This is a genomic window from Lachnoanaerobaculum sp. Marseille-Q4761, assembly GCF_017565785.1.
GTDB lineage: Bacteria > Bacillota > Clostridia > Lachnospirales > Lachnospiraceae > Lachnoanaerobaculum.
Genome location: NZ_JAGEKB010000001.1, coordinates 1,089,823 through 1,320,508, shown reverse-complemented (window position 1 = coordinate 1,320,508; position 230,686 = coordinate 1,089,823). Strand labels below are relative to the sequence as shown.

General features: G+C 37.2%; 217 protein-coding genes, 1 tRNA gene and 4 pseudogenes (2 of these 222 running past the window's edge). 60 read left to right on the top strand and 162 right to left on the bottom strand.

Translation table 11 applies throughout. The annotated features are described in order from the left end of the window. The 6 genes from cooS to J4O15_RS06075 form a co-directional block, all read right to left on the bottom strand. Positions 1-2,028, bottom strand: the 5' portion of a protein-coding gene (cooS, locus tag J4O15_RS06100; RefSeq protein WP_208100063.1) for an anaerobic carbon-monoxide dehydrogenase catalytic subunit. 135 nt of this gene lie to the left of the window's left edge; the window shows 2,028 of its 2,163 coding nt (coding positions 1-2,028); it begins with the start codon at positions 2,026-2,028; the stop codon falls past the left edge of the window. 214 nt (positions 2,029-2,242) lie between these two features. Next, entirely contained in the window at positions 2,243-3,295 is a 1,053-nt protein-coding gene (locus J4O15_RS06095; protein WP_208100062.1) for an electron transfer flavoprotein subunit alpha/FixB family protein, read from the bottom strand. Positions 3,296-3,308: 13 nt separating this feature from the next. After that, a complete protein-coding gene (locus J4O15_RS06090) occupies positions 3,309-4,091 on the bottom strand; it encodes an electron transfer flavoprotein subunit beta/FixA family protein (protein ID WP_208100061.1) in 783 nt (260 codons plus the stop codon). 26 nt (positions 4,092-4,117) lie between these two features. Further along, positions 4,118-5,272: an acyl-CoA dehydrogenase gene (locus tag J4O15_RS06085; protein ID WP_009220437.1), complete on the bottom strand. Its 1,155-nt coding sequence runs from the start codon at positions 5,270-5,272 to the stop codon at positions 4,118-4,120. A gap of 175 nt (positions 5,273-5,447) precedes the next feature. Then, on the bottom strand, positions 5,448-6,284 hold the full coding sequence (locus J4O15_RS06080; protein WP_009220436.1) for a 3-hydroxyacyl-CoA dehydrogenase family protein: 837 nt from the start codon (positions 6,282-6,284) through the stop codon (positions 5,448-5,450). A 77-nt stretch (positions 6,285-6,361) separates the two neighbouring features. Then, entirely contained in the window at positions 6,362-7,138 is a 777-nt protein-coding gene (locus J4O15_RS06075; RefSeq protein ID WP_208100060.1) for an enoyl-CoA hydratase-related protein, read from the bottom strand. A 475-nt stretch (positions 7,139-7,613) separates the two neighbouring features. On the opposite strand from J4O15_RS06075, the gene J4O15_RS06070 reads away from it, so the two are divergent. From J4O15_RS06070 to J4O15_RS06055, 4 genes are all read left to right on the top strand, one after another. Then, the gene (locus J4O15_RS06070) at positions 7,614-8,801 is read left to right on the top strand and encodes an acetyl-CoA C-acetyltransferase (RefSeq protein ID WP_208100276.1); all 1,188 of its coding nucleotides are present in this window, start codon (positions 7,614-7,616) and stop codon (positions 8,799-8,801) included. After that, positions 8,798-9,448: a CoA transferase subunit A gene (locus tag J4O15_RS06065; RefSeq protein ID WP_208100059.1), complete on the top strand. Its 651-nt coding sequence runs from the start codon at positions 8,798-8,800 to the stop codon at positions 9,446-9,448. Before J4O15_RS06070 ends, J4O15_RS06065 begins: the two co-directional genes overlap by 4 nt. Further along, positions 9,448-10,092, top strand: coding sequence for a 3-oxoacid CoA-transferase subunit B (locus J4O15_RS06060; protein WP_243761966.1), 645 nt, complete (start codon positions 9,448-9,450; stop codon positions 10,090-10,092). Before J4O15_RS06065 ends, J4O15_RS06060 begins: the two co-directional genes overlap by 1 nt. A gap of 237 nt (positions 10,093-10,329) precedes the next feature. Further along, positions 10,330-11,697, top strand: a complete 1,368-nt coding sequence (locus J4O15_RS06055; protein ID WP_009220431.1) for a short-chain fatty acid transporter — start codon at positions 10,330-10,332, stop codon at positions 11,695-11,697. A gap of 127 nt (positions 11,698-11,824) precedes the next feature. Here the strand turns inward: J4O15_RS06055 and J4O15_RS06050 are convergent, their stop codons facing one another. Beyond that, positions 11,825-12,751, bottom strand: a complete 927-nt coding sequence (locus J4O15_RS06050) for a calcium/sodium antiporter (RefSeq protein ID WP_208100058.1) — start codon at positions 12,749-12,751, stop codon at positions 11,825-11,827. A 322-nt stretch (positions 12,752-13,073) separates the two neighbouring features. On the opposite strand from J4O15_RS06050, the gene J4O15_RS06045 reads away from it, so the two are divergent. Then, a complete protein-coding gene (locus J4O15_RS06045) occupies positions 13,074-13,967 on the top strand; it encodes a polysaccharide deacetylase family protein (protein ID WP_208100057.1) in 894 nt (297 codons plus the stop codon). 292 nt (positions 13,968-14,259) lie between these two features. On the opposite strand, the gene J4O15_RS06040 is transcribed toward J4O15_RS06045, so the two are convergent. The 17 genes from J4O15_RS06040 to tig all read right to left on the bottom strand — a co-directional run bounded on the left by J4O15_RS06040 (position 14,260) and on the right by tig (position 32,834). Continuing rightward, positions 14,260-14,853: a 3D domain-containing protein gene (locus J4O15_RS06040; RefSeq protein ID WP_208100056.1), complete on the bottom strand. Its 594-nt coding sequence runs from the start codon at positions 14,851-14,853 to the stop codon at positions 14,260-14,262. A gap of 277 nt (positions 14,854-15,130) precedes the next feature. Beyond that, entirely contained in the window at positions 15,131-15,643 is a 513-nt protein-coding gene (locus tag J4O15_RS06035) for a DsbA family oxidoreductase (RefSeq protein WP_208100055.1), read from the bottom strand. A gap of 159 nt (positions 15,644-15,802) precedes the next feature. Continuing rightward, a complete protein-coding gene (locus J4O15_RS06030; RefSeq protein WP_009220426.1) occupies positions 15,803-16,183 on the bottom strand; it encodes a heavy-metal-associated domain-containing protein in 381 nt (126 codons plus the stop codon). Between the two features lie 183 nt (positions 16,184-16,366). Next, on the bottom strand, positions 16,367-16,567 hold the full coding sequence (locus tag J4O15_RS06025; protein WP_208100054.1) for an AAC(3) family N-acetyltransferase: 201 nt from the start codon (positions 16,565-16,567) through the stop codon (positions 16,367-16,369). Between the two features lie 172 nt (positions 16,568-16,739). Further along, positions 16,740-17,684, bottom strand: a complete 945-nt coding sequence (locus J4O15_RS06020; RefSeq protein WP_208100053.1) for an AEC family transporter — start codon at positions 17,682-17,684, stop codon at positions 16,740-16,742. Positions 17,685-17,699: 15 nt separating this feature from the next. Then, positions 17,700-19,322, bottom strand: a complete 1,623-nt coding sequence (locus J4O15_RS06015; protein ID WP_208100052.1) for a malolactic enzyme — start codon at positions 19,320-19,322, stop codon at positions 17,700-17,702. A 266-nt stretch (positions 19,323-19,588) separates the two neighbouring features. Then, complete coding sequence (locus J4O15_RS06010) at positions 19,589-20,842, bottom strand: AI-2E family transporter (protein WP_208100051.1); 1,254 nt, start codon at positions 20,840-20,842, stop codon at positions 19,589-19,591. 3 nt (positions 20,843-20,845) lie between these two features. Continuing rightward, complete coding sequence (locus J4O15_RS06005) at positions 20,846-22,144, bottom strand: M18 family aminopeptidase (protein ID WP_208100050.1); 1,299 nt, start codon at positions 22,142-22,144, stop codon at positions 20,846-20,848. A 120-nt stretch (positions 22,145-22,264) separates the two neighbouring features. Continuing rightward, a complete protein-coding gene (locus tag J4O15_RS06000; RefSeq protein WP_208100049.1) occupies positions 22,265-24,214 on the bottom strand; it encodes an FtsX-like permease family protein in 1,950 nt (649 codons plus the stop codon). Then, the gene (locus J4O15_RS05995) at positions 24,211-24,969 is read right to left on the bottom strand and encodes an ABC transporter ATP-binding protein (RefSeq protein ID WP_208100048.1); all 759 of its coding nucleotides are present in this window, start codon (positions 24,967-24,969) and stop codon (positions 24,211-24,213) included. The genes J4O15_RS06000 and J4O15_RS05995 overlap by 4 nt, the downstream gene beginning before the upstream one ends. A gap of 104 nt (positions 24,970-25,073) precedes the next feature. Further along, positions 25,074-25,961: a sensor histidine kinase gene (locus J4O15_RS05990; RefSeq protein WP_208100047.1), complete on the bottom strand. Its 888-nt coding sequence runs from the start codon at positions 25,959-25,961 to the stop codon at positions 25,074-25,076. 2 nt (positions 25,962-25,963) lie between these two features. Next, the gene (locus tag J4O15_RS05985; protein WP_208100046.1) at positions 25,964-26,635 is read right to left on the bottom strand and encodes a response regulator transcription factor; all 672 of its coding nucleotides are present in this window, start codon (positions 26,633-26,635) and stop codon (positions 25,964-25,966) included. A 10-nt stretch (positions 26,636-26,645) separates the two neighbouring features. Continuing rightward, positions 26,646-27,239 (bottom strand): ribosome biogenesis GTP-binding protein YihA/YsxC, encoded by a 594-nt coding sequence (gene yihA / locus J4O15_RS05980; protein ID WP_009220416.1) that lies wholly within the window; start codon positions 27,237-27,239, stop codon positions 26,646-26,648. Positions 27,240-27,248: 9 nt separating this feature from the next. Then, complete coding sequence (gene lon, locus J4O15_RS05975) at positions 27,249-29,537, bottom strand: endopeptidase La (RefSeq protein ID WP_208100045.1); 2,289 nt, start codon at positions 29,535-29,537, stop codon at positions 27,249-27,251. A gap of 53 nt (positions 29,538-29,590) precedes the next feature. Further along, complete coding sequence (gene clpX / locus J4O15_RS05970) at positions 29,591-30,874, bottom strand: ATP-dependent Clp protease ATP-binding subunit ClpX (protein ID WP_009220414.1); 1,284 nt, start codon at positions 30,872-30,874, stop codon at positions 29,591-29,593. A gap of 9 nt (positions 30,875-30,883) precedes the next feature. Next, on the bottom strand, positions 30,884-31,465 hold the full coding sequence (clpP, locus tag J4O15_RS05965) for an ATP-dependent Clp endopeptidase proteolytic subunit ClpP (protein WP_208100044.1): 582 nt from the start codon (positions 31,463-31,465) through the stop codon (positions 30,884-30,886). Between the two features lie 82 nt (positions 31,466-31,547). After that, the gene (tig, locus tag J4O15_RS05960) at positions 31,548-32,834 is read right to left on the bottom strand and encodes a trigger factor (protein ID WP_009220412.1); all 1,287 of its coding nucleotides are present in this window, start codon (positions 32,832-32,834) and stop codon (positions 31,548-31,550) included. A 379-nt stretch (positions 32,835-33,213) separates the two neighbouring features. Between tig and J4O15_RS05955 the strand changes: the two genes are divergently transcribed. Further along, on the top strand, positions 33,214-33,672 hold the full coding sequence (locus J4O15_RS05955; protein ID WP_009220411.1) for a CYTH domain-containing protein: 459 nt from the start codon (positions 33,214-33,216) through the stop codon (positions 33,670-33,672). 258 nt (positions 33,673-33,930) lie between these two features. On the opposite strand, the pseudogene J4O15_RS05950 reads toward J4O15_RS05955, so the two are convergent. The 31 genes and pseudogenes from J4O15_RS05950 to J4O15_RS05800 all read right to left on the bottom strand — a co-directional run. After that, a pseudogene (locus tag J4O15_RS05950) lies at positions 33,931-34,152 on the bottom strand (nucleoside deaminase); the annotation flags it as partial. Between the two features lie 14 nt (positions 34,153-34,166). Beyond that, positions 34,167-35,213 carry a BMP family protein gene (locus tag J4O15_RS05945; protein WP_243761965.1) on the bottom strand — a complete coding sequence of 349 codons (1,047 nt, stop codon included), beginning with the start codon at positions 35,211-35,213 and terminating at the stop codon, positions 34,167-34,169. Positions 35,214-35,239: 26 nt separating this feature from the next. Then, positions 35,240-36,169 carry an ABC transporter permease gene (locus J4O15_RS05940; protein WP_008753953.1) on the bottom strand — a complete coding sequence of 310 codons (930 nt, stop codon included), beginning with the start codon at positions 36,167-36,169 and terminating at the stop codon, positions 35,240-35,242. Further along, positions 36,166-37,233, bottom strand: a complete 1,068-nt coding sequence (locus J4O15_RS05935; protein ID WP_208100043.1) for an ABC transporter permease — start codon at positions 37,231-37,233, stop codon at positions 36,166-36,168. The genes J4O15_RS05940 and J4O15_RS05935 overlap by 4 nt, the downstream gene beginning before the upstream one ends. Further along, on the bottom strand, positions 37,226-38,755 hold the full coding sequence (locus tag J4O15_RS05930; protein WP_208100042.1) for an ABC transporter ATP-binding protein: 1,530 nt from the start codon (positions 38,753-38,755) through the stop codon (positions 37,226-37,228). Before J4O15_RS05930 ends, J4O15_RS05935 begins: the two co-directional genes overlap by 8 nt. A 77-nt stretch (positions 38,756-38,832) precedes the next feature. Further along, a complete protein-coding gene (locus J4O15_RS05925) occupies positions 38,833-39,648 on the bottom strand; it encodes a response regulator (RefSeq protein ID WP_008753948.1) in 816 nt (271 codons plus the stop codon). 86 nt (positions 39,649-39,734) lie between these two features. Continuing rightward, complete coding sequence (locus tag J4O15_RS05920; protein ID WP_208100041.1) at positions 39,735-41,276, bottom strand: histidine kinase; 1,542 nt, start codon at positions 41,274-41,276, stop codon at positions 39,735-39,737. Between the two features lie 163 nt (positions 41,277-41,439). Next, positions 41,440-42,447: a hypothetical protein gene (locus J4O15_RS05915; protein WP_009221258.1), complete on the bottom strand. Its 1,008-nt coding sequence runs from the start codon at positions 42,445-42,447 to the stop codon at positions 41,440-41,442. A 276-nt stretch (positions 42,448-42,723) separates the two neighbouring features. Continuing rightward, a complete protein-coding gene (locus tag J4O15_RS05910; RefSeq protein ID WP_208100040.1) occupies positions 42,724-43,926 on the bottom strand; it encodes an iron-containing alcohol dehydrogenase in 1,203 nt (400 codons plus the stop codon). An 8-nt stretch (positions 43,927-43,934) separates the two neighbouring features. Further along, entirely contained in the window at positions 43,935-44,921 is a 987-nt protein-coding gene (locus J4O15_RS05905; RefSeq protein ID WP_208100039.1) for a TRAP transporter substrate-binding protein, read from the bottom strand. After that, positions 44,918-45,385 carry a YcxB family protein gene (locus tag J4O15_RS05900; RefSeq protein WP_208100038.1) on the bottom strand — a complete coding sequence of 156 codons (468 nt, stop codon included), beginning with the start codon at positions 45,383-45,385 and terminating at the stop codon, positions 44,918-44,920. The genes J4O15_RS05905 and J4O15_RS05900 overlap by 4 nt, the downstream gene beginning before the upstream one ends. A 176-nt stretch (positions 45,386-45,561) precedes the next feature. Continuing rightward, positions 45,562-46,845: a hypothetical protein gene (locus J4O15_RS05895; RefSeq protein WP_208100037.1), complete on the bottom strand. Its 1,284-nt coding sequence runs from the start codon at positions 46,843-46,845 to the stop codon at positions 45,562-45,564. A 163-nt stretch (positions 46,846-47,008) separates the two neighbouring features. Continuing rightward, positions 47,009-48,115 (bottom strand): DUF5305 domain-containing protein, encoded by a 1,107-nt coding sequence (locus J4O15_RS05890; protein ID WP_208100036.1) that lies wholly within the window; start codon positions 48,113-48,115, stop codon positions 47,009-47,011. Beyond that, positions 48,115-49,308 (bottom strand): signal peptidase I, encoded by a 1,194-nt coding sequence (locus J4O15_RS05885; protein WP_009219415.1) that lies wholly within the window; start codon positions 49,306-49,308, stop codon positions 48,115-48,117. Before J4O15_RS05885 ends, J4O15_RS05890 begins: the two co-directional genes overlap by 1 nt. Position 49,309: 1 nt before the next feature. Then, positions 49,310-49,603 (bottom strand): hypothetical protein, encoded by a 294-nt coding sequence (locus tag J4O15_RS05880; protein WP_009219414.1) that lies wholly within the window; start codon positions 49,601-49,603, stop codon positions 49,310-49,312. A gap of 10 nt (positions 49,604-49,613) precedes the next feature. Next, the gene (locus J4O15_RS05875; protein WP_009219413.1) at positions 49,614-50,378 is read right to left on the bottom strand and encodes a hypothetical protein; all 765 of its coding nucleotides are present in this window, start codon (positions 50,376-50,378) and stop codon (positions 49,614-49,616) included. Positions 50,379-50,423: 45 nt separating this feature from the next. After that, entirely contained in the window at positions 50,424-51,071 is a 648-nt protein-coding gene (locus J4O15_RS05870) for a response regulator transcription factor (protein WP_009219412.1), read from the bottom strand. Positions 51,072-51,084: 13 nt separating this feature from the next. Continuing rightward, entirely contained in the window at positions 51,085-52,710 is a 1,626-nt protein-coding gene (locus tag J4O15_RS05865) for a sensor histidine kinase (protein ID WP_009219411.1), read from the bottom strand. 509 nt (positions 52,711-53,219) lie between these two features. After that, positions 53,220-53,663: an RpiB/LacA/LacB family sugar-phosphate isomerase gene (locus J4O15_RS05860; RefSeq protein ID WP_009219410.1), complete on the bottom strand. Its 444-nt coding sequence runs from the start codon at positions 53,661-53,663 to the stop codon at positions 53,220-53,222. Between the two features lie 9 nt (positions 53,664-53,672). Further along, the gene (locus J4O15_RS05855; protein WP_009219409.1) at positions 53,673-54,521 is read right to left on the bottom strand and encodes a carbohydrate ABC transporter permease; all 849 of its coding nucleotides are present in this window, start codon (positions 54,519-54,521) and stop codon (positions 53,673-53,675) included. A gap of 9 nt (positions 54,522-54,530) precedes the next feature. Next, a complete protein-coding gene (locus J4O15_RS05850) occupies positions 54,531-55,421 on the bottom strand; it encodes a carbohydrate ABC transporter permease (protein WP_208100035.1) in 891 nt (296 codons plus the stop codon). Between the two features lie 17 nt (positions 55,422-55,438). Then, complete coding sequence (locus tag J4O15_RS05845; RefSeq protein WP_208100034.1) at positions 55,439-56,800, bottom strand: ABC transporter substrate-binding protein; 1,362 nt, start codon at positions 56,798-56,800, stop codon at positions 55,439-55,441. A 12-nt stretch (positions 56,801-56,812) separates the two neighbouring features. Next, a complete protein-coding gene (locus J4O15_RS05840; protein WP_208100033.1) occupies positions 56,813-57,754 on the bottom strand; it encodes a zinc-dependent alcohol dehydrogenase in 942 nt (313 codons plus the stop codon). Between the two features lie 10 nt (positions 57,755-57,764). Further along, positions 57,765-59,108: an aspartate aminotransferase family protein gene (locus J4O15_RS05835; RefSeq protein ID WP_208100032.1), complete on the bottom strand. Its 1,344-nt coding sequence runs from the start codon at positions 59,106-59,108 to the stop codon at positions 57,765-57,767. Between the two features lie 58 nt (positions 59,109-59,166). Continuing rightward, positions 59,167-60,198: an NAD-dependent epimerase/dehydratase family protein gene (locus J4O15_RS05830; protein ID WP_009219405.1), complete on the bottom strand. Its 1,032-nt coding sequence runs from the start codon at positions 60,196-60,198 to the stop codon at positions 59,167-59,169. 12 nt (positions 60,199-60,210) lie between these two features. Continuing rightward, positions 60,211-61,059: a class II fructose-bisphosphate aldolase gene (locus J4O15_RS05825; protein WP_008754020.1), complete on the bottom strand. Its 849-nt coding sequence runs from the start codon at positions 61,057-61,059 to the stop codon at positions 60,211-60,213. Further along, positions 61,056-62,600, bottom strand: a complete 1,545-nt coding sequence (locus J4O15_RS05820; RefSeq protein WP_208100031.1) for an FGGY-family carbohydrate kinase — start codon at positions 62,598-62,600, stop codon at positions 61,056-61,058. The genes J4O15_RS05825 and J4O15_RS05820 overlap by 4 nt, the downstream gene beginning before the upstream one ends. 9 nt (positions 62,601-62,609) lie before the next feature. Further along, positions 62,610-64,172, bottom strand: coding sequence for a DUF5060 domain-containing protein (locus J4O15_RS05815; protein WP_208100030.1), 1,563 nt, complete (start codon positions 64,170-64,172; stop codon positions 62,610-62,612). Then, positions 64,165-65,586: an L-fucose/L-arabinose isomerase family protein gene (locus J4O15_RS05810; RefSeq protein ID WP_208100029.1), complete on the bottom strand. Its 1,422-nt coding sequence runs from the start codon at positions 65,584-65,586 to the stop codon at positions 64,165-64,167. Before J4O15_RS05810 ends, J4O15_RS05815 begins: the two co-directional genes overlap by 8 nt. 287 nt (positions 65,587-65,873) lie before the next feature. Continuing rightward, a complete protein-coding gene (locus tag J4O15_RS05805) occupies positions 65,874-66,668 on the bottom strand; it encodes a response regulator transcription factor (RefSeq protein ID WP_208100028.1) in 795 nt (264 codons plus the stop codon). Continuing rightward, complete coding sequence (locus J4O15_RS05800; protein WP_208100027.1) at positions 66,661-68,487, bottom strand: cache domain-containing sensor histidine kinase; 1,827 nt, start codon at positions 68,485-68,487, stop codon at positions 66,661-66,663. Before J4O15_RS05800 ends, J4O15_RS05805 begins: the two co-directional genes overlap by 8 nt. Positions 68,488-68,978: 491 nt before the next feature. Between J4O15_RS05800 and J4O15_RS05795 the strand changes: the two genes are divergently transcribed. The 4 genes from J4O15_RS05795 (at position 68,979) to J4O15_RS05780 (ending at position 73,478) form a co-directional block, all read left to right on the top strand. Continuing rightward, positions 68,979-70,304, top strand: coding sequence for an IS1380 family transposase (locus J4O15_RS05795; RefSeq protein WP_208099554.1), 1,326 nt, complete (start codon positions 68,979-68,981; stop codon positions 70,302-70,304). A gap of 217 nt (positions 70,305-70,521) precedes the next feature. After that, positions 70,522-71,454 carry a FecCD family ABC transporter permease gene (locus J4O15_RS05790; protein ID WP_442911593.1) on the top strand — a complete coding sequence of 311 codons (933 nt, stop codon included), beginning with the start codon at positions 70,522-70,524 and terminating at the stop codon, positions 71,452-71,454. After that, complete coding sequence (locus J4O15_RS05785; protein ID WP_208100026.1) at positions 71,451-72,239, top strand: ABC transporter ATP-binding protein; 789 nt, start codon at positions 71,451-71,453, stop codon at positions 72,237-72,239. Before J4O15_RS05790 ends, J4O15_RS05785 begins: the two co-directional genes overlap by 4 nt. Positions 72,240-72,299: 60 nt before the next feature. Beyond that, complete coding sequence (locus J4O15_RS05780) at positions 72,300-73,478, top strand: ABC transporter substrate-binding protein (RefSeq protein ID WP_208100025.1); 1,179 nt, start codon at positions 72,300-72,302, stop codon at positions 73,476-73,478. 51 nt (positions 73,479-73,529) lie between these two features. On the opposite strand, the gene J4O15_RS05775 is transcribed toward J4O15_RS05780, so the two are convergent. The 9 genes from J4O15_RS05775 to J4O15_RS05735 form a co-directional block, all read right to left on the bottom strand. Further along, complete coding sequence (locus J4O15_RS05775) at positions 73,530-74,597, bottom strand: GntR family transcriptional regulator (protein ID WP_208100024.1); 1,068 nt, start codon at positions 74,595-74,597, stop codon at positions 73,530-73,532. A gap of 22 nt (positions 74,598-74,619) precedes the next feature. After that, complete coding sequence (locus tag J4O15_RS05770) at positions 74,620-76,215, bottom strand: xylulokinase (protein WP_208100023.1); 1,596 nt, start codon at positions 76,213-76,215, stop codon at positions 74,620-74,622. A 7-nt stretch (positions 76,216-76,222) separates the two neighbouring features. Further along, complete coding sequence (locus tag J4O15_RS05765; protein ID WP_208100022.1) at positions 76,223-76,915, bottom strand: L-ribulose-5-phosphate 4-epimerase; 693 nt, start codon at positions 76,913-76,915, stop codon at positions 76,223-76,225. 11 nt (positions 76,916-76,926) lie between these two features. Continuing rightward, positions 76,927-78,357: an L-arabinose isomerase gene (gene araA, locus J4O15_RS05760; RefSeq protein ID WP_208100021.1), complete on the bottom strand. Its 1,431-nt coding sequence runs from the start codon at positions 78,355-78,357 to the stop codon at positions 76,927-76,929. 78 nt (positions 78,358-78,435) lie between these two features. Continuing rightward, positions 78,436-79,353 (bottom strand): ABC transporter permease, encoded by a 918-nt coding sequence (locus tag J4O15_RS05755; protein ID WP_208100020.1) that lies wholly within the window; start codon positions 79,351-79,353, stop codon positions 78,436-78,438. A gap of 8 nt (positions 79,354-79,361) precedes the next feature. Continuing rightward, the gene (locus J4O15_RS05750) at positions 79,362-80,861 is read right to left on the bottom strand and encodes a sugar ABC transporter ATP-binding protein (RefSeq protein WP_208100019.1); all 1,500 of its coding nucleotides are present in this window, start codon (positions 80,859-80,861) and stop codon (positions 79,362-79,364) included. 35 nt (positions 80,862-80,896) lie between these two features. Further along, positions 80,897-81,865: an ABC transporter permease gene (locus tag J4O15_RS05745; RefSeq protein WP_208100018.1), complete on the bottom strand. Its 969-nt coding sequence runs from the start codon at positions 81,863-81,865 to the stop codon at positions 80,897-80,899. 193 nt (positions 81,866-82,058) lie between these two features. Continuing rightward, complete coding sequence (locus tag J4O15_RS05740; protein WP_208100017.1) at positions 82,059-83,237, bottom strand: sugar ABC transporter substrate-binding protein; 1,179 nt, start codon at positions 83,235-83,237, stop codon at positions 82,059-82,061. 428 nt (positions 83,238-83,665) lie between these two features. Next, complete coding sequence (locus tag J4O15_RS05735; RefSeq protein ID WP_208100016.1) at positions 83,666-83,992, bottom strand: hypothetical protein; 327 nt, start codon at positions 83,990-83,992, stop codon at positions 83,666-83,668. Between the two features lie 502 nt (positions 83,993-84,494). Here J4O15_RS05735 and licT point away from each other — a divergent pair. From licT to nagE, 3 genes are read left to right on the top strand one after another with little or no spacing between them, the layout of a single operon-like run. Continuing rightward, a complete protein-coding gene (gene licT, locus J4O15_RS05730; RefSeq protein ID WP_208100015.1) occupies positions 84,495-85,331 on the top strand; it encodes a BglG family transcription antiterminator LicT in 837 nt (278 codons plus the stop codon). Between the two features lie 3 nt (positions 85,332-85,334). After that, positions 85,335-85,814, top strand: a complete 480-nt coding sequence (locus tag J4O15_RS05725; protein WP_208100014.1) for a PTS sugar transporter subunit IIA — start codon at positions 85,335-85,337, stop codon at positions 85,812-85,814. A gap of 57 nt (positions 85,815-85,871) precedes the next feature. After that, the gene (gene nagE / locus J4O15_RS05720) at positions 85,872-87,317 is read left to right on the top strand and encodes an N-acetylglucosamine-specific PTS transporter subunit IIBC (protein WP_208100013.1); all 1,446 of its coding nucleotides are present in this window, start codon (positions 85,872-85,874) and stop codon (positions 87,315-87,317) included. A gap of 223 nt (positions 87,318-87,540) precedes the next feature. Here the strand turns inward: nagE and J4O15_RS05715 are convergent, their stop codons facing one another. From J4O15_RS05715 to J4O15_RS05700, 4 genes are all read right to left on the bottom strand, one after another. Then, positions 87,541-88,836 (bottom strand): TRAP transporter large permease, encoded by a 1,296-nt coding sequence (locus J4O15_RS05715; protein ID WP_208100012.1) that lies wholly within the window; start codon positions 88,834-88,836, stop codon positions 87,541-87,543. Further along, positions 88,833-89,369, bottom strand: a complete 537-nt coding sequence (locus J4O15_RS05710) for a TRAP transporter small permease (protein WP_009219382.1) — start codon at positions 89,367-89,369, stop codon at positions 88,833-88,835. The genes J4O15_RS05715 and J4O15_RS05710 overlap by 4 nt, the downstream gene beginning before the upstream one ends. Positions 89,370-89,427: 58 nt before the next feature. After that, the gene (locus J4O15_RS05705) at positions 89,428-90,486 is read right to left on the bottom strand and encodes a TRAP transporter substrate-binding protein (RefSeq protein ID WP_208100011.1); all 1,059 of its coding nucleotides are present in this window, start codon (positions 90,484-90,486) and stop codon (positions 89,428-89,430) included. A gap of 132 nt (positions 90,487-90,618) precedes the next feature. After that, a complete protein-coding gene (locus J4O15_RS05700; RefSeq protein WP_208100010.1) occupies positions 90,619-91,335 on the bottom strand; it encodes a response regulator transcription factor in 717 nt (238 codons plus the stop codon). A 160-nt stretch (positions 91,336-91,495) separates the two neighbouring features. Between J4O15_RS05700 and J4O15_RS05695 the strand changes: the two are divergent. Next, positions 91,496-92,864: pseudogene (locus J4O15_RS05695) on the top strand (transposase). Between the two features lie 235 nt (positions 92,865-93,099). Here J4O15_RS05695 and J4O15_RS05690 read toward each other — a convergent pair. From J4O15_RS05690 to J4O15_RS05675, 4 genes are all read right to left on the bottom strand, one after another. Then, complete coding sequence (locus J4O15_RS05690) at positions 93,100-94,569, bottom strand: sensor histidine kinase (protein ID WP_208100008.1); 1,470 nt, start codon at positions 94,567-94,569, stop codon at positions 93,100-93,102. Positions 94,570-94,681: 112 nt separating this feature from the next. Further along, positions 94,682-95,338 carry a hypothetical protein gene (locus tag J4O15_RS05685; RefSeq protein ID WP_208100007.1) on the bottom strand — a complete coding sequence of 219 codons (657 nt, stop codon included), beginning with the start codon at positions 95,336-95,338 and terminating at the stop codon, positions 94,682-94,684. A gap of 4 nt (positions 95,339-95,342) precedes the next feature. Continuing rightward, a complete protein-coding gene (gene nrdG / locus J4O15_RS05680; RefSeq protein WP_208100006.1) occupies positions 95,343-95,891 on the bottom strand; it encodes an anaerobic ribonucleoside-triphosphate reductase activating protein in 549 nt (182 codons plus the stop codon). Beyond that, the gene (locus J4O15_RS05675) at positions 95,891-96,919 is read right to left on the bottom strand and encodes a 3-deoxy-7-phosphoheptulonate synthase (RefSeq protein WP_208100005.1); all 1,029 of its coding nucleotides are present in this window, start codon (positions 96,917-96,919) and stop codon (positions 95,891-95,893) included. The genes nrdG and J4O15_RS05675 overlap by 1 nt, the downstream gene beginning before the upstream one ends. Positions 96,920-97,189: 270 nt before the next feature. On the opposite strand from J4O15_RS05675, the gene tyrS reads away from it, so the two are divergent. After that, positions 97,190-98,416 carry a tyrosine--tRNA ligase gene (gene tyrS, locus J4O15_RS05670; protein ID WP_208100004.1) on the top strand — a complete coding sequence of 409 codons (1,227 nt, stop codon included), beginning with the start codon at positions 97,190-97,192 and terminating at the stop codon, positions 98,414-98,416. A gap of 77 nt (positions 98,417-98,493) precedes the next feature. On the opposite strand, the gene J4O15_RS05665 is transcribed toward tyrS, so the two are convergent. From J4O15_RS05665 to nrdD, 3 genes are all read right to left on the bottom strand, one after another. Next, a complete protein-coding gene (locus J4O15_RS05665) occupies positions 98,494-99,294 on the bottom strand; it encodes a ferredoxin reductase (RefSeq protein WP_208100003.1) in 801 nt (266 codons plus the stop codon). 92 nt (positions 99,295-99,386) lie between these two features. Beyond that, positions 99,387-99,950: a TetR/AcrR family transcriptional regulator gene (locus J4O15_RS05660; protein WP_208100002.1), complete on the bottom strand. Its 564-nt coding sequence runs from the start codon at positions 99,948-99,950 to the stop codon at positions 99,387-99,389. A 249-nt stretch (positions 99,951-100,199) separates the two neighbouring features. Next, on the bottom strand, positions 100,200-102,368 hold the full coding sequence (nrdD, locus tag J4O15_RS05655; protein WP_040457587.1) for an anaerobic ribonucleoside-triphosphate reductase: 2,169 nt from the start codon (positions 102,366-102,368) through the stop codon (positions 100,200-100,202). Positions 102,369-102,886: 518 nt separating this feature from the next. On the opposite strand from nrdD, the gene J4O15_RS05650 reads away from it, so the two are divergent. The 8 genes from J4O15_RS05650 to J4O15_RS05615 all read left to right on the top strand — a co-directional run bounded on the left by J4O15_RS05650 (position 102,887) and on the right by J4O15_RS05615 (position 110,211). Continuing rightward, a complete protein-coding gene (locus J4O15_RS05650; RefSeq protein ID WP_208100001.1) occupies positions 102,887-103,825 on the top strand; it encodes an alpha-hydroxy-acid oxidizing protein in 939 nt (312 codons plus the stop codon). A gap of 197 nt (positions 103,826-104,022) precedes the next feature. Next, positions 104,023-104,973 (top strand): ABC transporter permease, encoded by a 951-nt coding sequence (locus J4O15_RS05645; RefSeq protein WP_208100000.1) that lies wholly within the window; start codon positions 104,023-104,025, stop codon positions 104,971-104,973. Then, complete coding sequence (locus J4O15_RS05640; RefSeq protein WP_208099999.1) at positions 104,963-105,757, top strand: ABC transporter permease; 795 nt, start codon at positions 104,963-104,965, stop codon at positions 105,755-105,757. The genes J4O15_RS05645 and J4O15_RS05640 overlap by 11 nt, the downstream gene beginning before the upstream one ends. Positions 105,758-105,839: 82 nt before the next feature. Then, positions 105,840-107,420, top strand: coding sequence for an ABC transporter substrate-binding protein (locus tag J4O15_RS05635; RefSeq protein WP_208099998.1), 1,581 nt, complete (start codon positions 105,840-105,842; stop codon positions 107,418-107,420). Then, entirely contained in the window at positions 107,420-108,184 is a 765-nt protein-coding gene (locus J4O15_RS05630) for an ABC transporter ATP-binding protein (RefSeq protein ID WP_208099997.1), read from the top strand. The genes J4O15_RS05635 and J4O15_RS05630 overlap by 1 nt, the downstream gene beginning before the upstream one ends. A gap of 57 nt (positions 108,185-108,241) precedes the next feature. After that, a complete protein-coding gene (locus J4O15_RS05625; protein ID WP_208099996.1) occupies positions 108,242-108,994 on the top strand; it encodes an ABC transporter ATP-binding protein in 753 nt (250 codons plus the stop codon). 128 nt (positions 108,995-109,122) lie between these two features. After that, positions 109,123-109,572, top strand: a complete 450-nt coding sequence (locus J4O15_RS05620; RefSeq protein WP_208099995.1) for a DUF3290 domain-containing protein — start codon at positions 109,123-109,125, stop codon at positions 109,570-109,572. Between the two features lie 3 nt (positions 109,573-109,575). Next, positions 109,576-110,211 carry a DUF421 domain-containing protein gene (locus tag J4O15_RS05615; protein WP_208099994.1) on the top strand — a complete coding sequence of 212 codons (636 nt, stop codon included), beginning with the start codon at positions 109,576-109,578 and terminating at the stop codon, positions 110,209-110,211. Positions 110,212-110,294: 83 nt separating this feature from the next. On the opposite strand, the gene J4O15_RS05610 is transcribed toward J4O15_RS05615, so the two are convergent. The 23 genes from J4O15_RS05610 to J4O15_RS05500 form a co-directional block, all read right to left on the bottom strand. Then, on the bottom strand, positions 110,295-111,146 hold the full coding sequence (locus J4O15_RS05610) for a transporter substrate-binding domain-containing protein (RefSeq protein WP_009219363.1): 852 nt from the start codon (positions 111,144-111,146) through the stop codon (positions 110,295-110,297). A gap of 21 nt (positions 111,147-111,167) precedes the next feature. Beyond that, on the bottom strand, positions 111,168-111,941 hold the full coding sequence (locus J4O15_RS05605) for an amino acid ABC transporter ATP-binding protein (RefSeq protein ID WP_208100272.1): 774 nt from the start codon (positions 111,939-111,941) through the stop codon (positions 111,168-111,170). 32 nt (positions 111,942-111,973) lie between these two features. Continuing rightward, complete coding sequence (locus tag J4O15_RS05600) at positions 111,974-112,645, bottom strand: amino acid ABC transporter permease (RefSeq protein ID WP_009219361.1); 672 nt, start codon at positions 112,643-112,645, stop codon at positions 111,974-111,976. Then, entirely contained in the window at positions 112,626-113,285 is a 660-nt protein-coding gene (locus tag J4O15_RS05595; RefSeq protein ID WP_040457594.1) for an amino acid ABC transporter permease, read from the bottom strand. Before J4O15_RS05595 ends, J4O15_RS05600 begins: the two co-directional genes overlap by 20 nt. Before the next feature lie 279 nt (positions 113,286-113,564). Then, positions 113,565-114,374, bottom strand: a complete 810-nt coding sequence (locus J4O15_RS05590) for a CAP domain-containing protein (protein WP_208099993.1) — start codon at positions 114,372-114,374, stop codon at positions 113,565-113,567. A gap of 166 nt (positions 114,375-114,540) precedes the next feature. After that, on the bottom strand, positions 114,541-114,813 hold the full coding sequence (locus tag J4O15_RS05585) for a type II toxin-antitoxin system YafQ family toxin (protein WP_208099992.1): 273 nt from the start codon (positions 114,811-114,813) through the stop codon (positions 114,541-114,543). After that, positions 114,806-115,087: a type II toxin-antitoxin system RelB/DinJ family antitoxin gene (locus J4O15_RS05580; protein WP_208099991.1), complete on the bottom strand. Its 282-nt coding sequence runs from the start codon at positions 115,085-115,087 to the stop codon at positions 114,806-114,808. The genes J4O15_RS05585 and J4O15_RS05580 overlap by 8 nt, the downstream gene beginning before the upstream one ends. 189 nt (positions 115,088-115,276) lie before the next feature. Beyond that, positions 115,277-115,801: an NUDIX hydrolase gene (locus tag J4O15_RS05575; RefSeq protein ID WP_208099990.1), complete on the bottom strand. Its 525-nt coding sequence runs from the start codon at positions 115,799-115,801 to the stop codon at positions 115,277-115,279. Beyond that, positions 115,802-115,942 (bottom strand): hypothetical protein, encoded by a 141-nt coding sequence (locus tag J4O15_RS05570; protein ID WP_208099989.1) that lies wholly within the window; start codon positions 115,940-115,942, stop codon positions 115,802-115,804. Positions 115,943-116,016: 74 nt separating this feature from the next. Next, the gene (locus tag J4O15_RS05565; protein ID WP_208099988.1) at positions 116,017-116,460 is read right to left on the bottom strand and encodes a MarR family winged helix-turn-helix transcriptional regulator; all 444 of its coding nucleotides are present in this window, start codon (positions 116,458-116,460) and stop codon (positions 116,017-116,019) included. A 70-nt stretch (positions 116,461-116,530) separates the two neighbouring features. Next, complete coding sequence (locus J4O15_RS05560; protein ID WP_208099987.1) at positions 116,531-117,076, bottom strand: glutathione peroxidase; 546 nt, start codon at positions 117,074-117,076, stop codon at positions 116,531-116,533. Positions 117,077-117,137: 61 nt separating this feature from the next. Then, on the bottom strand, positions 117,138-118,049 hold the full coding sequence (locus tag J4O15_RS05555) for an NAD(P)/FAD-dependent oxidoreductase (protein WP_208099986.1): 912 nt from the start codon (positions 118,047-118,049) through the stop codon (positions 117,138-117,140). 65 nt (positions 118,050-118,114) lie between these two features. Next, positions 118,115-118,423 (bottom strand): thioredoxin, encoded by a 309-nt coding sequence (gene trxA / locus J4O15_RS05550; RefSeq protein ID WP_208099985.1) that lies wholly within the window; start codon positions 118,421-118,423, stop codon positions 118,115-118,117. A gap of 73 nt (positions 118,424-118,496) precedes the next feature. Continuing rightward, a complete protein-coding gene (locus J4O15_RS05545; RefSeq protein ID WP_208099984.1) occupies positions 118,497-119,894 on the bottom strand; it encodes an alanine/glycine:cation symporter family protein in 1,398 nt (465 codons plus the stop codon). 130 nt (positions 119,895-120,024) lie between these two features. After that, entirely contained in the window at positions 120,025-120,783 is a 759-nt protein-coding gene (locus J4O15_RS05540; protein ID WP_208099983.1) for a tRNA threonylcarbamoyladenosine dehydratase, read from the bottom strand. 181 nt (positions 120,784-120,964) lie between these two features. After that, positions 120,965-122,323, bottom strand: coding sequence for an MATE family efflux transporter (locus J4O15_RS05535; RefSeq protein ID WP_208099982.1), 1,359 nt, complete (start codon positions 122,321-122,323; stop codon positions 120,965-120,967). Positions 122,324-122,347: 24 nt separating this feature from the next. Next, positions 122,348-122,920, bottom strand: a complete 573-nt coding sequence (locus J4O15_RS05530; RefSeq protein ID WP_009219347.1) for a TetR/AcrR family transcriptional regulator — start codon at positions 122,918-122,920, stop codon at positions 122,348-122,350. Positions 122,921-123,047: 127 nt separating this feature from the next. Further along, positions 123,048-123,596, bottom strand: a complete 549-nt coding sequence (locus J4O15_RS05525; protein WP_208099981.1) for a DUF2812 domain-containing protein — start codon at positions 123,594-123,596, stop codon at positions 123,048-123,050. Continuing rightward, entirely contained in the window at positions 123,580-123,918 is a 339-nt protein-coding gene (locus J4O15_RS05520) for a PadR family transcriptional regulator (RefSeq protein WP_208099980.1), read from the bottom strand. The genes J4O15_RS05525 and J4O15_RS05520 overlap by 17 nt, the downstream gene beginning before the upstream one ends. A 211-nt stretch (positions 123,919-124,129) precedes the next feature. After that, complete coding sequence (locus J4O15_RS05515; RefSeq protein ID WP_208099979.1) at positions 124,130-125,623, bottom strand: glycoside hydrolase family 32 protein; 1,494 nt, start codon at positions 125,621-125,623, stop codon at positions 124,130-124,132. 9 nt (positions 125,624-125,632) lie between these two features. Next, entirely contained in the window at positions 125,633-127,309 is a 1,677-nt protein-coding gene (locus J4O15_RS05510) for an extracellular solute-binding protein (protein WP_208099978.1), read from the bottom strand. A 20-nt stretch (positions 127,310-127,329) separates the two neighbouring features. After that, on the bottom strand, positions 127,330-128,229 hold the full coding sequence (locus J4O15_RS05505) for a carbohydrate ABC transporter permease (protein ID WP_008752544.1): 900 nt from the start codon (positions 128,227-128,229) through the stop codon (positions 127,330-127,332). A gap of 2 nt (positions 128,230-128,231) precedes the next feature. Then, positions 128,232-129,179 carry an ABC transporter permease gene (locus J4O15_RS05500; protein WP_208099977.1) on the bottom strand — a complete coding sequence of 316 codons (948 nt, stop codon included), beginning with the start codon at positions 129,177-129,179 and terminating at the stop codon, positions 128,232-128,234. Between the two features lie 263 nt (positions 129,180-129,442). Here J4O15_RS05500 and J4O15_RS05495 point away from each other — a divergent pair, with 263 nt between their 5' ends. From J4O15_RS05495 to J4O15_RS05485, 3 genes are read left to right on the top strand one after another with little or no spacing between them, the layout of a single operon-like run. Continuing rightward, the gene (locus tag J4O15_RS05495) at positions 129,443-130,504 is read left to right on the top strand and encodes a LacI family DNA-binding transcriptional regulator (RefSeq protein WP_208099976.1); all 1,062 of its coding nucleotides are present in this window, start codon (positions 129,443-129,445) and stop codon (positions 130,502-130,504) included. A 4-nt stretch (positions 130,505-130,508) separates the two neighbouring features. Then, positions 130,509-131,144, top strand: coding sequence for a YesL family protein (locus tag J4O15_RS05490; protein ID WP_208099975.1), 636 nt, complete (start codon positions 130,509-130,511; stop codon positions 131,142-131,144). After that, on the top strand, positions 131,141-131,722 hold the full coding sequence (locus tag J4O15_RS05485; RefSeq protein ID WP_208099974.1) for a hypothetical protein: 582 nt from the start codon (positions 131,141-131,143) through the stop codon (positions 131,720-131,722). The genes J4O15_RS05490 and J4O15_RS05485 overlap by 4 nt, the downstream gene beginning before the upstream one ends. A 277-nt stretch (positions 131,723-131,999) precedes the next feature. Here the strand turns inward: J4O15_RS05485 and J4O15_RS05480 are convergent, their stop codons facing one another. The 5 genes from J4O15_RS05480 to trkA form a co-directional block, all read right to left on the bottom strand. Further along, positions 132,000-132,905: a MetQ/NlpA family ABC transporter substrate-binding protein gene (locus J4O15_RS05480; protein ID WP_208099973.1), complete on the bottom strand. Its 906-nt coding sequence runs from the start codon at positions 132,903-132,905 to the stop codon at positions 132,000-132,002. Between the two features lie 71 nt (positions 132,906-132,976). Beyond that, entirely contained in the window at positions 132,977-133,657 is a 681-nt protein-coding gene (locus tag J4O15_RS05475; RefSeq protein ID WP_208099972.1) for a methionine ABC transporter permease, read from the bottom strand. Beyond that, complete coding sequence (locus J4O15_RS05470) at positions 133,650-134,684, bottom strand: methionine ABC transporter ATP-binding protein (RefSeq protein ID WP_009219334.1); 1,035 nt, start codon at positions 134,682-134,684, stop codon at positions 133,650-133,652. The genes J4O15_RS05475 and J4O15_RS05470 overlap by 8 nt, the downstream gene beginning before the upstream one ends. Positions 134,685-134,765: 81 nt before the next feature. After that, positions 134,766-136,214 (bottom strand): TrkH family potassium uptake protein, encoded by a 1,449-nt coding sequence (locus J4O15_RS05465; protein ID WP_208099971.1) that lies wholly within the window; start codon positions 136,212-136,214, stop codon positions 134,766-134,768. Next, a complete protein-coding gene (gene trkA, locus J4O15_RS05460) occupies positions 136,214-137,572 on the bottom strand; it encodes a Trk system potassium transporter TrkA (RefSeq protein ID WP_208099970.1) in 1,359 nt (452 codons plus the stop codon). The genes J4O15_RS05465 and trkA overlap by 1 nt, the downstream gene beginning before the upstream one ends. Before the next feature lie 160 nt (positions 137,573-137,732). On the opposite strand from trkA, the gene J4O15_RS05455 reads away from it, so the two are divergent. Further along, a complete protein-coding gene (locus J4O15_RS05455; RefSeq protein WP_009219331.1) occupies positions 137,733-137,969 on the top strand; it encodes a hypothetical protein in 237 nt (78 codons plus the stop codon). A gap of 46 nt (positions 137,970-138,015) precedes the next feature. Here the strand turns inward: J4O15_RS05455 and J4O15_RS05450 are convergent, their stop codons facing one another. From J4O15_RS05450 to lepB, 20 genes are all read right to left on the bottom strand, one after another. Further along, positions 138,016-139,086: an SH3 domain-containing protein gene (locus J4O15_RS05450; protein WP_208099969.1), complete on the bottom strand. Its 1,071-nt coding sequence runs from the start codon at positions 139,084-139,086 to the stop codon at positions 138,016-138,018. Between the two features lie 49 nt (positions 139,087-139,135). After that, entirely contained in the window at positions 139,136-139,960 is an 825-nt protein-coding gene (locus J4O15_RS05445; protein WP_009219329.1) for a CvfB family protein, read from the bottom strand. 9 nt (positions 139,961-139,969) lie between these two features. Next, positions 139,970-140,680 (bottom strand): acyl-[acyl-carrier-protein] thioesterase, encoded by a 711-nt coding sequence (locus J4O15_RS05440; RefSeq protein ID WP_009219328.1) that lies wholly within the window; start codon positions 140,678-140,680, stop codon positions 139,970-139,972. Between the two features lie 25 nt (positions 140,681-140,705). Beyond that, positions 140,706-141,353: a gamma-glutamyl-gamma-aminobutyrate hydrolase family protein gene (locus tag J4O15_RS05435; RefSeq protein WP_009219327.1), complete on the bottom strand. Its 648-nt coding sequence runs from the start codon at positions 141,351-141,353 to the stop codon at positions 140,706-140,708. Positions 141,354-141,423: 70 nt separating this feature from the next. Continuing rightward, positions 141,424-141,495 (bottom strand) — tRNA-Gln (locus J4O15_RS05430). A gap of 50 nt (positions 141,496-141,545) precedes the next feature. After that, positions 141,546-143,255, bottom strand: a complete 1,710-nt coding sequence (locus J4O15_RS05425; protein WP_208099968.1) for a heparinase II/III domain-containing protein — start codon at positions 143,253-143,255, stop codon at positions 141,546-141,548. A 3-nt stretch (positions 143,256-143,258) separates the two neighbouring features. After that, positions 143,259-144,140, bottom strand: a complete 882-nt coding sequence (locus J4O15_RS05420; RefSeq protein WP_009219325.1) for a carbohydrate ABC transporter permease — start codon at positions 144,138-144,140, stop codon at positions 143,259-143,261. Positions 144,141-144,149: 9 nt separating this feature from the next. Continuing rightward, complete coding sequence (locus tag J4O15_RS05415; protein WP_009219324.1) at positions 144,150-145,067, bottom strand: ABC transporter permease; 918 nt, start codon at positions 145,065-145,067, stop codon at positions 144,150-144,152. Positions 145,068-145,195: 128 nt separating this feature from the next. After that, positions 145,196-146,848: an extracellular solute-binding protein gene (locus J4O15_RS05410; RefSeq protein WP_208099967.1), complete on the bottom strand. Its 1,653-nt coding sequence runs from the start codon at positions 146,846-146,848 to the stop codon at positions 145,196-145,198. 314 nt (positions 146,849-147,162) lie between these two features. Further along, positions 147,163-147,855 (bottom strand): hypothetical protein, encoded by a 693-nt coding sequence (locus J4O15_RS05405; RefSeq protein ID WP_208099966.1) that lies wholly within the window; start codon positions 147,853-147,855, stop codon positions 147,163-147,165. Positions 147,856-147,879: 24 nt separating this feature from the next. Beyond that, positions 147,880-149,670, bottom strand: coding sequence for a glycosidase (locus tag J4O15_RS05400; RefSeq protein WP_208099965.1), 1,791 nt, complete (start codon positions 149,668-149,670; stop codon positions 147,880-147,882). Between the two features lie 25 nt (positions 149,671-149,695). Next, positions 149,696-150,484, bottom strand: coding sequence for an exodeoxyribonuclease III (locus J4O15_RS05395; protein ID WP_208099964.1), 789 nt, complete (start codon positions 150,482-150,484; stop codon positions 149,696-149,698). Then, positions 150,465-152,102 (bottom strand): ABC-F family ATP-binding cassette domain-containing protein, encoded by a 1,638-nt coding sequence (locus tag J4O15_RS05390; protein ID WP_208099963.1) that lies wholly within the window; start codon positions 152,100-152,102, stop codon positions 150,465-150,467. Before J4O15_RS05390 ends, J4O15_RS05395 begins: the two co-directional genes overlap by 20 nt. A 2-nt stretch (positions 152,103-152,104) precedes the next feature. Then, entirely contained in the window at positions 152,105-153,388 is a 1,284-nt protein-coding gene (locus J4O15_RS05385) for a PLP-dependent aminotransferase family protein (RefSeq protein ID WP_208099962.1), read from the bottom strand. A gap of 10 nt (positions 153,389-153,398) precedes the next feature. Beyond that, positions 153,399-153,707, bottom strand: a complete 309-nt coding sequence (locus tag J4O15_RS05380; RefSeq protein ID WP_009219317.1) for a hypothetical protein — start codon at positions 153,705-153,707, stop codon at positions 153,399-153,401. Positions 153,708-153,777: 70 nt separating this feature from the next. After that, positions 153,778-154,635 carry a peptidoglycan editing factor PgeF gene (gene pgeF, locus J4O15_RS05375; RefSeq protein WP_208099961.1) on the bottom strand — a complete coding sequence of 286 codons (858 nt, stop codon included), beginning with the start codon at positions 154,633-154,635 and terminating at the stop codon, positions 153,778-153,780. Next, complete coding sequence (locus tag J4O15_RS05370) at positions 154,632-154,973, bottom strand: YraN family protein (protein WP_009219315.1); 342 nt, start codon at positions 154,971-154,973, stop codon at positions 154,632-154,634. The genes pgeF and J4O15_RS05370 overlap by 4 nt, the downstream gene beginning before the upstream one ends. Beyond that, positions 154,966-155,610, bottom strand: coding sequence for a ribonuclease HII (locus tag J4O15_RS05365; protein WP_208099960.1), 645 nt, complete (start codon positions 155,608-155,610; stop codon positions 154,966-154,968). The genes J4O15_RS05370 and J4O15_RS05365 overlap by 8 nt, the downstream gene beginning before the upstream one ends. A 45-nt stretch (positions 155,611-155,655) precedes the next feature. Next, on the bottom strand, positions 155,656-156,498 hold the full coding sequence (gene ylqF, locus J4O15_RS05360; protein WP_208099959.1) for a ribosome biogenesis GTPase YlqF: 843 nt from the start codon (positions 156,496-156,498) through the stop codon (positions 155,656-155,658). 21 nt (positions 156,499-156,519) lie between these two features. Next, positions 156,520-157,050: a signal peptidase I gene (gene lepB, locus J4O15_RS05355; protein ID WP_009219312.1), complete on the bottom strand. Its 531-nt coding sequence runs from the start codon at positions 157,048-157,050 to the stop codon at positions 156,520-156,522. A 70-nt stretch (positions 157,051-157,120) separates the two neighbouring features. On the opposite strand from lepB, the gene fumC reads away from it, so the two are divergent. After that, positions 157,121-158,485 (top strand): class II fumarate hydratase, encoded by a 1,365-nt coding sequence (fumC, locus tag J4O15_RS05350; protein ID WP_208099958.1) that lies wholly within the window; start codon positions 157,121-157,123, stop codon positions 158,483-158,485. 15 nt (positions 158,486-158,500) lie between these two features. Continuing rightward, positions 158,501-159,868 (top strand): MATE family efflux transporter, encoded by a 1,368-nt coding sequence (locus tag J4O15_RS05345; protein ID WP_208099957.1) that lies wholly within the window; start codon positions 158,501-158,503, stop codon positions 159,866-159,868. Between the two features lie 102 nt (positions 159,869-159,970). Here J4O15_RS05345 and J4O15_RS05340 read toward each other — a convergent pair whose 3' ends face one another. The 3 genes from J4O15_RS05340 to J4O15_RS05330 all read right to left on the bottom strand — a co-directional run bounded on the left by J4O15_RS05340 (position 159,971) and on the right by J4O15_RS05330 (position 165,122). Continuing rightward, a complete protein-coding gene (locus J4O15_RS05340; protein WP_009219309.1) occupies positions 159,971-160,684 on the bottom strand; it encodes a GTP pyrophosphokinase in 714 nt (237 codons plus the stop codon). A 52-nt stretch (positions 160,685-160,736) separates the two neighbouring features. Next, complete coding sequence (locus tag J4O15_RS05335) at positions 160,737-161,507, bottom strand: Mrp/NBP35 family ATP-binding protein (RefSeq protein WP_208099956.1); 771 nt, start codon at positions 161,505-161,507, stop codon at positions 160,737-160,739. Between the two features lie 156 nt (positions 161,508-161,663). Continuing rightward, positions 161,664-165,122, bottom strand: coding sequence for a DNA polymerase III subunit alpha (locus J4O15_RS05330; protein ID WP_208099955.1), 3,459 nt, complete (start codon positions 165,120-165,122; stop codon positions 161,664-161,666). 180 nt (positions 165,123-165,302) lie between these two features. On the opposite strand from J4O15_RS05330, the gene J4O15_RS05325 reads away from it, so the two are divergent. Beyond that, positions 165,303-165,566 (top strand): type II toxin-antitoxin system RelB/DinJ family antitoxin, encoded by a 264-nt coding sequence (locus J4O15_RS05325; protein ID WP_208099954.1) that lies wholly within the window; start codon positions 165,303-165,305, stop codon positions 165,564-165,566. Positions 165,567-165,570: 4 nt separating this feature from the next. After that, entirely contained in the window at positions 165,571-165,834 is a 264-nt protein-coding gene (locus tag J4O15_RS05320) for a Txe/YoeB family addiction module toxin (protein WP_009219305.1), read from the top strand. A gap of 75 nt (positions 165,835-165,909) precedes the next feature. Here J4O15_RS05320 and J4O15_RS05315 read toward each other — a convergent pair whose 3' ends face one another. The 15 genes from J4O15_RS05315 to J4O15_RS05245 all read right to left on the bottom strand — a co-directional run bounded on the left by J4O15_RS05315 (position 165,910) and on the right by J4O15_RS05245 (position 177,277). Further along, complete coding sequence (locus J4O15_RS05315; RefSeq protein ID WP_009219304.1) at positions 165,910-166,449, bottom strand: hypothetical protein; 540 nt, start codon at positions 166,447-166,449, stop codon at positions 165,910-165,912. After that, on the bottom strand, positions 166,427-166,657 hold the full coding sequence (locus tag J4O15_RS05310; protein WP_009219303.1) for a DUF3791 domain-containing protein: 231 nt from the start codon (positions 166,655-166,657) through the stop codon (positions 166,427-166,429). The genes J4O15_RS05315 and J4O15_RS05310 overlap by 23 nt, the downstream gene beginning before the upstream one ends. Continuing rightward, positions 166,654-166,776 (bottom strand): hypothetical protein, encoded by a 123-nt coding sequence (locus J4O15_RS16140; protein WP_279545433.1) that lies wholly within the window; start codon positions 166,774-166,776, stop codon positions 166,654-166,656. Before J4O15_RS16140 ends, J4O15_RS05310 begins: the two co-directional genes overlap by 4 nt. Further along, on the bottom strand, positions 166,773-167,009 hold the full coding sequence (locus J4O15_RS05300) for a DUF3791 domain-containing protein (protein WP_009219302.1): 237 nt from the start codon (positions 167,007-167,009) through the stop codon (positions 166,773-166,775). The genes J4O15_RS16140 and J4O15_RS05300 overlap by 4 nt, the downstream gene beginning before the upstream one ends. Before the next feature lie 7 nt (positions 167,010-167,016). Further along, complete coding sequence (locus tag J4O15_RS05295) at positions 167,017-167,598, bottom strand: rhomboid family intramembrane serine protease (protein WP_009219301.1); 582 nt, start codon at positions 167,596-167,598, stop codon at positions 167,017-167,019. Positions 167,599-167,648: 50 nt separating this feature from the next. Continuing rightward, a complete protein-coding gene (locus J4O15_RS05290; RefSeq protein WP_009219300.1) occupies positions 167,649-168,095 on the bottom strand; it encodes a DUF1934 domain-containing protein in 447 nt (148 codons plus the stop codon). Positions 168,096-168,390: 295 nt separating this feature from the next. Then, positions 168,391-169,194: a glutamate racemase gene (gene murI / locus J4O15_RS05285; protein WP_009219299.1), complete on the bottom strand. Its 804-nt coding sequence runs from the start codon at positions 169,192-169,194 to the stop codon at positions 168,391-168,393. Between the two features lie 7 nt (positions 169,195-169,201). After that, positions 169,202-170,251: a D-alanine--D-alanine ligase family protein gene (locus J4O15_RS05280; protein ID WP_208099953.1), complete on the bottom strand. Its 1,050-nt coding sequence runs from the start codon at positions 170,249-170,251 to the stop codon at positions 169,202-169,204. After that, positions 170,251-170,931 carry a GntR family transcriptional regulator gene (locus tag J4O15_RS05275; RefSeq protein WP_009219297.1) on the bottom strand — a complete coding sequence of 227 codons (681 nt, stop codon included), beginning with the start codon at positions 170,929-170,931 and terminating at the stop codon, positions 170,251-170,253. The genes J4O15_RS05280 and J4O15_RS05275 overlap by 1 nt, the downstream gene beginning before the upstream one ends. 20 nt (positions 170,932-170,951) lie before the next feature. Beyond that, positions 170,952-171,830 (bottom strand): 4-(cytidine 5'-diphospho)-2-C-methyl-D-erythritol kinase, encoded by an 879-nt coding sequence (ispE, locus tag J4O15_RS05270; RefSeq protein ID WP_208099952.1) that lies wholly within the window; start codon positions 171,828-171,830, stop codon positions 170,952-170,954. A gap of 307 nt (positions 171,831-172,137) precedes the next feature. Then, positions 172,138-173,463, bottom strand: a complete 1,326-nt coding sequence (locus J4O15_RS05265) for an IS1380 family transposase (RefSeq protein ID WP_208099554.1) — start codon at positions 173,461-173,463, stop codon at positions 172,138-172,140. Between the two features lie 182 nt (positions 173,464-173,645). Next, the gene (locus J4O15_RS05260; protein ID WP_243761962.1) at positions 173,646-174,293 is read right to left on the bottom strand and encodes a GNAT family N-acetyltransferase; all 648 of its coding nucleotides are present in this window, start codon (positions 174,291-174,293) and stop codon (positions 173,646-173,648) included. Next, positions 174,259-174,777, bottom strand: coding sequence for a peptidylprolyl isomerase (locus tag J4O15_RS05255; protein ID WP_009219294.1), 519 nt, complete (start codon positions 174,775-174,777; stop codon positions 174,259-174,261). Before J4O15_RS05255 ends, J4O15_RS05260 begins: the two co-directional genes overlap by 35 nt. 159 nt (positions 174,778-174,936) lie before the next feature. Beyond that, positions 174,937-176,373, bottom strand: a complete 1,437-nt coding sequence (gene pyk / locus J4O15_RS05250; RefSeq protein ID WP_208099951.1) for a pyruvate kinase — start codon at positions 176,371-176,373, stop codon at positions 174,937-174,939. An 82-nt stretch (positions 176,374-176,455) separates the two neighbouring features. After that, positions 176,456-177,277 carry a membrane protein gene (locus J4O15_RS05245; protein ID WP_009219292.1) on the bottom strand — a complete coding sequence of 274 codons (822 nt, stop codon included), beginning with the start codon at positions 177,275-177,277 and terminating at the stop codon, positions 176,456-176,458. 593 nt (positions 177,278-177,870) lie between these two features. On the opposite strand from J4O15_RS05245, the gene aroF reads away from it, so the two are divergent. The 9 genes from aroF (at position 177,871) to J4O15_RS05200 (ending at position 189,955) form a co-directional block, all read left to right on the top strand. Beyond that, positions 177,871-178,884, top strand: a complete 1,014-nt coding sequence (gene aroF / locus J4O15_RS05240; RefSeq protein WP_208099950.1) for a 3-deoxy-7-phosphoheptulonate synthase — start codon at positions 177,871-177,873, stop codon at positions 178,882-178,884. Between the two features lies 1 nt (position 178,885). Then, a complete protein-coding gene (gene trpE, locus J4O15_RS05235; RefSeq protein ID WP_208099949.1) occupies positions 178,886-180,349 on the top strand; it encodes an anthranilate synthase component I in 1,464 nt (487 codons plus the stop codon). Beyond that, positions 180,346-180,912, top strand: coding sequence for an anthranilate synthase component II (locus J4O15_RS05230; protein WP_009219286.1), 567 nt, complete (start codon positions 180,346-180,348; stop codon positions 180,910-180,912). Before trpE ends, J4O15_RS05230 begins: the two co-directional genes overlap by 4 nt. Before the next feature lie 142 nt (positions 180,913-181,054). Next, positions 181,055-182,071 (top strand): anthranilate phosphoribosyltransferase, encoded by a 1,017-nt coding sequence (trpD, locus tag J4O15_RS05225; protein ID WP_208099948.1) that lies wholly within the window; start codon positions 181,055-181,057, stop codon positions 182,069-182,071. Next, a complete protein-coding gene (trpC, locus tag J4O15_RS05220; protein WP_208099947.1) occupies positions 182,064-182,867 on the top strand; it encodes an indole-3-glycerol phosphate synthase TrpC in 804 nt (267 codons plus the stop codon). Before trpD ends, trpC begins: the two co-directional genes overlap by 8 nt. Continuing rightward, the gene (locus J4O15_RS05215) at positions 182,854-183,465 is read left to right on the top strand and encodes a phosphoribosylanthranilate isomerase (RefSeq protein ID WP_208099946.1); all 612 of its coding nucleotides are present in this window, start codon (positions 182,854-182,856) and stop codon (positions 183,463-183,465) included. The genes trpC and J4O15_RS05215 overlap by 14 nt, the downstream gene beginning before the upstream one ends. Further along, complete coding sequence (trpB, locus tag J4O15_RS05210) at positions 183,452-184,642, top strand: tryptophan synthase subunit beta (protein WP_208099945.1); 1,191 nt, start codon at positions 183,452-183,454, stop codon at positions 184,640-184,642. The genes J4O15_RS05215 and trpB overlap by 14 nt, the downstream gene beginning before the upstream one ends. Then, positions 184,635-185,405, top strand: coding sequence for a tryptophan synthase subunit alpha (gene trpA / locus J4O15_RS05205; protein WP_208099944.1), 771 nt, complete (start codon positions 184,635-184,637; stop codon positions 185,403-185,405). Before trpB ends, trpA begins: the two co-directional genes overlap by 8 nt. Before the next feature lie 287 nt (positions 185,406-185,692). Then, positions 185,693-189,955 carry a 2-hydroxyacyl-CoA dehydratase gene (locus J4O15_RS05200; RefSeq protein WP_208099943.1) on the top strand — a complete coding sequence of 1,421 codons (4,263 nt, stop codon included), beginning with the start codon at positions 185,693-185,695 and terminating at the stop codon, positions 189,953-189,955. Positions 189,956-190,106: 151 nt separating this feature from the next. On the opposite strand, the gene J4O15_RS05195 is transcribed toward J4O15_RS05200, so the two are convergent. Both J4O15_RS05195 and J4O15_RS05190 read right to left on the bottom strand, forming a co-directional pair. Further along, entirely contained in the window at positions 190,107-190,946 is an 840-nt protein-coding gene (locus tag J4O15_RS05195; protein ID WP_009219279.1) for a nucleotidyl transferase AbiEii/AbiGii toxin family protein, read from the bottom strand. After that, positions 190,943-191,536, bottom strand: coding sequence for a type IV toxin-antitoxin system AbiEi family antitoxin domain-containing protein (locus tag J4O15_RS05190; RefSeq protein ID WP_009219278.1), 594 nt, complete (start codon positions 191,534-191,536; stop codon positions 190,943-190,945). The genes J4O15_RS05195 and J4O15_RS05190 overlap by 4 nt, the downstream gene beginning before the upstream one ends. Positions 191,537-191,607: 71 nt before the next feature. On the opposite strand from J4O15_RS05190, the gene J4O15_RS05185 reads away from it, so the two are divergent. Next, entirely contained in the window at positions 191,608-191,868 is a 261-nt protein-coding gene (locus J4O15_RS05185) for a helix-turn-helix domain-containing protein (RefSeq protein WP_009219277.1), read from the top strand. Positions 191,869-191,920: 52 nt separating this feature from the next. Here J4O15_RS05185 and J4O15_RS05180 read toward each other — a convergent pair whose 3' ends face one another. From J4O15_RS05180 to J4O15_RS05160, 6 genes and pseudogenes are all read right to left on the bottom strand, one after another. Continuing rightward, positions 191,921-192,370, bottom strand: coding sequence for a hypothetical protein (locus J4O15_RS05180; RefSeq protein ID WP_009219276.1), 450 nt, complete (start codon positions 192,368-192,370; stop codon positions 191,921-191,923). 61 nt (positions 192,371-192,431) lie between these two features. Continuing rightward, entirely contained in the window at positions 192,432-192,911 is a 480-nt protein-coding gene (locus J4O15_RS05175) for a DUF5071 domain-containing protein (protein ID WP_208099942.1), read from the bottom strand. Further along, a complete protein-coding gene (locus tag J4O15_RS05170; RefSeq protein WP_208099941.1) occupies positions 192,895-193,101 on the bottom strand; it encodes a hypothetical protein in 207 nt (68 codons plus the stop codon). Before J4O15_RS05170 ends, J4O15_RS05175 begins: the two co-directional genes overlap by 17 nt. 19 nt (positions 193,102-193,120) lie before the next feature. Continuing rightward, positions 193,121-193,597 carry a GNAT family N-acetyltransferase gene (locus J4O15_RS05165; protein ID WP_208099940.1) on the bottom strand — a complete coding sequence of 159 codons (477 nt, stop codon included), beginning with the start codon at positions 193,595-193,597 and terminating at the stop codon, positions 193,121-193,123. 30 nt (positions 193,598-193,627) lie between these two features. Then, entirely contained in the window at positions 193,628-193,858 is a 231-nt protein-coding gene (locus J4O15_RS15890; protein WP_243761961.1) for a PDDEXK nuclease domain-containing protein, read from the bottom strand. Beyond that, a pseudogene (locus J4O15_RS05160) lies at positions 193,846-194,517 on the bottom strand (DUF1016 N-terminal domain-containing protein). Before J4O15_RS05160 ends, J4O15_RS15890 begins: the two are co-directional and overlap by 13 nt. Positions 194,518-194,690: 173 nt before the next feature. Between J4O15_RS05160 and J4O15_RS05155 the strand changes: the two are divergent. Together J4O15_RS05155 and J4O15_RS05150 are read left to right on the top strand one after the other, a co-directional pair. Further along, positions 194,691-196,121, top strand: coding sequence for a putative DNA modification/repair radical SAM protein (locus tag J4O15_RS05155; RefSeq protein ID WP_208099939.1), 1,431 nt, complete (start codon positions 194,691-194,693; stop codon positions 196,119-196,121). Further along, on the top strand, positions 196,121-196,885 hold the full coding sequence (locus J4O15_RS05150; RefSeq protein WP_208099938.1) for a TIGR03915 family putative DNA repair protein: 765 nt from the start codon (positions 196,121-196,123) through the stop codon (positions 196,883-196,885). The genes J4O15_RS05155 and J4O15_RS05150 overlap by 1 nt, the downstream gene beginning before the upstream one ends. Before the next feature lie 87 nt (positions 196,886-196,972). On the opposite strand, the gene J4O15_RS05145 is transcribed toward J4O15_RS05150, so the two are convergent. After that, on the bottom strand, positions 196,973-198,682 hold the full coding sequence (locus tag J4O15_RS05145; RefSeq protein ID WP_208099937.1) for a peptide ABC transporter substrate-binding protein: 1,710 nt from the start codon (positions 198,680-198,682) through the stop codon (positions 196,973-196,975). Positions 198,683-199,218: 536 nt separating this feature from the next. Between J4O15_RS05145 and J4O15_RS05140 the strand changes: the two genes are divergently transcribed. Together J4O15_RS05140 and J4O15_RS05135 are read left to right on the top strand one after the other, a co-directional pair. Beyond that, positions 199,219-199,524, top strand: a complete 306-nt coding sequence (locus J4O15_RS05140; RefSeq protein WP_208099936.1) for a type II toxin-antitoxin system RelB/DinJ family antitoxin — start codon at positions 199,219-199,221, stop codon at positions 199,522-199,524. Then, positions 199,521-199,754 carry a type II toxin-antitoxin system RelE/ParE family toxin gene (locus J4O15_RS05135; RefSeq protein WP_208099935.1) on the top strand — a complete coding sequence of 78 codons (234 nt, stop codon included), beginning with the start codon at positions 199,521-199,523 and terminating at the stop codon, positions 199,752-199,754. The genes J4O15_RS05140 and J4O15_RS05135 overlap by 4 nt, the downstream gene beginning before the upstream one ends. A 295-nt stretch (positions 199,755-200,049) precedes the next feature. Here J4O15_RS05135 and J4O15_RS05130 read toward each other — a convergent pair whose 3' ends face one another. From J4O15_RS05130 to J4O15_RS05105, 6 genes are read right to left on the bottom strand one after another with little or no spacing between them, the layout of a single operon-like run. Next, positions 200,050-201,702, bottom strand: a complete 1,653-nt coding sequence (locus J4O15_RS05130) for a peptide ABC transporter substrate-binding protein (RefSeq protein ID WP_208099934.1) — start codon at positions 201,700-201,702, stop codon at positions 200,050-200,052. A gap of 31 nt (positions 201,703-201,733) precedes the next feature. Next, positions 201,734-203,392, bottom strand: coding sequence for a peptide ABC transporter substrate-binding protein (locus J4O15_RS05125; RefSeq protein WP_208099933.1), 1,659 nt, complete (start codon positions 203,390-203,392; stop codon positions 201,734-201,736). A 45-nt stretch (positions 203,393-203,437) separates the two neighbouring features. Then, a complete protein-coding gene (locus J4O15_RS05120) occupies positions 203,438-204,490 on the bottom strand; it encodes an ABC transporter ATP-binding protein (protein ID WP_208099932.1) in 1,053 nt (350 codons plus the stop codon). Beyond that, positions 204,483-205,502 carry an ABC transporter ATP-binding protein gene (locus tag J4O15_RS05115; RefSeq protein ID WP_009219262.1) on the bottom strand — a complete coding sequence of 340 codons (1,020 nt, stop codon included), beginning with the start codon at positions 205,500-205,502 and terminating at the stop codon, positions 204,483-204,485. Before J4O15_RS05115 ends, J4O15_RS05120 begins: the two co-directional genes overlap by 8 nt. Positions 205,503-205,513: 11 nt before the next feature. Next, complete coding sequence (locus J4O15_RS05110; protein WP_040457584.1) at positions 205,514-206,560, bottom strand: ABC transporter permease; 1,047 nt, start codon at positions 206,558-206,560, stop codon at positions 205,514-205,516. 55 nt (positions 206,561-206,615) lie between these two features. Then, on the bottom strand, positions 206,616-207,533 hold the full coding sequence (locus J4O15_RS05105; RefSeq protein ID WP_009219260.1) for an ABC transporter permease: 918 nt from the start codon (positions 207,531-207,533) through the stop codon (positions 206,616-206,618). Between the two features lie 440 nt (positions 207,534-207,973). On the opposite strand from J4O15_RS05105, the gene J4O15_RS05100 reads away from it, so the two are divergent. From J4O15_RS05100 to J4O15_RS05050, 11 genes are all read left to right on the top strand, one after another. Beyond that, entirely contained in the window at positions 207,974-208,285 is a 312-nt protein-coding gene (locus J4O15_RS05100; protein WP_009219259.1) for a hypothetical protein, read from the top strand. Positions 208,286-208,287: 2 nt separating this feature from the next. Continuing rightward, complete coding sequence (locus tag J4O15_RS05095) at positions 208,288-209,355, top strand: V-type ATPase subunit (RefSeq protein WP_208099931.1); 1,068 nt, start codon at positions 208,288-208,290, stop codon at positions 209,353-209,355. Beyond that, a complete protein-coding gene (locus tag J4O15_RS05090; protein ID WP_009219257.1) occupies positions 209,352-211,277 on the top strand; it encodes a V-type ATP synthase subunit I in 1,926 nt (641 codons plus the stop codon). Before J4O15_RS05095 ends, J4O15_RS05090 begins: the two co-directional genes overlap by 4 nt. 64 nt (positions 211,278-211,341) lie before the next feature. Continuing rightward, the gene (locus J4O15_RS05085; protein ID WP_208099930.1) at positions 211,342-211,767 is read left to right on the top strand and encodes an ATP synthase subunit C; all 426 of its coding nucleotides are present in this window, start codon (positions 211,342-211,344) and stop codon (positions 211,765-211,767) included. Positions 211,768-211,777: 10 nt separating this feature from the next. After that, a complete protein-coding gene (locus J4O15_RS05080) occupies positions 211,778-212,086 on the top strand; it encodes a V-type ATP synthase subunit F (protein WP_208099929.1) in 309 nt (102 codons plus the stop codon). Between the two features lie 111 nt (positions 212,087-212,197). Beyond that, entirely contained in the window at positions 212,198-212,779 is a 582-nt protein-coding gene (locus J4O15_RS05075) for a V-type ATP synthase subunit E (RefSeq protein WP_040457583.1), read from the top strand. Continuing rightward, positions 212,779-214,545, top strand: a complete 1,767-nt coding sequence (locus J4O15_RS05070; RefSeq protein WP_009219253.1) for a V-type ATP synthase subunit A — start codon at positions 212,779-212,781, stop codon at positions 214,543-214,545. Before J4O15_RS05075 ends, J4O15_RS05070 begins: the two co-directional genes overlap by 1 nt. 11 nt (positions 214,546-214,556) lie before the next feature. After that, positions 214,557-215,984 (top strand): V-type ATP synthase subunit B, encoded by a 1,428-nt coding sequence (locus J4O15_RS05065; RefSeq protein WP_208099928.1) that lies wholly within the window; start codon positions 214,557-214,559, stop codon positions 215,982-215,984. Between the two features lie 2 nt (positions 215,985-215,986). Further along, positions 215,987-216,604: a V-type ATP synthase subunit D gene (locus tag J4O15_RS05060; protein WP_009219251.1), complete on the top strand. Its 618-nt coding sequence runs from the start codon at positions 215,987-215,989 to the stop codon at positions 216,602-216,604. Beyond that, positions 216,604-217,287 (top strand): TIGR01906 family membrane protein, encoded by a 684-nt coding sequence (locus J4O15_RS05055; RefSeq protein WP_208099927.1) that lies wholly within the window; start codon positions 216,604-216,606, stop codon positions 217,285-217,287. Before J4O15_RS05060 ends, J4O15_RS05055 begins: the two co-directional genes overlap by 1 nt. Before the next feature lie 111 nt (positions 217,288-217,398). Continuing rightward, positions 217,399-219,075: an alpha-glucosidase gene (locus J4O15_RS05050; RefSeq protein WP_208099926.1), complete on the top strand. Its 1,677-nt coding sequence runs from the start codon at positions 217,399-217,401 to the stop codon at positions 219,073-219,075. 73 nt (positions 219,076-219,148) lie between these two features. On the opposite strand, the pseudogene J4O15_RS16430 reads toward J4O15_RS05050, so the two are convergent. Together J4O15_RS16430 and malQ are read right to left on the bottom strand one after the other, a co-directional pair. After that, positions 219,149-219,250: pseudogene (locus J4O15_RS16430) on the bottom strand (type II toxin-antitoxin system Phd/YefM family antitoxin); the annotation flags it as partial. A gap of 78 nt (positions 219,251-219,328) precedes the next feature. Next, positions 219,329-220,822 carry a 4-alpha-glucanotransferase gene (malQ, locus tag J4O15_RS05045; protein WP_208099925.1) on the bottom strand — a complete coding sequence of 498 codons (1,494 nt, stop codon included), beginning with the start codon at positions 220,820-220,822 and terminating at the stop codon, positions 219,329-219,331. Positions 220,823-221,190: 368 nt separating this feature from the next. On the opposite strand from malQ, the gene J4O15_RS05040 reads away from it, so the two are divergent. Next, positions 221,191-222,507: an IS110 family transposase gene (locus J4O15_RS05040; RefSeq protein ID WP_208099440.1), complete on the top strand. Its 1,317-nt coding sequence runs from the start codon at positions 221,191-221,193 to the stop codon at positions 222,505-222,507. Between the two features lie 225 nt (positions 222,508-222,732). On the opposite strand, the gene J4O15_RS05035 is transcribed toward J4O15_RS05040, so the two are convergent. The 4 genes from J4O15_RS05035 to J4O15_RS05020 form a co-directional block, all read right to left on the bottom strand. Next, entirely contained in the window at positions 222,733-223,593 is an 861-nt protein-coding gene (locus J4O15_RS05035) for a carbohydrate ABC transporter permease (RefSeq protein WP_208099924.1), read from the bottom strand. Next, positions 223,593-224,612, bottom strand: coding sequence for a carbohydrate ABC transporter permease (locus J4O15_RS05030; protein ID WP_208100270.1), 1,020 nt, complete (start codon positions 224,610-224,612; stop codon positions 223,593-223,595). The genes J4O15_RS05035 and J4O15_RS05030 overlap by 1 nt, the downstream gene beginning before the upstream one ends. Positions 224,613-224,942: 330 nt before the next feature. Next, complete coding sequence (locus tag J4O15_RS05025; RefSeq protein ID WP_208099923.1) at positions 224,943-226,286, bottom strand: ABC transporter substrate-binding protein; 1,344 nt, start codon at positions 226,284-226,286, stop codon at positions 224,943-224,945. Positions 226,287-226,342: 56 nt separating this feature from the next. Further along, positions 226,343-228,007 (bottom strand): glycoside hydrolase family 13 protein, encoded by a 1,665-nt coding sequence (locus J4O15_RS05020; RefSeq protein WP_208099922.1) that lies wholly within the window; start codon positions 228,005-228,007, stop codon positions 226,343-226,345. Between the two features lie 247 nt (positions 228,008-228,254). Between J4O15_RS05020 and J4O15_RS05015 the strand changes: the two genes are divergently transcribed. The 3 genes from J4O15_RS05015 to J4O15_RS05005 all read left to right on the top strand — a co-directional run. Beyond that, positions 228,255-229,367 (top strand): ABC transporter ATP-binding protein, encoded by a 1,113-nt coding sequence (locus J4O15_RS05015; RefSeq protein WP_009219242.1) that lies wholly within the window; start codon positions 228,255-228,257, stop codon positions 229,365-229,367. A gap of 150 nt (positions 229,368-229,517) precedes the next feature. Continuing rightward, positions 229,518-230,372, top strand: a complete 855-nt coding sequence (locus J4O15_RS05010; protein WP_208099921.1) for a PucR family transcriptional regulator — start codon at positions 229,518-229,520, stop codon at positions 230,370-230,372. Continuing rightward, positions 230,365-230,686, top strand: the 5' portion of a protein-coding gene (locus tag J4O15_RS05005) for a hypothetical protein (protein ID WP_208099920.1). 167 nt of this gene lie beyond the right edge of the window; the window shows 322 of its 489 coding nt (coding positions 1-322); it begins with the start codon at positions 230,365-230,367; the stop codon falls past the right edge of the window. The genes J4O15_RS05010 and J4O15_RS05005 overlap by 8 nt, the downstream gene beginning before the upstream one ends.

Below are 230,686 nucleotides of genomic sequence, written 5' to 3'. Positions count from 1 at the left end.
AGAACCCAGCAATTCTTTGGTTCCCTCTTTTAAGAACTCTATTACATTCTTTGAACCGTGAATTTGAGCCTCCACACAGTGATATGAATTGATTCCCATAAGTCTGAAGCCAAGCGCGGCATCTATTCCCTTTTCATTGCTCCACTCGGGAGAAGTAAATGCAAAAGGCATTTCAAATAAAGCCTTGCCTGCCTCACCCGCTACTCCTGACAATATACCGCTTGATCTTGTATTATCAATACATTCTCCAACATGCCATACCGGCGGAAGATCTCCAAGAAATTCCCTTAATCCCTCACCTGCATAATCCTGACCTGAAATATTGCAATATCCCATCTTCATAAGCGGAAATGATGCACAACCGTTTGTAAGAATCAAAATATTATTTCTTAATAATGCATTGGCTACATCAATAATACATTTTTCATAAACCACCTTCGGATTATTACATCCCACCAGATTTACAATACCCAGTATCTTACCTTCCTTTAGTGCTTCATACAGAGGTCTCATTGAGCCATAGTGCTTATGTACATATTCAGGTGAAAATCCCACCTCAGCATCCACCTCATATGGTGGAATATATACAGGTATACCCTGTCTGTCTTTGAAGCTTTCAATTCCCCTGAGTATTATTTTTTCCGCAAGCTCTCTTGTTTCTCCTATGTTTGAATGATGATGGTCATATTCAAATCTTTCCGCTCCCGGAAGCCTTGCAGACTCACTGGTTGTAATAACTGTGGTTCTAAAGCAATTTGCCACCTCCATTATAGCCGGGAATACATCTTGTACATCCGCAATCCAAAGATCAAGTGCACCTGTTCCAAGCACCAGCTCGGCAGATACCGCATTTGAAAGAGGAATAACTCCGGCATATCGATACATTGCAGAAAGCCCCGAACAGCAGATTCCATAGAATCTTATACCCTTTGCACCTGCTTTTTTAGCCAAATCTATATACTTCTCTTCCTGTCCTACCTTTACTATCTCGCTGACTAAAGTAGGAAGATGTCCATGTACCGCAATATTTACATAGCCCTTTTTCAGTGCCCCTATGTTTACCTTTGAAGTCACCCTGTCACCTACTCCAAAAAGCCCGTCTGTAGCTATGGCTGTGCTTACCACACCTGAATATGTAAATGCAAGACCGCATCGCAGAAACTGCTGCATAACACTCTTCCAATCACCATCTGTACCCACACCTGTTTTATGATAAGCTTCAAAGACCTCATGATAGGCACTTATCGGCAAAATATCCAACTTTTCCCAGGTATTTTTTCTTTCTTCCAAACCCAGTGCCTCAATTATTTTATACTCTCCCGGCACTGTACGGCTCATATCATCTAAAAGTATATCTGCAAGCTCTGAGGCAATCTTTTTAATACTTCTTCTCTCTGTCTTTATTCCAAAAGCCTTTGCAACATCCTTTATCTTTTGCTGTCCTAAAATAGGCAAATCAAGTTTTCCTTCAGCCGCCCATTTTAAAGACAATATAACCTCACGCCCATGCATACCATGCTGTGCAACACCTGCAGCGGCGGAACGAAGTAAATTTCTTGCAACTATCAAGTCAGCATCGGCACCACAAATTCCTTTAGGACTTTTTGAAGTGATCTTACATGGTCCCATATTACAGATTTTACAGCAAATACCCGCCATACCGAAACTACATTGTGGCTGCTGTTTGTCAAATCTGTCAAAGGTGGTATCAAATCCAAGCTGATTCTGTCGTAAAATCATTTCTTTTACAGCCGGATCCGGAGTGTTTTCAAGTACCTCATCCTTTGACGGAAAAGTTTTTCTATATTCTGAAACCGCATTCATGTAATCTCTTATAAATGCCTTATCATCCCCATCCTCTTCATGATCCGATTTTAAAGTAATTGTTGGTATACCATGTTCATCAAAGCCTATTAAATTTCTATGGCTATGGATATGATCTACTCCATGCTCATCATGATGATGTTCATGACTATGTTCATGACTGTGTTTATGGCTATGTTCATGATTATGTTCTTTCTTTCCCATGAGACTTCCTTCCTGCTTTTAAAACAAAACTTGATGACCTATTTACCTATTAGTTTAGTATGTTAAAATGTTTTTTGATTATAAAATAATTTTTGATTTATGTCAAGCAGGAAATATGCACTCTTTTATAAACAAAAAATCGCTGTAAACTCCATTAAGAGTTTATAGCGATTTTTATTTTAAAGATTATCTAATATTTTAATATCTAATGTAATCAGTCTTCCTTGGCAAGCTCAGCCTTTAGCTTCTCTGTAAGTGCAGGAACTATCTTATTCAAATCACCTATAATACCGTAATCCGCAACACTGAAAATAGGTGCATTCTCATCTTTATTTATAGCGATAATGATATCACTTTCTTCCATACCTGCAAGATGCTGTATTGCACCTGAGATACCTATTGCAAAGTATAGATGCGGACGGACTGTTTTACCGGTCTGTCCTACCTGAATATCCTTAGGCATCCAGCCTGCATCCACTACAGCTCTTGAACAGCTTACAGTACCGTGAAGTACATCTGCCAAATCCTTAAGTATCTTGAAGTTCTCGGTTGAACCTACACCTCTACCTCCGGATACCAATATCTTTGCAGCCATGATATCTTCTGTAGTCTTGGCATTCTTTACAATCTCCAAAATCTCCACATATTTATCATTTTCTGTCAGCTTTGCATCAAAGTCTATTATCTGTGCCTTTGCTCCCGCAACTCTCTCCTTCTTTTGCATAACACCCGGACGAACTGTTGCCATCTGCGGTCTGTTCTCAGGACATGCAATAGTTGCAATGGTATTTCCACCAAATGCAGGCCTGGTCATAAGAAGCTGATTATGTTTTTGCTCTCTTCCTGCAATAGCTACCAATGGATAATCTCCTATTTCAAGCTGTGTACAGTCTGCCGTAAGTCCTGTTCCAACTCTTGCTGAAACTCTTGGACCAAGATCTCTTCCTATAGCTGTAGCTCCGATAATAAATATCTCAGGCTTAAACTCATTTATAACTGCTGCAAGCGCCTGTGTATATGGCTCTGTACGATACTCTTTTAATTTGGAATCATCTACTACTATTATTTTGTCCGCACCATGTTCAGCGAGTTCATCAACCAAACCTTTTATATCAGATCCCAAAAGCACTGCTGTTACTTCTGTATTAAGGTCAGCAGCCAAATCCTTACCTTTTCCAATAAGTTCAAGGGAAATACTGCTCAATTTGCCGTCTACCTGTTGGGCAAATGTAAACACTCCCCTGTATTCCTCTGTATTCTGTCTCATAAACGACTCCTTTTTAGATGATATGTGTTTCTTTTAACTTGCCTATGATGTAATCAACAGATTCTGATGCACCAAGGTTTACCTGCTCTCCCGCACCCTTTCTTACCTTATCGGATGCTTTTGCAATCTGTGTCGGTGAACCCTTCAATCCGATATTTGAATCGTCTACATCCACAAGATCGGCTCTTGAAAGTACGCATACTTCCTTCTCATAAGCATCAAAAATACCGCCCGGAGTCATATATCTCGGCTCATTAAGCTCTGAAAGGGCTGTAATAAGTACAGGCATCTTTGCTTTTAAAACATGATATCTATCATCAAACTGGCGCTCCACTATCACACTGTCGCCTTCAATTTCTATCTTTTGTGCATAGCTGATAACAGGTATATCAAGATGTTCTGAAATCTGAGGTCCGACCTGTGCAGTATCACCGTCAATAGCCTGACGACCTGTAATTATAAGATCATATTCCAGTTTTCTTAATGCTCCCGCAATGGTCTGTGATGTAGCCCAGGTATCTGCTCCTCCAAGTACTCTGTCTGTAATAAGTACCGCCTTATCAGCTCCCATTGCCATAGCTTCTCTAAGTACTTCATCAGCCTTTGGAAGTCCCATAGTAACTACTGTAACTTCCGCACCGTATTTATCCTTAATTCTGAGCGCCGCCTCAAGTCCCGCCTTATCATCGGGATTCATAATTGTGAGCATGGCTCCTCTGTTTAATGTGCCGTCAGGGTTAAAAACAACGCCGCCCTTGGTATCCGGCACTTGTTTAATACAAACAACTATCTTCATGACATCCTCCATTCGTAATAGCACTATTATTTAAGCAATGAACCGGCAATTACCATTCTTTGTACTTCACTTGTACCCTCGTACACTTCTGTAATCTTAGCATCACGCATCATTCTCTCAATTTCATACTCTCTTGTATATCCATATCCACCATGAAGCTGAACCGCCTTGGTGGTAACTTCCATAGCTACCTCCGCCGCAAACAACTTTGCCATTGCAGCTTCTTCTGAATATGTCTTCTGTGTAGCTTTAGCCATTGCAGCTCTATATACAAGCATCTGTGCCGCTTTTACTTTGGTTGCCATATTTGCCAACTCAAACTGAGTATTCTGGAAAGCTCCGATTGATCTTCCAAACTGCTTTCTTTCTTTTACATATGCAATAGTTCTCTCAAGTGCACCCTCTGCAATACCGAGTGCCTGTGCGGCAATACCTATACGACCGCCGTCAAGAGTATGCATTGCAATACCGAAACCCTTACCTGCAGGACCTAACATATTTTCCTTCGGTACTCTGCAATCGGTAAAAATAAGTTCGTATGTGGATGAGCCTCTGATACCCATCTTCTTTTCCTTGGTTCCAAAGCCGAATCCCGGTGTATCCTTTTCAACTATAAATGCCGAGAAAATCTTTTTCTGTCTGCCCTTTGCATCCACCTTTATCTCTGTACATGCTATTACAACATATATATCAGCCTCTTTACCGTTTGTAATAAAGATTTTTGAGCCGTTTAACACATAATCATCACCGTCAAGTACCGCCTTTGTAACAGCACCCTGTGCATCAGTACCGGCATTAGGCTCTGTGAGTGCAAAAGCTCCGAGCTTTTCACCCTTTGCCAGGGGAATGAGATACTTTTCCTTTTGAGCCGGTGTACCATACATAGCAATAGGATCGGCACAAAGGGATGTATGAGCTGAGACGATAACGCCTGTTGTAGCACAAACCTTTGATATCTCTTCTACACACATAACATATGCCAACGGATCGGCACCCTGACCTCCAAATTCCTTTGCTACAGGAATACCAAGGAAACCGTATTTTGCCATCTTCCTTACAGTTTCTCTTGGAAATACTTCTGTTTCATCCACCTCTACTGCAAGAGGTTTTACTTCCTTTTCGGCAAACTCCCTAAATAGGGTTCTTGCCATCTCATGTTTCTTGTCTAAAGTAAAATCCATGAATCATACCCTACTTGAATAAATCCAAGTGCAAACATAAATGGTGAAAGTCTTTGTTTGCGTTATCCTTTCTTAGTTTTCTTTCACCTATATAGTAAATACAAACCCGCCTTTTGTATCTATATCGTATTAATCCCCCTTCTTACATCCTGGTGTAAAAAGGGGGATATATATTTTACTTATAAGAGAATATTCCTTCTCCTGTTTTCTTACCAAGCTTACCTGCCGCTACAAGCTCTTTTAACTTCGGAGCAGGTAAATACTTATCATCCCCTGTCTCATTGTGAATAACTTCCATAATAGCCAGACAAATATCAAGACCGATAAGATCCGCCAAGTGAAGTGGTCCCATAGGATGTGCACATCCAAGAATCATCGCTGTATCTACGCCCTCAGCATCTGCTGTTCCTGCAGCCCATACATTGATAGCTTCATTGATCATCGGAACAAGTATACGATTTACTACAAATCCCGGTGCTTCCTTAACCTGTACAGGTGTTTTTCCGATATCTTCAGATATCTTTTTAATCTTCTCAACCAAATCGGCAGGTGTCTTTTCTCCGCCTATTACCTCAACAAGCTTCATTCTGTCAGCAGGATTGAAAAAATGCATTCCTACTACAGGTCTGTCAAGTGCTTCACCGATTCTTGTAATGGAAAGTGATGATGTATTTGAAGCAAAGATACAATCCTTAGGAACAATGTTTTGAAGTTCTTTAAAAATCTGCTGCTTAACTTCCATCTTCTCTAATGCTACTTCAACTATTAAATCACAGTCGCTGCAAATATCGCTAAGGCCTACTTTTATCTTTGAAATAATTGCATCTCCGGCTTCCTTTGTTATCTTCTCTTTTCCTACAAGGAAATTGATATTCTTTTGGATCTTTGCAAAGCCTGCCTGCGCAAACTCTTCCTTAATATCGCAAAGTCTTACTTCATATCCGTCTGTCATTGCAAAAGCCTGAGCAATGCCTGAACCCATTGTACCTGCACCAATAATACCAACTTTCATCTTCTTATCCTTTCTGAAACAAAAATGTTTTGTAAATAATTTTAAAACCGTACTGAAAATTTATATCTGCCAAATTCTTATGAATTGGTAAAATTCTTCTCTTTTCTCTTTTCAAGGAAAGCATTCATTCCCTCTATCTGATCATGTGTCTCAAAGCAGCTTCCAAACAGCTTCTCTTCTATGACAATAGCGTCATCCATCTTGGCATCCAGTCCGTCATTGATAGCCTTTTTACATGCACGAACAGCAATAGGAGCATTCTGTGCTATGGTATTTGCCATCTTCCTTGCTGCAACCATAAGCTCTTCCTGTGTATATACGGCATTTACAAGTCCGATTCTTAACGCCTCATCCGCTTTTATGGTTTTGGCTGTGTAAATAAGTTGCTTTGCCATACCTACACCTACTATTCTCGCCAGTCTTTGTGTTCCGCCAAATCCCGGTGTGATACCAAGCCCAACCTCAGGCTGACCAAACATTGCATTGTCTGAGCATATGCGAATATCACAGCTCATTGCTATCTCACATCCGCCACCAAGTGCAAATCCGTTTACAGCCGCAATTACCGGTATAGGGAAGGTTTCAATCTTACGGAAAACATCATTTCCCTTTTTTCCGAAGGCTTCACCCTCTACAGGACTTAGTTTACTCATCTCACCTATGTCCGCACCTGCCACAAAAGACTTCTCTCCCGAACCTGTCAAAATAACCGCTCTGACAGAATTTACATCAATACCGTCAAAGCAGGCATCCAGTTCAGCCAGCACTTCAGAGTTCAAAGCATTAAGCGCCTTCGGTCTATCAATGGTAATAATACCTACAGCACCTTCTGTATCAAACCTTACAAAACCCATAAAACACCTCCTCGTCAATACTTCATGTCCGTTTTTTGACATGTCAATCCATATGATAAAAATATAACATATATATATCCGACAATCAATCAGTTTTTTTGACTAATCATTATATCTATTTTGCATAAGCATATTCCAATATAAAAAATAGCTGTATGCAAAAAACATGTAATTTTATATATTATATTTAGTAAAATTATTTTCATATATTTTTTAGCAGTCTCAAAAGATTAAACAACTGTTTCCTATAGTATTTTTGACATATACGGACTTCTATCTATTATAACACTTTGTTTAAATAATATATATATAAATATTTATAGTTTTTTTTATAGCAATTTTCAATAGTATAGGGGTGGATAATTGATTTGACTTATGTTATGCTATATATGATACATATATATGACAATACAAGGCGGAAATGTTTACTCTATTGGTATTGTCTAATTTTATAGAAGATATGAGGTATGAGAATATGAAAGAAGTAGTTATCGTTAGTGCTGCAAGAACAGCTATTGGTAGCTTTGGCGGTTCATTGGCAGGTGTGAGTGCAGTAGATCTGGGTGTGACAGCAGCAAAGGGCGCTATCGAGCGTGCAGGTATTGATGCTTCTCTTATTGATGAAGCCATCATCGGAAATGTGCTTAGTGCAGGTCTTGGACAGAATATAGCTCGTCAGGTCATACTTGGTGCAGGTCTTCCAAACACCACCCCTGCATTTTCAATAAATAAAGTTTGCGGTTCAGGTCTAAGAACTATTGAATTGGCAGCTCAAATAATCAAAGCCGGTGATGCTGATATCATCCTGGCAGGCGGTACCGAGAGTATGTCAAATGCTCCATATGTTGTTAAAGGAGCAAGATTCGGCGTAAAGATGGGCAATCAGACCTTTATAGATGAAATGATCACAGACGGTCTTTGGGATGCTTTCAATAACTATCACATGGGCGTAACAGCGGAGAATATAGCGGAGCAAAAGGGTATCAGCAGAGAGGATCAGGATGTATTTTCTGTTGAAAGCCAAAGAAGAGCTCAAGTTGCCATAGAAACCGGCAGACTTAAGGATGAGATAGTTCCTGTACTGATTCCACAAAGAAAGGGTGATCCTAAGGTATTTGATACAGATGAATACCCTAAGTTTAATACTGCAATAGAAAATCTTGCCAAACTTAAACCCGCTTTCAAAAAAGACGGTACAGTAACTGCAGGTAATGCATCAGGTATCAATGACGGCGCCGCTATGTTTATTATCGCATCCAAGGAAAAAGCACTGGAACTAAAACTCCCTATCATGGCTACTATAAAGGGCTATGCTTCAGGCGGTGTGGATCCTAATGTAATGGGACTTGGAGTAATACCTGCATCAAGAAAAGCAATGGAAAAAGCAGGTATTACCGTTGATGATTTGGACCTTGTAGAGGCAAATGAAGCTTTTGCTGCACAGGCTCTTGCAGTATGCAGGGAACTTGGATTTAAGAGCGAAATCACAAATGTAAACGGTGGTGCAATAGCACTTGGACATCCTATCGGAGCATCGGGTGCAAGAATACTTACCACTTTACTCTTTGAGATGGAAAAAAGAAATGTTAAATGCGGTCTTGCTTCACTCTGTATAGGTGGTGGAATGGGTACGGCAATTGTTGTAGAAAGGGAGACAAAATGAAAATAGTTTCAATCAAAGATGCTATTGCAGGTATCAATGATGGCGCTACTATCATGGTAGGTGGATTTTTAGCATGTGGTACACCTGAGCCGATTATTGATGCATTAGTTGAAAAAGGCGTAAAGGATTTAACACTTATTTGTAATGACACCGGTACTCCTACCACAGGTATAGGAAAACTGGTTGTCAACAATCAGGTAAAGAAAGTTATTGCAACACATATCGGTACAAACCCCGTGACCGGACAGAAAATGCAGGATGGCAGTATGGAGGTGGAGCTTGTTCCTCAGGGAACTCTTGCAGAGAGAATCCGTTCAGGAGGTGCAGGACTTGGCGGCGTACTTACACCTACCGGAGTCGGCACTGAGGTTGCCGAGGGTAAGCAGGTACTCAATATAGACGGTAAGGATTATCTTTTGGAGAAACCTTTGAGAGCCGACTTTGCTCTTATAGGAGCTACCATAGCCGATGAAAAAGGAAATCTTTATTTTACAGCTACAACCAAAAACTTTAATACTGTTATGGCTACTGCTGCCGATGTTGTTATTGCCGGTGCGGAGCTTATTGTTCCTGTAGGTGATATTCAGCCTGAGAAAGTCGCAGTACCTGCCATATTTGTAGATTATCTTGTAGGAGGTGAGTCATAATGTCAAAAGAAAAGATTGCTAGACGAGTTGCAAGCGAATTACATGATGGTGATGTAGTAAACTTAGGTATCGGACTTCCTACTATGGTGGCGGATTATGTTCCTGAGGGAATAGAAATTACACTTCAATCAGAGAACGGAATACTCGGTATGGGAGCTTTAGCTTCTCCGGAAACAGCCAATAAGCATCTGATAAATGCAGGAGGTCAGAATGTCACAGTACTTCCCGGTGCCGCATATTTTGACAGTGCTTTCTCATTTGCGATTATCCGCGGCGGACATGTTGATATGACTGTTTTAGGTGCATTGCAGGTGGATGCACATGGAAATCTTGCAAGCCATATAGTTCCCGGAAAGATGGTTCCGGGTATGGGCGGTGCCATGGATCTTGTTACAGGTTCTAAGAAGGTTGTTATCGCTATGACACATACCGCAAAAGACGGTGCTCCAAAGATTTTAAAGGATATCACCCTACCTGCTACAGCAATTCATGCCGTTGATGAGATTGTTACTGAATTGGCTGTAATCAAGGTTACAGATGATGGTCTATTACTTACAGAGGTAGCTGAAGGTGTAAGCGTAGATGATGTTATTGCAAAGACGGAAGCAACTTTAAAGGTTGCAGATGATTTGAAGACATTCTAAATATTTACCGTTTTATATCAAAACAGGGATATTATAAATTTGAAACTTACTTTTTAATTAAGGCAAAAGTAATATAATCATCTGATTTATATTGCTTTTGCCTATTATTTGGTATTTTTGTGTGATATATATAATATATTTGTATGTTTTCATTGTTTTTGCCACTGGAAAGTATAGTCCAATCTTGATATAATGTTAGTGTTAATAATTAAACAATTTGCAAAAGGAGGCAGATAAATGTTTAAAAAATTTACAAACGCATGCGTAAATATAGTTCAAAAATTTTTGCCTGATGCATTTATTTTTTGTATCATACTTACCATATTGGTATTTATAGCAGCAATGCCTGTAAGTAAAATGAACCCGTTTGAAATAGCCAATGCTTGGGGCGAGAGTATGTGGTCATTACTCGGATTCTCAATGCAGATGGCTTTGGTACTTGTTCTCGGTACGGCACTTGCTACCGCACCGCTGGTAAAGAGGGCTATAAATGCGGCTGCAGGAGTTCCTAAATCTCCTACATCGGCAATTATTTTTATTACCGTTGTTTCAATGATTGCCTGCTGGCTTAACTGGGGATTCGGACTTGTAGTCGGTGCCATACTTGCAAAGGAAATCGCAAAAAAAGTAAAAGGCGTTGACTACAGACTTCTTATCGCATCGGCTTATTCAGGTTTCGTAATCTGGCATGCAGGTTTCTCAGGTTCCATACCTCTTCAGCTTGCATCATACAGTGAAGCTATAGGTACACAAACGGCAGGTGCTGTAACAGAATCAATACCTACTTCACAGACAATATTCTCAGCTTGGAATCTTATAATTGTAATAGCTATAATTGTAGTTATAGCATTTGTAAACGCTCAGATGCATCCCGCTCCTGAGGATACCGTTACTGTAGATCCTAAGCTGCTGGCAGAAACCGAAGCTGCCAAGGTTACGGATAAAACAATGACACCTGCTGAATGGCTTGAGAGCTTTCCTCTGCTTTCAATACTAGTTGCAATACTTGCCATAGTTTATTTGATATACACATATATGACCAAGGGAAGTATCACTCTGTCACTTAATATAGTAAATTTGATTTTCCTTACACTTGGAATTATATTCCACGGAACACCTATAGGCTATGTAAACGCTATTACAGATGCCGCTAAAAGTGCAGGCGGTATTATATTGCAGTTCCCATTCTATGCAGGTATTATGGGTATTATGACCGCTACAGGTCCTACAGGACAATCTCTTGCAGGTGCTATAAGTGATTTCTTTGTAAATATCTCAAATCAAACCACTTTCCCATTGTTCACCTTCCTCTCAGCAGGTATTGTAAACTTCTTCGTACCTTCAGGCGGCGGTCAGTGGGCTGTGCAGGCTCCTATAGTAATGCCTGCAGGAAACGCTCTTGGAGTCTCTCCGGCAGTATCCGCCATGGCTATTGCATGGGGTGATGCATGGACAAATATGCTCCAACCTTTCTGGGCTTTACCGGCTCTCGGTATTGCAGGACTTGGTGCCAGAGATATTATGGGATATTGTGCCATAGTACTTATAGTTACAGGAATTATCATAGGATGCGGTTTCCTATTCCTTGTACCTTTCCTGGCATAATACAAGCTTTATTTTAATATAGCTCTTTATAATAATTTAGCAATTTAAAATAAAAATGGATGCAGCCTGTTTTACACAGGAAGGCATCCATTTTTAAATTTATTTTTTATTATACAGCCGACCTATATTACTGTCTTATGATAATATATATAGTATAAATTACATAAATCAACACCATGGCAAAACCTTCTTTTTTAGATATCTCACCATCATTTTTAGCCAGGATATATACCATCAATGTGGCAAATAATAAAAATAATGTATCATATACAGCCACGGCAGCAGCTCCTATAGGATTCAGCACAGAAGAAAATGCCAGTATAAATATTATATTAAAGATATTTGAACCTATAACATTTCCAAGTGCCAGACCGTTTTCTCCCTTGCTTGATGCCACAATACTTGTTACAAGCTCCGGTAGAGAAGTACCTATAGCAACTATGGTCAAGCCTACCAAAGTTTCACTCATTCCGAACATTATAGCTATCTCGGAAGCGGATTCAACCACCTTATCTCCTCCAAATACTACTAAAGCAAGTCCGCCGGCAATATAAACAATGGCTAAAGGCATGGATATTTTCTTTTTATTCTCCTCTTCTTTAACCTTCTCTTTTAATGCTGTTTTTACAGTATATATCATATATATAACGAAAATCAGCAAAAATATCGCTCCTTCTATTCTGCCTATGCCACCTGTAAACAATATAAATCCAAGCATTATTACAGTAATGGCTATATTTACAAGATAATCAAACTTCAAAAGCATTCTGTCTACAGGCATTGCATTTATTATTCCGCAAATACCCACAACTGCCAAAAGGTTGAAAACATTTGAACCTATTACATTATTTAAGGCTATTGCGTTGCTTCCTTTCAGCGCCGCATCAATACTTACCGCAGCCTCCGGTGCACTGGTTCCGAAAGCCACTATTGTAAGCCCTATTACAACTGAAGGCACATTCAACTTTCTTGCCACCCCTGAGGCTCCTTCCACAAAAAAATTCGCTCCTCCGACAAGACATACAAAGCCCAATATAAGCCATATATATACCATATATTTATTCCTTTACAAAATTTATTTTTAAACACAGACATAATATCTGTATATTCAAAAAAAGTCAACAAAAGTATGCCATAATACTAATATTTTTTTATTAGACAAATCCCATAAATCCATATTTTATCATACAGTTACTATTTAAAAAGCTATTTCATATTCCTTTAAAAGTATTTAAGAAAAACATCAACACAAATATCATATTATCTGCTATACTATTTGAATATAGAGAATACTCTGTTTGTCATCTACATTCTATATTTATCTATCGTAGATTCCACACGACTCAGGGCATTCAATTTATCTAAGGAAGGTAGACATGAAAAAGAGAAGTAGAAAAAGACAAAAAAATATTTTTGTCCCCATTGTAGTTTTAATTTTTTGCTGTGTTTTCACAGCAATGGTTGCCTATGGTTGGCAATCTCGTAAAAAAAATGTTAAAGTAGCCAATTCATCAAGTACTGCAAACGAGACGGTAGAATCCGCTCAAGGCGAAACTTCCGGTGAAAGTGAAACACAAGCCGTATCTGAAAGTGAAACAGATACAACTGCTGAAACAACCACTGCGGCGCCTGAAACCACCCCTTCACCTGATGACAAAATCGTTTATCTTACATTTGATGACGGTCCGTGGGTAGGCACTCCAAGGCTCCTTGACATACTGGATCAATACAATATTAAAGCATGCTTTTTCGTTACGGCACAATATATGGAAAATGATGCACTTGTGGATATGTTAAAACAGATTAAGGACAGAGGTCATAATATAGCAGTCCACAGTTTAACCCATGACTATAAGAAGATATACGCTTCTGTAGACGCTTTCCTTGCAGATTATGATGCCATGGATGATATAATACTTAAAGCCACCGGCGAGAGAACAAAGCTTCTTCGTTTCCCCGGCGGAAGTAATACCGGCTATAATAAAGCTATCAGAACCGAGCTTTTACAAGCTGTAAGAGATAGAGGTATTATATATTTTGACTGGAACTCCTTTGACGGTGATGTTGAGGGAAAAAGAGGTCAGGCACTTATTGATCAAACCATACAGCAGGTAAATGCCAACAAGCATTCCACATTGCTGATGCATGATATGCCGTCTACAGCATTTGTACATGATGCATTGCCTACAATCATAGAGCAGTTAAAAGCGGACGGTTACAGATTTGAACTTCTTGGAATGGATACTCCTCCAAAACAGTTTGCAAAATAATTGATATTTATATAAAGGTCTTAATGTTCTGAGAATTAGATTTTCAGGACTTTAAGACCTTTTGATTTATACTAAGTTTTGTCTTTCAATCTATTTACTTATAACATAAAAAGAGAGAAAACCGAATCGATTTTCTCTCCTATCCCTTTTGCAAATGTATTAATTATATTTCCCCTATATAAAAGGGGCGACATTATAAAGATTGTGATTTTATCTTTGTTATCTTTTGTAATCAATCATTTCTGTATACTAATTTATCTGTCGTGTTCTGTTTATTTGATTTGATCTACTATTATTGGTTTTGGCTTGCCTGTCTTTCAGCTCTTCTTGCCAAAATCTCATCAATCTTTTGCTGGGCTTCCTTTGCATCGCCCTCTACGATATAAAGCTCAGGATATCTTATTCCATGTGCTCTTGCCTCGCTGTCATTGTGCATAAAAATATCAATAGTTCTTCCCTTGATATTTCCGCCTGTATCTTCTACAACATAGATAGTGTCGCTGTTTCCAATACGCACTCTTGTACCTCTTGGAAGTACGGACCAGTCAGCTGCTATAGTCTTACCTACTACAGGTCTTGTACCTGCTCTTGTTATATTGGAAGGATCACAATCCAATGAGTAAGCATATGCTTTAAACTTACCTATGGAACGCCCTCTTGCCGACTCTCTAAGAGCAGCAATCTCCGCATCCTCCTTCGCTACAAGTTCAGCCTCCTGCTGTTGTTTATATGAGTCGAGTGTTGTTTCGTACTGATCCGCATTAAGACCAAATGCAGGACCGGTAACATTATCCACCTCAGTCTGTGTGGCAGCATGAGAACTTCCTGCAATCAATGCAGAAAAAACGAATGCAACCAGTGTAATCTTCTTTATCTTGTTTATCATTTTCTTCCTTTCTTGCAAAGAACGAATCCTTTTGTTCGTCGGGATAAATTTATTATATTACATAAATGTTAAATGTCAATAAGAAAATGTTGCAATCTCTTTGCGAACTGCTATTTTCTACTTTTCACCTGCATTTTTTAGTTTGATTTGCATAAAAAAAGACATATTATAATGCTTTTATTATACATTATAATATGTCTTTTACTTTACTCAGTATAAAACTTTGTTAAATATTTTTGATATAATTATTGTTTACATTTATATTAAAAATATCTTATCAAGCCTTTGAAGCTATCTTAAAGAGTTCCACTACCTTTTCTATAGGAACCAACAATCCTCCACCCGATGCGGCTATCTTATCATCATAGGTATATGAAGGCACAGCCTGAATCTCCAGAGTCTGCCAAACCTCCGTATTGGAATCCTCAACTTTCTTTGCATTTCTATTCTCATTCAGCAGTGCAATAATATCTTCTCTCTTTGCACCCGCCTCCTGTCCAAGGTCAGCCAATAAATCTACATCATCTATTCTTTTCTGATTTTCAAAATGAGCCTCAAAAACCAAATTATTGTACTTTTTAATATCAAAGCCGTTCTCTGCTATATAAAAACCCACCTGTGCCGCCAAATCCGAATGTACTCCGGCAGGTTCAGGTCTTGGATGAGCCTCACAGGGAGACCAATCTATCTCTACATTTTTATAATCCGGTAAAATATCTTGAAGTTCTCTCAAACCCTTGTAACAATATGGACAGGTGTAATCATAAAATACTTTAATCTTTTTTGACATAAACATCCTTTCTAATATGCAAAACAAATATCAAAACATATAATAATTTTATACATTGTAACATCCGTTTCATATTATAAAATATATTGTATTATTTATTATAACATATTCATATTATTAACGCTATATTTTACAAATTTTATTTGTTTTAAATAATTTTTAATATCTTGATTTTCTTTTTAAAACACAATATCCGGCATCCGATACCGCCTTTGAAAGTTTTTCAATATCCGGCGGACTCTTAAGTAATACTGTTGCCTGATTATCTTCAAGACTTACACTCGCCCATGTACCCTCAAGTGAATTCAATGCATTCTCCACATTCCTTACGCAATTCCCACAGCTCATGCCGTCAATTGCAAGCTTTGCTTCATATGGATAATGTGACTTATCTCTATCCTTTACTTTTACAGATTTTGTGGCTTCTTCATGTTCAGGACAGCAATCCCCACCCTTCTTTAGCTTTTTGATATAATTTACAAGTCCAAAAATCGCTATTACCGCTATAATCATTGTTATAATTATACTTACTGTATTCATAAACCCTCCAAGTTATCTTCTACTAACTAAGATTATACCACTAATTTGTATAAATTGCACTCTTTATAAAATCAGTATCCAAGACTCTTTACCAAAGCTTTAATGTCTCCAATTCTTTATCCTTTACTATCATTAAATTCTATTTTTTTCAATTCATTTTATTGCAAAATCCACCAATGCTCTCTAGCTCATCAATTTTAATTTGCAATCAACGATCGTAGTTGTTTTAACATCAAACTCTCTTTCAAAATGCTCTCCTATCTTTGTAAAATCTTCACCGTCCACAAAAAGTGTTTCATAGGACTTCCACACTCTCCTGCCATCTTCTGTAATGGCACTATGCTCTTTAATATTATGCTTTCCCGAAGATATTTGAAAGGTCATGATCTTTTATAAGATAATCCGCATTCCTTCCCCATGCGGCAAAAGATGTTTGTGGTTAGGCTTCTTTTTTCTTTTTATAAAAAACTTAGGGAGTGTGTGAATCAAAATGAGTCACACACTCCCTAAGTTTAAGTTATCTATTTACCGATAACCACTAGTTATATTTAAAATACTAACTCAATAAGGCAACAACAATCGGAACGACAATTATAAAGAGTATAGTACTCAATGTCACAACATTTGTAGAAAATTCCACATCTCCATCTCCCTGGTTAGCTAAAATTGGGAGGACGGCTAAGGCCGGAGCTGCCGATTGTACTACAAATGTATTAAATTCTTTTGTCTCCATACCGGAGGCTGCAAATTTTAATATAAGGTACATTGTAGCAGGTGCCAAAATAAAGCGTCCTACCAATGTGACAATGGTATCGGTGTCAAAACGGATAGTCTTCAATCCCGCCTTGGCTAAGACGATTCCAATATATAGCAGAGACAAAGGCGTCACTATATTCCCGATGTAAGTCAAGGTGTTTGTTGCAAAACTTGGTACTGAAATTCGCAAGATTAAGAAGACCAAAGCAACAAGGAAACCAACAAGTGGAGCAGGGAAGAGTTTCTTCCAATTAAATTTAGCTACTTGCTTACTTTTCCCTGACTTACTGTCTGTTGTCATCAGGTAAACACCTAAAGTCCATGTAGAGACCGTATTGGTGATATAGTAGATGAGGAAATAAGGCAGTGCCTCATCACCGAAAAGAGCAATATTTAAAGGTAAACCAATGAAAATGGTATTAGCATTGACAAAGGTATTAATCATCGTACCACGACGCCCGGGGCGAACATTAAATATTTTTACAGCCACAAATGCAAAGACATAGCCAAAAATACAAGCACCAAAGGTATAAATCAGACCGCCGGACAGACTAATCAACTTATCCAAAGTCAGGTATTTCAAAACAGACACAAAGATGGAAACAGGCATTGCGACATTCATAATCAGCTTAGATAAATTACCGCCAAAACTATCATCAAACCATCCTCGTATCTGCAAGAAATAGCCCAGAATTATAAGGACAATAATGGGAATAATACTCTCAATAGACGTTAAAAAAATCATAGTCTATTCCACTTCCTAATACTTTGGATACCACTTAAGTTCACTAACAGCTTTAGTCATATCGGTTTCTTTACTTTGTGCCAATCCCTGCTCTTGAGCTTTTTTAGCAACCGCTTCCGCTACTTTACTTGAAACTTCTGCCACATAAGCAAATGGCGGCAAGACAGGTGCACCCGGTTTACCGGAATCAACTATACCGCTCAATGAATGTGCAGCTGCACCAATCATTTCATCCGTCAAGAGCTTAGCTTCTGAAGCAAGCATTCCAAGTCCCAGACCGGGATAGATAAGAGCATTATTAGCCTGACCAATCTGATAAGATACCCCTTTATAATCCACATTGTCGGAAGGTATTCCTGTCGCTACAAAAGCCTTTCCATCAGACCACTCAATCAAGTCTTTAGCACTTGCTTCTGCCAGCTCAGTTGGATTACTCAGCGGGAAAATAATTGGACGCTCAGTGTTTTGACACATAGCCTCAACAACCTCTTTTGTAAAGGTATTAGGTTGTGTTGATGTTCCTACCAAGATTGTCGGTTTAACCGTCTTTACAACTTCAAGCAAGTCTGTTAACTTATCAGCATTAGCAAAGTCAGAACGCTTCTTTGCAAATGGACGTTGCTCAGGTGTCAAATCATCCATATCATCAAAAAGAAGACCTTGTTTATCTACCATAAAGAAACGTTTGTAAGCCCCTTCTTCTGAGAGTCCTTCTGTGACCATCTCACTGAGAACACGTGATGCAATTCCTGCACCTGCTGTTCCACCGCCAAAGCAAAGATAGATTTGGTCTGTTAATTTTTCACCACTAATATCCAATGATCCGTAAATACCACCCAGTGTGACAATACCTGTTCCTTGGATATCATCATTGAACGTAGGAATTTTATCCTTGTACTTGTTGAGAATATTGGCAGCATTTAGACGACCGAAATCTTCCCAGTGTAAGTAGAGCTTAGGGAAAAGTCGTTCAGCTGTTTGTACAAACTGATCAATAAAATCATAATAACGGTCTCCACGTACACGTTCATGGCGGTTCCCAAGATAGTTAGGATTTTCCAGCAATTCTTTACGGTTAGTTCCGGCATCAATTACCAAAGGTAAAACAGTTGCAGGGTCAATACCGGCCGCTCCTGTGTAAACCATAAGCTTTCCAACTGAAATATCCACACCATTGGTTCCCCAGTCACCAATACCTAAAATTGCTTCTGCATCTGTCACAACAATAAGTCTAATATTACGGTCTCCGGCCGCATTCTTAAGGGTAGCTTCTATATTTTCAGGGTGGTTAATGTCTAAATAGCCTGCATATTGCGTATCAACAAATAAATCGCTGTAATTTTCAATCGTAGTTGCAACCGTTGGATCATAAACAATCGGATTGAACTCAGCAATGTGTTGGCTAAAAAGATAGTAAAACAAGGTGCGATTAGTATTGAATATTTCCATCAAGAACAAACGCTTTTCCAAGTTTGTTGCTTTTTTAGAAAAATGAGCATAAGTTTGCGCCGCTTGCTCTTCCAAAGTTTGCACATAAGGTGGCAAAACTCCCACTAATCCAAGGTCTTTACGCTCTTCAAGTGTAAAGGCAGTTCCCTTATTTAAAAAAGGGTTATTCAAAATATCATGTGCATTCATAATGCAACCTCCTTTAATTTTGTGAATTCATTATAACACAATTATACATTAAATATAAATACCTTGTATCAAATACAATGTTATATATTTTAAATGCTATATTTTAAATGATAACACTCCATTTTATACATCCGGATAAACAATATTATAGAAAAACAAAATATCCCGACAAAGTCATAAGGCTAAAACTCCCTAGATTTGTCAGGATATTTCTATTTTGCTCTGTAGGTATTAAAAGTCCTTGTTTCCCAACAGTCACATATAAATCATTCCATCTTTACATATTTCCTTGTCTCTTCATCTATATAATCAAGATCCATATAGTTCTTACTGTCAGGCTCCAGCCCCTTTTTCCTTAAGAAATGCTCTGCGAGTCTGCCTATAGTTCTGTAAATTATTGCCCAGGTAGGCACTGCTATTATCATTCCTACAATGCCGAAAAGTCCTCCGAATAAAAGTATCGAAAACAGTACCCAAAAGCTTGGAAGTCCTGTAGTCTGACCTAAAATCTTCGGTCCTATAATATTTCCGTCAACCTGCTGCAATACCAAGATCCAGATTGCAAATTGTAATGCCATAATCGGTGAAATAAGAAGCAGTAATACTATACTCGGTACCGCACCTATAAAAGGTCCGAAAAAAGGTATAACATTTGTTACTCCCACCACCACACTTATAAGCAGGGCATAGGGCATATGTATTACAGCCATAAAGATATAGTTTATAAGTCCGATTATTATGGAATCTATTATCTTGCCCACAATAAACTTCTCAAACATATTCTTTATATATCTCGCCTCTGTAACTATTTCATTTCCCACCCTCACTCCTGCAACAGCATAAACTATTTTTTTTGCCTGAGATACCAATGTGGTCTTCATATTCAGCAAATACATCATTACCATCATGCCGATTATAATATTTACTATTACACCCAAAGCATTTAGTACACCGCTTGACAGATTCTTAACATAGGTATTTACATTCGGCAAAACATTGGTAGTTGCAAAATCACTTAATCTCTCACTGATATCCAGATAATTCCCTATTATAAGCCTTTCTAAATCAGGATTTTTATTCAGAATATCCTTTAGCCAATTTTCAAGATTTTCCATGCCTGAAGGTGCATAGCTTATAACATTTGTTATACTGTTTGCAAGTTCAGGTATAATCATCATTATTAATGTGAATACCACCAGTATCAAAATAACAAGGCATGCAAGAGTTGCTATCATTTTGGCATATTTACCGGACTTTTTCCATTTTGGAAATAATGATGAGAGTATCTCACTCACCCATACCGTTATCTTATCATATACGGGTGCCATCAAAAATGCCATTACCACACCGTAAAGCACTGATGAAACAGTAGATATTACAGTTCTGACAGCCATGGCAATATATCCCAATCTGTTAAAAATCAAAGATATAACTAAGGCTATTATAATAACCGAAACCGCTGTCAAACCCCATTTAAAATATATACTGTTTTTATCTTCCTCATTTCTTCTATCTTCCATCTTTTAATCCTCTAAAGATACCCCGTCATCTCTTATGTCAATATTTGTCTCAAAAAATGCCTTTAATGCACAGACTGCAAACTCTACATCCTTTGTACCTGCCGTCTCATATGATGAGTGCATTGCCAACTGCGGCAAACCTATATCCACCGCATTCATACTTACCACAGTATTGGAAAGATTACCGAGAGTGGAACCGCCTGCTATATCGCTTCTGTTTGCAAAGGTCTGATATGGAATATCTCTTTTATCCAAAATGCTTTTCAGTATCGCTCTGCTGAAAGCATCTGTAGTGTATTTTTGATTTGCACTTTCCTTAATCGCTATTCCTTTATTTAAAACCGGTCTGTTCTTTATATCAAAAAGCTCCGGATGATTCGGATGAATGGCATGTGCATTGTCACAGCTTATAAGCATACTCTTTGCAACAGCTCTGTAATAGTCTTCCCTTGATTTTCCAAGTGACAGATTTATTCTGTCCAATGTGCTTGAAAGGAAGGTAGACATTGCTCCCTGCTTTGTCACCGAACCCACCTCTTCGTTATCAAAAACGGCAAATACATTGATATGATTGTTGTTTTTTGCCTCTATAAAACCTATAAGCGAGGTATATACACATTCAAGATCATCCAGTCTTCCGCTTGATATAAACTCATTGTCAAATCCTATAACTGAGGCTTTTTGTCTGTTTACAAGATATAAATCCTTTGCAAGTATTGCATCAGGTGATACCCCCAGTTCCTTTGCCGGTATTTTATTAAAATCATCCTCTTTAAGATTTCCGGCACTGAATATCGGAAGCATATCTATCTGATTGTTAAAAGCAAATCCCTTGTTAATTTCTCTATTAAAATGTATGGGTACATTAGGGATAATAAGAAGGTCCCTGTCTATATGAATAAGCCTTGCTTTAATACCGTTATCGGCACTGACCATCACCCTTCCGGCAATGGTCAAAGGCTTATCAAGCCAAGTGGCATTAATCATACCGCCATAGCCCTCCACATTTAGTTTCAAATAGCCGTTTAATTCTATTACCGGCTTATCCTTTAACTTAAATGTAGGCGAATCCGAATGGGCGGCACTTATTTGAAAATGATAATCTCCATCTGCTATATCAAAAGCAATAAGGCTTGATGAATTTCTCTTTGTATAATACTTTCCTGCCTTAATATTCCACTTTTCATTTTCAGGTAAATATGTAAAACCCGAATTTTGCAAAATCTTTTCACATTCATTTATTGCATGAAACATTGTAACCGATGAATCCAGAAAATCCATCAAACCCTTTAAAATCCCCATACAGCCTCTTTCTATAATATAATCAATATATAATCCCAACAATTATACCATATAAAACCTTTAGTGTATCAGGGAAATTTATTACAGTTCTTATATTTATATATTTAATAGACTTTAACTTTATTCAACTATCTTTGTATATACTCTTGAGGTAAGCCCGAATATAATAAAATATACGGCTGCAAATACAGCTATCACTATAAACAAACAAAGCATATACAATGAAGCATCACCTACACCGAAAAGCCTTAAAAGCCTGAATATAATCTTTGATGCCACAATGCAATGAATTGCCGCTACAATAAGCGGTGCATAAAACATCCAGCCTATTTGAGAAGCAGTGGTTTTCCTTATCAGATTATCCGAAAGCCCAAGTTTTTTCATAATCTGATACTTTTCCCTGTCCTCATATCCTTCACTTATTTGCTTATAATATGTGATGAGTATGGCACCGGTTAAAAAGATTATACCTATCAATACCCCAAGGAATAAAAAGCCGCCGTTAAACCTATAGCTTTCTCTTATCTCCTTTGTTCTGCTTCTTAGATAAAAAAAGTTGAAATTAACATATTGTTTACTTAGGACTTCTATTTCCCTTTCATACTCTTCCTTTAAAACACCTTCCACATCCCAGTCGACAGAGCATGATATTTCAGGTCCGCCCAGTATTTCATTGATATATTTAAGTGTAGCTGCATCCTTAGCCACAATACCATAGGCATCAAGTGCCACATATTCAGGAGAAACAAAATTTTCTATTCTTTTAATCTTAAAAGTTTTATCTCCTATAATAAGATTTTTTATATCCTCTTTGCTTTTCCTGCTCTCACAAAGTAAAAGCTCATTCTCCTCCAATTCTATATTCTGTTTTGTTCTCTCATTATACCCCGCCAAATCCATTCCTATTACAAATTTCGGCTCACTTTTTACTCCTTCTTTGTATGCCATCAACCTATCACCCTCTTTTATTGCAACACTATTTATATTGAAAGCAGTAAGAACATTCTTTATCATATCGGGACTTGAAACGGTTGATTCCACCCTTTTCATTAATATATCCCGCATCTCTTTGATATCTTTTTCAAAATGTGCCACTTCTATATGGTATTCCCTCGGCATAATACTGTTTCCAAGTCTCCATATATTACTGTAGATAGTCACTGTTGTGGCAATACTTAGAATAACTCCGGTACATAAAACAGTTATACTTGCAAGTGAAATCGCATTTCCTCTCATTCTGTACAAAAGCCCGCTTATACTTAAAAACTTCTTTGGCGTATAAAAGCTTTTGCTCTTCTTTTGAAGTTTTAGAACAAATGCTGAAAAGGTCACATATAGTAAATAGGTGGCTCCGATAGTAGCCATAACCGCTATAAAAAAATACATCATAGATGAAAGCAGACCTTCTACAAATAATGCAATCCCATAGCCTATAAATAACAATACAAATCCGGCTATCATTATATAATTTTCCGACTTTTGCTCACACTCTCCTCTATGCCCCTTTTCAAGCAATTCCACCGGTGTGGATACATAGATTCTGAGCCCGGTTTTGATTACAGTAACAATATAAAGTACTGTCACAAGAATAGTGGTATTTAAAAGGGCGTGCATACTGAATGGATAATCCATAAGTCTGCCTGCCACATCCCTCATTAAAAAATTCAAAAAAAGAAAGCTTAATTGTCCGAAAATATATCCGCCTATAATGCTTATTATCCATACTATTCCAAATAATACAAAAAATTCAATGCTTATAATTTTGCCTATATGTTTTTTCTCAAGTCCCAAAACAGCATATAATGCAAACTCCTTATTTCGCCTTTTTAACTGAAAATTTGTAGCATATTGTACAAAAATAAAGCTGAAAACAGCCAATATAAATACTCCTATCAGTATTATATCCGGTAACGAATCATGTCTGTTTAATACGTAGTCATTTTTTAACAGGCTTGTCATTATATTAAAGAGCATCAGCATTATTCCGGATGATAAAACAAATGGTATCTCAAGCAATCTGTTTGCCAACAGATTTTGTTTTACAAATTTTTTTGCCATAGAAAAACTCATAATCTTTTACCTCTACTAAGCATAAACTCCGACTGACTGATTCTTTCCATAAAATCGCCCTGTGCCTCATTCTCTCCTCGGTAAATCTCATGAAATACTATTCCGTCTTTGATAAATAATACTCTCTTTGCATAGGATGCGGCTCTTAGAGAATGAGTTACAAGCAGTACGGTCTGTCCATGTTCATTTATCTGACGAAACAGATTTAAAATCATCTCTGAGGATGTCGAATCCAACGCTCCTGTAGGCTCATCCGCCAACAAAAGTGCCGGCTTTGTAATAACAGCTCTGGCAATAGCAATCCTTTGTTTTTGTCCTCCTGATATTTCATAAGGATATTTGTCTAAAATCTCCTCGATTCCCATTATATCTTTGATTTCAATCAATCTCTCTTCCATCAGTTCCAATTTTTCATCGGAAAGTACCAATGGCAGATAGATATTTTCTTTATTATTAAACTGGTCCAAAAGATTAAAATCCTGAAATACAAAGCCTAATTCTTTTCTCCTAAATGCCGATATCTCACTGTTTTTTAATGTACCCACATCCTTGCCGTTTAGCTTTAATGTACCCGAAGTTGCTCTGTCAAGCGTTGCTATAATGTTTAAAAGAGTGGTCTTACCCGCTCCGGATTCTCCCATTATAGAAATAAACTCTCCCTTTTCTACAGAAAAGTCCACTCCGTTTAATGCCTCTGTTATAATTTTCTTTGTCTTATATACCTTTTTAATATTTTTACATTCTAAGATTGTCATTTCTACCTCCTTTATATACTGTATTCTACATTCTCTTTAAACTTCCTGCATTTATCTAATATGACAATCCCGCCTTTTTCCTTACAGTTTTGTAAGATTAAAAGCTATTTGAATATAAAGTTAAACTCACTTCCTATATTTAATTTGGAATACACCTCTATTTTAATATTTAGAATCTGAGCAATTCTTCCCACCATATAAAGCCCAAGCCCGCTGGACTTTTCATTTACTCTGCCGTTAAAACCCGAATATCCTCTGTCAAATATTTTCTTTATATCCTTTGAGGGAATGCCTATTCCCGTATCCTTAATACTCAGTTTTAAAAGCTCATTATCAAAATTTATACTTATTTTTCCTGATTTTGTGTATTTTAATGCATTTGAAATAATCTGTTCAAGCATTATGGAAAGCCACTTGGCATCACTTATTACCTTTGCATTTGTAGGAGTATAGTCAAGTAATATTTTCTTTTCGATAAATATAAGAGAATATTTTTTTACTATACTGCTGATTATGATATCCAAATCCACCTCATAAATGTCCATATCCGAGGTTCTTTCCAGCAATTTTAAATAATTCATAGCCATATTTGTATATTCCTCTATATAAATCATCTGTTCTCTCAATCTGTGGTCCGCATCAGGCTTGCCCAAAATAAGATTACAAACTGTAATAGGTGTTTTTATCTGATGTATCCAAAGCAGAAAATACTCTTCCAAATCTTTTCTTTCATCTATTATCTTGCTTTGCAATGCTTTATTTTCGATTTCCAGCTCCTCTATTCTTTTTGCCATATCCTCTTTTTTTACATAGGAAAACCATTCCATAACAAGAAAAATAAACAGGGCAAATAATATAATTTCAAGCCCTAAAACAAAATATTCCATATTTAAACCGGCAAACAAAAATACCCCTCCAAATACAGAACATACAAATAGAAGGGTAATAAAAACACGATATTCACTTTTTAAAAAAGACCATAATTTATTCATATCTACCTCTGAAGGTAATATCCCATACCTTTTTTCGTCTGTATAAATTCCTTATATCCTACACCGCTTAATTTTTTTCTAAGTCTGGTAATATTTACTGCCAAAGTATTGTCATCAATAAAATCATCACCTTGCCAGCAATGATTCATAATATCCTCTCTTTTTGCAATCCTACCTCTCATATTAAATAAATACTCCAATATAAGAAGTTCCGTCTTTGTAAGGTCTATACAAAATCCCTCAGCCAAAAGTTTCGCCTTTGATATATCAAGGCTTATACCTTCAAATACAGGCTTATCAACAGGCATGGTATATTCATAAGTTCTTCTTAGTATTGCCTGTATCTTTACTCTTGTAAGATTTATATCAATAGGTTTTGTAATATAATCATCCGCACCGAATTGCATGGCGGATACCATGTCTACCTGATTATTGTGAGAAGAGATGAAAATAATAGGCACATTCGAATTTTGTCTGATTTTCTGTGTCCAGTAAAATCCGTTATAATATGGCAGAGTAATATCCATCAGCACAAGATTCGGATTATACTGAAATATCTCATTTGCAACATCATTAAAATCCCTTACCGATTTTGTTTCATATCCCCACTGCCTAAGTTCATCACTGAGCAGTTCCACTATATTCTCATCATCTTCTACAATAAATATTTTCATAAAAATCCCACTAAGCCTGCTTTAACAAAAGATTTTCTATAAACTCATATACTTCTTCCCTGCCCTGCTTCGTCTCTGAGGAGAAGGGTATAAGCACACCTTCTTTCGGCAAGCCAAGCCCTTCTCTCACAGCCTTTACACATTTGGCTATCTGACTTCTTTTAAGTTTATCAAGCTTTGTTGCTATGATTACCGGACTGTAACCGTTATATACAATCCAGTCATACATCTGCTTATCATTTTTACCCGGTTCATGTCTTATATCAATAAGTAAAAATATGCATTTGATTTGTTTTGAGGTATGCAGATACCTCTCTATCATCTTGCCCCATTTCTCTTTTGTTGCAAGATTGGCATTGGCATATCCGTATCCCGGCAAATCTACAAAATACAAATCATCATTTACCTTATAATAATTTATTGTCTGTGTTTTTCCCGGCTTACCGGATGTTCTTGCCAATGATTTTCTATTCATCAATGCATTTATAAGCGAAGATTTCCCTACATTTGACTTCCCCGCAAATACTATTTCCGGCTCTTTATTATCCGGAAATTTGCTGGTTATACCGCATACAGTTTCAAGCTCAGCTTTTTTTATTATCATAAATACCTCTTATATCAGTGCAGTACTTAGGACTTCCTTTATATCCCTAACATATACTATCTCAAGTCCGCCGGTAATCTCACCGGAAAGCTCCGCAATATCCGCCTCATTTTCCTTAGGTACACATACAGTCTTTACTCCGGCAAGTTTTGCAGCCAAAAGTTTTTCCTTAAGCCCGCCTATAGCTAAAACTTTGCCCCTGAGGGTTATCTCTCCGGTCATTGCCACATCAGCTCTGACCTTCCTTTCGGTAATAGCCGATATAAGGGCTGTGGTCATTGTAACACCTGCACTTGGACCGTCCTTAGGTACTGCACCCTCCGGAATATGCAAATGTATATCATGCTTTTCAAAAAATCCCTCAGCTATAGAATACTCCTCAGCCATACTTCTTACAAGGCTCTTTGCGATTCCGGCACTCTCCTTCATTACATCACCCATATTTCCGGTTAATGTAAGTACACCCTTTCCCGGCATTATATTTACTTCAATGCTTAAAGTATCTCCGCCCACACTGGTCCATGCAAGCCCCGTAACCACTCCTACCTGAGGTTCTTTTTCTATCTCATCAAATCTCACTTTTTCTTTTCCGAGATATTTATAAACACTCTTTTCAGTGATTTTAAATTTCTTTTTTCCCTCAAGAGATTCTCTGGCACATTTTCTGCAAATATCTCCTATTCTTCTTGAAAGATTTCTGACTCCCGCTTCCCTTGTATAATTGTGGATTACCTTTTTTATAGCCTTATCACTAAAGCTTATTTCTATATCCCTAAGTCCGTTTGCCTCCACTTCCTTAGGTATTAAATACTTCTTTGCTATATGATATTTTTCATTTTCGGTATAGGAACTGATTTCTATAATATCCATTCTGTCAAGCAGCGGTCTTGGGATGGTATCAAGAGTATTTGCGGTAGCTATAAACAACACCTTTGACAAATCCAAAGGTATCTCCAGATATCTGTCTCTGAAAGTCTTATTCTGCTCGCCGTCAAGCACCTCCAAAAGCGCCGATGATACATCTCCCTTATAATCTCTTGAGCTCTTATCTATCTCATCCAGCAAAAGAAGAGGATTTGAAACTTTGGCATTCTTTATAGCCTCCACTATTCTTCCCGGCATAGCACCTACATAGGTTCTTCTATGCCCCCTTATCTCCGCTTCATCCCCTACTCCGCCAAGACTTATTCTCACATATTTTCTTCCAAGCGCCTTTGCAACACTCTTGGCAATAGAGGTCTTACCGGTTCCCGGCGGTCCCACCAGACATAATATCGGAGAATTCCCTATAGGATTTAATATCCTAACCGACAGATATTCCAAAATTCTGTCCTTTACCTTTTCCAAGCCATAGTGATCCTCATCCAATACTTTTTTGGCACGGAGTATATCATTAAAGTCCTCACTATATACCTCAAAAGGCATTTCAAAAACAGTGTCAAGATATGTTCTCAGCACATTACCCTCAGCCCCGTTGCTTCCGGCATTATTTAATCTGGAAATATCTTTTTTTAGTTTTTCTTTATATTCATCAGCCAGCTTTAATTTAGCCAGTTTTTCTTCATATTCATCAGATACGGTTTCATAACCGCTGTTTTTTGCCATTTCATTTTGAATTACCTTTAGATGTTCTCTAAGAATATAATCCCTTTGATTTTTTGAAATGTCCTTATCCACTTCTACCTTTATGGTATCGGCTATAAGCTTTCTGTTTACCGCCTCAGCCATAATACTCATAAGAATCTTTGCTTCATCTATAGGGGTATTTGCATCATTGACTGCAATTCTGTTTGTATAATCAAGCGGCAATGCCAGCCTTAATCCGTCCAATAAATCCGGTAAATTGTCCTCTGCAAGAAGATCCTCAAGGAAGTTTTTTCTAAACTTCGTATTCACCTCACCATATTGCCGCATGGCGGTTTGAATACTGTTAAACATTGTATCAAAGCCCTCTTTGGACTTTATATATTCTTCTACATCACCCTCCATATCATATGGACTTTTTGGGTACAATGTTTTCAGTTTTGCTCTTCTTAATGCCTTTGCCATTATTTCGGTAGCACCATTGTCCTTGTTTTTTACAGTTTCTACTTTTATAATGACACCATTTGTCTCTATTTCCGGAAAATCTGTTTCATCTTCATTATCTGATTTATATCTTGTTAAAAACAGTTCTTCATCATTGTCAAAGGCTTCCAGCTGCATCTTGATTTTATCCGATTCAATGGATGAAAATCCGATTACCTCTCCCGGAAAAATTATCTGTCCTCTGACTATTACAACCTTTAATCTATCCATCTTTTTCCTATTTTTTATATTTTTTTACCCCCGGGGAACCGAGGGTAAAATTCTTAAGCACTTTCGCTGTTTTCATTTGTATCTTTTATCTTCTTTTTTCTTACAGATTTATCTCTGTACACAATATCCGGCTCCCCACCGTCTATTGTTTCCTTTGTGATAGTGCAAATTCCGATATTCGGATCCGAAGGTATCTCATACATCATATCTGTCATAACACCCTCAAGTATTGACCTTAAACCTCTTGCACCGATTTTTCTCTCCAATGCCAGATTTGCCACCTCTTCAACAGCCTTTTCATCAAACTCAAGCTTAACATCATCCAGCTCAAACAGCTTTTGATACTGCTTTGTGATAGCATTCTTAGGTTTTGTCATTATCTGTACAAGCGCATCCTTATCAAGCATATCAAGTGATACCGTCACAGGCACACGACCTATAAACTCAGGTATAAGACCGAACTTTGTCAAATCACCCGGAAGTACCATCTTAAATAATTCATCTACAGACTTTGAGTTTTTCTCCACTACATCTGAATTAAATCCTATGCTTCCCTTTGAAAGTCTGTTCTCGACAATCTTCTCAAGTCCGTCAAAAGCACCGCCGCATATAAACAATATATTGGTGGTGTCTATATGGATAAGTTCCTGCTGAGGATGCTTTCTGCCTCCCTGCGGCGGAACCGATGCCATCGAGCCTTCCAGTATCTTTAATAATGCCTGCTGTACACCCTCACCCGATACATCTCTGGTGATTGATACATTCTCGGACTTCTTTGTAATCTTATCTATCTCATCTATATAAATTATACCATACTCGGCTCTGTTTATATCACCGTCGGCAGCCTGAATAAGCTTTAAGAGAATATTTTCAACATCCTCTCCTACATATCCCGCTTCTGTAAGTGTAGTCGCATCCGCAATAGCGAAAGGAACATTCAAAATCTTTGCAAGAGTCTGTGCCAAATATGTTTTTCCCGAACCTGTAGGTCCAAGCATCAAGATATTACTCTTTTGGATCTCAACCTCTGCACTTTTTTTAGACTTGATTCTCTTATAATGATTATATACCGCTACGGATAATACTTTCTTTGCACTATCCTGTCCGATAACATACTCATCCAAAAAGTTTTTTATTTCCTTCGGCTTTAAGAGATTTATATCATTTGAAACATCATAGTGGTCTGAAACCCCTTCAAGCTCCTCCTCAAGTATTTCCGAACATAATTCTATACATTCATCACAAATATACACTCCATTTGGACCTGATAAAAGTCTTCTCACCTGATCAGATGTTTTCCCACAAAATGAACAACATATTTTGTCCTTATTGGCCATAATACCTCCTTAGTGGTGTTCTATAACCTTATCTATGATTCCATAAGAAAGGGCATCCTCCGCAGACATATAATTATCTCTTTCAGTATCTCTTTCTATAACCTCTATTGGCTGATTTGTATTTTCCGCCAGTATTCTATTCAATTTTTGCTTTGTCTTTAAAATCTGTTCCGCAACAATCTTTATATCGCTTGCCTGACCTTGAGCACCGCCTGACGGCTGGTGAATCATTATCTCCGCATTTGGAAGGGCATATCTTTTTCCCTTTGTACCGCCTGCAAGAAGGAAGGCTCCCATGCTTGCCGCCATACCCATGCATATAGTGGATACATCACATTTTACATACTGCATTGTATCATATATAGCCATACCGGCTACAACACTTCCGCCCGGGCTGTTTATATAAAGATTTATATCCTTTGTAGGATCTTCCGACTCAAGGAAAAGAATCTGTGCCACTACAAGACTTGCAGTAACATCATTTACCTCTTCTCCTAAGAATATTATTCTATCCTTTAATAGTCTTGAGTATATATCAAAGGCTCTTTCTCCTCTGCTTGTAGACTCAATGACTGTAGGTACTAAACTCATAATTCTCCTATCTGACTGTCTGATTTATTAAATCCTTTAATGCTCCAATAAGCCAGCCTCCTGGCTGACTTATTTTTATACATTATACTAATTTAGCATTTTCCACTAAAAAGTCAATTGCTTTTTGAACTGCAAGATCCTCAGACATCTGCTTTCTCTCATTTTCTCCAAAGAATCCTTTGATCTTGTCTAATTCCATTTTGTAAGAATCTGCTATCTTCTGTAACTCTTCTTCTATCTCAGCCTCGGTTGCTGTAATGTTTTCAGCCTTAGCCACTTCTTCAAGTACAAGTCTTGTCTTAATCTGCTTTAAAGCCTGAGGCTTAAACTGATTGTTAAGATCCTCTCTTGTCATACCTGTAATCTGAAGATACTGATCAAGTGATATGCCCTGAGACTGCATTCTTCTGCCATAATCAGCTACAAGTCCTTCAACCTGTGCATCAATCATCGGATCGGGAATATCCATTGTAGAAGTCTCAATCAATTTATCTACAATAGCATTCTCATTTTCTGTAGCCGCTCTCTTAGCCTTAGCCTCTGCAAGCTGCTTCTTTAAATCTTCCTTGTACTCAGCCATTGTCTCAAACTCGCTGATCTCACCTGCGAAATCATCATCAAGCTCAGGAAGCTCTTTTTTCCTGATTTCCTTTACTTTACAAGCAAATACGGCTGCCTTACCTGCAAGATCCTTCATCTGATAATTCTCAGGGAATGTTATATTTACATTAAAATCCTCGCCTGCATTATGTCCGATAATCTGATCTTCAAATCCCGGAATAAAGGCACCTGAACCGATAACAAGCGGATAGTCCTCTCCCTTTCCGCCGTTGAAAGGCACTCCGTCAATGCTTCCTTCAAAGTCAAGTGAAATATTGTCACCCTTTTCTACAGGTCTGCCCTCTACAGTAATAAGTCTTGCGTTCTTTTCCTGCTCGCTCTTTAATGCACTTGCTATATCATCATCATTTACAACTTCATCAGCCTTAGCTACCTCAATACCCTTGTACTCTCCAAGAGTAACCTCAGGTCTTACAGCAATCAAAGCCTCGTATACAAAATCTTCACCCTTTTTAGCATTCTTAATATTTATCTGCGGTCTTGAAACTATTTCAAGCCCTGACTCTTTTGCAGCGCCCGGATATGTAGCATCAAGTGAAAAATCTATAGCATCTGGAATCAGGTTGTCCGAACCGTACATCTTCTCAAAAACTTCCTGTGTAACATGTCCCTTTCTAAATCCCGGAACATTGAATCTATTTTTATTTTTCTTAAAGGAATCAGCTATAGCCTTATCAAATTCTTTAGCTTCTACTGTGACTGTAAGCTTTGCCATGTTTTTTTCTAATTTTTGTACTTCTACGCTCATTAAAGTTTCTCCTTGTTTCATAAATGCCCAAAAGAGGCATATCTAATTAACCATTATAGCATAAAGATAAATCTCATACAACAGTGATTAAAAAGTTTAAAATATATTTTAGGATATTTTAGAATTATTTGCATTACGGTTCAGGTATCCCCTTTAGAGTTTTTGTTTTACAATCCTAATCACAACTCTTTCTTAAAACTTTGCAGGATTTTACGCATTCTGCAAAATATCCCATTTACATCCAAATAAAACCTATAAATGCAGCTGGAAAATACAGAGAAATGCCCTTATAATTCAGGTATGTAAAAGCTATATAACTATTCCTCAAAGCTTTTATTATATTTTATTAAAAAAACACCTGTTAATCAAAAGGAGAAGTATGGAAAATATAGAAATAGAGAGAAAGTTTCTTGTAAAAGAGATACCTGATAATTTAAACAACTTTGAAAAGACAGATATGACTCAGGGCTATTTAAACACCGCTCCTGTTGTCAGAATAAGACGGGAAAATGATGATTATGTGCTTACCTATAAGGGAAGCGGTCTGCTCTCACATAGCGAATACAATCTGCCGCTGAATGAAGAGTCATTTAATCATCTTCTTAAAAAATGTGACGGAATAATTATTTCAAAAACCCGCTACAAAATTCCTATAAAAAATGATCTCGTAGCCGAACTTGACATATTTAAAGGTGAGCTTGAAAGCTTAACTTTGGTTGAAGTTGAGTTTAAGTCAATTGATGAAGCAAAGTCATTTATCCCTCCTTCCTGGTTTGGAGAGGATGTAACCTCAGATAAAAGATATCATAATTCTTATATATCAAGGTATGGGATATAAAAATATATAGCTGTCGCCTTAATAAAACCGCCTTATAAAGCGATATTTATAATTAATGCGACAGCCATAAATCTTATCTTGCATTATTATATATATTATACATATCCTGATAATCCAAAGACTTAAAGCATCCTATACTTCTTGATTTATTATATGAACAGTTCAAAGCCAAATCTTCTATACCTTTATCACTTACCTCGCTGCCAAGAAGCTCATGTTAAAATCCGCCCTCCTCAACCGATAAAGTATTTATCTCTATAGAAACTCCTTGCTGTACAAATGTGAGGCTCTTTCAGCCAAAGTAGTTTCAGCATGTCCGGTGCAAATTTTTCCGGTAATTTCTATATTTTCCTGCTCTAAAAGAATCTTGCCATATTCATCCACCAAAATAGCACCAAAAGGCGTATTGCCGTTATTTCTTGCGTTTTGAGAAATTTCAATGCATCTTCGTAAATAATATTCATGCTTTTGATAAGGCATATTTTTCCTTTCAATTATTTCATAAATTCATCATTTGTCATCTGCTTAATATAATCATTATATTTATCCTGCTTATCTGGAGGTACCAATTCACTAAGTTTTCCTATTGATAATACTCCGTTTTGCAAATCACCGTAAAGAACTTCACCACCAAATTTGCCTTGCTCAACAGCCTTAAAACTAAGTTCAATGAGAGAGGAATTATCTGTAATCTGTGAACCTATCACACACTCATTTTGACCGAGTATGTCGGCAGGCTGTCCTATGTCATATACTTCTACCTTGCCTTTTTCTGAATTATGCTTGTCTATAGCCTGTCTTGCTCCTGAATCCACGGCTGAAGCATCTCCAAAGAATACATCCGCATTTTGCTCCATCATTGCATTTGCAAACTCTATTCCCTTGGATGAATCATCAAAGGAATTGGCATAAACAGCATCCAACACATTTATACTCTTCCCTTCTTTATCGGCAACATACTTTGCAGCTTCTGCATAGCCGTCATATTTTGCAACTGTAGTTGTCAGCTCCATACCTCCTATAAAAGCTATAGTTCCGGTATCTGACATAAGTCCTGCCAATGCTCCGGCAATCCAACCTATTTGTTTAGCATTAGGCAAAAGAGAGCTTACATTTTTATTTGTTGCCTTTTCAGGTACATCCGCATCACCGTTTAATATTGCAAATGCAATATCCGGATATTCATTAGCCACCTGTAAAACGGCATCCGTATACTCTCCACCCGGAGCATATATTAAATTAAAGCCTGCATTACAGTATGCCACCATTGCATCATAATATCCGTCCTGAGATAAGTTATCCGTATATTCCATGGACCAATCCGCATTCTTTTCACATGCTGAAACCAGTTCACCATAGCATGCACTTCCCCAACCTCCATCATTGATACTGCAATTTAAAATAAATGCTACCTTGTACTTTCCATTTGCTACAGTTTTACCGTCCTCTTCACTTTTAGCCGGTTTTCCACCTCCACATGCACTTACAGCAAATACCATAACTGCCACCATTAACATTGATATCGCCTTTTTAAACTTCATTATAAAATCCTCCTAAAAATAATTTACTATCTTTGTTCTTTACAATAAGGAAGTCCGTTTGCCTTAGGTCCGGCTTTATTTGAGCCGATTATTGCAAGTACCGCTATTGTAGCTATATATGGAATCATTTGGAAAAACTGATATTGCAATCCTATACTGCTTACTTGCAACCTTATTTGTATTGCATCACATAGTCCGAAGAACAAACATGCATACATAACTCCCATTCCCGTCCATCTTCCGAATATAACGGCTGCCAATGCAATAAAACCTCTGCCTGATACAATTCCCTCTGTATATGTTGTAGAATAACATGTTGTCAAATAGGCTCCTCCAATGCCCGCAAGTGCACCACATATAATGCAAGATATGTATTTAACACCTATAACATTAATTCCAAGAGTTGCAGCAGCTTTAGGATATTCTCCTACCGATTTATAATTAAGCCCTACCTTAGTCTTGTTAAAGAAAACACCTGTAAATGCTACCGTTAAAAATGCCAAATAAACCATAGGCGTCTGTTTAAAAAGCAACTCTCCTATAAAGGGAATATTGCTAAGTACCGGTATTTGTATAGGATTCATAAGTTCCACCTGTGTAAGAGAATTTCCCGCTCCGAACGAAATCCTATATATAAATGAAGCCAGTGCCGGTGCTAAAATATTCATAGCCATTCCATATACAATATGATTTGCACAAAGAGATATTGTGGCAAATGCATAAATTAAATTTATTAATATAGCGGCAATAGCGGCACATATTATTCCAAGCCATGTATTACCTGTATAGTAGCTTATCATAAACCCTATAAGTGCACCTATTGCAGCCAATCCCTCCAAACCGATGTTTACCATCCCTGCCTTTTCTGAGTATAATTCCGCCAATGCAATCAGCAAAAGGGGAACCGCCATCCTGACAGATGCATATACAATACTTAAAATTAATGTTGTATTCATACTTTCCCCTCCACTTTCTTTGTTAAATATTTCAGGCGAAATGTTTCAAACTCCGGAAGTTTTGTTAAAGCCATTCCTGCAACCGAGAAAACTATTACAAGTGCCTGTATGATATCAGATACTGATGTGGGAACACCTGTTGCCACCTGCATTGAGGTTGAACCGACTCTAAGTGCCGCAAAAAAGATTGACACTACAATGGCAGCTATAGGATGCAGCTGTGCAATCAATGCTATAGACACTCCGTCAAATCCGTATCCGCTTCCATATCCGTTAATCAAGCGATACTGTGTTCCAAGCAGGTCTGCCGCTCCACCAAGTCCTGCTACCGCCCCTGACAATATAAAGCTGATAAGTATGTATTTTTTTACTGCAAATCCGTTAAACTTTGCAGCAGTCATATTCAGTCCTACAGCCCTTAATTTAAATCCCTTTGATGTCCAATACAGCCCATAGTACATAAGAAGACCGACTATAATTGCAAATATAAATGACCATGTAAATCTCATATTCGGTATCACCTTTGACAGCATAAGCGAATTGTCAATAGATGGAGTCTGAGGCGTATTTGCATCTCTTATCCAGCTTGTATAAATCACACCCATAAAAAGTGTTGATATATAATTAAGCATTATAGAAATTATCATTTCATTAAGACCTCTTGTTATTTTAAGAATTCCGGGAATCAAACCCCAAACTCCTCCTGCAATCATTCCCACAAGTAATGCCATAATTATTCCCGGTAATCCATGTATATTACTTATATGTAGAGTACAAAAGACCATTGTAGCACCAAATAAAAACTGTCCTTCACCACCTAAGTTATAAACACCACATTTATATGCAAAGCAGGCGCAAAGCGATGTAAAAATCAAAGGCGTAGCTTTATTTAAAGTGGTTCCTATACTTGCACTTGTTCCAAAAGCTCCTTTACACAATGCACTCAATGCCAATACAGGATTTACTCCCAATGCAAGCATAATAATCATACCGACAATAAATGCTATTATGATGGAGACAAAGGGAATGATAAATTTTTCCATGATTTTCATAGTCTTATCCATTATTATTCACCTCATTATTTCCTGTCATTGCCATGCTTATCTTCTCTATGCAGGGGTTGTCTCCTGAAAATTCTCCCATGATCTTCCCCTCAAACATAACTAAAATACGATCCGACATTTTTAAAATCTCATCCAAATCCGCACTGATTAACAGTACCCCCACACCACTGTCTCTGGCAGCTATTATGCGATCATGAACAAACTGTGTCGCTCCTATATCCAATCCCCTTGTCGGATGTACTGCCACCAGCAATTCCGGATCCGACTCCAACTCTCTTGCAAGAATAACCTTTTGCTGATTTCCTCCCGACAAACTTCTCACATCCTGATCTACACAAGTGCAACGAATATCGTACTTACTTGCTGCAATCTCGCCATAATCTAATATCGCTTTTTTCTTTAATAAAAGTCCTCTGCCCTTACTGAATTTGTCAGATTCAATATCTTTTAGTACCAAATTATCCGCAATAGACATATCACCTATAAGCCCTTGTAAATTTCTGTCTTCAGGCACATGTGCAACTCCGTTTAAAATAAAATCATTCGGATCATATTTACTTATTTTCTTACTGTCTGCATAAATCTCTCCTTCCCGGGGTGCTATAACACCTGTTACCATCTGTGCAAGCTGAGTCTGCCCGTTTCCGTCAACTCCTGCTATTCCTACAATCTCTCCATGCTTTATTGCCATACTTATATCATTTAAACCGTTATGTTTCATATCGGGCTGATACTTCACATGGCTTAACCTAAGTACATCATCTCCCTTAGCCTCTTTCTTATCATACCTTGCCTCGTGAAGTTCCTTTCCAATCATTAAATTGGCAAGCATTTGCCCGTCAACAGCGTCTATATCCAGTGTTCCTACCACCTCTCCGAGTCTTAGTATTACAACTCTTGTAGATACTCTTAATACCTCTCTCATCTTATGACTGATAAAAATAACGCTTTTACCCTCACTTATCAAGGTTTCAATTATCTTAAAAAGTCCTTCCGCCTCAATATCTGTAAGTGTTGCCGTAGGTTCATCCAATATCAAAAGCTTCGCTCCATGATACAGTGCCTTTAAGATCTCCACCCTTTGCTGTTCACCCACTGAGATATCTTTGACCAATGCATCCGGTTCTACATTCAACCCATATCTCTCTGAGAGTTCAAGTATTTCCTCTTTTCTTGCAACTCTGTCTATAAAAATACCTTTTGATTTTTTATCTCCAAGAATAATATTTTCAAATACAGTCATTGCCTCCACCAGCATAAAATGCTGATGCACCATACCGATACCGTTTTTAACCGCCTGACTTGGAGAATCTATCTTCACTTCTTTACCGTTTATAAGAATTTTTCCCTCTGTGGGTTGATAAAGCCCTATCAGTATATTCATAAGAGTTGATTTGCCTGCACCGTTTTCCCCAAGCAATGTCAACACCTCGCCATTATTTACAGTAAGAGAAATATCTTTATTGGCATAAAAATCTCCAAATCTTTTACTTACATGCTCCATTTGTAAAAAAACGCTCAATCCTCCACCTCCTTCTTAACTTATTTTTAAAAGAAATTAATCTTTATAAATTTACGTTTTCAGTTTATATCAGACATTTATGTATTCATATTTGCCATTATCATTTTCTTTTTTTCATATAAGTCAAATACAGCCTCTTCAGCCCATGAATACTGTTTCATAAACTCACCCTGAAATGACATACAAATATTTTTATTCCCTAAACGCGCATCATAATAATCGCAATCTACTATGTCACGCTTTATCCTCAGGCTTCCCCTCTCTCTAATCAGGATTTCCTGTGCTCCGTACAATTTTAATGTATCATTTAATTCCTTAATAACCCTTCTATATCCGGTCTTTTCAGGATTATCCGCCTGATCTTCTCCCCACAATTTTTCGATCAGCTCATAAATTGTAACAATTTGTCCCTCTCTGTATACACACAGAGCCAATAATTCCTTTGCTTTTCCCGATCTGAAATACACCGGTTCCCCATGAATCCTCAAATCGAAAAGTCCGAAAGTATGAAAATAATATTTCTTTTTCTGTCTTTGCTTAAGCAGTTTTGCTCTCTCCAGTACATCCTCTATATCATATCTGTCAAATGGCTTAAATATAATATAATCTGCCTTCATTTTCATGGCATCAACTGCATATTGCATATGTGCAGTCGCAAATACAATAATCATATCTCCACGTATTTTTCGCAATTGCTGTGCCAGTTCCATTCCGTTCATGCAAGGCATATCTATATCCAATACTGCAAAATCAACCAAATTAAATCTTGCATATTCTACAGCTTCATTAGGATCTGTAAATTTACCTACTATTTCAAACTCTGACAGATCTGCACATTTTAATTCAAAGAGCTGCAAATCCAAAATCATATCATCCACAAGGATTGTTTTCATTTACCATCTCCATATAATATACAAATCGTCTATTCTTCTGCATTTTTAAAACTATTATACCAATCAGACCGTTCAACTTTCGTATATTACATACTCAATTTTTTAGTTTTTAACCCATCTTTTGAAAAAAACATTTTTACCTTTGTTCCACTTCCTATGGTACTCTCTATATTTATTCCACAACCTTCAAAATGTGACATTCTTTTCTTTACATTTTGAAGACCTATAGAATGTGCTCTATCGACTTTCCCTATATCAAAGCCCACACCATCATCCTCTATATTTACAAACCAAAAATTCTCATCTTCATAAAGACTTACCCTTACACTTCCTCCACTTATCTTCGGTTTAATACCATGCAAAATTGCATTCTCTACAATAGGTTCTATGGTCAGTGCCGGAATCATAAAATTAACATCAGGAATATTAAACTCAACCCTAAGTCTCCCCTCAAGTTGTGCCTCATTTATTTTGGCATAGGCCCTGGTTGCTCTGATTTCATCCTTAAAAAGTACCAGCTCATCAGCATTTACTCCTGTATTTACATTAAACCGAAGATATCTTGCAAAATCTTCCACCATTTTAACTGCCATCTCAGGTTTCATAATAATAAGCCCTTGTAAAGTATTCAGTGTATGATAAAAAAAATGAGATCTGATTTGTGCAAGTAATTGTTTACTCTCTTCCTGTTCAAGTTTTTGCTGTAAATTTAATATTCTCAGCCTTGAAGCTTCATCCTGCATTTCCTTAAGTTTTTTTGTTCTATAAAATTCGTAACCAATAATAATTCCCGTCAAAATACTACCTATCAAATTCAACCAAAAGCTTTTCCTCTTGTATATTGGAACTAAAGGCTCAAGAGTGAACTCCCATTTTGTATTAAAAAAATCCGCACTATATCGTACTGTTTCAGAAGTTTCTTTAATCCCTATATTTGTTTCCAATATTGTCTGATTACTATTATCATCCGGATTAACTCTCCAAATTCTACATGCAAATCCTTCATCATTAATTAAATCAATAGAACTGTTTTTAAAAATTTGCGGATAATTTAATGTCACTGACACAATTCCCCAATACTTTTTCTCACCATAATCATCTGTCAGATGCACCGGCATTCTTCCACATATACCTTCTCCACCCTCTACCAGTTCAAAAGGTCCCGCCAAAATTAATGTATCTTTCGTTACAGCACTTTGCGCCTCCAAATTTCCCGCACCTGAAGTATTCATATCTAAACTATATACAGGCTCATTTCCTTCCATAGGAAAAACCCCTTTTACAACACCTCCGGGTGCAAACAGAAAGCTCCTAACAATACCATCATTTAACATCCTCTCTGCTATAGGTTCAAAATTTTTAAAATCTCCTTCGGTTTCAATCAAATGCCCTTCCATAACCCTCAGTTTCCCCATCTGCACCTGTAATGTTTCATATGTTTCAGACTCCAAGCTATGATATATTCTGTCCATTTTTAATTTGTTTTCCTTTGTTATCTGTCTCTGGAATAAAATTGTTAATATAATTCCTATAAATGCAAATAATATCCCGATAAGTACAGATTTTTTTATAATATTTTTTCTCATCTTATCCTCAACCGATACTAAACTCTCTGAAATTCCATTCATAATTATTTATATCTATTATATTATATTAACTTTATATAGCAATGATTACATATTAACCGACTGACATAAGTGTTCTCATACATATTATCCACACAAAAAGACGGGTTGATTATCAACCCGTCTCATACTTAAAACAAATCAAACTTTTATATATAATTGTTTATTACTTATTCTGCTTCTCTAAGATATTTGTTGTACCTGCATCCTTACCAACATTGAACTGATCCCAAAGAAGATCCATTGAAAGCTGGATTCCCTTACCCTGGCTTAACTTATCATCATTGTCTTTTCTGTCTGCAACTGTACCTGTTGTGAACTTACCTTCTGCATCAGGATCCATAGCTACACCAACGAAGATGTCAAGTCTCTGATCTGAAGCAGGAGCACACTTAATAACATTGTTCTCTAATGCCTTCTTAACATCCTTATCATTTAATGCTGATAATCTTACGAAGTCAACTCCACCAACCTTGAAGAATCTGCTGTCATCTGCACCATCAAGTGAGATTGCCTTAGCAAGCTTAAATGTAGGCTCATTATCTGTTGATGTAGGAACAAACTGCTCTCTGTGGATATAAACAGCAACACCGATCATCTCATCAAGGTTTCCTGAGTCCTTCTTATCAAGAGCACTTGTCTCAAACTTAATGCTGCTTAACTTAGCTGCAATATCACCAACGTTTACTATATCTGAACGGAATACCTGAGCATATCCCGGATACATATTGTCGATTGTAAGTAAAATCTTACCGCTTGCATCTGTAGAAGCCTTCTTATATGCAGTACCGATATCCTTTGTTAATTTCTCCTTGTCTACAAGCTCTGCATTGAAATCAACATTGTTGTGTCCCTTTGCTCTCTCCTTGTAAGCATCAATGCTACCGGGCTTAGCTATAATATTGTAATCACTTGATCCTCTAAGGAAGAACTGATCTCCAACATATCCTGTATCACCGATACCGTCTACTATAGACCATCCGGCACCCTTCATTGTCTCATCACCATACTGTCCATATAATCCTAAGTCAACAAACTTAACTCCAAAATCTCCTGTTGTAGCCTTTGTTGTTACATTTAATGAATCTGTCCAGTAAGCATATCCTGTACCTGCCAATACTAAACCTAATGCTACAATACCACCAACTAATGTGTTTCTTCTTGATCGTCTCATTTTTTCCCTCCTAAGACATTAAAAATAAAATATAAATCATATCTTTATGAAAAACCCAATCTGATTTTTCACCATGAGATTATTATACACCATTTGCCTAAATATAAAAACATACTCAAGTCATATCTTAATATACTACTAAAGTAGTATATCATACTTTAATCTCGAGTATCTAACAACCCTTTATTCTACTAATGCAGCTCTAACCCTCTTAAAAACCGTATGTTGTTCTTATTTTACCAAATCATATTTTATAATTTCAAAACACCCCCCGATTTATCTTGCATTATTATATATATTATACATATCCTGATAATCCAAAGACTTAAAGCATCCTATACTTCTTGATTTATTATATGAACAGTTCAAAGCCAAATCTTCTATATCTTTATCACTTACCTCGCTGCCAAGAAGCTCATGCAGACTTGTAGGCATATCTACGGATTTAAAAAATTCCTCCGTTTTTTTGATACCTGCTGCAGCAGCTTTTTCATCATCAATTTCCGCTATTCCATATACTCTTCTTGCAAACCTTGCAAATCTTGCTATATTCTCATCCTTTACATAATTTGCCCATGAAACCCATAATGCACTGAGAGTCGCACCATGTGTAGAATCAAAAAGTGATGATATAGACATTCCAAGCTGATGGCATGACCAATCTCCATCCCTTGGAGTATCTCCCTTTGCACCAAGTCCTGTAAGTCCTATATGTGACACACTTCCACACCACATTATTTCACTCATCGCTTCATAGTCTGTCGGATTATTAAAACCTACAGGTCCGAATTTAATAATACACCTAAAAAGCCCTTCTGCCATCTCATCAGTCATATGGTTCCCCAAAATGTTTGTAAAATATCTCTCAGAGGTATGCATAAAGATATCCGCCACTCCTGCACCTATCTGATATTTCGGCAAGCTGTATGTAAGCTCAGGATCCATAATAGCAAACTTACATCTGTTATAATCTGTAGTGATACCTTTCTTTATATGGCTTCCTGTTACATCATCCGTAAGTACTGCCGAATCACTGGTCTCAGAACCTGCTGCGGATATGGTCAAAATAGTACCTATAGGCAAGGACTTCTCTACAACTTTTCTTTGAAAGAAAAACTCTTCTATATCAGTATCAGGATTTGCAACACCTATGGCTACAAATTTTGCAGTATCTATAACACTGCCACCGCCTACTGCCAGTATAAACTCAGCTCCAAATACACATGCCTCTCCTGTCATCTCCTTTGCCTTACTGAGCAGCGGATTTGGTACCACACCTCCAAGAAGCAGTACTTCAATACCCTCGTCATTCAGTTTTTCTTTTACCATATCAAGCAGTCCGTTTTTCTTTGCACTCTCACCGCCATATATCACCGCTGCTTTTTTCACTCCGAATTTTTTTACAAGGTTTCCAACTTCAACTTTTCTTCCTCTACCGAAAACAATTTCAGTAGGTGAATAATAATTAAACTTTAGCATATACTACCTCACTTATCATTTATTCTTTCTATTAAATCCATATAGTCCCTACAATACTTTTCATAAAGGGGCTCCAAGATTCGCTTAAAATCTGCTCTCTCATCAACCGATAAAGTATTTATCTCTATTCCCTTGTCAACCAATTCATCCTCATAGAGCTTTTCTTTTTCTTCCCAAATCCTCCTCTCATAAATACTGCTCTCTACGGCAGCCTCCTTTATAAGTTTTTTATCTTCTGCTGAAAGTTTATTCCATGTGACATTTGAGCATATCTGCATCTCCGGAACTCTGGTATGTTCGTCCTTTGTATAATACTTTGCGTATTGGAAATGCATAGCCGAGATATAGGACGGAATATTATTTTCTGCTCCGTCTATTACTCCCCTTTGCAATGAAGCGTACACCTGACTGTACTCCTGTGCTACAGGTTCCGCTCCCAACATCTTTACCATATCTTTCATAAGATCTGATTGCTGTACTCTTATTTTTAAGCCCTCTAAATCTTTTATATTTTCAATAGTTCTTACATTATTATAAAAATTTCTTGCTCCTGCGGTATAAAATGATAATGGTACAATACCTGAACCTTCAAACTCCGCCAATATCTCTTCACCTATTTCACTATATAGCACATTCCACATATGTTCTTCATCTCTGTATAAATAAGGCATCTGCAAAACATTCAGTATTGAAACCTCATTTGAAAGAGGTGAAATTGAGGCTCTTGCAAAATCTATACCGCCAAACTTCAACTGCTTTATAACACTCAGTTCATCTCCAAGTTTTCCGTCATATACAACATCTATCACTATTCTTCCATTGCTCTTTTCCTCTACAAGCTCGGCAAACTCAAATGCTCCAAGTGTGGTAGGGTAATCCTTAGGATGGTTTTCCGCATAGGTGAAAACATACTCCGTGTCCGGCTTTTTTCTTACACATGAAATATTAAAAATCATATAAGTAAAAGCTAAAAGCCATACAAGTTTATTTTTCATTTCTTTATTCTTTCCAAAATATCTTTAAATATCTGTTTATAGTCTTTTCCAACTATTCTCTTTGTAAGAATATATCCATTTGTATTATCGGTAAAAATAATCAGCATCTGCGGAAATCTCTTCCCGGCTTTTATCCTGCTCCATTCCATGAAATCATGCTCACTGCCCACTTCAACACTTATTCCCTTTTCTCCAAGCTCAAGGGTAAGCTCCTTCAAACTTTTTTCGTTCTTTACTGCCTTTTGATACATCATAACCGGCTGAAACAACACGAAAAAAAGCACTGCAAACACCAGTATAACTCTTAAAAAATTATTGACTTCATGCCATCTTACAGATATAAGCGCCAACATAGCAAATGTGAAAATAATATTTACAATTCCCACCAGAGATGAATAAAGAAAAAAGAAAGACAGCCTAAACAATTCAAAAGCCGTATTTTTATATTTGAATTTGTAATTCATAAATCCTCCGCATTCTATGATATATTGTATATATTTTATATCAAAAAGTACAGGTTGGCAAATATGAAGTGATAATAATTTTATACACAAAAAAGGCATGTGAAAAATGAAATACCATTTTTCACACACCCTTTTTATCTTATTTAGAATATTATAACATTTCAGACATTATAATATTATCTACCTCTTCTTCTTGAGCTACCAAAGCTTGAACCGAATGAGCTTCCTGTACTTGAACCTGCTGAGCTTCCTGCACTTGAACCCTTTGAGCTTCCTGCACTTGAACCCTTTGAGCTTCCTGTGCTTGAACCTGCTGAACTACCTGTGCTTGAACCTGTTGAGCTACCTGCGCTTGAACCTGTTGAGCTACCTGCGCTTGAACCTGCTGAGCTTCCTGCACTTGAACCCTTTGAGCTTCCTGCATCCGGCTTTGTTGATGGCTTTGAAGCAGCATCCTTGTTCTGCTTCTCTAAGATGTTTGTTGTACCTGCATCTTTACCAACGTTGAACTGATCCCAAAGAAGATCCATTGAAAGCTGAACACCCTTGCCCTGGCTTAACTTGTCATCATTGTCTTTTCTGTCTGCTGCTGTACCTGTTGTAAACTTACCTTCTGCATCAGGATCCATAGCTACACCAACGAAGATATCAAGTCTTTGATCTGTAGCAGGTGCACACATAATAACATTGTTCTCTAATGCTGCTTTAACATCTGCGTCATTTAAAGCTGATAATCTTACGAAATCAACTCCACCAACTCTGAAGAATCTGCTGTCATCAGCACCGTTATTTGCAATTGCCTTAGCAAGCTTGAATGTAGGCTCATTGTCCTTGAACTGAGGTATAGACTGCTCTCTGTGAAGATAAACAGCAACACCTATCATATCCTCAAGATTTCCTTTTTCCTTGCCATCAAGAGTCTTTGTCTCAAACTTGATATTGCCTAACTTAGCTGCTATATCGCCAACGTTTACGATATCTGAACGGAATACCTGAGCATATCCCGGATACATATTGTCGATTGTAAGTAAAATCTTACCGCTTGCATCTGTAACAGCCTTCTTATAAGCTGTTCCGATATCCTTTGATAATCCCTCTTTGTCTACAAGCTCTGCATTGAAATCAACATTGTTGTGTCCCTTTGCTCTCTCCTTGTAAGCATCAATGCTGCCAGGCTTAGCTATAATATTGTAATCACTTGATCCTCTAAGGAAGAACTGATCTCCAACATATCCTGTCTCACCGATACCGTCTACTATAGACCATCCGGCACCCTTCATTGTCTCATCACCATACTGTCCGTATAATCCTAAATCAACAAACTTAACTCCGAAATCTCCTGTTGTAGCCTTAGTTGTTACATTTAATGAATCTGTCCAGTAAGCATATCCTGTACCTGCTAATACCAAACCTAATGCTACAATACCGCCAACTAATGTATTTCTTCTTGAACGTCTCATTTTTTCCTCCTGAGAATTAAATTAATAAAAATAAATTGTGAGTCATGACACTCAACTTTTGAAAAACTCATTTTTGTTTTCCGTTGTGAAACAAGTATACATCATTCATATAACTATAAAAACACCCTCAAGTCATATTTTAGACTACTACTAAAGTAGTATATTACATCTCATTCTGTATACCGCTATCGTAAATATACACAAAATCTTTTGATAATATATAAGCCTTACCATCCTTAGGCAATTCATTTTCACTCTCTACATAGAATATGGCTTCTCTGATTTCATCTGAAAGTTCCACCATTTCTGCCATACTCTTTATATTTATTACAGGCTTTTCACTAAGATCAGGTATGCCTTTAATACATATCATTCTACTTCCATATTTCCTCATCATCTGTGAAAGCTTCTTTAATGCAAGTTCTTTGCCTTCCATATTCACAGTGAAGAATCTGACAAAAGCTATAAATCCGGTAGAAACCAGTAATAATGCAATAAATACTACATAAGAACCGAATTTCGGCTGCACTTTTATTGTGGTCTGCTCTGTAAAATCCCCACTGTCCACAACTATACTGTCTTTATTGATTTCATAAAACTTGTCCTTGCTGACAGGTATATCTATTTTATATGAAAATTCTTTTTCTTCTCCACCTACATCATATTTACCGCTGAATAATATATAAAAGTCTTTTTCAGTCTCTCCACCAAGTACAGCCTCAATATCCTTTGCATAATCTCTATAAGTCGAACGATCTATGTCCAGACTTTCGGTTATAGTAGCATAATTTATAAAACTATTATCTATTGCACCTTCCTTAATAGGATATGTTTTCTCATATATAACAATTTTTTCATCAGTATTGCTTGATTGATATCCTTGCAATACTGCATCTATAGAATAGTTTCCTGATATATTAAGCGAGCCTGTCAGAGTTAATTCAGACTTAAAGTCAACTCTTATAAAATCTGTAATTGCACTCGAATAAAGTCGTCCTTCCTCTAAAAATTCACCCTCAAATACACTGTTTTCCAATAAATGTACTTTGTACGAAGCATCCGTGGAAATATTATAAGAATTTATAATCTCATCCTTTGTCTCCATATGCGGTCTTGCTTTTATAAATAAAAAAACAGCACTGATAATCAATAATATCGCACCGACAATGTAAAAAAATATTCTTATATTCTTTGTCAGCTTAATATATTCTTTGGCATTTATATCGGAAGCTTGCGTCTCTTTTTCTTTATTCTTTTTTATAAATCTCATTATTTGTCAACAACTCCTTTTGGAATATTGTCTGATCCTTTCAATATTAATATTGGTAAACCTACTTTGGGAATCACTTTTATAACAATACCTCTGACATCATTAGGAACTACCTTTCTTTCATCAACTGCATTATTATTATCTCCCTTGGTTTCAAAGCTTACATTTCCCGCCTCATCTTTAAACACTTCTTTAATTCTATGCGTTATAGTTATATTATCCCGCTTAAAATTTATAATATCCCCCTCTGACAGAGTATATATTTCCTCTTCTTTTACTATTTTTTTTACCAGAACCACATCTCCGGGAATAATTAACGGCTCCATGCTTCCTGTCAGTATTATTGTTGGGTATATAGGAAATACACCTACACAAAACCAAACAAACATTATTGAAGCAAAAAGAGATAATATGTATATTATATCATCTCTTTTACTCATACGGCTCTGATATCCCTGTGCAAAAGCATGTTCCGAAATATACATTGCATAAATAATCGGAAACACAATACCTATTGCACTTTCAAGCAACCATGGTAGTTCGGGCAGTACAGGACATAGTTTTTGGAAAAGCTGTATAATGCACAAATACACTATACCCGGCAAAACTCCTCCATAAAAAACAAATACAGACAAAAGAACATTCTTTGTTATTATAGGTATTACAGTTTGCGCAATATATATAAACAACTCCTTAAGTTCTTTGGTACTTGCAATCTTTCCAAAATTGATTTCTATTAAACACATTATAATAGTTATAATAACTATTGCAGCTTGCTTATATTTAACACCCTTATATGTTGCTGCAAAAGAATACTGTCTTATCATTTCCTTTGCTGTAATCGCTGAAAATATTGTAAAAATATTTAACAATATTCCCATAGGAGATGTATCATAAGGACTTGCCCCCAACTTTTTCAGAAATAATGCAGGAACAAATTCCAAAGCTATAAATATTATTCCTCCGGATACACCATATCCTACAAGATCTCTGCTTGCCGGATTACTTTTAGGTATATATAAAACAGGTAACAGAAAAAATATAATAGCTGTAAGAACACACCAATAAACCGCTGTAATTAGTGGCATGCTAAAAATCTTACCTTTTAAGTATGGTAATGCCGGTAATATAACACCCAATAAAAGAAAAGCCGCATAGATAGTATATTTTTTTTCAGGGCTTATTTTTTTCATATTACTCGTTTTCTGATTCTGTGCCTATGCTCTCTATATTTTCCTCAGATTCTGCTTCTGTCTTTTCTTCCACACTCTCTTTCGGATTTTCCGCATTAACATCTTCTCTCTGAGACTTAATAATTATATCATTTTCCTTACTCTCCGCCTCTTCCTTTATCTCAACTTCAACATTATAAACAACCGGAATTGTACTTTTCACTTTTAGTTCATCTTTCCAATATGCCCATGATGTTATACTGAATAAAAGGACAAAAGCTGTCGCTGCTGTAACGATATAAGTTTTCTTTTTCATATGCAATCTCCTATCTCACACTTTTTTCTACCTTGGAACCGCTTTGAAATACATCAAAAGGTATTTCACAGGAATATGTGACCATAACACCGTCTACCATTGTTCCGATAAGTTCATATTCATTTAAATCAAGATCGGCAATTTCAGAAAGAGCTTCACTCTCTACATTTAACTTTGTAGGTAAATCTCCTACCTCTTTTATACTTTCTCCGGTCATTTTTAAATATATCTGCCCTCTAATATCACTCTTACTTTCTTCATCCAAAGTCTTATAAACTTCAAATTGTAACGGTTGTGTAAATGCTTCCTTGTTTTCATCAAGAGAATAACCGACTCCGTTATAGATCATCATCGCTCTATCAGCCTGTAACTCTATAATATCTCCGGTTTTTGTTAACTCAAGTTCTGTATGATTTAACTTATTAACTGTACTGTCTTCTGAAGTATCTAACGGAAATTCCAATTTTAAAAGCTTACCTTCCAGTAATGAATTTACAGGTAAACCTTCCTTAAATACTACTTCAAGCTCCTTATCTGTAGTGTTAAATTCCGCTTCCAATGGAGTTTCATCATTACCGTTAATATCAGTTATATACGCTGAATATTTTTCACTGACTTTACTGCTGAAAATAACATCCATAACTCCACTTGTAACTTTAGTTTCTGCAAATATGGTTGAATACCAGCTTGAATAAGTTCCTCCCATGGCTGCCATTCCCAAAAACAAAATTAAAAAAACACATGACCTTCTTGAAAACATACTTTTTTTATGCATCATTCTCCTACCTTTACTACAAAATATATTTTATATACATAAATTCTAACATTTTTCATTAGAATCTAATGCCATTTGAAATTTATCTATATTCCTTTCAACAAATACCAAAACTTCTGTTCTGCTATACAATTGCAACTTACCAAATATATTTGATAAATGTTTTTTTACAGTTCCTTCAGATACAAACAATTCCTCAGCTATCTTTGCATTTGAATAGCCTTCCTTTAAAAGCAATACTACTTCCAGCTCTCTTTTTGTTAGGGTTTCTATCTTTTTTTCTTCCTCTGATGTATTGCCCAAATTTTCAAGCAAATCAGCTGAATAGAACTTCCCCCCTCTATCTACCACTTTGATACTGTACATAATATCATCTATAAAAGCATCTTTTAAAACATAGGCATCTATTCCAAGTTTTTTTGCTTTAACAAAATCACTTTCACTCGATGATGATGTAATTACAAATGTCTTTACGGATTTATTCTGTTTTTGTATCCATTCCAGAAAATCAAAGCCGCTTTCATTATGTAGATTTAAATCTACAAACACTGTATCTATCGGTCTGTTCTCTGTTATATCAATTGCCTCTCTTACAGTTCCTGCCTGAAGCGTTTCTTCCTCAGGTTTATGAAGTTTTATAATTGATTCCAATCCCTGTCTAGCAATAGGGTGATCATCCAACACAAGCACCATTTTTGCCCTCCTATTATCTTGGTAAACTAAGCTTAACTCTAACTCCGCTTTTATCACTATGTACTATACTCAAATATCCCTTTAGCAAAACCGCTATGCTCCTCATATTTCTCAAGCCATTTCCCTCTGTGAAATTCTTGTCTTCTTTCGAGAACCCCCCTCCGTCATCTTCTACTTTTAATTCAATTGTGTCCGACTTTAACTTCAACTCAATTTCTATATTTTTTGCTTTTCCATGTTTTATAGCATTATTGGTCGATTCACATACAACCCTGTACAGAGCTATCTTCTGTGCTATCGGTATATAATCGGACTGCTCATCTAAATCTACATCTATCCTTACATCATTTAATCTTTCTATTTCCTCCATATATGCATAAATTGTATGAATAAAAGTGTTTAAATTATCTTTAAACCTTTTACCGTATATACTTTCTCTAAGTTCCGCCATAGTACTTTCGACAGATTTTTTTAACATATGTATAGAATCTATAATTTCATTCTTTTCCATATTTTTCTCCGCCATTTTTACTTTATTTTCCAAAACAGCCAGACTACAGGTAATACCGAAAAGCTTTTGTATTACAGTATCATGGATTTCATTTGCAATACGGTTTTGTTCTTCTACCGCAACAAACCTTTCAACTTGAGAATATGTATCAAGATTATTGAAAACAGACTTTATCAGATATAAATAAAAATCTTTTTCATCTTTAAAAATTTCAGATATTTTTCTGACCAAAACTCCGCTAACATATGTAGCCTCTCCAATAGATATTACTTCATACTTATTTCCTCCGGATTCCATATAAAATATTTCATTATATACCTCTTTAGATATGGTATTAGTATATGTCTCATTCCAAAATTTAATCCTTTTTACTATATCATCAAACCTTTCCCTATCAGTTTGATAACTTTCTATAATCTCCGGAACACCTTCTCTTGCAAATTTTATAAGAATAAACTCTGAATACAACTTATTTTTTCTTAGTAACATTGACAGCTTTTCCATTATCTTTTTAGGATCCGTCATTGCAAAAAGTCCGAAGCTGTCACTAAGCTCCGCCAACATCAAAAAAGCATAATTACTAAGCTCCTTTTCTCTTTCAAGTTCAGCATTTAAACTTTCCAATTCTTCTTTTTGTTTACCGATATATGTTATATAGTAACGAACAATATAAAACTCACACATCAGCATAGCCATTCCAAGTATGATATTTATATCTTGATAAGAAGAATTTTCGATACTTTTACCCGCTACCGCACAGAATAAACACCAGACACATGAAATAAAAGTCACAGATATATTTTTATCTAAAGCCACCATAAGTAAAATACAGTTTACTTCATACCAAAGATATGGGCTGTTAAATCCTCCGCTCAAGAATATAAAAATTCCATAAGAAAAGACTTCCAACACAAACATTATCCTAAAATGTAATCTGTTCTCACAAACTCTCTTATACAGCCAGCAACTTAGACCACAGGATATAAGTATTCCCAAAATTATTATTTTGTTTATATATTCATTATTGTATAGCGATACTAAAATATAAAATACCGTAGATAGTATAAAGGTAACCGCTCGCCACCATACATTTATATTTATATATGTAGAACTTTCCCCATCATTCATTCTTTGCACCCCTATTTTACTTTTCTTAAATTTACAAAAAATCAAATCTACTTAACTCTCTAACTAACTGATACTTTATTATTATCCTATTATATCTCACTATAAGATATATATCTACCAAAACTTTTTTGTATATTGTTTACTCAACAGATAACTTTATTTTACACACAAAACAATTCACAATCATATCTTATTTGTGATACTCACACTTTCCCCTATGTAATATTTACTTCCTATTACATTATCAATTTTGTTAAACACGAGTGTAACTCCCTTGACATATCCTTGTCAAGACAGAATAGTTTAATAATTTATTACTATATCTTTATTCTTTTTGTAATACATAAGTTAGTTTAAAGTAATAAGATTTTTAAATTAAAGCAAAACTTATAGTTTTAGCTAAAAATATACAAATACAATAAAAGGTGGGTTGAAAAATCAACACCACCAAAAATATCTAAAATTCACTTCTTTTAATTTCACTGTCCGTAGTTTCTTAAACCAATTTATTATCTCTTTATATCATATGAGACAAATGCATTTACCTTTGCATTTGATGCACTTTTTTCATCAAATTTATTTGTAAGGAATGCATATATCAACTCTTCTCTAAGCTTTTCTCCGGTAGTAAATGCGCCCATACATGCTATATTGGCATTATTACTTAACACTGCTCTTTTGGCAGAATAAATATCTGAGATCAGTGCAGCATACGCACCTTTCACTTTATTGGCAGCAATAGACATTCCCAAACCGGTACCACATAACAATATCCCCCTGTCAAATTTTTTGTTAGCAACCTGTTCTGCTACCTCTATTGCAACATTTGCGTATATTACATCATCACTTCCAAAATCTACAATTTCACCTAATTCATTTCTTTTTATAAATTCTACCAGTCTATATTTTTCCTCTGCTGCATTCGGATCTGAACCTATAGCTATTCTCATCATTTATACCCCCTAGCTTTTTACCGCCCCTGCTGTGATGCCCTTTACCAACTGTTCCTGAAAGAAAATGTAAATTACAATTACCGGAATCATCATAATCATCAAACCGGCAGTAATAAGTCCATAGTGCTGTACATACAGCCCTCGAAGATTAAAACATGCCAGATTCAAAGTACTTAGCTTAGGACCGGATGTAATCACTAAAGCCAATAAAAGATCATTCCATGAGTTAATGAAGGCAAAAGTTCCAATGGTGGCAAGCCCCGGCTTTGAGATAGGCAATATGATTTGGAAAAAGGTGCGTAGTCTTGAACTCCCATCAATTTGAGCCGCTTCCTCAATTTCCCTCGGTATAGTTTTCATAAAAGCCACCAAAATGAAAATACTGAAAGAAAGCTCTGCCACAGTATAGGCTAGAATAATTCCAAGTCTGGTATTTACCAACCCAAGCCTTCTAAGAATCATCAGCATCGGAATGATCACTGCATGGATAGGAATCATGATGCCCAAAGCAAAAAAATTATATAGTATTTTGCCCGTCCACACCCTGGCAAGAATATAGGAAGCCATAGCAGCCACTAAAATCAAAAGAGCTACAGATGTAAAAGAATAAAAAATACTGTTTAAAAAACTGGTAGCAACCTGTGCACCTTTCCATGCATCTTTGTAATTGCTCCAAACCCATACCTTAGGCAAACCAAAAGAATTGCTATATATTTCCCTATCCGGTTTTACAGAGCTAAGTGCTACCCAGACAAAGGGTAGAATACAGCTAAACCCTGCTAAGGTTAAAGCCAGATATTTTAAAGCTGTAACAGGATGAAGAGAAACTCCTTTTTTATACTGTTCTACTGTTTTCATAGTGTTCTCCTAATATTCAAGACCTTCACTTCTATTGATTTTATTAAAAACAATGGTAAACAAAAGAGAAAATACCAGCATTGTAATAGCGATGGCTGTACCCTCACCCAGCTTATTGTCGGTAAAGGCTCTCTCATACATACGTATGGCAAGATAAGAGGATTTTACCCCGGGACCTCCTCCTGTCATAACATAAGCTTGGTCAAATGCCTTAACGCTTCCTGTAAAGCACAACACCACACACACTCCAATGAGATTTTTCAGCATGGGAATTACAATTTTCAAAAAAATCTGGAAAGAATTGGCTCCATCCATTCTGGCACTTTCCAAAATATCTTCTGGGATGGACTGTACCCCTGCTAAAAAGATAATGATATAGTGGCCAATATACTGCCAAATCATAGGAAACATAACTGCATAAAGCACAGTACCGGAATCCGAGAGCCAGTTTCTTGTGAGACCATGTAGCCCCAGGTTTTTTAACATCAGATTAAAAGGTCCAAAATCCCCATTTAAAAATATCAAAAACATTGTGCCGATGGCAGTAGGTGAAATCACTGCCGGTAGGAAGTAAATAGAGCGAAACAATCTGTAAAACATTTTGGTACGACTTAATAAATAGGCAAAAATCAGTCCTAAAGGCAATTGCAATGCCAAGGAAAACAGAATGCACTGCACAGTATTCCCAAAGCAGATCCAGTAATCTTTATTTTTAAAAATCCTTTGAAAATTTCTCAGTCCGATAAATTCCGGCATTCCTGCCCCTGACCACTTAGTTAGGGAATAGTATATTGACATGGCAATGGGCAAAATCACAAAACCCAAGTATAATACCATTGCAGGGGAAAGAAAGACGGCGGATATCAATGTATTTCTTTTTTTTGTCTGTGTAGCATACATAATCGGCCCATCTCCCCTTACCTGTCTTCTTTTGCCTCATCTAATGCTTTTTGACAGCCTTCACTAAACTCTTCCGGTGACATGGAACCTGCAAACAGCTCATCCAGCTTTTCCATGAAATAGCTAAAAGGCTCTCCATCCGGATATGCCAACCAGTGGCAGGACATTTTCTCCTTTCCCTTAGCGTTTTCAATCACTGAAAATAAAACAGGCATTTGTGCTTTGTTTGGATCAATTGTAATATTCTTGGCATTTAATGTGCCGGTTTCATAAAACATAGTTTCCACCCATTCATTGGAGGTAAACATATCTCCCAGCTCAATGAGAGCTTTTCTCTTTGCAGGATCTGCAAATGATTTAGCATTAAATACCAAACCATAGGTACTGTTGCTGCTGACAAAGCTTGCAGGATCCACTGTACTGCCCGGCATCTTCGGGGCATTGATCTGCACTGTTTTTGCCTCGGTTTCCGGGCTTAAGGCTTTAAGCTGCCAGGTCATAGTGTATACCATAGCGGCCTTTCCCTCATCATACAAAGCAAAGCTTGGTCCCCAGTCCCCATTTGCCACCGTATCTGCCGGAAATACATTGTTCTTTTTCATATCTGAAATCAGTTCTGCCACCTTGCGGAAGTTTTCATTGTCCACTTTCCAGTCATTGGTCAACTCCGAAAATTTTTCTTCTGCCCCGGCATATTGGCAGAACAGTTCGCTGAAGAAAAAATGAGCGGGATTTCCGGCCTTTGAGCCCATAGCCAAAGGTACAATGCCGTTTTCATTAAACACCTTGGAAACTTCCAGCAGTTCCTCATAGGTAGTGGGATACTCCAAATTGTACTTTTCAAATAATTCTTTATTACAGAACCAAAATCCTACGTATGACTCAGTCGGAATCCCGTAAATCTTTCCGTTAAACCTGAATGAATCAAACATTGCGTCAGGATAATCACTTTGGTTTACTTTTTCCGACTCTTTAAAGTACTCTCCCACATCTGCCAAAAGTCCTGATTTGATTAAATTACCGCTGTCTGCCATAGAACCCCAGTACATCCAGGCATCCGGCAGATTATCTCCCGCAATATCCACCTTTATTTTTGTTAGCATCTCATCACCTGCCACAACCTCTTCCACCAGATTTATACTGTCCTTATGAGACTGAGCAAAATCTGTCACAAACTTTGCTCCCACCGCGGTATCCCCGGATGGAGACCAACCATGTGCGAAACGAATAGTTACAGGCTGACTGCTCCCGGCTGCTCCCTCGCCACCGGCTCCTGTTGCAGAACTTCCATTTGTTTTAGCACCACAAGCTGCTCCAAGCATTGCAAAGCATAATGTAAAGGTTAAAAAGATATTTCTTTTTTTTATCTGTAAAGCCATAAATCTCCTCCTTTAGGGAATTAACAAAACACGCAATCCCTCTTGATTTTTTGTAACTTCAAATCCCTTTTCCCACTCCTCTAATGGAAAAGTATGTGAAATAATTTCCTGTACATGCACTTTTTTTCTATCTAAAAGATCAATACACCGCATCCATGTTTCTCTGTCAAAGGCAATGCTTCCGATAATTTTCTGGCTGTGATATACCACCCGCCCCAAATCTATCTGAGGATGCTTTCCAAACACTCCCACTTGTGTGAGCTGTCCCGCAGTCTTTAAAAGTGCCAATCCTGTATCCAGTCCGGCTTGACTGCCTGTACATTCAATCACAGTATCTACCCCACGTCCCTGTGTCAAATTCATAACAAGTTCCTGAAGATTTTCTCTTTTTACATCCAAAGTATAGTCACAGCCCAACTCCTTTGCGAGTTGCATCCTGCCTCCATCCTTTGTAATTCCTGTTAGAACCGTTATAGCTCCGGAAAGCTTTGCTATCTGCATTGCAAACAGACCTATAGCTCCCGGACCTTCGATTAAAACTACATCTCCGGGCAAAATTTTGGATTTGTTTACAATGCTGTTGGCTGCAGAGCATAGTGGCTCCAAAAGAGCCGCCTCCTCAAAGGAAATAGAATCAGGGATGGGAAATATCCAGTCATCAAAAGCTTTTACGCAATATTTTCCGAATCCCCCTTCCATACAGGATGCCACCCTGTCACCCGGCTTAAAGCCCGTCACCTCTGCTCCTACCTCACGGATTATCCCGGAAAATTCATGCCCCAAAACTTTTCCCACATCCCAGGGATAACTTCCCTCCAGAATGTGCAGGTCTGTAGCACAAACAGCACAGGCTTTAACCTCAATTTTAACCTCTTTTTTTCCGCAAACAGGTTCAGGGATTTCCCTAAGTGCCACCTCTCCGGCTGCCTGTCCATATTTTACAATCGCCTTCATACTCCTCCTTTTACTTGCGCAGCACAGCCTCAAATGAAGCCTCAAGCATATCCATGGCAGTATTTGCTTCCTCTAAGGTAATTACAATAGGTGGCTTTAATTTAATTACATTTTCAGCCAACTGATAAAACAGTCCCTGCTTAATGGCTGCCTGAAAAAGTTCTTGCATGGTTTCATTGGAAAGAGGCTCCTTACTCTCAGGGTTCTTTACCATCTCCACACCGATAGCCAGTCCCGGACCGCGAATATCTCCAATTTCCGGGTACCTTTCCTGCATAATTTTCAGTCTGTCTTTAATAGCGGCGCCCACCGTCTCCACATTTTCTAAAAGATGATCACGCTCAATTATCTCAATGGTTTTTAAGGCAGCCGCATAGGCGATGTGGTTGTTTTGGAAAGTCTGCATATCCTCCATAAGGTTTTCAAATCCTCGAAGTCTTTTGTGGATCAAAATACCGGCTGCAGGGATGCCTCCCCCAAGTCCCTTGGCAAAGGTGATAATATCCGGCTCCACATCATAGTACTGAGCCGCAAAGAAACGATTTGTGCGACAATATGTTTGAAATTCATCAAAAATCAGTAATGTTCCCATCTCATCACAGATCTTACGTAGCTTTTGCAGATATAATTTAGAAAATTCAATCTGTCCTCCTGCAGACTGTACCGGCTCCACAATCACTCCTGCGGTTGGTCCCGGCACTCCATTGAGAATAGTGTCTCTTACCATATTTGCATAGTACTCTGCCATTTCTTCTTCGCTACCTGAAAATGGAGAGCGATATGGATAGGGACGAGGCACACGAATGCAATTATTGGAAAGTACCCCTGCAAAATGAAACAATTCCGGATTGGCTTCCCCCCACTCATGCAACCTGCTTGTTAGGAATGTGGCATTGGCTGCACCAAAAGTGGTACCATGATATCCTCCCTGAAGGCTGACAAAATTTCTGGAACCCGGCACATTTTTTAAAGCGATCTTCATAGCAGATTCAATGGCAGGACCTCCTCCTACGGTAAATGACATGCGATCCAGATTCTCAGGAGCAATCTGAGCGATTTTATGACACAGACTGTAACGAAGATCTGTTTGATGTAAAGGAGCTACAATTGTAAGCCCCTTTGCCTGCTCATAAATCACCTCGGCTATTTCCTCATTTCCAAATCCCAAAATACAGGCAAACATTTCCGAGGTAAAATCCATGTACCTCCTGCCGTCCTGATCTTCCAGATAAATCCCCTTAGCTCCCTTTAACGGAAATCCTCCTTGCTTACGGTAAGCCGGCATCAAATACTTAGCATATTCTTCCCTTTGTGCAGGCGTCAAATTCCATGCTCTTTCTAAAGTTTTATCCATACATCCTCCTGTTAATATTAATTTTCTATAAAAACATTACGAACTGCGTCGTATTCTTTTAAAAGTCAATTTCCTGCCTTAAAGCCTCCATGGCCTTTTCCCATTTTTCTAATACCTTATCCTCAAACTGCTCCTCAAGCGGCTTATCAAAGGTACCGATTTTATCCTGATGTTCAATAAAAGCTCTTGCAGCATCCTCCATGGAATACTCCCATACAAAATCCGGAAATTCCTGTTTAAATTTGTCCACGGAAAAGTAAATATTATGGATAGACAAATCCTTTAAAATACTGTCTTCCACCTCTTTTCTCTCCAAACTGTACATAAAATCCGTTGGAATGTGCACGATTTTTACAGGCATTCCCAAAACATTGGCAAAGGCCTTAATATATTCATCTTGGGTATTCAATCTATCATGTCCGCATGTATAATCCTGATCTTTACAATTATCATTTTCTGCAATACGGGCAATCATCAACCCCGTATTATAGGCTGATCCGGTTTGCAAAAGGGCATTTCCGTCTCCCGGAACATACACCGGCTTACCCTCTCGTATTCTTGCCACAATATGTTTACCCCTGTTTCTCTCAAAAGCAGACAGTGCAAAGGTTTTTCCCATTGAATAGGCAGGTCTGGCAATTGTTAATGAGGTGGATGTATCGGCAAATCCCTCCTTAAAAATCTGTTCACATTCTTTTTTGTTCTTTGCATACAGACAGTTCGGTTCTCCCCAAGGATCCGACTCTCGCATTGGAAGACGATTTAGAGGATATCCGTACACATCCACCGTGCTCACAAAGATATATCTGGCACAGCGCATCTGTTTTACCGCCTCCACAGCCACTTTGGCTTGAAATGGCTCAAAGCAACAAAAATCAATGATAACCTCAGGATCAAATTCCCTGTATACCCTCATCAAATCCTCTATATCATTTCGGTCTCCTCTAAAAACGGAAATCTTTCCATCCAATCCTAAAAGGTCGGTGGTAGCATGGGTCAATACACCCACAGGTACTTTTTTTTCTAAAAAATAACGAATGGTAGATTCGGAGATATTCCCCGGTCCCCCTAAAATTAATACATTTTTCATATTCTCCTCTACTTATGCCTTTCCGGCACTTTTACAAATCTCCATAATATTTAGAATCTCTTTTTTAAAATAGGCAATGGTAGCACCACAGATTTCATGATACACCGGCTGACTGTTTCTTTTTTTTGCAAGTTCTTCCAAACTCCTCCACAATCCTAAAGTAATATTTGTATAAAAGTGAATATTACTGATTCCTGCCTCAATACTTTTTTTATACTGTTCTTTTGTAAGACCTGAACCTCCATGCATAGTCAAAGGGACTTCCGTCATCCCCGCTATTTTTTCCACCAATGCATAGTTTAGTTTTGCTTCTCCCCTATACCTTCCATGAACATTACCAAAGGAAATAGCAAGGGAATCCACCTGACTTTGTTGAATAAACTCAAGCACAATGTCAGGATCCGTTTCCCGACTTTCTTCGCTCTCAATATCACAAAGAGCGGAACCTCCCACATAGCCCAGCTCAGCCTCCACATCGCAACCAAAAGCATGAGCCATTTTTACAATTTCCTTTGTTTTTTGTATATTTTCCTCAACAGGTAAATGGGAGCCGTCAAACATCACAGACTGCATTCCGAGAGAAATGGCTCTTGCCAATATTTCATACCCTGTTCCATGCTCCAGTTGAATGGACACTGGCACAGTAGCTCTATCTGCAGCTTCTCGTAACATAGGCACTGCATACTCCAGTGGAATCATGGCAAATACCTCCGGAGCAAATCCCAAAGCCAAGGGTGAGCCACACTCTTTAGCAGCCTCTATGGCAGCCAGTGTCATTTCAAAATTTGCCCCAAGGAAATGTGGCACCGCATATCCCTTTTTCCTAGCCTCCTTTTGCATTACTGCAAGTGGCACTATCATAGTTTTTCTCCTTTCACAATCCTTGCTAAAATAGAAAAATCGTCCTTAACATCACGGTAGAGCTTTTCAAACAACCTGTAGTACTCCATATAAATTTGGTGATTCTTTTCATTCGGTTCAAGGGGATCAATGTAGTTTGCCTTATCTTTAGCAATCTGATAATCTGGAAATACACCTGCTGCCACCCCCGCAAGAATTGCATCACCGTAAGGAGCTCCCACCCGGTTTTCTACCATGGCGGTTGGAACTGCAAACATATCAGTGATTATTTTTCTCCATAGTCTGCTGGATGCTCCTCCCTCATTAAAAACAATGCAATTTCCCATGGTTTTTCCCGATTCCTTCATTAAAAGAAAAGATGAGTACAAAGCATAGGCCACACCCTCCATCATAGCCCTTATCATATGCCCCTTGGTATGGTGAAAAGACATACCGAATACTACCCCTCTGGCCTCACTGTTCCATAATGGGGTTCGTTCTCCCATAAGATATGGAAGTATGAGTAGCCCCTCGCTACCCGGTGAAATTCTTTCTCCTTCCATATCCATCATTGTGTAAGCACTCATTCCTGTGAGTTTTTCCAATGATTTTTCCGCATCCCCGAAGAAATCTCGCAGATAACGAATGGCTCCTCCACCTGTGGTAGTGGTTGGAATGGTAATATAAGTATTATTGGAATTTGCTGTAAAGGCACAGGCCAGCATTGTGTCCAGAAAGTTACTGTCCTTGTGAATAACTCCAAAATTACCGCAAGTTCCCAAATTCATATTTATATCTCCCTCTCTGAAAAGTCCCGCTCCAATACAGCCGGCATTAAAATCGCATTGTCCGGCACTAACCAAAGTTCCCGGTGATAAACCTGTGTCCTTGGCTGCTGTTTTATTCACCTCTCCCACAATATCCTCACAGCCATAGATTTCCGGCATCCAATCCGGATTAATACCCAGATTTAACAGTAGTGTCTTATCAAAACTGTTTTTTCTAATATTGTATCCACCTAAAAATACTCCACAGGAATGATTTGTTGTATGACTTCCACACAACTTATAACGGATATATCCGTCAATAGTATTTACTTTTTTAATTCGGGCGAAATCCTCAGGACGGTTTTTCTTTTCCCACAGAAGGTTTACGATGGAAGGATGATCCTCCAGTCGATTGCCCGAAAGGGCAAATATCTTCTCTTTTCCGGGATTTTCCATCAATTCCTTTGCTTCTCTCCATGCCCTTTTATCCATAAGATTATAAGCTTTTTGAATAGGTGCTCCCTTTTCATCAAGCATCACCAAACAGGGTAGGGCAGAGGAGACAGCAATTGACACAATCTCGTTTGGAACTACTTTTGCCTTTTGAATACATTCTTTTAACAATTCACAAGCTGCTTCCCAATAACCCAAGGGGTCATGCTCCGACCAGCCGGGATGCTCCACTATTATAGGATACTCACGATAGGCGTAGGAGAGAACCCTTGCCTCCTCATCAATGATACAAGCCTTGGCACCTCCGGTGCCATAATCAAGTCCTGCCAGATATTTTGCCATACTTCCTCCTTATATTGCTGTAAGTTTCACCGCCTTCCACCTGGCAGGAACAAACGCTGTTTGTTTATGAATTTCATACTCCTGTATTTTTTTACAATTCCAGACATCAAACACTTCCACACGATAGTTATAAAAGCCGGTTTTGGCATTCCCCGGATAAATTCTTTTACGGGGCATATCTGTACTGAAAAACAAAAGGTACTCCATATCTTCTTTTGAAATCGAAAAGTAATTTATACCGTCGGTGTTTCTCCAATCCGGCTTCATCTCCTGAAAAGAGCATCCCAAAGCAATCTCTTTTAAAAATCGAATTCTCTTTGCACTCTCCCCGGTAATCTCCCCCCCATAGGTCCAGAAAATATCACGATTATTCTTTATTTTAATAGCCTCCCCATGAGTAGCATATCCACCTGCCATAAAGGACAGCCAGTGTGAAAAAACCACTTCTTCCGGGGTACTGTTGCCCCACTCATACTTTACATTCCCCTCATATTGGTATTCATCATTCACCACCGGCTTTTGATAACGCCTTTTCAGATCAATCAAAAGTTGATAGGTATTCGGATGCTGATAAGATACATGTGTCATCCAGCTACGATTGGGATAAATCTCACCCGAAGGATAATTGTGAATTGACCGTGGATGCTGATAAGGATCATTAGCCTTAATGTATTCCCCTATTACATCCCAATTTCTTCGATTTACTCTGGTGCGTACCATACTTCCCCCGTTACTGTCTGCTTCCACAGATACATCATACTCATTTGCCAAGGACCACCACACATTCCTAAAGGCACTAAAGCGACGAATCACATACTGCAAATAGAAAAGAGCCTGTTCTTCGTCCATTCGGTCAATACCAAAATGTCCGAAATCATAAAAATGAAACAAAATCACATCCGCTTCTATTCCACGTTTTTTAAGATCTAAAAGGCAGCGTTCATAGTTTTGAAAATAGGCGGGAATAAAACGCTCAAAATCAAAATTTCCCGGTTTTCCTTCAAAAGGGTAACATTCAGGCTCATAAGAAATGTCCACATCTCCATCCTCTCCCTGATAATATTTCGGAGTTAACAACATTCGGATTTTGTTGAATTTGTACTTCTCAAAAGATTCCAGGGTTTTTGTCCTTATGTCATAAGGTCTGTAGGTCCAACCGTAAGCTGTGGTTCCCAGTACAAAAAATGGTGTACCGTCAGCATATGAAAAATGTAGGATTTCATTCGGATATACCGGCCCATGATTATTTTCACCTGCCGGCAAAGAGATGAAGCTTCCGCCATGTTCATTCATATTCGGATCATTGGAAAAAATATGAAATGCATATTCACCTGTTTCCTGTGGCATAAAGCGAATCTTCCATCTTCCTTCCCCATCATAAAATCCCCACACCTTTTCACATGTTTCCTTACTTTTAAACTCTCCCCAAAGAGATACCTGACGGAAAGGATTTTCGTATTTAATATGAGAATACAATGTGATTTCAAAAATATCCCATTTTTCTACACTTTTCGGATACTGTATAACCTGTGTTTTTTCTGATATTTCTTTCGCTTTCCACATTTTATTCATGGTGATATACCTCCCATCCCATATATTTTTCAAAGGCCTCTTTTAAAATTCCTGATGTGTGGGAGCGATTCATAGCCACATGATGCTCAAATCCATTTTGACAAATATACTTCATAAGCTTTTGCATACCCTTTATTTCCACTACCCCCGGACCTCCCGGAGTGGAAATATCTTCATGTACAAATTCTCCCTCTCCTACATAGGCTTTAATTCTTCCATCAAAATCATCTGTACTGATTTTTGCAAAGGTGAATGCCCCCGGTACAATAACCCCCTTACATGCTCCAAAACAGTTTTCCTCACCCAAAGCCAATGAAAGTATGTCCAAATTACCGATTTCAGGTTTCATACCCAAAAAGCTTTTTGGATAGTTAGCACAGTGAATCATCATGCACCGATCTCTATTGTCTGCAAACCCGTTGTTCCAGTCCAGATATCCTGAAGGCTTTCCTGAAGCCAGATTGAGAGCCGCCATACTAACCGCACCCATAATGTCCATTTCACAGGCACTAGGCATTCCCATCTCTCCCATCATGCTCATGGCAAGACAGGATGCAATTCCATAATTTTTTTCCAAAGAGTCCCAGCACTGAATGGCACTGGACTGACAATCATTCTCTTCCAGCCAATCCTTCACTGCCAAAAAAAAGCCCGCCTGTTTTCGTAACTTTTCCTCACTGACTTCAAAAGCTATATTTCCATAGAGGCGGATACTCTCCATAACATCCCTAACACGGGAATCCTTCATTTTTTCCCCGGCTAAAGCCAAAATAACCGATAAATCTGTGGTTTCCACCGTAATCCCCGCTTCCTGCAAAAGCTTTTCCGAATATCTGACTGTACGAAAGGCTGACGGTCTGGCTCCGATAGCTCCAACTCTCAGATTTTTTAACCCCCGCACTACTTTGCAGATTCCGGCAAAATTCTCCACATCCAGCGTAAATTCCCTACTGTCAATGCTGCAGGTATGGTAAGTTGTATCTGTAAATGGAATTCGGTTCTGGTAAAGATTATTGCATACGGATAATTTGCCACAAAAAGAGTCCCTGCGGTGTGAAAGATCCAACTTATCTTTCTCATCGTCACAGGCTTGTACCAGTACAGGTACCCTAAGCCCTGAGCGAACTATGGCCTCCGTCACCGCCGCCTCATCCCCGAAATTAGGTAAAACAATTATAATACCGTCAATTTCCTCCCGATGTTTTGCAAAAAGTTCTGCACATTTTTTTGCATCTTGGTAGGTTTCAACCACACCCAAGGGAGTTTCTGTCGGAGATAAAATAATGCAGCCAAAACCCATTTCCTTCATTTTTTCCAAAATGGCTTCCCTTCCTTTTTTTGCCAGTTCCATAGGGAAGAAATTCCTACTGCTTACAATAATGCCAAATTGAATCCCTGATCTTTCCTTTTTCATATTTCCTCCTATAAATGAGCACGTCCAAAATGAAAAATGAGGCAAATTTGTCTAAGTACTTATGCCCTATTTCTATATTATTTACTTTAATTTTTTTCTATCTTATTTACAATAGAACATTCTTTAGATTATTTGTACTTTTTTATGCTTTTAAACTCAATTTAATTAAATATCTTTTAGTCAGGTTCTGCTCTGTAGTAGAGATTTGTATTAACATTTGCATAAATTTAAAAATGTCCTCGATATTCATATTTAAAAGAATATCGGGGACATGAACTTAATTTCCCTTATATTTCCTTTTTCTCTCCCTCTTTGTATTCCAGTGGAGATTTTCCAAAATATTTTTTAAATACCCGATTAAAATAGCTTACATCTCGAAAACCCAGCATATGAGAGACTTCAACTGCCCTTAATCCCCCTTCACATAGAAGCCTTCCCGCTTTCTCCATCCTAAGACCATTGGTATATACCACAAAACTTTGCCCCATCTCCTTTTTAAATAATGCTGAAAAATAAGTAGGATGCATAAAAACCACCCCGGCTACCTCCTCCAAAGTGATATCCCTGCAGTAATTCTCTCGGATGTATTCAATTGCTCTTTGAATGGGTTCCTTCTGATTACCCGTATCCCTTGGAGTCTCCAAATAACTTTGAAGCTTTTTTAACTCTGCATTTATTCTCTTTTGATGCAGAAGTTCTTTTTGTTTAGTCTCCAAAATCCTCTGTACCTTTTTAAGAGCCTCCTCCAACAAATCCTCCTCCAAAGGCTTTAATAAATACGCAGCAACTCCTCTGTGCAATGCCTCCTGTGCATAGGAAAAATAGCTATAACCACTGATAATAATAGATTGCATATCCGGCAAACTTTGCTTAATCCTCCCTATCATCTCCAGTCCTTCCATCCCCGGCATACGTATGTCTGCAAAAAGGATCTCCGGCTTTAGTTTTTCACAAAGAGCAATACCGCTCAGGGCATCATTAGCCTCCCCCACAATTTCTACCTTATGCTTACTTTTTTCCACCAAATAGCGAATCAAATAACGTATATCCTCCTCATCATCCACAATAACAGCTTTAAACATCTTCCCTCCTTTCTGCAAATATACTGCCGGTCTTCATTTCCTTCCGTCTGTTTTCTTCACTGTACATTACCGATGGAATATCAAAGGAAACCCTGGTTCCCTGTCCGTATACACTTTCTATATGCAATCCCCTTTCTCTGCCATAGTAAAGCTTCAGCCTTGAATGCACATTTTTCATACCTATGCTCTCTCCCAAATGCTCACCCTGACACTCATGCAACTGTTTTTGTAAACTGCGCAATACCTCCGGCTTCATTCCCATACCATTATCTTCCACAGCAATTTCCACTCCTTTAAGTGATTTGTGACAAACTATGGAAATTTTCCCACCTTCTCTTTTTTGATCAATACCATGATAAATAGCGTTTTCCACCAGAGGTTGTACCAAAATCTTAATGATGCAGTTATCCAACAATTCATCATCCACATAAAAATATACCTGCAATCGGTTTTTATAACGTATTTTTTGAATATTAATATAGCTTTTTACATGTGCCAGCTCCTCTCTTAAGGTTACCACCTCATCTCGGCTGTTGATACAATAGCGGAAAATCAAAGCCATAGACTTGGCTATATCGGCAATACTTTCCACACCGTTTCGAAGAGCCAGACTGCGAATAGTTTCCAGAGTATTATAAAGAAAATGAGGATTAATCTGGGCCTGTAGTTCCCTAAGCCTTGCATTAGCACTTTCATGTTCCTTAATCCTTAAGTCCTCCATTAAGTGCCTGATACGCCGGGACATCTTGTTAAACCCTCCGGATAAAGCCAAAATATCTCTATTCCCCTCCTCTTTTGCCCGAACATGAAAATCACCTCTTGAAAACTCTTCCATATGTGTCAAAAGCCTTTGCATGGGGCGGGTTATTCTTCTGGCCAACAAATAGGAAAGTACAGCTGAAAAAAGCAATGTTAAAAGGGTAATCCCCACAAAGGTTCCTCCTGCTATTAAAAACCGACTCCTGAAATTTTCCTTAGAAACCACAGCCTCAAGCTTCCAATCATAACTTTCCACTCCATATCGGTACAAAGAAAATTCTTTCAAAAATCCGCCTTGCTCTACACCGGTTTCACTATCCAGACATTTTACAACTTTTTTTATATCCTCCTGTGTATAGTTTCCTTCCCCACAGGCACTTTCCAAAAGCTCTCCGTCACTGCTGCGTAAAAGTATCAAATGATCATCATCAAATGTATGACTGCCAAGAGTCTCCTCCAGTAGACGAACATCCAAATCCACCATAATAACACCAATTATAGTTTTGGCGTCATTTGGACTGATAATCTTTTTGACCAAGGAAATCACCTCAGGTCCCTCACCAAAAAACACCTGATAGTCCGCCTTATGTCGCTGTACCGTAACCGTATTTTCCCCCGATAAAAACACCTCCTGATACCATGGCTTTTGTACCAGAATCTCCTTGGAAAAAAAGCTGCCGGATGTATAGGAGCCTCCATCATATACCATGAAAATATTGCTGATGATGGGACTGGTTCTACGTATGTTTCTTAATACATTTTCAATATTCTGTGAATACAGTGCATTTTTTTGCCCTCTGCTTCCTGTACCCTTTTGAAATAATTCCTGTTCTATTACCATGCCTGTAAGAATACGCTGAGCCGTTTGAATATTCTCACCATAGCTGTCCAGGGTTTTTCCTATTTGCTTTAGGTTTTGCTCTTGGTAAAAATCAATTTGCCTACTAATATATTGACCTAAAGTATTAAAGCAATACACCCCCAACACCAGGCTGGAAAAAGTGATAACCAAAAGAAAAGAACATGTAATCTCAAATAATGTAGTTTTATTTTTATGCATTTTTATCTACTACCCCTCCTTATTCAATATTTTATAATTTAAAAATATCATATTTTTTATAAAATTTATACTAAAATTCGAGTTATTCATGGCATAATATTTAAATTAAAATTAATTTAAATATATTTATTGTGTGACCCCTAGCCACTTTCACGACTTTGTCGTAAATAATTCATTTTAAATTATTTTTTCAATGTGTTTACTTATTCCTACTATTTTAGTATAGTTTAATAAGAGGAATTTCAATACGTACAATGTTTTTCTTACTACTAAATTATATGTAGGGAGGTATGTATTTGAAAACTATGGGTGAAAAACTTATATTTATCCTAGATTATTCATGGCAACATCATGAACGTGGCTGAAAGCCATATAATTACTATATTTTAACAAAATATTGCTTTCACCTAGTAAGTGAATAAAAAAAGAGCGTCCATTTGTGGTAAAATTAAGGTGCTAAAACTCAATATAATCACACAAAGGAGCCCTTTATGAGTATTGTAAACACCTTATCACTTGAAAGCAATAGAAAAATTAAAATTAATTTCGATGGAGGAGATTTATCCTCCGATGCAGGCTTACTTCTTATAAAAGAATTCGTAAGTAAACTTGGCATTGACAAACTTTTCTGTAAATCATTTAAGACCAATGATTCTGCATTATTCCGTTATCACACTGATAAAGAAAACCTTCTTCAGATGATATATATGATCATTGCAGGCTATTTTGAAGATGATTCTTCAGATGAACTTACAAATGATCCTGTGTTTAAAGCAGTGCTAAATAAAGACACTTTAGCATCACAACCAACCATTTCAAGATTTCATAATCGAATGGATGAGGATTCGCTGAAACGGTTCCTTTCAATAAATCAAATTCTTCGAAAGAAAGTTTATAGCATTCAGATGCCGGAAGCTATCATTTTGGATTTGGACTCAACACTTCTTAATGCCTATGGCAAACAGGAAGGCAGAGCATTTAACTTCCACTATCAAAATAACGGTTACCATCCACTTGTTTGCTATGATGGAATCACAGGAGATTTGATTAAAATTCAGCTTCGTGACGGGACTCAGTATTCAAGCACAGGAGTTGTGGACTTTCTGCAGCCTATACTTGATGAATATCTTGAAGGTTTTCCGGAAATTAAACTTCTCCTTCGTGGAGATAGTGGCTTTGCAACACCCGGTTTATATAAACAGTGTGAAGAAAACGGTACCGGCTATGTAATTCGTTTGAAAGAAAATGCTATACTTCGTGATAAGGCATCATATCTTGTAGATGAACTTGATGAAATCACAAAAAACAACAAAGTAGATTATGCTGTGGTTTATGGTGACTTCATGTATCAGGCAGGTCCTTGGCCTTATGAAAGACGTGTTGTCTGTAAAGTTGAAAAGCCTGAAAACCAAATGACTTACATGTATACATTCATTGTTACAAACATGGAGTCATCCCCTGAATATCTTATCAAGTTCTATTGCAAAAGAGGCTTGATGGAAAACTTCATAAAGGAAAGTAAAACAGGTTTTGACTTTGCCTCTGTCAGCAGTCATACAAGGATTGTAAATGCCAACAGGCTTCAAATACATGCACTTGCTTATAATATATTTAATTGGTTTAGACGATTGGCATTATCTGCAAATATGCGAAAACAACGCATTGATACTGTCCGTCTAAAACTGCTAAAGATTGCTGCAAAAGTAATTCGTTCAGCAAGATATATGACATTCAAGCTGTGTAGCAGTTGCCCATATAAGGATGAGTTCTATGAGACTATATCCAATATCAGCAAGCTATGTATACAGCTTGAATAACAACTAATAATGAACCTTGAGAGCTTAATAACTACTCAAAAACACTACCTAGGGGAAGTCTGCCCATTTTTAGATGTATTAAGTCAGTTATAGCGTCATTGGTCAAGTTTAAAGATTTATAGCACGGTAATTAACTAAAATATTGTACCGTGAATAATTCAGGTTTATTATAGGTTTAATTACATTTCCTCTTATAGTAGCAGGAATATGCTTAGGAGTGGGAAGATTTTCTCTAAGTCTTTTTGACGGTATCAAAATCCTTTATTCCATTATCACAAACGGAAAGGAATCCGTTGCGGCAAATGAGTACAGTGTACTTATAAATATGCGTCTGCCAAGAATAATCCTTGCCATGATATGTGGTGGAGGTCTTGCAGTTGCGGGGGTCGGCTTACAGGCTGTCTTCTCCAATCCTTTGGTCTCTCCGGATACCTTGGGAGTAGCATCGGGAGCAAGTTTTGGTGCCGCATTGGCATTGCTTTTTAGATCCAATATGATTACAGTACAATTCAGTGCCTTATGTTTCGGTCTTTTAGCATGTTTCCTGACTTATATTCTTGCTGATATAAGAGGTGCAAAGAAAACAATAATGCTCATCTTATCAGGTCTGGTAATAAGCTCACTATTCCAGGCTATGGTTTCATTGGTCAAATATGTGGCGGATACTGAAGAGATTCTTCCCAGTATCACATATTGGCTGATGGGGAGTTTATACACTTCCAATTATAAAAGTATTATACTTGGTACTCCATCTATATTGATTGCGGTATCAATACTTCTTTTAATACGTTGGAAGATGAATGTGCTTAGTCTTACCGAGGATGAGACTAAGTCTTTGGGTATGAATATACGCTATATGCGTATGACCGTTATTATCTGTTCAGCCATGATCACTTCTTCTGTCGTTTCCATGTGTGGGCAGATAGGCTGGGTAGGACTTTTGATTCCACATATATGCAGAATGCTTTTTGGAAGTGATACATCAAAAGTCATACCGGCATCCATATCCATCGGAGCAACCTTCTTGCTTTTGGTCGATACTTTATCCAGAAGTGTGGCGGTAACGGAGATTCCTGTTTCAATACTTACTGCTGTAATAGGTGCGCCTCTATTTTTATCATTACTTAGAAGGGCAGGAAACAGTTTATGATATTTGAAGCAAAAAACGGAAGTTTTGCTTATAAAAAATCCAAAACTATCCTTGAAAATATTAATTTCAGCATTCAAAGTAATGAAGTATTGGCAATCCTTGGCCCTAATGGAGTAGGTAAAACTACTCTTCTTAAATGTATTACAGGACTTCATCCTTGGACAGGAGGTTTTAGCAGCATAGACGGTAGGGATATATCAACCATGAGTCCCAAAGAATTTTTCTCAAAAGCCTCCTATGTGCCTCAGGCCAAGGCTCCTGCCTTTGCATTTAAAGCCAGAGAGCTTGTAATTCTCGGGCGTTCCGTTCATATCGGGAATTTTTCTAAACCCGGCAAAAAGGATTATGAAATGGTGGATAAAGTAATGGATGAACTTTCCATTTCACATCTGAGCGACAAATACTGTCATCAAATAAGCGGCGGTGAATTGCAAATGCTTTTAATTGCAAGAGCCCTCGTTCAGGAACCGTCAATACTTATTTTAGATGAACCTGAAAGTAATCTTGACTTTAGAAATCAGCTTATCATATTAAAAACAATAAGAAAACTTGCTGATAAAGGTCTGATTTGCATCTTTAACACACACTATCCCTCCCACTCATTTTCTATTGCTGATAAATGTATACTGTTAGGAAAGGATAAAACAAGTATATTCGGCAATATTAAAGATGTGCTTAATCAGGAAAATATTGAGAAAACTTTTAAAGTTCATGTGGATATTGTAAATAACACCACCCCCATTGCAGATTACACTACTGTAACCGCATTGGAGCTTTCAGACTGAGTATGTATTTGAAAAATTATTCATTTACATGGTTTACTATTTTAAGAAAGGAAAGATTTTATGAAAAAAAGTCTGCTTTTATTGGCTGTGGGTTTTATGATGTTTGCCACAACCGCATGCCAATCTTCAAGTAATAACACTAATTCAACTCTCACTTCATCAGAAAGCAAAACCGAGACATTAACTACAAGTGAAACCGAAAGAGTTTCAAAAGAGGTAAATGAGGGCACCCGTATAATTAAAGACCAGCTTGGTTTTGAAGTTGAGCTACCTCCGGCAAAAGATATTAAAAGAATTGCTATACACAGGCTTCTTCCTCTGCCATCAGTATATGCGGTTTATAAGGGAGGAAATGTGGACGGACTTATATCCATGCCACCGGACTCATTATATGCTGCACAAAATTCTATTCTGGCAAAATACGCCCCTGATATATTGAATGTTTCCACAGATTATTACAAGGGTGGTGAGCTAAATATGGAAGAGTTGTTAAAACTTAAGCCCGATGTGGTATTTTATGCAGGTGGAGAGGAAGAAAGACAACAGTTTGTAAATGCCGGAATACCTGCTGTAGGATTTTCCACAGTTACCCCTAACGGACCAAACACTATTGAAACACTTAATTCATGGATAACTCTTATGGAGCAGGTATTTGAAGAAGACAGCAAAGTTACCGGCATAACAGAATATGCCAAGGAAGCCCAGGATGAAATCAACAAAAGACTTGCTAATATTCCTGATGACCAAAGAAAAAAAGTATTGATGATAGGTCATTACAGCAGTACCAACTTTACCTTGGGCGGTTTCAGTGACTACTGGACCTCTGTAACAGGAAGCATACATGTAGGTAAGGGAACTCAGGGAAATGTAAATATGGAACAGGTTTACTCTTGGGCACCTGAAATAATATTTATCTCAACTCTCTCAGACTTCTTCCCCGAAGATTTTTATAATAATACTACCGTCGAAGGTGCCGATTGGAGCGGAGTACCCGCTGTTATAAATAAGCAGGTATATAAATTCCCATTAGGTATGCACCGTTGGTGGCCACCTTCAACAGATGCCCCTCTTTCTCTTTGGTGGATTGCAAAGACAACCTATCCCGAAAATTTTGAAGATATAGACATGGAAGAAAAAATTAAAGAATATTATAAAAAATTCTATGGCATGGACCTTACTACAGAAGATGTTAACTCAATCCTTAATCCTGTAAGGGGTGTTGGTAGAACATATTATTAAAATAATGTGGCTGCAGCAAAATTTGCTACAGCCACTATTTTATCTAAGCATTTACTTTTCCACTAATTTTTTCACCGAATTACCCTCACTGATAGCTACCGGAAATCTGTATGAATAATTATTATTTATCCAATCATTATCATTCAGCATTTTTATAATACTTCTTGCAGCAAGTCTTCCCAGTTTCTCCTTTGGATGTATTCCTGAAATTATCTTAAAATCCCTATCCCCTAAAACGGCATCATCAAACGAAACCATCGACAATTCCTTAAAAAACTTTTCAGATCTCGTTTCCAAAAAATCAGCATACTTATAGGCTATTTCATCATTGTAGGCAATCATAGCACTGCAATGTTTCGTTTTTTTATAAAAAGAATTCAAGCTTGACTTTGAAAATTTATAATCAAAATCCTTTGTGGAATACCATCTTATGAAATCATCATTGATAATAATATCATGTTCGGTCATACACTCCATAAAGCCTCTATATCTTTCTATTCCCTGTATATCATCATATTTAAAAATACCGCAGATATTTCTATGCCCGTTATCTATCAGTAATTTTGTAAGTTCATAGCTGCACTTTGCATCACTCATCTCTATACTGTCAAAGTCCATATTTGAATAGTGATTATGAATAAATATAATCGGAATATTTTTCTCAATCAAATTTTCATACAGCTTTACATTCGGGTTTGGAAACGAGCTTTTTGTCCCCTCAACTATTATTCCCGATATATTCATATTCCTGAATTTCTCAAGATAATATGCTTCCTCATTTAAATTGTTTTTGGTAACAGCCAATTCTATTTGTATATTCTCCTCATCCATAATCGACTTTATACCGTCATATAATCTCGGAAAAAAATAGTCTGAAAGATAACTGAGTATCAACCCGACTTTCTTTTTGGAAGTTTCCTCGATTTTAAAAGAAACATAGGTTCCACTCCCTCTAATCCTCTCTATCAAACCCTCTTTTTCCAAGTTTTCCAATGCACCCCTGACAGTTTCTCTGGAAAACCCGAACTTTCTTGTAAGAATATTTTCACTCGGAAATTTGGCGCCATATTTTAAAACACCGCTTATAATAATAGTCTTTCCCCAATTATATATTTTCATATACTTGAGGCCCGCTCTTTTATCACTCAGCAAATTTCTCTACACTTAACCTTTCAATATCCACAGCCTTAAGATATCTCTGTGTAAAAAGTTTAAATCCATCCACGTCCTTTTCTTCTGCCATAATTTCACTTCCGGAATTATTTGAAAAAATTCTTTTTTTCAAGAACTCATCCAATCCTTTGTATTCAGTCGCATGCTTTGTAAATAATGCAAGAAGTGCAATTCCCCATGCACCGCCTTCACCTGCCGTTTCAAGTACTTCCACAGGAGCATTTATGGCGGCTGAAAGGTATCTTTGTCCTACTCCCTTTGTTTTAAAGAAGCCTCCATGCCCCATCATTTTCTTGATCTTTACATTCTCTTTCTCTGTCAGAATATCAAGTCCTACCTTAACGGCGGCAAGTGAGCTGTAAAGATGTGCTCTCATAAAATTCGCAAGATTAAAATCACTCTTCGGGCTCCTTAAAAACAAAGGTCTGCCCTCATTCAACTTTGTAATACCCTCACCGGAAAAATATCCGAAAGCCATCAGATTTCCACAGTCGGCACTGCCTTTTAAAGAATTTGTATAAAGCTTTTCATAAAGCTCACCGTCAGATACATTTATACCAAGAAGCTTTGAGAACTCTCTAAACAGTCCCACCCAGGCATTCAAATCGCCCGTACCGTTATTGGCATGTGACATAGCCACCGGATCTCCACTCGGTGTGGTCACCATATCTATCTCCTCATAATAGTTATTAAGCTTCTTATCAAGTACAAGCATTGCAAACATACTTGTACCCGCCGACATATTTCCGGTGCCTTTTGCAATCGAATTGGTCGCTACCATACCTGTGCCTGCATCACCCTCAGGCGGACAAAGTATACTGCCCTCCATCAAATCACCGTCTTTATCCAAAAGATTTGCACCTGATTTTGTAAGCACACCGGCACATTCTCCTGCTACCATGACTTTTGGCAGTATTTCTCTTATCTTCCAAGGATAATTGCGGTCTTTTATTTTTTCTTCGAATATACTAAGCATCTTTTCATCATAGTTATTATCCACCGAATCTATCGGGAAGATACCTGAAGCATCACCTATACCTATATTCTTTTCTCCCGTCAACATATAGTGAATATATGAAGACAAAGTTGTAACAAAATCAATATTTCTTACATGCTCTTCTTTATCAAGAATCCTCTGATATAAATGTGCTATTGTCCATCTGAGAGGTATATTAAATTTAAAATCTTCACTCAGCTCCCCGGCTGCAATTTCAGTATTTGAGTTTCTCCATGTTTGAAACGGAGATAAAAGATTCATATCCTTATCAAAAGCCATATATCCATGCATCATAGCACTGATGCCCATATACTTTACCTGCTTTATGGTTATATCATATTTCTCCTTTATATCGGCTTTCAAACTTTTATAACAGCTTGAAATACCTGAAAGTATCTCATCTATAGGATATGTCCAAATGCCGTCTATAAAGCTGTTTTCCCAATCATGTATACCTGTGCCTAGCACCAGTCCCGAATCATCTGTTAACACAGCCTTTATCCTTGTGGAACCCAGCTCAATACCTAAAAATATATCTCCGCTCTCTATTATCTGTCTAACTTCCATATTCCCCCTAGTTCCCATAGTAAGCATTCTTACCATGCTTTCTTAAAAAATGTTTATCCTGCAGATACTTCGGCGCCCTCGCGGCATCAGGATTTATGCTCAATGCAAAAAGATTCATCTTTGCCACCTCTTCCATAACCACCGCATTATGTACGGCATTATGTGCATCTTTCCCCCATGCAAAAGGTCCATGACTGTGACATATACATCCGGGTATATATAAAGGATCAATCTTTCTATCCTTAAAGGTTTCCACTATAACTTTTCCGGTATTAAGTTCATAGTCCTCATCAAGTTCTTCCTTTGTAAGATGCCTTACACATGGAATATCACCATAGAAATAATCACATTGTGTGGTTCCCATACATACAATATCTCTACCTGCCTGTGCAAACCCTGTGGCATATGGGGAATGGGTATGTACAATGCCTCCTATATCTTTAAAATTTTGATACAGTACAAGATGCGTCTTTGTATCGGATGAGGGATTATACTTCCCCTCAATCTTTTTACCTTCCAAGTCCATCACCACCATATCATCAGGGGTAAGCCTGTCATATTCTATTCCGCTTGGCTTTATTACAAAGTACTTTCTTTCTTCATCTATGCCCGATACATTTCCCCAGGTAAATGTTACAAGTCCATACTTTGGCAAAAGCATATTTGCCTCATATACTTCTTTTTTTAATTTTTCTAACATAAATCTCCTGTTTATAGGCGTAATAAATCCTCTCTTCTCGTATCATCACCTATTGTAATAAGTTCACTGCCCGTAAGCTTGGCAAACATAGCAATATCATCTCTTGTGAGCGCAGTGGATACAATAGAATGATGTGCTCCACCTGCATAACACCATGCAGCAGTTCCTATCTCAAAATTCGGCTTATGTCTGTACATAATTCTTGCAACAGGCAGCTTCGGCATCTCATGCGGCTGCTTAACAAGTTCAATATCTGCACAAATAATCCTGAACCTGTCACCCATATCCACCATTGTAACCTGTATTCCATCACCTGTCACCCCGTCAAATACCAGTCTGGCAGGATCTTCCTTACCCCCTATTCCAAGAGGCAGCACTTGTATCTCCGGCTTTGTAGCGGCAAATGAAGGCGGAACTTCAAGCATATGACTGGCAAGTTCAATTTCCTCATTTTCAGTTAAATCATATGTATAGTCCTCGATAAAGCCGGTCGCTCCCTCTCTATGCTGTGCCATCTTCATAAGTACAGCAGAAAAAGCACTTGTTTTATAATCTCCCTCCGGGGCAAATCCTATACCCCTTGCCATCAAATTCTGTGCTGAAATACCCGGCAATTGTCTGAGGCCATGCAAATCTTGGAATGTATCTGTAAAAGCTCCTATTTTATTTTTTTCAAGGAATTTATCAAGCCCTACCTCATACTTTGCCTGCTCCCTTACAGCAGCTATATTATCTGTTTTCAAAGTATACTTTTTAAGATACTCATCCATCTTTTTATCTATCTCAGTTTCACTTACAGAATCAATTATATTCACAAGATCCCCAAGTGCATAATAATTGCATTCCCAGCCGTATTTTATTTGGCTTTCAACTCTGTCTCCGTCTGTAACCGCAACCTCACGCATATTGTTACCGAAGCTTGCCACCTTCAAATGCCTTGAAAAATCAATAGCATTTGCCACTTCTATAAATCTTCTTATTTGTGATATAACTCTCTCATGCTTATAGTATCCTGCAACCACCTCATGCACAATGCTCATTCTTGCAAGTATAAAGCCATATTCCCTATCTCCATGAGCAGATTGATTCAAATTCATAAAATCCATATCTATACTCTCATAAGGCAGCTTTTCATTATACTGCGTATGTAAATGTAATAAAGGTTTTCTTAGCAATGACAATCCCTTTATCCACATCTTTGCAGGTGAAAATGTATGCATCCAAGTGATTACACCCACACACTCCTCATCAACCATGACCTTCTTAAAGTTTTCTATACAAATCTCAGATGTTTCCACAATAGGCAACAGTTCAAGTTCTGCTACAGAGCAAAGCTTTTCATTTAAAAATTTTACCATTTCCTCACTGTCTTTTGCAACAGTATCTAAACAATCTCTGCCATATAAATCCTGACTGCCAACTATAAAATATATCTTCTTCATATTGCTCCATTTCTTATAGCCTTTAAAATATGCTATATCCGATCTTTAAACTGTAATCTTTTAACATACCATTAATAATTACTTTATAATCTGTATTGATTTCCTGTCGGCAAATACCGCAACAAATATCAAGAAAACTACGCCCTGTATAAGCTGCATCATTTGTGTAGAAAATCCCATCATTGTCAATCCGCTGTTTAATACAATATATAATAATGAACCTATAATTATATTCTCAAACCTTACCTTTGCACCACCTGATATAGGCATACCTCCAAGTACCAATGCTATTAAAATCTGAGTTTCCAATTGGCTTCCTCCGGAGGAAGTTACCGAGCCTACTTTTACAACATTAATAAAAGCGGCAAATCCGGTCATAGCACCTGCCAATACATATACCAGGAATTTCATATTATCAGTTCTTATTCCCGCAAATATAGCAGCTTTTTCTCCCGCACCTATAGCCTTTAGATATTTACCGAACTTTGTAAATCTGAATATTACAAATGCTGTTAAAACTATAATTACTGTAATCCCAACCTTTAATTCGATTGTATCAAAATTTACCAATGCTGCCGATCCTGCAACAGGTGCATTGGTTGTAAGATATCTTATTACTCCTCTAAGTAAAAACATAGTACATATCGTCACAATAAATGACTGTATTTTTCTGTTCACATAAAAATATCCGTTTATTCCACCAATAATTGCTCCTGTACAAATACCTCCAAGTATTGCCAAAGGTATATTGTATTTTGACAGTATGCATACCGCTATAGAGGAAATCCCCAGAATCGATCCTTGTGAAAAATCAAGACCACCCATTGTCATAATAAAAAATACACCTGTTGCGGAAATCATAACCACATATGCCTGTGACAATACTAATGGTAAATTAGAAACCATTCTCCAGTTTGTAAAAATATTAAAGATTATAAAAATAACAAATAAACCGGCTATAGGTAAAACAGCGCGTAGAATATTATTCTTATTCATATTTCCTCCTAAACCATCATGGAAATAAGAGTATTCTCACCTATCTCCACGCTTCTGTCTATTTCACCTGAAATCTTCCCGTCTTTCATAATGATTATCCTGTCACACATACCTATAAGTTCCATCAGTTCTTCTGAGATCATAATAATGGATTTTCCGTTTTTTATCATATGATTCATAAGATTATAAATATCCTGCTTTACTTTTATATCAATACCTCTTGTCGGAGAATCCAGTACCACAATATCCGAATCCTTTCCTATCCATCTTGCAAGTACCACCTTTTGCTTATTTCCTCCCGAAAGATCTGATACAAACTGTTCTGTATTTACCATCTTTACAGACATCTTTTTTGCATATTCATTTGCAAAATTATTCATCGCTCTGTCTGATAAAAACTTCCACTTTGAGGTAAGCTTATCAAGCGATGGCAGACAAATATTATCTCCAATAGATTGATTCATCACCACAGATTCATTGTCCCTGTCTTTTGATGTATAGGCTATCGAGTTTGCTATTGCTGTAGGTATATCATTAATCTGTGTTCCGTCAGCTAGTACAACACTTCCGCTTCTGTCATAAGATGCACCGAAAACCGCCTTTCCTATCTCATGCATACCGGATTCGGACAGTCCGCCAAACCCCAATATTTCTCCCCTATGGAGTTCAAAACTCACATCATCCAAAATACCCGGGACAGATACTTTTTTCACCGAAAGCACTACTTCATCACGAATTGAATCTCCATAATCTTTTCTATAGTAGTCCCCTTCAAGTTCTCTGCCGACCATCAATTTTCTAAGCCCCTCTTCATCCATATCCTTAGACGAAACCGTATCTATATATACACCGTCTCTTAGTACTGTAATAGTATCGGACTTCTCAAGTATTTCCGGCAAATCATGTGAGATGAATATCACCGTATTCCCTGACTTTTTTATTCTTTCCATATGCTTGTACAGTTCATGTCTTCCCTCATTTGAAAGTGCGGTTGTAGTCTCATCTATTACCACGATTTTAGGATCAAAATATGTTGCCTTTACAATTTCTATAAGCTTTCTGTCCTCAAAGTTATAATGATCTATTATTTCTCCTGCTTTAATTCTCTCAAATCCGTATTTTTTCAAAAGATCGGTCGCCATTTTATTCATCAAATTTGTATTTTTTATTCCAAACTTTGTAAATTTATCTTCATGCCCCAAAAAAATGTTTTCAGCAACGGTAAGTCCCGACAATGTACCAAGTTCCTGTACTATTATTGAAATACCTTCATTATTCGCATCCACCTGATTTTTGGGATTAACTTCCTTACCGTCCAAAATAAACTTACCGCTGTCTATTGTATAAATTCCGGTAAGCATATTTGTAAGCGTAGACTTACCCGAACCGTTTTCACCTATCAATGCATGAACCTCACCTTTATTTATATTAAATGAAACATCTGCGACAGCCTTTGTAATGCCAAAAGATTTACATAGATGTTCAACCTGTAATCTTACTTCACTCATCTTCTCTCCTTTTGGAAATGCCTAAAAGGCATCCGTCACTTAACTATCTCGCCTTTATTTACCTTGGTTGTCAATGTTATAATAATCAATAATGTAATACCTGTAATAACATCCTGAATTGCAGTCGGTGCACCCAATGCAATAAATCCGAAGAATATTATATTTATTACGAACTCACCTATAATAATTGCCTGTAAAGGCATGCCGTATTTTTTAAATGCCAAACCGAAAAAACATCCCATTGTAGGTATAAAGTTTCTGCTCATAGATGCCATTCCGGTCACTGCTACCATTGATGAACCATAGCTTATTGTAAGTATTGACATAATCCCTAAAAAAGCACCTGAAATTATAAATGCAATAACCTTGTATTTTTTTACATTGATACCCATATTCTTTGCTACAAACTCATTGCTTCCTATCGCATATGTATAAGTACCGATTTTAGTATAATTTAATATCAAATATGCTATTATAAATGCTATCAATGCCAATATAATATCTCCCGGCATTCTTCCGAAAATTCTCAGTTCAGATGCCAATGTCTGTTCAACTCCACCGGCAATATAGTTTGCAACAGACTCATATATAAGTGCCAGTCCTGTAGTAACTATCATTGATGGAATTCTTAAATTCACATAGAAAAATCCGTTTAAAAAACCTACTACTGTTCCTGTAAGTACACAGCCTAATATGAGTCCGAAATATCCCATTCCCAATCTACCTGCAAAAACGCTTCCAACTATGGCTGAGAGCATAATATTTGCACCGATAGAAAAATCAAACATGCCCATTACCATTACAAAATAAAATCCTACAGCACCTGTTGTCGCTATAAGACTTGCCTGAAAATAACTTAATAAATTAGTCGGAGAACCAAAGTTTTCAGGTGAAAGTATTTTAAATACCGCCCATGATAATATCACCAAAAACACAAGTATAAGATATCCCGAGCATTTTGCAGATATATTTTTTTTATTTTTTATTGATGTAATAAAATCCATTCTACAATCCTCATTACCTTTTAGAAAGGGGCTGTCACTATTAAGAATATAATACTCAAATTACCACGGTATATAATTTAAAACCATCGGTACCGAGTGTTATTTATCTTTAATGCAACAGCCCATTTCAATCTGCCTATAAACAAAATATATATTTTACTCAAAACATATATTACTTAACCATAATTTTTAACTACTTTGCTCTCTCCATAGCATCCTGTATAGAAAGCTTAGCGGCACTTGCCTTAAGATCATCCAAACTAAGTTCCGACATACTCACAAGTTCCTCTTTTGTATATGGAAGTTTCTCTACAAAATACTTTTCATAATCGACATAATCCTCCGGTGAAGATACATATAAATACGGGAACAATACATCTTCAAACTTACCTTCAATACCTGTATAGTTTCCCTTTATTGCATTGTAAACCATCATAAATGAGAATAAAGGATCACAATAATGTCCTCCTGATTCACCCGCCATTGAGCCGTTTTTAAGCCTCTCACCAAGATCCGGTAAGAAGTCTGTTGAAACTATATCTATATCGGCTGTCTTGCCTGCTCTCTCCACTGCCGCGATAACACCCTGAAGAGGATCGCCACCACCGCCTGCGGGTATAAGTGCATCTAAGTTCGGATCTGCCGCCATAAGAGCTTCTGCCGCCTTAGAACCGCCTTCAGATGACGTTCCGGCATACTGCGGCTCGGAAAGTTTTGCCTGATCATCCGGATGCTCTTTGTTCCACTTTTCAACCCCTGCTTTATATCCTTCCCATCTGCCAAGCCATGTGGCATCACCTTGTTCCCAGCCTATCAGACCTATATTTCTATCTCCTTTATTAAGTAAAATCTCTACCAGCTTCTCACCGTTTTCAGGCTCATTCTCATGTACCGCTCCTATATAATATGGTGAATCCGTTGCCAACTTATAAATATCCGCACTTTTTTCCTTATCTATTATTCTAAAAAACTGTGACAGATATACCTTATTATCATTTGCGGTCTTTATAGCTGAAGTCATCTCGGTATCTGAAGAATTACAAATTATGATACCTTGGCAACCTGCTGCCACCAGCTGTTCTACTGATGAAGTAACTTTCTCTGAAACATGTCCCTGGTCTACATACTGAACTTGAACGCCTAATGCATCTGCAGCCTCATCAAGTATTTTTTTACACTGTGAACCAAGTACATCGGTAGATGACCATATGGATACTCCAATTTTAATATCCTTGTTATCAATCGCCTTTATTTCCTTTGTGTCACCGGCTGCACTACTACCGGTATTATTACCGTTTCCACAAGCCGCCAATGGAAGTGCCATAGCTGCTACCACACTCAAAGCTACCATCCTTTTAAATACCTTTTTCATTTTTCCTCCTTAAAATACACGAAAACTTATATGATGTTTTTATATTAAAACAACTCATTTCCCAAAACAATATAATACATCTTTTTATCTATTATAAGTTGTATTAAAATAGAGGTATATAAATATAGTATTTATTCAATAATTATTTTATTCACAATTTAATATAGTTAAATATTAGTTTTAGGCGGATTTTTTCTTGTTTTATTGTTGCTTTTATTGTAAAAATATCTTTTGCAGATGGTTTTAGCAGTTTTATATAATACAACTTTAAATCTTTACTAAAATGTATTACTTTAAATTTTGTAGAACAATAACAGTATGCTTTGCACTAAACTTTCATATAGATTATAGTATCAAAAAAATCGCCCGAAAAATATACGAACGATTTTTACTGAATATATTTTATACCCTTCTCCAAATATAAGTTTTCACTCTATCTTCTTTATTTTTATTGTTTTATTGATTTGGCACGGATGGGATTCCGCAATACCTCCGGTATAATATACTCTTATTTTATCTCCCGCCATAATCTCTGAAACATCAAATTTATCAGGATATGATACTTCAACCGGTCCCGGTTCATTCTCATCAAGTGAATCCATTAAAATGCAACTATCCTGTATTTTTATAACCACACCATCCAATGTATCAGCTTTGATTCTGCTCATATTTATCAAGGTAAACAGACAAATAAGAGATAACAAAATTGCGGCTATTGACATTTTTCTACCACCGTTTTTCGAAAATATTATCATAAAAGTTTCTCCCTTCTACAAAAGTCAATAAGCATTTTACTCATTATCAAATGCTTATGTAAATGCATTATGGCACTCCGGGAGTTGCACTCCAAATATATCCTCAGTTGCGCTGTTTTAATAATTATCCAAATCTCTTTTATCTATAACTATATTATACTGTATTCGATACTATAAAGACAGTTAAATTTCCTCCGAAACTCCATTCCTCTCTTTCTTTTATATCTGTTTCCTCTGCTTTTATATATATTCTCCAATTTTCCAAAATTTATTCCTACATTTTGCCGATTGATTTATCTTAAGAATTCTGTCATAATACTTACATAAATTCTAATATTTTAGGATTGTTACTGGTAACAGGCAAGACCAAATACACCATAGTGATATGGTTTATTTGGTCTTTTTGTTATCACATGGGTTATGGAAATTTAGCTTTGCAGCGGTTAAACTCCCTTTAGATAAGCGGGGATATACCCTGTTTGATTTGCTTTACGGTGGTGATATGATCATTGAAAAAATTATCAATAATAATATAGTCTTAACGCATGACTATAAAAACAGAGAAATTATTGCCATGGGTAAGGGCATCGGGTTTGGCAGAAAAAAAGGAGATGCAATATCCGAGTCTGAAATAGAGAAGGTATTTAAAATCAATGAAAATGAGATGCTTCTTAAGTTTCAGGATATGATTGCCGACATACCCATAGAAAGAATAAGACTTACAGATGATGTTATTTCCTATGCCGTCAATGTAGAAAAGCTTAAACTGAGTCAAAACATATATATCACTTTGGTGGACCATATAAATTTTGCTATTGAAAGATTCAAGGAAGGTATGACTCCCGAAAATGCACTTATGTGGGAAATTAAGAGATTTTATCCTCAGGAATATGCTCTTGGGCTCTATACACTCAGGCTTATACATGATAGAATGGGACTTTCGCTTCCTGATTCCGAGGCGGGTTTTATTGCACTTCACTTTGTAAATGCACAGTATAGCACTCATATGAAGGAAACCTTGAGTCTTCCACATCTTATGAGAGATATAATGGACATTGTAAAGAGTGAGTTAAATGTTGAGTTAAATGAAAATTCCATTCATTATGAAAGATTTGTAACTCATGTGAAGTTTCTTATTCAAAGGCTTTATAGAAATGAAATGCTCCATGATGAGGATATGATTTTTGAGGATGTGATGAGAGATAAATATCCCAAGGAATTTGACTGCGGAAAAAAGATTGCAAAGTATATAGAAGTCGAGACCAACTCTAAAATAACAAGGATGGAAATGACTTACTTGGCAATTCATATAAAAAGAGTAACTATGGCGGAGGAGTAAAATATGTTTGGTTTATTTAAGAAAAAGAAAAACAGCTTTCTCAGCCCTATGAATGGTAAGGCTGTATCTATAAAAGAGGTACCTGATGAGACATTTTCATCCGAGATGCTTGGAAAGGGTGTTGCCGTTATTCCAAGTGACGGTCTTGTCACATCTCCTGCAAACGGTAAGGTTACAATGGTTTTTGAGACCTTGCATGCTTTAAGTATTTTAGCCGATACCGGTGAAGAGATACTTATTCATATCGGGCTTGATACCGTAAAGATGAACGGTGAGGGCTTTTCTTCCTTTGTAAAGGCGGGAGATATTGTCAGGGCAAAGGATCCGCTTATACTGGCGGATTTGGAAAAAATAAAGGCGGCAGGATTTAATCCTGTTACAATAATGCTTGTTTGCAACAGTGCGGATTTTAAATCTGTTGAAAGTATCACAGATATATCTGTGACAAATGATAATGAAATATTGGTAGTAATACCAAATTAATAAATTTTCTCTTTGACCGGCCGGCAAAGGGATTACAACTATAACAAGGAGAATTTTATGAAGTATTTACAACGACTTGGGAAGTCTTTAATGCTTCCTGTAGCCTGCCTTCCTGTGGCAGCGATTTTAATGGGTATCGGTTATTGGATTGATCCGACCGGTTGGGGCGGTAATAATATTGTGGCAGCTTTCCTTTTAAAGGCGGGTGGTGCCATAATCGATAATATGGCTATTTTATTTGCCATAGGTGTTGCTGTCGGTATGAGTGATGACGGTGACGGTGCTGCAGCACTTGCAGGACTTGTTTCATGGCTTGTTGTCACAACTCTTTTATCCAAGGGTTCGGTTGCTATGTTTATGGGTGTTGAAGCTGATGCGGTTCCTGCTGCATTCGGTAAAACACAGACTCAGTTTATAGGAATTATCTGCGGTCTTATTGGTGCTGTTTGCTACAATAAATTTAAAACTACAAAGCTTCCGGATGCACTTTCATTCTTTAGCGGTAAGAGAAGTGTAGCTATTGTTACAGCAGGTTTTTCACTTATTGCAGCTATTATATTATTCTTTATCTGGCCTGTTGTTTACGGTGTATTGGTAAGCTTCGGTGAGGCAATTCTAAGCACAGGTGCGATAGGTGCAGGTATTTACGGTTTCTTTAACAGACTTTTAATTCCGTTCGGACTCCACCATGCACTCAACTCGGTATTCTGGTTTGATGTGGCAGGTATCAATGATATCGGTAAGTTCTGGGGAAGCGCCGAGGGTGGTATACTCGGACAAACAGGTATGTATATGTCAGGCTTCTTCCCTGTAATGATGTTCGGTCTTCCGGGTGCGGCTCTTGCAATGTATCACACAGCTAAGGATGCCGGAAAAAAGGCTGCTTACGGTCTTTTACTTGCTGCCGCCCTATCTTCATTCTTTACAGGTGTTACAGAGCCGCTTGAGTTTTCATTTATGTTCCTTGCACCATTACTTTATGTTATCCATGCTCTTTTAACAGGTATATCACTTGCTGTTGTATCACTTCTTCCTGTTAGAGCAGGCTTTAACTTCAGCGCAGGTCTTGTAGACTGGGTACTCAGCTTTAAGGCGCCATTTGCACAAAATCCATTACTTTTAATTCCAATCGGTGTTGTTTACGGTGCCCTCTATTATGCAATCTTCCGCTTTGTTATAACAAAGTTTGACCTTAAGACCCCGGGTAGAGAGGATGATGTGGAAGAAGAGAAGAAAGCTGTTTTATCCAATGATGATTTTACCACTGTTGCAGCTATTATCCTTGAGGGTGTAGGCGGTCCTGAAAACCTTACATCTATTGACAACTGTATTACAAGACTTCGTCTTGAAATCAAGGATTACACAAAGGTTGATGAAAAGAAAATCAAATCAGCAGGTGTAGCAGGTGTTATCAGACCTTCAAAGACTGCCGTACAGGTTATTATCGGTACAAAGGTTCAGTTTGTAGCGGATGAGTTTAAAAAGCTTGCTAAGAATAAATAAGGAAATATTTAATATATAATACAATAAACCGTGTATCAAAAAATCCTCCAATTTTTGATACACGGTTTTTATATTTAAAACTTAGCTATGTGAAAAACTCAATTAAAAACATATCTATTAAAACTTTTCGTATTCTAAATTTTACCTTATATAAAAGGAGCCGCCATTTAAGGATATAATCCGAGAATATTTCATCCATAAAATAACAGCTCCCTATTATCTTTTATAAACTGCCCAAAAGCATTGGCAGTCCAAGGCTTATCACAGGTATAAATGTTATAAGTAAAAGTGTAATTATCATGCAAAGATAGAAAGGCAATGTCGCCTTTACCACCTTTTCCATAGGCAGTTTTGCTACTGCTGAACCGATAAAGAGTACTCCTCCAACCGGTGGTGTAAGAAGCCCTATACCGCAGTTTAGAATCACCATTACACCAAACTGTATAGGTCCGATTCCTATGGAATTTGCTATCGGAAGAAGTATAGGTGTGGCAATAAGTATAATAGGTGCCATATCCATAATACATCCGAGTATCAGCAAAATAAGATTAAGGAGTAATGCAAGTATTATAGGATTATTTGTAAATCCTGTAATTGCACTTGCCGCCATATCAGGCACATGAAGTGTTGTAAGGCAATATCCGAAAATACTTGATGTTGAAATAAGTATAAGTACTATGGATAAAGTATTTACACATTCCTCAAGAGTTTTCCATACACCCTTCCAGTCAAGACCTTTGTATATAAATACACTGACAATAAGGCTGTAGATAACTGCAATCGCAGCTGATTCCGTAGCGGTAAAAATTCCTCCGACCACTCCGAACACAACTATAAGCACTGCCGCCAGTGCCCAGAATGACACACTGATTTGCTTTATAAGAACCTTTAATGAGAACTTATCACCCTTTGGATACTTTTTTCTAACTGAAATAATATATGAACCGATCATAAGTGATACCGCAAGTAATGCGCCCGGAATATATCCTGCAAGGAATAAACTTCCTACAGATATACCACCTGCTGTTGTCGCATATATTACCATATTATGTGACGGAGGTACTAAAAGTCCCTCACATGATGATGTAATTGTTACAGCTGTGGAAAAATCCGCATCATAACCCTGATCCACCATCATAGGAATAAGTATTGAACCGAGTGAAGCCGTATCAGCCGCTGCTGAACCCGAAATGCCTCCAAAAAAGTAAGATGCCACGATATTTACCATTGCCATTCCGCCACGCATCCATCCTACGCAGGCATTTGCAAGTGCTATCAACTTCTCGGATATACCGCCGCTTCCCATCAAACAGCCCATTGTTATAAAGAAAGGTACTGCCATAAGTGAGAATGAAGATATACCCTTTACCATCTGCTGACAGATAGTTGAAAGCGGTTGCCCTTGCGCCAAAAGGCAGAGCAGAGATGAAAGTGCTACCGCATATGCAATAGGAAAGCGTAAAAATATCATTACAAAAAAACTGATAAGCAATACCGCTATTGCCATTTCTGTACTCATGCCTTTACCTCCTGTGAATCTTCTTTTAAGCAAATAGCCTTTATATGATTATAAAGTGCTTCAAGTTCAAATATCAGCATTGCCGCACCTGCAAGCGGAATCGGGAAATACTGCCAAAACTTTGACAGCTTCGGCATACTTACATAAGTTCCCTTTGCACCTATCTTCATAGCGTAATTCCAACCTACCACTATCATTACAACCGCAAGTATCAAAACGGCAATATCCGATAATATATCCAAAAATCTTACAACCCCCTTAGGCAGATAGGTGTCAAAGGCGGTCATTCTGATATGTGCCCCTCTTCTGATAGCCAGTGCCGCCGACAGCACCGCCATATATGCCATACAGGTAAGAACAATTTCTTCACTCCATGCCGGATCCGGTATAAATGAAATATATCTTCCGGCTACCGCCATAGTTGTGATTGCTATATCCACAATCAATAATAGTTTACATAGTAACAGAACAAACTTATATGTTGCATCATATGCCGGTTTTATCCTGTCCACAGCTTTAAAAAATCCTGACATAAATACCTCTTTTATTTATTAATAAACCTCTTGAAGAAATCTCCAAGAGGTAAATACATTATTTGTCTAAATCAAGTAACTGCTGATATAGCTCTTTTTGATCTGCTGTATTTTTTTCAATAACATTCTTTGTTGCTTCCTTCCAAGGTGTTTTATCACTTACCTCTACAACATTTACATTTGCAGCCTTAAGTTCTTCCAATACCTTGTCCTCAGCCTTTTGTGCAATATCTCTGTTTACCTGACCTACATACTCTCCTGCCTTTACAAGAATATCCTGCTGCTCAGGTGTTAACTTATTCCATGCATCATCTGTAATAACTACCTGGAATGCTCCAAGTGTATGACCGTCAAGTATAATATTAGGTGCTACCTCAGGAAATGCATTTGACTGATAGTTTGTTATAGGCTGCTCCGCACCGTCTACAACTCCTGTCTGAAGTGCCGAATAAAGCTCATTAAATGCAACTACTGTAGGTGATGCACCAAGTCCCTCTACCATACCGTTCATGATAGGATCATTTGACACTCTCATCTTCATTCCCTTTAAATCTTCTACCGAATTTACAGGATTCTTTGTAAAGAAATGTCTGAATCCCTCCTCACCATAGTAAAGACTCTTAATACCGAGATTCAAATCTGATGTTTCATTTAAAAAATCTTTTGAAAGATCACTGTCAATAAACTTCCAGAAATGCTCTCTTGAATTAAATGTATATGGCATAGCAAGAAGTGAAGCCTTCTTTGCACCATAGCTTGTAAGAGCGAAAGCTGAAATTCTTGACATATCTACAGTACCTGTACCGCCAAGCATTCCGTCAAGTACATCATTCTCCGAACCGAGCACTCCGCTTGCCTGAACATCAATATGGATTTTTCCTCCTGAAAGCTCTTCCACCTTCTCCTTAAATGCGGTTCCGGTCTGTCCTACAATTGTATCAAGCGGATTTACCTCTGCATAAACCAAAGTTACCTCTGCACTTCCTGCGTCCGCCTTTGCGGCTGTTGTCTCCGCGTTATCAGCCTTTGCGGCTGTTGTTGTAGTCTCCGGACTCTTAAGTCCGCATGCAGATAATGCCAATGTGGCAATTGCCAATGCAAAAAATCTCTTTTTCATTTTTTCCTCCAAAAAATAAATACTAAAGACTATCTAAATATTCTTACATCTTCTGTATTACATTGTATATTTAGGAAAAAATTATGTGAATGGTAATATTTTAATATAATAAGTAAATTTTTAATATAACTGTTATAAATTACCCCTGTACTCGGAAGGGCTCATACCCACCGCCCTTTTAAACACCTTGGTAAAATAATTGGAATCCGTATATCCTACACTTGCACCCACTTCTTTTATATTAAAACTCACATCTTTTAACAATACCTTTGCCTTTTCAATCCTTACATTTGTAAGATAATTTATAAATGTATCATCAAAAAGCTGCTTAAATATTTTAGAAAAATAAACATCGGAATATCCCAGTATTCCTGCCACATCTCCCACACTTATATCCCTTTTGTAATTCTCTTTTATATATTTTTTAATTACCGCTTTTTGGGAATCCTGTAAATTCTCATTCGAACTCTCCTCCACATTTTTGATACTTGCTATGGCTTCACTTATAAGTGAGCAAAGCTTTTCCTCATTCCATGGTTTTAAAAGATAATCAAATGCCTTTATATGCATTGCCTCTATTGCATAATCAAATCTGTCATAGGCACTTACAAAAATAATAATACATTCCGGATTCTTTTCTCTGAGCAGTTTAGCCAAGGCTATACCGTTCATTCCCGGCATCTCAATATCCAAAAGAGCTATATTTATAACACTTTCTTCACTGATTTTTGATGCCGTTTTCCCATTGCTTGCCATAAAAATATTCAGTTCATTTATAAAGTACTTCTTGATAGTTTTTTCTAAGACCTTTAATTCCAGATTCTCATCATCTGCTATCAGTAAATTCACATCTTCTCCTTTACTACTATAAATAATAGGCGTTTGCGAAACGCCAAAAGCCATATAAATACGACACTTTTTTGTTACTAAATATAAAAATCTCCTCTAGGTCTGTGATATAATGGAGTTGCACAAAACCATAAACCACATCCCGAAAGGAGACATTACTATGATATCACAAAAACAACTCTCTTTGGCAGATATTTTTGAAGATTGTAAAGATATTTTTGAATCTGACAAACCTCAGTTTCTTACTCTGCTGGAAAATCATATTGACCTTGATGAAATTATTCCGTTTTCTTTTTACAATCATTACTATGCAGCCACAGGCAGAAATCGCAAATATCCTTTGACTGCTATGCTTTGGGCTTTGATTATTCAACGTCTGTTTTCTATTCCGACAGATTCTCTTTTGCTTGTCTTTCTTCATTATTCCAGACATCTGAGAGAATTCTGTGGCTTCACCAAAGTTCCTGATGCTTCTAAAATCACTCGTTTTAAACAGGATTTTTTATCGGACTTACAAGCTGTTTTTGATAAGCTTGTTGATTTAACTGAACCGATATGTAGGGATATTGATAACAACCTTGCTTCTATGCTCTTGTTTGACACTTCAGGTATTGAAGCTTATGTAACCGAAAATAATCCTAAATACGCCAACCGCATTATCAGGCAGCTCAAATCCTATGCAAAATCTATGAATTTTGATAGTTCTTATGACCCTTATAAGGTAGCATATGCTTCTATGCCAACATCAGCTTCATCAAACCATGAGGTTAAACAGCAGTACATTAACGGGCATTTCTGCTACGCTTACAAGTTCGGTATTATTACCAATGGGCTTGGAATTGTTCGTTCCATTGATTTCTACAATAAGGATTATCTTGCTTCCCATCCTGACATTGTAGTTGAAAAGAAAGCAAAGTCACCGGATGAAGACAAATCGCTTGCTGATTCCAAAGCTTTACTTCCTACCTTAAAGGACTTTAAAACAAGGCATCCGGGTATTAAACCATCTATATTCCTTGGTGATGCAGCCTTTGATACCATTGAGATTTACAAATCACTTTTTGAAGATTTCAATTTCCAAAAAGCATTTATTCCTTTAAAAGTTAATCTCTCAATGGATAATATTAAATATACCTTCAATGAAAATGGTATTCCTTGTTGCCCTCATGATTCTTCACTTCCGATGAAACGTGAAGGAAGTAAATCCCATTTAAGGAGCAAGCTGTCTACAATAAAGTTCGTTTGTCCAAAAATGAAATGGGAATACAACCGACAAGACAAGTCCAAAAGACGTGTCTGTCACTGTGACAATCCCTGTACAACTTCTTCCTGCGGTAGAATGATTTATGTTTATCCTGAAAAGAATCTCAGAGCTTATCCCGGAGTAGAACGAGGTTCTAAAGAGTGGGATGAAACATATAAGATCAGGGTAAATGTTGAAAAATCAATCAATCACTTTAAGGATAGTTTCTGCATTGCTAAACGGAAAACAACAAATGAAAAAACACTGCATTCCGATTTACTGCTAGCCGGTATATCACAGTTATTAACTGTAGTTGTTGCCGATAAAATCAACCAACGACAACATATCAGAAGTTTAAAATCTTTAATTGCTTAGGACTTATCAACTTTATATAAGCACTATGCTTATTAAAGTGCGCCTAAATCTTGTAGTTATCAACTTTTTAGCTTAAAATTTGTGCTTTGCACAAATTTATCCTTGTATGCAATAAGGATTGCGAACGAGCTCAGCGAGTTTCGCAATTACCTATATAAATAATCCGACTGTGGTATCAAAAAATATACTACAGTCATTTTACCCTCTTTTGAATATATTCTCAAATCACCGTTTTTATACATATTTTTTATGCGCTTATAAATATTTCCAAAACCTATTCCAATCTTTGATGTAGACCTTTTTTGCATAAAATCCCTCAGCTCTTCCAGTCTTTCCTCGCTCATTCCCACACCGGTATCAGCCACTATAATATGCAGCACATTCTCCCTTTCCCATACTCTTATTACCACCTTTCCTCCCTCTTCTTTTTTTGAGATTCCATGTACTATGGCATTTTCCACTATGGGCTGCAGTGAGAATGAAGGTATAAATGCTCTGTCATTTTCCACCTTTGAATCAATATCATAAAAAACACGTTCTCCGAAACGCATTTTTTGAATATACATATAGTCCTTTACTATGCTTAATTCTCTTTCAAGACTTACCTGCTTTTCATCCGTCTTTAGGCTGTAACGAAATATATTTCCAAGTGCTCTTATCATATCCTCTGTATCTTTTGCATCCTCCAGATTGGCTGATGCCGCTATAATATTCAAGGTATTAAATAAAAAATGTGGATTTATCTGGTTTTTTAAAAGATCAAATCTTGCCTCATTTAATCTTTTTTCCATATTCATCTTTTCCATAGCTTCCTTATGTAAAAGTTCGGAAAGTTCATATCTTTCTTCAAGACTTGAGATATATCCCGAGGTAACATGCTTCATCTTATTAAAAGCATTTGTCAAATCCCCCATCTCATCATTGTTTTTAATTACTATATCATCATCGGAAAAGTCATTTTTTGCAATATTTTTTGAAACCTCCACCATCTTATTTATAGGTGAGATAATCAATGTCTGCAGTCTCAGTGCCATATAAACTACCAGCACTATAATCGGTATCAGTATTATACCGATTAAAAGCGGCATTTTCTTAAAAAACTCTGACCTTTTTTGATATATCGCATTATTCTCACTGAGAGTTACATCCATCAGCCTTTCTCCATAGCCTATAAGATAGTCCTGCATTTCATATATATCATATACTTTTTCTATAAAATCCTTTACATCATACTTGGATTCTATAATCTCCTGTCTGCTTTTTGCATATATAGGATAACTGTTTTTTATGCTCCAAATCTTTGCATATCTTTCCCTGCGCTCAATATCAAGCTCAAGCTTATCCACAATCTCATCAGTCCTTTTGCAACTCTCTATAAGTGTTTCTATATTGTCCCTGTTTCTTATAAATATTGCAAAATCCGACTTCTCCTTTGCCAGTGCATCCGAAAGCTCATAACAAAGTGATATTTCATTTATTATTTCTCCAAAGCCTGAAGATGTATATTCTACTATAAAAAAATCAAAGCATAGATTTATTGTAAATGCCAGTACCACGGCAATAATAAAAATACCGATTTTTTCCTTTATAGATCTTTTTGAAACTTTTTTTCTCATAAATACCTTCCTGAAATTTACAGATATTTAGGCTAAAATCCTTTGACGGCAAATACTTCCGTATAATAAAAGGATACTACAGAAAAGTGTTTTCTTCCATAGTATCCTTTAGCTATACTTTTTGTATTTCCAGTATATTTGACAATATAAAACCGAACAAAGTCTTTTTTTGATAATTATTAAAATCATTATAGGAAAGCTTATATCTTCTACCCCATGATGATATATAAAAAAATATTTCCTTATTTTCTTCTTTACAGTCATATATAAGTACATAATGTGCATATATATCGGCAATACTGCAATTGTCTATATCTAATGCCTGTATTCCCCTTTTCTTTTTTAAGAAAGCAAAAGCATCCGGTCCAACCCCAAGAATCACGGGCAAACCGTCTTTTAAACTTTTTTGCACCTTTGAGAGTATATTGTATCTTTTTCCCCACAAAGCTTTCATGGAAATATTATTATCTCTAAAATATTTATTGATTCCCTTTGAAAGTTTAAAACCGGTCAAGCCCTTTATAAACGGATTGTTTAAAATATATAAATACTTCTTATATATGTACATAACAAAGGCGGTAAAAGTTTCCTTACTTATTATATTTTTACTTTTATACTCCGCCCTCCAAAAGCATAATAAAAAATTGCATATTGCAATTATTCCACATCCATACTCTGCAATATCCTTATAGCCAAGGCAAAAAAACCATGACTGATTTCCACCGGTATAATATTCACTTCCATTTTTTATCAGTAAATCATTTTCCAAAGATTTACATACTATGGGTGGCAAATACACTGTCTCCTTCCCAAAGCACAACTTTATTTTCTTTAATGCTTTGTTTTACATCTATAATCCTTTGATTTGAACTGCCTCTGAATCTTAATGTAATATCATAAAGATCCTGCACAAACTTTCCGTCAACAATAACATCACAGAGTTTTAAAATCTTTGGTGTGGCATCACAATACGCTCTACCGCCCGGTATAAGGTCCACATCAAATGTATATCCCGAATATATCCAAAGGCTTTTTTCCGGATATCTTTTCTTAAACTCCTCTATAAGCGGTAAAATACCTTTCTGGTTCGCTCTCTCCATCGGTTCTCCGCCCAGTATAGTTATTCCTGTTATATAATACGGTTTTACCGACTCCAATATATCTTCAACGGTCTCTTGTGTGAATTCTTTTCCATATTTAAAGTCCCATGCCACCTCATTAAAGCATCCCTTACATGCATGTGTGCAGCCTGATACAAATAATGATGTTCTCACTCCCGGACCATTTGCTATATCATCATATTTTATATTTGCATAATTCATTATAACATCTCTGCCATTTCTAAAAGAAGCTTCTTTGAATCTTCAAAGCCTAAACATGGATCTGTAATAGACTTTCCGTATATATGTTCTTCTATTTTCTGGTTTCCTTCCTCTATATAACTCTCAATCATTACACCCTTTACAAAATTTCCTATCTCATCGGAATATTTCATAGAATGTAATACCTCTTTTACTATACGCATCTGCTCTTTATATTTTTTATTTGAATTTGAATGATTTGCATCCACAATCACAGCAGGATTGGCAATATCTCTTTCCATATATAAGTCAAGCAATAATCTCAAATCCTCATAATGATAATTCGGCAAACACTGTCCATGCTTGTTCACAGCTCCACGAAGTATTGCATGTGAGAGTGGATTCCCGTCGGTCTTTATCTCAAAATTTCTGTAGATAAATTCATGTGACTGCTGTGCCGCATATATGGCATTTAACATAACAGACATATCACCGCTTGTAGGATTTTTCATACCTACAGGCACATCCACACCTGAGGATGTAAGTCTGTGCTGCTGATTCTCAACAGATCTTGCACCTACCGCAATATAGCTCATAAGATCATCCAGATATCCCAGATTATCAGGATAGAGCATTTCATCTGCCGTAAAAAGTCCTGTTTCTTCTATCACTCTCAAATGCATTTTTCTGATAGCGATAATGCCCTCATGCACATTAGGCTTCTTCTCGGGATTTGGCTGGTGCAAAAGCCCCTTATATCCGTCACCGTTGGTTCTTGGCTTATTGGTATATACTCTTGGAATAACTATTATCTTATCCTTTACTTTTTCGGCAACCTTTACAAGTCTGCTTGCATAATCCAATACGGAGTCTTCATTATCCGCCGAGCACGGTCCTATTACCGCAAGGAATTTCTTGTTTTTTCCTGTAAAAACATCTGCTATTTCCCTGTCAAACTCCTTCTTTTTTTCCTTCAGCTTTTTGCTTAAAGGATACTTATCTATGATTTCTTCCGGAGTGGGAAGATTACTGATATATTTTATTCCCATTATTTCCTCTTTCCTCTTTCATCTTGTAATATTAAAAATTTAATCAAAATTTTATTATCATAATTTATGCTCTTACATAGACAAAGCCCATAACAACATAAATATTTTAACAGTATAAATTAATACGAAAAAATTATCAAGTCTTTAGCAATTTAAAGTTCTAAACTTTAAATTTTCAAAGTATAAACTTGATTCTTTTTCATTACTTTGTTATACTTCTCCTTATGAAAATTACCAATTTAATATACAATAAATCAAGGATGGATATGTATGAATTGTTATGATGAATTAAAGGCAAGAGGACTTATTGCCCAGGTTACAAATGAAGAAGAAATAAGCAAAATGATAAATAACGGTAAGGCTACATTTTATATAGGATTTGATCCCACTGCCGACAGCCTGCATGTAGGTCATTTTATGGCTCTTTGCCTTATGAAAAGACTCCAGATGGCAGGAAACAAGCCTATTGCTTTAGTAGGCGGCGGTACAGGTATGATAGGTGATCCTTCCGGCAGAAGTGATCTTAGAAAGGTCCTTACAATAGAAGATATTGATCATAACTGTGAATGTTTTAAAAAGCAGATGAGCCGATTTATCGAGTTTGGAGAGGACAAGGCAAGAATGGTAAACAATGCCGACTGGCTCAGAGATCTCAATTATATGGATTTTATCCGTGATATAGGTCCGCATTTTTCCGTCAATAATATGCTTAGAGCAAAATGCTATGAAAATCGTATGGCAAACGGCCTTTCATTCCTTGAGTTTAACTATATGATACTTCAAAGTTATGATTTCTATAAGCTTTTCCTTGACTATGGCTGCAATATGCAGTTTGGCGGTGACGATCAGTGGTCAAATATGCTTGGAGGTACAGAGCTTATCAGAAGGAAGCTTGGTAAGGATGCACATGCCATGACAATCACTCTTTTACTTAACTCAGAGGGTAAGAAAATGGGTAAGACTGTGGGCGGTGCTGTTTGGCTTGATCCTAATAAGACCACTCCTTTTGAGTTCTACCAGTATTGGAGAAATCTTCCGGATGCGGATGTTCTCACCTGCCTTAGAATGCTTACATTCCTGCCGCTTGAGCAGATAGAGGAAATGTCTGCCTGGGAGGGAGCTAAGCTAAATGAAGCCAAAGAAATCCTGGCAATGCATCTTACAGAGCTTGTACATGGCAAGGAAGAAGCCGATAAGGCTAATGCTGCCAGCAAATCACTCTTTGTAGGCGGCGGCGATATGAGCAATGTTCCTACATATATTTTGCAGCCTGAGGATTACAGAGACGGCACTATCGACCTTTCAGGTGTACTTGTAGTCAGCGGACTTTCAAATACCAGATCCGAGGCAAGAAGAAATATTGAACAGGGTGGAGTTTCTATAGAAGGTGAAGTTATAAAGGATGTAAAGAAAACTTTCACAAAAGAAGACTTTGCAGATGAAGGACTTCTCATTAAGAGAGGTAAAAAGAATTTCTGTAAGGTAAAGTCGGAATAATTCATTTAAAACAATTATAGAATTAAGAAACACATTTAATCACTGATAGTGACATGTATTTCTTAATTCTATTTTATTTACTGTTGCAGTCCTCTAAAGCTGTCCGTTTTTATATTCTTGCTGTCAATCCCGTTTTCTGCGAGGAATTTCTTTATATCACCGACATCATCAGGTTGTCCTGATAAAAGATATATGGCTGCATTCCCATATTTATTTATTGCATTCTTTAATTGTTCTTTACTTTTAGAAATGCTGTCTGAAGTTTCATAGGTCAAACTTGTCGCTGACTTTGTAAGTTCTGATATTTCCCCATTAAAAGCTTTCACCCCCTTATCTAAGTGAGTGAAGTAAATCTCTCGTGTATATGCCCATTCTTTGATAATAGGTCTTATTGCTGCAATACCCACATCAGATGCAAAGCAAACCATCACTTTTTTATCATCTGAAGGTGATAGCCCGGCTCCAAGCCAACTCATTTTAACCTTACTGCCTGCCGGTAATCCGATCAAGGTTTCCTTATATATACTGCCGCTATTATGTGTCAAAATAAGTATCTCATTCTCTTCAGGATTTGAAGCAATTGTCAACCAACGGCTTTTTTCTTTTTTATCTCCATCAACGTCTGTAGCCCCTGATACCGCATCCGCAGTCATTTTTCCGCTCTCAGCTATACTGATATTGGCATAAGATCCTGCTTTCCATGTAATAGACTCAGGTTTTGTCAGGCGAATAAAGTATAAATCTCCATTTATTCTTTCAACAGCTTTGATTTCTAAAGTCCGGCTACCCCCAAGGTATGCAATAATCCCCCAGCTGATGAGACCTATAACTCCAAGAACAGATATAATAATTACTAACATTTTTTTACCTCTTTTCATTTTTACTCCTTGTTTATTGATTACAAAATTTTATGAATGAATAAATATTATATTCATTCATAAATATTCAAAAAAATAAAGAATTAAATTCTTTATTTTAAAAATCCTTTGATAAAATTTGTGGCAAGTATTTCAAGAGTTCTGCCAATATTCGGAAATTCATTTTCTGCAATATTCATATCCATATAATAAAACAAATTATAGACCTGCAAAATATCTTGGATTTTCTCTTGCGAATACCCTTCTTCTACCATACGATTGGTAAATGTCTTAAGCAAAAACTGATAAAAGGGGTTTGCTGCCTTTCCTTCCTCTGAAGAATAATAACTGTGCAATTCTTTGGAAATAACAGGATTATACCATTCCACAAGAATTTTATTTGATGAAACATAATTTCTTGACTGTTTAAAAATCTTACCGACAAGTTCAACCATATCAAGTTTTAAGTCCATTTCATTTATCATTGCCTGTCTCACACGATTATTTTCATCTATATAAATATCTAAAAAAATAGCTTCTTTACTTTCATAATAATTATAAAAAGAACCGACTGCCACACCCGCCTGTTTAGCAATCTCTGAAATACCCGTAGCCTTATAGCCCTTTTTAGAGAATATCTCATAGGCGGCTGTCTTTAACGCCTCTTTTTTGTCCAATGCTGTAAACCTCCTCTTTTTTATACTATGAATGAATAATTACTTATATTCATTCATAGTATAATGCTTTATATTTATTTTGTCAATATTTTTGCAGATTTACGCAGTATCCATTTTACTCTGTGTGCAAAAAGAATACTTGCCGAAATGTCTAATCTTCTTTATTTAAGGATAAATGATTTTTATATAAAAAAGCTGTCGCTTCACGATTTATCAATCGTTAAAGCAACAGCTTTTTTTAGTTTTATATTATAGATGCAATACTCTATCCGCAATTTCCTGAGTTCTACCCTGATTCCAGAACTGTGTTCCTATATAACCGCAGGTTCTTCTTGCTACATTGAGCTTACTCTGGTCTGTATTACCGCATTTTGGGCATTTCCATACAAGCTTACCCTCATCCTCAACTATCTTGATTTCGCCGTCAAAGCCGCAATCCTGACAGTAATCTGATTTTGTATTAAGCTCTGCATACATAACATTGTCATAGATAAATCCGAGAAGGCTCATTACCGCCTCAAGATTATCCTGCATATTAGGTACTTCTACATAGCTTATCGCACCACCCGGTGAAAGCTTTTGGAACTCACTCTCAAACTTAAGCTTTGTAAATGCATCTATATCCTCAGATACATGTACATGGTAGCTGTTTGTGATATAGTTCTTATCTGTAATACCCTCTATTATACCGAATCTCTTCTGTAAAGCCTTTGCAAACTTATATGTTGTAGACTCAAGCGGTGTGCCGTATGGAGAATAGTCGATACTCTCCGCATTCTTCCACTCATTACACTTATCATTCATCTTCTGCATAACACTGAGCGCAAAAGGTTTTGCCACATCATCTGTATGGCTCTTTCCTGTCATATACTTTACACATTCATAAAGTCCGGCATATCCAAGGCTTATTGTGGAATATCCGCCATATAAAAGCTTGTCAATAGGCTCACCCTTCTTTAATCTGGAAAGAGCTCCATGCTGCCAGAGTATAGGTGCTACATCCGAAGGTGTTCCCTTTAATCTTTCATGTCTTGCTCTGAGGGCACGATGGCAGAGCTCAAGTCTTTCATCAAATATCTCCCAGAACTTAGTGGTATCTCCACCTGATGAAAGTGCAACATCTACAAGGTTGATTGTAACAACACCCTGGTTAAATCTTCCATAGTATTTTGCCTTACCGTTCTCATCCACATATGGTGTAAGGAAGCTTCTACATCCCATAGGTACATAGCAATTGCCGTTACCGTTTTTATCAACCTTGTACTCAAACATCTTCTTTTCTGAAACATAGTCAGGTACAAGTCTCTTTGCTGTACATTTTGCAGCAAGCTTTGTAAGATGATAATATCTGCTTCCCGGACGAACATTGTCCTCCTCAAGCACATAGATAAGCTTAGGGAATGCAGGTGTTACCCAAACACCGTTCTCATTCTTTACACCCTGATATCTCTGTCTTATCATCTCTTCAATGATAAGTGCAAGATCTTCTTTTTCACGCTCATTCTTTGCCTCATTCAAATACATAAATACTGTAATGAAAGGAGCCTGACCGTTTGTGGTCATCAATGTAACTACCTGATACTGTATAGTCTGTACACCCTTTGTGATTTCTCTGCGAAGTCTGTTCTCTATAATCTCTTCTTTTCTGTCCTTTGATACATTAAGACCATACATCTCAGCTTCCACTTCATCACGGATTTTTTGTCTGCTGATATCCACAAAAGGAGCAAGATGAGTAAGAGATATACTCTGTCCGCCGTACTGGCTGGATGCCACCTGTGCAATAATCTGTGTAGCTATATTACAAGCTGTTGAGAAGCTATGCGGCTTCTCTATAAAAGTACCTGATATTACAGTACCGTTTTGAAGCATATCCTCAAGGTTTACAAGGTCACAGTTATGCATATGCTGTGCAAAGTAATCTGCATCATGGAAGTGAAGTATTCCGGCTTTGTGAGCTTCCACTACCTCACTGTCAAGAAGTATTCTTTCTGTAAGATCCTTTGAAACTTCTCCCGCCATATAATCTCTTTGTACTGAAGCTACTGTAGGATTTTTATTTGAATTCTCCTGCTTTACTTCCTCATTATCACATTCGATAAGTGATAAAATCTTATCGTCAGTTGTATTATTTTTTCTCTTAATACTTTGAACATATCTATATGTAATATATTTTCTGGCAACCTCATAAGCATTCTCTCTCATGATGCCATCCTCAACCATATCCTGTATCTCTTCCACACTCATAGCACGGTTCATGCTCATGCACTGATTTTCTACAGTATTGGCAATACGGTCTACCTGAGATTTCTTTAATTTATCATCTTCGCCTACTACAGCATTTGCCTTATATATGGCAGCTATAATCTTTGAAATATCAAAATCTACTTCTGCACCGCTTCTTTTTATGATTCTCATATCTGAATCCTTCCTCAAACCTTCCTCAAAAATTATTACTATATATTATCTACGAATTCTCGCAGTTATTTTTTTGCCAAGCTTTTATGTATGCTAAGGTATTGCCTAAATCCGTCTGATATTTTCTTGTGAACACATACCTAAATCAAGCTTTAGCGCTTATGTTTTCATAGTATACACAATATGTAGTGTTTGGTCAATGCGTATTTTACCACATAATGTATTAAAACTTTATGTATGAAATACACCAAAAACACATCTAAAATTTTCAAAATACAAAATAAATACAATTTTATTAGAATTTTTGACCATAAAAAACTTAACAATCTACAGTTCACTATTCTTTTTTATCTGTTTTGAAACCTTTATATCTTGTGCCTAAAATTTTTATTTCATACAAAATATAGTTTCCCTCTGACTAAATTTAGATTTGAAAATAATGTTTTAACTATGCTATTATTAGCTTAAAACTACTATAAAATATCACATGGTGATAATGTATTTTAGAAAGGATCAGTATGTCGGAAAATATTAAATGGCCGGGACCTGCCGGTCTTATCCCAGTAACAAGCGGAAAACCCGAGGATGCAAATATTCATAACAGAAATTATCTGGACAATATTTTAGTTGAAATGAGAGCAATAGATTCTATACTGCCCGATAAGCATAAAAAAATATTCGGGATAGAATTTGACTCTCCTATAATGATGCCTGCATTTTCACATTTGAATAAGGTCGGTAAGGACGGAAAAAAGCCTATGCTTGAGTATGCCAAGGCTGCAAAGGCTTTAAATATTTTAAACTGGGTAGGTATGGAGCCTGATGATGAGTTTAAAGAAATAGTGGATATCGGTGCAAAGACCGTACGAATCATAAAGCCCTTTGCAGACCATGATATTATCTTTGAGCAAATAGAATTTGCAAAAAAATGCGGTGCGATTGCAGTAGGTATAGATATAGATCATGTTCCCGGAACTGATGGCAAATACGATATAGTTGACGGAATACCTATGGGACCTGTTACACAATCCGACCTCACGGAATATGTGAAATTTGCAAAAATACCTTTTGTGGCAAAGGGTGTTTTATCTGTACAGGATGCCATAAAAGTAAAGAAGGTCGGCTGCAGCGCAATAGTTGTATCACATCATCATGGCAGAATTCCTTTCGGTATCCCACCGCTTATGATACTTCCAAGAATAAGGGAAGTTCTAAAAGAAATGGAAATATTTGTAGACTGTTCAATGGATACAGGCTATGATGCTTACAAGGCTCTGGCACTTGGTGCTGATGCCGTATCTGTAGGAAGGGGCATACTTCCACAGCTTTTAAAGTATGGTGAGAGCGGTGTAATCGAAAAAATAAATAAAATGAATGAAGAGCTTTCAGAGCTTATGATGTATACAGGTATAAAGGATACCGACTCCTTTGACTCTTCCGTGTTATATATAAAATAATATCAAAAACTTACTTTGCAAACCTAAAGGCGACTTTAAGATTGTAGAGTAAGTTTTTTATCTGTTCTAATTATATCTTTTCTAATATGAAACTCGTTTTCATTTTCTCTTGACATATTCTCTCCACTTTTATATTCTATTATCATGTTTACAGCCAAGGCTTAAACAAATAAATTTTACCTTTTTAGGTGGCAAAATTGTGTAAATATATTTTTAAAAGATTGTTATCATTGATACCTATACTTATAGGCATCAGCTTTATATCCTTTGCTCTCATCTATTTTACCGGAGGTGATGCTGTGGCTGTAAGATATGAAGCTATAGGAGGAATGCTTTCCCCTGAACTTATAAATCAAAAAAGAGAGGAACTGGGCTTAAACCGCCCCTTTATAATTCAATACCTAAGCTGGCTGTCCGGCATAATAAAGGGTGATATGGGTGTAAGCTATGTATCCGGCAAACCGGTTTTTGGCTATATTATAGGTAAACTGCCGAATACACTGCTTTTAAGTATCAGCTCTCTAATCACAACCATACTTATTTCTTTGCCTCTTGGAATACTTTCAGCAATAAAAAGAAATAGTATATTTGATAATATTATCAAGGCAATGTCCTTTATAGGCAATTCACTCCCTAATTTTTTTGTAGCACTTGTGCTTTCCTATGTTTTTGCATTGCAGATGAAGCTTCTACCTGTGATTTCACAGGGCACAAGCTTTAAAAGCCTTATACTGCCTACGCTTACACTCTCACTTGCAATGAGTGCAAAGTATATCAGGCAGATTCGTGCTCTTATTATATCCGAGCTGTCAAAACCCTATGTAAGCGGTGCAAGAGCCAGAGGAATAAAGGAAAATACTATTATATTTTTTAATGTACTACGACTTACATCGCTTACTCTTATTACACTTATGGCATTAAGCTTTGGCAGTCTGCTGGGCGGCAGTGCTATAGTTGAGAGTATTTTTATGTGGGACGGCATCGGTAAACTGGCTATAGAATCTATCAAGCTTAGAGATTATCCCGTGATTTTAGCCTATGTGCTTTGGATGGCATTTATATATGTCTTTATAAATCTGTTGGCTGATATTTCCTATTACTTTTTAGATCCGAGACTTAGAATTGAAGGAGGCAAATATGCGAACTGAAAAAATCATTATTCCTTCAATACTTGTTATATCACTGCTTTTGTTTGCCTTTTTATCACCGAAGCTTACACCCTTTGATATATCCGAGCAAAACCTTATGATTGCAAAAAATGCTCCTTCTCTATCCCATATAATGGGAACGGATATCTATGGAAGAGATATGTTTTCCAGAGTAATTGCCGCAAGCAGAATAAGTGTATTTTCTGCATTGGCTGTGGTACTTTTAATGTCAATTACAGGTGTTATAGTCGGTCTTTTTTGCGGATATCTTGGCGGCATAGCCGATACCGTACTTATGAGAGTTTCAGATATATTCCTGGCATTCCCGGGGCTTGTGCTTGCAATTGCAGCTGCGGGACTTTTCCAAAACGGAATGTTCGGTGCGATAATCGCATTGGCATCGGTGGGCTGGCCAAGATATGCAAGACTTGCAAGAGGGCTGGTACTTTCTACCAAAACATCCACATATATAAATGCCGCCAGACTCAGCGGCAGCAATACCGTTCAGATAGTGTTTACCGAAATACTGCCCAATATAATAGGACAGATTGCGGTAACGGCAAGCCTTGATATAGGTACAAGCCTGATGGAACTGTCCGCACTTTCTTTTCTTGGGCTTGGTGCTACACCTCCCACGCCTGAATGGGGAAGCATGATAAATGAAGGCAGAAGTCTGCTTCAAATCGCACCCTGGATTACTCTTTCTCCCGGTGTTGCCATATTTATTACAGTATCTATATTTAATATATTTGGAGAAGCTCTAAGAGATTATTACAATATATAGATTTTGTAAAAGTTCTTTATAATATACACATAATAATTTTAGCCATCATATATCCAATAATATATAAAGGAGTATCAATAAAATGAAAAAACAAATGAAATTAATTTCTGCTGCAATTAGTACAGCCTTACTGCTTGGTGCATGTGCCGCTCCCAATAAGCAGGCAAATGAAAATACTACAAATGCCGAAACTACGGCAGCAAATTCAGACAGTACCTCAGATGTAAAAACAATGGTCTATGGTACCACAAGCTATGGTGTGGGAATGTCTGATGCAGGACTTAATCCCCATGCCGACTATTCCGGATGGAGCTGTGTACGATATGGTGTAGGTGAAACATTATTTAAACTGAATGAAAATATAGAGCTTGTTCCATGGCTTGCCGAGTCCTATAAATTTTTAGATGACAATACTTTGGAAGTTATAATAAAGGATGGCATAAATTTCTCATCAGGAAGAAAACTTGATGCCGCTGCCGCAAAGGAATGTTTTGAAGATTTGATAGCCGTACATGACAGAGCACCCGCTGATATGAAAATCAAGGAGATAAAGGCTGACGGCCGGACTCTTACATTTATTAGCACAGAGCCAAACCCTGCTCTTATAAACTTCCTTGCAGAGCCTTATTCCGCAATTATAGATATGCAGGTAGGTGTGGATGAAACAAAGAATGTATCAGGTACAGGTCCATATAAGGCAATAAGTGTATCAGATACCGAGATAAAACTTGAATCAAGGGATGATTACTGGGCAGGTCCGGTTGCAAAAAAAAATATCACAGTAAAATCCATCACTGACGGAGATACTCTTACTATGGGGCTACAGTCAGGAGAACTTGACGCTACTTATGGACTTCCATACGCAAGCTATCAGCTTTTTGAAAATGATAACTATACTATAAACTCATCCGCTACCAGCAGAGCATTCTTTATGCAGCTGAATTTTGAAAATGAACTGCTCAAGGATAAAAATATAAGATCGGCTATTGCTATGGCAGTAGATAAGGAAGGATTTGTAAATGTACTTCTGGGTGGACATGGCAAGGTGGCAAACGGACCTTTTCCTATGAAGGACGGTGAAACTCCAAACTACAGCTTCTCTCCCGAGAAATCCAAGGAACTTTTAAATGCTGCAGGCTGGTCTGATAGTGACGGTGACGGATATGTGGATAAGGACGGTAAAAATTTTGAATTAAACTTCCTTACCTATCCCGGAAGAAGCGAGCTTCCTGTACTGGCACAGAGTGTGCAGTCAAATCTTAAAGATATCGGTATAAAGCTGAATATAAACAGTACCGAAAACTATCTTGAAGTAGTAAAAGACAGCAGCGCCTGGGATATACTTGCAAGTGCTATGGTTACAAATCCTACAGGAAATAAAGCTTATTTCTTTGAAACAACATCTCTTACAGAATCATCAAAGAACAGAGGGCATTATTCAAACAGCGAACTGGATGAGCTTGCAAAAACTCTTTCCACCACCTTTGACAGTGAAAAGCGTGATGAAACAGCTCAGAAAATGAGCGATATTTTAGTGGATGATTACGGATTTATATTCGTTTCTCATTTGCAGATGAGCCTTGTAAGCAAGAATAATATAAAAGGACTTGTTCCGATGCCAAGCGATTACTATGAATTCAGCAAAGATCTGGTAATAGAATAATGAAAGAACTTTTGAAATTTGAAGATATAAATATTTCATATGATAAAAAACAGGTTTTATATGATTTATCATTTTCAATGTGCGAGGGGGAGATTCTTGGCATAGTAGGAAACAGCGGCTGTGGCAAATCCACATTATTAAAAAGTATCTTGGGGCTTTCAGGTCCCAAGGTGCTTAGCGGGAAGATTTTTTTTGAAAATAAAGACCTGCTTTCACTAAGTACCCATGAAATGAGAAGTATAAGAGGTTGTCGCATCAGCATGGTCTTTCAGGAATCCGGAATTCATACCAATCCTTTAAAGACCATCGGTGATACCGTTTTTGAAAGTATGAAAGCACATAAACAGATTTCAAAAGATGGTGCATTAAATACAGCTTTAAATATTTTTGAAAGCCTTTCATTGCCGGATCCTAAAAGAATTTTAAATGCCTATCCATTTGAACTTTCAGGAGGTATGAACCAAAGGGTGGGTATTGCACTGGCAATGTTAAATAATCCCTCACTTATACTGGCTGATGAACCTACCAGTGCACTTGATCCAATAGTTGCCGTACAGATTGTAAATGAGCTTAAATCTCTGCGTGAAAAATACAATACCGCTATTATTCTGGTAACACATAATATAAAAATAGCAAAAAGTATCACCGACAATATTTTAGTATTAAATAATGGTAAGACACTTGATTATGGAAATACGAAAGAAGTTCTCTCCTCTCCTAAAAGTGATTTTACAAAGGAGTTGATACTTTCCACTTTAGGGTAGACTTTTGTCTTCCCTTTTGTTTTAACAAAACCCTTTCCGATATATTTAGGAGCATATATGAATGATATTTTAATTATAAAAAATCTCACAAAACAGTTTAAAGGTGAAAAAAAGCCCAGTATAGAAAATATAAATCTTAATTTAAAATCAGGCAGATGCCTTGGTGTAGTAGGGGAAAGCGGTTCCGGAAAAAGCACACTTGCAAGAGCGGTTACAGGGCTTATTCCCATAACTTCCGGAGAGATAATATTTGATAATAATTGTATCAGCCGCTTTTCACCTGCACGGTACAAAAAAATCTATAGGGATTTGCAGATGATTTTTCAGCTTCCGAGGGAGAGTTTTAATCCGGTCAGAAGTCTTGGAGAGAGTATAGTTTTAAATTTAAAAAATTTCGGATTTAACGGCGATTTAAAAAATCAGGCAGTTTCACTGCTAAAGCGCTGCGGTCTTGACTCTACCTTTTATAATAAATATCCCGGTGAGGTAAGTGGAGGCGAATGTCAAAGGGCAGCTATTGCAAGAGCCATAGCAAGTTCTCCAAAGCTTCTTATCTGTGATGAAGCCACCTCTGCGCTTGATATGATAGTACAAAGAAAAATTATATCACTGTTAAATGAATTAAAGGAGGAACTTGGCATGGCAATACTCTTTATATGTCATGATATATCCCTTGTTCATCATATGTGTGATGATGTGGCTGTTATGAAGGATGGGCATATTGTGGAAAAAGATGTTACCTCAAGAATCATTCATCATCCTGATAATGAATATACAAAAGCACTTATAGAAGCTTCAAATATGTATTAATACAGCCGGACAAAGTAACTTTTTTGCTTTAAAAATAACTTTTTTATAAAATATAAATAAGCTATTGAATCCCTATTCTATTTATGCTATAAAATACGAAGTTTTACAGAAGGGAGTATTATTGCCATATGAATTTTTATACTTTAGAATATATCACCAAAAATCAGTCAACAGCTTTGATACTGCGTTCAGCTGTTATAATTGTACTTTTAGCCGTCTTTATACTGACAGCACTCAAATTTACGAAAAACAGGATGAAAACCAGATTGAGAGATATTGCAATAGGCATTGTAGTCCTGACATTTATACTTTTAGGTATTCAGATCGAAAGCTATAAGCAAAATCACAGAGATTTTTCACAGTCTCATGTACTTTTAAAATTTATTGAAAGTGTTGCTATTGATAATCATATTTCACCCGATGAAGTAATGGTAAATTCCACCACTTTAAAGGACGGCATTATTGTCAGATATAATGAAGAGGACTACAGAGTTCATCTTAATTCCGACAATAACTCCTATACTTTGGAGCGCACACATGTAATCGATCACAATGTATATATAAATGGGGAGAGATAATTTATGAATATATATTTACTCGTAGGAATCAAATTTATACTTGGTATTATGGTGATGATTTTACAAATACATATACTGGGCAAATATGAGTTCTCAATAAACACTCCGCTAAACCAGATTCAAAACTATGTACTCGGAGGTATTATAGGTGGAGTTATTTATAATACATCTATTTCTATTTTAACCTTCCTCATATTTATACTTATCTGGTCCTTGGTGGTTATTATTGTAAAGCTGCTGGTTAATATCAAATTTATTAAATCATTGGTAGTCGGCAATCCTGTTATTCTGATAAAAAACGGCAAGGTCAATGTGGCAAATTGTGCAAAGGTCGGTATATCTGCCGAGCAGCTTATGCTTCATATCAGAATGGAAGGGCTGGTCTCTACAAAGGAGGTTAAATCGGCTATTATGGAGACTAACGGCAAGCTGACCATTATAGATATGCAATCCGCTACACCGAAGTTCCCCATTATCTCAAACGGGAAAATAAATCAGGATATACTTGAACTTATCGGACATGATGAAAAATGGCTGCTCTCATCTGTAAAAGAACAGGGCATCGAACATATACAGCAAATATTTCTTGGCGAATATGTAAATGGTGAATTAAACCTGACCACCTATCCGAAAATATAATATTTATATAGACTTTATATGTATTAAAAAAGAACCCCTTTTTTGAGGTTCTTTTTTATATATTTAAATAAGGATTTCCGATTTTACTTTGTTTTTCCGCCTTCGATTACAAGAGTATCCGCATAAGCACTTCCATATGTATCGGTAAGTGTTTCTTCATAATCCTTGTGGAAGAAATTCTCCTTGCCGAGATTTTCAATCTCCGTATTTATCCACTCAAGCAGACTGCTGTTTCCCTTTGTAACAGCCGGTGCAATAGTGTCGTTTACACCAAGACTGTCAATACCCACCACATAGCCCGGGTTGCTGTTTGCAAATGCGATAACCTCTGTATTGTCATTTACCCATGCCTTGCCTGTTCCGTTTAATAATGCATTCTTGGCATTTGCATAGGTATCATACTTTTGAAGTTTGATATTTGGGTAGTTTTTAGTCATATACGGTTCTGCTGTTGTTCCTGAAATTACAATCATTTCATCATCTGCATTCCAGTTATCAAGACTTGCTACGGCATCCTTTTCAGATGAAATCACTCCAAGTCCTACATTCATATATGGCAGTGCAAAATCTACAGCCTCCGCTCTTTCAGGTGTAACCGTAAAGTTTGCAAGTATAATATCCACCTTTCCGGTCTCAAGATATTCCACTCTGTTTGCCGCCTCTGTACTGACATAATTTATTTTAACTCCTAAATCCTCTGCAAGTCTGTTTCCAAAATAAATATCATATCCCTGATATTCACCGTTTTCATCCACATATCCGAACGGGTGCTTATCTGAGAACACTCCGATATTTATAGTTCCTGATTTTTTTATCTCATCCAAAGTTCTGAAATTGTTTTTACCTGCCTGCTTTGAAGATGAACCACATGCACTAAGTGCCAAAACACCTGCTGTTAAAATACCTAATAATCCTATTAATTTACCTTTTTTCATTCTAAATTCCTCCAATAAAATCTATATATTATATTCTTCATTTTCATCTTTAATAGATTCAAACTCAAAAATATTCAAAAATTGTCTTGCTCTTTCAGTCTTTGGTGATGTGAAAAAGCTCTTCGGTCTGCCCGTTTCCACTATATTTCCCTTATCAAGGAAATATACTCTGTCCGCAACCGCCTCTGCAAATTGCATCTCATGAGTAACAATCATCATAGTTGAACCCTGCTTTGCAAGTTCAAGCATTACATCAAGCACTTCTCTGACCATTTCAGGATCAAGTGCCGCAGTAACCTCATCAAATAATAAAATCTCCGGATGCATTGCAAGTGCTCTAACTATTGCTACCCTTTGTTTTTGACCTCCTGAGAGTTCCCTCGGGTAGGCATTTGCTTTATGTGCAAGCCCAACCTTTTCAAGAAGCTTTAATGCTTCCTTTTTTGCACTCTCTCTGTCGACTCCTCCCACCTTTGTAGGTGCAAGTATAATATTTTCAATTATGGTCATATGAGGAAAAAGCTCATAACTTTGGAATACCATGCCTATTTTTTGCCTAAGCTTTGTCAAATCCTTTTTCTTATAATCAATCACCTCTCCGTCAAGGCTGATGCTTCCTCCCTGTATTTCTTCCAATCCGTTGATACATCGAAGAAGTGTTGACTTTCCGCAACCGCTTGGTCCTATAAGTACTATTACCTCTCCCTTATTAAGTTCCAGGCTGACTCCCTCAAGAACAGGCGTTTTCCCGTCATAATTTTTTATAACATTTTTTATTTCCAATAATGGGGGCATATTCTCTCCTTCCATCATTCCAATCTTCATTATTAATTTCTCTTTTCCAAATATCTTGCAAACATACTGATAGGTGTACATGCAATAAAATACATTATAAATACCGCCAAATATACTCCAAAAGCTGCATTGGGACTGGATGTCCTGTTTGCCTCTATTATCTGCTGTGCAACCTTTATCACCTCGACCACCCCGATCATAAGTACAAGTGATGTGGTCTTTATCATTCTTGTAATCAGGTTTATTGAAAGCGGTATAAGCCTCTTTACAGTTTGCGGAATGATAATATATATAAATGTCTGCCTTTTATCAAGTCCCAGTGCTTCACTGCTCTCATACTGGTGCTTCGGTATACTTATAATCGCACCTCTTACCAAATCTCCCATCTCTGCAATACCCCAAAGGCTGAATACTATAACAGCTGCCAAATCTCCTGAAATATCAGCTCCAAGTACTCTCGTACTTCCAAAAAATACTATAAATAAAAGTACAAGCTGCGGCATTATCCTTATAAATTCCAGATATATTCTAAATACCGCTTTTATTATAGGATTCTTAAAAGTCATCAGTATTCCTACCAAAATACCAAGAGGTATACTGATAAGCACCGCTATCAAGCTTATTCTAAGAGCTATGCCAAGTCCGCCAAGAAGCCTTATGGCATTCCTGCCTTTAAATATCACATCAAGCCCCAAATCCGGCATAGCGCACCCTCCTCTCTATATAGGAACCTAGCATGGACACCGGTAATAATATAATAAGATAAAAAAATACCAACAGTGCCAGACTTTCAACTGTTTTATAGTACAGTCCTATCAGATCCTTTGCCGTAAACATCAGATCCATAAGGCTTATAGCCGAGAATACCGAGGTTTCCTTTAAAAGAAAAATTATATTTGCTACAAATGCCGGTGTACTTATTGAAACCGCCTGCGGCAAAAGTATATAGAAAAGAGCCTGATTATGGCTAAGCCCAAGGCTTAATGCACTCTCCTCCTGTATCTTATCTATAGTCTCTATCCCGCTTCTAAAAGCCTCACACATATAGCTGCCGCCAAGGAATGCCAATCCGAATACCCCACATATATCGGCATCCACCTTTATTCCAAGTTTCGGCAAGCCGTAGTATATAAAAAACAGCTGTATAAGAAGCGGTGTATTTCTGCTGAATTCAATGTATATACTTACGAGTTGCTTAAGTATCGGTATTTTCTTATGCAAAATCAATGTGCATAAAAGACCTATCGCTATGGCGGATATTATTCCAAGTATACCGATTTTTAGCGTCAAAAGCGCCGCATGTATATATAAAGGAATTACCTGCCTTATAAATTCAAAATCCATAATATTACTTTCTCCAAGATACATACCGTATCCCTTGATTTATTTTCTGGAGTAGATAATATCACTATAAACCCTTTTTGTCTATAGGTTTATAGTGTTTATATTTATATTTATATATTCGTGGGAAATTTTAAAAAGGTTTCTAAGATATTTATCAAAAAAACCTATACCTTAAAGCAAACTACGCTTAAAATATAGGTTATTTTTAAATTATGTAAGTAAGAATTGTTTTTCTCTTATTTAATTTTATTATATGGACTTACACCCTTTAAAAGTTTGTTATCTTCTTCCGAAGTTTTGTACCCAATAATACTCTCCGCCACTTTCATAGAATCCCACGCCTATCAGAGTAAAATCACTACTAAGTATATTTGCTCTATGTCCTGATGAGTTCATCCATGATTCCATAACCTTTTCAGGGCTTGTCTGTCCCATAGCAACATTTTCTCCCCATGCATTAAGCCCTGATGGAAGAACTGTAGTATAATCAGAGCCGTCAGGTCTTGAATGTGAAAACAGACTTACAAGCTCCTTTGCTCTTATATCCGCACTGCCCATAAGTGCATTATCCGCACTTAAAGGTGCAACTCCATGTTTTGCTCTCTCTGCATTTACAAGTTCGATAACTTTATTCTCAAATGCACTTGCACTTGTGCTTCCTGAATTATTTGAATTTCCCGAGTTATTTGTCTTTGCGGCACCTGCCTGATATACTCCGTTTGCATCCACATAATAACCACCCGGTGTATATGTATTTACAGCCATGCGTCCGCCCTCTGAAGGATTCAAATAATACCATGCATTATTTACATTCACCCAGCCTACCTTCATATCTCCATTGGTCGCATCCAGATAGTACCATGAGCCTCCGTCATTTAACCAGCCTGTCTGCATATAGCCTGAGCCGTTCATATAATACCATGCATTATTTACTTTTACCCATGATGATCTTTTATAAGAACCGTCAGAAAACTGATACCACCAGCCGCTATTATCTCTTTTCCAGCCTTCTGCCGATGCAAATGCCGGTATTGACAGAAATAATGTACCTGCCGTCAATGCAAGCACCGGTAAAATTTTCTTCTTCATAAATTACTCCTTTCAACACAATGTTTCGACAATGCCCTTTATTGTCCTGTTAAACTTGTTATGATTTATATAAAACTAAACCATCCTCTATAGTTTACCTTAAATATCCATAAAATGAAATAGATTCAAATAACCGTAAAGATGCTGTAAAAATTGAATGTTGGGTTCAAAATAAATCCGAATGTGTTCCGGTCCTAAAAAGAAACAGCTCCAAAGCCTCATTTTCTATACGATATATCAATAACCAATCCGGCTCAATATGACATTCTCGAAACCCTTGATATTCTCCTCTCAAAGCATGGTCACGATATTTATTATCTAATTTCTCTTCTTTAGCTAAGGTATTAACAACTTTTGTTAAATTATCAATTTTAAATCCACGCTTACTTGCAAGCTTCAAATCCTTTTTAAACTGATTTGATGGAATGATATCAAGCATCCTCTAACACCTCTTTAACAATTTCATCAAATGAATTATATCTTTTATAGTTTTCAGGATTCTTTTTCATTTCCTCATATTCGCTAAGAGCAATTTGAGTTTTTGTATTTGGAGTATTTCTTTTTAGCTCAAATGGTATTCCGTCATAACTGACAGCACTTTTTAAAAACATCGTAATAGCTGATGACATATTTAATCCTAAATCATTAAACAACTCTTCAGCTGATTGCTTCAATTCTGAATCCACTCTTATATTAATATTTGTTGTAGCCATATTCATCACCTCTTTCTATATAGTATAGTATTGTAAATCTTTATATATGTCAATACATTGTAAAGCATATATACTTTAATGTAATACATTATGTTGGTAATATAGAAAATCCGTTTTAAAATAAAATATTTTTATGGTCTTAAAGATCTTCCAAATAAAAAAACCACGAGTTCTCTCATGGCTTTTTTGCTATCCTACACATCTGTACAGAAAGTTCTTTACATTATCAAAATGCAGAAACTCTCCTCTTTTTGCTATATCTTCTAATTCTGAAATGCTTACTATTTTGGATTCCAGTATTTCTTCTTCCTGAACCTTTACTCCAAGGATGTCTTTTTTAGAAATTTTAAAGCAATACATATCTACAAAATAGCTGTTGGATTCTTTGCTCTCTCTTTTATGAGTATAAAAATCTTCATATTTTCTGTCACCCAGATCTATATTGGTTTCTTCTAAAATCTCTCTGTATATGGCAGCTTCTGAATTTTCTCCCGCCTTTACTCCGCCGCCCGGTATCTCCCAAAGACCTGCCGCCCATCTCTTATTCATTGAGCGTCTGGTTATCAATATCTTCTTATCTTCTGTAATCAATACGGCAATTGCCGCCAGGTGGAATTGTCCGGGTTTTAATGAAAAATTATATCTGTCTATTGTTTCTCCGGTCGGCTTTTTATCAGCATCATATATATCCCAAAGTTCTTTTTCTTCACTCATTTAATTATCTTTTCCTAATCTTTCCAATGCTTTATCTATAATCTTTTCTTTGCGTTCCTTTATAATGGTTTTTAGGAATGCTTTACAAATTTCTTTTATATATGGAGTATCATCAATTTCAAAGTCCCCACATACTTCCATAGCAGCTCCCTGTTATATCAACCGATTTTATGATAAATAATACTTTAAGTTTTGGCTTTTGTATCAGGAGATATCTATGTCTCTTCTCCGATTTCACTTAAGATTTTATTTAGCATATTTCTAAGCTGCGTCATCTCCTCATCATTTATATTAAGACAGCCTCTCATACCTAACGGTATTTCAAGTGCCATTTCTTTGAGTTCTTCACCGCTCTTTGTCAATGTAACTATCAGAGTTCTCTCATCTATTTTTGAACGCTCTCTTGTGACATAGCCCTTGGATTCAAGTTTTTTAAGTACAGGTGTAAGTGTACCGGAGTCAAGGAACAGCTTATCTCCAAGCTCCTTTACATTCAATTCTCTCTCTTCCCACATCACCATCATTACAATGTACTGTGTGTATGTAAGATCCAATTTGTCCAAATGCGCCTTATATCTTCTTACTATTTCCTTTGAGCAGGCATATAGTGGAAAACAAAGTTGATTTTCAAGTTTTAGTGAGTCATACTTATCCGCCATTTTAATATTCCCTCTTTCCTTTTAAAAGACTTTAAGGAGCCTTTATTTTCATAAACGCTCCTTATTTCTTTTAAATTAATTCTTTTACAGCCTCTTCAACTACCTGTACGCCTTCTGTAGGCTCAAATCTTCTTACTACATTTCCACTCTTATCTATAAGGAATTTTGTAAAGTTCCATTTGATATCAGGCTTGCTTGCATAGTCAGGATCAGCCTCACCGAGCATCTTTGTAAGAAGCTTTGACATATCATTGTCGGCGCCCCAGCCTGCAAAGCCTTTTTCGCTCTTAAGGTATTTAAATACCTCACTTGCATTCTCACCGTTTACATCTATCTTTGAGAACAATGGGAAAGTTACACCGAATCTTGAGCTGCAAAACTTTGCAATCTCTTCATCACTTCCCGGTGCCTGATGTCCGAACTGGTTACATGGGAAATCAAGTACTACAAAGTCCTTATCCTTATAATCCGCATAGAGTTTTTGTAACTGCTCATACTGTGGTGTAAATCCGCACTCTGTTGCAGAGTTGATTATAAGTACCACTTTATTCTTATAATCACTAAGACTTACTTCCTCGCCCTTATTATTCTTTACTTTAAAATCATATATATTCATATTTTCTCCTAACTCTATCTTTATAAATTTATATAAACAGCGCTAAACCTTAATCTCGGCTTTAAACTGTCTCGCAATATTTTGCCGCGGCAATACCCGATACCGCTCCGTCACCTGCCGCCGTTACAAGCTGGCGTACTTCCTTTGTTCTGCCGTCACCTGCCGCAAATATTCCCTCGGTCTTTGTCTTGCAATCTTCTCCCGATATGATATAACCCGCCTTATCAAGTTCTACCACATCCGCAAAAGCCGCATTATCAGGTACCTGACCTATTGCTACAAATAAACCGTCCACAGTTATCTCTCTTTTTTCATTTGTATTCTTATCTTCTACAACCAACGCCGAAACAGCAAAGGATTCTTCCTTTATCTCTACAATATTTGAATTTAAAACAAACTCAACATTATCCTTTTTCTTTAAAGCCGCAACCACAGCCTCCTCAGCTCTGAATTCATCTCTACGATGTATTACATATACCTTGTTTGCTACATTTGCAAGGAATGTTGCATCTTCTATTGCTGTGTTTCCACCGCCGTTTACCGCAACCACCTTGCCTCTGTAAAACATTCCGTCGCAGGTTGCACAGTATGAAATACCTGAGCCTACAAGTTTTTTCTCATTTGGAAGTCCCAGCGATCTGTTCTTTGCTCCTGTTGCAAGTATTACCGACTTGGCTTCATAAACTTCCTTTTCGGTAGCTACCTTTTTAATATTTCCTTCAAGGCTTATTCCAACTACCTTTTCATACTTTACCTCTGCACCAAGCTCTTTTGCCTGATTAAAAAGCTCTGTAGCAAACTCAAATCCTGAAGTCTTTTTTATAGCAGGATAATTTTCTATCTCAGGTGTATTTATTATTTGACCTCCGTAGGATGCACCTTCCAATACAAGTACGGATTTGCCTGCCCTCACCCCATATATGGCAGCAGACAGTCCGGCTGTTCCGGCACCTACTACTACTATATCATACATATAATCACTTCTTTCTATAAATATCAGGTATTATCATACAATAATACCTGATGACATCAATTCTATTATCCCAGTAAAGCCTTTACTTCATCCTTAGATATAAGACCTACCGATTTATTTACAACCTCACCGTTTTTAAATACCAAGAGTGTAGGTATTGACATAACATGGAATTTATTTACAAGCTCGGGATTCTCATCCGCATTAATCTTTGCCACAGAAAATCCTACAGCTTCCTCAGCCACCTCATCAACTATAGGTGAGAGCATCTTACATGGACCGCACCATGGTGCCCAGATATCTACCAATACAGGCTCCTTTGCGTTTAAAACCTCTGATTCAAAATTCTCACTTGTAATTATTTTTACTGCCATAACTTTTTCTCCTCCAATTCCTTAAATGGTTTATAATTATATTTTACACAATTTTATTTTATTGTCAAGCTTTTTATTTTTCCCTACCTTCCGTATCAAAATATTCCTTTGTCAACTTTACAACCACATTTGCAAGCAGAAATAATGCGATAAGGTTCGGTATTGCCATAAGTCCGTTAAAAGTATCTGAAATATCCCATAAAAGCCCAAGATCCATAGTAGCTCCGATAATTGCCATCAATGAATATACCACCATAAAAGGCTTTATGGATTTTTCACTTAATAAAAATTCTATACATCTTGCACCATAAAGTCCCCATCCTATAATGGTCGAGAAGGCGAATGAACACATAGCTATTGCGGTAAATATGGATACTCCGTTTCCATAGGTACTTATAAATCCGCTTATTGTAAGCTCCGCACCTGAAGGTGAGCCAAAAGGTATATTTACTCCTGAGCAAAGTATTACAAGTGCTGTGAGAGTACATATAACTATTGTATCCGCAAACACCTCAAAAACTCCAAAGAATCCCTGCTTTACAGGCTTACCGGTATCCGCAGATGCATGTGCGATAGGTCCCGTTCCAAGTCCCGCCTCATTTGAGAAAATTCCTCTGGATACACCTTTTTTCATACTGAGAAAAAAGCTTCCTATCACACCTCCTGTAACGGCTCTTGGATTAAATGCTCCATATATTATGCTTCCAAAGACCCCAGGTACTCTTCCTATATTTAATATAACCACTCCAAGTGCCAGCACAACATATATAAGTGCCATAAAAGGTACAAGCTTTTCAGTAACCGAACCGATTCTTTTTATACCGCCAAGCAATACCATAGCAACAAGTATTGTTACTACAATTCCGATAATAAGATTTATTGTTTCATGTCCGCCCGGTTTTACTATTCCATAACCTTCAAGCGCTACATTTATCGCAGCTGTAATAGTATTTACCTGTGTGGCATTTCCTGTTCCGAATACTGTAAGTACACCGAATGTAGCAAAGGCATATGCTAAAAACATCCATTTTTTTGAAAGACCGTTTTGAATATAATACATAGGTCCGCCTACCAGATCACCATGCTTATTTTTTTTCCTGAAATGTACAGCCAAGGTAACCTCGCTGAATTTTGTACACATACCAAGTATTGCGGAAATCCACATCCAGAATACACTTCCCGGACCTCCTATGGATATCGCACCTGCCACACCGGCGATATTTCCGGTTCCGACTGTAGCCGCAAGTGCGGTGGTTGCAGCTTGAAAAGGTGATAATGCACCGTCTGCAATATCTCTTTTCTTAAAAATTCTTCCCACAGTGGTTTTCATTATATATCTGAACTTTATCAGCTGCAAAAAACCTGTTCTCACACTTAAATAAATACCCACTCCCATCAGTGCAATCATGGCGGGCACTCCCCAAATAAAGCCGTTTACTGCCGAATTTATCTTCGAAATTGTTTCAATCATATTTCCCTCGCATTTTATATATTTATTTGATATTTGTTTAAAATCCAATCATTTTGCCGAGTGGCTTTAAGAATATAGTATTAGATATAACTCTCTTTAACACTCTTCTATCTAATTATAATATCTTTTTCTATATTCCCTCAGCGATCAAATCCTTTATCACTTCACCGGCTATTATAAGCCCCACTACCGAAGGCACAAATGCCACAGAACCGGGGATTGCTCTTCTGTCTGTGCACTTCCTTTCCGTACCCGGTGGACATACACAATGAGAACTGCAACTTATACTCTCATCTTTTTCAGGTACAAGTGCTTCTTCCTTTGAATATACAACCTTCAGCTTTTTAATATTTCTTTTTTTGAGTTCCCTTCTCATAACCTTTGCCAGCGGACATACACTCGTCTTATATATATCACTTACCATAAAGGCTGTGGGATCAAGCTTATTTCCCGCTCCCATACTGCTTATAATTTTTACATTACTTTCATTTGCCTGCATAACAAGATTTATCTTGGCAGTGACCGTATCAACCGCATCTATCACATAATCATAATTTGAAAAATCAAATTCGGATGAATTCTCCGGCAAATAAAAGCATCTGTAAGTCGTAACCTTGCATTTGGGGTTAATACTCAGTATCCTCTCCTTTGCCACATCCACCTTATATTTTCCGATACTTTTTGTATCTGCTATTATCTGTCTGTTAATATTTGTAAGACATACCTTATCATCATCTATAATATCAATGGCTCCCACTCCGGACCTTGCCAGTGCTTCTACACTGTATCCTCCGACTCCTCCGACTCCAAATACGGCAACTCTTGAATTTTTCAGCTTTTCCATGGCTTTTTCTCCCAGCAAAAGCTGTGTTCTTGCAAACTGATCCATATATCTAATTTGGATAATAAATCCATCCTCTCATAATTTTACACTATCAAGCAAGTTTATATTTTATAATGATAATTGTCAATAAATATCAAATATGATTTTTACACAACTAAAAAGAGAACTTTTACAAAAAAGTAACAAGCTCTCTTTAATATAAATAAAAGTATGTAATTCCTAAATATTATGCTTTGGTTTTTTCTTTCATTTTTCTCAAACTTCTAAAGTCTTTTGACAGTACCAAGATTACAATTACCGACAGTGACAAATCTATTATAAACGATCCTATATATATTGACTGTATGCCAAAAATTTTCGGCAATATAATCATAAGAGGTATATATAAAAACAGCTGTCTTCCAAGTCCTATCACCATCGCCGGAGCCGCCTTTTTTATTGAAGGCCAAAAAGTCATTGCAGTCATAGTAACCGAAAGAAGAGGTGCGATTGACATAAATATTCTGAAACTGAAAATATATCCGAAGTCAAAAGTAACTTTGGGCAGCATACTTCCTAAAATAAGCCATGGATTTATCATTGCCAGCAACCAAAAAGGCAACATAACGACCAATGCCACAAAGGAGAATATCTTAAATGAGCTTATACTTCTTTCATACTTTTGCGCACCGTAATTGATACCTGCCACAGGCTGTAAGGCCCTCATAAGTCCGTAAATAGGTGTAAGCGAAAAATTAAATATTCTAAATACTGCACCGTAAAATGTGATATCAAGATCGCTTCCATAGGTTTTAAGCGCCCTCAATATAATTACACTCTGTATTATGCCCATTACACTCATAATAAGAGAGGACATACCCAAAGATACAATCTCCTTTATTATTTCCTTATCTGCTCTTACAGTAAATATATTGGCATTAAAGCTTGCTCTTCCCCTTTTACAGTAGATTACAAACAATAGGGCATATACAAACATACCTATATTTGTTCCCCATGCAGCACCTGCAACACCCATATTAAAAATTTTCATCAAAATATAATTTGATATTATATTCACCACAAGACCTATTCCCATCATAAGGGCTGCGGTTTTCATCTTTCCCTCGGCTCTTACTATCATATTGTAGGCAAGACCTACAATCCAGAATATACTTCCAATCAATGTTATTCTAAAATAACTTATGGCAAAGGTAAGAGTCTCACCATCGGCTCCTATAGCCTTTAATAAAGGCTTCATAAAGACAAAGCCCAAAAGCATCATAACAATTGTAACCACTATGGAGATAAGATTTGCATTGCCCACAATCTTACCCTGTGTCTCTTTATCATCCTCTCCAAGTAAAATACTTAGATAAGAACCGGCTCCCACACCCACAAGTGAGCCTAAGCCAAGACTTAATTGTGTAAGAGGATATACTATTGATATACCTGCAAATGCGGTCTCTCCTACCAGTCTGCCTACAAAGACACCGTCAAAGATAACATTTAATCCATATAAAACCATGGCTATAATAGCCGGAAGCGAAAGCTTATAACAGACCTTCCACAAACTGCCGTTTAATATCATTTCTTTTTCTTTATTCATGGTGTTCCCCTCCAAAATATTAAATTAATATTTTAAATACGCATCAAACATAATTTTCAGCATATATCTGAGCTTTTCCATATCTATATCATCAAACAAGTAAATACCCATATACAAACAGTTCATTAAAAAAGTAAACTCTCTGTTATTTACCGACTTATACTCATCCAGCCCCTCTTTCCTGCAAAATTCGGCAAAGTCGTTTGCTCCCTCTTCATATATTTTTTCATAAAGCTCTTTAAAGCGTTTATTTGTCTGCATCTCTATAAGAAATACCGTGTAGAGATTTTTATATGGATTTTTATCAAGTATTTTATCCAATAAAATCTCTGTAATCTCCTCACTCCTGTTTTGAAGATTTCCCTTCAAATGATCGAGCACAACTTTTTTTCTATAACTGCTTCCATCCTTTAACAGCTCCAAAAAAATCTCTTCTTTATTCGAAAAATGATGGTACATTCCTCCCTTGGATATCCCTACCGCCTGTATAATCTCATCCATAGTGGTCTTTGAATATCCCCTGCTTACAAAAAGATTTAATGCAATTTCTTTTATCTGTTCTCTTCTTTCTTCCTTACTTAATCTTTTTCTTTCCATACTCTCCTTTCTACCGACTATATAGTCGGTAATGATATATTAGACCTTTTCGCTTCTTTTGTCAAGTATATACAGACAAAAAAAAGCCCCCTCAAATCCCGGAAACGAATTTGAGGGGGTAATAATTTTATTCCCAAATATCTCTGTCCACATCACTGTTTAAATTTTTCCTTTGCTTACAAATACCTGTAATAAAAAATATTATTCCGGAAATCATAAATCCAAGCCCGAATACAAGCAGTATCCAAAAAGGTGCACTCTTTTCATCTATATAGTTAAACATTTGAATGAATAAAAACACTCCGAAAACAAATTGTGATACGCCCACACTTATAAAAAATGAATAACGCTTTTTCATCTGATTGTTTACCTCCTTAGTTTCAGTATAGAGTTCCAACTCTCCGTCAGCCTTATTTTTTCTAAGATACACCCTGCCGGCATATTCTTTAACAACACTTATCCCTGTCTGCTCCAAAAATTTGAAATACTCCTTTTTATTTGTACCGATGTACTTCGGAATATCTATTTTATATTGAAATTTTGCCGGAGAAACATCTTCAAACTCATATATGCCGTTAGAGTATCCTATAAGCATCTTTCCCTGTTCACCCTGCTCATTCAACCAATTCTCTTCCTCGCTTATATCTAAAAAGACTTTTTTAACTGTAGACTTCATTTCGTTCCTCCTTTACTTTCTTTGCATTTGAGAGTAATTCCTCCAACCTTAAAATTTCTTTTTCAAAATATTCTCTACCCTCATCCGTTATAATGTACTCAATCTTTCTATCCATTGACTGTTCATCAGTCTGTCTTATCCAGCCTTTTTTTTGCAATGTATCGAGTGCTCCGTATAATGTTCCGGCTCCCAGATTTACACGCCCATTTGTCATCTCAACTATATCTTTCATAAGTGCATATCCATGCGCTTTCTTATGTAGCCTTAGTAAGATGTAATAAATGGACTCTGTCAAAGCCCCGCTGTTTGATAACCTACCCATATTCCCTCCTTCTAATTTTCAGGACTTTAAATATTACGTTTTTTGGTATTACGCTTTTCTTTGTATCTTTATCTGTAATATATCACAATCCGTAATAGTTGTCAATGTTTTTCTCTAAAATATATTAAAATTAATTGTTGAAGTTACTCCTTATTTAAGCCTCGAAACAAAAAAAGATTGCGAAACGAATCTTCTCGCAATCTTTTTTTACTTACATTATAATATCCTGTTTTATAATATCCATCAATGCATCGCCGTCGCAAGCAAATGTAATATCCCTTGCCGATTGTTCTGTATAAATTGCCGTTGTCATAGTCTGCTCCCCATTGCCGACAAATATTTCACAGCTGTAACGATCAAGTATAATACGAAGTTTGATGCTCCCATCTTCTATATTTGGCACAAACATTCTTCTTTGATGTAGAATCGCCCTTCTTGTACCTGAAAATTTGCGATCTATCTTTACAATACCTTCATATGGTCTGATGCTCAAGGAAGTATAAGTTCCTCCCCCTTTTGCAAAATAAATGATAAATTTATAATATGGATTTTCTGCATCTTTTGCACTGATTTGAAGCTGCAAATCCAAGACTCTGCCATTTATCTCTTCAAGTTGTACCTCTTTACTTTGAGAAATCTCAACCCCTTTATACTCCACTTTGTTTTTTAAACAGGTTTCATACTCTTTCGTAGGTTTTTGATACAGGCGATTATTCTCAATCAAAATCTCTCTTGGCAATGTCATCTGCCCTGCCCAAGCCTCATCATGAGCACGAATGGCACAGGCATCCCAGTTTTGCATCCAGGCAATCATTACCCTTCTGTTATCTTGTGTTTCTATGGTTTGATGTGCATAGAAGTCAATACCATAATCAACCGCCTGATTGTATTGCTCCTTAAATTTTCCTTTTTCCTTATCGAAATCTCCGATAAAGCATATATTCCCGTTTCCATTGTGATATTCAAATCCCACTGGTAACATATCCTGCGGACTGGTTAAAAGCACATGCTTACCGTCAAGTTCAAAGAAGTCCGGACATTCCCACATCTTACCGAAACGGTTTTTATTTTCATCCAAAGTGCTGAAATATTCCCATGAAAAAGCATTCTCACTTCTAAACAGAAGGATTTGTCCGCTTCCGTCAGCAATTCTGCTACCGACTACCGCCCAATATATACCCTCATTATCCCTCCAAAGCTTCGGATCACGAAAATCAATCTTACTTGCCCCATCAGGTAAATCAGCCTCCGTCAAAACCGGATTATTCTCATATTTGACATAATTTAATCCGTCTCCGATTGCAAGACATTGAGTCTGACAGTCAACCATTTCTCCTTCTTCATTTTCCGCTCTTGTTACACCTGTATACATCAAAAGATGTCTTCTGTCATCCAGTTCAATAGCACTCCCCGAAAAACATCCGCAGTCATCATATGGCATATCAGGTGCAATCGCCGCCGGCAGATACTCCCAGTGAAGCAAATCCTTACTTACTGCATGTCCCCAGTGCATAGGTCCCCATTTTGAATTATATGGGTTATACTGATAAAACATATGATACATACCTCTGTAAAACGACAGCCCGTTAGGATCATTCATCCACCCTACATAGGGACTTAAGTGAAATGCAGGACGCATTTCTCCTATTATTTTTTTAGAATGCTCCTTCTCATATGCTCTTGCTTTTTCTAATTTAAGGCTCATTTTTTCCTCCTACTGCCCCAGTGCTTCAAAATATTTATCTAAATACGATTGGTAAATTTCTAAAAACCTTTGTAAACCATAGGCATCCAATTTTTTAATATATTCATTCCAATCCTCATCACTCATACCATTCATTATCCAATCGGATTTCTTTGTATTTATTTCCTTTTTTATATCTGCCAGAAGATTTGATATTTCCTCGGTATCTTTTTGTGACATAAATACATTGGGATAAACATATTTGGTATTCATATCAGGTGTATAAATATCCTTGATCCAATCAAGCCTATACTGTGCATCATCCGGAACGGTAACATAAACATTATAATACTCATTCAATATTGCAAGCGGACCTCCCACACTCTGTGCTTCTCTAACTTCTACCGGTGAAACATCCCCTAAAGGTGCATGCTTTAGCATCGGCTCACCTTTTGAATTGGTTGACATCTCAAAAATATTAAATTTATCCTTTTCCCCATAAGTACCCCAATTGTTTTGTGGAGACTGTATCGGTGCATACATCTGATCAAGCCAACCGCATACCAGTGCCGGATGCTTTGCAAGCGCTGTAACTACACATCTACCTCTGTCAAATCCGCTTGTAAATGATCCGTTCTGAGGTGTTATATTTCTTATATCTGCAGTAAGTGCCGGCAGAGGAACCCAATCTTTAAGATTATCTATATTTGCAATATCCCAGGTAAAGCAAACCCCATATCTTCCCGACTTTCCCTTTGATACATAGGTTGACCACTCCTGTGTAAAGCATTCCGGATCAATCAGCCCCTTTGCATATAGCTTGTGTAACCATTTTATGCCTTCTTTATAGCCTTCCTGTGTTGCCGCACTGATAACTTTTTTATCTTCAGTCACTGCAATATGTCGGTCTTTATCCGCATCTCCATATCCCTCACCAAATCCGTTAATTAAGATTGCCGGATCTTGGTCACCATTATTCACTATACAGGACATTGGAATAATACTGCCTTCTATGTTAAACTCCGCCTGTATCTCAGATGCATGGTCTTTGAATTGTTGCAATACATTTTCAAATGATTCAATATCCGTAGGAACTTCAAGTTTTAAAAAATCCAGCCACTTTTTATTTATATAGCTCATTCCTCCTACAGTCTGAATTGCCGTCTTTCCCTCTCCAAGCTGCTCTATCCATGGCAGTGAATATATATGACCGTCTGTAGCCGTTACCATGGCCTTATACTCCGGATATTTTTCAAATACCTTATTTAGATTCGGCATATCCTTTTCTATATAATCTTCAAGAGGAATTATTACTCCCTGATCTGCATATTTTAATAAATTGCTGTCACTAAAGCCGCCTGAAAATACAAAATCCTGTAAAGTCTTATAATTTACCATTTGAAGTGCAATCTTATCTCCCCACTGATCACTTGGTATGGCAGTCCAGTCTACATGCACATTGGTTTTTTGTTCCAAACGTTCAAATATGGCTCTTTTATTGGGATCAGGCTCAGATGCCGTAGGGTATGAAATCAAACCGGTAATAGTCTCTTTTTCCTTTAACGGAAAGGTATAACTCTCATCCAGAGCCTGTTTTGTATCTGTTCTATTGTAGCCGAAAAAAAGCTCTCCGCATCCTGTTGTAGTGAATACGACTGTTGCAACCACTGTAAATATAAATACTTTCTTATATATTTTTTTTATCATAATGACACCCTCTCCATAAATCAGCCCTTTACAGAACCTGCCATAATACCCGCATCAAAATATTTTTGAAAGAACGGATACATTGCAATCAAAGGTAAAGAAGAAATAATAATAGTTGCATATTTTAGCAACTCTCCAAGCTGTGCTCTTGCTGCCGTACTCTGAATATCCGCAATCATTCCTGATTGAGGCTGGTTTTGAATCAATATGGCACGAAGAACAAGCTGCAAAGGTTGTTTAGACTCATCACTTAAATATACCATTGCATCAAAGTAACTGTTCCACATTCCGACAAATTGCCAAAGTACAAGTACTGCAATCACAGGCTTACATACCGGCAATAAAATTTTAAAAAAATAAGTCAATTCGTTTGCCCCATCCACCTCTGCAGCCTCACGAAGCTCCGACGGAATATTTTGATAGTAAGTTCTTGCAATAATCATATTCCACACACTGAACGCCCCCGGCAGAATAATTGCCCACATACTGTTTAACAAACCCAAATCACTTATAACCAAATATGTCGGAATCAATCCTCCACCAAAGAACATGGTAATAACGAATATAATATTAAGCACCTTTCTTCCACGAAAATCCGTTCTGGACATCGGATACGCTGCAAGAAGTGTAATCATCACGGATATTGCTGTAAATACTACAGAATAAACAATGGCATTATAAAATCCCACCCAAATCTGTTTGTTACTTATGACACGCTGATATGCCGTAGTTGTCCATTTACTGATATCAAAACTTATTCCGCTGTTTTGTAATGTTACAGGATCAATAAATGAAGCCACAATGATATATATTATCGGAATAATTATTGAGAAAACAAAAAGTCCCAAAAAGATATTTCCGCCAAGAATAAATACTTTGTCCGAAGCACATTGTGCTAAAAATGATTTCTTCCTCCTCATATCTAAATTCCCTTTCCGTCATTCATCTTTGCTATAATCTTGTTAATAGCAATCAACAAAACGACATTGATTACAGTATTAAACAAACCTACTGCTGTAGAAAAGCTGTAGTCTCCATCCAAAAGACCTTTCTTGTATACATAGGTTGCTATAATCTCAGATGATTTCAAGTTCATATCTGTTTGTAATGCATAAGCTTTTTCAAATCCTATGCTCATAATATTTCCTGCCTGCATAATAAACTGAATTACTACAATATCTTTAATAGCCGGCCAATCAACAGCCTTAATCTGTTGCCAAATATTTGCACCGTCAAGTTCTGCAGCCTCACGAAGTTCCTGACTCGCATTGGATAGTGCCGCCGTATACATAATAGATGCCCAACCTGCTCCCTGCCAAATACCTGAAATGATATAAATACTGCGGAATGCTTCCGGCATTGTCATAAAATTTATGCTTGATCCAAAAAGGTGATTAACCGGTCCTGTAACTGAAAGAAGGATTCTTACCATACCGCAAAGTACAATTACCGAAACAAAATTCGGCATATAAAGAATTGTTTGAATTTTCTTTTTTATAGTGTTGCTTCCTATCCTGTTTAATAATAATGCCAAAATTATAGGAACCGGGAAACCCCAAACCAAGCCATAAGCACTCAACTTTAATGTATTAGACAAATATCTTATAAAATCCGGTGAGGAGAGAAAACGCTCAAAAAACTTAAACCCGACCCATTCGCTTCCAACTATTCCTCTTATAGGATTAAACTTTTGAAATGCAATTAAAATACCACCCATTGGCAAATATCTAAATATAATTGTCAATAAAAGTGCCGGTCCTATAAAGATAATGTACAACTCCCAATGCTTACGCATATAGCTAAACACTGACTCCCGCTTTTTTGCCGCCCCTGAATGCAACACATTCACATCTTGATTATTTGTTGCCATAAAATCCTCCTTTACAGTATATTTTTTATTAAGAACATAATAGTTTTATTTTTACATAATGTCAATACTTTATTTTACATTTGTAAAACTATTTTTAGAATTAATTTTACATTTGTTTATTTAAATCTTCACAATGTAAGCAAGCTATGTTATAATATAGCCTGAATTATATATTAATTGTTTAGAATTGTTTAATTTACATTTGTAAACAAGCAATTTTATAATTATATAGTTTATTATATAATTAATTGAAAGGAAGAAAAATGTCACAGAGAGTAACTTTACAGGATATAGCCGATGAATTGGGGGTTTCCAGAAATACGGTATCAAAGGCGATAAATAATACAGGTCTTCTTTCCGAGTCTACAAAAAAGAAGGTCCTGGCTAAGGCTGTCGAGATGGGCTATAAGCAATTCTCATATGTGGACTTTGATAATGTCAACAAGCAGCTACAAGCCAAGAACGATAAAACAGAAATAGCTTTGCTTACAACATGGTTTTTAAACGGATCACATTTTTCTGCACCTATGCTTGATAAGTTTCAATTGGAAATTTCAAAGTTCGGTTACTCTATGAGTATGCATATTATTCGTGATGAAGATATACAAAATCTCACATTGCCTGCTTCATTACATAATGACAGATTGGCAGGTATTATGTGCATAGAAGTATTTGACTATGACTATGCGTCCATGCTTTCAAAGCTTGATATACCTATTCTTTTCGTAGACACTCCGGTAGATCTTGACAAGAAACCTATATGTGGGGATAAACTTTTGATGGAAAACTCTTCACCCATTATTTCGTTTATTTCAGACCTGAAGCAAAAAGGTATATCCCGCATCGGTTTTATCGGTGAATATATGCATTGTCAATCTTTTTTTGAAAGATATATGGCATATCGTACAGGAATGAACATCCATCAATTGGAAATCAATGAATCATGGTGCCTCACCAAAAACAAGCCGGGAATTTTACATCCTGATAAAAAGGACTATAAGTCTTATATACAGGAAGAATTGGAAAAACTTTCCGTTCTCCCACAGGTATTCATCTGTGCCAATGATTTTGTAGCTTTAAATTTGCTTAATGTCCTAAATAAAATGCAGATCAAAATTCCTGAAGATATTAAGATTCTGGGCTTTGATGATGCTCCTGAAGCACGCATTATCAGTCCCAAGTTATCAACCGTGCATATTCACAGTCAAATTTTAGGATTTTCAGCAACACAACTTTTACTTTCAAGAATCAATGAGCCTGATATGAACTTTAGAACCATGCACTGTGAAACAAATTTAGTTCTTCGTGCATCCACAGGAGATTAAGCCTATGAAAAACCTCTTTAACTTTGACAATCCTATAATGAACTTTATAGGAAAGCTGCTTGACTGTTTTTTACTTAATATTCTTTGGCTCTTATGTTGTATTCCGGTTATAACTATCGGTGCATCTACAACCGCACTTTACCATTGTGCTATAAAGCTGTCAAAAGATGAGCCATTATACTTATTTCGGGATTTTTTTCACTCGTTTAAACTAAACTTTATCCCTGCAGCCAAGCTGACCATGATTTTCCTTGTTATAGGAATTATACTTGGTATAGATGCCTATATCTTTTTGCATATTAAAATACCGATGCTTCCATGGTGCATCGGTATGGGGCTGTTAGTACTTTTTGCTATTTGCTATACCATTACTTTACTCTATGTATTTGTTCTTCTGTCCCGTTTTGATAACAGTATTAAAAATATGATTTTCAATGCTTTTGCTGTAGGAATACGCTTTATATTCTGTACTGTTATCATTGCCGCCATTCACTTTATTGTATTTTATATCTCTATAAGATGGTTTGCACCTCTTATGTTCCTTGGTATGGGATTGATTGCATTTTTAAGTTCTTATTTTTTAAAAAATGTGCTTTTTTATATTGAAGAGAGCCAAAATAAAAGGGGAACACCTCAATGAAAGATTATGATTTGCATGGAATAAAAAAAATAGAATATATACTGGATTATTATAAACTCCCTATTGTCCTTAGTATTATTATAATTTATATATTTTGTTCCCTATCTTATAAATTGATTACAAAAAAGAATACATTGCTGAGTGTAGCCGCCATAAATATAGAGATTTCAAATGATAATATTCCAAAATTTTCCGATGACTATCTTCTAAACAGAAATTTCAGCAGTAAAAAATATAATGTAAACTTTTATAATAATCTTATATCAGAGGGGAATCCAAATGACGGGGCTTCATATGAGTATGCCTATGCATCATCCATGAAACTGCTTGCCCTTATGACTGATAAAACACTTGATATTGTTTTGATGGATGAAAAGGCCTATCAGACCTTTTCAAACAATGAATATCTATACAATCTTTATGATTTGAACCTTTCCGAAAATACTACAAACAAGCAGGATGCAATACTTATTTCAAGTCCACATTTTTCAGATGAAATATATATCGGTATTATTCAAAACAGCCGACATTTGGAGGAAGCCGTTCAATATATCAATTACTTAATAAATGTCTTATAAAATATATAAAAGCCGACATCTCTGTCGGCTCGAATTTTTGGGAGGAGAGCCGAAATATATCGGCTCGAGTATTATGAAAAAAATCTTTTATTTTATAGACTCGCTATCTCTTGTCTATGTAATGAATTATAGAAAACAAAAGTGGCTAAAGTTTGTTTTTTGTGTAAAAGGTTTTTGAATTAGGTATGAACAATATATGAACTTGAAACCTCTCTGCAATAAAAAAGACCGGTACCTATTTTAAAAATATATACCGGTCTTTTATCATATTTAATTTTTACTTCCAGGCAGGTATATAAGCTCCCTTGTAAACCTCTTCAATAACCTTCTTTACATCATCACTCTGATATGCCTTTACTATCTTTTGATAAATCTCATTGTCCTTATCCTCGCTTCTTGCAACGATGATATTTACATAAGGATTATCAACTCCGTCCTCTACCTTCTCAAGGAAAATAGAATCGGTCTTTGGATTTAATCCATTGTCTACCGCATGTCCGCCATTGATTACGGCAGCTGCCACATCAGGTAAAAGGCTTGGTGTATTTGCAGCCTCAACCTCTGTAAACTTTATATTCTTTGCATTCTCTGTAATATCATTAAGTGTAGGTGTATATCCCGCATCAGGATTTACCTTTATAACTCCCGCACTTTCAAGTACCTTTAAAGCTCTTCCGCCATTTGTAGCATCATTTGGTATGGCAATGGTATCTCCGTCGTTTAACTCTGAAAGATCTTTAATCTTCTTTGAGTATACTCCCAGAGGTGCGATAATTGTATCACCGATTGCCTCAATCTTATAACCGTTGTCCTTAATATCATTTGCAAGATATGCCTTATGCTGGAATGCATTCAAATCAATCTCACCGTCATTTAATGCTCTGTTTGGAAGAGAATAGTCTGCAAACTTTACAAGCTCCACAGTGACACCTTCCTTAGCCATAGCCTCTATTACAGGATTCCACTGCTCATTATTCTCTCCTACAACACCAAGTTTAACCTTGGAAGTTCCTTCTGTTTTAGCAGCATCCGCCTTTGAGCTTTCAGCTGCTGTACTCTCTAAAGAACTCTCTGTATTCTCTCCTGCCGCAGTTGTTGTATCCGCCTTTTGGCTTGAACCACATGCGCTAAGTCCCAAAGTTAAAATAGCACCTACCGCCAATAATTTACTTAATTTTCTCATAAATAAACCTCCTATTATGATTATATATTTTAGTAGCCGACCGGATAATCCGGACTGTTACGTAAAATCGATTAATGTGTACTCTTTTTTATTGCTCTGTTTCCTATACTCTGTATTAAGCTTACCATTATCAGTATTATAATTACTGTAGCATAGGTTACATCTGTCTGATTTCTCTGATGACCGTATCTTATCGCAAAATCTCCCAGACCTCCGCCACCTATGGCTCCCGCCATTGCGGTAAGTCCAAGCAGTGAAATAAATGTAATCTGAACACCTCTTATAATGCCCGGTAAACTCTCTCTAAGATATACTCTGAAAATAATCTCCACAGGTGATGAGCCCATACTCTGTGCCGCCTCTATAAGCCCGGTATCCACTTCATACAGGGCACTTTCAATCTGCCTTGTAAAAAAAGGTACCGTACCGAATACCAGCGGAAGTATCGCTCCCTTTGTTCCTATCGCAGTTCCTACCACCATTCTGGTAAAAGGTATCAGCGCCGCAAGAAGTATTACAAAAGGTATTGACCTGAATACATTGATAAGTTTATCAAGTATATTATAAATAAAAGCATTTTTTAATATACCTTTAGGTGATGTGACCACTATCATAACTCCGAATATGATTCCGAATATAAGTGAAATCGCACCTGATAATATCATCATATTTAAAGTCTGTAAAGTAGCTTCTATAAGTTCATTCGGCTTAGCCGATATGTTCGGCAACAGAATGTGTAAAAAATCATGCATCCTTTATCACCTCCACTCCAACCTGCTTATCTTCCAGATATTTGACCGCCGCATCCATATCCTTTCTTTCACCGCTTACTATTGCCACGGTTCCGCCTATAGGTGCATCCTTTACTATCTCAACATCCGCATAAATTATATTCAGGTTTATATTAAACTTTCTGGACACCTCGGAAATCAATGCTTCGGAAGTGTTTGCCTTTTTATAGCTGAGTCTTAATATAATCTCTCCCGGATTTAATTTTGCCACATCCGAGCCCGATGCTATAAGCCCCTCTATCTTTTGAAGATTTGAGGTGGTCTTTATAAAATCCTTGGTGATTTTATGCTTCGGATTTGCAAAGATTGAGAATACATCCCCCTCTTCCACCACATTTCCGTTCTCCATTACCGCAACCCTGTCACAGATTTGTTTTACTACAGACATTTCATGTGTAATAACCACTATCGTGATTCCAAGCTTTTTATTAAGGCTTTGCAAAAGCTCCAAAATAGAAGATGTTGTCTGTGGATCAAGTGCCGATGTCGCCTCATCACATAAAAGTACCTTCGGATCATTAGCCAAAGCTCTTGCAATCGCCACTCTCTGCTTTTGACCGCCTGAGAGCTGACTTGGATATGCATTCTCCTTGTCCGCTATATCTACAAGTGATAAAAGTTCTCTAACCTTTTCTCTCTTCACTTCCTTTGAAAGTCCGCTTCCAAAAAGTGAATACTCTACATTACCTGCAACCGTTCTGGACGGCATCAGATTAAAATGCTGGAAAATCATTCCGATCTTTTTTCTTGCCTTCCTGAGTTCTCCGGCATTAAGATCCGTCAAATTCTTACCGTCCACAAATACCTTTCCGGTATCCGGTCTTTCTAAAAGATTTATACATCTGACAAGTGTGGACTTTCCCGCTCCGGAAAAACCTATAATGCCAAATATCTCTCCCTTTTCTATCACTAAAGATACATCCTTTACCGCATGTACGGTATTTGTTCCGGCACTGAAATTCTTTGTAACATTTTTCAGTTCAATCATTGTATCTTTATTCCTCTTTCCTATGAATTTAGTGGGTATTATAAAGCACCTGCAAAAAAATTGCAAGTGCTTTATAAAAAATTATTTATCTTTTCCTATTCTCCATACACCCGGATTCAGCAAAAGAAGCATCGGATAAAGTTCCAATCTTCCTGCCAGCATATCAAATGTCAAAACAAGCTTTGAAAAATACGAATATACATTAAAGTTTGCCATCGGTCCGACCTTTGCAAGTCCCGGTCCGATATTATTAAATGTAGCCGCCACGGCTGTGAAATTGGTCTCAAAATCAAAATTATTCAGTGCTAATAAAAACATTGAAATCACATAAATCATAATATATGTCAGCATAAAAACTCTGATATTATTAAGTACGGGCTTTTCAAGCACCTTGCCGTCCATTCTGATGGTTTTTACACCTCTTGGATGAATATAATAACCGATTTCCTGAAATACAGACTTTAACATAACTATTATTCTGGAAACCTTGATTCCTCCACCCGTACTTCCTGCACAGGCACCGCACATCATAAGGAAAATAATTACATTCCTTGAAAGTTGCGGCCATAGGTCAAAATCAGTGGTCGAATATCCCGTGGTGGTGATAATCGAGCCGACCTGAAATGAGGCATGATTTAATGCTATTAAAATATTATCAAAATATCCTCTGATATTTATCGTGATAATAACTATGGCTGCAAAGATGATTCCAAAATACCATCTCACCTCTTCCATCTTAAAAGCATCTTTTTTATGCTTTCCAAGCAGCAAGAAATAAGCATTAAAATTTACACCGAATAATATCATAAATATAGTGACTACCACCTGAATGGCATAGGAGTAGCTTCCGAGGCTGTCGCCCTTTATTCCGAATCCTCCCGTTCCTGCCGTACCGAAGGTAATGCAGAGTGCATCAAATACAGGCATCTTTATAACTACCAAAATAACAAACTCTATAACAGTCATTACCAGATATATAAGATAGAGAATCTTTGCCGTATCTTTAAGTCTCGGTACAAGCTTACCTACCACAGGTCCCGGGCTCTCCGCCTTCATAAGATGCATATTGTAGCCGCCTGCCATTGGAAGGATTGCAAGCAGGAGTACAATAACTCCCATACCGCCTACCCAATGTGTAAAGCTTCTCCATATAAGTGATGTATGGCTTAGGCTCTCCACATCCTCCAAGATACTTGCTCCTGTAGTGGTAAAACCCGATACGGTCTCAAATAATGCATCTATAACATTGGGAATCTCTCCTGTGAGTACAAACGGAATCGCACCCACCACACTGAGTACTATCCATGAGAGAGCCACCATTACAAAGCCCTCTCTTGCAAAGAATACATTTTCAAATTTTTTCTTACTGGAAATCAGATATCCTATAATGGCGGACACCGCACCTACAGCCAGATAAGCCATTCCCTCATGTTCACCATATATAAGTGATGTCACTGCCGGTATCAAAAAACAGGCAGACTCAAGCATCATAACCTTTCCCACAATATATAATATAATTGAATAATTCATTACTTTAATATATCCTCTAAATTTTGCATACCTGTAATTCTTGTTATAATAATAACCGAATCATTTTTATGTAAGGTGGACTTACCGTTAGGTATGATTACCTTACCGTCTCTGATAATACCTGCAACAAGTACACCATCCTTTATAGGCAATGCCTCCAAGGTTGCACCGGTCATCCCGGAATCCTCTCTTATATAAAATTCCAATGCCTCTACCTTGCCATGTATTATCTTATACAGTGCCTCCACATTATTATTTCCAAAGCTGTTTTGTAATCCTCTTACATATCTTACAATATATTCCGCTGTGATATGCTTCGGATAAATCATACTGCCCAAATCAAATTTCTCTATGATATCATCAAAGGCAATGCGGTTTATCTTTGTTACTATCTTTGCATTGGACACACTCTTTGCATAAAGTGAAAGGAATGCATTTTCCTCATCAATTCCTGTAAGTGAAACAAAGGAAGCACATTTTTCTATGCCCTCCTCCAGTAATACATCCTTATCCGCTGCATCACCATGTATGATTACAGCTTCAGGAAGAATTGCTGAAAGCTCCTCACATCTTTCATATGATTTTTCTATTATCTTTACCTTTATTCCAAGCGGCAAAAGCTGTTTAGCCAGATAGTAGGCAATTGTTCCTCCTCCTACTATCATGGTATCTCTTACACCATTGCTGTTGCATCCGACTTTCTTAAAGAAATCCTTTGCATTTTCTGTGGAAGCCACAATACTTACAATATCTCCGCTTTGAATTATAAAGCTTCCGTTAGGTATGATGACCTCCTCGCCTCTTTCCACCGCACATATAAGTATATCCGACTTTATATTTCTGCCGACATCAATAAGGGTTTTCCCAACCAGAATATTATCCTCGGGGATTTTATATTCCAATAATTCCACTCTGCCTCTTCCAAAGGTATCTATCTCTATAGCTGAGGGGAATCTTAAAAGTCTTGCCATTTCTGTAGAAGCGGCATACTCCGGATTGATAGTCATTGCAAGTCCAAGCTCTTTTTTCATAAAGCCGATATCCTGACTGTATTCCGGATTTCTTACTCTGGCTATCGTATGTTCAGCTCCCGCCTTTTTTCCTACCATACAACATAGGAGATTGAGCTCATCCGATTCCGTAACTGCAATCAAAAGGTCAGCATCCTCTACTCCCGCTTCTTCCAATATACTATGTGTGGCTCCGTTTCCTGTAACTCCCATCAAATCCAGTCTGGTCGCAAGAGCTTTCACCACCTCTTCATCCGTATCCACTATTACTATATCATGTCCTTCAACACTAAGTTGCTCGGCAATAGTTGAACCAACCTTACCGCAGCCTACAATTATTATTTGCATTTTCATCTCCATTATTGAAATAATTAGATTTTGTTAGCTTATAACATTTGCCTATTGTAGCACAATACAAATATATTTACCATATCAAACAAATTCACTTCTTTACTCTGCATATCTATTTTGCTATACTGTAAAAAAACATATTTGTATGGAGGTTTATGTGAAAGTACAAAATATCAAAGATGTTGATGCTTTTTTTAAGGTAATCGATGAATGTAAGGGAACTGTTGAATTGGTTTCTCCTGAAGGTGACCGCATCAATTTAAAGAGTAAGCTTACACAGTATTTGTCAATGGCAAATATCTTTTCAAACGGCTATATCAAGGAACTTGACCTTGTAGCACATGATAAAGATGATGTAGAAAGACTGATTAAATTTATGTATCAGGGTGAATAGAATATATTTCCCAAAATGTCCGACAGGATTTCCTGCCGGACATTTTTTAATTTCTATATGCATTCTCCGTCTTATAATTTTCCACTATCCTGTATTTTCTGCTTGGACTTGTGGTGTCATACTGCTTTTGGTATGCTCCGTTATCATCCACCCAGTAATAGACACCGCTTACGGCTGATTTTATATAACAGCTTACAAAAAGATATGAGTCCTTGCCAAAGCAATAGTCCTTGCCTCCTATATTCTTCCATTCCGCCTTGGCATATTTATAATCCTTATCTACATACCACCATCTTCTGTTGTCATTATAATCCTTTATCCAGCCTCTTACATAGTTTCCGCTTATAAAGCCCTCAGATATATGAAACCATGGATTGTATCTGCTGGCTATTCTACCGCTTGCTTTTACCGCTTCTCCAACACTTAAGTTTTTTACAACTCCTGCACTTGTATTTGGAGCTGTTCTTATCCTTACTCCACTGCCTACAATAGTCAAGTTTGCAGTAATGGGTATCTCATTTGCAGCCGGTTTATATGACTGATTAGGTCCACTGCCGGGGCCGGGCTTATTTCCCTGATTCTGGTTATTACCGGGACCGGGCTTAGGACCTTTACTATCATAGTCAGGTCTTGCAAAGCCTACTATTGTATAGCCTCTGCCGTCAAAGTTTCTGGTCATTTTCATTACCATACCGCCATTTGCAATATCGGTGCTTCCGGTATTTCCCTCTATGGTTTCATAGCTGCCGTCTTTATTTACCGCCACCACAAGACCTGCATGATTTACTCTTCTGCTCTGCCCCACTCCATTACTCAAAATAAGTATAATATCGCCCTTTTTTCCACTGTCAAAGAGCATATTTTTATCTTTATAATGAGAATATACAGTTTCTGTGGATGCGGTCTTCATTCCGTCACAAAAGACATGGCTTGCCCCGCTCATTCTGAAGATATCCCAAAGAAAGGTCACACACCATGGATAAGAACGGGCACTGTTATCATATACCTCCTGCCCGTAGTAATTTGTATTAAACGATACATTATTGCTCTCGGGAGGATCTTCGCTCACTCCGATGTACTCCCCCGCCTTTCTTATCACATTATCCATCAAAGACATATCCGACTCCTTTCTAAAAAAGACCACAGAAACTCTGTAGTCTTTTATATTACTGTTTTATCCTGATATCACCATCTGTTATCTCTATCCTGCCATCCTTTAAAAGATGACCTACAGCCCTCTTAAAAGCATTCTTACTAAGCTGCAGCTCAACCTTTATTCGCTCCGGAGAAACGCTCTCGTCAAAGCCAAGGCTGCCGCCCCTGCTCTCTATTATATTATAAAGTATATCAGCATCCGTAATCAATTGTCTATAGGCTTTCTTTCTTGGACTCAAATCCAGCTTACCGTCATCTCTTACTCTGATTACTCTAAGCTCCAATCTGTCGCCTATCTTTATATTTTCAAAACTCTCATTAGGCGGTATCATTCCGTTAAACTTATCATCCACAGCCACAAATATACCTATCTTTTTAATCTCAAAGACAGTACCGACCACTTCATCATCCTTTTTATAAGGACTGTTTGGGGACAGATGTGAGTAAACCTTTGCACTGGCTGCAAGTCTGTGACTCTTATCCTCATAAAGATATACAAGTATCTCATCACCCTCATTTACCTTGCCCACAGTCTCCTTAAAAGGTAAGAGTACATCTCTCTCAAGTCCGATATCAAGGAATGCACCTATTCCTGTGGTGGACTTTACCAAAAGCCTTCCAAGTTCCCCTACCAAAAGCTTTGGACGCCTTGTGGTGGCAATGAGCCTGTCCTTGCTGTCACGATATACAAACACCTCCAACTCACTTCCGATTTCACAATCCTTTGGTACTTCCTTCATAGGCAATAGTACATCTTCACCGCTTCCGTCTGTAAGATATATACCAAAATCCTTTTTTCTATCCACTTTCAGGCTCTGTATTTTTCCCAGTTCCATAAAAACCCCTTAATATTCAAACTTAACAATGGCATAGGTATCGCCATCAGTATCTGCAAGATTTACAATATAAAAATCTTTACCCTTTGTGATTCTTGGCAATATTACATCATCCAATACTGCCGCTCTCTTATATTGTACACTTATTTTTTTTACTTTAAAATCTTCTTTTATAATATTTTTTGCCTTACTTACATATATGGCATTATTCATATGATGGTTTGTATCCAAATCATTTTTGCTGACAATAATCTCACTGCCAAGTTCATATTCCGTGGGAATCTCAAACTTTCTGACAATCTTTGTCATATCAAATCTTTGTTCATTTCCTGCCAGATATTTTTCCAGAGCTTCTACTGTAGGTTTTGTAGGTCTTTTATTATCCAAATCATAATGAAACCAGATAGAATCAGCCTTTACCAAAAAATCCCCTTTTGCATCTTTTAAATAGAAATTTCTATATCCGTAAAAGCTTTTAAAATCATATGCAAAAGTGCCTACCTCTACATTATCAGCCAATACAGGTAATTTAATGATATCTATCTGCCAGGAATTTACCCACCATGCCTCTTTTTTGCCCTTTAAGTATTCTATTCCCAGCCCCAAATCCTCTGATTGAAATGTTGAACAGTCCTGAAAAAGATTCAAAAGCCCAAGTAATGACAGTTCTCCGTTTTCTCCAAGTTCACTATATCTGATTCTTTCATTAAATGAATACATTTTGCTACCTTAACCTAACTATCTTCTATTTTAAAAGAGATTTGAAATATTTAAAAATTTCCTCTCCCACTACGGCATCATCTCTTCTTAGTTTATATGACATTCTCTCCGGATGAAATTGTGTAGCGATAATAGGCAATTCCTCATGTATAACAGCTTCACATACTCCATCTTCCGACTCTAAAACTCCCTTTAAACCGGCTCCTAACTTTTTAATTCCCTGATGATGTGCCGAATTTATATAAAAGCTTTTGCCATAGAAATTTTCAAACAGATTGCCGTCTTCCACACTTTTTACACTGTGCAAACTGTCATTTTTATCTTTTACCGTATGAATTTCTTTGGTCGCTAAATCCTGATGAAGACTGCCTCCAAAATATATATTTATAAGCTGCATTCCTCTGCAAATACCTAATATCGGCTTTTTTGCCTTTACAAAAGCATCTAAAATATCTCTTTGCGCCTTATCAAGTTCTCTGTCAGGCTCTTCCGATCCGTTCATCTCCTCGCCATAGTATGCCGGATCTATATCTCCTCCGCCCGGAAGAAGCAATCCGTCACATGCCATAGCTTCATCTATATTTAAAGTTGTAATGACTTCAATATCATTTTCCCTTAGAGCCTCAATATAATTTGTCAAACTTTCCGTACCCGCCAGTGCTACCTTCTTCATAAAAAATCCTCATCTATATATACTAAAAAACTCCCACAAACATCTTTGTTTGAATGGGAGTTATATAAAGCTGGGCTACTAGGATTCGAACCTAGAAATGCTGGAGTCAGAGTCCAGTGCCTTACCATTTGGCGATAACCCAAAACTGACCTTGATAGAATACTCTATCCTGCCGGTTTTGTCAATAGTAATTTAAAAAAAATCAAAGATAAATTTCATTTTTGCCATGGAAATGCCGTTATCTTCTACACCGGCAAACTGTATCTGCCAAACGCTCTCATCCATGCCCTTATGATTTTTAAAATAAATCTCTTTTAAGCTTATATCTTTATCGCCCTCTGATATCTTAATACAAAGTGCAGCCCTTTTTCCGGTTAATATTATTTTATTATCTTCTATTTTAGGTTTTATGGGGCTTATAAGATTTTCTCTAAGGCTGCCCCCTGACTTTTTTAATCTATCTTCTATAAGGATATCACCCTCACTGTAATACTCTATTTTTCTCTTAAGGCTTATATCATCAAGCCCGTAAGCATTTGCATAGGACATATCCACCTGACCGCTTTTTGGAGATTTAAAGCTCAAGCATTTATACTCTTTGCCGGCTCTTTGTTCCTCTTTGTTTATAAGCGGAACATTATGCGACAGACTTCTGTTATTAAAAATCTTATATCTTGTATCTTCCCTAAAATAATCCTTAGTATACTCACCACAGCCAAGATCTGTAAGGAAAATCTCACCGTCACAGCTTAGTATAAAACTTCCGATATCATTATGATTATGAGGCTCATTATTATTGCCGCCCTTTAGTGCCAATCCGATATCTTTATTCTTCCATACAGCCCATTGTGCATCCTTATAAAATATAAATTTATATAGATTTTCTTCTACAGACTTATTTTCAGATTCATTTTTTTTCAAAAATTCTTTTACCCATAAATAATCCTCTAAATTTGCCATAAATCTATAACAATGATCCGTATCAAATTTCATAGCAAATTCCATAGGCGGGATTTCAAATTCATCAAATTTACTTTTCAAAAAGCAGCTAAGCCCCGGTCTGAATCTGTCATTTGTCGAACCGTCCGAAAAGCTTATGGTATTCCCTCCGGGTAAAAAGCAGTTTTGCTGAAATAACACTATGCTTTTCATGCTTTTATTATTAAATAAATCCTTACTTCCATCACTGTATTTATAAAGCTGATTTGCAAAGCCTGTAAAATACTCCATACCATAGGTAAAATAACTAAGCCCTTCAAGACAAACTCCGTCATCACTAAAGCCTTTAAGATACCGCCCCAGACAAATTTCCACTCTGTCAAGTATTTTATCTCTATTGCCCTTATCGGGTAAATACAGTGAAGCACTGCCTATACTTGATGCACATACCGATATCCAGTTGTTAGTCCAGTTTTCCCATCTGTGATATCCGTATTCGCTTTCTACATAGGGTTTCAGCACTCTTTTTTCTACATTTTCCTCTATTGTAAGCAGACATTTCTCAGATAATATATCTTTAAGATAATAGTATATACATGAAAGTGCCTGTGCGGTTTCCGAGGAAAAAAGATCCACTGTATATTTCCAATCTTCTTTGCTTAAATCCACATGAGCCGGCAATGCCCAGGTGGTTTCTTCACAGATTGAATATATTATCTCTTCAAGCTTTCTTATATATGCATCTTCCTTATACAAAAATACCGCAAAGAAAAACACATTTAAAAACTTTCTTCTCTCAAAATATATTTTTTCATATATAAGACGGTTTCCCATCTTTTCATACAGCAAAAACTTCTCCTCTGTAAGTAAAGGCAAGTCATTATACAACAACTCGGTGCTGTATTTTTTTATATCCTTTTTAAATTCCTCATGATATGTCTTTACATCTTTTAAACATCCCATAAATTATTCTTTCACCGCGCCAATCATAATACCCTTGGTAAAATATTTCTGTAAGAAAGGATATGCACATAGTATAGGCAAAGTTGCAACTATAACGGTCGCATATCTGATAGTCGCTCCTACAGCCTCCAAATCGCCTGAGGATACTCCCTGTGTCATAATTGAGGTATCATTTGATAAAAGTATCTCTCTAAGTATTACCTGAAGAGGATACATCGCTCTGTCTGTAAGTATTGTGGAAGCCCAAAACCACCCGTTCCATACACCTACACCATAGTATAAAAGCATAACCGCAAGCACGGGCTTTGAAAGAGGAAGAACTATTGAAAATAATATTTTCATATGTCCCGCTCCGTCAATTCTTGCAGCCTCGCATAGAGATTTTGGTATACTCTCAAATGATGTCTTTAAAATAATCATATTGTAGGTGCTTATCATAAACGGAAGTATCAGCCCCCAATGGCTGTTCATCAGATGAAGTGATCTTAAGTTCTGATAAAAAGGTATCATTCCTCCGCTTATAAACATTGTCAGGGTGATAATAAACATCAAAGGCTTTTTAAACATTACTCTTTCCCTTGAAAAAAAGTATGCTCCTATAGATGTCATTGTAATCTGTAGCACAAGGCTTATTACAAGTATTTTTAAAGTATTCAAATAACCTGATAAGATCATTTTATTTTTAAATACTGCAATATATGCCGCAAAATTCGGCTTAATAGGTAATAAAAGCAAACCGCTGTGCTGCATTATAAGATTTCCGTTTGACAGTGAAGCCATCAGTACATACCATATGGGATATATACAGACTAAGGCAAGTATGGATAAAATACAGATATTAAATATATTAAATGCACTTATGGCATAAGAATCTTTCTTTTTCATTTTTCCTCCTTACCATAAACTCGTTTCACTGACTTTTTTACTCAGTTTATTTGCCACCAGCAGGAATATGAAATTTATACATGAGTTAAACAGACCTATTGCCGTTGAATAACTCCAGTTTCTCTCCAATATTCCCACCCTGTAAATATATGAGGCAATAACATCGGCAGTTTCGTATGTAGCCTCATTATATAGCAGTATTGTTTTTTCATAGCTTGATCCGAGGATTTGGCCCAGCCTTAATATAAGCATAATTATTATAGTGGTGCTTATTCCCGGCAAGGTCACATGGATAAGTTTTTCCCATCTGTTTGCTCCGTCTATTGACGCAGCCTCATAAAGCTGCTCATCTATTCCCGATAATGCAGCCAAATATATTATTGAACCCCATCCGATTTCCTGCCATATATCGGAAGTTATATATATCGTTCTATATAAAGCGGGATTTTGGATAAGAGATGTTCTCGTTCCTCCAAAAAATTCAATTATATCATTTATCAGTCCCGTGCTTTGTGTAAATTCCTTTATAATACCGGTTACCACAACCAGTGAAATAAAATGCGTCAAATATGTCGCTGTCTGTACTGTCTTTTTTATTTTCTTTTGTTTAAGTTCATTTAAAAGTAATGCAAGTATTATCGGTGCCGGAAAACCGAAGGCTATCCCGTATACACTTAGTAAAATCGTATTTCTCAGTATTCTTGTAAAATACGGACTCTGAAAAAATCTTGTAAATTGTGCAAATCCTACCCATTCGCTCCCTTTGATTCCAAGCCTCGGGTTGTAGTCCATAAAGGCAATAATTGCACCATACATCGGCTTATAATGAAATATAATATAAAATATCAAAACAGGCAGAACTAATATATACAAACTTTTATTTTGCTTTATGTCCTTTTTTATTCTGGAAAATAAATCGCTTTTCATATCATCACCTTTATAGAGGCTGTCACAATACAGATAAATAATGTTCAATACCGGTAGTTTAATTTATATTCTACCATAGTTTGGGCATTATATTCTTAAAGCAACAGCCCCGTTTATATTATATCCAACTATCTTGCATTGTATCTTTCCAATGCCGCATTCTCCATCTCCAATACCTTATCTATTCCCATGGATTTGATGGTACTTACATAAGTATCCCACTCGGACATATCCATAGTTCCAAGAATAAACTTTAATGTACATTCATCTCTGTATGTATTTATCTCGGTCATTATTTTTGCTATTTCCTTGCTCTCTTCGGCATTAGGTGTAATAGGCGGTACTGTATACTTTGCGGTATTTGTATCCGACCATAATTTTAGGGCTTCCTTTTGCTCATCAAGTGCAAAATACTGTAATATATACTCTTCATCCTGAATGAAAGGACCATTGTAATTTGCTCTTACATATCCTGCCATAGCATGTGTTATAGATAAATTCGGATTCTTTAATAAAGTATCTGTGTATACATGCTTGCCGTCCTCAAGAGTATAGCTTACTCCCTCCGTACCGAAATTATAAAGTATATGTCCCGCATCACTGTATCCGAAGTCCAAAAGTCTTGCAGCTACCTCTACATCCTTACAGCTTGTAGTAATTGCCGCACATCCGAGTCCGCCCGGATAAAAATTATCCTTTTGTCCCATTTCAGGCTTTTGTCCTGCTTCAAGTGTAGGATATGGTGCAGCCACCAATCTGAAATTACTGTTTGTTTCCTGTCCCGCCTTGGTCCAGTTGCCCATACCGCTTCCACCCCATGCAAATGATGCACCGGCTGAACCGTTTGTTATCTTTGCGGCTACCTGATCATTTGTAAGTGTTGCAAGATCGGGATCTATAAGTCCGGCTTTCATCCACTCACTCATCTTTTGAAGATAATTTTTATATCCGTCCTCAATAGCGCCATAAGCTATCTTTCCGTCCTTCATATAAAATGTTCTTCTTGCATTATACGCACATGCAAAAGGATTATGATTGGTTAAATCAGGTACTGAATACCAATATGCAAAAGCTCCTGTAGCTCCTTTTTTCTCTTTAAAAGCTGTCAGCACCGTTTCCCACTCATCTATTGTCTTAGGTACTTCAAGTCCGAGCTCCTCAAGCCAGTCGGCTCTAAGCATAGGTCCCATACTGGTAAGTAATAAATCCCCACCTCTTATAAACGGGAAGCAATAGTAATCTCCGTTATCGGTTCTTATCATCTTATCCACATCCGGATGCTCTTTTAAATATGCCTTTATATTAGGACAATATTTATCAAATACATCATTTAAAGGTATGATAACTCCGTCATCTATAGCCTTTTGCGGTCCTCCATCATATCCGAACCACTCCCATTCTATAACATCGGGCAATTCTTCATCAAGTAACAGAAGGTTAAACTGCTCCTTCTCCTGACCTACCGCCGGATGTCTGAACTCTACAGATATTCCCGACTGTTCATGCAGACCTTTATAAAATTCCGTTTCACCTAGATTCCCATAATTTGCAGACACATTTGCATTTAACGGTGTCCAATAAGTAACTGTCTTATCCGTTTTCATCGGATAGGCAAAATCCGTATTCTCCGCCACGGATTCCTTTGATGACTCATTCACAGACTCATTTGAACCGTCCATTGCCTTATTGTCTGCCGCTTTCTGCGAACATCCCGCCACACTAAGTCCCAACATACTACATACCAATAACAAACTACCTAAACTTTTTAAGCTCTTCCTCATATTACCTCCTAAATTTTGTTACGATATTCAACTAGTTGTCTTTATTTTATATGAAAATACCTCAAATTTCAATCATTTTTTCATAAATTATATGTTTACATATATTAAACACTATAAATTATCTCTAATATAATATGCTGATATGTATAATTACTTTGTTATTTTTGTATATGTTGTACACTCTCTTCTTACATTTTCACCAATGAACACTATTTACCAATACCACTACATATGTCAATATATACTTTAGAGAAAACTAAATTCCAAATATCTAAACAAAAAAGTCACAGAAGTTTATACTCCTGTGACCTGCACTATTCCCATCTTTCAAATAAATCTTCAAACTTAAGGGTATCATCTTTTTTAATAACTTTACTCCTGCCGTCTCCGTAATCATAACTGACAGTCGTCCATGTATTTCTTTTTCCTGATCCTATGCATACAAGTTTATCCAAAACTATACTGCCTGAAGGCAACTCTTTTTTCAAAAATTCGCACAATTCATCTAAATTTTTTATATCGACAAAATAACTTATGCCCTGTTTAAAAGTTATAGGCTCATACCTGCCGTCATCTTTATCCCATATCCTGATGCATTTCATATTTTGATTGAAATTACTTATCCTCTCGGCTGTTTTGGAACTCTCAATAAGACAAAATCCTCCCTGCCCATAAGTATTTTCTATTTTATAATCCTTAGATGTATCATCTTTTTCATTTTCTATATCTACATTTTTACCGTCATATTTAACATCATAGATATTACCTTTAAAATCCATATATTTTAAAGCGGAGCAGGTTGCATTTGCCACCATACATTTTACACTTGCCTCATACTTAAAATCTTTTTTTAAACTCGGCTTTGAATAATCACTCATATCATCCAAAGTTTTTGACCTTGAATACTCAAGCATATCATCATCTAAGCTTTTAGGCTTTGACTTGATAAATTTTATTAATATCACCAAGAACAACAGTACAATTAAGGATATTATAATTCCTGTCATATCGCCTCCGACATAATTTTAAAATCATCTGCTTTTTGCCGCCTTTAAAGCCTCTTTGCCAATCAATGCAATGCAACTTCTGCCCTCCACCATTATCTTTCTTTGATTTTCAATCATTTGTGCTTCGGTCTTAAATGCTGCATTTATATCATTTGTATCTATCATTATATGCCAGGCATTACCTCTTTTTATAGTCGGCAGTGAAAATTCATGTCTGTCCCAATGCATATTTAAAATAATATATACATCATTTTCACCCTCTATAAGTATTCCCATCTGCCTGTTATAGTATTCAAAATCCGGTTTCCACACCTGCATGCCGTGAATGGATGTTTTTTGCCCTCCGCTTATATACTGTTTTCTAAATTCGAGCATGGACTTTACAAATCCAAGAAACTCTTTATTTTTATTTACCAGTTTCCAATTAAAATAGCTCAGTTCATTGTCCTGACAATATGTATTATTATTTCCGTTTTTTGACTGTAATATCTCATCCGAGCTGCATATACATGGTACATCCTTAGATATCATCAACATAAAAACGGCATTTAAATACATTCTTTTTCTTAAGTTAAGTACCTGTAATTTTTTGGTATCTCCCTCAAAGCCGCAGTTCCATGAAAAATTCATATTTGTGCCGTCGGCATTGTCTTCACCATTGTTCTCATTATGCTTATAATCATATCTATATATATCCGCAAATGAAAATCCGTTTATATCCGCAATAAAATTCAAATATCCGCTTTTATCACTTAATACCCCGGAGACAAAGGGAACCATTCCCTCATCACCTTTTAGATATTTTCTTATATTATTCATATACTCATAGTTCATAGATATGATATTTTTGTCTTTATTATCATATATCTTATTTGTAAAGATAAATTTGCTGTCAAGAAGATAAGGATCTTTTACAATATCCTCGCAGTAATCAATTCCCGTAATATGAAATCCGTCTATATGATATTCCAGCTTCCAGTATCTGAGTACATCTATTATATAGCTGATACTTTTTTTATCAAAGAAAAATTCCTGTATTACCCCGATACCCGCCTCATGTAATGCCTTAACCATTAACTTGTATTCATTTACAGGATTTCTGTGCTTTCTTGTCGCAAAGCTTGCTTTAGGGGCAAAGTTAAGACTGTTTGCATAGCCCCAGTAGTTAATCCTTATATTTTCCTGTTTTTCTTTTTTCTCCTTATCAAAAAGAGAAATCCAACTTCCGGACACTCTTATAAATTCATCAAACTCCGTAGCAGGCATTATATCTACAAAATCCACACCCAAATCTTTTAGATAGTCAATCTTACTTATAAGTCCTTTAAATGTGCCCTTATCCACCACCTTGGAGCTGTTTGCCTTGGTAAATCCCCTTATATGAAGTCTGTAGATAAAAGAATCTTCAAGCTTTTTGCTGACAGGTATCTTAGCGTTTTCATAATCATTATCCCAGTCAAAATCGCTTATATATACCGGACTTCTTCTCGGGTTGTCAATCAAAGCTGTTTTACCGAAACTGTCTCTTCCCGAAAAACATTTGCCGTATTCATCTGCAAAAACACCTTTTTCATCTTCCAGTGCATATTCATAGTTCTTTTTTAGATGTGTATTTACCTCTAAAAACCATACATCCCCTATACGGGCTTCTATAGGAAATTCTATTCTTAATGCCGCTTCTTTTTCATTTCTTTCATAAAGGTTTAAATAAAGGCTTTTGCATTTTCTTATAACCTTTATACAAAAATAAGAGGGCGTCACAGTCATACCAAGTGGATAAGAATAACTTCTACCTTTCTCTTTCTGAACTACCATAACGCACCTCCTTTAAGTTATATATTTATATTTCAATATCCAGTTCTACCGGACAATGGTCTGAACCTAAGATATCACTGTGAATCTTAGCTTCCTTTATTCTATCTTTTAATTTATCAGATACTATAAAATAGTCAATACGCCAACCGACATTTTTGGCTCTGGCACCGCCCATATAGGACCACCATGAATAAGCACCTTCTTTATCGGGATACAGAACTCTAAAGCTGTCTGCAAATCCGGAGGAGAGAACTATATCCATCTTGCCTCTTTCCTCATCCGTAAATCCGGCATTTTTTCTGTTTGTCTTTGGATTTTTTAAGTCTATCTCTTTATGAGCAACATTTAAATCACCGCAGAATATCACAGGCTTTTTTTCTTCAAGCTTTAATACATAATCAAGGAAAGCATCCTCCCAAGTCATTCTGTAATCAAGTCTTGTAAGCCCTCTTTGAGAGTTTGGAGTATAGCAAGTAATCAGATAAAAATCATCATACTCGGCTGTAATCACTCTGCCCTCATTATCATGCTCCTCTATTCCGATACCGTAAGTCACACCTATCGGCTTATCTTTAGTAAATACGGCTACACCTGAATATCCTTTTTTAGCCGCATAGTTCCAGTAATCATAATACCCCGGCAAATCAAGCTCTATTTGACCTTCTGAAAGCTTTGACTCCTGTATACAGAAAATATCCGCATCAATATCTCTGAAGAAATCTAAAAAGCCCTTTGTAACAGCAGCTCTGAGTCCGTTGACATTCCATGAAATCATTTTCTTTGTCTTAGCCATATCAATCATCACTCTCTTCATCTGCCGAAACTGTATAAGTAAATCTCTTTCTTGCCATCTCATCAGAATCAAGATATTCATCATAGGTGGTTATCTTATCTATAAGACTTCCATTGATAATCTCCATAATTCTATTGGCTGTGGTCTGCACCACCTGATGGTCTCTGGATGAGAATATAAGCACTCCCTTGAACTTTTCAAGTCCGGTATTAAGTGCTGTAATAGACTCCATATCAAGGTGGTCTGTAGGCTCATCAAGTATAAGCACATTTGCTCCGCTTATCATAAGCTTTGAGAGCATGCAGCGAACCTTCTCACCTCCTGAGAGTACATTTACTTTCTTTACTCCGTCTTCACCTGCAAAAAGCATTCTTCCAAGGAAACCTCTTACATAGGTGGCATCCTTTATCTCGGAATATCCTGTAAGCCAGTCAACTATTGTTTCATCACCTGAGAAATCCTTTGTATTATCCTTTGGGAAATAGCTCTGTGTGGTGGTAAGTCCCCATTTATAGCTTCCGCTGTCAGGCTCCATCTCTCCTGCAAGAATTTTAAACAGCACGGTCTTTGCCTTCTCATTGGGCCCTACAAGCGCCACCTTATCCTCTCTGTTTATTACAAAGCTGATATTATCAAGCACCTTTTCACCGTCAATGGTCTTTGAAAGATTCTCCACCGTAAGAACTTCATTACCGATTTCTCTTGAAGGTCTGAAATCAATATATGGATATTTTCTTGATGAAGGTTTGATATCGTCAAGCTCTATCTTTTCCAAGGCTCTCTTTCTGGATGTTGCCTGCTTTGACTTTGAAGCATTTGCAGAGAATCTTTGTATAAACTCCTGCAATTCCTTTATCTTTTCTTCTTTCTTTCTGTTGGCTTCCTTCATCTGGCGAACCATAAGCTGGCTGGACTCATACCAGAAATCATAGTTTCCGGCATAGAGCTGTATCTTGCCATAGTCGATATCCGCAATCATTGTACAGACTTTATTAAGGAAATATCTGTCATGTGATACCACTATAATAGTGTTCTCAAAGTTTATAAGGAACTCTTCAAGCCACGCAATAGCATCCAAATCCAAATGGTTTGTAGGCTCGTCAAGTAAGAGTATACCAGGATTACCAAAGAGTGCCTTTGCAAGAAGCACCTTTACCTTAAGGTTTGAAGGCATATCACCCATCAATGTATAGTGATACTCCGTATCCACACCAAGTCCGTTCAGTACGGATGCGGCATCGGATTCAGCCTCCCAGCCGTTCATATTGGCAAACTCACCTTCAAGCTCCGCCGCCTTTATACCGTCTTCCTCGGTAAAGTCGGGCTTTGCATATATTGCATCTTTTTCCTTCATTATCTCATACAGTCTTGCATTTCCCATAATTACGGTATCAAGAACAGTATATGTATCGTATTTGAAATGATCCTGCTCCAGGAAAGAAAGTCTCTCTCCCGGTGTCATTACAATCTCACCGTTTGTAGGCTCTATCTGTCCTGAAAGTATCTTAAGAAATGTAGACTTTCCTGCGCCGTTTGCACCTATCAGTCCGTAACAGTTGCCCGGTGTAAATTTTATATTAACATCTTCAAAAAGGGCTTTCTTCCCTAATCTGAGGGTTATTCCATTTGCACTTATCATTATTATTCTCCTAAGAGTTTATCCACTGCTGCCATCTTTGTACATAGACACAGGAGCTTTGCAGCAATCTCCAGGTCGGCTACAGGCGGGAATGACGGAGCAATACGAATATTTTTATCATGAGGATCATTTCCTCCCGGGAATGTAGCTCCCGCACCTGTCATTACAACTCCTGCCTTTTTACATTTTAATACAACTTCTTTTGCACAGCCGTCCATAGTATCAAATGAGATAAAATATCCGCCCTTTGGCTTTGTCCAGCTTGCTATTCCAAGTCCGCCAAGCTCATTTTCCAAAGTATCTATTACCATCTCAAACTTAGGTCTGAGTGAATCGGCATGCCTTTTCATATGCTCTACCATACCGTGGATATCTTTAAAATATCTCACATGTCTTAACTGATTTACCTTATCATGTCCTATAGTCTGCATCATAAGCTGTCTTTTTATATCCTCAAGATTATTATATGATGTTGCGAGTGCCGCAATACCTGAACCCGGGAATGTAACCTTTGATGTAGAAGCAAATTTATATACAAGATCCGGATTTCCTGCTCTCTTACATTCAGCCAAAATCTCTATCAAATGATCCTGATCCAGATCATAGAGATGGTGAATTGTATATGCATTATCCCAATAAATTCTAAAATCTTTAGCCGCCGGCTTTAATCTGGCAAATCTTCTTACCACCTCATCAGAGTATGAGTTTCCTGTAGGATTTGAGTACTTCGGTACACACCAGATTCCCTTTACGGATTCATCCTTTTGTACAAGCTCTTCTATAAGATCCATATCAGGTCCGCTCTCAAGCATAGGAACACTTACATTCTCAAATCCGAAATACTCGGTAATTGCAAAATGTCTGTCATATCCCGGTACTATACAGAGGAATTTCACCTTATCAAGCTTACACCATGGTGTTGAACCCATTACACCATGTGTATATGATCTTGAAATACAATCATACATTACATTCAAACTTGAGTTTCCGTATATGATAAGATTGTCCGCCGGAACCTCCATCATATCTCCCATAAGCTCCTTTGCCTCCGGGATACCGTCAAGTACGCCGTAGTTTCTACAGTCTGAACCGTTCTCACTCATAAGGTCCTTATCTGATGAGAGCACATCCATAAGTCCCATAGATATATCAAGCTGCTCCTGTGAAGGCTTTCCTCTACTCATATCAAGCTTTAAATCTCTGTTTTGCATTGCCTTGTATTCAGCTTTCAGGCTTTTTTTCAGTTCCAGCAGCTCCTCTTTTGTCAATTCCGCATATGGTTTCATTGTTTTCTCCTTATACCTGCTTATTACCTATTTCTTCAAGCTTTGCCTTTAACTCATCCAACTTTTGCTGACTCTTTAATATCTTTGTTCTTTGGTCAAACACCAATTCATCTTCTCTTAACAAATCATTGGCTGTCACATACTCCCCAATAACCATTTTGTAGGACTTTATAATATCTTCTTCTATTTTTATGTCTCTTTTCAGCTTTGTGATATCTGCAAGTTCCTTACCCTTGTTCAAAGCTGATTGTGCTATCTTCTGTCCTTCTTCCTTCGCAATACTTCCATATATGCTCAACTTCTTGAAAAAATCTTCCATATAGCCTCCTTTATTCAAATATAAACAGTATAATTACTTTATCCATTTTTAGCAAGTCTAAGGCGCTAAATTATTTCAAAGCCAAAAAAGCTGCCAGATTGCCCCTTATTTCTCCCATTATTCTGTGAGAGTATAAAAGATTCGGATTACATGCGGTACAAATATTTGAGGTGAATATATTTTCTTTTAATACTCCGGCATCCTCCAATACTTTTTCATTGGCTTTCCAAAGCGATAATCTGAAATGCTCTTTTCCGTCTTCCCTAAAAAAGCTCTCCACATCCTCTTTACCGAAGCTTTTTAAAAACTCCTCATATACATCCCCACTTACCTGATAACAATCCTGACAAATTCCCGGTCCTATGCATGCAATTACATCCTTTGAATCGGTTCCGAAATTTTTTGACATTTCCTCTAGCATAATGGCAGCCATCTTTTTAGAAGTGCCTCTCCAGCCCGAATGTGCCAGCCCTATAACATTTTTTTCTTTATCATAAAAATAAAGGGGGATACAGTCTGCAAAAAAAGCTCCTAAGGTAATTCCCCTTTCATTAGTTATAAGTCCGTCAATATTTCTGTAATCTCTTTCATACAGTACACCCTTACCCATATCACTTTTATCCACCAATCTTACATTGGTGGAATGCTCCTGATATGATAAAACAAAGCTGTTTTCGGCAACCCCCAGAGCCTTTGCCATCCTTTTATAATTTTCAAGTACTCCCTCTTTATTATCAGGCTCTCTGCTGAAACTAAGATTCATATATGCATAGGGACCTTCACTTACACCGCCTATCCTTGTAGAAAATCCCTGTATCAATTCACTGTATTTTTCCAGTGCATCAAATGAAAAATACTCCACACCGTTATCCGCTTTTTTCAGGTTTAAAATATTTTTATCATTCTTTTTTATTATTTTTATTTTCAATAAAATGCTCCTTTTACCCAGTCTATTCTATCTCCTATTATACCGATACAATCAAATCTTACCATGGCTCCATAATAATGTTTTTCGTTCAGATAATACCTTGCAAGTTTTTTTATTCTTTCCCGTTTAAAATATCCTATAGACTCGAGCGGATATCCGAAACTTTCATTTTTTCTGTATTTTACTTCTATAAACAAAAGTATATTGCCCTCTTTACCTATAATATCTATCTCACCGAAACGGTTTTGGTAGTTTCTTTCAAGTATATTAACTCCCATGCTCTCAAGATATTTTGCCGCCTTTATCTCTCCTGTTTTTCCTATTTCACGCTTATTCACTTACAAAATTTCCTATAAATGATTTTCTATGTATCTCACAGGGACCATATTCTTTTAATGCCGCTATATGAGCTGCCGTACCATAGCCTTTATTTGAGGCGAACCCGTATTCAGGATAGATTTTATCATACTCAGCCATAAGCCTGTCTCTGGTGACCTTTGCAATTATACTTGCAGCCGCTATATTTACGCTTTTGGCATCACCTTTTACTATGCCCACCTGCCTTATATCAATTCCCGGAATATGTATTGCATCCACAAGTAAAATATCGGGGCAGGTACTTAGGGCATTTATCGCCTCTCTCATTGCCTCATAAGTTGCCTGTAATATATTTATCTCATCTATAAGAGTATTTGAGGCAATGCCTATACCATAAGCAATGGCATTTTGTTTTATTTCATCAAATAAAACATCCCTTCTTTTTTCAGTGACCTTTTTTGAATCATTTAAAAAAGGAAGGAATATATCCTTTGGCAAAATCACTGCGGCAGCCACCACAGGTCCTGCCAGCGGTCCCCTGCCTGCCTCATCAAGCCCTGCAATATATGCCAGCTCACTGTATTTATTTTCAAATTCACGCATGCCCTCAAGCCTTACTCTCTCAAGGGCAAGCTTTTCTTCACTTATTTTTCTCATTCCTATCTCCATCAGGCATATTTGCGCTTTTAACTTCTCTATACTTTACTGCGGCATTTGAAGTGTCACTCTGCCAAGCTTTCCCGTTCTGAACTCATTGACAAATATACCTGCCGCCTTATCATAGTCAAGCTCATTTCCCTTTTTGGTACAACCTCTGATTTGCGCTATTTTTATCAAAATATCATTTTCATTATCGGTTTCCCGGATCTCAAATCTCTCTTTTAAAACTTCCGGTTTATTTTTTATAAACCATTTGATAAGTTCAAGCCCCAGTTCTCTTATATCTATTATCATATCATTGATGGAGCCGATAAATGCAATCATCTCGCCCACATTTTCATCTTCAAACTTCGGCCAAAGTATACCCGGAGTGTCTAAAAGCTCCACCTGACCTTTTAACTTTATCCATTGATTGCCCTTTGTAACCCCCGGTTTATTGCCCGTCTTTGCCATAGCCCTGCCTGATACCGAATTTATAAGTGTGGACTTGCCGACATTTGGGATACCTGCCACCATTGCTCTGACAGGTCGATTTTTTATACCCCTCTTTGCATCTCTTTCACGCTTTTCCTTAGAGACATTTTCTATAGCCTTGATAAGTGCATTGACTCCGTTTTTCTTTCTGGAATCCATAAACATACACTCATAGCCCTGCTCCTTATAATAATTTGCCCATCTGTTATTGGCATTCTCATCCGCTAAATCCGCCTTGTTTAATATAATAATTCTTGACTTGGCTGCACCCAGTTCCATAATTTCCGGATTTCTTGTAGCCTCCGGAGCCCTTGCATCCGTCATCTCTATAATAATATCCACCAGTTTTATGGCATCTGACATCGCACGCTTTGCCTTGGTCATATGCCCCGGGTACCATTGTATCTTCATAAACTATCCTTTCATCAGATCTTATTTTATAAGACCTATTCTTTTTACAGGCAATACTCTAACCCATATCTTACCCATAATCGTATCCTCTACCACATTGCCTATTGTCGAGGCTCTGGAATCCTCACTTCCCACTCTGTTATCTCCAAGTACGAAGTATTCATTTGCCATCAGCTTTATCTCATCCGCCGCCAGACCTCCTGAGGATGCCTCATAAAATCTGTCAAGCGCTTCACCGTTTATGTATACTGTTCCGTCAATTATGCTTACACTCTCGCCCGGCAAACCTATAACTCTTCTGATACATACTCTTCCGTCCGTATTTTTAAAGGCTATCACATCATATCTTTGAGGTTTTGCAAATGTATATGACGCCTTATTTATAAGCACGGCTTCTCCCTGCTCTATCTGCGGTGACATGGATTGTCCTACCATATAAGTTCTTGCTCCGAATATAAATACCACAAACCATGCCAATGCAAGTATCACCGCCAATTGCATCAATGTGTCCAGTATTATCAAAAATTTGGATTCTTGTCTTTTTATTTTCATTTATTTCCCTGTTTTTTTATTTTGTTTTTTGTTAAACTGATTATATCATAAATGATGTTAGGAGAAAACTATGGAATATCGTATAGAGCATGACTCTATGGGCAGTATTAAAGTACCTGTAGACAAGTATTATGGTGCTCAGACAGCAAGAAGTCTCTCAAACTTTAAAATCGGTACTGAAAAAATTCCACCGGAGGTTATAAGGGCATTTGCCTACCTGAAGGCTGCCTGTGCCTCTACCAATCTTGAACTTGGCAAATTAAAAAAGGATAAGGCTGATATCATAAATACAGTTTGCAAGGAAATACTTGACGGCAGGCTGGATGAGCATTTCCCTCTGTCCGTATGGCAAACCGGCAGCGGCACTCAGAGCAATATGAATGTTAATGAGGTAATCACAAACAGGGGAAATGAAATACTGGGTAAAAAGCTTTTACACCCCAATGATGATGTAAATATGTCACAAAGTTCCAATGACACCTTTCCGGCTGCAATGCATATAGCGGCGGTGATTGAAATAAAGGATAAATTATTGCCGTCTTTAAATAAGCTTATACTTGAATTTAAAAGACTGGAAGAGGAAAATACCGGAATAGTAAAATCCGGAAGAACACATTTGCAGGATGCCACTCCTATCGCATTTTCACAGGAAATCAGCGGCTGGAGATCCTCTCTTGAAAATAATTACAAACAGATAGAATGCTCTCTTCTTTTCATTAAAAAGCTGGCACTGGGAGCTACCGCAGTCGGCACAGGATTAAATGCCCCAAAGGACTTTGATACTCTGGTGGCAAAAAATATTTCAAAGCTTACAGGTAAGGAATTTGTCACCGACAGCAATAAATTCCATGCTCTAAGCTCAAAATCCGAACTTGTCTTTACTCATGGTGCACTCTCCTCTCTTTCCGGAGATCTTATGAAGATTGCCAATGATATAAGATGGCTTGCAAGCGGTCCAAGATGTGGTCTTGGAGAAATCTTTATACCTGAAAATGAGCCGGGAAGTTCCATAATGCCCGGCAAGGTAAATCCTACACAATGTGAATCTTTGACCATGGTTTGTGTTCAGGTGATGTCCAATAATATGGCTGTAAATATGGCATCAAGCCAAGGTAATTTTGAGCTGAATGTATTTATGCCTGTACTTATTTACAACTTCCTTCAGTCGGTAAAACTATTATCCGAAGGTATGGACTCTTTTAGAACTCATTGTGTCTGCGGTATAAGAGCAAATAAATCAAAGATGCATGAAAATTTATATAATTCATTGATGCTTGTAACTGCTATAAGTCCTTATATAGGCTATGAAAATGCCGCAAAGGTGGCAAAGCTTGCGTATGAAAAAAATATTTCACTAAAAGAGGCTGCACTTATTATGAATCTTATGACGGAAGAAAAGTTTGACGAGGTGTTTAAGCCCGAAGAAATGATATAATCAGAAAGGATCTTTATGGAACGAACTAAGAAGCTGGATATGACCAAGGGGAATATCACCTTCCAACTTTTACAATTCTTCTTCCCCATACTCCTTGGTACATTCTTTCAACAATTATACAATACGGCGGATGCCGTTATTGTAGGACAAAATGTAGGAAAAATCGGACTTGCGGCGGTAGGAGGCACTACAAGTACACTTATCAATCTTTTTATAGGTATATTTGTAGGTCTATCCTCAGGCTTCAGTGTAATTATCTCACAGCACTATGGAGCAAAAAACAATAAACTTGTCAGCGCCTGCGTACATACCGCCCTTGCCTTCTCCCTTATAGTGGGCATTGTAGTGAGTATATTCGGTGCAATCTTTTCCAAATTTATGCTCGCAAATATGAATGTGCCCGAAAATATGATGCAAATGGCGTTGCCCTATCTGCAAATATATTTCCTGGGGCTTGCGCCGAATCTTATCTACAATATGGGTGCCGGGCTTCTCCGTGCGGTGGGTGATTCAAAAACTCCGCTTATATTTCTTGTGATAAGCTGCTTTGTAAATATTGTGCTTGATATTGTTCTTATACAGCATATGGATATGGGTGTTACAGGTGCCGCAATAGCCACCGTTGCATCACAAATAGTAAGCGCTGTTTTGGTAATAATAGTACTTTGTCGCAGAGATGATGCCTTAAAGCTTAGATTAAACAGCCTACATATAAATTTTTATGAGCTGAAGAAGATGGTCAGCATCGGTACTGCGGCGGCAATGCAATCCGCTATGTATACTATTGCAAATATACTTATTCAAGCCTCTATCAACAGCCTCGGCACAGATACCATAGCCGCCTTTACAGCCTATGGTAAGATAGATACACTTTTCTTTATGACCATACAATCTCTCGGTATTTCAGTCACCACCTTTACAGGTCAAAACTACGGCTATGGAAATAAGGAAAGGGTAAAAAAGGGTATAATATACGGAATGATTTTGTCGGTTATCGTTACAGGTATAGTTATGCTCTTATTAAAGCTCTTTGGCAGAAGCATTTATACTTTATTTACACAGGATGAAAATGTATTAAATATAGGTACTCAGATGCTTAACTTTATGGTCGTGGCTTTTCCGGCATATATCATTATAGAAATATTTTCAGGTTCTCTCAGGGGAATCGGTGACAGCTGGATACCTATGATTATTACAGCCAGCGGCGTGTGCATACTTAGAATATTATGGATACTTGCAATAGTGCCTAAATACCCGAATATATTTACAATACTTTGGGCTTACCCCATTTCATGGGTGACAACCAGTATTTTATTTTTGATATATATGTTCGGATTCAGTAAGATGAAGGCGTGGATAAAATTAAATATGTATTTTAATTAATGCAAATATTTATGAAATCTATGATGTCTGATAAATATATTTAATAAAAAAAGCTGCAGCTTAGTCTCATAACACACTAAGCTACAGCTTTTTATGCTCTTATTATCTGGGTTTTCTTATCTCTATACCTCTTGACTCGATGCTCTTTCTTATATTCAGCATTTGCTGATCCGTATTTGCTATCACATCGGCACATTCTCTAAGCTGCCTTTCCACATCATCCGAATCAATAAATTCCTTTTTATACTTTAACTGATGATCAAGACTTGCCCAAAAATCCATCGCAATAGTTCTTATCTGTACTTCCACCCTCATAGGCTGCTTTTTCTCCGAGAAAAATACAGGTATCTCAATGATAAGATGATATGAACGATATCCGTTTTCCTTAGGCTTTTTTATATAATCCTTTATGGCGATAAGCTTTACATCATCCTGTCTTGTAAGCATATTTGCCACCTCATAGATATCATCTAAAAAGGCACAAATAACTCTGATTCCCGCAACATCATCCAAATTATTTACTATTGATTCAAGTGTCAGCGGCAATCCTCGCCTTTTCAGCTTTTCTACAATGCTTTGCGGCTTTTTCACTCTGGATTTTATCACCTCTATCGGATTTCTCCTGTTTTTTACCGACAATTCATCATTTAAAACTTCAAGTTTGGTCTTTACTTCCCTGATAGCACAGGTATACATCATCATTGCCTCTTGAAATCTTTGTGCCATTTCATGCATCTCTTCCGGTATTTGTACGAGATCCGGAACCTGTACAATGGACTGATCCAACTCATTATTGGGGTTATTTGATATATACATAAGATCTCCACTTCTTTTGCATATCCGGAGTCAAACACTCCGGTAAAAATATTTATTTTAAAATATAATCCGCCGCCTCATCAAACCATGGCGCTTCCACATATTCCACAAGACCTGCATCCACCTGCCTTGCCACCTCTGGATCTATAGGAAGCTTTGCAAGTACCTTTAAATCCTCTTTTTTTGCTATCTCATCAATATGGCTTTTTCCAAATATCTCATGTCTGCTTCCACAGTCCGGACATTCAAAATAGCTCATATTCTCCACAAGACCGAGTATAGGTATATTCATCTTTTTTGCCATATTTACAGCCTTCGTAACAATCATTGATACCAACTCCTGAGGACTTGTAACTATTATTATTCCGTCTACAGGTATTGACTGGAATACTGTAAGAGGAACATCACCGGTACCCGGAGGCATATCCACAAACATATAGTCAATATTGTTCCATACCGTATCCTTCCAAAATTGCTTTACAACTCCCGCTATTACAGGGCCTCTCCATATAACCGGATCCGTCTCATTTTCCAAGATAAGATTGGTACTTACCACATTGATTCCCGTATTTGTAACCGCAGGAATCATAAGCTCATCATAGGTCACTCCCAGCTTTCCGCTAAGTCCGAATGCCTTAGGTATTGAGGGACCTGTGATATCGGCATCTATAATACCTACTCTATAGCCCTTTGACATCGCTTTTACAGCCATCAAAGATGTCACAAGGCTCTTACCTACACCTCCCTTTCCCGATACTATACCTATTACTTTATTTACACTGCTTTGAGGGTCAAGCTCTTCCCTGAATTCATTATTTGCCATATTAAAACCACATAGACCGACAGTCTATGATTCCCTTTCTTACTTAAGTATATTTGATAACAAATCACTATATATAATATGTTATCACAATACTGATTATACTAAAATTATCAAGAATTTTCTATGCGTTTCGTTACATATATCATTGTTTTTATATTATATTTTTTCCACTATTTTTACATTCTCATATCCAAGTCTCTCCTCCAAAATCCGAGCCGCTTCATCTGCCGGCACACCCCATTCACCGCCAAGTTCTTTTTTTGCTCTTTCTTTTTTCAGATAAATAATTACACTGTCATTTCCGGTTAAATTACCTATATCCGCCAGCAGATTTCCAAGGTCATCCTCATAGGCATCCTTATCGCTGTACTGTATCCAAAGTTCCTTTTTTACTCTGCCAAATTCTCTCACACTGTCTACAATCAGCTTTCCCTCTTCTTCTCCCGAGGTGTCCACTCTACCCTTTACAAAGACCTTGCCTCCCTCTATCAACTCACTTCCGTATTTTTCAAATGCCTTAGGAAAAATTACAAGCTCTATTCTGCCATATAAATCCTCCAAGGTACATATTGCCATCATATCGCCTTTTTTTGTAAATCTTTTATTTACCTCTACAAGCAATCCTCCTACCGCAAGCTTCCTGCCTGATTCCAGCAAGATATTTCCGCTCTCGTCCGGATAAAAGTCTATACTTCTTGCATCGCAATGTTTTTCAAGCAGTGAAATATATTCTTCCAAAGGATGTCCGCTGACATACATGCCGAGGACTTCCATCTCATATTTTAAAAGTTCCTCCTTCGGATACTCCTCTATATGTATCATATCCGAAACAAAGTTGTCCCTTTCCTCTTCGCTCACCACATCAAAAAATGATATCTGTCCCGGAATACTTGCCTTGCTCTCCTTTGATTTTTTATCTATAAAAAGCTCCGCATTTAAAATCTTTTCATGCCTGTTGCCCTCCATACCGTCCAGTGCACCCGCCTTTATAAAGCTTTCAATACTTCTTTTATTCAGATCCTTTTGAGGAAGTCTGTTGATAAAATTTTCCAAGGTAAGATATTTGCCGTTCATCATTCTCTCCCTTACAAGAGAATCAGCCACAGCCTTTCCCACTCCCTTTATGGTGGCAAGTCCGAATCTTATTCCGTCTTTATCCACACTGAAAGCTCCTTCTCCAAGATTTACATCAGGCGGTAAGATCTTTATTCCCATATCCATCAAACTCCCTATATATTCGGCAAGTTTAGCTGGATTATCACTTACCGAGGTGAGTGAAGCCGCCATAAACTCTTTAGGATAATAGTATTTTAGATATGCTGTCTGATATGAGATTACCGCGTAGCATGCAGCATGAGATTTATTAAAGGCATAGCTGGCAAAATCGATCATTTCATCAAAAATTCTATTTGCCACCTGCTCCTCTATGCCGTTATTTATACAGCCCTTAATGTCCTTTTCTTCATTTCCGTATATGAAGTTTTTTCTCTCCATCTCCATAATATGGGCTTTTTTCTTACTCATGGCACGACGAACCTCATCACTACCGCCCATGGTATATCCTGCAAGATCGCGCACTATCTGCATTACCTGCTCCTGATATACTATACAGCCATAGGTAGGCTCAAGTATGGAAACAAGCTGTGGAGAGTCATAGCTTACCTTATCCTTTGAGTTCTTACCTGCAATATATTTTGGGATAAAATCCATAGGTCCCGGTCGATACAGTGAAATACCCGCAATAATATCCTCAAGATTTTCAGGTTTTAACCTTTTCATAAAGCTTTGCATTCCGGCGCTCTCCAGCTGGAATACGGCATCCGTTTTTCCTGTGGATATAAACTCATAGACTTTTTTATCATCATAGTCAATAGTGTTTAAATCAAGGTCAATATTATAGTTTTTCTTTACCATTGCCAGAGTATTTTGAAGTACCGTAAGTGTACGAAGCCCCAAAAAATCCATCTTTAAAAGACCTAGTTCTTCCAAGGTTGTCATTGTAAACTGTGTTGTAATTGCATCATCCACTCCAAGTGCAAGCGGCACATATTCATCCACAGCCTTTTTTGATATAACCACCCCTGCCGCATGTATACTTGCATGTCTTGGCAAACCTTCCAGTTTTAAGCTGTAGTCTATAAGCTCATGCACCACCTCATCACTGTCATAGAGCTCTTTTAATTCCTTATTTCTTTCAAGAGCAAGTTCCAATGTGATATCCTTATCTCTTGGTATCATCTTTGCAATACTGTCACATCTGGCATACGGAATCTCCATAGCCCTTCCCACATCTCGAATAACACCCCTTGCCTGCAATGTACCGAAGGTGATTATCTGACAAACTCTTTCACTGCCGTATTTATTTACCACATAATCAATAACTTCAGAGCGCCTTTCATCCGCAAAGTCCACATCTATATCGGGCATGGATACTCTCTCCGGATTTAAAAATCTCTCAAAAATAAGATTGTACTTTATAGGATCAATATCCGTGATTCCAAGACAATAAGATACCACACTTCCGGCTGCCGAGCCTCTTCCCGGTCCTACGGAAATACCCTTGCCTCTTGCATAATTTATATAATCCCAAACTATTAAAAAATAGTCTATATAGCCCATTTTTTCAATTACACCAAGCTCATAATACATTCTGCTCTTTATATCTTCTCTGTTTGGATAGTCTGCAGAATAGTTTCTTTCAAAACCGCTCTGACAAAGGCTCTCTAAATACTCCTTTGCCGACATATTATCCGGTACAGGGTATTCGGGCAGCTTGGTTTCACCGAATTTTATTTCGACCTCACACATATCCGCTATCTTTGCCGTGTTTTCAATAGCCTCCGGAGCATATGGAAAGAGTGCCTTCATCTCATCCTCCGATTTTAAGAAAAATTGACCTCCCTCATATCTCATCCTGTCGGAATCCGATACCGTCTTACTTGTCTGTATGCAAAGCAATATATCATGTGCCATTGCATCCTCGGCATTTATATAGTGAATATCATTGGTTGCAACAAGAGGTATCTCAAGCTCCTTGCCTATTTTTACCAATACCTGATTTACAAACTTTTGCTCGGGTATGCCATGATTTTGAAGTTCCAGATAAAAGGAGTCTTCACCGAATAAATCCTTGTATTTTTTTGCAACCTTTCTTGCCTCGTCCTCTCTGCCCCTTGATATAAGCTTTGGAATCTCACCTGCCAGACAGGCGGAAAGAGCTATTATACCCTCATGGTATTTTTCTAAAAGTTCAAAATCTATCCTCGGCTTATAATAAAAACCCTCCGTAAAGCCTTTTGAAACTATCTTTGTCAGATTTTCATAACCCTCATTGTTTTTTGCAAGTAAAATAAGGTGATAATATCTGTCACCCTGCTTTGTCTGCTTTTCAAATCTTGATGCCGGGCTTACATAGACCTCGCATCCAAGTATCGGCTTGATACCGTTTGCCTTTGCCTCTTTATAAAAATCTATGACTCCATACATCACCCCATGGTCGGTGATTGCAAGTGATGTCATATTGAGTTCCTTTGCACGCCTTATTATCTCTTTTATTTTACAGGAGCCGTCAAGCAATGAATATCCTGTATGTACATGTAAATGTGTAAAAGACATAGTTCTCCTTTTTTAATCAATACTTGTTATATTATATCATATTTTTTAAGTACAGCGAGTATATATAATATTGATATGGATTTTATTTTGATATTTTGCAATGTATTATATGGTATAATGCTTGTATTTTTCTTTACAAATGCTATACTATGTTTAATGATATAAGAAAGGAGAAGTTTTATGGCACAGACTGTTAATGTAAACTTTCGTCTGGATGAGGTGGATAAAAAAAGAATGGAAAATGTTTGTAATGAGCTTGGACTTTCTATGAGTGCAGCCTTTACAATATTTGCCAAAAAGGTTGGAAGAGAGCATCGTATACCTTTTGAAATTTCTGTAGATCCGTTTTATTCGGAGAATAATCTAAGGTATTTGGAAGAAAAGCTTGAAAACTACAAAGCCGGTAAGCTTAAACTTGTCGAACATGAATTGATAGAGGATTGATGTTATGGCAAGAACACTACAGTGGGATTTTGATGCATGGGAAGACTATCTTTATTGGCAAAGCTATGATAAAAAAATCTTGAAACGGATAAATCAACTTATTAAGGATATAATTAGAAATCCTTTTGACGGCATAGGAAAACCCGAACCTTTAAAAAAGAATTTAGCAGGTTTGTGGAGCAGACGAATAGATGATGAACATAGAATTGTGTATATTATAGAATCAGATGTCATTATAATTCTATCCTGCCGTGGACATTATAATTAATATAAAGGGAGATATCACAAAGTATAAGGATTTTGTGATATCTCCCTTTTAAACAATTGTCCAACTATAAATAATCTATTTGCAGCAATCATGCTTTCCGTTAAGATTCCTGTGCGCATATAAAAGCACATCATTGTCCACGCTGTTAAATTCAATAAAGCATATATCTTCTATATCAATTTTTATTTTATCATAAACTTTCGCATTGGATATATCTACACATTCCATATCTACAGATACAGCATCTGATCCTGAAATAAAGCCTGTATACATATCATCTTCCGAATTTATCATAATAGATGCTATGCTTTTACTTGAAATTATATATTCGAGAATATTTCTGATAGATATTTCACCGTCCAAATCTTTCATAGATACCGTTTTTATCTCTTTATCCTTCCAGTAATCTATATATAATTTCATTTTGGCTAAATATTCCGTACCTGCAAGACATGCGCTTATTATTTCCTTTTTAAAAGCATAAATCCCCGCTTCTCTTCCCTGATCATCAAAAGCTTTAAATATACAGATACCGGCATTTTGGTATAGTAAATATCCTACGCTAAAACTCTCATCATCAGTCGTATATATTTCATATAACTTCCCTATTTCCATATTCCCCTCTGTATTCTCTCTCTAAATCCTCGGTCAAGTATTCGTCACTCATGCAGTGCATATCTGAAATCCCCTCGCTCATAAGTTCGTATGTAAATGAGTGATAAAAAAAGTTTAGTGCTTCATCTAATGAGATATTTTGGTTTTTTGCAAACTTTTCTATAATACGAGCATATTTTTTTTGCAATAAAATAGGATTTGCATTCATATTGTTTCACTTCCTTCAAAAAACAAACTATTATCCAATGCTTCTTTTGTCCTAAAACATATCTGTAGATTCGGCTTTTCATACCTTAGGCGTCTTATAGCCTCTTTTTTATCTATCAAACCGTCAGCCCTCGTTTCCTCATCACATCCAAAATATCTTCCACTATATAATCCTTGCCTTGGGTATGTAATACATCATATACCGGCACTATATAGCTGTTTAATATATCGCTGTTTTCTGTAAGCATACGATATACCTCACCTCCATCCTTTCCAATTTTCTCTGCGATGCCTTCTATACAAAATAACACATATTCTAAAACTTCAATATTATCTATTCTTTCTCTCTCCATACGCCTGCTAATATCGATTCATCTTGCCCTTATTCATTATATATCCAAGGAATGCTCCGACGATACCTCCCAGTATATGTGTCAGATTGGATATATTATCCTGCATAAAAAAGCCCTGATAAATCTGATCACCTATATATAAGATTGCAACCAGTATAAATGTAACCGGTATTCTTCCCTCTTTAAAACCTGCAAAGGATGAAAGAAGTATAAAGGCAAATACTACACCGCTGGCACCAAGCAATCTGGTATATGGGAAAACAAGAAAATGCACCAAACCTGTCACCAATGCGGTTGCCAAAATAACAAAAAGTATATTCGGTGAACCGTATTTTTCTTCAAGCATCGGACCGATTACAAGTATAAGCATTATATTCCCAAGAAAATGATCCAGGTTTGCATGCCCCAGTATATGCCCGAAAAATCTGATATATGTGAAGGGATTTATAAGGGATGATCTGTATACACTGAATAACAGTCTTGTGGAAAATCCTCCTGTAATATTGTCCACCACAAATACTATAAAGCTCAAAATAACAAAACCCAAAATAACGGGTGAGTTAAATGAAATTTGCAATTTTTTATCCATATTTTCTCCTTTGTTTAGGTTTTCCTAACTCATTTTAAAAAAAGGGTGGTTCAACCACCCTTATTGTCTACTCTATCCACCGCCTCAACAATATGAATTCGCATCTTCGAATTCGATGCCCTGTCTCCCTCTATATAGAGTATATATTCAACATAGACATTTATCTCTTCCTCACTCATATCAATAAGAAGGAGCTTTGTCTCCGTTTCCATATCCAATCTTCCAAAGGGAGTGTCATATATTGTTTTGTATCTTGTATTATTGGCGAATACCATCCTTGAATTCACCACACCCTCTTTGATAATTTCAACCCTGTTCTTCTTTACTATTATTGTATTAAGGATAATTTCATCAAAACCTTGGGCTTCTTCCACGTAAGTTATCTTATGTATATCACCATCTATATAGTGATTTCCTGAAATATTTACGGCAATAGGATCATTCTCATCATACCTTAAATGAGAGCCGCTAATCTCAATATCTACAAATTCTTTCATAATCTTCTACCTTAAAACCATAGTAGAAGCCGCTATGCGGTCTCTACCCAACCCTAAGCTACCACCGGTTGTTATGCAAATATCAAGTTTAAAATAAAAGAATGATAGTTTACTAGAAAAATGTATCTCCCCACTATTCTATATAAAATAACCTTAAATAAAAAACTGATAACTATGCTCAACAAAGAATGCCTGTCTGCGTTGTGTATACTTTTGTCCAGCCAATACGATTTGTATGCATTCTGCAAAGCTTTAAATGTTTTTTAGTTGTAACAATACTACCTTTTTAATACTGCTAGAATTCTTCTATATTGACTATGCCCGCCTTTTTTACTATACCGGGCATAATAGAAGATGCAAAATCACTAAATCTTTCCGCCATGTCACTAACATAAAAGTCGTGAAAAATCCCGCCATCTTTTGTGGCACACAGATTTTTTTGCTCCAACAAAGATTTCAATTCCTTCGCGGTTTCATATGCGGGATTCACAAGGGAAACCCCCTCTCCCATAATCCTTCCAAATGTTTTATACAGTAAAGGATAATGAGTACATCCCAATACCAGACTGTCAATATGTCTGCTTTTTAATTCACTAACATATCTTGAAATAATCTCATCAGTAACTCTGTCATTTATGAGTCCGTCCTCCACTAATGGAACAAGCAGCGGACATGCCTTTTGTATTACCTCAAGTTCATTATTTATATCCTGAATAGTCTTTTTATATATACCACTGGATATAGTACCTTCAGTTCCGACAACGCCAATCCTTCCTACTTTTGTAGTTTTGATGGCAGTGACCGCCCCTGCATGTATAACTCCCATTATAGGTATATCAATCTCTGTCTTCAATATGTCTAGAGCAAAAGCACTCGCGGTATTACACGCAATCACAATAGCTTTTACATTTTTTGTCTGTAAAAATTTTACAATCTGTCGGGAATATTTGATAATAGTGTCCCCGGACTTCGAGCCATAGGGAACTCTTGCTGTATCGCCAAAATAAACAGTACTCTCATCCGGCATTTGAGCCACTATTTCTTTTGCTACCGTAAGTCCTCCTACCCCCGAATCAAATATCCCTATAGGTAAATTCAAGGAAAAATCACCTTCTCTCAAAAGCTAATTCAATAAGTCTGTCAACAAGTTCTTTTTTGCCGATACCTGCCGCCTCAAATAACATAGGATACATACTTATTGCGGTAAATCCGGGCATTGTATTTATTTCATTAAATACAATCTCTCCGTCTTCCTTTGCAAAGAAGTCAACTCTGGAAAGTCCGAAACCGTCCAATGCTGTAAAAATCTTTTTTGCACACTCCGGAAGTTTTTCTCTTACACCGTTTGGAAGTTGCGAATCCAGTAAAGTGAGTGAATCCAGTTTATATTTTGCATCATAATCATAAAATGTTGCCGCCGACTTTATCTCACCGACTCCGCTTGCCATTACTTCTCCCGGTCTGCCGAGCACTCCGCATTCCACCTCATGCCCTACTATGGTTTCCTCCACAAGGACTTTTCTGTCATGGTTTAATGCTTCAAGTATTCCTCTCTCAAGTTCTTCTCTGTTTGAAGCTTTTGACACTCCCTTGGAAGAACCTGCATTTGAGGGCTTAACAAACACAGGATAGTCAAACCTGTCCTCTATTCTTTTTACTACTCTTTTAAAATCCTCCCTAACCTCATAGTCAATAACCGGCTCATAATCCGCCTGTTTTATACCAAGTTTATCTACTACCAATTTTGTGTAAAGCTTGTCCATGCCGACAGCACTCGCAAGCACTCCACATCCTACATAGGGAATACCGGAAAGCTCTAAAAGTCCTTGAATGGTTCCGTCTTCTCCAAAGAGTCCATGCAATACGGGGAACACCACATCCACATGTACTTCTTTATACTCCCCATCTATTTCTACTATTATACACTTTTTTATCGCATCTGGCAAAATATATGCATTAATTTTTGAATTTATCCAACTGCCGTCTTCCATAGACGCTATGCTGTCTACCTTAAGCCATTTACCTGTCTTTGTAATACCGATAAGAATAAGCTCATATTTACTCTCATCCACCTGTTTTGAAATATTGGTTGCAGAGATTACAGATATCTCATGTTCAGAGGACTGACCTCCGAAAACTATCGCTAATTTCCTCATTACTTTGTAGGTGTTTCCTTGATTTTCTTGGAAACATTGACCTCCTGATTATTTATATGCTCCGCAATGATTCTCTTAGCTTCAGACTTATCTCTACTCTTTAATGCCTTCAATATCATTTCATGCTCATTCATGAGCTGATTTCTTGTAGATTCCGCCTTTACATATTCCAGTCTGTAACGATACATCTGTTCGCGTAGATTATTTATCATCTGCACCAGTTTATCATTGCCTGTGCTTGTAAATATTATATCATGAAATTTCTCATCTGCACGTGCAATATCAATAATATCTTTATTTTCTATTGAATCTACAAATTCTCTCTCCGCCTGTTCAAGTTCATCCAGCTCTACATCTGTAATCTTTGTGCAGGAAATCTCTATTGCAAGCTCCTCAAGTGCCCTTCTTACCTCCAAAGTATCCCTTAGATTCTTTTCGGTAATTCCTGCCACTTCTGCGCCCTTTCTTGGAATCATAAGTACAAGCCCCTCAAGCTCAAGCATTCTGATTGCCTCTCTTATAGGTGTTCTTGATACTCCGAGCTTTTTTGCCAATGCTATCTCCATCAATCTTTCGCCCGGTTGTAATTCTCCCCTCAAAATTGCCTGCCTGAGTGTTTTAAAAACCACATCTCTTAAAGGCATATACTCATCTATATCCGCATGTGAAAAATCTGTCATTTTAACCTCCATATATCCTACTACAAGGTATTAGTAATCTGTATATAATTTACTCTATCATCTTCTTTCAGTATTTTTTTGGTTCTAAGCATGTCCTCATCGCTGTCAAAAATTCCGAATACGGCAGTACCGCTGCCGCTCATAAGGCAGCCTAAACAATTATTATCCATCATTGTTTTTTTAATATCCTCTATAAAAGGCAATAGCTTTATAGACGGCAGTTCCAAAATATTATTAAGCGAATCTGCAATTTCTTTTATCTTTATTTTTTCATCCTTATCACTCTCTATAACGGAAACCATCTCTTTTACATCCCGGTGTCTAAAGCCGCTCTTATTTAAATTCTCTATATCCAGACTTTCATACACCTTTTTTGTGGAAAGCCCTGTATTCGGTTTGGCTATCAAAATCTTCATCTTTGGTAAGGGCTTTAAGCTTTTTAATTTCTCACCTACACCGCTTGCCAGTGCCGTACCTCCCATTATACAAAAAGGTATGTCCGCACCCAGGCTTGCACCAAGCTCCAGAAGTCTGTCTTTGCTTATATTAAGCTTAAACAGCTCATTCACCGCCTTTAAGGTGGCAGCCGCATCGGCACTTCCCCCTGCCATGCCTGCTTCCATAGGAATGTTTTTTTCAAGACTCAGTTCTATACCGAAATCTTTGCCTGCTTCCTTTTGTAATAAAACTATAGCTTTGTATATAAGATTGGTCTCATCCATTGCCAAATCTTTATTGTCAGATTTAAGTAATATCTTCTTTTCTTCAAGTTCTTTGATTTCCAGCACATCCGCTATATCAACATTTGTCATAACCATTTCTACTTCATGGTAACCGTCTTCTTTTCTTCTGAGCACATCCAAGCATAAATTAATTTTTGCAAATGCCTTTACCTTCATCCTTTAACCCCTGTTATTTACTGCCCTAAAAATATTGTACCTAAAATTATACATTAAAATTTGTATAAAAACAACAGTTAGGTTTTTCTAACCAAAGGGCGCAATCCTAAACTTTTTATATATATTTTGCCTATAATAAATTATCCTGAATTATTCACAGTACAATATTTTAGTTAATTACCGTGCTATAAATCTTTAAACTTGACCAATGACGCTATAACTGACTTAATACATCTAAAAATGGGCAGACTTCCCCTAGGTAGTGTTTTTGAGTAGTTATTAAGCTCTCAAGGTTCATTATTAGTTGTTATTCAAGCTGTATACATAGCTTGCTGATATTGGATATAGTCTCATAGAACTCATCCTTATATGGGCAACTGCTACACAGCTTGAATGTCATATATCTTGCTGAACGAATTACTTTTGCAGCAATCTTTAGCAGTTTTAGACGGACAGTATCAATGCGTTGTTTTCGCATATTTGCAGATAATGCCAATCGTCTAAACCAATTAAATATATTATAAGCAAGTGCATGTATTTGAAGCCTGTTGGCATTTACAATCCTTGTATGACTGCTGACAGAGGCAAAGTCAAAACCTGTTTTACTTTCCTTTATGAAGTTTTCCATCAAGCCTCTTTTGCAATAGAACTTGATAAGATATTCAGGGGATGACTCCATGTTTGTAACAATGAATGTATACATGTAAGTCATTTGGTTTTCAGGCTTTTCAACTTTACAGACAACACGTCTTTCATAAGGCCAAGGACCTGCCTGATACATGAAGTCACCATAAACCACAGCATAATCTACTTTGTTGTTTTTTGTGATTTCATCAAGTTCATCTACAAGATATGATGCCTTATCACGAAGTATAGCATTTTCTTTCAAACGAATTACATAGCCGGTACCGTTTTCTTCACACTGTTTATATAAACCGGGTGTTGCAAAGCCACTATCTCCACGAAGGAGAAGTTTAATTTCCGGAAAACCTTCAAGATATTCATCAAGTATAGGCTGCAGAAAGTCCACAACTCCTGTGCTTGAATACTGAGTCCCGTCACGAAGCTGAATTTTAATCAAATCTCCTGTGATTCCATCATAGCAAACAAGTGGATGGTAACCGTTATTTTGATAGTGGAAGTTAAATGCTCTGCCTTCCTGTTTGCCATAGGCATTAAGAAGTGTTGAGTCCAAATCCAAAATGATAGCTTCCGGCATCTGAATGCTATAAACTTTCTTTCGAAGAATTTGATTTATTGAAAGGAACCGTTTCAGCGAATCCTCATCCATTCGATTATGAAATCTTGAAATGGTTGGTTGTGATGCTAAAGTGTCTTTATTTAGCACTGCTTTAAACACAGGATCATTTGTAAGTTCATCTGAAGAATCATCTTCAAAATAGCCTGCAATGATCATATATATCATCTGAAGAAGGTTTTCTTTATCAGTGTGATAACGGAATAATGCAGAATCATTGGTCTTAAATGATTTACAGAAAAGTTTGTCAATGCCAAGTTTACTTACGAATTCTTTTATAAGAAGTAAGCCTGCATCGGAGGATAAATCTCCTCCATCGAAATTAATTTTAATTTTTCTATTGCTTTCAAGTGATAAGGTGTTTACAATACTCATAAAGGGCTCCTTTGTGTGATTATATTGAGTTTTAGCACCTTAATTTTACCACAAATGGACGCTCTTTTTTTATTCACTTACTAGGTGAAAGCAATATTTTGTTAAAATATAGTAATTATATGGCTTTCAGCCACGTTCATGATGTTGCCATGAATAATCTAGGATTATATATGTTTTTAATATTACTCAAAGTCCTTTTCTATTATCACTCCGAGCTTTTTTGCAAGATTTATTGATGCCGTATTTGACTCCTTTATTCTTACATAGATGTTTTCTACTTCACAATGCTTTTTTATAAAGCTTAATAAATAGCGACAAACTTTAAAAGTATAACCTTTTTTTCGGTATTTTTTATCCGTCATATATGAAATATAGCATTTACCTTCTTCATTATAAAATCCTGCCAATCCCATCAGTTCATCTTCATTTTCAAATACATATAATCCATATCCGTAAAAATCATAATGCATCGAAATATATTCCGCTAACTCCTCTTTGGTATTAAAAGGAAATTCTCTAAACGCTGATAGAGTAACAAAATCCTCCACATTTATCTCACGAATATTTATATTTTCTGTTTTTCCTATACTTAGAGGCAGTTTTAAACTTCTATATGCCACCTTTTTTATATACTCTTCGTCTATATCTCTTAAATCCTCTATGGCATATTTTGAAACTTTTATATCTATATACTCTTTTCCGAGTATAGCAATTGTGGCTTTGCAAGAGTTAAAAGCCTCCCACAAAGCCACATTTTCATCCGATATTACTATCTCACAATGTTTTCCTTCAATATTAACATTTTTCAGGAGCTTCATAAGTCTCGCCAAATGTCTCTACCGTCATTGTCTTTATCTTTTGTTCTGTATTCGGCCTATCATTATAATCTGTATCCACTGCTGCTATTTTATCTACTACATCCATGCCCTCTACTACCGTTCCGAATGCCGCATAAGCACCGTCAAGATGTGGTGCATCCTGATGCATTATAAAAAACTGTGATCCTGCCGAGTTTGGACTCATAGCTCTTGCCATTGAAATAACTCCTCTGCTATGTGCCAAATCATTTTGGAATCCGTTTTGATTAAACTCACCCTTGATTTGATAATCCGGACCTCCCATACCGTTTCCCTGTGGGCAGCCTCCCTGTATCATAAATCCTGAAATAACTCTGTGAAATGTGAGCCCGTCATAAAACTTTTCATTAATCAGGCTTATAAAATTTCTTACGGTGTTCGGTGCAACCTCAGGATAAAGCTCAATTTTGATTACTGAATCATCTGTCATTGTTATTGTTACTATTGGATTTGTCATGCTCTCTCTCCTTTTAATCCCAATAAAGTCACCCGGAATTTATCCTCGTGACTTTATATGGAATCTCTACGATCATTATTATATTTATTTTATCATATTCTTACTTGTTTTTGTATAAAAAAGTATACTGTTTTATTAAAATTTTTAACTTACCTATAATTATTTCACTATTTCAACCTGCATTGTATTTGTATACTTTGCAGGGCCTCTCTCGTCCTTTGTAGGTATAATACCTGCAGTAATAACTACAAGATCATTTAATTTTAAATACTTTCCGGACTTTAATATATCCACTGATGATGATATAAGTTCATCCGTTGTATCGGCTCTTTTTGCCCATACAGGAACTACTCCGTAGAAAAGCTGCATTTGGCGTACCGTAGATATACTTGGGCTCATTCCGTAAACAGGTATACTTGATCTCCACTTTGAGAGCATCCTTGTTGTAAATCCGGTGATGGAAGGTGCTATTATTGCTTTTGCACCTAACTGGTCTGCCGTATATACCGCCGCATAGCCTACCTGATTTGATATATTCTTTTTATCCATCTTATTTACTTTTCTGCCCCTGTAGAGTGCATGGTCAAGATGAATCTCTGTTTCCTCGGCTATTTTTACCATCATTTTTAATGCTTCAAGAGGGTATTTACCCATTGCCGACTCACCTGATAGCATTATCGCATCGGTACCGTCATATATGGCATTTGCCACATCTGAGACTTCCGCTCTTGTAGGTCTTGGATTTCTGATCATTGAATCAAGCATCTGTGTAGCTGTTATTACAGGTTTTCCCGCTACCGAGCATTTTTCTATAAGCTTTTTTTGTACAAAGGGAAGTTTGGCTGCATCTATCTCCACACCCATATCTCCTCTTGCCACCATGATACCGTCGCTCGCCTCTATGATATCATCCATATTTTCAATGCCTTCCTGATTCTCGATTTTTGAAATAATCTGGATATGTGAACCCTTCTCATTTAAAATCTCTCTGATTTGGCGAACCGCATCACCATTTCTTATAAAGGAAGCGGCAATAAAATCAAATCCGTTGTCACAGGCAAACTTTATATCTTCTTTATCTTTTTCTGTGAGCGCAGGAAGCTTTATAGAAACTCCGGGTACATTTACACCCTTTCTCTCTCCAAGCTCACCGCCATTTATAATTTTTGTATGAATATCCGCTCCGTCTACTTTTATAACTTCAAGCTCTATAAGTCCGTCATCTATAAGTATTTTATCACCCGGCTTTACATCCTCATTTAAACCTGTGTAATTGATAAATCCTTTCTTATCATTTCCCACACATTCATTTATTGTGAGAATATATTCATTTCCCGCTTCCAATGTAACCTTTTGTCCACCCTCGAGTACACCTGTTCTTATCTCAGGCCCCTTGGTATCAAGAAGTGCCGCAACATGCTTTCCGGTCTCTTCTCTTACTTCTCTCAGAATATTTAATCTGCCAAGATGCTCCTCATAATCACCATGTGAAAAATTGAATCTGGCAACATCCATTCCGGCTATTGCCATATTTTTCATAAGATTTTTATCATTTGTATTTGGACCCATGGTACAGATAATTTTTGTTTTCTTCATTTCTTTTCCTCTTTATATCTTTATAAGCTTAAATGCTGCCATTTTATTGTGCAGCCATTGTTACCAAAACTATATACAAGTCTTATTCAACATGAATATGTGTATATAAATGCTCCGAGCAATATTCTAAATTACCATTGCATTTTGAGCAATATCTAAACTCCAAGGTATCATCATCCTTTTCAGTTCTTCCACAAACAGCACATCTATGTATCGGCTCGCTTGCAGGTCTCATCTTTACAGCCCTTTTAAACTTCACCTGTCTGACTACATTCTTTGGGGATACCCTATACCAATTTCTGGTTAATAAATAGAATATTACAAAGTTTAATAAGCTGAGTCCGATAGATGTCTTTGTAATAATGCCGCCCATTATAAAATTATAAATTTCAATAAGCAAATATACCGCTGCCAGATATTTTGCTTTGACCGGCAGTACAAAATATATATAAAAGGTCATCTCAGGATATGTCAGAGCAAATGCCAAAAATATCGACAGATTCAGGCTGTCAGGTGTGAGCGGATATATACTCGATGCCTCTCCATATATAAAATATAAAATAAAGGCGCCTATTATCAGGAATATATACCCCATAAACATATACACATTAAATCTGAAACTTCCCCATACCCTTTCGAGATTGCTTCCTAGGCTATAGTACAAAACAAGCATTATTGCCGAAAAAAATATACTTTGGCTTGGGGCGTACATAATCCATGTCACCAGTCTCCAAACCTGCCCTGAAAGTATTTTCGGTATATCCAAGGACATATAATTATAATAGATTTCTATATTTACCAATGATATAGCAAAACCTATACTGTATAATACAGTCAGATACATCATCAAATTTCTGATAGCATATCTTCCGAATTTTCTCTCTAATTTTTCAAAAAAACCCATTGCTCTCCCTTCTGATATCTGTAAAAATTTGTGTACACAAGTTTTCCCTTTAATACACCGACCTATTATAACATTTATAATACTTGGATGTAAATGATTTGAATCTGTAAGTCGATGAAAGAAAATCATTTATTTTTAACATAATATATTTTTATGTTGACATAAATTCAATTTTATATTAGAATCCATAACAATAATTGAAAAAACAAACCGTTGATATGGAGATAAAGTTAGTCATGACTTCACAGAGAGTCTGGGAAGCTGAGAGCCGGATAAGAAACAGTCTAGCAAATGGACCATTGAGGGTGTAGTCAAATGCTTCGGCAGAGTATACTACAACGTACGCATACGTTAGTTGCAAGGGATATGTAGGTATCTTAAAGTGCACAGATCATGCTGTGAATCAAGGTGGCACCACGATTTTTTATTGTTGAAATTTCGTCCTTGACAAATATTAACCTTTTTAGGTTTTTATTTGTCAGGGACTTTTTTATTTCTATGTTATATTTAAAATTTTACAATCCAGGCAGCTTTAAGGATTGCAAAATCAAATAAACATTTGACTATTTATATCCAATTCGTTAGGAGGACTTATGGTTTTTATTTTAAAAGCAGGCATCAGTGAAGAGGCAATACAAAATTTCAGAAAAGAATTTGAAGATATCGGATTTGATACAATATACGCCCCTGGTACGGAACATACTGCGGTATGTCTTATAGGAAATACTTCAAAAATAGATATGGACACTATAGTGGAAACTCATCCGATAGTTGCCTATGGCAAGAGGGTTACAGAAACCTATAAGGCGGCAGGCAGAACCGTTCATCCCGATGATACCGTCATAAAGGTAAATGATGTAAATATCGGTACCGGAACTTTCACCGTTATTGCAGGACCTTGCAGTGTGGAAACAAGCGAGCAGATTACTATGGTGGCAAGAAGTATCAAAGAAAGCGGTGCCGTAATACTTCGAGGCGGAGCCTTTAAGCCTAGAACTTCCCCCTATTCCTTCCAAGGACTTGGAAAAGAAGGTCTGGACTTTTTAGAAAGTGCCAAGGCAGCCGTAAATATTCCGATTATCTCGGAGGTTATGAATCAGACACAGCTGCCCCTTTTTGAAAATGTGGATATTATCCAGATAGGTGCCAGAAATATGCAAAACTTTGATTTGCTAAAGGAAGTCGGAAAGTTAAAAAAGCCGGTACTTTTAAAGCGTGGGCTTTGCAACACTATTGAAGAATTCCTTATGAGTGCCGAATATATTATGGCATCAGGCAATGAAAATGTTATACTCTGTGAGCGGGGTATCAGAACATTTGAGACCGCCACCAGAAATACTTTAGATCTTGGAGCGGTTGCACTTTTAAAAGAAAAAACACATCTTCCGGTACTGGTGGATCCAAGCCATGCAATGGGAATAAGATCACTTGTACCACCGCTTGCAAAGGCGGCACTTGCAGTCGGAGCGGACGGAATTATGGTAGAGGTTCATAATGATCCTGCAAAGGCATTATGTGACGGTGCACAATCACTTGACCTGTTGCAGTTTGCAGACCTTATGAATGAAATCAAAAAAAGAGTTGTACTTGAAGGAAGGACCTTATAATATGTATTACCCCTCATTAACTGAAATAGAGAAAATAAAAGAAACTAAAGAATATACTCTTGCACCTGTGAGTCTTGAAATCCTATCCGACTTCATCACACCTATTGAGGCAATAAGGATTTTAAAAAAGGCTTCCACACATGCCTATATGTTGGAATCCGCAAAGGCAAATGAAAACTGGGGAAGATATACATTTCTGGGCTTTAATCCCGAACTTTCCATAAGCTGTATTGACAGCAGGATAAATGTGAATGGTAAAAAGTTTATCTGCACCGATCTTCCTATGTATCTGAGAGAGCTGTTAAAAAAATATAAAAGCCCGAGAATTTCTTCTTTGCCTCCTTTTACAGGCGGTCTGGTAGGATATTTTTCCTTTGATTATATAGGCTATAAGGAACCCGGTATAAAAAGGAATGTAGATGATGCCGAGGGCTTTAAGGATATTGATGTAATGCTTTTTAAGGATGTTATTGTATTTGACCATATAAAGCAAAAAATCATACTTATTACAAATATTTCATTAACAGGCGATACTTCATTTGCCTATAAAGAAGCTGTTAAAAAGCTTGAAAAAATAAAAAACCTTTTATTAACCGGTGAAAAATCCAATGAATCCGGCAAACTCCTTTCTGAGGTAACACCACTGTTCTCAGAAAAAGAGTTTTCAGAGATGATTGCAAAGGCAAAGCATCATATCAAGGAGGGAGATATCTTCCAAATAGTGCTTTCAAACCGTCTACAGGCGGATTTTAAAGGAAGCCTTTTTAATACCTACAGAATACTTAGAACGGTAAATCCGTCTCCATATATGTTTTATTTTTCCGGTACCGATGTGGAAATTGCCGGAGCTTCACCCGAAACCTTGGTAAAGCTTGAAGACGGAATACTGCATACTTTCCCTCTTGCAGGTACCAGACCAAGAGGAAAAACGCAAGCTGAGGATATTCTTTTAGAGAATGAACTGCTGGCTGATAAAAAAGAGCTGGCTGAACATAATATGCTGGTAGACCTTGGCAGAAATGACCTCGGCAAAGTAAGTAAATTCGGAAGTGTAAAAGTAAAAAAGCTTCGTTCCATAGAAAGATATTCACATGTAATGCATATCGGCTCCACTGTAAGAGGTGAAATAAGACCTGAATATGATGCACTGGATGCACTGGAAGCTGTACTTCCCGCCGGCACTCTCTCCGGTGCACCAAAGATTCGTGCCTGTCAGCTTATAGGAGAACTTGAAAACAACAAAAGAGGTGTATATGGAGGTGCTATCGGATATATAGATTTTACAGGAAATATGGACACCTGTATTGCTATAAGACTTGCCTACAAGAAAAACGGTAAAGTATTTATCAGAAGCGGTGCCGGTATTGTGGCAGACTCCGAACCCGATAAGGAATATATGGAAACTATCAATAAGGCAGGTGCGGTAGTAGATGCATTAAGAAAAGCTCAGGAGATAAATATATGATTCTATTGATTGATAATTATGACAGTTTTTCCTACAATCTTTTTCAGATGGTGGGAGAAATTTATCCGGATATAAAGGTAATAAGAAATGATGAGATGAGCGTAGAAGAAATAAAAAATCTTGCTCCACAAAAAATCATTATCTCCCCCGGTCCCGGAAGACCTGAGGATGCAGGTATTATTATAGATGTGGTAAAGGAGCTTGGGCAAAGTATTCCAATCCTCGGAGTATGCCTTGGGCATCAGGCTATTTGCATGGCATTCGGCGCTACAGTGACCTATGCCAAAGAACTTATGCATGGCAAGGATTCTCTTACATATTTTGATACCTCCGGTGCATTTTTCTCAGGTATACCTGCCAAAAGCAGAGTTGCCAGATATCATTCTCTTGCCGCAAGTAAAGATACACTCCCAAATGAGCTGAAGGTGATTGCAAGAACGGATGATGATGAAGTAATGGCGGTAGAACACATCCATTACCCAATCTATGGAGTGCAGTTCCATCCGGAATCCATAATGACAGAATATGGAAAGGAAATGTTGAGGAATTTTATTTCACTGTAGCTGTAGTATTTATTTTACAATCCCAATCGCAGTTCTTTCTTAAAGCTTCGCAGGATTTTACGAAAGAACTAAACGCTACAGGTATTGTAAAATTTAAATACTATCACTATCTGAAAAATTATACAAATATGGAAAGGATACTATGATTAAAGAAGCTATTGTAAAGATTGTAAATAAAGAAGATTTGACCTTTGATGAAGCTTATACCGTTATGAATGAAATTATGAACGGAGAAACTTCACCTACACAAAATGCTGCATTTCTTGCCGCTCTTTCCACAAAAAGCGCCAAGGCGGAGACCACTCAAGAAATTGCAGGTTGTGCAAAAGCTATGAGAGAGCATGCCACAGCCGTAGATACGGATTTTGACCTTTTTGAAATAGTGGGTACAGGAGGTGATAATGCAGGCAGCTTTAATATCTCCACTACCTCAGCCATAGTGGCTGCCGCAGGCGGTATGAAAGTAAGTAAACATGGCAACAGAGCCGCTTCTTCAAAATGCGGTACGGCAGATTGCCTGGAAGCCTTAGGTGTAAATATTGACGAAGATCCCAATAAATGCAAGGAACTGCTGGAAAAGGTGGGTATATGCTTTTTCTTTGCCCAAAAATATCACAGCTCCATGAAATATGTAGGATCAATCAGAAAGGAACTTGGATTTAGGACCGTTTTTAATATACTCGGACCTCTCACCAATCCGGCAAAACCAAGGCGCCAGCTTCTTGGAGTATATGATGAATATCTTATAGAACCTCTTGCTAAAGTTTTAATGGAGCTTGGTGTACAAAGAGGTATGGTAGTCTATGGTATGGATAAACTTGATGAGATATCTCTCTCCGCCCCTACCAAGGTTTGTGAAATAAAGGGCGACTCACTTACCCTATATGAGATAAAACCTGAGGATTTCGGACTTAAACGCTGCAAAAAAGAAGATTTGGCAGGCGGTGATCCGAAAGATAATGCAGCCATTACTCTTGCCATACTAAATGGAGAAAAAGGACCTAAAACCGATGCCGTACTTTTAAATGCCGGTGCGGCACTCTATATAGGTGATAAGGCAAACAGTATAAAGGAAGGAATAGATCTTGCAAGAAATCTTATTGAAAGTAAAAAGGCAATTAAGGTTTTGGATGATTTTATAAGGATTAGCAATGAGTAAAGAAATAACTGTCTTAGATACAATAGCCACATATACTAGGCAAAGAATCAAAGAGCAAAAAAAAAGTATTCCTCTGTCTGTAGTCAGAGCCGAAGCTGAAAAAATAGAGGCTGTGAAGTTTGGTTTTGAAAATGCTTTAAAAAAACCCGGTCTCTCCTTTATATGTGAATGTAAAAAGGCTTCACCATCTAAGGGTATTATATCAAAAGATTTTCCCTATCTTTCGATTGCAAAGGAATACGAAGATGCGGGTGCAGACTGTATCTCGGTACTTACAGAGCCAAGATGGTTTCTTGGAAGCGATAAATATCTAAAAGAAATATCAAATACCGTTAATGTCCCGCTTCTTAGAAAGGATTTTACTGTTGATGAGTATATGATATATGAAGCCAAGGCAATGGGTGCTTCCTGTATCCTTTTGATCTGCTCCATATTATCTGTTGAAGAAATGCAGTATTTCAAAGATATCAGTGATGACCTTGGGCTTTCCGCTCTTGTGGAATGTCATGATGAAGCTGAAATTGAAAAAGCGTTAAAGATAAATGCCCGTATGATTGGAGTAAATAACAGAAATCTAAAGGACTTCTCCGTGGATACCGGTAACAGTAAAAGGCTTAGAAGTCTTGTACCTCAAGATATTTTATTTGTTTCCGAGAGCGGTGTAAAAAGCCCTGAAGATATAAAAAACATTATTGATATGGGGGCTGATGCAGCCCTAATAGGTGAGGTGCTTATGCGGGCAGAGAGTAAAAAATTCACTTTGGATTGGTTAAAGGGAAAATATGACAAAGATTAAGCTATGCGGCATAACAAAAGAGGATGATATCCATGTGATAAATGAATTATTACCTGATTATATAGGCTTTGTATTTGCAGGTAAAAGCAGAAGGTATATATCCTTTGATATGGCAAAAAAACTGAAAGCAAAGCTTGACAACAGGGTAAAGGCGGTGGGTGTATTTGTAAATGAGGATATCGAAAATATCGTTTACCTTATTAAAAATAAAACCATTGATATTGTACAGCTTCATGGGAACGAAGATACAAAATATATAGATGCTTTAAAGAAAAAGATAAACGCTCCCATTATATATGCCTATCAGATAAAATCAAAAACCGATATAGAAAAAATAGATAAAAACTTTGATTTTATCCTGCTTGATGCGGGTGCCGGCTGCGGTGAAACCTTTGATGAAGCTTTGCTTGAAGGCTTTGAAGGTGAATATTTTCTGGCGGGCGGACTCTCCCCTGATAATATACAGGAAAAAATAATAAAACTGCATCCCTTTGCAGTGGATGTAAGTTCGGGAATAGAAACCGAAGGCAAAAAAGATGCCACTAAGATGAGAAGATTTGTAAATTTAGTAAGAGAGGTGACAAATGACAGCTATTAAAGGAAGATTTGGAATTCATGGAGGACAGTATATACCTGAAACTCTCATGAATGCAGTATTGGAATTGGAAAAAGCCTATAATCATTACAAAGATGATCCCGAGTTTAACAAAGAACTCAATTATCTCTTGAATGATTATGCTGGCAGACCTTCAAAGCTTTATTTTGCAAAGAAAATGACGGAGGATCTTGGCGGTGCAAAGATTTATTTAAAGCGTGAGGACCTTACACATACAGGCGCACATAAGATAAATAATGTTTTAGGGCAGGCGCTCCTTGCCAAAAAGATGGGTAAGAAGAGACTTATTGCAGAAACCGGTGCAGGACAGCATGGTGTTGCAACTGCAACAGCAGCCGCATTGATGGGCATGGAATGTGTGGTATTTATGGGTGAAGAAGACACCATTCGTCAGGCACTGAATGTATATAAGATGAGGCTGCTTGGTGCTACGGTTATTCCTGTAACAAGCGGAACAAAAACTCTAAAAGATGCGGTTTCCGAAGCTATGAGAGAGTGGACAAGCAGAATAGATGATACTCATTACTGCCTCGGCTCTGTAATGGGACCTCATCCCTTTCCCACTATTGTCAGGGATTTTCAGGCGGTGATTTCAAAGGAAATCAAAGAGCAGATACTAAAAAAAGAAGGTAAATTACCTGATGCCGTACTTGCCTGTGTGGGAGGAGGCTCCAATGCCATAGGAAGCTTTTATAATTTTATAAACGATAAGGAGGTTGCACTTATAGGTTGTGAAGCTGCGGGCAAAGGAATCCATACATTTGAAACCGCAGCTACCATAAATACCGGAAGGCTTGGTATTTTCCATGGTATGAAATCCTACTTCTGTCAGGATGAATACGGTCAAATAGCACCTGTATATTCCATCTCCGCCGGACTTGACTATCCGGGTGTCGGACCTGAACATTCATATCTTCATGATATAAAAAGGGCAAGCTATGTACCCGTAACAGATAATGAATCGGTGGAAGCATTTGAATATCTCTCCCGAATGGAGGGTATTATACCTGCTATAGAATCTGCACATGCTGTTGCCCATGCAATGAAAATAGCGCCTTCTATGAGTAAGGATCAGATAATTGTAATCACCATATCCGGCAGAGGTGATAAGGATTGTGCGGCTATTGCAAGATACAAAGGAGAAGATTTACATGAATAAAATATATGAAGCATTAAAAAATAAAAAGGCATTTATCCCCTTTATTACCTGCGGTGATCCTGATGTGACTACTACAAAAGCAGCCATTCTTGAAATGGTAAAAAACGGCGCCGACCTGATAGAAATAGGTATACCTTTCTCCGATCCTACGGCTGAGGGCGTGGTGATACAGGGTGCAAATATACGTGCACTTGAAGGAGGCATTACCACTGATAAGGTATTTGATATGGTAGTTGAGCTTAGAAAGGAAATAAGTATTCCACTTGTATTTATGACCTATGCAAATGTTGTGTTCTCATACGGTACGGAAAAATTCTTTGCAAAATGCAGTGAGGTCGGTATTGACGGCATTATACTTCCCGATATCCCGTTTGAAGAAAGAAATGAGTTCCTTGATATATCAGAAAAATATAATATTGATCTCATCTCTCTTATTGCGCCTACATCCGATAACCGCATTGCAATGATTGCAAAGGAAGCTAAAGGATTTTTATACATTGTATCAAGTCTTGGTGTAACAGGAACCAGAAGTGAAATCACAACAGATTTAAACTCCATAGTAAAGATAGTAAGGGAAAATACAGATATACCCTGTGCTATAGGCTTCGGTATCTCAACTCCTAAGCAGGCGGATGAAATGAGTAAGATAGCTGACGGAGTAATCGTAGGTTCAGCCATTATCAAGCTCTTGAAACAGTATAAAACAAAAGCACCTGAATATATAGGAGCTTATGTAAAAGAAATGAAATCCGCCATGAATTAAAGATAAAGAAATGCAGTTTGGACCTCGTCTTTAAAGCTGTCCAAACTGCAATATAAACTACAGTATTTAATACACTTTTAATCTCTTCTACATTGCCTTATTCCTACTAATGTGCTATGATATGAAATCATGTTTTCACATGTGGGTTTTGTGTGCAATTTTATTTCCCAAAATAAAATACAGACTAAATCGTTGATTTTAAGGATTGCATTTTTGCAGTCCCGTTTCAAAGTGGGCATTTTGCCCGGGATATCATATAATCATAAGCTTATAAAAGAGGTTATAATATGCAAAACACAGAAAAAATCTATGTGCTTGGTATAGACATAGGTTCGACTACTGTCAAAATCGCTATACTTGATAGCAAGCATGAAGTAGTATTCTCAGATTATCGCAGACATTATGCAAATATACAGGGAACTTTGGCGGCACAGCTATCTGATGCCTTTGAAAAAATCGGGGAAGTAAATATAATCCCTATGATCACCGGCTCAGGCGGTCTTACCCTTTCAAAACATCTAAAGTCCACCTTTGTACAGGAAGTGGTTGCGGTTGCAACTTCACTTAAGGCTAGTGCCCCTCAAACAGATGTGGCAATAGAGCTTGGTGGAGAGGATGCAAAGATCATTTACTTTACAGGCGGTATAGACCAGAGAATGAACGGTATATGCGCCGGAGGTACAGGAAGTTTTATAGACCAGATGGCTTCCCTTCTGCAAACAGATGCTATCGGATTAAACGAATATGCAAAAAGCTATAAATCTATTTATCCAATAGCTGCCAGATGCGGAGTTTTTGCAAAAACGGATGTACAGCCACTTATCAATGAGGGTGCTACCAGAGAGGATCTCTCCGCTTCTATATTCCAGGCGGTGGTAAATCAGACTATTTCAGGTCTTGCCTGCGGCAAGCCTATCAGAGGTCATGTGGCATTCCTTGGCGGTCCGCTTCATTTCCTTTCAGAATTAAAGCAGGCATTTATAAGAACTTTAAATCTCACAGATGAGTATATTGTCGACCCTGACAATTCACATCTTTTTGCCGCCATCGGTGCAGCACTTAACTGTGAAAGTACCGAGGCAATGATAGGTATTTCAGATCTTATTGCAAAACTTAAGGAAGGTATCGAGATGGCACATGAGATTGCCAGACTTGATTCACTCTTTGATAATGAGGCTGACTATGAGGAATTCAGCAACAGACATTTCGGTCACAGTGTAAAAACAGGAAAGCTTGAAGAATACAGCGGAAATATCTTCCTTGGAATAGATGCCGGTTCAACCACTACAAAGATAGCTTTGGTAGGTGAGGACGGAAGCCTGCTTTGGAATTTCTATTCCAATAATAACGGTTCTCCTTTGGCTACAGCTATTTCAGCCATCAAGTCTGTAAAGGAAAAGATTCGTCCGGATGCAAAAATAGTATACTCATGCTCTACAGGATATGGTGAGGCACTTTTAAAGGCTGCATTTATGCTGGATGAGGGTGAGGTAGAGACGATTGCACATTACTATGCCGCTGCATTTTTTGAGCCTGAGGTCGACTGTATACTTGATATCGGAGGTCAAGATATGAAATGCATCCGTATCAAGGACGGCACTGTAGACTCCGTGCAGTTAAATGAGGCATGTTCCGCCGGATGCGGCTCCTTTATAGAAACTTTTGCCGGTTCACTAAACTTCTCCGTACAAAACTTTGCAAAGGAAGCATTATTTGCAAAAAATCCGGTAGACCTTGGTACCAGATGTACCGTTTTCATGAACTCAAATGTAAAACAGGCACAAAAGGAAGGTGCTACCGTAGCGGATATTTCAGCAGGTCTTGCATATTCGGTTATTAAAAACGCCTTGTTTAAGGTTATAAAGATTTCCAATGCTGCCGACCTCGGAAAACATATAGTGGTACAGGGTGGTACGTTCTATAATGATGCCGTGCTTCGTGCCCTTGAAAAGATTTCAGGCGGCTTTGTTACAAGACCTGATATCGCAGGTATTATGGGCGCTTTCGGTGCCGCTCTTATCGCAAGAGAACGATATGAGGGTAAAAAGACCACCATGCTGCCTCTTGATAATATAATATCACTTCAGTATGACACCTCTATGACCAGATGTCGTGGCTGCAACAACAATTGTGTTATGACCGTAAATAAGTTTGAGGGTGGAAGAAACTTCATATCGGGAAACAGATGTGAGAGAGGTCTTGGCAAGGACAGAGTTAAAAAGGATGTGCCCAATCTCTATGAATATAAGTATAATCGTATGTTTAACTACGAGCCTCTTACAGCTGACAAGGCATTTAGAGGTACTGTTGGAATACCGAGAGTTTTAAATATGTATGAGAACTTCCCGTTCTGGGCTGTATTCTTTAGAAACCTCGGCTTTAGAACTGTGCTCTCTCCTATGTCCACCAAAAAAATATATGAGCTTGGTATCGAATCCATTCCAAGTGAGTCCGAATGTTATCCTGCAAAGATTACACATGGACATATTTCATGGCTTATAAAGAACGGTGTTCGCACTATATGGTATCCATGTATACCATATGAGAGAAATGAACAGCCTGATGCTGGCAATCATTTTAACTGCCCTATCGTTACCTCGTATGCTGAGAATATAAAGAATAATGTGGAAGAAATCAGAGAAACAAATACCAGATTTTTAAATCCTTTTATGGCATTTACAAACGAAGAGGTGCTTACAAATCAGCTTATCAAGGTAATGAAGCAGGAATTTGATATAAACGAAAGAGAAGTAAAATTCGCTGCACATGCTGCATGGACGGAACTTATCCAATCAAAGAAGGATATTGAAAGAGAGGGTGAAAAAACTATTGAGTGGCTGCATAAGAACAATCGCCACGGTATAGTTCTTGCAGGAAGACCATATCATGTGGATCCTGAAATCCACCACGGTATTCCGGATATGATTACTTCATTCGGTATCGCAGTACTTACAGAGGATGCGGTTTCTCATCTTGCGAAGATAGAAAGACCGGTTATTGTAAGCGATCAGTGGATGTATCATTCCAGATTATATGCTGCCGCAAGCCTTGTAAAGCAGGATGATTGCCTTGACCTTGTACAGCTTAACTCATTCGGTTGCGGACTTGATGCGGTAACTACGGATCAGGTAAGTGATATACTTACAGGTTCAGGAAAAATCTATACCGTGCTTAAGATTGATGAGGTAAACAATCTCGGTGCCGCAAGAATCCGTATCCGTTCACTTATCGCGGCACTCCGTGTAAGAGATAAGAAAAACTTTGAAAGAAAAGTACAGTCCTCAGCTTATCACAGAAAGGTATTTACAAAGGAGATGAAGGATGAATATACCATTCTTTGTCCACAGATGTCTCCTATACATTTTGACCTTTTAGAGCCGGCACTCAATGCTTTCGGATACCATGTGGAAGTACTCCAAAATGATTCCCGTTCCGCTATAGACTGCGGTTTAAAATATGTAAATAATGATGCCTGCTACCCATCTTTGATAGTAGTCGGACAGATAATGGAAGCATTGCTTTCAGGAAAATATGATCCCGATAAGACTGCAATATTTATGAGTCAGACCGGTGGAGGATGTAGAGCCAGCAATTATATAGGCTTTATCAGAAGAGCACTTGAAAAAGTGGATATGGCACAGATTCCCGTAATCTCAGTCAATGCCAACGGTATGGAGACCAATGAGGGCTTTAAGATGACTCCTCCTATGATTATAAAAGCGATGCAGGCTGTAGTATATGGCGATTTGTTTATGAGAGTTTTATATGCTACAAGACCTTATGAAAAGGAAAAAGGTGCTGCCAACAGACTTCATAGAAAGTGGAGAAATCGTGTAATAGATTCCCTTTCTGTAAGAAAACTGAACTTCGGAGAGTTTAAGAAAAATATCAGAGGCATTGTAAAAGATTTTGACAATCTCCCAAGGCTTAATATAAAGAAGCCAAGAGTAGGTGTTGTAGGAGAAATCCTTGTAAAATTCTCTCCTCTTGCCAATAATCATATAGTTGAACTGCTTGAAAAAGAGGGTGCAGAGGCTGTAATGCCGGATCTTTTGGACTTCCTTCTTTACAGTTTCTATAACAGTAACTTTAAAGCAGAGCATCTTGGTATGTCAAAAAAGACCGCCTTTATGTCAAATGTCGGTATCAAGGTACTTGAGGCACTCAGAGGTGATGCAAGAAAAGCACTTGAAAAGAGCAAGCATTTTATTGCTCCTTCAAGAATAGATCATCTTGCAAATATGGCTAAGGACTATGTATCTGTAGGAAATCAGACAGGTGAGGGTTGGTTCTTGACAGGCGAAATGCTCGAGCTTATAGAGACCGGTACTCCAAATATTGTTTGTACACAGCCTTTTGGCTGCCTGCCAAACCATGTGGTGGGTAAGGGTGTTATAAAGGAGCTTCGCCGCTCCCATCCCGAAGCAAATATCATAGCGGTAGACTATGATCCCGGTGCGTCAGAAGTAAACCAGCTAAACAGAATCAAGCTGATGCTCTCTACAGCACAGAAGAATCTGAAAGAACAGAGTAAGAAGGTTATATCATAATATAATAAATTCTATAATTAATGTTGAGATCGACATTTAGCGGTCTCAACATTTTTGATTTGCTCACTTTTTATAAACCACATTTGAAATAACAATATATCTCAACGCAAAAACACCCGCAAAGCAGGCGTAATCTACAATGCAGGCATTTTTACTCAACCATTTTTCTTAATATTCTTACACTTCCTATCACATCATCCCATTCTAATGCACCTACGTAATAGTTAGTTTTTCGGTAGTTATCCCATTGCTGTTTCATCACTTTGTCATCAGCAATCTTGTTGATAACATCGTCTATCATCATAATCTGCTCCGTAGACTCTCTTCTCTTACATGTAGCATAAAATGCAGATTTCATTGTATATCTATCAATAGTCACTGCATCTTGATTAAGTAGCACATGTATATCATAGAAATCTCTCATTCTTGTATTAACCTCTGCTCTTACCATGACAGTTTCAAGTTTTTCCGCAAGAAGCGTTTCCAAATTATAAGCCCAAATATTTATTGATCTGTCCTCAATAATAAGTGGCAACTTATATGCTATCGCTCTCGGCGTAATCTCATCACCTGTTGAGATATCAATCTTAATAGTCTGTTTTAACTTATCTATCGTACATTCTATCATAAAACGAATACCTTCATACTCGTGACCTTCCATAATATCCTGCACCTTAGTTATACGAAAAACAACTCCGTCCTCCAGGTCAATAGCTATTATCTCTTCCAAAATCTTTTGAGCTGACACCTTATTTATAATAAGTGATTTTACTGTAGTATCCACATCCATAGTTGAACGCATATCCACACCTACCAAAGAAGATACTAAAAGTCCACCCTTTAACACAAAATTATCTCTATATTGTGATAAAGAAACCCTCTCCAGAAGCCGTTCCATAAGATATATTCTCAGTATTATCTGCGATTTGTCACTGTCACCGCCTGCTTTATTTTTTATCTTTGCCTTTACAGCTGTAGCACCTTTAATCATAATAACACCTCTGTATATTGTCTCACCTTATCTGAAACTCCCATAATACCGGCATACTTCATGAGGATATGAATATTTTTTTCATTATCTGAAAAATAAGATGTCAAAGCCATTTGAAATACTTGAATATCCATTCTTTTTTTATTCTTGATAATATCGCATATACAACGTTCTTTGTCGTAGATTCTTACCGTATTACCGATAAAAGTCTGCTCCTTTGTCAAGCCAAGCTCTAACCATTCCTGTCTTACCGTATGTACTACAACACCATCTTCTTTTAGATGTTTCGCATTATACCCTCGTACAACAGTAATTACCGGTGAAAAAGGCTCTCTATCGGAAAGATTATGAATATACAAAGCTGTTTCATGGGAGAAAACAATTTTTCTATTCCTAAGCTGAATCGAATACAGTCTGTCTTCCAATGCCTCAGGCGAAATGTATATTCCGGGTGCAATCTTTTCCATTTCATTTTTACGGATATAATCCAGAACAGAATACTTTGATACTCCCTCATTTTGAGCATCAATTAATCGAATATATCCATTTTGTTCTTCAAGTAACTTATCAAGGATATTTCTTTCGTCCATATTCTCAACCCCTTTCGCTATAATTTTAAATTTATGTAGCGAAAAAGTCAATATATTTGAGGAGAATAATAATGGCTAATATTAAATTCGATGATTATTTAAACAATGAATTTAAAAACGGATACTTGACTGAAAAAGCCATTTTAGAAAGTGCTCTCGTTATTGCAAGTGCAAGGCAAAGTGCCAGGTTATCTCAAAGGCAACTTGCTAAGATATCTCATGTTCCGCAGTCTACAATTGCAAGAATTGAATGTGGCTATAATACAAGTATAGAAACCATAAACAAACTTGCAATGGCACTTGGCAAAAAGCTTACAATCAGTATTAGCTAATATAATAGGTGGAGTCACGATATTGTAGCTCCACCTGTTATATACTCATATTCTATTTTTGATTAACTTCCTTTGATACCTGATCTAAATCGATGATAAGATCCAAAACAGCTCTATCATTTGCTGTAAATGTCGGCTTATTATCCATATATCTTCTGTTCCTTTCATCAGCTTTGCCGGCATTTGCAGGAATGTATTCTCCATTACTACTACCTTTAATATAGAACATATATATTGCAACAGCACCAACTATTAAAGCTATGATAACTAATGCAGCTACTCCGCCCATAATCTTTTTCTTTCTACTCCTCTCAATACGTCTTGCCTCACTCGTAATATCTATATAATCCTTGTTTTTAAGCTCATTTATAATATTCCCCAGTTTATCCAATATCTCATTCAAATTATCAAATAGTTCTGTCAGTTGAATTATAATTGATGGTATATAAATATTCTTTTTTACTTTAGGCAACAGCTTTATAAAAGAATCCATACTAAACATTTAGAGTCCTCTTTCCTTAAGAGCACTGTCTATTTTATTCTTATTGTCGACTTTTATTTTATTAAGTTCTATAAAAATCTCTATACTTTAACAAATCATAAGTTTTTGGATTTTCAAAATCGCTTTTTTTAATATTCTTATCCTCAATAAGTATAGCTATTCCAGATATCCACATTTCATCATCATCTTCATATGCTCTCCACAGTAGTCTTTCTACATAGGGCAACAAATCATTTTTATTGTAAGACACCAATAATGAAACAGTATACTCAAAAGTAGGCCAATTTGCATCTTGTAATAGTTCTATTAAAAATGGTATATACTCTAATTTTCTAGTGTAACTCATCCTTTCTATAATATATAGAATATTGAACCATGAAAACTTACTTTTGTATCTCAAAGGATTAAAATAAGTTTCTGTATTACTTTCTTCTTTTTCTAATAATAATGCTAATTTGTCTAGTTTTTCCCCAGATATATTCTCGTTAATGTAAATATTATATTCATATTTTTTAATTAAGTTATCAATCAATTTTGACATTACATGGTCCTCCATTATCTCTTATAGATATTGATGCTAATATTTTTGTTAAGTAGTATGGATTCTCTTTTACTGTTGGCCTGCTATTAATCCATTCCATCATCTCCAAAGGATTTACAGGTCTTACAGAAACATGATTTGGTTTATCTATAACTGCCGTTAATACTCCTGTTGCATTTATTGCCTCCATAGTTGTAATAGTATACTTGTTACCCACGCGAAGAGTTGAATGTAATCACCATCTCTTTATCTCCTAACGAGATTTCCGATCCACTATATTTTTGCTTTACCTTTTTCCAAAAATACGAGCCATTAGTGTTATTCAGAGCATATTTAAGTTGCCATAATCCTTTTCTTTCTTCTACAAGAAGCTTTATAGCATCCATAGCATAGCCTTTATTCCTATATGCAGGAAATATAGAGAATTCTGCAATTACATTATCAATTTCTTCTCCTGTAAAAGAATATTTGTTTAATAATACAAATCCAATCCATGCCTCGTCGTCATAAATAAAATAAACCGAACGATCATTATCCTCAAAGTAAAGCGGAAGATATCTGTATTCATATACTCCCTCTTCATCCATTTCATCGCCATAATACTTTGACATCTCATACAAATATTTTTGAATAACATTAAACAGAGCCTTTCTTTTATCTTTCCCAACTCTTTTTATATAAACCATATTATCCCCTTATCCTCTGTAGTTCGCGCATTATTCGCATACTACTTTAATTTTATTGTCATAATATGAAGCCATTTTAATCGCATAGTCTTTGTTTTTCTCCACATCGCCATATGATGCACAAAGAATAACTCCTACACTTGGATTTTCCGCTTGTTTCTTAACTTCTCTATCCAATGCTTCCAAATATAGATTCATCTTTCCTATATATTCAGGCTTGAATTCTCCAATCTTGAGTTCAAATGCAACTAAGCATGACAATCCTCTTTTCCAATTTCTAAAACAAAGTTCTTCAAGTTCTCCAGTATTGATTTTTGAAAATCTTTTTCGTTACCACCCTTTGGTGCATCAAGGAACTCTAAAACATATTTGTCTAAAAATAAATTATGTGTTTCTTGTTTTGCTTTTTGAATTGCCGACGACATATTGCCATTTGAAAGCATAAAGCGTTCATAGTAACCGCTATACATCTGTCTTTCCAACTCACGCTTTGAATATCTCTCTTTTACTGCCAATTCAATATAAAATCTTCTCTCTTCTTGGCTTTTAGAAGCCGACATTATTTTCAAGTGATTAGCCCAACTCAATTGTGTCACCGGTGGTGACACTTTTTCATCATCTTTATATAACTCGTAGAATTGCTTCATTCTGTAAAGTCCTCTACGATTAAATCCCTTCAGCTCAGGATAGTTTGTTGAAAAAAAATCTGCCACATTATCAACAAATCAGGAACCATAAGATGCTTCTTCAGTTTTTTTACTGATATATTTTCCTACCTCTTGATACATTAATATCAACTCTTCATTAACTTTTCGATATGCACGATCCTTTGAATTTTCTACAATCGTAACAATCTCTTCAAATGGATTGTTATTTTTATATACATTTATATTTTGCGAAGAAGCCTTTTCTTTATCCATAAGTTCCTCCTATCGGTATCTGACATCTATAATTTATTTCCTACTTTCCCTACAAAAAGATCATAGCATTTTTAAGGCATTTTTTCCATTCTGAAATTAGTGTATACTTACCTATATATTTCAAAAAGCATCGAAGAATTATATCAGAACAATACCTATTGACACACGAACATATGTTCTTGTATAATCTATTTATGATAAACATATGTTCTAAAGAAGATACTTTAAAAAAGCTTGAAATACTCTCAGATGCTGCTAAGTATGATGTTGCCTGCACTTCAAGCGGAGTGGACAGAAAGGGAAAAGAAGGAAAACTAGGTAATAGCGTAGCCTCAGGAATATGCCATACTTTCAGCAGCGATGGTAGATGTATTTCTTTGCTTAAGATACTTATGACCAACCATTGTATTTTTGATTGTAAATACTGTATTAACAGAAAAAGTAATGATATACGCCGTGCATGTTTTACTCCAAGAGAGATCTGTGAGTTGACTGTGGAGTTTTACAAAAGGAATTATATTGAAGGCTTGTTTTTAAGTTCCGGTATAATTAACAGCCCGAACTTTACTATGGAAAGGATTTGCGAGACTCTGAGTCTGTTAAGGAATGAATACATGTTTAACGGATATGTGCATGTTAAAGCCATACCCGGTTCCTCTGATGAATTACTTTTACAGGCAGGATCTCTTGCAGACAGGATGAGTGTTAATATTGAGTTCCCTACCGAATCAAGCCTAAAAAAATATGCTCCCAATAAAAGTTTCAATCTTATATCAAATCCTATGAAAAAAATAAAGGATTCCATAGCGATGAATAGGCTAAGTATTGGAGAGAGTCCGAAACTCCCAAGAAGCAATATCAATAAATATATACCCGGCAGTATATTTAACGATGTAGCCCAAATTGAGGGAGATAATACTTTAAAATCTTCACTTATCACCAAACAGGCTAATGTTCGCCCCTTTGTGCCGTCAGGACAAAGCACACAAATGATTATAGGTGCCGGTGATGACAGTGATTATACCATACTTATGACTGCTCAAAATCTATATAAAGATTTTGATTTAAAAAGGGTATTTTATTCAGCATATATTCCTGTTAATGAGGATTCATCTCTACCGAATCCCGGTACGGCTGTTCCTCTTTTAAGAGAACATAGGCTTTATCAAGCTGATTGGCTTATTAGATTTTACGGCTTTAATGCCAGAGAACTTCTAAGCAAAGATGAGCCGGACTTCAATACCTATATAGATCCTAAATGCAATTGGGCTGTCAAACATTTGGAGTATTTCCCCGTGGAAGTACAGACAGCCGATATATCCCGTCTGCTTAGAGTACCGGGTATAGGTCCTAAGGCTGCAAAAAGGATTGTAAGTTCTCGCAGACACTCTCTGCTCGACTTTAATTCCCTTGCCAAGATGGGCGTAGTTTTAAAAAGGGCACATTACTTTTTAACCTGTAATGGCAAAATGATGTACAAAACTTTATTGGATGAAAAATATATAACAAATAGACTTATCATGTTAGGTGGCAATAAGAACTTTCAACAAAGCTACCAATCCGAAAGACAGTTATCTCTATTTGATGATTTTGGGTTGAAATAATGAAAATATTTACATATGATGATAACTTCTATGCCTTGGCGTCATGTATATACACAGCTTGGGAATACAGCCTTTGCCATAAAAATGAGAATATACAATTGCAAAAGCATTTATTTACACAGCAAAATATGTTTTCGGAAATTATATATGTAAACACCGATATTAAAAATGCAAAAAAGGTTATAGAAAGTATTAAGCACAAGCTTTCCATACAAACATATCGGACTGTTTACACGGCTTTTTTATATTATAAAGATACAGGAAATGATATTTATAATTACCTGAGACTTGCTTTTAAATATGGTAAAAATATCAATTCTATGTCCGGTGAAGAAGTTGTTATGAAACTTTTAAAGTTTCAAACAGCGGTCATCCGTGAAATTCACTCCTATAAGGAGTTTACAAGATTTAAAGAAGTGGGTGAAGATCTCTTTTTGGCAACTATCGAACCCAAGCATGATATACTTGCCGAACTTTCCTATCATTTTAAAGACCGAATGCCTTCTCTTAACTGGATCATTATAGACTGTTCAAGAAGCATTTCTCTAATCCATCCAAAGGACAGTGAATGCTACCTGCAAACAGTTGAAAAAAATGAGCTTGAAGCTGCTGCAAAGTTGAATGATATAAAAACTCCTTATTCTAAGCTTTGGAAAGCATTTTTTGAAAATGTTTCAATAAAAGAAAGAGAAAATGTAAATTTGCAAAGACAGCATTGCCCTCTTATAAGAAGAAAGTATATGACCGAGTTTATAGATGAATGACAATACAAGCATATAAAAATGGTTGTCGTTTAACATATTAACGACAACCACATTTTATTATACTAGAATATGTACTTTATATTTATCTTACTCGGCTATATCAGCATACTCGAAGTGCCAGAATCCGTCAGGTGAATGCCAGCTGCCTGTTATCTTATCGCTCTGAAGATAGAAATCATTGTAATAAAGCAGCGGAACCATAGCCGTATCCTTCATCATAAGATCTTCAGCCTGGTGGAAGTATCCGAATCTTGTCTGCGGATCTTTCTCTGTAGCCGCCTTTTCCATCAGAGCATCAAACTCAGGATTGCTGTACTTGGCATTATTATTTCCATTTCCTGTTAATGCAAGTTCTAATATATTTGAAGGATCATTGTAATCCATTACCCAACCGTCTCTTGCTATCTGATAGTTTCCTGATCTTCTCTGTGGTGTAAATGACTTCCACTCAACTATATTTACTTCTACCTTAAGACCAAGCTCTCCCCATGCCTGCTGTAAATACTCGGCAATCTTTTTGTGATAACTTGCATCATTGGTTGAATAAACCATCTCAGGTAGACCTACACCATTTTCATATCCGACTTCTTTTAAAAGCTCCTTTGCCTTTGCAAGATTTCCTGCATGATCCTCAACATTAATATACGCAGATGAATCTGTTATATTGTCCTGCCATACTGTACCGTCCCAGTCCGTTACTCCCTCACTTACAAATCCGGTTGCCGGAGTATATGTACCTGCTGTAATAACTTCAGAAATATATTTTCTGTCAAGTGCAAGTGAAAGCGCCTCTCTTACTCTTGAATCTTTAAACTCGTCTAAAGTATTATTTAAATCAAGATAATATGTTCCAAGTATAGGGTCAAGATAATAATCAGCTCTTTCCTTTAATGTTGTAATCTCCTGTGTAGGAATACTCTTAATCATTAAAGCATCACCCGACTCATAAGCACTGAAAGCTGCATTCTGGTCTTCCATCAGCAGACATTTGATACCGTCAAGTTTTACTGAATCCGCATCCCAATAGTTCTCATTTTTCTCAAACATAAGGTAGCTTCCCGGCTTCCACTCAGTAAGCTTAAAAGGACCTGTAGAAATATATGTCTTAGGATCGATACTCCAACCGTCCGGATTTGCCTCCACTACATCCTTTTTAACAGGTGAAAGTGAAACAAATGCCGCAAGCTTATCAAAGTATGGGGTAGGCTTTGCCATATGTACAATTAAAGTCTTATCATCAGGTGCTTCTACTTTCAGCTTTGTCGGATCCGGATCTATGGTAGTATTACCTTCCGCATCAGGCTTTCCGATAGCCTCATCATAGCCTTCCACCATTCCAAGCACTGTCTGTGCATAAGGTGCCGCAACATTCGGATCAACCATTCTCTGCCAGCTGTATACAAAATCTTCTGCTGTAAAGTCCGAACCGTCCGACCATTTTAATCCGTCTCTTAAGTGGAATGTCCAGGTAAGCTGGTCATCACTTATCTCATACTTCTCTGCCAGCCCCGGTACTACCTTGCCCTCTTTGTCAATCTTTAAAAGATTTTCAAAAGCGTATAAGATATAGTTTGCACCATCTACTGCTGAGTTAAGTGCAGGGTCAATGGACTCCACATCAGGTCCAAGCTGAATAGTAAGTATCTTTTTACCATCGCCGGATTTTTTAGTATCACCGTTTTCAGCAGCCTTAGTGCTGTCTGCCGCCGGTTCAGTGTTTGATTTTGAGCCTCCACACCCTGATAGTGACATTGCACCGGCTATTGCCAATGCTGCAACAATCAATCTTTTCTTCATTAAATCCTCCTCCATTTCAATTACATTGTTTAAGCAGAATCTGATACTTGAAATTACAATCCTCAGAGCATTTAGCTTAAAAACTCTAAACTCCCAAGCAATGTTTTAACTATACCTCCGGTATCAACTTCAACTTTATATACTTTATGCATTTTATATGCACTCTGTATCCATACTTGAAACTATAAGATTTGTATAAATCGATTTGTTAAATAACTATATAAATCTTAAGTTTATTCAAACATATGTATAATTATACCATATTAAAATATATTTGTCTACCCCTAAATAATCTATCTGCTATAATCCAAAAAATATTCACGGTAGAATGTTTTATAAATTACCTCTTATAGCCGCTTTTCCTTTTTACATTTGAAAAAAACAGTAAACCGATTGATTTGATTTACTGTTTTGTGAACTACAATTCATCACTATCTCCGGAAATTCTAATGTCTTTTATTTTTAGTTGCAACATCAGATGTATTGCTATTCGCAATCAAAAGTGATATGATATATCTCGAAAGGAAGTAATATATATGGCAAGAACATCAAATATTTATGTAAGAGTTGAACCTGATATTAAAGAGCAGGCGGAAGTGGTGCTTGAAAAACTTGGAATACCAATGTCAAATGCTGTATCTATCTTTTTAAGGCAGGTTGTAATGCAAAATGGTTTGCCTTTTGAAGTTAAAATCCCTAATACAAAGCCTCTTTCTTTATCAAATTTATCAGAAGAAGAATTTAATATTGAAATGCTAAAAGCTCATAATGATTTTGAGAATGGAAGAACATATAGTTTTGAAGAAGTAGAAAATGAGTTAAAGAAAGAGTTAGGTAGATGAAATATAGGATATTGGAAGCTATTAAATCTCTTGATGAATTTCCAAACAGGCATAGATTATGTGATTATCAAGAATGGAAGGATAAGGGACTTAGAGTTTTACCTGCTGATAACTACATTATATTTTACATTCCTGATGAGTCAAGCCAAGTTGTAAAAATATACCGTATTATATATGGGAAAAGAGATATAGAACACCAATTAAAAGATAGAGTTATATTTGAAGAATAAAGGTCAGATTTTCCAAACAGTTTTCGTAAAATAGTGTAACACTTGTTGAACAATTATAAAAAATTAATGATGTAGAAATGGCTAAGAGGAGCGGAGTAATAATCTGCTCTTCTTTCTTGTGCAAGAGGAAAATTTACAAGCATGATACAAGAAGGTGGAAAAGTATTTTTAGAGCATTTCAGCAAAACCGGTAATGAAATAATCACAGATAAAATAACCGGGCTCATTCAGAAAGAATGTGAAGATATGAGTTATAAAAAGAGCCGGAAGCAAAGTTCCGACTCCATATATTATACTATTCTGCTATATCAGCATATTCAAAATGCCAAATACCGTCTGATGTATAAAAACTGTCTATAATCTTATCGCTCTGAAGATATGTTTCATTCTGATACATTAAAGGAATAACTCCAGCATCCTTTAACAGAATCTCCTCAGCCTGATGGAAATATCCAAATCTTGTCTTAGCATCCGATTCATTTGCAGCCTTATCAAGTAGTGCATCAAACTCAGGGTTAGAGTATTTTGCATTATTGTTTCCATTTGTACTCTGCACAAGTTCAAGAACATTTGAAGGATCATTATAATCCATTACCCATCCGTCTCTTGCTATCTGATAGTTTCCTGATCTTCTCTGTGGTATAAATGACTTCCACTCAACAATATTTACTTCAACATTTATTCCAAGCTCTTTCCAAGCCTGCTGTAAGTACTCTGCAACCTTCTTATTGAAACCTGCATCATTTGTTGTATATGACATAGTAGGAAGACCTACTCCGTTCTCATATCCGGCTTCCTTCAAAAGCTCTTTAGCCTTTGCAAGGTTTGCATCGAAATTGTCATTATCAAAGTATACAGACTTGTCTATAACATTATCAGCCCATGCGCTTCCGTCCCAATCAATTACACCGGTTGGAACAAATCCTGTTGCAGGTGAATTTATATCTGCGGTAATAGTCTCTGCCATATACTTTCTGTCAAGCGCAAGTGAAAGTGCCTGTCTAACCTTAGGATCTTTAAACTCTTCCAAATCATTGTTAATAACAACATATGATATTCCAAGCTTAGGACTGGACTTATAGTCCGATCTCTTCTGCATTGTTTTTACTTCCTCTACAGGGTAATCCTTAATCATTAGGGCATCTCCGGATTCATAAGCGCTGAAAGCCGCATTCTGATCCTGCATAAGGAGTGCCTTAATTCCGTCAAGCTTTACAGCATCCTTGTTCCAGTAATTCTCATTTTTTGTGAAAAGCATATAACTTCCCTGCTTCCACTCTGTAAGCTTGAAAGGTCCTGTGGATATATATGTCTTAGGATCAAGACTCCAACCGTCCGGATTTGCCTCTACTATTTCCTGCTTTACAGGTGAAAGTGCTGCAAATGCGGCTAGCCTGTCAAAGTAAGGTGCAGGATGTGACATATGAACAACAAGTGTCTTGTCATCCGGAGCCTCTACCTTGAGTTTTGTGATATCAGGATCTATTGTAGTATTACCCTCTGCATCAGGTTTACCTATAGCCTCATCATAGCCCTCTACCATTCCAAGTACAGTCTCTGCATATGGTGCCGCCACTTCAGGATCAACCATTCTCTGCCAGCTGTATACAAAGTCAGCTGCTGTAAGATCCGAACCGTCCGACCACTTAAGTCCGTCTCTTAGATGGAATGTCCATATGAGTCCATCATCACTTACTTCATACTTCTCAGCTAAACTTGGCGCTATCTTACCGTCCTTATCAAGTCTAAGCAAATTGTCTGATATCATTGTGATATAGTTTGCTCCGTCAGCTGACTGATTCAGTGCCGGATCAATTGTCTCCACATCCGGTCCTTCCTCTATAGTAAGGATCTTTCCACCCTTACTTGCCGACTTGGAACCTCCACATGCTGAAAGTGCTATGGCTGCAGCAATTGTCAGTGTAGCCAAAATCAATCTTTTTTTCATAAATTCTCCTTAAATTTTAATAATAAATATTTTATTCTGCTATATCTGCATACTCAAAGTGATAGATACCGTCAGCTGTATGATAGCTTCCTACTACCTTATCGCTCTGAAGATACATCTCATTGTAATAAAGAATCGGTGTTACGCCCATATCCTTCATAAGCATCTCCTCAGCCTGATGGAAATATCCGAATCTTGTCTTCGGATCTATCTCTTTAGCAGCTTTTTCTAAGAGTGCATCATACTCAGGATTAGAGTACTTGGAACTGTTATTTCCGTTTCCTGTCGTTGTAAGCTGAAGGATATTTGAAGGATCGTTATAATCCATTACCCAACCGTCTCTTGCTGTCTGATAATTACCCGATCTTCTCTGTGGTGTAAATGACTTCCACTCAACTATACTTACTTCTACATTAATTCCAAGTTCTTTCCAAGCCTGCTGTAAATACTCGGCAATCTTCTTGTGGTAAGCTGCATCATTTGTTGAATATGTAAGTGTTGGAAGTCCCTCACCGTTCGGATGTCCTGCCTCTGCCAAAAGCTCTCTAGCCTTTGCAAGGTTACCTGCATGATCATCAATATTTATATATACGGAAAGGTCTGTGATATTATCTGTCCAAAGTGATCCGTCCCAATCTGATGTACCTGCACTTACGAAACCTGTTGCAGGAGTATATGTACCTGCTGTGATAGTCTCTGAAATATACTTTCTGTCAAGTGCAAGTGAAAGTGCCTGACGAACTCTTGCATCCTTAAACTCATCTAATGTGTTGTTTAAGTCGATAAAATATGTTCCAAGCTGTGGATCCAGGTGATAATCAGGTCTCTTTTGCAATGTTGTGATCTCCTGAGTAGGAATATCCTTTATCATTAAAGCATCTCCCGACTCATATGCACTGAAAGCCGCATTCTGGTCATTCATAAGCAGACATTTGATACCGTCAAGTTTAACAGCATCCTTGTTCCAGTAATTCTCATTTTTCTCAAGCATCAAATAGCTTCCTGATTTCCACTCTGTAAGCTTAAACGGACCTGTAGATATATATGTCTTAGGATCAAGTGTCCATCCGTCAGGATTTGCCTCTACCACATCCTGCTTTACAGGTGAAAGTGCCGCAAATGTTGCAAGCTTGTCAAAGTAAGGTGTCGGTGTTGACATATGAACAACCAAAGTCTTATCATCCGGTGCCTCTACCTTAAGCTTTGTAATATCAGGATCTATTGTAGGCTTACCTTCTGCATCAGGTAAGCCGATAGCCTCCTCATAACCTTCCACCATTCCAAGAACAGTCTCTGCATATGGTGCCGCTATCTCAGGATCGATCATTCTCTGCCAGCTGTATACGAAATCATTAGCAGTAAAATCTGAACCGTCTGACCACTTCAAACCGTCCCTTAAATGGAATGTCCAGGTAAGTCCGTCTGCACTTGTCTCATACTTTTGTGCCAAACTTGGAGCAACCTTACCGTCCTTGTCAATTCTTAGCAAGTTGTCAAAAAGATATGTGGCATAGTTTGCACCGTCATTTGTTGTATTGAGTGCCGGATCGATAGTCTCCACCTCAGGATCAAGTTCGATAGTAAGAATCTTACCACCCGCATTCTTTGCCGACTTTGATCCTCCGCCGCAACCTGCAAGTACAAGTGCACCGGTAAGAACCAATGTAGCCAAAACCAATTGTTTTTTCATAAATCCTCCTAAATATTCTTTATTAAAACCACCGGGTTTTAATATTTAATTTATCTTTTCTATGTTATGACAGGCTACAAAATGTCCTTTTTCCATTTCTCTCCACTTCGGAACTTCCATTGCACACTGCTCTGTAGCATACTGACATCTGGTTCTGAAATGACATCCGCTTGGCGGATTAAGAGGTGAAGGAACCTCGCCCTCAAGCACGATTCTTGATCTCTCTCTGGAAACCTTGGGATCGGCTACAGGTATTGCAGAGATAAGGCTCTTTGTATATGGATGAAGCGGTCTGAATATGATCTCACCGCCCGCCGCAAGCTCTACCATCTTACCCAGATACATAACTCCGATTCTGTTACTTATATGATTTACAATAGAAAGATCATGAGCTATAAACAGATAGGTAAGCCCTCTCTCCTTTTGTAAATCCTCAAACATATTTACAACCTGAGCCTGAATGGAAACATCAAGTGCCGATACAGGCTCGTCCGCAACGATAAAATCAGGATCAACTACAAGCGCTCTTGCAATACCTACTCTTTGTCTTTGTCCTCCCGAGAACTCATGAGGATATCTGTTGGCATGCTCCGAGTTAAGACCTACAGTTTGCAATACTTCAATAATTTTGTCATGTCTGTCCTGTTTTGAAGCCGCAATCTTATTGATATCAATAGCCTCACCGATAATATCACCGACTGTCATTCTCGGATCAAGTGATGCATAAGGATCCTGGAAAACTATCTGAAGTTTTTTTCTGTAAGGATACATATTTACCGCAGTCTTTTTTCCAAGCTTAGGCACACCGTTTTCTATGATATCATTTCCGTTTTCATCTACAAGAGGTACTTTTCCGCTGTCAAAAAGCACCTGATCCTTATATATAATTCTGCCGTCTGTAGGCTCATAAAGCCTTAGTAAAGATCTACCTGTTGTAGTCTTACCGCAACCCGACTCTCCTACAAGTCCCAGAGTTTCTCCCTTTTCAATATAGAAAGAAACATCATCTACAGCTCTGACATATTTTTTATTTTTACCAAAACCTCCAACAGGGAAAAATTGTTGTAAATGTTCAACTCTAATTATTTTTTCAGCCATTCTGATTCTCCCCCTGTCTTAATTCTTTAAAATCCTCAAGCTCGTTCAGCCAGCACTGTGAGTAGTGAGTATCACTGAAATGCTTAACCGGTGACATTTCCCTAAGGCATATCTTCATACAGGAGTCACATCTGGAAGCAAAAGGACAACCCTTTGGCGGATTCAGCATATCCACAGGTGTACCCTCTATAGGAACAAGTCTTTCATACTCTTCCTCATACATCTTTGGAATACTCTTTAAAAGTCCCTTTGTATATTCATGCTTGGGATTGTAAAAAATCTCATCTGTAAGACCGCTTTCCACTATCTTTCCCGCATACATTACAGCTATTCTGTCACAGATATTCGCCACAACTCCAAGGTCATGTGTAATCATAATGATTGCCATTCCAAGTTTATCCTTAAGCTCTATCATAAGCTCTATAATCTGTGCCTGAATTGTAACATCGAGTGCTGTTGTAGGCTCATCCGCAATCAAAAGCTTCGGCTCACAGGCAAGTGCCATGGCAATCATAACTCTCTGTCTCATACCGCCTGAAAGCTCATGCGGATATTGCTTAAGTCTCTTATCAGGCTCATTTATTCCTACCAGAGTAAGAAGCTCTTTTGCTCTTTCTCTCGCCTCTTTTTTATTCTTATCAGTATGTAAAAGAATAACTTCCATTATCTGATTCCCGATAGTATATACCGGATTCAAGCTGGTCATAGGATCCTGGAAGATGATTGAAACTTCATTTCCACGGATTCTTCTCATTTCTTTTTCACTCATTTCATTGATATGATATCCGTTGAAATATAAATCTCCACCTATGATCTTTCCCGGGTTTGCTATCAGTCCCATAAGAGAATAGCTTGTAACACTCTTACCGGAACCTGACTCTCCTACTACTCCAAGCACTTCTCCCTCATTTACATAGAAGGAAACATCATCTAATGCCTTTACCTCTCCCGCAGGTGTAAAAAAGGAGAGTCTTTCATGTTCTATATCTACAAGATGTTTTTTTTCACTCATATTTCTCTCCTTTAATTCTTTAACTTAGGGTCAAATGCGTCACGAAGTCCGTCTCCCAAAAGATTCAAACTAAGTATTATCAAACTTATAAGCAATGCCGGTGCAAACAACAGATGCGGATATGATTGCAATCCTGTGATGGCATCTGAAGCAAGCGAACCGAGAGACGGCATAGGAACAGCCACACCAAGTCCCAAAAATGACAAATAGCTTTCTGTAAATATAGCGGAAGGTATTTGTAATGTGGTTGTAACTATCAATGTACCGATAGTGTTTGTAAGCAAATGCTTTCTGATAATCTGACCGCTCTTTGCACCAAGTGCTCTTGCAGCTGTTACATACTCCTGCTCTTTTAATACAAGTATCTGTCCACGGACAATTCTTGCCATACCTACCCAGTAAAGAAGGGCAAAAACTATAAATATACTTATAAGGTTTATTCCGAGGATATTAATCCACCCAAATCCCGGTGCAGATGCCAACAGCTTCATAGGCTTTTTAAGTGCAAATGTCAAAAGGATAATAAGTAATATATCAGGAACTGTATATATAATATCTACAATTCTCATCATTATAAGATCTACCCATCCACCGGTGAATGCGGCTATAGAACCGTAAATTGAACCGATAATAAGTACGATAAATGATGCCAAAAGTCCTACTATAAGAGAAATTCTGGCTCCCATCATTACTCTGATTGCATAATCTCTACCAAGACTGTCTGTACCGAGTATATGAGGGAATACGCTCTCTCCCGCAGCGATTTTTGCAAGTTCCCCTGCAGAATACTGCATAGGCATAAGTCTCTCACTGCCCTTTAACTGTGTTGCATAATCATATGGATAAAAAATCGGAACGATAAATGCAAGTACCAATATAATAAAAAACACTGCCAAAGATACAAGCGCCACTTTATTCTTTAAAAGTCTTCTAAATCCGTCCTGCCAGAAACTGACACTCTGACGCATCACTACCAGGCTTTCTTTTTCTTCTTTGCTGGCAGGCAAAAAATCTTCAGGCGATAAATTTAAATGCCCTGAAATAATATGTTTGCTCATTCTATATAGGGCTGCCACAAAATACTCGTGACAACCTTCTCCTTTCTTATAGGCTTTACTTTAGTTTTATTCTCGGATCTACGATCGTATATGTGATATCTACCACTACATTCATAAATATAATTAGAGTTGCAAGGAATATTGTGGTTCCCATGATAACTGTATAGTCCTGATTTATAACAGAACTTACAAACTCACCTCCAAGTCCCGGAATGGTGAATATCTTCTCTACAACAAAGCTACCTACAAGTGTATATGCTACAAGCGGTCCCATATATGTAATAATCGGCAATATAGCATTTCTGAGTGCATGCTTAAACAAAATAACATTCTCTGAAAGTCCCTTTGCTCTTGCGGTTCTCATATAGTCCTGTCCAAGTACGTCAAGCATTGACGATCTCATCTGTCTTGCAATATAAGCTGTAGGGTAAAATGAAAGTGCCAATACCGGCATTATATAGTTTAACGGTGATGTAAGACCGTATGTAGGCAGAAGTTCAAGCTTAACACCCAATACATACATAAGAACGGTACATACTACGAAACTCGGTACCGCTATTCCAAGGGTTGCAAACATGATTATCAGTCGATCAAGGATCTTTCCTCTGTTAAGTGCGGCAACAGAACCCAGCGGAACTCCAAATAACAGTGCAAGGACTATTGATATTCCACCCACTCTGGCAGAAACAGGAAATTTTGTGGATATTATCTGAGCTACATCTCTTCCCCTTTGCTTTATACTTATTCCAAAGTCACCTTTTACAGCATTTTTAAAATAGTTGATATACTGCACTGTGATAGGCTTATCGAGTCCATACTTTACCTCCAATGCTTTCTGAGCTGCTTTTGAAATTGACTTATCCGCAGCGAACGGTCCACCCGGAACTTGCTGCATCAGGAAAAAAGTCAAAGTTGATACAATGAATATTGTTGCTATTCCGAATATCAACCTTTTGATAATATACTTTAACACGTTTTCCTCTCCTTTACTTTTATTCTTTACTACAATAAGTTATTAAAGTATTTTGCTAATTTTTTAACATAAAGCTATTAGCGGATACAAAAAAATAGCAGGCAAGCACCTTTGCTATCTATCGCCTACTTCCTAGAAGATTATACACTAATCTATTATTTATTTCAAGTATATGTTCGCATAGTGTGTACTTTTGTTTGTCTCTCCAATACATTTGGATATGTCTATATATAAACTCTATTTTTTTTATATTTTATTTATTAATTTTATTTATTCTTGCCCTTTACTTTTTCAAAAAAAGGTTTATTATTATTTTCAACAAATGTATTTCTTCCTATTAAAAAGGTTTTTATAACTGCCAAAATAAATAGCCTGAAATATATTTATTGTGTTTTGCCCTACATAGGTAATCACATAATATTATTTATTAAGGAGGTTTTATGGATGATATAATAAGCAGACTTTCAGAAATCGAAGATTCATCTCAGGGCTGTATTGATGATGCCGTACTAAAGAAAAAGGAAATTGCTGCCGAGATGAATGCAAAGAAAGAGCTTTGGAAAAAAGATCTCGATGCAAAAACTCAGGCAAGAATTGCCGGGTTGAGAGAATCTATGAATATCTCAAAGGAAGAAAAAATATCAGAGCTGAAAAAGCAATCTGAAAAAGCCTTTAAGAATCTACAGGAAATGTATGACATTCACCATGATAAATATGTGGATATGCTATTCTCAAATATGATTAAGGAGTAGCTATGGGAAATTTATTTAAATACTCTTCCCTTACTACCAAAATTCGTTCGATGTCAAGTGATTTGATAAGTATTGAAGGTTTCAAAACATTATCTGAATGCAGAAGTATCACTGATGCTGTAAATGAGCTTATGCATTATAAATATTACAGTAATGTATTTAAAAACATTGATATCAATGCATTGCATCGAGAGGATATCGAGCAAATATTATTGCTAAGTAATCTGGAGGAGTTTTCAAGACTCTGTAAATTCAGCTCGAGCACTCCAAAAAAATATCTGAACTTAGTATCTATGTACAATACAATCTATGTCTTAAAGCGTATGCTTAGAGACATTCTCAGTCATAGACCGACATCTTTGGATTTAAAACTGTATTCACAATATCTCGGCAAAAAAATGAACTTAAATATTGAGGATCTTATATCGTCAAAGGATATATCACAGTTCATTGAAGCACTTAAAAATACCGAATACTATAATTGTTTGAATGAAGTATTTTTAAAGGGCTCCACCGGTATATTTGATTATGCACTTGCACTTGATTCTTATTACTTTGAGATTTGCTTTAAATTTGCAAACAAAGAGCTGAAAGGAGATGAGAAAAAAGAGGTACTGTCAATCCTTGGTACAAGATGTGATTTCTTAAATATGCAATGGATATATAGAACCAAGAAGTATTACAAAGTGGATAATGCAAAGATATATGCCACACTCACCCCGCATTATTATAAATTAAGCCCGGATGAGATAAAGAGGATGACGGAAGCTGAAGGAGCTGATGAGTTTAATGAAGTATTTGATACCACATATTATGGCAGATTATCTTCAAAACTTTTCAAAATCAGACCGGGGCTTGAAGAATTTTATATGGCTACACTGGAATATTTATATACCAAAAACAAAAAAAATAATCCCTATTCTCTGGCAACACTTAGCTATTATCTGTATTTTAGGGAACTCGAAATAAGCAGAGTCATAGAGATAATAGAATCTATCAGATATTCATTATCTTCAGAGGATATTATCACTAAGATTTTAAAACTTAAAGCAAGGAGGTCTTTCGCATGATTGAAAGAATGGAATTCTTGAATATCACAGGCCCGAAAGACGATATTGACAGAATCATTGAAACCTATATCAGTAAGTATGATTTTCAGCTGGAAAACGCTTTGTATGAGTTAAAAAATGTAAAGGAGCTGCATGCCTTTACAGACAGCAACCCCTATAAAGATATATTAAACAGGTCTGTGGAGCTGAAAGAATATTTAAAAGATAAAAATTTCAAAACAAATCGTCAAATGAGTATCGAAGAGGCCGACAAAGTAACCCGCAGTCTTTCCGAGAAGGTAGAGAGTTTTTCCAAGAAAAAGAATGAACTTGAAGCAGAACTTGCAGACTATGAAGAAAAACTCAAAAATGTTCACTATTTTATCGGACTGGATTATGACACCGAGAAAATTCTTCATTTTAAATATGTAAACTTCAGATTCGGCTCCATGCCCAAGGAATATTATGAGAAGTTTATGACCTTTGTATATGAGGATATTGATACGATTTTTTATAAGGCAAGGGAAATAGATGATAAAGTATGGGGCGTATACTTTGTACCGGATTCTATTTCAGAACAGATAGATGCCATTTATTCTTCCATGCATTTTGAAAGATTTTTCCTGCCGGATGAATATCACGGTACTCCTGCCGTTGCCGGTGCAAAGCTTAAAACCAAGATACAAAAATTAAAGGACAGTATACTTGCACTTGATAATAAAATAGTTCAAACCCTTGAAGATAATCGTGAGGATTTTTTACTTGCAAATCAGGTGCTCCACAGGTTTAACAAGGTTTTTGATGTAAGAAAGTATGCCGCCGCTACCAGAGATAACAGGAAAGATAAAAAGGTCTTTTATATTATCTGCGGATGGCTTACAGAAAGTGATGCAAAAAAACTGGAAAAGGAACTTGAAAATGAGCCTTCCACTTTTTGTATTATGGAAAAGGATCTTTCAAAGGTTGCCGGCACTCCACCTGTAAAATTAAAGAATAATGCAATTTTTAAGCCTTTTGAGATGTTTGTAGAGATGTACGGTCTTCCAAATTATAAGGAATTTGATCCTACCATACTTATAGGACTTACCTATTCCATTATATTCGGTTTTATGTTCGGAGATGTGGGACAGGGACTGGTACTTTTAATCCTTGGAAGCATTATTGCATTTAAAAAGAAATCAATGCTTGCGGCAATCATTGCCAGATGCGGATTCTTCTCTACAATATTCGGGCTTATGTTCGGTTCCATATTCGGATTTGAAGATATAATAAGCCCTCTTTGGCTAAGACCTGCAAAGGCTATGACCTCACTTCCCGTTATCGGGAACTTAAATACCGTTTTTGTTGTAACCATTGCTCTGGGTATGCTTATTATCATACTTATGATGATTTTAAGTATTTTAACAAAGCTCAGGTTTAAAAAGTCCGGAGAGGCATTATTTGATACAAACGGTGTTGCGGGACTTGTATTTTATACCTCGGCATTTATTACCATTATCCTTTTTATGACGGGTAATGCCCTGCCTGCATCCATGGTACTGTTTATTATGTTTGTTCTGCCTTTGATTCTTATTTTCTTAAAGGAGCCTCTGTCAGCTCTGCTTGAGAAAAAAAAGGTACATCTTGAAGGCGGTACGGGTATGTTTATACTACAGGGATTCTTTGAGCTTTTTGAAGTGCTTCTCAGTTATTTTTCAAACTCATTGTCCTTTGTCAGAATCGGTGCTTTTGCAGTCAGCCATGCCGCCATGATGGAGGTGGTGCTTATGCTCTCCGGGGCAGAAAGCGGCAATATCAATTGGATAGCTGTTGTACTTGGAAATATCTTTGTAATGGGTATGGAAGGTTTGATTGTAGGTATACAGGTATTGCGTCTGGAATACTATGAGTTATTCTCAAGATTTTATACCGGAGGCGGCAGACCTTTTAAGCCCTACAAATAATAATCTGATATCATTAAACCTTATGACTTTGTCATATTTATATTGTTTTTAGTTAGGAGAAAAAATGAATACATTAGTTAAAATCACATTAGTAGCAGCCCTTATTTTAAGTATTGCAGTTCCATATATTGCATTTATGATTGGTGAAAAAACTAAAGGTCGCTATAAAAAGGCACTTGCCGGAAATGTAATTATGTTCTTCGGTGTTATGTTAATCACTACGGTGGTATTTTTATCAGGTAATGCCTATGCCGCAGCTGAAACAAGTGCTTCATCAGCTACAGGCTTCGGATATCTGGCAGCGGCTCTTTCAGTAGGTCTTGCCTGTGTAGGAGGCGGTATTGCAGTATCCGCAGCGGCTTCCGCAGCACTTGGAGCTATCAGTGAGGACAGTTCAATCCTTGGTAAATCACTTATCTTTGTAGGTCTTGCAGAGGGTGTTTGTCTTTACGGACTTGTAGTCGCATTTATGATTCTCGGTCGTTTATAAGGACAATTTTATGAAGATGTATCTTATAAGTGACAATGTGGATACTCTTACAGGTATGAGGCTTGCAGGAGTGGAAGGGGTGGTGGTTCATGAAAAGAATGAACTTATCTCCGCTCTCAATTTTGTTATAAACAGTAAAGATATAGGCATAGTACTTCTTACCGAGAAGTTTTCAAAGGACTATCCTGAGATTGTAAACAAATATAAGATGGAAGCACATATACCGCTCTTTATTGATATACCGGACAGACATGGTACCGGAAGATCCGAAAACTTCATTACGGATTATGTAAATGAAGCAATAGGTTTAAAGCTATAGACATATATTTGTTTATCGGAAATATATTTTGTATGGATTTTATCCCGCAAAATGAAACTTACGGTTTTTTATTAAAACTGTTGTATTTAGATTAAAAAGGTAGGTATTATCTTGACAATAGAAGAAAAACTACAGCATTTTAGAGAGGCTTGTATGGCTGATGCCATGGCTGCCTCGGAAAAAATACTTTCAGATTATAAAAATGCTTTAGAAAAGGATTTTTTAGACTACCAAAACAGTGAGATAAAACTTGCTGATATGGAAGTTAAAACCGAAACTACAAGAATTGACAAGGAGATCAACAAGGAACTTGCTCTTGAACAGATAAAACTACGAATGGAGCTCAGTAAAAAAGCTGCTGAACTGAAGGAAAAGATTTTTACACAGCTTGATGGAAGATTGGCAGATTATCAGGCTTCTCCTGAATATGAGGCTTTACTTGACTCGCAGATAGAAAGAGCATTAAAGTTTGCCGGAGATGATGAGGTGAAGATATATATAGATCCCAATGATGAAGCTCTGGCACATGGACTCTCTGTAAAGCATGGCATTGATGTATCCATAAGTAAATATCCCTTCCATGGCGGTATGAGAGCCGTAATTCCTGCAAAAAATATCCTTATCGACAATTCTTTTGAGAAAAAAATAGCTGAAGCCAAGGAAAAATTTGATGTGGAAATGGAGGTACTATAATGGCAAGCACAGGTATTATATTTGCAATAAACGGACCTATAGTAAAAACATCAAATGATTCGGGCTTTGAGATGCATGAGATGGTATATGTCGGGGAAGAAAAGCTGGTGGGTGAGGTAATAGGGCTTACATCCGATACAACCGTTATTGAGGTATATGAGGAAACCGGAGGTATAAAGCCCGGTGAAACAGTTACAGGTACAGGTTCTCCGGTTTCTGTAACTCTTGCCCCCGGAATACTCAATAATATTTTTGACGGTATAGAAAGACCTCTTAGTGAGATAGCCAAGGTGGACGGTACCTATATCTCCAGGGGTGTAAGTGTTGACTCACTCGATACCAAAAAGCTTTGGAAAACCCATATTACGGTAAAACCCGGTCAGGCAATAGACGGAGGCACCATCATTGCGGAAGTTCCGGAAACTCCCGCCATTATGCATAGAGTAATGCTCTCTCCAAATCTTAAGGGTTATGTGCTGGATGTAGTGGAGGATGGTGAATATACCATCAATGATAGGCTTCTTACATTACAGCTTACGGACGGTAGCGAGATTCCTGTTACAATGACACAGCATTGGCCTATTCGTGTGCCAAGACCTGTAAAGAAAAGATTTCCGGCTAGTATTCCTCTTATCACCGGTCAGAGAATACTTGATACTCTCTTTCCGCTTGCAAAGGGAGGTACTGCGGCAATCCCCGGGGGGTTTGGTACAGGTAAAACTATGAGTCAGCATCAGATTGCAAAATGGTCTGATGCAAATATCATTATTTATATAGGCTGCGGTGAGCGTGGCAATGAGATGACACAGGTTCTTGAGGAATTCTCAAAACTTATCGATCCTAAGACAGGCAATCCTTTGATGGATCGAACAACTCTTATTGCAAATACTTCAAATATGCCTGTTGCAGCCAGAGAAGCATCCCTTTATTCCGGTTTAACACTTGCGGAGTATTACCGTGATATGGGCTATGATGTCGCAATTATGGCGGATTCAACTTCCAGATGGGCTGAGGCTCTTCGTGAGATTTCCGGACGACTTGAGGAGATGCCTGCCGAGGAAGGTTTCCCGGCATATCTGGCTTCCAGACTTTCAGCATTCTATGAAAGAGCCGGCATGATGCAGACTCTAAACGGCAGTGAAGGCTCCGTATCAATTATCGGGGCGGTATCCCCACAGGGTGGTGATTTCTCAGAGCCTGTAACACAAAATACCAAAAGATTTGTACGCTGCTTTTGGGGACTGGATAAAAGGCTTGCCTATGCAAGACATTTCCCGGCTATCCAATGGCTTGACAGTTATTCCGAATATCTGAATGATTTGGCTCCATGGTATTCAGAGCATGTAAATAAAAACTTTGTAGAATATAGGAACAGACTTGTTTATATCCTGAATCAGGAAGCAGCTTTGATGGAGATAGTAAAGCTTATCGGTGCAGATGTATTGCCCGATGATCAAAAGCTTGTACTTGATATTGCAAAAGTTATAAGAGTAGGCTTCCTGCAACAAAACGCCTTCCATAAGGATGATACTTGTGTTCCTCTTATGAAGCAGTACAAGATGATGGATGTTATACTCTATCTTTATCAAAAATCAAAGGCATTGGTTCATCAGGGTATGCCTATGAGCGTTTTGCATCAGGACAGTATCTGGGACAGAGTTTCCTCTATAAAATATGATGTTCCGAATGATAAACTTGAGATGCTTGATGATTATATAAAAGACATTGACAGATTCTACGAAACAGTACTTGAAAAGAATGCATAGGAGGTAAAAACATGTCAATAGAATACCTTGGACTTAGCTCCATAAACGGACCGCTGGTAGTTCTTGAGGGTGTCAAGGGTGCTGCCTATGATGAAATTGTAGAAATGACTGTAAACGGCAAGGAAAAACGCCTTGGCAAGATCATAGAAATAAACGGTGATAAAGCTGTTATACAGGTTTTTGAAGGTACTGACGGTATGGCTCTTAGAAATACACATACCAAGCTTACAGGAAAACCTATGGAAATAGGTGTTTCCGAGGCAATGTTCGGCAGAACCTTTAACGGTATCGGAAAGCCCATAGACGGGCTTGGAAATGTGGAAGCCGAAAAGACCATAGATGTAAACGGCAAACCTCTAAATCCCGTTACCAGAGAATACCCCAGAAACTATATAAGAACCGGTATTTCAGCCATTGACGGGCTTATGACTCTTATCAGAGGTCAAAAACTTCCCATATTTTCAGGAAACGGTCTGCCTCATGATGAACTTGCGGCACAGCTTGTACGCCAGTCTTCACTGGGTGATACAGACAACGAAGATGAAAAATTTGCAGTAGTATTTGCGGCTATGGGTGTAAAGCATGATGTAGCTGATTTCTTTCAGAGAACTTTTGCGGAAAGCGGTGTAAGCGACCATGTTATCACCTTTATCAATCTTGCAAACGATCCTGTGGTGGAAAGGCTTATCACTCCGAAAGTGGCTCTTAGTGTTGCGGAATATCTTGCCTTTGAAAAGGGCATGCATATACTTGTAATACTTACGGATATGACTTCTTTTGCAGAGGCAATGCGTGAAGTATCATCTTCCAAGGGTGAGATACCCTCAAGAAAGGGTTTCCCGGGATATCTGTATTCCGAGCTTGCCACCATATATGAGAGGGCAGGTATTGTAAGCGGTGTAAACGGTTCAGTTACACAGATACCTATACTTACTATGCCCAATGATGATATTACTCATCCCATTCCCGATCTTACGGGATATATCACCGAAGGTCAGATAGTTCTTGACAGAGATTTAAACGGTCAGTCAATCTACCCTCCCATCTCCGTGCTTCCCTCCCTTTCAAGACTTATGAAGGACGGCATAGGTGAAGGCTTTACAAGAGCCGATCATCAGGATGTGGCAAATCAGCTCTTCTCTTCCTACTCTAAAGTGGGTGATGCCAGAGCGCTTGCATCCGTTATAGGTGAGGATGAACTTTCCGATACCGATAAGCAGTATCTGGTGTTCGGAAAGGCATTTGAGCAGATGTTTATAGGTCAGTCAGCCAATGACAACAGAACCATCTTTGATACTTTGGAAATAGGCTGGAAACTTCTAGGTCTGATGCCAAGAGGCGAGCTTGACAGGATCGATACCAAGGTGCTTGATCAGTACTATAAGCCTACAGTACTTGATGCCTCAGGTGAGATTGTTCCTGCCGCAACAGAGGATTGATTATGAATATAAATACATTCCCTACCAAGGGCAATCTTATAGCCTCAAAAAACTCTCTGGCACTGGCAAGACAGGGCTATGGCTTAATGGATAAGAAAAGAAATATCCTTATCCGTGAGCTTATGGGGCTGATTGAAGAGGCTAAGGAAATACAAAAACAGATAGATTCAACATTTGGTGCCGCATATACAGCACTGATGTATGCAAATATTGAACTGGGTATTGACTTTGTATCTGATGTGGCAGGTTCCGTACCTGTTGAAGACAGTATACAGATAAAGACCAGATCGGTAATGGGAACAGAGATTCCGCTTGTAAGATTTAATGATACCGAACTCACTCCCACCTATGCGTATTTTTCTACAAGAGAGTCACTTGATAAGGCAAGAGAATGCTTTAATGAGGTGAAAAAACTTACTGTCAAGCTTTCCATGATAGAAAACTCCGCATACAGACTTGCAAGAAATATTAAAAAGACTCAAAAAAGAGCAAATGCCTTGAAGAATATCACTATTCCAACCTATGAAACTCTTACAAAAAATATCACGAATGCTTTGGAAGAAAAGGATCGTGAAGAGTTTACAAGGCTGAAGGTTATAAAATCATGGAAGGATACTTGATGAAAATACTTAGATTCTTTTTGGGAATTGTTTTAAGCTTTTCACTGATTTTTATTGCGCTTATCAGCTCTGTGGAAATTGCCGCATATTCAGACTTTTCATTCTACGAAAAAGAATATAATAAATATGCGGTAACATCTTCCGTGGATATCTCAATGCCCGAGCTTATGAATGTCACAAAGGATATGATGGCTTATCTGAAAGGTGACAGAGAAAAGCTCTCAGATATACAGGCAAATATTGGTGGTACTTATATACCTTTCTTTAATGAAAGAGAGGTTTTACATATGGAAGATGTGAGAGGTCTCTTTATAGGAGCGGTTTATCTTAGATATATACTTGTATTTATCAGTATTATCTGCATTATTTTTGCTAAAATATCAAGGGGGAGGATATCTCATTTCCTTTCAAATGTACTGATATACGGTACTTTGATTACTCTTGCCCTCACCGGTATTTTGGTATTTCTTATTGCCGGAGATTTTGAAAAATATTTTATTATCTTCCACCATATCTTTTTTAATAATGATTTGTGGATGCTTGATCCTGCTACCGACAATCTTATAAATATAGTGCCTCAGGGCTTTTTTATGGATATGTCAAAGAGGATTGTAATAATATTTTCCGCATTTATCCTATCTATGATAGGCAGTGGTGTAGTTTTAAAGAAAATCTTTAAATAGTTTATAAATAAGGTGTATGTAGACTTTACAAGCACCTTATTTTTATATTTGCATAAAGATAGATATTGTGATAAATTATGACTTTAGAAAAAAATTCTTAGGAGGTTTATTATGTTAAAAAAATGGTGGCATGGAAAAGTTGCCTATCAGATATATCCGAAAAGTTTTAATGATACTACAGGAAACGGCGTGGGTGACCTGAGGGGTATTATTGAAAAACTTGACTATCTAAAGGATCTTGGCGTTGATATAGTATGGATTTCTCCCTGTTACTGCTCTCCTTTTGCAGATCAGGGCTATGATATTTCAGACTATTACAATATAGATCCCGTATTCGGAAATATGGACGATATGGATGAGCTTTTGGCGGAAGCTAAAAAAAGAGATATGTACATCCTTATGGACCTTGTAGTAAATCACTGCTCGGATGAGCATGAGTGGTTTAAAAAAGCTATGGAAGATCCTGATGGAGAATATGGAAAGTATTTCTATATCGAAGAAGGTAAGGACGGTAAGGAGCCTAACAACTGGCGTTCTTACTTTGGCGGAAGTGCATGGGAAAAGATCCCCGGCACAAACAAGTACTATCTTCACCTCTTCCATAAAAAGCAGCCTGACCTCAACTGGGAAAATAAAAAGGTTCGTGATGAAATTTATACAATGGTAAACTGGTGGCTTGAGAGAGGACTTGCAGGTTTTAGAATTGATGCCATTATAAATATAAAGAAGGCTCTCCCTATAATTGACTATTGCTACTCACCGGATAGAGAAGACGGCTTTGTGGAGCCACATAGAATGCTTAAGGATGCTATAGGTGTAGGTGACTTCCTTACAGAACTTAAAAATGAGACATTTGCCAAGCATGATGCTTTCACAGTCGGCGAAGTATTTGACGAGCGTGAAGAGGATATCCCGCTTTTCATCGGCGATGACGGCTATTTTTCAAGTATGTTTGACTTCAATGAGACAATATTCGGAAAGAGTAGAAACGGTTGGTATGACTGCAAGCCTATTACTCCCGACGACTATAAGAGATGCTGCTTTGAGACTCAGGAAAAAATCGGTGATATCGGAATGATTTCCACCATTATCGAAAACCATGATGAGCCACGAGGTGTGAGCCACTATATCCCTGCAGACGAGCTTAGCGAAACCGCAAAAAAATTCCTCGGTACAATGCAGTTTATGCTTCGTGGACTTCCGTTTATATATCAAGGCCAGGAAATAGGTATGGAGAATGTAAACTTCACCTCTATGGAACAAATAGATGATATATCAACCCGTGACCAGTATAAAGTAGCAATAGAAGCCGGACTTTCTCCGGAAGAGGCATTTGCGGCCGTAAAGCATTACAGCCGTGACAACAGCCGTACGCCTTTCCAATGGGATACAAGTGAAAATGCCGGCTTTACCACAGGAAAGCCGTGGCTTATGGTAAACCCGGATTATAAAAGAATCAATGTGGCTTCACAGATAAATGATCCTGATTCGGTGCTCTCTTACTATAAAAAGCTTACCGCTCTCAGAAAAAATCCCGAATACTCCGAGACTGTTGTATATGGTAAGACCATACCATATCTTCCCGATGTAGAAAGACTTATGGCTTTTGAAAGAGTATCAAAAGATCAGACCTTACTTGTACTTGGAAACTTCCAAACAAAATCACAGACAGTAAAACTCCCTTCAAAATGTAAAAAGGTGGTTTTAAATAATGTACAAAATGTTGATTTTGTATCAGATACAGAGATAAGACTTGAAGGCTATCAGGCTTTGGTTGTGGAGATTTAAAGACTGAAATATTATAAAATAAGAACCTGTCAGAGAAAAACACCATCTGACAGGTTCTTTCTTAAAGCTAAAAATAATCATTTTTGGTAATATAAACCGGTTCTGATGTACTGTGACATAAATCTGAAATCTCTGAAGTGTTTTTTAAATCTTTAATTGGGATAATTTGTGGCATAATCTTCACCTCTTAAAATATTATGTCCTTATTATACCATTATTATATGATAATTAGTAGCACTAAATTTATTTCCAATTATCCTCGACCATATAATTCAGTCAAATACTTGATATTCTTCCAAGTCGCTTCATCTATCTCGCCCTCAACAAGCCTGAACATCCAGTTCTTTCCTATGGTTGACGGGGTGTTCATTCTATACTTGTGGTTATAGTGCAAATAATCCTGTATAGGTATGATGCAGGTATCTGAAACACTGCCCATGGCTCCTCTTATGATGGCGTCACAAATCTCGGTATTCTTTGCATCCTTTTTTAGGTTAAAGTATGCCAGTACCATATCAAATTCTTCCTCAGTAATATCATTAAGCCATCCCATCACAGTCTCATTGTCATGAGTTCCGCTGTATACCACGGTATTCTTTGTATAATTATGTGGAAGATAATCATTGGCACTTCCGGTATCTCTTGAATCAAATGCAAACTCCAAAACCTTCATTCCGGGATATCCGCTGTCATTTACAAGTTTTCTTACACTGTCGGTTACATAGCCTAAATCCTCTGCTATAAGCTTGCAATCACCCAGTGTTTCTTTGATTTTATTAAAGAGCTCTATGCCGGGGCCCTTTTCCCAGTGACCTCCTGCCGCAGTTTCATTCTCGGCAGGTATGGAGTAATACTCATCAAAACCTCTGAAATGGTCTATACGGATAACATCATATTTTTCAAAATTCTTTTTTAATCTCTTTATCCACCATTTAAAGCCTGTATCTTTGTGATATCCCCAATTATACAAAGGATTTCCCCACAGCTGTCCATCCGGTGCAAAGCCGTCAGGCGGACATCCCGCTACAGCCACAGCCTTTCCATCCTCACCCATCTGGAAAAGTTCAGGATGCGCCCAGGTATCGGCACTGTCCATCGCCACATATATCGGAATATCTCCGATTATTTCAACACCGTTCTCATTTGCATACGCCTTCAATTTTTTCCACTGTATATCAAACTTATATTGTAAGAATTGATAAAACTCAATATCAAAATAAAGTTCTTCTCTATAGTAATTTATGGCATAATCATATCTTTCTCTGATATCCTTTGGCCAAGTATTAAAGGGTTCTCCGTTAAAATAATCCTTTAACGCCATAAAAAGAGCATAGTCCCAAAGCCATTTGGAGTTTTCATATACAAAATCTGCAAAATTATCGTCCTCATATACTTTGGCTCTCTCATATGCCTTATGCAAAAGTTCAAATCTGCCGTCGTAGAGTTTCTTGTAATCAACCTTTTTTAAATTTGTACCGAAGTCTATACTTTCACATTCACTTTTTGTTAAAAGTCCTTCTTCAATCAATGTTTCCAAATCTATAAAATACGGATTACCGGCAAAAGTAGAAAATGACTGATATGGTGAATCACCATATCCTGTAGGACCAAGCGGCAATATCTGCCAGAAGGATTGCTTTGCTTCCTTTAATTTATCTACAAAGCGGTATGCCTCTTTTCCAAAGCTTCCTATTCCGTATTTTCCCGGAAGACTGCTTATATGTAGTAATATTCCACTTTTTCTCATTATTTCCTCCTAGTATAATAATGATGTAGTCAATCAAGACTACTTGGTTAATAAGTTTCTATAAATCAGATAACAAAAGAAGGGATTCTTCCTTCATCAGATGTTATCCATAATAATTATCATGTCTGACGGTTCCTGATAGACACCAGATAAAACATAAGGTATTATCTCTTAGGATAGGACAAAGAATGTTTACCTCCTTGGAAGGTCACTTCTGTGACTTATACCTGCAAGAAAGTCAATTAGTCCATTCGACAGGGTTTTATGTTTTAGCTGGTTGGGAACCTGAAGGCCATACCCGAATAACACGCTAGGTTGTGTACCTGCCGGATTGGAAATGGATTCCTATCAGAAAGGGGCTATTGCTCATGTCAAACAAAGTTATTTTTAATCTTGATGAACTATTCATCTCTGTTGGTATTGATGTCGGTGCTGACTTCTCTTGGATGTCTATAGCACTTCCAAACCAACAATTCGTAGGAAAACCTTACAAAATCCTACATAACAGTATTGATTCCCTTACAACCGCTGTTTCTAAAATAAAAGAAGCAGAAGAGTTGTATTCTTTGGAAAGTCGCATTTTCCTCGAATCCACGGGAATTTATCATTACCCACTCTTCTGCTATCTTCGTGATAAGGGTTTTAACTGCTCGGTTATTAATCCTATCATCACTAAGAATAGCACAAACATCAACATACGAAAAGTACATAATGATCGTTTTGATTCTAAAAAAGCTGCTTTAGTTGGCTTGAAATCTGATTTAAAGGTTTCACTTATGCCATCAGACCTTGCTCTAAACTGCCGTAATCTGTGCCGTGAATACTACGATTTAATGGATAATCGCAGTGCCTATGTGAATAAACTTCAAGGTGAATTACGCATGGCGTTTCCTCAGTATCTTGGCATCTTTTCCAAGGTTACTATCAACACTTCTCTTACATTGTTGGAAACTTATACATCTCCATCAGCTTTTCTTGAAGCAGACAAGCAAGAGATTATTGATATCATCAAATCAACAGCTCGATTTGGGCTTACATATGCTCAAAATAAGTATAATGCCATAATTCAGGCGGCAACTGATGCAAATCAGTTTGGATACATTATAGACAGCAACATCAAGCGTATTCGCCTTTATATCAGCTTCATACGTAAATATGATGAAGAAATCAACAGCATTCTTGAATCACTCCACGAGCTTGTTGATGCTAATGAAGATGCTGACTTTGTCAAGCAGATTCATTTGATTGAAACATTCAAAGGTGCTGGTTTCTTGTCTGCTGTATCCATCATGGGTGAAATTGGTGACTTTTCAGCATTTTCAAAACCAAAACAACTTTTCGCTTATTTCGGTCTTGATCCGGCAGTAAAACAATCCGGAAAATTTGAAGGTACCAAGGTTCAAATGTCTAAGCGTGGTTCTGCCATAGCTAGACGTGTTATTCACATGTTAACCTTACAAAGCATCAGTATCTTCCGTAATGGAGAAGCTAAAAATCCAGTTCTTCGTGAATACTACCTCAAGAAATGTGACTCAAAACCAAAGCTCGTAGCAATGGGGGCTGTTTCACATAAAGTATGCAACATGATATTTGCAATACTCAGAGACAACAAACCATTTAAAATCATTGCTCCTCAGGAGCATATCAAACAATACAATGCTGCTAAATGCGACATAGCTGCATAAAATACTATGACCCCAATGAATCAATATCTTTCAAAAAACGATATTTTCACCAAGGGGAAAGTCCGCCCTTTTTTAGTCAGAAAACAAAATAAATTTTATCTCATTTAACTATTGACATTTATTAGCTGGACTTATTTTATAAGCCACGCAAACTCATTGTTGCATGGCTTATATTTAAACTTAAAGTCTGTTAAGAGTTATAAAAGCCCCCAATCTTTAAGTCCATTATTTAATAGCACCGTCTACCATTCCCTGAATAATCTGCTTTTGAGCCACAAGGAATAATATTACTATCGGAATCATAGCCAGGAATGCCGCACTAAGAATCAAATCCCATTGCTTTACATAAGAGCCTACAAAGCTGCTTACCGCAATAGGCAAAGTCTTTATCCTGCCGTTAAGTCCAAGCATTATAGATGGAAGAAGGTAATCATTCCATATCCACAAACCGTTAAGTATCAAAACAGTCATCTGTACGGGACGAAGCAGAGGCATAATTATTCTAAAGAAAGTACCCTCAGGAGAACAGCCGTCAATCCATGCCGCCTCTTCAAGCTCCTTAGGTATACCCTTTATAAATCCATGCAAAACGAAGATTGACATGGAACCTCCAAATCCCAGATATGCAAATACAACACCCTTATAGCTTGAGAGCATCTGTATTCCTGTGAAGTTTCCTATATTCTTAAATACTGTAAGTATAGGAAGCATAACTACCTGGAAAGGTATAACCATAGCCGCTACAAACATCATAAAGATAAAGTTTGACCAGCCCTCTTTGTGATGACGACTGAGTACCCATGCAGCCATAGATGAAAACAATGTCAAAAGTATAAGTGAAACCACTGTAATTATAAGTGAACTTTTAAATGAACTCCAATAACTGAAGTTGACATTATTTATAACACCCTTAAAGTTGCCAAACATCTGCCCCCAGTTTTTTGGAAGACTTATAGGGCTTATTACTATATCTGCACTGGTCTTGGCAGAGTTTATAACCACCAGAAAGAACGGGCATAGTATAAAAAATGCGATAATAAAGCCGATAATACTGCCTATCAAATTTCTAAACTTTTGTGCTTTCATTACAGCTCTACCTCCCTCTTCTTACTGATTGCAACCTGTGTCAATGATACAATTGCAAGTATTATGAAGAATACAACCGCCTTGGTCTGTCCCAAAGCATAGTTGTTTTTTCCGATTGCGGTATTATATATATTTAATGCCAAAAGTTCTGTAGCCTGTATGATTTTCGTTCCCATTATACGGCTGGGCGCACCGTTTGTTATTGCAAGGTTTAAGTCAAACTGCTTAAAAGAGTTTACCAATGTCAGGAATATACATACTGTAAATGTATTTGCAATCATAGGCATCTTTATCTTAAAAAGTGTTGTAAGTGCGGAAGCACCGTCCACTCCCGCAGCCTCCAATACATCCTTAGGTACAGTTTGAAGACCTGTAAGATAAATAAGCATAATATATCCGGCATATTGCCAGGTGTTTACTATCAAAATAGCAAGTAAAGCAAGATTCGCATTGGTCAGCATAGATACCGAACCGACAAATATACTTGTAAATACTTTATTAAAGATAAACTGCCATACATATCCAAGTACCAATCCACCTATAAGATTCGGCAAAAAATAAGCCGAACGGAAAAATGAAGTACCCTTGATTTTTGATGAACATACAAGTGCCAGAATAAATCCTACTATATTTACCAGAATCATATTTATAACTGTATATATCAATGTAATAACAAATGAATATACATAATCTGACTGCTTAAACATAGTAATATAATTGCCAAGTCCTACAAATTTTGTAACCTGAACTCCGTTCCAGTCTGTAAATGAATATATAACTCCCAAAATAAACGGAATAATAACAGTTACGGCAAAAGTAAATACCATAGGGAATAAAAATACCATATTTACGATTTTGGTATGCTTTTTATGCGGGAATTTAAATACACCGAGTATAAGCAGAATCAAGCCCAAAATAAGTATATATCCTCTAAGTTCACCTGTGGCTTTTGTAAAATCCAAAATCAATGCATAAATAGTCAATACCGCTCCCAAAGCCAGCATAAGCAAAGTAAGCATTTTTGCATTCTTTGTATCCACTTTTCACTCCTTTCAAAGATTCATTTTTTAATAATCAGGCAGTTTTCTGCCCGAGTTTAGAGCGACATTTCCACAAGACAATATATTTACTCTGCCACCCCTTCTTATATAAAAAAATGACGACTTTAAAAAGTCGCCATTCAAAATTTCTTAAAACAGAAAAATCTGTTTTGCGATAAATATCGCAAAGCATCCAAATGCCTTGGCAATATACACACTTGACAGCTCGGTCTTATAAAGGTCTAAACACCGAATCTTTCTTAAAAGACCAAGCTGTTATCAAATTTGCGAAGCATTTTAAAATATTAATTATTTTTTATTTTGTGCTATATACTCAGCCATTGTGCTCTTCATCATAGTTACAAACTGTTCCTTTGTGATGTCGCCCTTTGCAAAAGACTCGAATACAAGACCAAGTGCATTCTGTGCAAGTCCCTCAGGCATATTTGACCATGACCATGAAGATGTCTCACCTGCATCTACATACTTCTTTAAGCTTAATGCAAGAGGTGTTCCCGGCTCGATTGTGCTGCTCTTGTATGGAGAAATCATACCTGCCTCTTTTACAAGAATTTCCTGTGCCTCTGCATCTGTAGCAAGGTAATCAAGGAAAGCCTTAGCACCGTCTACATTCTTGCCGTCCTTATATACACACCACCATGATGGGCAGTCTGCAAGAATCTTTGTCATATTATCCTTTGTGAAAGCAAGCGGCAAAAGACCTGTCTTAAATGTTACATTGTATGTTGGAAGTGAAGGATCAATCCAGTTACCCTGTGTAACAAATGCTGTCTTACCCTGTGCCCAAAGTGCAAGCTGATCATCATATGTTCCTGAAATAAGAACCTGTGGATCTGCATACTTGAAAAGAAGCTCTGTCATATCTGCAAACTCGCCAAGTCTCTTATCATCAAGCTCACCTTTCATTGCCATATCAAAATACTTTGTATCACCTCTGTCAAGACCGCCTGTATAGTAGTAACCGAATAAGTGGTTACCTGTTGACCAATACATCTGTCCCGACTCGGCAGCTACTGATGCTACAGCCTGAATACCAAGCTCATCCTTCATACCGTCAAGCTTCTCAAAAGCAGCCTTGAAAGCCTCATAATTTGTAAGGCTTGCAGGATCAATACCTGCCTTCTCCAAGATATCCGCATTGTATGTGATACCGTATCCCTCAACCGCATATGGGAAACCAACTACTTTTCCTGATGCCTTATCCTTATAAGCAAAGTCTGTATTCTTTGCAAACTCTGTATCGCTAAGGTCCGCAACAGCATCTGTCCAGTTTGCATAGTCACCGTCACCACCTATAACGAAGATATCAGGCATATTGTCGGCAGCCTTATAGCTCTTTATCTGACCTTGAATATTAACACCGCCGCCAAGAGACTCGATAACAACTTCCTGTCCGGTCTTCTCTTTGTACTTTGCAGCCACTTTCTTTAACTGCTCGTCAATCTCAATCTTACCGTTGATAAGTCTGAGTGCATCACCGCTTGCTGCCGGTGTATCAGTCTTGCTCTCAGCCGCACTGCTCTGATTGTCTGCACTACTTTCATTTTTTGTGGCACCTGAACCGCCACAACCTGCCAACATAGCGGATACAGCTAAAACTCCTGCTGCAACGCTTAAAAATCTTTTTTTCATTATAATCTCCTCCATTGAGTATCTTAATAATATTAGTCAATATTTTATCATATTTTTTAACTCTTATCAAGTAACAGCACAACAGCCGCATAAGGCTTTAATATACCGCCATCCCTTATATCTCCACCATAATTTGATATAAGAACTTTTGCATTTTCATAGCCTGTAAAGTCAAACTTTTGCTCGCTTTTGCTGAAATTACATACTGTAATAAGCTTCTTATCACCCAATGTTCTGGTATATGCAAAGATATTTTCATCCTCAGGAAGTAAAAGCTCATATTTTCCATATACTATTATTTCATTTTCTTTTCTGAGTCTGATAAGCTTTTGATAATAATGGAATACGGAATCCTCTCTTCTTAGCTGGTCTGCAACATTTATCTTTTTATAATTCGGATTAAGTGCAAGCCATGGTGTACCTGTAGTAAATCCTGCATTCTCACTTGCATCCCAAGGCATAGGAGTTCTTGCATTGTCCCTGCTCTTATGTGCAATCTTAGGGAACATATCATCTTTGGTAAAAAGACCGCTCTCTATAAGCTCTCTGTAGGCATTTATTGACTCCAAATCTCTAAAATCATCCAACGAGTTAAATACCGTATTTGTCATTCCAAGCTCTTCGCCCTGATATATATAAGGTGTACCCTGCATCATATGCAAACATGTAGCAATACATTTTGCTGAAAGTTCTCTGTAGGCATCACTCTCATCACCAAGTCTTGATACAATTCTTGGCTGGTCGTGATTACAAAAATACAGACTGTTCCAAGCCACATCTTCAAGTCCCTTCTGCCATTTGCTTAAATTTTCTTTTAAAGGAACAAGCGGCATAGGCTTTGTATCCCATTTAAATCTCTCACCGCCATCAAGGTCGGTATGCTCAAACTGGAACACCATGTTAAGCTCACTGCCGTCCGTATTTGCATATTTTTTTGCCTCTTCCAAAGTAACTCCCGCAGTCTCACCTACAGTCATAATATCAAACTTTGAAAGTACTCTTTCATTCATCTCTTTAAGGTAATCATGCACCTTAGGACCGTTTGCACATATACCCATATCACCGTAAAGTCCCACCACCTTTGCGTCAGGATATCCCACCGGCTTTGAAATAAGGCTTATAACATCCATTCTGAATCCGTCAATACCCTTTTCACACCATCTTGTCATCATATCATAGACTTCATTTCTGACCTTTGGATTTTCCCAGTTCAAATCCGGCTGCTTTACTGAGAAAAGGTGAAGATAGTACATATCTGTATGTTCATCATATTTCCATGCCGGACCTGAGAATGCCGAACCCCAGTTGGTAGGCTCCTTACCGTCCTTGCCTTCCTTCCAGATATAATAATCTCTTTTTTCATTATCCTTTGAACTGCGGCTTTCAACAAACCATGGATGCTCATCCGAGGTATGATTTACCACCAAATCCATCACTATCTTTATACCTCTATCATGTGCCGCATCCAGCATCTTATCAAAGTCTTCCATAGTGCCGAACTCAGTCATTATATCTTCATAGTCACTGATATCATAGCCATTATCATCATTTGGAGACTTATATACCGGGGAAAGCCATATTACATCTATTCCAAGCTCTTTTAAATAATCCAGCTTACTTGTAATTCCGTTTAAATCACCTATACCGTCACCATTGCTGTCACAAAAGCTTCTTGGATAAATTTGATAAACTACCGCTTCTTTCCACCACGCCTTTTTCATTTTCTTACCTCGCTATATTATTTACATCTATCGTATACTTCCTTTATCATATTAAGTTTTTTTACGGTCGATATATTTTTCTTAGCATAGCACAATACCTATTTTATGTAAATCATATATGGTACTTTCTCACTTCGTTATTTTGACGAAAGAAGGTATGTATTTTTGGTCATGCATGCGATTGAAAGCCTACACTTTATTTTATATACTTAAAGCATAAATTTTCGTATATATTTTAGGAGGCAATATGGCTAGTTTATCATTAAAGAACATTGAAAAAGTTTATCCAAACGGATTTAAGGCTGTTCAGGATTTTAACCTTGAGATCGCTGATAAGGAATTTATCATCTTCGTAGGACCTTCAGGTTGCGGTAAGTCTACAACACTTCGTATGATTGCCGGTCTTGAGGATATCTCAGGCGGTACACTTGAAATCGACGGCAAGGTAGTTAACGATGTGGAACCTAAGGACAGAGATATCGCCATGGTTTTCCAGAACTATGCTCTTTATCCTCATATGTCGGTATATGACAATATGGCATTCGGTCTTAAGCTTCGTAAAAGACCGAAGGATGAGATAGACAGACTTGTTCGTGAGGCTGCAAGAATCCTTGATCTTGAGAAACTCCTTGACAGAAAGCCTAAGGCTCTTTCAGGTGGTCAAAGACAGAGAGTTGCAATGGGACGTGCTATCGTTCGTAATCCTAAGGTATTCCTTATGGACGAGCCTCTTTCAAACCTTGATGCAAAGCTTAGAGTGCAGATGCGTATCGAGATTTCAAAACTTCATCAAAGACTCGGTGCTACCATCATCTATGTTACTCATGACCAGACAGAGGCTATGACACTCGGTACCAGAATCGTTGTTATGAAGGACGGTATCGTACAGCAGGTTGATTCTCCTGCAAATCTTTACAATGCTCCTTGCAATCTCTTCGTTGCAGGATTTATCGGTTCACCACAGATGAACTTTATGGATGCTGTTGTTGAGAATAAAGGTGGTGATGTATTCTTAAAGGTTGGAGCCAATACTCTTAAGCTTCCTATCTCAAAGCTTGCCAAGTTCAAAGACGGTTCCTTCAACGGTAAGACTGTAGTGCTCGGTATTCGTCCTGAGGATATGCATGATTCAGAGCTCTTTATAAACAGCTCTCCTGACAGTGTTATCGAGTCGGATATCAAGGTTTATGAGCTCTTAGGTGCGGAAGTATTCTTATACTTTGATGTAGAAGGCTTCCAGATGACAGCAAGAGTAAATCCAAGAACAAACTTAAGAACAGGCGACCACGCAAAGTTTGCGCTTGATATGGAAAAGGTTCATATCTTTGATAAGGAAACAGAGCTTACAATTACAAACTAATTTTGTGATTACAAAACATTTAAAGTTTTGATGCCGAAATCATTATATATAAGGGGGTATTTCCCCCTTTATTTTATTTAATCCCGGTCTGTAATCACCCTTTATCAAAATGCTTTTGACCGTAACATTATTTAAAGCTATAATGTAGATATGAATACTGATATAAAAAATGAATTAAATAAAATATATAAACTTACCGGTGTAAAGCTGAGTATTGAAAATGAAGATGAAGTCGATATTGCGGAATTAAAAAAAATTTCCGCTGCCTATAGGGAAAAATATTCAAATTCCAATCTTCTTTTAAATATACTTGGCGGAGTTTACTCATATAAGGAGCAGGCAGATGCCATAAAGTCACTTGGCATAAAGCCCGGTACCAAGATGCGTCTGTATCTTATCTATGCTCCTGCCGGGCTTGATGAAAATACTGTAAAAATAATTACTTCCCTATATCCCGGTAAAAGTTCGGAATACCTTTGTATGACGGACTCCACCCATATATGCTTTTTATATCCGGGTGAGGACAATATATCACATCCTTTGATAGATGTTATAGAAACCGAAGGAATGACGGGTGCATATATTGCCTACAGCGATATATTTACAGATATATCACTTTTAACAAAGGAATATAAGGAGCTGAGTACCGCCTTAAATATAAACCGGATTTTTTATTCGGACAAAAAAATAACAGGTCCCGGTGATTTGGGTGCAGGTGAGTTGATTTATAATATACCTAAAGCGGTATGTGAGAAATTTCTTAAAAATAATATAGGAGAAGAGATAGATGATGAAAGTATACAGCTTGTAAATACCTTCATTCGTCATAATCTTAGTATTGCAGAAACTTCAAGGTATATGCATATGCATAGGAATACTTTGGTCTATAGAATAGAACAAATCGAAAAAAAATATGGCATTGATATAAAGACCTTTGAAGGTGCAAATATATTTAATATAGCCATATTGATTACTAATTTTTTAAAGGTGAAAAACAATGAATGATACTTTTTATGAATTACTTGTAAAAAAAATAAAACCCGATACAAATGCAATTATGCTTTCAGCTGTCAATATCATTGCAATAGTATTCTTTCTTGTACTCTCAATCTATATACAATTTGCAATAATTCTTTCTGTAGGACTTGGCTTTGTATTTTATTACTTTGTATATCCAAAAATATCGGTGGAATATGAATATTCTTTATTAAATGCCGATTTAACAATTGATGCCATATACAATAAAACCAAAAGAAAAAATCTTCTGAATATAGATATAAAGACTTTGGAAACCGCCTTCCCCGCTTCATCCCCCAAGA

What these genes read in the sequence shown, in the direction of transcription:
- tyrS (WP_208100004.1), top strand. Translation starts at nt 97,190, where the DNA reads ATGAATTGTTATGATGAATTAAAGGCAAGAGGACTTATTGCCCAGGTT.
- ylqF (WP_208099959.1), bottom strand. Translation starts at nt 156,498, where the DNA reads ATGAAGATACAATGGTACCCGGGGCATATGACCAAGGCAAAGCGTGCG.
- nrdD (WP_040457587.1), bottom strand. Translation starts at nt 102,368, where the DNA reads ATGAGAATCATAAAAAGAAGCGGTGCAGAAGTAGATTTTGATATTTCA.
- J4O15_RS06025 (WP_208100054.1), bottom strand. Translation starts at nt 16,567, where the DNA reads ATGACCTTTCAAATATCTTCGGGAAAGCATAATATTAAAGAGCATAGT.
- J4O15_RS05625 (WP_208099996.1), top strand. Translation starts at nt 108,242, where the DNA reads ATGAATGATATTTTAATTATAAAAAATCTCACAAAACAGTTTAAAGGT.
- J4O15_RS05130 (WP_208099934.1), bottom strand. Translation starts at nt 201,702, where the DNA reads ATGAAAAAAAGATTGATTTTGGCTACACTGACAATTGCTGCAGCCATA.
- trpE (WP_208099949.1), top strand. Translation starts at nt 178,886, where the DNA reads ATGTATTACCCCTCATTAACTGAAATAGAGAAAATAAAAGAAACTAAA.
- lon (WP_208100045.1), bottom strand. Translation starts at nt 29,537, where the DNA reads ATGGATAGATTAAAGGTTGTAATAGTCAGAGGACAGATAATTTTTCCG.
- J4O15_RS05120 (WP_208099932.1), bottom strand. Translation starts at nt 204,490, where the DNA reads ATGGCTGAAAAAATAATTAGAGTTGAACATTTACAACAATTTTTCCCT.
- J4O15_RS06070 (WP_208100276.1), top strand. Translation starts at nt 7,614, where the DNA reads ATGAAAGAAGTAGTTATCGTTAGTGCTGCAAGAACAGCTATTGGTAGC.
- trxA (WP_208099985.1), bottom strand. Translation starts at nt 118,423, where the DNA reads ATGGCAGTAAAAATAATTACAAGTGAGAATTTTGAATCAGAGGTTTTA.
- J4O15_RS06090 (WP_208100061.1), bottom strand. Translation starts at nt 4,091, where the DNA reads ATGAAGATAGTTGTTTGTATTAAACAAGTGCCGGATACCAAGGGCGGC.
- J4O15_RS05190 (WP_009219278.1), bottom strand. Translation starts at nt 191,536, where the DNA reads ATGGACGAAAGAAATATCCTTGATAAGTTACTTGAAGAACAAAATGGA.
- J4O15_RS05015 (WP_009219242.1), top strand. Translation starts at nt 228,255, where the DNA reads ATGGCTAGTTTATCATTAAAGAACATTGAAAAAGTTTATCCAAACGGA.
- J4O15_RS05390 (WP_208099963.1), bottom strand. Translation starts at nt 152,102, where the DNA reads ATGATAAGTGCAAATGGAATAACCCTCAGATTAGGGAAGAAAGCCCTT.
- J4O15_RS05635 (WP_208099998.1), top strand. Translation starts at nt 105,840, where the DNA reads ATGAAAAAACAAATGAAATTAATTTCTGCTGCAATTAGTACAGCCTTA.
- J4O15_RS05340 (WP_009219309.1), bottom strand. Translation starts at nt 160,684, where the DNA reads ATGTATATATCAAATAACCCCAATAATGAGTTGGATCAGTCCATTGTA.
- J4O15_RS05715 (WP_208100012.1), bottom strand. Translation starts at nt 88,836, where the DNA reads ATGAGTACAGAAATGGCAATAGCGGTATTGCTTATCAGTTTTTTTGTA.
- J4O15_RS05175 (WP_208099942.1), bottom strand. Translation starts at nt 192,911, where the DNA reads ATGTCAAAATTGATTGATAACTTAATTAAAAAATATGAATATAATATT.
- J4O15_RS05040 (WP_208099440.1), top strand. Translation starts at nt 221,191, where the DNA reads ATGTCAAACAAAGTTATTTTTAATCTTGATGAACTATTCATCTCTGTT.
- J4O15_RS05850 (WP_208100035.1), bottom strand. Translation starts at nt 55,421, where the DNA reads ATGTATGCTACACAGACAAAAAAAAGAAATACATTGATATCCGCCGTC.
- J4O15_RS05525 (WP_208099981.1), bottom strand. Translation starts at nt 123,596, where the DNA reads ATGAAGTCTACAGTTAAAAAAGTCTTTTTAGATATAAGCGAGGAAGAG.
- J4O15_RS05425 (WP_208099968.1), bottom strand. Translation starts at nt 143,255, where the DNA reads ATGGGATGTTTAAAAGATGTAAAGACATATCATGAGGAATTTAAAAAG.
- J4O15_RS05400 (WP_208099965.1), bottom strand. Translation starts at nt 149,670, where the DNA reads ATGGTAGTTCAGAAAGAGAAAGGTAGAAGTTATTCTTATCCACTTGGT.
- J4O15_RS05875 (WP_009219413.1), bottom strand. Translation starts at nt 50,378, where the DNA reads ATGCATAAAAAAAGTATGTTTTCAAGAAGGTCATGTGTTTTTTTAATT.
- J4O15_RS05895 (WP_208100037.1), bottom strand. Translation starts at nt 46,845, where the DNA reads ATGAGACGTTCAAGAAGAAATACATTAGTTGGCGGTATTGTAGCATTA.
- J4O15_RS05815 (WP_208100030.1), bottom strand. Translation starts at nt 64,172, where the DNA reads ATGAATAAAATGTGGAAAGCGAAAGAAATATCAGAAAAAACACAGGTT.
- J4O15_RS05775 (WP_208100024.1), bottom strand. Translation starts at nt 74,597, where the DNA reads ATGAAAATATATAATTGGGGAAAGACTATTATTATAAGCGGTGTTTTA.
- ispE (WP_208099952.1), bottom strand. Translation starts at nt 171,830, where the DNA reads ATGAAGGTAAAGGCATTTGCAAAAATTAATTTATGCTTGGATGTGCTC.
- J4O15_RS06075 (WP_208100060.1), bottom strand. Translation starts at nt 7,138, where the DNA reads ATGGGTTTTGTAAGGTTTGATACAGAAGGTGCTGTAGGTATTATTACC.
- J4O15_RS05560 (WP_208099987.1), bottom strand. Translation starts at nt 117,076, where the DNA reads ATGAATATATATGATTTTAAAGTAAAGAATAATAAGGGCGAGGAAGTA.
- J4O15_RS05855 (WP_009219409.1), bottom strand. Translation starts at nt 54,521, where the DNA reads ATGAAAACAGTAGAACAGTATAAAAAAGGAGTTTCTCTTCATCCTGTT.
- lepB (WP_009219312.1), bottom strand. Translation starts at nt 157,050, where the DNA reads ATGAAAATAAAAAGACAAGAATCCAAATTTTTGATAATACTGGACACA.
- J4O15_RS05510 (WP_208099978.1), bottom strand. Translation starts at nt 127,309, where the DNA reads ATGATAAAAAAAATATATAAGAAAGTATTTATATTTACAGTGGTTGCA.
- J4O15_RS05275 (WP_009219297.1), bottom strand. Translation starts at nt 170,931, where the DNA reads ATGACAGATTTTTCACATGCGGATATAGATGAGTATATGCCTTTAAGA.
- J4O15_RS05095 (WP_208099931.1), top strand. Translation starts at nt 208,288, where the DNA reads ATGGGAAATTTATTTAAATACTCTTCCCTTACTACCAAAATTCGTTCG.
- J4O15_RS05080 (WP_208099929.1), top strand. Translation starts at nt 211,778, where the DNA reads ATGAAGATGTATCTTATAAGTGACAATGTGGATACTCTTACAGGTATG.
- J4O15_RS05295 (WP_009219301.1), bottom strand. Translation starts at nt 167,598, where the DNA reads ATGGATAAAAAATTGCAAATTTCATTTAACTCACCCGTTATTTTGGGT.
- J4O15_RS05085 (WP_208099930.1), top strand. Translation starts at nt 211,342, where the DNA reads ATGAATACATTAGTTAAAATCACATTAGTAGCAGCCCTTATTTTAAGT.
- J4O15_RS05165 (WP_208099940.1), bottom strand. Translation starts at nt 193,597, where the DNA reads ATGGTTTATATAAAAAGAGTTGGGAAAGATAAAAGAAAGGCTCTGTTT.
- J4O15_RS05955 (WP_009220411.1), top strand. Translation starts at nt 33,214, where the DNA reads ATGGAAAATATAGAAATAGAGAGAAAGTTTCTTGTAAAAGAGATACCT.
- J4O15_RS05605 (WP_208100272.1), bottom strand. Translation starts at nt 111,941, where the DNA reads ATGCCCCCATTATTGGAAATAAAAAATGTTATAAAAAATTATGACGGG.
- J4O15_RS05200 (WP_208099943.1), top strand. Translation starts at nt 185,693, where the DNA reads ATGCAAAACACAGAAAAAATCTATGTGCTTGGTATAGACATAGGTTCG.
- J4O15_RS05480 (WP_208099973.1), bottom strand. Translation starts at nt 132,905, where the DNA reads ATGAGAAAATTAAGTAAATTATTGGCGGTAGGTGCTATTTTAACTTTG.
- J4O15_RS05330 (WP_208099955.1), bottom strand. Translation starts at nt 165,122, where the DNA reads ATGTCTTTTACACATTTACATGTACATACAGGATATTCATTGCTTGAC.
- J4O15_RS05995 (WP_208100048.1), bottom strand. Translation starts at nt 24,969, where the DNA reads ATGACAATCTTAGAATGTAAAAATATTAAAAAGGTATATAAGACAAAG.
- J4O15_RS05385 (WP_208099962.1), bottom strand. Translation starts at nt 153,388, where the DNA reads ATGAAACCATATGCGGAATTGACAAAAGAGGAGCTGCTGGAACTGAAA.
- J4O15_RS05800 (WP_208100027.1), bottom strand. Translation starts at nt 68,487, where the DNA reads ATGCATAAAAATAAAACTACATTATTTGAGATTACATGTTCTTTTCTT.
- J4O15_RS05620 (WP_208099995.1), top strand. Translation starts at nt 109,123, where the DNA reads ATGAATTTTTATACTTTAGAATATATCACCAAAAATCAGTCAACAGCT.
- J4O15_RS06085 (WP_009220437.1), bottom strand. Translation starts at nt 5,272, where the DNA reads ATGGATTTTACTTTAGACAAGAAACATGAGATGGCAAGAACCCTATTT.
- J4O15_RS05140 (WP_208099936.1), top strand. Translation starts at nt 199,219, where the DNA reads ATGGCAAGAACATCAAATATTTATGTAAGAGTTGAACCTGATATTAAA.
- J4O15_RS05885 (WP_009219415.1), bottom strand. Translation starts at nt 49,308, where the DNA reads ATGAAAAAAATAAGCCCTGAAAAAAAATATACTATCTATGCGGCTTTT.
- J4O15_RS05230 (WP_009219286.1), top strand. Translation starts at nt 180,346, where the DNA reads ATGATTCTATTGATTGATAATTATGACAGTTTTTCCTACAATCTTTTT.
- J4O15_RS06020 (WP_208100053.1), bottom strand. Translation starts at nt 17,684, where the DNA reads ATGATTTTTTTAACGTCTATTGAGAGTATTATTCCCATTATTGTCCTT.
- trpA (WP_208099944.1), top strand. Translation starts at nt 184,635, where the DNA reads ATGAATAAAATATATGAAGCATTAAAAAATAAAAAGGCATTTATCCCC.
- J4O15_RS05320 (WP_009219305.1), top strand. Translation starts at nt 165,571, where the DNA reads ATGGCAAGAACACTACAGTGGGATTTTGATGCATGGGAAGACTATCTT.
- J4O15_RS05065 (WP_208099928.1), top strand. Translation starts at nt 214,557, where the DNA reads ATGTCAATAGAATACCTTGGACTTAGCTCCATAAACGGACCGCTGGTA.
- J4O15_RS05795 (WP_208099554.1), top strand. Translation starts at nt 68,979, where the DNA reads ATGAGTATTGTAAACACCTTATCACTTGAAAGCAATAGAAAAATTAAA.
- clpP (WP_208100044.1), bottom strand. Translation starts at nt 31,465, where the DNA reads ATGAGTTTAGTACCTACAGTCATTGAGTCTACAAGCAGAGGAGAAAGA.
- J4O15_RS05515 (WP_208099979.1), bottom strand. Translation starts at nt 125,623, where the DNA reads ATGAGCCTTAAATTAGAAAAAGCAAGAGCATATGAGAAGGAGCATTCT.
- J4O15_RS06050 (WP_208100058.1), bottom strand. Translation starts at nt 12,751, where the DNA reads ATGGTATATATATGGCTTATATTGGGCTTTGTATGTCTTGTCGGAGGA.
- fumC (WP_208099958.1), top strand. Translation starts at nt 157,121, where the DNA reads ATGGAATATCGTATAGAGCATGACTCTATGGGCAGTATTAAAGTACCT.
- J4O15_RS05810 (WP_208100029.1), bottom strand. Translation starts at nt 65,586, where the DNA reads ATGAAAAAGGAAAGATCAGGGATTCAATTTGGCATTATTGTAAGCAGT.
- J4O15_RS05300 (WP_009219302.1), bottom strand. Translation starts at nt 167,009, where the DNA reads ATGGAGAGAGAAAGAATAGATAATATTGAAGTTTTAGAATATGTGTTA.
- pyk (WP_208099951.1), bottom strand. Translation starts at nt 176,373, where the DNA reads ATGAAGAAAACAAAAATTATCTGTACCATGGGTCCAAATACAAATGAT.
- aroF (WP_208099950.1), top strand. Translation starts at nt 177,871, where the DNA reads ATGGTTTTTATTTTAAAAGCAGGCATCAGTGAAGAGGCAATACAAAAT.
- J4O15_RS05575 (WP_208099990.1), bottom strand. Translation starts at nt 115,801, where the DNA reads ATGAGTGAAGAAAAAGAACTTTGGGATATATATGATGCTGATAAAAAG.
- J4O15_RS05475 (WP_208099972.1), bottom strand. Translation starts at nt 133,657, where the DNA reads ATGCATGATTTTTTACACATTCTGTTGCCGAACATATCGGCTAAGCCG.
- J4O15_RS05415 (WP_009219324.1), bottom strand. Translation starts at nt 145,067, where the DNA reads ATGAAAAGCGATTTATTTTCCAGAATAAAAAAGGACATAAAGCAAAAT.
- J4O15_RS05555 (WP_208099986.1), bottom strand. Translation starts at nt 118,049, where the DNA reads ATGTATGATATAGTAGTAGTAGGTGCCGGAACAGCCGGACTGTCTGCT.
- J4O15_RS05535 (WP_208099982.1), bottom strand. Translation starts at nt 122,323, where the DNA reads ATGAATAAAGAAAAAGAAATGATATTAAACGGCAGTTTGTGGAAGGTC.
- J4O15_RS05110 (WP_040457584.1), bottom strand. Translation starts at nt 206,560, where the DNA reads ATGAGCAAACATATTATTTCAGGGCATTTAAATTTATCGCCTGAAGAT.
- J4O15_RS05055 (WP_208099927.1), top strand. Translation starts at nt 216,604, where the DNA reads ATGAAAATACTTAGATTCTTTTTGGGAATTGTTTTAAGCTTTTCACTG.
- J4O15_RS05245 (WP_009219292.1), bottom strand. Translation starts at nt 177,277, where the DNA reads ATGGGTTTTTTTGAAAAATTAGAGAGAAAATTCGGAAGATATGCTATC.
- J4O15_RS05070 (WP_009219253.1), top strand. Translation starts at nt 212,779, where the DNA reads ATGGCAAGCACAGGTATTATATTTGCAATAAACGGACCTATAGTAAAA.
- J4O15_RS05915 (WP_009221258.1), bottom strand. Translation starts at nt 42,447, where the DNA reads ATGAGACGATCAAGAAGAAACACATTAGTTGGTGGTATTGTAGCATTA.
- J4O15_RS05380 (WP_009219317.1), bottom strand. Translation starts at nt 153,707, where the DNA reads ATGGAAGATTTTTTCAAGAAGTTGAGCATATATGGAAGTATTGCGAAG.
- J4O15_RS05030 (WP_208100270.1), bottom strand. Translation starts at nt 224,612, where the DNA reads ATGCTTACTTTGCTTATGCTGGCTTTGGGAGCGGTATTGACTATTTAT.
- J4O15_RS06045 (WP_208100057.1), top strand. Translation starts at nt 13,074, where the DNA reads ATGAAAAAGAGAAGTAGAAAAAGACAAAAAAATATTTTTGTCCCCATT.
- J4O15_RS05335 (WP_208099956.1), bottom strand. Translation starts at nt 161,507, where the DNA reads ATGGCAAATAATGAATTCAGGGAAGAGCTTGACCCTCAAAGCAGTGTA.
- J4O15_RS05640 (WP_208099999.1), top strand. Translation starts at nt 104,963, where the DNA reads ATGCGAACTGAAAAAATCATTATTCCTTCAATACTTGTTATATCACTG.
- J4O15_RS05405 (WP_208099966.1), bottom strand. Translation starts at nt 147,855, where the DNA reads ATGACAGGAATTATAATATCCTTAATTGTACTGTTGTTCTTGGTGATA.
- clpX (WP_009220414.1), bottom strand. Translation starts at nt 30,874, where the DNA reads ATGGCCAATAAGGACAAAATATGTTGTTCATTTTGTGGGAAAACATCT.
- J4O15_RS05315 (WP_009219304.1), bottom strand. Translation starts at nt 166,449, where the DNA reads ATGGAAATAGGGAAGTTATATGAAATATATACGACTGATGATGAGAGT.
- J4O15_RS05310 (WP_009219303.1), bottom strand. Translation starts at nt 166,657, where the DNA reads ATGAATGCAAATCCTATTTTATTGCAAAAAAAATATGCTCGTATTATA.
- J4O15_RS05325 (WP_208099954.1), top strand. Translation starts at nt 165,303, where the DNA reads ATGGCACAGACTGTTAATGTAAACTTTCGTCTGGATGAGGTGGATAAA.
- J4O15_RS06080 (WP_009220436.1), bottom strand. Translation starts at nt 6,284, where the DNA reads ATGAAAGTTGGTATTATTGGTGCAGGTACAATGGGTTCAGGCATTGCT.
- trpB (WP_208099945.1), top strand. Translation starts at nt 183,452, where the DNA reads ATGACAGCTATTAAAGGAAGATTTGGAATTCATGGAGGACAGTATATA.
- yihA (WP_009220416.1), bottom strand. Translation starts at nt 27,239, where the DNA reads ATGATAATAAAAAAAGCTGAGCTTGAAACTGTATGCGGTATAACCAGC.
- trpC (WP_208099947.1), top strand. Translation starts at nt 182,064, where the DNA reads ATGAGTAAAGAAATAACTGTCTTAGATACAATAGCCACATATACTAGG.
- J4O15_RS05145 (WP_208099937.1), bottom strand. Translation starts at nt 198,682, where the DNA reads ATGAAGAAAAGATTGATTGTTGCAGCATTGGCAATAGCCGGTGCAATG.
- J4O15_RS06055 (WP_009220431.1), top strand. Translation starts at nt 10,330, where the DNA reads ATGTTTAAAAAATTTACAAACGCATGCGTAAATATAGTTCAAAAATTT.
- J4O15_RS05610 (WP_009219363.1), bottom strand. Translation starts at nt 111,146, where the DNA reads ATGAAAAAAGGTAAATTAATAGGATTATTAGGTATTTTAACAGCAGGT.
- J4O15_RS05060 (WP_009219251.1), top strand. Translation starts at nt 215,987, where the DNA reads ATGAATATAAATACATTCCCTACCAAGGGCAATCTTATAGCCTCAAAA.
- J4O15_RS05860 (WP_009219410.1), bottom strand. Translation starts at nt 53,663, where the DNA reads ATGATGAGAATAGCTATAGGTTCAGATCCGAATGCAGCAGAGGAAAAA.
- J4O15_RS05565 (WP_208099988.1), bottom strand. Translation starts at nt 116,460, where the DNA reads ATGGCGGATAAGTATGACTCACTAAAACTTGAAAATCAACTTTGTTTT.
- J4O15_RS05490 (WP_208099975.1), top strand. Translation starts at nt 130,509, where the DNA reads ATGAAAAACCTCTTTAACTTTGACAATCCTATAATGAACTTTATAGGA.
- J4O15_RS06035 (WP_208100055.1), bottom strand. Translation starts at nt 15,643, where the DNA reads ATGTCAAAAAAGATTAAAGTATTTTATGATTACACCTGTCCATATTGT.
- J4O15_RS05010 (WP_208099921.1), top strand. Translation starts at nt 229,518, where the DNA reads ATGAATACTGATATAAAAAATGAATTAAATAAAATATATAAACTTACC.
- J4O15_RS05880 (WP_009219414.1), bottom strand. Translation starts at nt 49,603, where the DNA reads ATGAAAAAGAAAACTTATATCGTTACAGCAGCGACAGCTTTTGTCCTT.
- trpD (WP_208099948.1), top strand. Translation starts at nt 181,055, where the DNA reads ATGATTAAAGAAGCTATTGTAAAGATTGTAAATAAAGAAGATTTGACC.
- J4O15_RS05805 (WP_208100028.1), bottom strand. Translation starts at nt 66,668, where the DNA reads ATGTTTAAAGCTGTTATTGTGGATGATGAGGAGGATATACGTTATTTG.
- J4O15_RS06095 (WP_208100062.1), bottom strand. Translation starts at nt 3,295, where the DNA reads ATGAGACAGAATACAGAGGAATACAGGGGAGTGTTTACATTTGCCCAA.
- J4O15_RS05530 (WP_009219347.1), bottom strand. Translation starts at nt 122,920, where the DNA reads ATGGAAAGAAAAAGATTAAGTAAGGAAGAAAGAAGAGAACAGATAAAA.
- J4O15_RS05650 (WP_208100001.1), top strand. Translation starts at nt 102,887, where the DNA reads ATGTCGGAAAATATTAAATGGCCGGGACCTGCCGGTCTTATCCCAGTA.
- J4O15_RS05025 (WP_208099923.1), bottom strand. Translation starts at nt 226,286, where the DNA reads ATGAAAAAAAGATTTTTAAGCGTTGCAGCAGGAGTTTTAGCTGTATCC.
- J4O15_RS05595 (WP_040457594.1), bottom strand. Translation starts at nt 113,285, where the DNA reads ATGGATTTTGAATTTATAAGGCAGGTAATTCCTTTATATATACATGCG.
- J4O15_RS05280 (WP_208099953.1), bottom strand. Translation starts at nt 170,251, where the DNA reads ATGAGGAAATTAGCGATAGTTTTCGGAGGTCAGTCCTCTGAACATGAG.
- J4O15_RS05990 (WP_208100047.1), bottom strand. Translation starts at nt 25,961, where the DNA reads ATGAATAAATTATGGTCTTTTTTAAAAAGTGAATATCGTGTTTTTATT.
- J4O15_RS05770 (WP_208100023.1), bottom strand. Translation starts at nt 76,215, where the DNA reads ATGGAAGTTAGACAGATAATAGAGAGCGGAGATATATTTTTAGGTATT.
- J4O15_RS06000 (WP_208100049.1), bottom strand. Translation starts at nt 24,214, where the DNA reads ATGAGTTTTTCTATGGCAAAAAAATTTGTAAAACAAAATCTGTTGGCA.
- J4O15_RS05050 (WP_208099926.1), top strand. Translation starts at nt 217,399, where the DNA reads ATGTTAAAAAAATGGTGGCATGGAAAAGTTGCCTATCAGATATATCCG.
- J4O15_RS05710 (WP_009219382.1), bottom strand. Translation starts at nt 89,369, where the DNA reads ATGTCAGGATTTTTTAAAGCTGTGGACAGGATAAAACCGGCATATGAT.
- malQ (WP_208099925.1), bottom strand. Translation starts at nt 220,822, where the DNA reads ATGAGAAAAAGTGGAATATTACTACATATAAGCAGTCTTCCGGGAAAA.
- J4O15_RS05740 (WP_208100017.1), bottom strand. Translation starts at nt 83,237, where the DNA reads ATGAAAAAGGTATTTAAAAGGATGGTAGCTTTGAGTGTGGTAGCAGCT.
- J4O15_RS06040 (WP_208100056.1), bottom strand. Translation starts at nt 14,853, where the DNA reads ATGATAAACAAGATAAAGAAGATTACACTGGTTGCATTCGTTTTTTCT.
- J4O15_RS05215 (WP_208099946.1), top strand. Translation starts at nt 182,854, where the DNA reads ATGACAAAGATTAAGCTATGCGGCATAACAAAAGAGGATGATATCCAT.
- J4O15_RS05115 (WP_009219262.1), bottom strand. Translation starts at nt 205,502, where the DNA reads ATGAGTGAAAAAAAACATCTTGTAGATATAGAACATGAAAGACTCTCC.
- J4O15_RS05450 (WP_208099969.1), bottom strand. Translation starts at nt 139,086, where the DNA reads ATGTCTTTGATGGATAATGTGATAAGAAAGGCGGGGGAGTACATCGGA.
- J4O15_RS05135 (WP_208099935.1), top strand. Translation starts at nt 199,521, where the DNA reads ATGAAATATAGGATATTGGAAGCTATTAAATCTCTTGATGAATTTCCA.
- J4O15_RS05940 (WP_008753953.1), bottom strand. Translation starts at nt 36,169, where the DNA reads ATGAATACAACATTAATTTTAAGTATTGTATATGCATCTGTCAGGATG.
- J4O15_RS05780 (WP_208100025.1), top strand. Translation starts at nt 72,300, where the DNA reads ATGAAAAAAAGTCTGCTTTTATTGGCTGTGGGTTTTATGATGTTTGCC.
- J4O15_RS05345 (WP_208099957.1), top strand. Translation starts at nt 158,501, where the DNA reads ATGGAACGAACTAAGAAGCTGGATATGACCAAGGGGAATATCACCTTC.
- J4O15_RS05985 (WP_208100046.1), bottom strand. Translation starts at nt 26,635, where the DNA reads ATGAAAATATTTATTGTAGAAGATGATGAGAATATAGTGGAACTGCTC.
- J4O15_RS05920 (WP_208100041.1), bottom strand. Translation starts at nt 41,276, where the DNA reads ATGAATGGAATTTCAGAGAGTTTAGTATCGGTTGAGGATAAGATGAGA.
- J4O15_RS05835 (WP_208100032.1), bottom strand. Translation starts at nt 59,108, where the DNA reads ATGGATAAAACTTTAGAAAGAGCATGGAATTTGACGCCTGCACAAAGG.
- J4O15_RS05255 (WP_009219294.1), bottom strand. Translation starts at nt 174,777, where the DNA reads ATGACAAATCCAATAGTAACAATAACAATGACAGATGATTCAGTAATC.
- J4O15_RS05465 (WP_208099971.1), bottom strand. Translation starts at nt 136,214, where the DNA reads ATGAATTATTCAATTATATTATATATTGTGGGAAAGGTTATGATGCTT.
- J4O15_RS05865 (WP_009219411.1), bottom strand. Translation starts at nt 52,710, where the DNA reads ATGAATGATGGGGAAAGTTCTACATATATAAATATAAATGTATGGTGG.
- J4O15_RS06030 (WP_009220426.1), bottom strand. Translation starts at nt 16,183, where the DNA reads ATGAATACAGTAAGTATAATTATAACAATGATTATAGCGGTAATAGCG.
- J4O15_RS05580 (WP_208099991.1), bottom strand. Translation starts at nt 115,087, where the DNA reads ATGGCTACAACAAATATTAATATAAGAGTGGATTCAGAATTGAAGCAA.
- J4O15_RS05170 (WP_208099941.1), bottom strand. Translation starts at nt 193,101, where the DNA reads ATGGAGGCAATAAATGCAACAGGAGTATTAACGGCAGTTATAGATAAA.
- tig (WP_009220412.1), bottom strand. Translation starts at nt 32,834, where the DNA reads ATGAGCGTAGAAGTACAAAAATTAGAAAAAAACATGGCAAAGCTTACA.
- J4O15_RS05690 (WP_208100008.1), bottom strand. Translation starts at nt 94,569, where the DNA reads ATGAGAAAAAAAGTTTCAAAAAGATCTATAAAGGAAAAAATCGGTATT.
- J4O15_RS05290 (WP_009219300.1), bottom strand. Translation starts at nt 168,095, where the DNA reads ATGAAAGAATTTGTAGATATTGAGATTAGCGGCTCTCATTTAAGGTAT.
- J4O15_RS05745 (WP_208100018.1), bottom strand. Translation starts at nt 81,865, where the DNA reads ATGGATTTTATTACATCAATAAAAAATAAAAAAAATATATCTGCAAAA.
- J4O15_RS06005 (WP_208100050.1), bottom strand. Translation starts at nt 22,144, where the DNA reads ATGGGGATTTTAAAGGGTTTGATGGATTTTCTGGATTCATCGGTTACA.
- J4O15_RS05615 (WP_208099994.1), top strand. Translation starts at nt 109,576, where the DNA reads ATGAATATATATTTACTCGTAGGAATCAAATTTATACTTGGTATTATG.
- J4O15_RS05925 (WP_008753948.1), bottom strand. Translation starts at nt 39,648, where the DNA reads ATGAAAACAATCCTTGTGGATGATATGATTTTGGATTTGCAGCTCTTT.
- J4O15_RS05765 (WP_208100022.1), bottom strand. Translation starts at nt 76,915, where the DNA reads ATGTTAGAAAAATTAAAAAAAGAAGTATATGAGGCAAATATGCTTTTG.
- J4O15_RS05935 (WP_208100043.1), bottom strand. Translation starts at nt 37,233, where the DNA reads ATGGATAAGACTATGAAAATCATGGAAAAATTTATCATTCCCTTTGTC.
- J4O15_RS05150 (WP_208099938.1), top strand. Translation starts at nt 196,121, where the DNA reads ATGAAAATATTTACATATGATGATAACTTCTATGCCTTGGCGTCATGT.
- J4O15_RS05900 (WP_208100038.1), bottom strand. Translation starts at nt 45,385, where the DNA reads ATGAATTACAAATTCAAATATAAAAATACGGCTTTTGAATTGTTTAGG.
- J4O15_RS06010 (WP_208100051.1), bottom strand. Translation starts at nt 20,842, where the DNA reads ATGGAAGATAGAAGAAATGAGGAAGATAAAAACAGTATATATTTTAAA.
- J4O15_RS05495 (WP_208099976.1), top strand. Translation starts at nt 129,443, where the DNA reads ATGTCACAGAGAGTAACTTTACAGGATATAGCCGATGAATTGGGGGTT.
- J4O15_RS05725 (WP_208100014.1), top strand. Translation starts at nt 85,335, where the DNA reads ATGTTTGGTTTATTTAAGAAAAAGAAAAACAGCTTTCTCAGCCCTATG.
- J4O15_RS05600 (WP_009219361.1), bottom strand. Translation starts at nt 112,645, where the DNA reads ATGCCGGATTTGGGGCTTGATGTGATATTTAAAGGCAGGAATGCCATA.
- J4O15_RS06065 (WP_208100059.1), top strand. Translation starts at nt 8,798, where the DNA reads ATGAAAATAGTTTCAATCAAAGATGCTATTGCAGGTATCAATGATGGC.
- J4O15_RS05410 (WP_208099967.1), bottom strand. Translation starts at nt 146,848, where the DNA reads ATGAGGAAGAGCTTAAAAAGTTTAGGTAGTTTGTTATTGGTATGTAGT.
- J4O15_RS05750 (WP_208100019.1), bottom strand. Translation starts at nt 80,861, where the DNA reads ATGAGTGAAGTAAGATTACAGGTTGAACATCTATGTAAATCTTTTGGC.
- J4O15_RS05785 (WP_208100026.1), top strand. Translation starts at nt 71,451, where the DNA reads ATGATATTTGAAGCAAAAAACGGAAGTTTTGCTTATAAAAAATCCAAA.
- J4O15_RS05035 (WP_208099924.1), bottom strand. Translation starts at nt 223,593, where the DNA reads ATGAAAGCACAAAAGTTTAGAAATTTGATAGGCAGTATTATCGGCTTT.
- J4O15_RS05365 (WP_208099960.1), bottom strand. Translation starts at nt 155,610, where the DNA reads ATGAGAAAAATAAGTGAAGAAAAGCTTGCCCTTGAGAGAGTAAGGCTT.
- J4O15_RS05180 (WP_009219276.1), bottom strand. Translation starts at nt 192,370, where the DNA reads ATGTTTAGTATGGATTCTTTTATAAAGCTGTTGCCTAAAGTAAAAAAG.
- J4O15_RS05155 (WP_208099939.1), top strand. Translation starts at nt 194,691, where the DNA reads ATGTTCTTGTATAATCTATTTATGATAAACATATGTTCTAAAGAAGAT.
- J4O15_RS05540 (WP_208099983.1), bottom strand. Translation starts at nt 120,783, where the DNA reads ATGGATCAGTTTGCAAGAACACAGCTTTTGCTGGGAGAAAAAGCCATG.
- J4O15_RS06015 (WP_208100052.1), bottom strand. Translation starts at nt 19,322, where the DNA reads ATGAATGCACATGATATTTTGAATAACCCTTTTTTAAATAAGGGAACT.
- J4O15_RS05830 (WP_009219405.1), bottom strand. Translation starts at nt 60,198, where the DNA reads ATGAAAAATGTATTAATTTTAGGGGGACCGGGGAATATCTCCGAATCT.
- J4O15_RS05910 (WP_208100040.1), bottom strand. Translation starts at nt 43,926, where the DNA reads ATGCTAAAGTTTAATTATTATTCACCTACTGAAATTGTTTTCGGTAGA.
- J4O15_RS05195 (WP_009219279.1), bottom strand. Translation starts at nt 190,946, where the DNA reads ATGATTAAAGGTGCTACAGCTGTAAAGGCAAAGATAAAAAATAAAGCA.
- J4O15_RS05435 (WP_009219327.1), bottom strand. Translation starts at nt 141,353, where the DNA reads ATGAAGAAGGTAGCACTGGCGGGTACGGAAAGTTTGACAAATTATATT.
- J4O15_RS05675 (WP_208100005.1), bottom strand. Translation starts at nt 96,919, where the DNA reads ATGGGAATAAAATATATCAGTAATCTTCCCACTCCGGAAGAAATCATA.
- J4O15_RS05820 (WP_208100031.1), bottom strand. Translation starts at nt 62,600, where the DNA reads ATGGCAAAATATCTGGCAGGACTTGATTATGGCACCGGAGGTGCCAAG.
- araA (WP_208100021.1), bottom strand. Translation starts at nt 78,357, where the DNA reads ATGAAGAAGATATATTTTATAGTTGGCAGTCAGGATTTATATGGCAGA.
- J4O15_RS05020 (WP_208099922.1), bottom strand. Translation starts at nt 228,007, where the DNA reads ATGAAAAAGGCGTGGTGGAAAGAAGCGGTAGTTTATCAAATTTATCCA.
- J4O15_RS05520 (WP_208099980.1), bottom strand. Translation starts at nt 123,918, where the DNA reads ATGGGTAGGTTATCAAACAGCGGGGCTTTGACAGAGTCCATTTATTAC.
- J4O15_RS05825 (WP_008754020.1), bottom strand. Translation starts at nt 61,059, where the DNA reads ATGATAGTGCCACTTGCAGTAATGCAAAAGGAGGCTAGGAAAAAGGGA.
- J4O15_RS05705 (WP_208100011.1), bottom strand. Translation starts at nt 90,486, where the DNA reads ATGAAAAAGAGATTTTTTGCATTGGCAATTGCCACATTGGCATTATCT.
- J4O15_RS05440 (WP_009219328.1), bottom strand. Translation starts at nt 140,680, where the DNA reads ATGTATTCATTTAATGAAAGAATCAGATATAGTGAACTTGGAGAAAAC.
- J4O15_RS05125 (WP_208099933.1), bottom strand. Translation starts at nt 203,392, where the DNA reads ATGAAAAAACAATTGGTTTTGGCTACATTGGTTCTTACCGGTGCACTT.
- J4O15_RS05100 (WP_009219259.1), top strand. Translation starts at nt 207,974, where the DNA reads ATGGATGATATAATAAGCAGACTTTCAGAAATCGAAGATTCATCTCAG.
- J4O15_RS05185 (WP_009219277.1), top strand. Translation starts at nt 191,608, where the DNA reads ATGGCTAATATTAAATTCGATGATTATTTAAACAATGAATTTAAAAAC.
- J4O15_RS06060 (WP_243761966.1), top strand. Translation starts at nt 9,448, where the DNA reads ATGTCAAAAGAAAAGATTGCTAGACGAGTTGCAAGCGAATTACATGAT.
- J4O15_RS05945 (WP_243761965.1), bottom strand. Translation starts at nt 35,213, where the DNA reads ATGAAGTTTAAAAAGGCGATATCAATGTTAATGGTGGCAGTTATGGTA.
- nrdG (WP_208100006.1), bottom strand. Translation starts at nt 95,891, where the DNA reads ATGAATTATGCAAATATAAAATATGATGATATAGCAAATGGTCCGGGA.
- J4O15_RS05485 (WP_208099974.1), top strand. Translation starts at nt 131,141, where the DNA reads ATGAAAGATTATGATTTGCATGGAATAAAAAAAATAGAATATATACTG.
- J4O15_RS05905 (WP_208100039.1), bottom strand. Translation starts at nt 44,921, where the DNA reads ATGAAAAATAAACTTGTATGGCTTTTAGCTTTTACTTATATGATTTTT.
- J4O15_RS05735 (WP_208100016.1), bottom strand. Translation starts at nt 83,992, where the DNA reads ATGATAATATTTTCGAAAAACGGTGGTAGAAAAATGTCAATAGCCGCA.
- J4O15_RS05470 (WP_009219334.1), bottom strand. Translation starts at nt 134,684, where the DNA reads ATGATTGAACTGAAAAATGTTACAAAGAATTTCAGTGCCGGAACAAAT.
- J4O15_RS05545 (WP_208099984.1), bottom strand. Translation starts at nt 119,894, where the DNA reads ATGATTGAAACAATTTCGAAGATAAATTCGGCAGTAAACGGCTTTATT.
- J4O15_RS05585 (WP_208099992.1), bottom strand. Translation starts at nt 114,813, where the DNA reads ATGCTTGATATCATTCCATCAAATCAGTTTAAAAAGGATTTGAAGCTT.
- J4O15_RS05500 (WP_208099977.1), bottom strand. Translation starts at nt 129,179, where the DNA reads ATGGCAACAAATAATCAAGATGTGAATGTGTTGCATTCAGGGGCGGCA.
- trkA (WP_208099970.1), bottom strand. Translation starts at nt 137,572, where the DNA reads ATGCAAATAATAATTGTAGGCTGCGGTAAGGTTGGTTCAACTATTGCC.
- J4O15_RS05505 (WP_008752544.1), bottom strand. Translation starts at nt 128,229, where the DNA reads ATGAGGAGGAAGAAATCATTTTTAGCACAATGTGCTTCGGACAAAGTA.
- J4O15_RS05445 (WP_009219329.1), bottom strand. Translation starts at nt 139,960, where the DNA reads ATGGAACTGGGAAAAATACAGAGCCTGAAAGTGGATAGAAAAAAGGAT.
- J4O15_RS05265 (WP_208099554.1), bottom strand. Translation starts at nt 173,463, where the DNA reads ATGAGTATTGTAAACACCTTATCACTTGAAAGCAATAGAAAAATTAAA.
- J4O15_RS05890 (WP_208100036.1), bottom strand. Translation starts at nt 48,115, where the DNA reads ATGAGATTTATAAAAAAGAATAAAGAAAAAGAGACGCAAGCTTCCGAT.
- J4O15_RS05590 (WP_208099993.1), bottom strand. Translation starts at nt 114,374, where the DNA reads ATGAAGAAGAAAATTTTACCGGTGCTTGCATTGACGGCAGGTACATTA.
- J4O15_RS05845 (WP_208100034.1), bottom strand. Translation starts at nt 56,800, where the DNA reads ATGGCTTTACAGATAAAAAAAAGAAATATCTTTTTAACCTTTACATTA.
- J4O15_RS05755 (WP_208100020.1), bottom strand. Translation starts at nt 79,353, where the DNA reads ATGAATAAGAATAATATTCTACGCGCTGTTTTACCTATAGCCGGTTTA.
- J4O15_RS05840 (WP_208100033.1), bottom strand. Translation starts at nt 57,754, where the DNA reads ATGAAGGCGATTGTAAAATATGGACAGGCAGCCGGAGAGGTGGCACTT.
- J4O15_RS05870 (WP_009219412.1), bottom strand. Translation starts at nt 51,071, where the DNA reads ATGGTGCTTGTGTTGGATGATCACCCTATTGCTAGACAGGGATTGGAA.
- licT (WP_208100015.1), top strand. Translation starts at nt 84,495, where the DNA reads ATGATCATTGAAAAAATTATCAATAATAATATAGTCTTAACGCATGAC.
- J4O15_RS05090 (WP_009219257.1), top strand. Translation starts at nt 209,352, where the DNA reads ATGATTGAAAGAATGGAATTCTTGAATATCACAGGCCCGAAAGACGAT.
- J4O15_RS05570 (WP_208099989.1), bottom strand. Translation starts at nt 115,942, where the DNA reads ATGGAAGTATGTGGGGACTTTGAAATTGATGATACTCCATATATAAAA.
- J4O15_RS05420 (WP_009219325.1), bottom strand. Translation starts at nt 144,140, where the DNA reads ATGAAAAAGAAAGATTCTTATGCCATAAGTGCATTTAATATATTTAAT.
- J4O15_RS05630 (WP_208099997.1), top strand. Translation starts at nt 107,420, where the DNA reads ATGAAAGAACTTTTGAAATTTGAAGATATAAATATTTCATATGATAAA.
- nagE (WP_208100013.1), top strand. Translation starts at nt 85,872, where the DNA reads ATGAAGTATTTACAACGACTTGGGAAGTCTTTAATGCTTCCTGTAGCC.
- J4O15_RS05395 (WP_208099964.1), bottom strand. Translation starts at nt 150,484, where the DNA reads ATGAAGAGAGTGATGATTGATATGGCTAAGACAAAGAAAATGATTTCA.
- J4O15_RS05665 (WP_208100003.1), bottom strand. Translation starts at nt 99,294, where the DNA reads ATGAAAAGAGGTAAAAAAATGTTAGTAATTATTATATCTGTTCTTGGA.